This is a genomic window from Pedobacter folensis, assembly GCF_056490665.1.
The window spans coordinates 1,787,816-2,018,501 of sequence record NZ_JBWJIF010000001.1; the positions used below are offsets into that span (position 1 = coordinate 1,787,816).

150 protein-coding genes and 1 tRNA gene (2 of these 151 cut by a window edge) are annotated in these 230,686 nt (G+C 40.6%); 48 read left to right on the forward strand and 103 right to left on the reverse strand.

Annotation, left to right across the window (positions count from 1 at the left end; translation table 11 throughout):
* From AC04QZ_RS07055 to glmM, 4 genes are all read right to left on the reverse strand, one after another.
* On the reverse strand, positions 1 to 804 hold the 5' portion of the coding sequence (locus AC04QZ_RS07055; RefSeq protein ID WP_478357161.1) for an MBL fold metallo-hydrolase. 96 nt of this gene lie to the left of the window's left edge; the window shows 804 of its 900 coding nt (coding positions 1-804); its start codon is at positions 802 to 804; its stop codon lies off the left edge, out of view.
* Positions 805 to 884: 80 nt separating this feature from the next.
* Positions 885 to 1,088, reverse strand: coding sequence for a hypothetical protein (locus AC04QZ_RS07060; protein ID WP_086547104.1), 204 nt, complete (start codon positions 1,086 to 1,088; stop codon positions 885 to 887).
* 1,405 nt (positions 1,089 to 2,493) lie between these two features.
* A complete protein-coding gene (locus tag AC04QZ_RS07065; RefSeq protein ID WP_478357162.1) occupies positions 2,494 to 3,642 on the reverse strand; it encodes a cysteine desulfurase family protein in 1,149 nt (382 codons plus the stop codon).
* 133 nt (positions 3,643 to 3,775) lie between these two features.
* Complete coding sequence (gene glmM, locus AC04QZ_RS07070; protein ID WP_086547107.1) at positions 3,776 to 5,161, reverse strand: phosphoglucosamine mutase; 1,386 nt, start codon at positions 5,159 to 5,161, stop codon at positions 3,776 to 3,778.
* A 340-nt stretch (positions 5,162 to 5,501) separates the two neighbouring features.
* On the opposite strand from glmM, the gene AC04QZ_RS07075 reads away from it, so the two are divergent.
* The 6 genes from AC04QZ_RS07075 (at position 5,502) to AC04QZ_RS07100 (ending at position 9,599) form a co-directional block, all read left to right on the forward strand.
* Positions 5,502 to 6,233: a class I SAM-dependent methyltransferase gene (locus tag AC04QZ_RS07075; RefSeq protein WP_478357163.1), complete on the forward strand. Its 732-nt coding sequence runs from the start codon at positions 5,502 to 5,504 to the stop codon at positions 6,231 to 6,233.
* Positions 6,230 to 6,793, forward strand: coding sequence for a phosphatase PAP2 family protein (locus AC04QZ_RS07080; protein WP_478357164.1), 564 nt, complete (start codon positions 6,230 to 6,232; stop codon positions 6,791 to 6,793). The genes AC04QZ_RS07075 and AC04QZ_RS07080 overlap by 4 nt, the downstream gene beginning before the upstream one ends.
* A 3-nt stretch (positions 6,794 to 6,796) precedes the next feature.
* The gene (locus AC04QZ_RS07085) at positions 6,797 to 7,513 is read left to right on the forward strand and encodes a ZIP family metal transporter (RefSeq protein ID WP_086547111.1); all 717 of its coding nucleotides are present in this window, start codon (positions 6,797 to 6,799) and stop codon (positions 7,511 to 7,513) included.
* Positions 7,514 to 7,649: 136 nt separating this feature from the next.
* Entirely contained in the window at positions 7,650 to 8,255 is a 606-nt protein-coding gene (locus AC04QZ_RS07090; RefSeq protein WP_478357165.1) for a Uma2 family endonuclease, read from the forward strand.
* Between the two features lie 66 nt (positions 8,256 to 8,321).
* The gene (locus AC04QZ_RS07095; RefSeq protein WP_478357166.1) at positions 8,322 to 8,927 is read left to right on the forward strand and encodes a Uma2 family endonuclease; all 606 of its coding nucleotides are present in this window, start codon (positions 8,322 to 8,324) and stop codon (positions 8,925 to 8,927) included.
* A 66-nt stretch (positions 8,928 to 8,993) separates the two neighbouring features.
* Positions 8,994 to 9,599: a Uma2 family endonuclease gene (locus AC04QZ_RS07100; protein WP_478357168.1), complete on the forward strand. Its 606-nt coding sequence runs from the start codon at positions 8,994 to 8,996 to the stop codon at positions 9,597 to 9,599.
* Between the two features lie 53 nt (positions 9,600 to 9,652).
* On the opposite strand, the gene AC04QZ_RS07105 is transcribed toward AC04QZ_RS07100, so the two are convergent.
* From AC04QZ_RS07105 to AC04QZ_RS07140, 8 genes are all read right to left on the reverse strand, one after another.
* Positions 9,653 to 9,796 (reverse strand): C1orf53 family protein, encoded by a 144-nt coding sequence (locus AC04QZ_RS07105; protein ID WP_162799929.1) that lies wholly within the window; start codon positions 9,794 to 9,796, stop codon positions 9,653 to 9,655.
* Between the two features lie 77 nt (positions 9,797 to 9,873).
* Positions 9,874 to 10,815 carry an exonuclease gene (locus tag AC04QZ_RS07110; RefSeq protein ID WP_478357169.1) on the reverse strand — a complete coding sequence of 314 codons (942 nt, stop codon included), beginning with the start codon at positions 10,813 to 10,815 and terminating at the stop codon, positions 9,874 to 9,876.
* Between the two features lie 43 nt (positions 10,816 to 10,858).
* Positions 10,859 to 11,476, reverse strand: coding sequence for a dephospho-CoA kinase (gene coaE, locus AC04QZ_RS07115; protein ID WP_478357170.1), 618 nt, complete (start codon positions 11,474 to 11,476; stop codon positions 10,859 to 10,861).
* Positions 11,476 to 12,423, reverse strand: a complete 948-nt coding sequence (locus AC04QZ_RS07120) for a YbbR-like domain-containing protein (RefSeq protein ID WP_478357171.1) — start codon at positions 12,421 to 12,423, stop codon at positions 11,476 to 11,478. The genes coaE and AC04QZ_RS07120 overlap by 1 nt, the downstream gene beginning before the upstream one ends.
* 119 nt (positions 12,424 to 12,542) lie before the next feature.
* Complete coding sequence (gene yajC / locus AC04QZ_RS07125) at positions 12,543 to 12,863, reverse strand: preprotein translocase subunit YajC (RefSeq protein WP_086547117.1); 321 nt, start codon at positions 12,861 to 12,863, stop codon at positions 12,543 to 12,545.
* A 63-nt stretch (positions 12,864 to 12,926) separates the two neighbouring features.
* Positions 12,927 to 13,385, reverse strand: coding sequence for a DUF1573 domain-containing protein (locus AC04QZ_RS07130; protein ID WP_478357172.1), 459 nt, complete (start codon positions 13,383 to 13,385; stop codon positions 12,927 to 12,929).
* A 2-nt stretch (positions 13,386 to 13,387) separates the two neighbouring features.
* Entirely contained in the window at positions 13,388 to 14,338 is a 951-nt protein-coding gene (gene nusB, locus AC04QZ_RS07135) for a transcription antitermination factor NusB (RefSeq protein WP_057933473.1), read from the reverse strand.
* Positions 14,339 to 14,388: 50 nt separating this feature from the next.
* The gene (locus AC04QZ_RS07140) at positions 14,389 to 15,477 is read right to left on the reverse strand and encodes a Glu/Leu/Phe/Val family dehydrogenase (RefSeq protein WP_086547119.1); all 1,089 of its coding nucleotides are present in this window, start codon (positions 15,475 to 15,477) and stop codon (positions 14,389 to 14,391) included.
* Between the two features lie 579 nt (positions 15,478 to 16,056).
* Between AC04QZ_RS07140 and AC04QZ_RS07145 the strand changes: the two genes are divergently transcribed.
* Together AC04QZ_RS07145 and AC04QZ_RS07150 are read left to right on the forward strand one after the other, a co-directional pair.
* A complete protein-coding gene (locus AC04QZ_RS07145; protein ID WP_478357173.1) occupies positions 16,057 to 17,847 on the forward strand; it encodes an ABC transporter ATP-binding protein in 1,791 nt (596 codons plus the stop codon).
* A gap of 79 nt (positions 17,848 to 17,926) precedes the next feature.
* Positions 17,927 to 18,250, forward strand: a complete 324-nt coding sequence (locus tag AC04QZ_RS07150) for a DUF3276 family protein (RefSeq protein ID WP_029275977.1) — start codon at positions 17,927 to 17,929, stop codon at positions 18,248 to 18,250.
* Between the two features lie 71 nt (positions 18,251 to 18,321).
* Here AC04QZ_RS07150 and AC04QZ_RS07155 read toward each other — a convergent pair whose 3' ends face one another.
* Positions 18,322 to 18,786: a hypothetical protein gene (locus tag AC04QZ_RS07155; RefSeq protein WP_086547121.1), complete on the reverse strand. Its 465-nt coding sequence runs from the start codon at positions 18,784 to 18,786 to the stop codon at positions 18,322 to 18,324.
* A gap of 187 nt (positions 18,787 to 18,973) precedes the next feature.
* Here AC04QZ_RS07155 and ychF point away from each other — a divergent pair, with 187 nt between their 5' ends.
* A complete protein-coding gene (ychF, locus tag AC04QZ_RS07160; RefSeq protein WP_086547122.1) occupies positions 18,974 to 20,074 on the forward strand; it encodes a redox-regulated ATPase YchF in 1,101 nt (366 codons plus the stop codon).
* Positions 20,075 to 20,435: 361 nt separating this feature from the next.
* Here ychF and AC04QZ_RS07165 read toward each other — a convergent pair whose 3' ends face one another.
* On the reverse strand, positions 20,436 to 21,050 hold the full coding sequence (locus AC04QZ_RS07165; protein ID WP_478357174.1) for an HAD hydrolase-like protein: 615 nt from the start codon (positions 21,048 to 21,050) through the stop codon (positions 20,436 to 20,438).
* Between the two features lie 9 nt (positions 21,051 to 21,059).
* Complete coding sequence (mgtE, locus tag AC04QZ_RS07170; protein ID WP_478357175.1) at positions 21,060 to 22,436, reverse strand: magnesium transporter; 1,377 nt, start codon at positions 22,434 to 22,436, stop codon at positions 21,060 to 21,062.
* A gap of 294 nt (positions 22,437 to 22,730) precedes the next feature.
* On the opposite strand from mgtE, the gene AC04QZ_RS07175 reads away from it, so the two are divergent.
* A tRNA-Arg gene (locus AC04QZ_RS07175) sits at positions 22,731 to 22,805 on the forward strand.
* Between the two features lie 241 nt (positions 22,806 to 23,046).
* Here the strand turns inward: AC04QZ_RS07175 and AC04QZ_RS07180 are convergent.
* From AC04QZ_RS07180 to porV, 20 genes are all read right to left on the reverse strand, one after another.
* Complete coding sequence (locus AC04QZ_RS07180; protein ID WP_478357176.1) at positions 23,047 to 25,536, reverse strand: outer membrane beta-barrel protein; 2,490 nt, start codon at positions 25,534 to 25,536, stop codon at positions 23,047 to 23,049.
* A 3-nt stretch (positions 25,537 to 25,539) separates the two neighbouring features.
* Positions 25,540 to 26,676, reverse strand: a complete 1,137-nt coding sequence (locus AC04QZ_RS07185; RefSeq protein ID WP_478357177.1) for a PepSY-associated TM helix domain-containing protein — start codon at positions 26,674 to 26,676, stop codon at positions 25,540 to 25,542.
* An 18-nt stretch (positions 26,677 to 26,694) separates the two neighbouring features.
* Positions 26,695 to 27,897 (reverse strand): DUF4374 domain-containing protein, encoded by a 1,203-nt coding sequence (locus tag AC04QZ_RS07190; protein WP_478357178.1) that lies wholly within the window; start codon positions 27,895 to 27,897, stop codon positions 26,695 to 26,697.
* 42 nt (positions 27,898 to 27,939) lie between these two features.
* A complete protein-coding gene (locus AC04QZ_RS07195) occupies positions 27,940 to 30,321 on the reverse strand; it encodes a TonB-dependent receptor (RefSeq protein WP_478357179.1) in 2,382 nt (793 codons plus the stop codon).
* Positions 30,322 to 30,508: 187 nt separating this feature from the next.
* The gene (locus AC04QZ_RS07200; protein WP_478357180.1) at positions 30,509 to 31,723 is read right to left on the reverse strand and encodes a hypothetical protein; all 1,215 of its coding nucleotides are present in this window, start codon (positions 31,721 to 31,723) and stop codon (positions 30,509 to 30,511) included.
* 18 nt (positions 31,724 to 31,741) lie between these two features.
* Positions 31,742 to 32,392 (reverse strand): hypothetical protein, encoded by a 651-nt coding sequence (locus AC04QZ_RS07205; protein WP_478357181.1) that lies wholly within the window; start codon positions 32,390 to 32,392, stop codon positions 31,742 to 31,744.
* Positions 32,393 to 32,503: 111 nt separating this feature from the next.
* Positions 32,504 to 33,004, reverse strand: a complete 501-nt coding sequence (locus AC04QZ_RS07210) for a sigma-70 family RNA polymerase sigma factor (RefSeq protein WP_478357182.1) — start codon at positions 33,002 to 33,004, stop codon at positions 32,504 to 32,506.
* Positions 33,005 to 33,302: 298 nt separating this feature from the next.
* A complete protein-coding gene (locus AC04QZ_RS07215) occupies positions 33,303 to 34,349 on the reverse strand; it encodes a hypothetical protein (RefSeq protein WP_478357183.1) in 1,047 nt (348 codons plus the stop codon).
* Positions 34,350 to 34,428: 79 nt separating this feature from the next.
* Positions 34,429 to 36,015: a discoidin domain-containing protein gene (locus AC04QZ_RS07220; protein ID WP_478357184.1), complete on the reverse strand. Its 1,587-nt coding sequence runs from the start codon at positions 36,013 to 36,015 to the stop codon at positions 34,429 to 34,431.
* A 587-nt stretch (positions 36,016 to 36,602) separates the two neighbouring features.
* The gene (locus AC04QZ_RS07225; protein ID WP_478357185.1) at positions 36,603 to 37,856 is read right to left on the reverse strand and encodes a DUF2264 domain-containing protein; all 1,254 of its coding nucleotides are present in this window, start codon (positions 37,854 to 37,856) and stop codon (positions 36,603 to 36,605) included.
* 16 nt (positions 37,857 to 37,872) lie between these two features.
* Positions 37,873 to 39,231: a glycoside hydrolase family 88/105 protein gene (locus AC04QZ_RS07230; protein ID WP_478357186.1), complete on the reverse strand. Its 1,359-nt coding sequence runs from the start codon at positions 39,229 to 39,231 to the stop codon at positions 37,873 to 37,875.
* Between the two features lie 246 nt (positions 39,232 to 39,477).
* A complete protein-coding gene (locus AC04QZ_RS07235) occupies positions 39,478 to 41,073 on the reverse strand; it encodes a glycoside hydrolase family 43 protein (protein ID WP_478357187.1) in 1,596 nt (531 codons plus the stop codon).
* A gap of 73 nt (positions 41,074 to 41,146) precedes the next feature.
* Entirely contained in the window at positions 41,147 to 42,706 is a 1,560-nt protein-coding gene (locus AC04QZ_RS07240) for a discoidin domain-containing protein (protein WP_478357188.1), read from the reverse strand.
* Between the two features lie 65 nt (positions 42,707 to 42,771).
* Entirely contained in the window at positions 42,772 to 44,505 is a 1,734-nt protein-coding gene (locus AC04QZ_RS07245) for a RagB/SusD family nutrient uptake outer membrane protein (RefSeq protein ID WP_478357189.1), read from the reverse strand.
* A 5-nt stretch (positions 44,506 to 44,510) separates the two neighbouring features.
* A complete protein-coding gene (locus AC04QZ_RS07250) occupies positions 44,511 to 47,549 on the reverse strand; it encodes a SusC/RagA family TonB-linked outer membrane protein (RefSeq protein WP_478357190.1) in 3,039 nt (1,012 codons plus the stop codon).
* A gap of 30 nt (positions 47,550 to 47,579) precedes the next feature.
* Positions 47,580 to 49,214 carry a RagB/SusD family nutrient uptake outer membrane protein gene (locus AC04QZ_RS07255; RefSeq protein WP_478357191.1) on the reverse strand — a complete coding sequence of 545 codons (1,635 nt, stop codon included), beginning with the start codon at positions 49,212 to 49,214 and terminating at the stop codon, positions 47,580 to 47,582.
* Positions 49,215 to 49,218: 4 nt separating this feature from the next.
* On the reverse strand, positions 49,219 to 52,191 hold the full coding sequence (locus AC04QZ_RS07260; protein WP_478357192.1) for a SusC/RagA family TonB-linked outer membrane protein: 2,973 nt from the start codon (positions 52,189 to 52,191) through the stop codon (positions 49,219 to 49,221).
* Positions 52,188 to 52,472: a hypothetical protein gene (locus AC04QZ_RS07265; RefSeq protein ID WP_478357193.1), complete on the reverse strand. Its 285-nt coding sequence runs from the start codon at positions 52,470 to 52,472 to the stop codon at positions 52,188 to 52,190. The genes AC04QZ_RS07260 and AC04QZ_RS07265 overlap by 4 nt, the downstream gene beginning before the upstream one ends.
* A gap of 322 nt (positions 52,473 to 52,794) precedes the next feature.
* Positions 52,795 to 58,041, reverse strand: a complete 5,247-nt coding sequence (locus tag AC04QZ_RS07270) for an Ig-like domain-containing protein (protein WP_478357194.1) — start codon at positions 58,039 to 58,041, stop codon at positions 52,795 to 52,797.
* Between the two features lie 168 nt (positions 58,042 to 58,209).
* Positions 58,210 to 59,373, reverse strand: a complete 1,164-nt coding sequence (gene porV / locus AC04QZ_RS07275) for a type IX secretion system outer membrane channel protein PorV (RefSeq protein ID WP_478357195.1) — start codon at positions 59,371 to 59,373, stop codon at positions 58,210 to 58,212.
* A gap of 36 nt (positions 59,374 to 59,409) precedes the next feature.
* On the opposite strand from porV, the gene AC04QZ_RS07280 reads away from it, so the two are divergent.
* Entirely contained in the window at positions 59,410 to 59,568 is a 159-nt protein-coding gene (locus tag AC04QZ_RS07280) for a hypothetical protein (RefSeq protein WP_478357196.1), read from the forward strand.
* A gap of 582 nt (positions 59,569 to 60,150) precedes the next feature.
* Here the strand turns inward: AC04QZ_RS07280 and AC04QZ_RS07285 are convergent.
* The 3 genes from AC04QZ_RS07285 to AC04QZ_RS07295 all read right to left on the reverse strand — a co-directional run bounded on the left by AC04QZ_RS07285 (position 60,151) and on the right by AC04QZ_RS07295 (position 63,724).
* Positions 60,151 to 60,507 carry a hypothetical protein gene (locus AC04QZ_RS07285; RefSeq protein WP_478357197.1) on the reverse strand — a complete coding sequence of 119 codons (357 nt, stop codon included), beginning with the start codon at positions 60,505 to 60,507 and terminating at the stop codon, positions 60,151 to 60,153.
* 233 nt (positions 60,508 to 60,740) lie between these two features.
* Positions 60,741 to 62,168: a Gfo/Idh/MocA family protein gene (locus tag AC04QZ_RS07290; RefSeq protein ID WP_478357198.1), complete on the reverse strand. Its 1,428-nt coding sequence runs from the start codon at positions 62,166 to 62,168 to the stop codon at positions 60,741 to 60,743.
* A 161-nt stretch (positions 62,169 to 62,329) separates the two neighbouring features.
* The gene (locus tag AC04QZ_RS07295) at positions 62,330 to 63,724 is read right to left on the reverse strand and encodes a hypothetical protein (protein ID WP_478357199.1); all 1,395 of its coding nucleotides are present in this window, start codon (positions 63,722 to 63,724) and stop codon (positions 62,330 to 62,332) included.
* Between the two features lie 259 nt (positions 63,725 to 63,983).
* Between AC04QZ_RS07295 and AC04QZ_RS07300 the strand changes: the two genes are divergently transcribed.
* Positions 63,984 to 68,027 (forward strand): two-component regulator propeller domain-containing protein, encoded by a 4,044-nt coding sequence (locus tag AC04QZ_RS07300; protein ID WP_478357200.1) that lies wholly within the window; start codon positions 63,984 to 63,986, stop codon positions 68,025 to 68,027.
* A gap of 70 nt (positions 68,028 to 68,097) precedes the next feature.
* Here AC04QZ_RS07300 and AC04QZ_RS07305 read toward each other — a convergent pair whose 3' ends face one another.
* From AC04QZ_RS07305 to AC04QZ_RS07375, 15 genes are all read right to left on the reverse strand, one after another.
* Complete coding sequence (locus AC04QZ_RS07305; RefSeq protein WP_478357201.1) at positions 68,098 to 69,357, reverse strand: DUF2264 domain-containing protein; 1,260 nt, start codon at positions 69,355 to 69,357, stop codon at positions 68,098 to 68,100.
* A 10-nt stretch (positions 69,358 to 69,367) separates the two neighbouring features.
* Positions 69,368 to 70,564, reverse strand: coding sequence for a glycoside hydrolase family 88 protein (locus tag AC04QZ_RS07310; RefSeq protein WP_478357202.1), 1,197 nt, complete (start codon positions 70,562 to 70,564; stop codon positions 69,368 to 69,370).
* Positions 70,565 to 70,898: 334 nt separating this feature from the next.
* Complete coding sequence (locus tag AC04QZ_RS07315) at positions 70,899 to 73,148, reverse strand: NHL repeat-containing protein (protein WP_478357203.1); 2,250 nt, start codon at positions 73,146 to 73,148, stop codon at positions 70,899 to 70,901.
* An 86-nt stretch (positions 73,149 to 73,234) separates the two neighbouring features.
* On the reverse strand, positions 73,235 to 74,968 hold the full coding sequence (locus tag AC04QZ_RS07320; protein ID WP_478357204.1) for an alkaline phosphatase family protein: 1,734 nt from the start codon (positions 74,966 to 74,968) through the stop codon (positions 73,235 to 73,237).
* A 25-nt stretch (positions 74,969 to 74,993) separates the two neighbouring features.
* Entirely contained in the window at positions 74,994 to 76,448 is a 1,455-nt protein-coding gene (locus AC04QZ_RS07325) for a M60 family metallopeptidase (protein WP_478357205.1), read from the reverse strand.
* Between the two features lie 7 nt (positions 76,449 to 76,455).
* A complete protein-coding gene (locus AC04QZ_RS07330) occupies positions 76,456 to 78,183 on the reverse strand; it encodes an alkaline phosphatase family protein (RefSeq protein ID WP_478357206.1) in 1,728 nt (575 codons plus the stop codon).
* Positions 78,184 to 78,211: 28 nt separating this feature from the next.
* The gene (locus tag AC04QZ_RS07335) at positions 78,212 to 79,822 is read right to left on the reverse strand and encodes a DUF5008 domain-containing protein (protein ID WP_478357207.1); all 1,611 of its coding nucleotides are present in this window, start codon (positions 79,820 to 79,822) and stop codon (positions 78,212 to 78,214) included.
* 10 nt (positions 79,823 to 79,832) lie between these two features.
* Positions 79,833 to 80,579, reverse strand: coding sequence for a fasciclin domain-containing protein (locus tag AC04QZ_RS07340; RefSeq protein ID WP_478357208.1), 747 nt, complete (start codon positions 80,577 to 80,579; stop codon positions 79,833 to 79,835).
* A 48-nt stretch (positions 80,580 to 80,627) separates the two neighbouring features.
* The gene (locus AC04QZ_RS07345; protein ID WP_478357209.1) at positions 80,628 to 82,184 is read right to left on the reverse strand and encodes a RagB/SusD family nutrient uptake outer membrane protein; all 1,557 of its coding nucleotides are present in this window, start codon (positions 82,182 to 82,184) and stop codon (positions 80,628 to 80,630) included.
* A gap of 11 nt (positions 82,185 to 82,195) precedes the next feature.
* On the reverse strand, positions 82,196 to 85,393 hold the full coding sequence (locus AC04QZ_RS07350; protein ID WP_478357210.1) for a SusC/RagA family TonB-linked outer membrane protein: 3,198 nt from the start codon (positions 85,391 to 85,393) through the stop codon (positions 82,196 to 82,198).
* A gap of 21 nt (positions 85,394 to 85,414) precedes the next feature.
* Positions 85,415 to 86,437: a DUF5007 domain-containing protein gene (locus tag AC04QZ_RS07355; RefSeq protein WP_478357211.1), complete on the reverse strand. Its 1,023-nt coding sequence runs from the start codon at positions 86,435 to 86,437 to the stop codon at positions 85,415 to 85,417.
* A 12-nt stretch (positions 86,438 to 86,449) separates the two neighbouring features.
* Positions 86,450 to 87,082, reverse strand: a complete 633-nt coding sequence (locus AC04QZ_RS07360; RefSeq protein ID WP_478357212.1) for a hypothetical protein — start codon at positions 87,080 to 87,082, stop codon at positions 86,450 to 86,452.
* Positions 87,083 to 87,117: 35 nt separating this feature from the next.
* Positions 87,118 to 88,650, reverse strand: a complete 1,533-nt coding sequence (locus AC04QZ_RS07365) for a RagB/SusD family nutrient uptake outer membrane protein (RefSeq protein WP_478357213.1) — start codon at positions 88,648 to 88,650, stop codon at positions 87,118 to 87,120.
* A gap of 13 nt (positions 88,651 to 88,663) precedes the next feature.
* The gene (locus tag AC04QZ_RS07370; protein ID WP_478357214.1) at positions 88,664 to 91,705 is read right to left on the reverse strand and encodes a SusC/RagA family TonB-linked outer membrane protein; all 3,042 of its coding nucleotides are present in this window, start codon (positions 91,703 to 91,705) and stop codon (positions 88,664 to 88,666) included.
* Positions 91,706 to 92,525: 820 nt separating this feature from the next.
* Entirely contained in the window at positions 92,526 to 93,407 is an 882-nt protein-coding gene (locus AC04QZ_RS07375) for a LysR family transcriptional regulator (protein ID WP_478357215.1), read from the reverse strand.
* 91 nt (positions 93,408 to 93,498) lie between these two features.
* On the opposite strand from AC04QZ_RS07375, the gene AC04QZ_RS07380 reads away from it, so the two are divergent.
* Positions 93,499 to 94,221 (forward strand): class I SAM-dependent methyltransferase, encoded by a 723-nt coding sequence (locus tag AC04QZ_RS07380; RefSeq protein WP_478357216.1) that lies wholly within the window; start codon positions 93,499 to 93,501, stop codon positions 94,219 to 94,221.
* Positions 94,222 to 94,954: 733 nt separating this feature from the next.
* The gene (locus AC04QZ_RS07385) at positions 94,955 to 95,425 is read left to right on the forward strand and encodes a CBU_0592 family membrane protein (RefSeq protein ID WP_478357217.1); all 471 of its coding nucleotides are present in this window, start codon (positions 94,955 to 94,957) and stop codon (positions 95,423 to 95,425) included.
* On the opposite strand, the gene AC04QZ_RS07390 is transcribed toward AC04QZ_RS07385, so the two are convergent.
* The gene (locus AC04QZ_RS07390; RefSeq protein WP_478357218.1) at positions 95,397 to 96,020 is read right to left on the reverse strand and encodes a TetR family transcriptional regulator; all 624 of its coding nucleotides are present in this window, start codon (positions 96,018 to 96,020) and stop codon (positions 95,397 to 95,399) included. The two genes, AC04QZ_RS07385 and AC04QZ_RS07390, sit on opposite strands and share 29 nt — an antisense overlap.
* A 194-nt stretch (positions 96,021 to 96,214) precedes the next feature.
* Here AC04QZ_RS07390 and AC04QZ_RS07395 point away from each other — a divergent pair, with 194 nt between their 5' ends.
* From AC04QZ_RS07395 to AC04QZ_RS07410, 4 genes are read left to right on the forward strand one after another with little or no spacing between them, the layout of a single operon-like run.
* Positions 96,215 to 99,424, forward strand: a complete 3,210-nt coding sequence (locus tag AC04QZ_RS07395) for a SusC/RagA family TonB-linked outer membrane protein (protein ID WP_478357219.1) — start codon at positions 96,215 to 96,217, stop codon at positions 99,422 to 99,424.
* 30 nt (positions 99,425 to 99,454) lie between these two features.
* Entirely contained in the window at positions 99,455 to 101,248 is a 1,794-nt protein-coding gene (locus tag AC04QZ_RS07400) for a RagB/SusD family nutrient uptake outer membrane protein (protein WP_478357220.1), read from the forward strand.
* Position 101,249: 1 nt separating this feature from the next.
* On the forward strand, positions 101,250 to 102,173 hold the full coding sequence (locus AC04QZ_RS07405) for a metallophosphoesterase family protein (protein ID WP_478357221.1): 924 nt from the start codon (positions 101,250 to 101,252) through the stop codon (positions 102,171 to 102,173).
* A gap of 14 nt (positions 102,174 to 102,187) precedes the next feature.
* Positions 102,188 to 103,423, forward strand: a complete 1,236-nt coding sequence (locus tag AC04QZ_RS07410; RefSeq protein WP_478357222.1) for an alkaline phosphatase family protein — start codon at positions 102,188 to 102,190, stop codon at positions 103,421 to 103,423.
* A 61-nt stretch (positions 103,424 to 103,484) separates the two neighbouring features.
* Here the strand turns inward: AC04QZ_RS07410 and AC04QZ_RS07415 are convergent, their stop codons facing one another.
* From AC04QZ_RS07415 to spt, 10 genes are all read right to left on the reverse strand, one after another.
* Positions 103,485 to 104,426 (reverse strand): phosphatase PAP2 family protein, encoded by a 942-nt coding sequence (locus AC04QZ_RS07415; protein WP_478357223.1) that lies wholly within the window; start codon positions 104,424 to 104,426, stop codon positions 103,485 to 103,487.
* A 1-nt stretch (position 104,427) separates the two neighbouring features.
* On the reverse strand, positions 104,428 to 105,048 hold the full coding sequence (locus tag AC04QZ_RS07420; protein WP_086547170.1) for a sterol desaturase family protein: 621 nt from the start codon (positions 105,046 to 105,048) through the stop codon (positions 104,428 to 104,430).
* 356 nt (positions 105,049 to 105,404) lie between these two features.
* Positions 105,405 to 106,694, reverse strand: a complete 1,290-nt coding sequence (locus AC04QZ_RS07425; protein ID WP_478357224.1) for a DUF4833 domain-containing protein — start codon at positions 106,692 to 106,694, stop codon at positions 105,405 to 105,407.
* 10 nt (positions 106,695 to 106,704) lie between these two features.
* On the reverse strand, positions 106,705 to 109,248 hold the full coding sequence (locus AC04QZ_RS07430; protein ID WP_478357225.1) for a DUF5686 and carboxypeptidase-like regulatory domain-containing protein: 2,544 nt from the start codon (positions 109,246 to 109,248) through the stop codon (positions 106,705 to 106,707).
* On the reverse strand, positions 109,249 to 109,626 hold the full coding sequence (locus AC04QZ_RS07435) for a GtrA family protein (protein ID WP_478357226.1): 378 nt from the start codon (positions 109,624 to 109,626) through the stop codon (positions 109,249 to 109,251). It abuts the gene before it with no gap.
* Between the two features lie 3 nt (positions 109,627 to 109,629).
* A complete protein-coding gene (locus AC04QZ_RS07440; protein ID WP_478357227.1) occupies positions 109,630 to 110,085 on the reverse strand; it encodes a phosphatidylglycerophosphatase A family protein in 456 nt (151 codons plus the stop codon).
* Positions 110,085 to 111,410: an inositol-3-phosphate synthase gene (locus AC04QZ_RS07445; protein ID WP_478357228.1), complete on the reverse strand. Its 1,326-nt coding sequence runs from the start codon at positions 111,408 to 111,410 to the stop codon at positions 110,085 to 110,087. Before AC04QZ_RS07445 ends, AC04QZ_RS07440 begins: the two co-directional genes overlap by 1 nt.
* A gap of 18 nt (positions 111,411 to 111,428) precedes the next feature.
* On the reverse strand, positions 111,429 to 112,418 hold the full coding sequence (locus AC04QZ_RS07450) for an NAD-dependent epimerase/dehydratase family protein (protein ID WP_478357229.1): 990 nt from the start codon (positions 112,416 to 112,418) through the stop codon (positions 111,429 to 111,431).
* Positions 112,415 to 113,536 (reverse strand): hypothetical protein, encoded by a 1,122-nt coding sequence (locus AC04QZ_RS07455; RefSeq protein ID WP_478357230.1) that lies wholly within the window; start codon positions 113,534 to 113,536, stop codon positions 112,415 to 112,417. The genes AC04QZ_RS07450 and AC04QZ_RS07455 overlap by 4 nt, the downstream gene beginning before the upstream one ends.
* Positions 113,533 to 114,738 (reverse strand): serine palmitoyltransferase, encoded by a 1,206-nt coding sequence (gene spt / locus AC04QZ_RS07460; RefSeq protein WP_086547178.1) that lies wholly within the window; start codon positions 114,736 to 114,738, stop codon positions 113,533 to 113,535. The genes AC04QZ_RS07455 and spt overlap by 4 nt, the downstream gene beginning before the upstream one ends.
* A 542-nt stretch (positions 114,739 to 115,280) precedes the next feature.
* Here spt and AC04QZ_RS07465 point away from each other — a divergent pair.
* Positions 115,281 to 116,177, forward strand: coding sequence for a helix-turn-helix domain-containing protein (locus AC04QZ_RS07465; RefSeq protein WP_478357231.1), 897 nt, complete (start codon positions 115,281 to 115,283; stop codon positions 116,175 to 116,177).
* Positions 116,178 to 116,444: 267 nt separating this feature from the next.
* Here AC04QZ_RS07465 and AC04QZ_RS07470 read toward each other — a convergent pair whose 3' ends face one another.
* From AC04QZ_RS07470 to AC04QZ_RS07485, 4 genes are all read right to left on the reverse strand, one after another.
* Positions 116,445 to 117,521 carry a phytase gene (locus AC04QZ_RS07470; RefSeq protein WP_478357232.1) on the reverse strand — a complete coding sequence of 359 codons (1,077 nt, stop codon included), beginning with the start codon at positions 117,519 to 117,521 and terminating at the stop codon, positions 116,445 to 116,447.
* 1 nt (position 117,522) lies between these two features.
* On the reverse strand, positions 117,523 to 118,782 hold the full coding sequence (locus tag AC04QZ_RS07475; protein WP_478357233.1) for a right-handed parallel beta-helix repeat-containing protein: 1,260 nt from the start codon (positions 118,780 to 118,782) through the stop codon (positions 117,523 to 117,525).
* 23 nt (positions 118,783 to 118,805) lie between these two features.
* Positions 118,806 to 121,583, reverse strand: a complete 2,778-nt coding sequence (locus AC04QZ_RS07480; RefSeq protein WP_478357234.1) for a TonB-dependent receptor — start codon at positions 121,581 to 121,583, stop codon at positions 118,806 to 118,808.
* A gap of 262 nt (positions 121,584 to 121,845) precedes the next feature.
* On the reverse strand, positions 121,846 to 123,450 hold the full coding sequence (locus tag AC04QZ_RS07485; RefSeq protein WP_478357235.1) for a helix-turn-helix transcriptional regulator: 1,605 nt from the start codon (positions 123,448 to 123,450) through the stop codon (positions 121,846 to 121,848).
* 197 nt (positions 123,451 to 123,647) lie between these two features.
* On the opposite strand from AC04QZ_RS07485, the gene AC04QZ_RS07490 reads away from it, so the two are divergent.
* Positions 123,648 to 124,199, forward strand: a complete 552-nt coding sequence (locus AC04QZ_RS07490; protein ID WP_478357236.1) for a dihydrofolate reductase family protein — start codon at positions 123,648 to 123,650, stop codon at positions 124,197 to 124,199.
* Between the two features lie 179 nt (positions 124,200 to 124,378).
* Here AC04QZ_RS07490 and AC04QZ_RS07495 read toward each other — a convergent pair whose 3' ends face one another.
* Positions 124,379 to 125,557 carry an acyltransferase family protein gene (locus AC04QZ_RS07495; RefSeq protein ID WP_478357237.1) on the reverse strand — a complete coding sequence of 393 codons (1,179 nt, stop codon included), beginning with the start codon at positions 125,555 to 125,557 and terminating at the stop codon, positions 124,379 to 124,381.
* Between the two features lie 84 nt (positions 125,558 to 125,641).
* Between AC04QZ_RS07495 and AC04QZ_RS07500 the strand changes: the two genes are divergently transcribed.
* Entirely contained in the window at positions 125,642 to 126,220 is a 579-nt protein-coding gene (locus tag AC04QZ_RS07500; RefSeq protein ID WP_478357238.1) for a YdeI/OmpD-associated family protein, read from the forward strand.
* A gap of 203 nt (positions 126,221 to 126,423) precedes the next feature.
* Here the strand turns inward: AC04QZ_RS07500 and AC04QZ_RS07505 are convergent, their stop codons facing one another.
* Positions 126,424 to 127,287: an AraC family transcriptional regulator gene (locus AC04QZ_RS07505; protein ID WP_086547187.1), complete on the reverse strand. Its 864-nt coding sequence runs from the start codon at positions 127,285 to 127,287 to the stop codon at positions 126,424 to 126,426.
* 216 nt (positions 127,288 to 127,503) lie between these two features.
* Between AC04QZ_RS07505 and AC04QZ_RS07510 the strand changes: the two genes are divergently transcribed.
* Genes AC04QZ_RS07510 through AC04QZ_RS07525 form a run of 4 tightly spaced genes read left to right on the forward strand, consistent with a single transcriptional unit; the run spans position 127,504 to position 134,576 of the window.
* Positions 127,504 to 130,698: a SusC/RagA family TonB-linked outer membrane protein gene (locus AC04QZ_RS07510; protein ID WP_478357239.1), complete on the forward strand. Its 3,195-nt coding sequence runs from the start codon at positions 127,504 to 127,506 to the stop codon at positions 130,696 to 130,698.
* A gap of 27 nt (positions 130,699 to 130,725) precedes the next feature.
* Positions 130,726 to 132,639 (forward strand): RagB/SusD family nutrient uptake outer membrane protein, encoded by a 1,914-nt coding sequence (locus AC04QZ_RS07515; RefSeq protein ID WP_478357240.1) that lies wholly within the window; start codon positions 130,726 to 130,728, stop codon positions 132,637 to 132,639.
* Between the two features lie 12 nt (positions 132,640 to 132,651).
* Positions 132,652 to 133,851, forward strand: coding sequence for a DUF5000 domain-containing lipoprotein (locus AC04QZ_RS07520; RefSeq protein WP_478357241.1), 1,200 nt, complete (start codon positions 132,652 to 132,654; stop codon positions 133,849 to 133,851).
* A gap of 29 nt (positions 133,852 to 133,880) precedes the next feature.
* The gene (locus AC04QZ_RS07525) at positions 133,881 to 134,576 is read left to right on the forward strand and encodes a DUF4998 domain-containing protein (protein ID WP_086547190.1); all 696 of its coding nucleotides are present in this window, start codon (positions 133,881 to 133,883) and stop codon (positions 134,574 to 134,576) included.
* Positions 134,577 to 135,031: 455 nt separating this feature from the next.
* Here AC04QZ_RS07525 and AC04QZ_RS07530 read toward each other — a convergent pair whose 3' ends face one another.
* The 18 genes from AC04QZ_RS07530 to AC04QZ_RS07615 form a co-directional block, all read right to left on the reverse strand.
* Positions 135,032 to 136,684, reverse strand: coding sequence for a sodium:solute symporter family protein (locus tag AC04QZ_RS07530; RefSeq protein ID WP_478357242.1), 1,653 nt, complete (start codon positions 136,682 to 136,684; stop codon positions 135,032 to 135,034).
* Between the two features lie 48 nt (positions 136,685 to 136,732).
* On the reverse strand, positions 136,733 to 137,608 hold the full coding sequence (locus tag AC04QZ_RS07535; protein ID WP_478357244.1) for an SMP-30/gluconolactonase/LRE family protein: 876 nt from the start codon (positions 137,606 to 137,608) through the stop codon (positions 136,733 to 136,735).
* A 105-nt stretch (positions 137,609 to 137,713) separates the two neighbouring features.
* Positions 137,714 to 138,502 (reverse strand): SDR family NAD(P)-dependent oxidoreductase, encoded by a 789-nt coding sequence (locus tag AC04QZ_RS07540; RefSeq protein ID WP_478357245.1) that lies wholly within the window; start codon positions 138,500 to 138,502, stop codon positions 137,714 to 137,716.
* A gap of 53 nt (positions 138,503 to 138,555) precedes the next feature.
* The gene (locus AC04QZ_RS07545; protein WP_086547193.1) at positions 138,556 to 139,722 is read right to left on the reverse strand and encodes a mandelate racemase/muconate lactonizing enzyme family protein; all 1,167 of its coding nucleotides are present in this window, start codon (positions 139,720 to 139,722) and stop codon (positions 138,556 to 138,558) included.
* 285 nt (positions 139,723 to 140,007) lie between these two features.
* A complete protein-coding gene (locus AC04QZ_RS07550; RefSeq protein WP_478357246.1) occupies positions 140,008 to 142,926 on the reverse strand; it encodes a glycoside hydrolase family 2 TIM barrel-domain containing protein in 2,919 nt (972 codons plus the stop codon).
* Between the two features lie 190 nt (positions 142,927 to 143,116).
* A complete protein-coding gene (locus AC04QZ_RS07555; RefSeq protein ID WP_478357247.1) occupies positions 143,117 to 146,035 on the reverse strand; it encodes a glycoside hydrolase family 2 TIM barrel-domain containing protein in 2,919 nt (972 codons plus the stop codon).
* Between the two features lie 35 nt (positions 146,036 to 146,070).
* Positions 146,071 to 146,775, reverse strand: a complete 705-nt coding sequence (locus AC04QZ_RS07560) for an RraA family protein (protein ID WP_478357248.1) — start codon at positions 146,773 to 146,775, stop codon at positions 146,071 to 146,073.
* 271 nt (positions 146,776 to 147,046) lie between these two features.
* Complete coding sequence (locus AC04QZ_RS07565) at positions 147,047 to 148,729, reverse strand: RagB/SusD family nutrient uptake outer membrane protein (protein WP_478357249.1); 1,683 nt, start codon at positions 148,727 to 148,729, stop codon at positions 147,047 to 147,049.
* 5 nt (positions 148,730 to 148,734) lie between these two features.
* Positions 148,735 to 152,067, reverse strand: a complete 3,333-nt coding sequence (locus AC04QZ_RS07570; protein WP_478357250.1) for a TonB-dependent receptor — start codon at positions 152,065 to 152,067, stop codon at positions 148,735 to 148,737.
* A gap of 224 nt (positions 152,068 to 152,291) precedes the next feature.
* A complete protein-coding gene (locus tag AC04QZ_RS07575; RefSeq protein ID WP_478357251.1) occupies positions 152,292 to 153,437 on the reverse strand; it encodes a FecR family protein in 1,146 nt (381 codons plus the stop codon).
* A 162-nt stretch (positions 153,438 to 153,599) separates the two neighbouring features.
* On the reverse strand, positions 153,600 to 154,190 hold the full coding sequence (locus AC04QZ_RS07580) for an RNA polymerase sigma factor (RefSeq protein ID WP_086547200.1): 591 nt from the start codon (positions 154,188 to 154,190) through the stop codon (positions 153,600 to 153,602).
* A gap of 277 nt (positions 154,191 to 154,467) precedes the next feature.
* The gene (locus AC04QZ_RS07585) at positions 154,468 to 155,526 is read right to left on the reverse strand and encodes an NAD(P)H-dependent flavin oxidoreductase (RefSeq protein ID WP_478357252.1); all 1,059 of its coding nucleotides are present in this window, start codon (positions 155,524 to 155,526) and stop codon (positions 154,468 to 154,470) included.
* Between the two features lies 1 nt (position 155,527).
* Positions 155,528 to 155,908 carry a nuclear transport factor 2 family protein gene (locus tag AC04QZ_RS07590; protein ID WP_086547202.1) on the reverse strand — a complete coding sequence of 127 codons (381 nt, stop codon included), beginning with the start codon at positions 155,906 to 155,908 and terminating at the stop codon, positions 155,528 to 155,530.
* Between the two features lie 74 nt (positions 155,909 to 155,982).
* Positions 155,983 to 156,729, reverse strand: a complete 747-nt coding sequence (locus AC04QZ_RS07595; RefSeq protein WP_478357253.1) for an SDR family NAD(P)-dependent oxidoreductase — start codon at positions 156,727 to 156,729, stop codon at positions 155,983 to 155,985.
* Positions 156,730 to 156,737: 8 nt separating this feature from the next.
* Entirely contained in the window at positions 156,738 to 156,956 is a 219-nt protein-coding gene (locus tag AC04QZ_RS07600) for a tautomerase family protein (RefSeq protein ID WP_478357254.1), read from the reverse strand.
* A 10-nt stretch (positions 156,957 to 156,966) separates the two neighbouring features.
* Entirely contained in the window at positions 156,967 to 157,503 is a 537-nt protein-coding gene (locus tag AC04QZ_RS07605) for a YceI family protein (protein WP_478357255.1), read from the reverse strand.
* Positions 157,504 to 157,595: 92 nt separating this feature from the next.
* A complete protein-coding gene (locus AC04QZ_RS07610) occupies positions 157,596 to 158,174 on the reverse strand; it encodes a Crp/Fnr family transcriptional regulator (RefSeq protein WP_086547206.1) in 579 nt (192 codons plus the stop codon).
* 175 nt (positions 158,175 to 158,349) lie between these two features.
* Positions 158,350 to 158,817, reverse strand: a complete 468-nt coding sequence (locus AC04QZ_RS07615) for an Lrp/AsnC family transcriptional regulator (RefSeq protein WP_086547207.1) — start codon at positions 158,815 to 158,817, stop codon at positions 158,350 to 158,352.
* A gap of 200 nt (positions 158,818 to 159,017) precedes the next feature.
* Here AC04QZ_RS07615 and AC04QZ_RS07620 point away from each other — a divergent pair, with 200 nt between their 5' ends.
* The 8 genes from AC04QZ_RS07620 (at position 159,018) to AC04QZ_RS07655 (ending at position 174,212) form a co-directional block, all read left to right on the forward strand.
* Positions 159,018 to 160,064: a PLP-dependent cysteine synthase family protein gene (locus AC04QZ_RS07620; RefSeq protein WP_478357256.1), complete on the forward strand. Its 1,047-nt coding sequence runs from the start codon at positions 159,018 to 159,020 to the stop codon at positions 160,062 to 160,064.
* A 26-nt stretch (positions 160,065 to 160,090) separates the two neighbouring features.
* Positions 160,091 to 160,540 (forward strand): protein-disulfide reductase DsbD domain-containing protein, encoded by a 450-nt coding sequence (locus AC04QZ_RS07625; RefSeq protein ID WP_478357258.1) that lies wholly within the window; start codon positions 160,091 to 160,093, stop codon positions 160,538 to 160,540.
* A 14-nt stretch (positions 160,541 to 160,554) separates the two neighbouring features.
* Complete coding sequence (locus AC04QZ_RS07630) at positions 160,555 to 162,201, forward strand: protein-disulfide reductase DsbD family protein (protein ID WP_478357259.1); 1,647 nt, start codon at positions 160,555 to 160,557, stop codon at positions 162,199 to 162,201.
* A 510-nt stretch (positions 162,202 to 162,711) separates the two neighbouring features.
* Positions 162,712 to 165,918 (forward strand): SusC/RagA family TonB-linked outer membrane protein, encoded by a 3,207-nt coding sequence (locus AC04QZ_RS07635; protein WP_478357261.1) that lies wholly within the window; start codon positions 162,712 to 162,714, stop codon positions 165,916 to 165,918.
* 21 nt (positions 165,919 to 165,939) lie between these two features.
* Positions 165,940 to 167,937 (forward strand): RagB/SusD family nutrient uptake outer membrane protein, encoded by a 1,998-nt coding sequence (locus AC04QZ_RS07640; protein WP_478357262.1) that lies wholly within the window; start codon positions 165,940 to 165,942, stop codon positions 167,935 to 167,937.
* A 402-nt stretch (positions 167,938 to 168,339) separates the two neighbouring features.
* On the forward strand, positions 168,340 to 169,341 hold the full coding sequence (locus tag AC04QZ_RS07645) for a family 43 glycosylhydrolase (RefSeq protein WP_478357263.1): 1,002 nt from the start codon (positions 168,340 to 168,342) through the stop codon (positions 169,339 to 169,341).
* Positions 169,342 to 169,350: 9 nt separating this feature from the next.
* Positions 169,351 to 172,314: a DUF4982 domain-containing protein gene (locus tag AC04QZ_RS07650; protein ID WP_478357264.1), complete on the forward strand. Its 2,964-nt coding sequence runs from the start codon at positions 169,351 to 169,353 to the stop codon at positions 172,312 to 172,314.
* A gap of 227 nt (positions 172,315 to 172,541) precedes the next feature.
* Complete coding sequence (locus AC04QZ_RS07655; protein ID WP_478357265.1) at positions 172,542 to 174,212, forward strand: GH39 family glycosyl hydrolase; 1,671 nt, start codon at positions 172,542 to 172,544, stop codon at positions 174,210 to 174,212.
* Between the two features lie 1,124 nt (positions 174,213 to 175,336).
* Here the strand turns inward: AC04QZ_RS07655 and AC04QZ_RS07660 are convergent.
* From AC04QZ_RS07660 to AC04QZ_RS07710, 11 genes are all read right to left on the reverse strand, one after another.
* Positions 175,337 to 176,590, reverse strand: a complete 1,254-nt coding sequence (locus tag AC04QZ_RS07660; RefSeq protein ID WP_478357266.1) for a glycoside hydrolase family 28 protein — start codon at positions 176,588 to 176,590, stop codon at positions 175,337 to 175,339.
* A gap of 108 nt (positions 176,591 to 176,698) precedes the next feature.
* Positions 176,699 to 179,470: a glycosyl hydrolase gene (locus tag AC04QZ_RS07665; RefSeq protein ID WP_478357267.1), complete on the reverse strand. Its 2,772-nt coding sequence runs from the start codon at positions 179,468 to 179,470 to the stop codon at positions 176,699 to 176,701.
* A 4-nt stretch (positions 179,471 to 179,474) separates the two neighbouring features.
* A complete protein-coding gene (rhaM, locus tag AC04QZ_RS07670; protein WP_478357268.1) occupies positions 179,475 to 179,783 on the reverse strand; it encodes an L-rhamnose mutarotase in 309 nt (102 codons plus the stop codon).
* Positions 179,784 to 179,913: 130 nt separating this feature from the next.
* Positions 179,914 to 182,367, reverse strand: coding sequence for a glycoside hydrolase family 31 protein (locus AC04QZ_RS07675; RefSeq protein WP_478357269.1), 2,454 nt, complete (start codon positions 182,365 to 182,367; stop codon positions 179,914 to 179,916).
* A 2-nt stretch (positions 182,368 to 182,369) separates the two neighbouring features.
* Positions 182,370 to 184,871 (reverse strand): glycosyl hydrolase 115 family protein, encoded by a 2,502-nt coding sequence (locus AC04QZ_RS07680; RefSeq protein WP_478357270.1) that lies wholly within the window; start codon positions 184,869 to 184,871, stop codon positions 182,370 to 182,372.
* A gap of 5 nt (positions 184,872 to 184,876) precedes the next feature.
* Entirely contained in the window at positions 184,877 to 186,004 is a 1,128-nt protein-coding gene (locus tag AC04QZ_RS07685) for a glycoside hydrolase family 88/105 protein (protein WP_478357271.1), read from the reverse strand.
* Between the two features lie 16 nt (positions 186,005 to 186,020).
* Entirely contained in the window at positions 186,021 to 188,882 is a 2,862-nt protein-coding gene (locus tag AC04QZ_RS07690) for an exo-beta-1,4-galactosidase (protein WP_478357272.1), read from the reverse strand.
* Positions 188,883 to 189,019: 137 nt separating this feature from the next.
* Positions 189,020 to 189,811, reverse strand: coding sequence for a rhamnogalacturonan acetylesterase (locus AC04QZ_RS07695; RefSeq protein WP_478357273.1), 792 nt, complete (start codon positions 189,809 to 189,811; stop codon positions 189,020 to 189,022).
* A 140-nt stretch (positions 189,812 to 189,951) separates the two neighbouring features.
* The gene (locus AC04QZ_RS07700; RefSeq protein WP_478357274.1) at positions 189,952 to 190,719 is read right to left on the reverse strand and encodes a rhamnogalacturonan acetylesterase; all 768 of its coding nucleotides are present in this window, start codon (positions 190,717 to 190,719) and stop codon (positions 189,952 to 189,954) included.
* A gap of 12 nt (positions 190,720 to 190,731) precedes the next feature.
* Complete coding sequence (locus tag AC04QZ_RS07705; protein ID WP_478357275.1) at positions 190,732 to 192,621, reverse strand: rhamnogalacturonan lyase; 1,890 nt, start codon at positions 192,619 to 192,621, stop codon at positions 190,732 to 190,734.
* Between the two features lie 55 nt (positions 192,622 to 192,676).
* Positions 192,677 to 195,079, reverse strand: coding sequence for a carboxypeptidase-like regulatory domain-containing protein (locus AC04QZ_RS07710; protein ID WP_478357276.1), 2,403 nt, complete (start codon positions 195,077 to 195,079; stop codon positions 192,677 to 192,679).
* Between the two features lie 466 nt (positions 195,080 to 195,545).
* On the opposite strand from AC04QZ_RS07710, the gene AC04QZ_RS07715 reads away from it, so the two are divergent.
* From AC04QZ_RS07715 to AC04QZ_RS07735, 5 genes are read left to right on the forward strand one after another with little or no spacing between them, the layout of a single operon-like run.
* Complete coding sequence (locus AC04QZ_RS07715) at positions 195,546 to 197,549, forward strand: alpha-L-arabinofuranosidase C-terminal domain-containing protein (RefSeq protein WP_478357277.1); 2,004 nt, start codon at positions 195,546 to 195,548, stop codon at positions 197,547 to 197,549.
* A 13-nt stretch (positions 197,550 to 197,562) separates the two neighbouring features.
* Entirely contained in the window at positions 197,563 to 199,104 is a 1,542-nt protein-coding gene (locus tag AC04QZ_RS07720) for an alpha-N-arabinofuranosidase (protein ID WP_478357278.1), read from the forward strand.
* A 6-nt stretch (positions 199,105 to 199,110) separates the two neighbouring features.
* Complete coding sequence (locus tag AC04QZ_RS07725; RefSeq protein ID WP_478357279.1) at positions 199,111 to 201,048, forward strand: glycoside hydrolase family 97 protein; 1,938 nt, start codon at positions 199,111 to 199,113, stop codon at positions 201,046 to 201,048.
* Between the two features lie 4 nt (positions 201,049 to 201,052).
* A complete protein-coding gene (locus AC04QZ_RS07730) occupies positions 201,053 to 201,988 on the forward strand; it encodes a glycoside hydrolase family 43 protein (RefSeq protein WP_478357280.1) in 936 nt (311 codons plus the stop codon).
* A gap of 2 nt (positions 201,989 to 201,990) precedes the next feature.
* Positions 201,991 to 202,965, forward strand: a complete 975-nt coding sequence (locus AC04QZ_RS07735; protein ID WP_478357281.1) for a glycoside hydrolase family 43 protein — start codon at positions 201,991 to 201,993, stop codon at positions 202,963 to 202,965.
* A 1,184-nt stretch (positions 202,966 to 204,149) separates the two neighbouring features.
* Here the strand turns inward: AC04QZ_RS07735 and AC04QZ_RS07740 are convergent.
* Both AC04QZ_RS07740 and AC04QZ_RS07745 read right to left on the reverse strand, forming a co-directional pair.
* Positions 204,150 to 206,495: a beta-L-arabinofuranosidase domain-containing protein gene (locus tag AC04QZ_RS07740; RefSeq protein ID WP_478357282.1), complete on the reverse strand. Its 2,346-nt coding sequence runs from the start codon at positions 206,493 to 206,495 to the stop codon at positions 204,150 to 204,152.
* A gap of 11 nt (positions 206,496 to 206,506) precedes the next feature.
* Positions 206,507 to 207,880, reverse strand: a complete 1,374-nt coding sequence (locus AC04QZ_RS07745; RefSeq protein WP_478357284.1) for a rhamnogalacturonan acetylesterase — start codon at positions 207,878 to 207,880, stop codon at positions 206,507 to 206,509.
* 689 nt (positions 207,881 to 208,569) lie between these two features.
* Here AC04QZ_RS07745 and AC04QZ_RS07750 point away from each other — a divergent pair.
* The 9 genes from AC04QZ_RS07750 to AC04QZ_RS07790 all read left to right on the forward strand — a co-directional run bounded on the left by AC04QZ_RS07750 (position 208,570) and on the right by AC04QZ_RS07790 (position 226,608).
* Positions 208,570 to 215,664: an SDR family NAD(P)-dependent oxidoreductase gene (locus AC04QZ_RS07750; protein WP_478357285.1), complete on the forward strand. Its 7,095-nt coding sequence runs from the start codon at positions 208,570 to 208,572 to the stop codon at positions 215,662 to 215,664.
* 25 nt (positions 215,665 to 215,689) lie between these two features.
* On the forward strand, positions 215,690 to 219,925 hold the full coding sequence (locus AC04QZ_RS07755) for a beta-ketoacyl synthase N-terminal-like domain-containing protein (RefSeq protein ID WP_478357286.1): 4,236 nt from the start codon (positions 215,690 to 215,692) through the stop codon (positions 219,923 to 219,925).
* Complete coding sequence (locus AC04QZ_RS07760) at positions 219,913 to 220,209, forward strand: acyl carrier protein (protein WP_086547234.1); 297 nt, start codon at positions 219,913 to 219,915, stop codon at positions 220,207 to 220,209. The genes AC04QZ_RS07755 and AC04QZ_RS07760 overlap by 13 nt, the downstream gene beginning before the upstream one ends.
* Positions 220,197 to 220,961 (forward strand): alpha/beta fold hydrolase, encoded by a 765-nt coding sequence (locus tag AC04QZ_RS07765; RefSeq protein ID WP_478357287.1) that lies wholly within the window; start codon positions 220,197 to 220,199, stop codon positions 220,959 to 220,961. Before AC04QZ_RS07760 ends, AC04QZ_RS07765 begins: the two co-directional genes overlap by 13 nt.
* A 12-nt stretch (positions 220,962 to 220,973) precedes the next feature.
* Positions 220,974 to 222,176, forward strand: coding sequence for a glycosyltransferase (locus tag AC04QZ_RS07770; RefSeq protein ID WP_478357288.1), 1,203 nt, complete (start codon positions 220,974 to 220,976; stop codon positions 222,174 to 222,176).
* Between the two features lie 10 nt (positions 222,177 to 222,186).
* Entirely contained in the window at positions 222,187 to 223,401 is a 1,215-nt protein-coding gene (locus tag AC04QZ_RS07775; RefSeq protein WP_478357289.1) for a glycosyltransferase, read from the forward strand.
* Between the two features lie 150 nt (positions 223,402 to 223,551).
* Entirely contained in the window at positions 223,552 to 224,841 is a 1,290-nt protein-coding gene (locus AC04QZ_RS07780; protein ID WP_478357290.1) for a condensation domain-containing protein, read from the forward strand.
* Complete coding sequence (locus AC04QZ_RS07785) at positions 224,838 to 226,106, forward strand: condensation domain-containing protein (RefSeq protein ID WP_478357291.1); 1,269 nt, start codon at positions 224,838 to 224,840, stop codon at positions 226,104 to 226,106. The genes AC04QZ_RS07780 and AC04QZ_RS07785 overlap by 4 nt, the downstream gene beginning before the upstream one ends.
* Positions 226,099 to 226,608, forward strand: a complete 510-nt coding sequence (locus tag AC04QZ_RS07790) for a hypothetical protein (RefSeq protein WP_478357293.1) — start codon at positions 226,099 to 226,101, stop codon at positions 226,606 to 226,608. Before AC04QZ_RS07785 ends, AC04QZ_RS07790 begins: the two co-directional genes overlap by 8 nt.
* 300 nt (positions 226,609 to 226,908) lie before the next feature.
* On the opposite strand, the gene AC04QZ_RS07795 is transcribed toward AC04QZ_RS07790, so the two are convergent.
* The gene (locus tag AC04QZ_RS07795) at positions 226,909 to 228,987 is read right to left on the reverse strand and encodes a CehA/McbA family metallohydrolase domain-containing protein (RefSeq protein ID WP_478357294.1); all 2,079 of its coding nucleotides are present in this window, start codon (positions 228,985 to 228,987) and stop codon (positions 226,909 to 226,911) included.
* A 152-nt stretch (positions 228,988 to 229,139) separates the two neighbouring features.
* Here AC04QZ_RS07795 and AC04QZ_RS07800 point away from each other — a divergent pair, with 152 nt between their 5' ends.
* Positions 229,140 to 229,976 (forward strand): alpha/beta fold hydrolase, encoded by an 837-nt coding sequence (locus tag AC04QZ_RS07800; RefSeq protein WP_478357295.1) that lies wholly within the window; start codon positions 229,140 to 229,142, stop codon positions 229,974 to 229,976.
* Positions 229,977 to 230,027: 51 nt separating this feature from the next.
* Here the strand turns inward: AC04QZ_RS07800 and AC04QZ_RS07805 are convergent, their stop codons facing one another.
* Positions 230,028 to 230,686, reverse strand: partial view of a response regulator gene (locus AC04QZ_RS07805; RefSeq protein ID WP_478357296.1) — the 3' portion only. 124 nt of this gene lie beyond the right edge of the window; 659 of the gene's 783 nt are visible here — the last part of the coding sequence; the start codon falls outside the window, past its right edge; it ends in the stop codon at positions 230,028 to 230,030.

Consider the following 230,686-nt stretch of genomic DNA (forward strand, 5'->3'; position numbering starts at 1 on the left):
GATGTCTTCTTTGCTTTTGCCGGCTTTAATCTCTCCGCTTACAAAAGTTAAAAGATTTTGAAGGTAATTTTGAAAAGCTTTAACATCTGCTTTGTTTCCGGTCACTTTTTCTGGATCTAAGCTATGCCCCCAGATAAATAAGGTATCGTTATCAAACTGCGCTAAAATTTTATCCAGTGCAGTAATCCAATTGCCGATGTGTGCGCCATTTTCTCTGTCGATATAAGGAAATTTACGATTGAACACCAAATCGCCTACATGTGCAATATTTGCGTGCTCAAAATGATAAACTGCATCGCCATTGGTATGACCAGAGCCATAATAGTAGGCTTTTATGTTTTCGTCTCCTACCTTTGCGGTCCATTTTGTTCCAAAAGTGGTATCGGGCAATAACTGTTTGTCTAAATTATTTGCTTTCTCTGCTCCTCTTTTCTGGTTCACCAGCGAGTTTTGATGCGCCACAACTTTTTCAGCCAAACCTTTAAATGAAATATTCCCGGCGGTATGATCGCCATGGTGGTGGGTATTAATCAGGTATTTGAAAGGTTTTTCACCCAGTTTCTTTAGTTCTTCGATCACATGGGGTGCCGAAGTTGGTAATTGTGCATCTACCACCACAAACCCATTACTCGAATTTAACCACCCGATTGTTCCACCCTGCTCGGTAAATATGCCGACATTATTGCGCAATGCTTTAAAGTTATACGCGCGTAGCAATTCTTGCTGTGCAAAAACATCTGTTTTATAAACTGACAGCATGGCCATCGCCAATGCCGAATTTTTGATAAAATTTCTTCTTTCCATTTTGGGATTTAGCTAAAAAACCACAGCAAATGCCGTGGTTTAAATTTAATCATTTTGTTCGTAAATTATATTCCGGGCAATTATATTCCCGAACCCGGTGTGGTGCCCGGCTCGTGCCCCGGACCAAACGAATTGTTTTTACGGTCTTTATCTTTATTAAACAAATTGGTTGACACTTTTGATGATTTGTTTTCATCTAATGTTCTATCCGCTTTAATATCTTCTGCTGTTTTATCAAGTAAATCGTTTTCAACAACTTTACCTTTTTCTTTATTTGTTTCCATAGTATTGTAAATTGATGTATTAAAGAAACAAGTGAAAAATAAGATTGTTTTTCTTAGTTGTTTTGGGAATGGGATTATTGCTGACCAATTTCTGGTCTTAGTGAGACGCTAAGACCTCAGACCTATCAATTAATCTTGTTCTTTACGTTTCAGTAGAAAAAATAAAGTCTTAGCGAGACGCTAAGACTAAGTGCAGTAGCAAAAATAAAGTCTTAGCGAGACGCTAAGACTAGTGCGATACAATCACATTGGTTGTTTGGTAATCAACCAAAGCGTTAACGCATCACACAAAGAAGTATCTGCCTCTCCTCAGAAAAGCCACTTGTATAAATTAATTATGTTTATCTGTCGCAATTACAACATTGCTCCGGGAAGTTTTCCTAATTCATGAATGCAACCGAAAGAATGAAATCTTCTTTTATGGATTTTGTTGAAATGATTTGAAGATTCAAACGAAAATGGATTAAGGATAAACTTGTAAATGTGTTTCCTTTCTTCATTTAATTTTTCTTCCTGCTTCGCGTTCTCTAGATTTTGATTTTTTTGGCTCTTTTCCATGACGATATAGATTGTTGAAAACATGGTTAGTTTTCAGGGTTAACAATTTTAATCAGAATGCCTTTCTAACTGCACAATGCATAAGTAAAAAAAGCTATTAAAAATTTGCTTAACCTTATACCACGGGGAATTTGATAAGGTTTCGTTCTGGAACTACATTAAAATGGCGTGGATTGCCTTTATCTTAATTAAATATAAGTTTTATTTCTGAGTTTTGCAAGAGTTTTTTATAGCTTAAATAGTGAGTAGCAGATGAATTCAAAATTGATTGTTTATTTTGGAAATCAGCCACAGTGCCGTTAGGCTAATACCGTCCTGCTCTTCACTTTACTTCGCTACGCTCCATGTTCGTTCCGATCAGGTTTAGGTGGCACAGCCAGTATAACTATTTGGGGTTGTAAGGTGCAGAGTAGATCAGGCGCCATACCATTAAACCCTCAATAGCAGTACTGGTTTCAGTTTGTAAATCTGATTGAAATGGAAAACCCGCAGTCCGATTTTCATCGGGCGAGGATTTGAAATGGAAAGCAGGACTAACCTTAAAATGAAATGCTGTCTTTGCTTTCCAAAAAAAATCGTGATTAAAATTTTTTCCTACAAAAAAGTTCCAATTTTCATTGAGACTTTCCTATCGATTCAATTATGGTTATTGTTTTGGAAATCAAGCATAGTGATATTTAGGCAGGTAAAGTCCTGCTCTTCACTTTACTTCGTGTTCGTTCCGATCAGGTTTAGGTGGCACAGCCAGCATAACTATTTGGGGCTGCAAGGCGCAGAATAGATTAGGCGCCATGCCAAAAAAAAGTCCCAACTTTCATTGAGACTCTCCTATTTGGTTGATGATATTTTAAGCTAAAGCATTCTGCTTGACTACCATTTTAACTTTTTCGATTACGTAATCTAACTCTTCTTTTGTAGTGTATTTGCTAAATGAGAAACGCACCGAAGGACGGTTCGGATCGGCATTGATACCATTTAACACATGCGAACCAATATTTGAACCAGAAGAGCATGCACTGCCGCCAGATGCACAGATACCATTGATATCTAAATTAAACAACAACATATCGGCCATATCCATCTCCGGAAACGATACATTTAATACTGTATACAAACTTTTATCGGCCTCGGTTTCGCCATTAAAAGCAATTCCAGGGATTTCGGCGATTAATTGTGTTTTCAGATAGTCTTTTAAGCCCTGAATATAGGTCTGATGCTGATCCATTTCTGCATAAGCAATTTCTAAAGCCTTTGCCAAACCCACAATACCGTAAACATTTTCTGTACCACCGCGCATGTTACGCTCCTGTGCACCACCATAAATCATCGGTGGAATTTTAATGTTACTGTTTACATACAAAAAGCCAACGCCTTTAGGTCCGTGGAGTTTGTGTGCTGCGCAAACAATAAAATGTGCTTTAAGTGCTCTTACATTGTGCGGATAATGCCCCATGGTTTGCACCGTATCGGCATGGTAAATGGCATTGTATTTTTCGCAGATATCGCCAACTTTAACCATATCAGTCAATGTACCCAACTCATTATTGGCATGCATTAATGAAACGAAAGTACGCTCATTGTTTTGAAGCAGTTCTTCTAAATGGTTATAATCGATATTCCCTTTTTCGTCGATATTAACGAAACTTAATTTATCAATTTCACCATTTTTAAGCATCGTATTTAAGGTATGCTCAACAGCGTGGTGTTCTATTTTTGAAGTAATGGCATGTTTAATTCCATAGGCTGAAATTCCACAACGGATAGCTGTATTATCAGCCTCGGTACCTCCGGAAGTAAAAAATATTTCGGATGGAGATGCATTTAACAGACCAGAAACGGTTTTACGGGCTTTCTCTACAAGCGTTCTCACCTCACGACCAAGCGCATGAATGGCAGATGGATTACCGAAATAGTTTTCCATCACGTTTGTCATTTCTGCGATTACTGCCGCATCTAAAGGCGTTGTGGCCGCATTATCTAAATAGACCCTTTTCATTTCTACGAATATTTAAAAGTTAGTGTGTTGCGGAAGCAGCATTTTTAAGCACAGCCTCCATTTTAAATGGTAAGGGTTTAATCGTTTTATTAAACCCTTACCAGTATGCTTCAACCCTAAAATCCTCTAGGGATTAAAGGTGTAATATTTCTTTAATGTCAGAAATAATTTTGTTTGCCAAATTCTCGGCAATGGTTTCATTTTCTGCCTCACTGTAAATCCTGATGATTGGCTCAGTGTTCGAACGGCGCAAATGTACCCAAGTTTTATCAAATTCTATCTTCAAACCATCAATTGTACTGTATGGCTGATTTTTATATTTCTCTTCTACCTGTTTCAACAAATTATCGATATCCATTTCTGGTGTAAGGGTAATCTTGTTTTTAGAAATGTGGTATTGCGGATAACTGCTTCTCAATACTGAAATTGATTTACCAAATTTAGCTAAATGCGTTAAAAATAAGGCAATGCCAACTAAGGCATCTCTGCCATAATGCGATTCAGGATAGATAATTCCACCATTTCCTTCACCACCAATAATAGCGTTGGTCGCTTTCATTTTGTTTACTACATTCACTTCTCCAACTGCCGATGCATTATACTCAGCGCCTGCACTTTCAGTTACATCGCGTAAAGCACGTGTTGATGAAAGGTTTGAAACGGTATTTCCCGGCGTATTTTTCAATACATAATCGGCAACTGCCACCAAAGTATATTCTTCCCCAAACATACTGCCATCTTCGTTTACAAAACATAAACGGTCAACATCCGGATCAACAACAATACCTAAATCGGCATTTTGTTTCTGAACCTCTTTCGATATTTCAGTTAAATTTTCAGGAAGTGGCTCAGGATTGTGCGGAAAATGTCCGTCTGGTGTACAATATAATTCTACCACCTTACTTACGCCTAAAGCTTTTAACAAAGCAGGGATAAAAATACCGCCAGTTGAATTTACACAGTCGATTACGACTTTAAAATCGGCTTTTTTAATGGCCTCAACATCAACCAATGGTAATGCTAAAACTTTATCGATATGTTTTTGAAGGTAGGTATCGTTTTTAATTACTTTACCTAATTTATCTACATCAGCAAAATCAAAATCAGCACTTTCTGCCAAATCTAAAACTTCTTTTCCATCAGCATCGCTAATAAATTCTCCGCTGGCATTTAATAATTTTAGGGCATTCCACTGTTTTGGGTTATGGCTTGCGGTTAAAATGATTCCGCCGCCGGCTTTTTCATCAGGTACGGCTACTTCTACAGTTGGCGTAGTAGATAAACCTAAATCGATTACCTCAATGCCCAGGCCTTGTAAAGTTCCGATAACCAGGTTATTCACCATCTCACCCGAAATACGGGCATCGCGACCTAAAACTATTCTTTTATTGCCTGTTTTTTGCACCACCCAGCTACCAAAAGCAGCGGTAAATTTCACAATATCAAATGGGGTTAAGCCGTCTCCAGCTCTTCCGCCAATGGTTCCTCGTATTCCTGAAATTGATTTTATTAAAGTCACTGTATATAATTTAATTGAGGCTCAAAAATAAGAAAAAAAACAAGATAGCTGCTATTTTGCCGAGCTTCTGCAAGTTAATTTACATTGTTTTTATATCTATTTATGCGATCAGTTTTATATGATTGGCTGAAGCATTAAAAACAAACGTGTGTTTAATTGAAAAGCTTAATCTGATTTTTATTGCCAATTTTTTTTGCACGAATTATGGCTTCATTTACCATACTATAAAAAATCGATTCATAATATTCTTGCAACTTTATTGCATAAAAACATATTCTAACTTTACTAGCGATTGTAAAACCTTATATTTGCATCTTTTTAAGATACAAACGGCTTTTATATGCAGCGCAAGTGGTTTCAATATTGGTTCAATTCGCCATATTATCATATTCTTTATCAACAACGAAATGATGCTGAAGCCGAGTTTTTCATCGATAAACTTACGCAATTTCTACACCCAAAGACGGATGCTAAAATGCTGGATATTGCCTGTGGCAAAGGCCGGCACTCCATTTATCTGAACAAAAAGGGATTCGATGTTACCGGAATAGATTTATCAGAACAAAGCATTAAATACGCCAAGCAATTCGAAAACAGCAAATTACACTTCCTCGTTCACGATATGCGAAGGTTGTTTTACATCAATTATTTTGATGTGGCTTTAAACTTATTTACCAGTTTTGGTTATTTTGATACAGAGAAAGACCACGTAAATGCGCTTAAAACTTTTCGCAAGTGTTTAAAAGCCGAAGGTATTTTGGTGCTCGATTATTTTAATACGGAAAAGATCATCCGCAATTTAAATTCCTGCGAAACGAAATCACTTGATGGTATAACTTTCAACATCACCAAAAATGTTATTGATGGGAAAATTATTAAAAAGATAAATTTCGAAGACAAACAAAAGGTCTATAATTTCGAAGAGCGGGTACAGGCATTTAGTTTTGAAGATTTTGAACGCATGTTGAACAAGGCCGGGATGGTTATCGAAAAAGCCTTTGGCGACTATGGTTTAGCTGATTTTGACGAAAATAGCTCAGACCGGTTAATTTTAATCTGTAAAAAAGCATGATAGAAAGCATTCAGCAACTTGATGTAGAATTGTTTTTGAAAATCCACCGTGGGCTTTCCAACAGCTTTTTCGACTGGTTGATGCCTTTAATGCGTAACCGTTTCTTTTGGTCGCCATTTTACCTTTTTATTGTTGTGTTTTGCATCAAGCAGTATAAAAAACAAGGTTATTACATTATTGGCATGGTACTTTTCACCTTCGCTATGGGTGATTTAATTGCCTCGAGGGTGATAAAACCTTTGGTATCTCGCGTGAGGCCATGCAATGATTTAAGTTTAACGAACGACATCATCCACCGTGTACCTTGTGGAAGTGGCTTAAGTTTCCCTTCTGCGCACGCTACCAATCATTTTGCTATAGCTGTTTTTTTAATCTGCATTTTTTATAGCCGCTGGAAACCTATTTTACCTATTGGTATCTGCTGGGCATTTATTATCAGTTTTGCGCAGGTATATGTTGGTGTGCATTACCCTGTTGATGTAACCACCGGCGCGCTGTTAGGCATAACAATAGGCATTATCTGTTCTAGAATATTTAAAAAATTACAACCTGATTTTTAACTTATGGAAATCTGGAAACTCTGTGTACTCTTTTTCTGTGCCTTTTTAGGTGGAACCGCTATATTTTTGGTGAAAAGTGATAAGTCTAAATTACTTAAGCTAATTTTATCTTTTAGTGGTGCCTATCTATTTGCCATTACGGTTTTACATTTAATTCCTGATGCCTACAGCGGCCCCGATAAATGGCAAATTGGTGTTTTTATCCTTATTGGTTTCTTATTACAAATTTTCCTGGAGCAATTTTCAGAAGGTGTAGAACATGGCCACATCCATAAACATCACGACGGGCATGTTTTTCCATTTGGGATTATGATCAGTTTGTGTTTACATGCTTTTTTAGAGGGAATGCCATTAGCAAAAGAACAGCATAACGAATTGATTTTCGGAATTTCTTTACACCACATTCCGGCTGCTTTTGCACTGGCCAGCATATTAATGCAGAACCATTTCAAAAAAAGCAGCATTATATTTTACCTGATTGTGTTTGCCATTATGGCGCCTCTGGGCTTTTATGTAAGTGTTGGCTTAAGCAATGGTACTATTGGAGGCATTGATGCTTATTTCAATAAAATTATGGGCATTGTAATTGGTATTTTCCTACATATTTCTACCACCATCTTATTCGAATCGAGTGCCGATCATAAAATCAATACCCGCAAAATGATTGCTGTTTTATTGGGGATTGGTGTAGCATTGATTGGTTTCTTTGCGGGACATTAATTCAGTGGGCAGTTCTTAGTTGCCAATTTGCAGTTAACCGATTTAAACAGTTAACCGATTAACCAACCAATAACCGTTTTAAACACTTAATCGTTTATAATATTTATCCCTACGTAAAACATCTGTAAATTCGTATATGGATGATATTGTAAATGAACCTGCTGTAGCCTATCACAAAAGGCATTATACTGTTGAGGAATACCTGGAGATGGAAAAAGCATCGACAGTAAAACATGAGTATTTTCAGGGTGAAATATTTGCCATGTCTGGCGCGGCTTTTAACCATAATCTAATATTTTCAAATGTTTTCGGGCTTCTTTTTTCAAAATTAAAAGGTTCGAAATGCATACCATTTGGAAGTGATATGAGAATGAATATCCCGGAAAACACTTTATTTACTTATCCAGACATTTCTATCTATTGTGACGAAATTAAACATTTAACAGAAGACAAAGACACTATACTGCAACCAACGATAATCATCGAAATTCTATCTCCATCAACCAAAAATTACGATAGAGGCAAAAAATTCAAGCTGTATAAAGATATTCCATCGTTACAAGAGTACATTATGATCGATTCTGAATCTGTGTTGGTAGAGGCTTATTATATTAATGATGAACAAAACTGGATACTCAATAAGCACAAAGAGGTTTCTGATAGGCTAAGGCTTGCTTCGATGGGGTTTGATATAGCTTTAAGTGATATTTATAACCATGTTTCTTTAAGCGCTGTAATGTGATTTCCTCCGCAACTTCAATTCGCTATTAAAACAATTAACCTTTAGGGCAAATTCACTAAATTGATTATGGATGAAATTGTAAATGAACCTGCTGTAGCCTATCAAAAAAGGCATTATACTATCGAGGAATACCTGAAGATGGAAAAAGCATCGATAGTAAAACATGAGTATTTTCAGGGAGAGATATTTGCCATGTCTGGCGCGGCTTTTAACCATAATCTAATATTTTCAAATGTTTTTGGGCTTCTTTTTTCAAAATTAAAAGGTTCGAAATGCATACCATTTGGAAGTGATATGAGAATGAATATCCCGGAAAACACTTTATTTACTTATCCAGACATTTCTATCTATTGTGACGAAATTAAACATTTAACAGAAGATAAAGACACTATACTGCAACCAACCATAATCATCGAAATTTTATCTCCATCAACCAAAAACTATGATAGAGGCAAAAAATTCAAGCTATATAAAGATATTCCATCATTAAAAGAATATATTATGATTGATTCAGATTCTGTGTTGGTAGAGGCTTATTATATTAGTAATGAAAAAAACTGGATACTTAATAAACATGAAGAGGTTTGTGATAGGCTAAGGCTTGCTTCAATGGGGTTTGATGTAGCTTTAAGTGATATTTACAGCCATGTTTCCTTTAACACTGCAATTTGATTCCATTCGCAACTGCAATTAACTATTAAAACAATTAACCTTTGGGGCAAATTCACTAAATTGATTATGGATGAGATTGTAAATGAACCTGCTTTAGCCTATCAAAAAAGACATTATACTATTGAGGAATACCTGGAGATGGAAAAAGCATCAACAGTCAAACATGAGTATTTTCAGGGTGAGATATTTGCCATGTCTGGCGCTGGTGATAATCATAACGAGATTTTTAGCAATGTTTTTGGAGAAATAGCATATAAACTTAAAGGCAAGCCATGCAGACCTTACGGAAGTGATAAACGAATGAGCATTCCTGAAAATACATTATTCACCTACCCTGATATTTCCATCTATTGTAATGGATTAAAGCATAGTGAATTTGATGAAGATACCTCGATTTCACCAACTGTAATCATCGAAATTCTATCTCCATCAACCAAAAATTATGATCGAGGCAAAAAATTTAAGCTGTATCAAGATATTCCATCGTTACAAGAGTACATTATGATCGATACTGAATCTGTGTTGGTAGAGGCTTATTATATTGGTGGTGAGCAAAACTGGATACTCAATAAACACGAGGAGATTTCTGATGTACTAAGTCTGGTTTCGATGGGGTTTGATGTAGCCCTAACCGATATTTATGAACATGTTCGCTTTAACAAGGAGAAATGAGTTGCAGACAAAATTGAGAAGCGTGAACTGAAAATTGCCAACTACCAACTGAATCACTTCTTCTCTTTCTTCTTCCCATAACCCCAGGGACAGTGTTTACATTTATTTTTGCAGCAATAACCCCGCTTTAAATGGTAGGCCTCGGTAAAAACCATTAGTCCATCTTCATTAAAGTAAAAATCTTCGCCTTCTTTCATATATTATCAATTAAAGATCCTGAAATAAGTTCAGGATGACGAACAGCCGATATAATGCCACTCTCCAATTATCACAACTAATTGAGTATTTTGACCTCTAGTTTATTTTTAAAATAATCTTTAAGCTGTTTACCGTCACCATGTAAAGTCCATACCTGAGTTGGTTTAACTTTTTCTATTGTTTCTAAAATCGCATCCCAATCAGCATGATCAGAAATATAAAGTGAAATCCCATTTTGTTGCTGCAGATTCTTCCATCCAGAGGCAAAGGCGCGTACTACATTAATTGCCTTATGGTAACTGTGAAAAACCATGGGTGGTACAATATAAACCTGATGTTCCTGATTATTTTTCATCACCTTTCTATCGTACATTTTATAATTTCCTACTCTCATACCATAATCCTCATAGATTTTAACAAAAGGCATAATACTGTGGTGAACCATTATGTTCTTGGTAGGGCAATGCTCATTGAGCAATTGGATTATCCGCTGGCTTTTACCTAAAGCATAAGAACCAAGCATAATATTCGCATGGGTTTCGTTCAGTTTTTTTATTTCGTCTATTGGTGAAGGGTGTTTGGTTTCCGGATTGGCAAAGGTACTCTCCGTAATCAATACATCGGCTTCAACGAATTCGAAAGGCTCACAGGTAGTATCTGGTTCAATCTTATAATCGCCGGTATAAAGGTATTTTATTCCCTTATACTCCATTAAAACCTGTGCAGAGCCCAAAATATGTCCGGCAGGATAAAAAGTAATGGTAACCTCTTTTATTTTGAACGGCTCATGATAACTTTTGGTATAAAAATCAACTGCTGCAAATTTACGGTAACGGTGTTTCATAAACGTTGCTGTAGCAGCCGTACAGTACACATTCTGGCTGCCACCAATAGCATGATCGCCATGGGCATGTGAAACCACTGCTTCTTTAACCGGCTGTTGTGGATCGAGGTAAAAATCGCCGTAAACACAGTACAAACCCGTTGGGGTAATGGTAATGAAATCTTCTAAAATCATTTATAAGGATGAAAGGATTTAAGGATGTTATGATTTAAGTTGATTAAGCCTTGCCGCTCTTAAATTCTTTGGCCGACTTCAGAAATTCCTGGTGTAAAACTAAAACCTGTTCGATTATGGATTGCTGCTCATCATTAAGAATAAAATGATTGGCCATTTTCGATTTTTCTTCGTCACTCAGCTGTTTATCCATACGTGCTTTAACCTGCTCTGCTGTTACCCCGTCACGTTGCATTACCCGCTTCATTTTAATTTCGTAAGGAGCCGTAACCAGGATAGTGGTATCGCAGATCTTATAGGAACCACTTTCGAAAAGCAAAGCAGCTTCTTTAAGCGTATATGGAGTATTAGGTGGTATGGTTTCTTCCCAGGCATCAAATGCCCTAAAAACTGCAGGATGAACCAGTGCATTTAATTTTGCAAGTTCTTCTTCATTGTTAAAAACGATATCAGCAATGTGTTTGTTATTTAACCTTCCATCGTCGAGATAACTTTCTTTTCCGAAAGTAGCTTTAACTCCCTCCACCAACAAAACATCTTTGCACATGATTGCTTTGGCAACGGTATCGGCATAAAAAACCGGAATTCCCAACACTTCAAAAACCTTGCAAGCCGTGGTTTTGCCACTGCCTATACCGCCTGTAATACCGACTTTATACATTATTTTTCTACAATGAAATCTATTTTAGAAGGAACAACGCTCACCAATTTACAATAATCAGGAAACTCGGTTATTTTTACTTTAAACTGGTGATGCCTTAAATTTTGCCATTCATCAACATCAATAGTAGCCGTAATAAAACTCTCATCAACCTGATCGTAATTACTTAACGCCACTAAAAACGAAACCTTAACCTTTTTTGGATAAAGTTTAATGCTGTTATAGCTTCTATTATTGGTAATTTTTAATGGTACTTCAATCGTTTTCTCAGTAAATTCATCAACAGGGAGTTTAACCTCTACAGATGATGGATAAATGCTTACATTTTTATGGATACTATGCTGCAAAGCTACTCTGGTTGTACTGCTACTCTGTATTTTATCCTGTTTAAGGGTATCGGTGGGCCAGAATTTTATTTTTGAAAGCTCTTCTAAGGGACCGGCTACCTTCACATATTTAGGGTTGAGGACAATTTCGCTGGAAATGCCATACTGTTTTACAAAACTCAGTTTATCAACTAATTTTACCGGCACTTTTTTCACTACACGTTTGGTAAAATCGAAATACAGGGTATCGGGTTTAACAGAAATTACCTTTTGTGTACTTTCTAACTGCCTGTTGATGTTAAACAGCTGATCGGAAAAAACAATAAAATCTTTGGTATTGAGCTGGCTCAGATTAACAGAAACAGAAGGCGGACTGATCCTTAAACGGGCAAATAATAATTGCCAGCCTGTTCCTTCTACCTGTAAATCTATTGTATCAGACTGTAAGGGATAAAATGCTCTTTTGGTAGGTGTATTTTTAAAAACTAAAACTGTTTTCGCTACATAAATATATTTGTTGTTTAATGCCATAAAAAGCCATGCAGCTATAGCCAGCAGCAAGCAGGCCAATAAGCTAAATACACGTCTTTTTTCAATCTTCGTTAACCTAATGAAGGGCATAATAAATTAATGTTAGCGGTAAGCTGGAAAAATATTATCCAAAATGCATTTAATCAAATGTAGTAAAACAAAAACAGTCCCGAAAGTTTTCGGGACTGCACTTAAATTTTATTAATTTATTAGGCTTTAGGCGCTGCAACTGCTTTGGTTGCATCTAAAGAAACTGCCGATTTATCGAAACGGATCTTTACACCACCTTCAACCTCAATTAAAAAAGTAGTTTCGTTCATATCGGCGATACGACCGTGAATACCTGCGGTAGTTACAATTTTATCACCTTTTTTTAATTCTTCAACCAATTTTTTATGGTCTTTAGCTTTTTTAACTTGCGGGCGGATCATGAAAAAGTAGAAAACTACCATGATGAGTACCATTGGTACAATTGTAGTTAGCATGTTACTACCACCTGCTGCTGCCTGTAATATTACTGTTGATGTCATTTCTTATTTATTTGTTTTTTTGTGAATAGTTGGTCATCCATGTTTAACAGATGATCGACCAATTTATTTTTTAGCAAGTACCTCTCCTACCAAATGAACAGTGGTTACCGTTGGATTTGCATTTGATGTTACGGTTACTACCTTATCTTGCATGCCCATTTTACCTTCGCTATTAAAAACTACGCTAATCACCCCTTCTTTACCTGGCAAAATTGGTTCGCCTGGTACCTGCGGAATGGTACAGCCACAAGTTGCGGTTGCATTTGAAACAATAAGCGGACTTTTACCTGTATTTTTAAGTTTAAAATCGTGCTTAACCTTTTCACCCTGGGTTATTTTACCGAAATCGAAAATATCGCGTTCGAAAACAATAACAGGGGCATCAGCAGGGGCAACTTTAGCTGTTTTTGATGTATCGTTGCCAACCGAAACAGCTGTAGCAGTTTCGGTAGTCTGATTATTTGCATTACGACATGCTGCGAATGAAAGTGCAGCAATAGCCAGGATAAATGTTCTTTTCATTTTTAATCTTCGATTAATCCGCGGCCAATCTTTTTAATGGTGTTGTTTTTCTTAAGATCGCCTAAAATTTTGTCTAAAATACCGTTAATAAATGAATTACTCTTCGGTGTACTGTAATCTTTTGATAACTCTAAATATTCGTTGATGGTTACTTTAACCGGAATAGATGGAAAGTTTAACAATTCGCAAATGGCCATTTTCATCAAAATGGTATCCATTAATGCAATACGTTCCGATTCCCAGTTTTTGGTTCTATCAGCGATCATTTCCTGATATTTTGCATCATTTTGTAAAGTATGTACAAAAAGATCCTGAACAAATTTGCTGTCTTCTACCCAATCGGCACTAATTTCAGTCAATTTATTTTTGAAAGGATCTTCGGATGTAAAGTTTTTCAAGGTTTTAGCGACCATACCTTTCATCACTTCGTGATCTACCTGCCAGTTGATAAATTTCTCTTCAAAAACCTGCAAAATGGCCTGGTTTTTTAAGATGATTTTCCTGAAAATGTATTTGATGATATCTTTTGATGATTCTAAACTTTCGTTTGGATCGGCCAGATAATCGGCATATTCTTTTGATGCTTTTAACGAATTGTAAACTGTTTTACGGATTTCCGGATCGAAACCCCAGTCTACTTTATATTTTTTTACTGCAGATACGTACTCAGGGTTCTGCTGCATTAAAACGCTAAACTTATTGTGTAGCAATTTCATGTTAGGATTAATATCCTCTGCTGTTTTAATAAACTTATTTGCGCGCTCTGCAGCGTCGTTAGCAGTAAATTCGGTAACTTCTACCATTAAAGATAACATCCAGATGTACATTTCGTACACGCTATCGATGCTCTGCATTAAAGTTTTCAAATCACCTTTAATGTCTTTTTTGTCTGCCATGTGCCAAGCAAAAATATTTTGCAAAGCTTTGATTCTTAAGTGCCTTCTGTTTAACATGAATGTAAGAACGAGTGTGGTTTTTTAAAACCTGTTTTAATAATTATGATTTAATATGACGATTTAATTTTTTTAACATCTGCAATGCGTTTCTCGGCGATGCGGTTGGCTGCAATATTTGTTGATATATTTTCGGTTTTGCTTAACTTAATTACACTGCGTGTAGCATCGTAAATATTCTCGGTAAGCTGTACAGTACGTTTTTTACCAAAACCTGTTAACTCCGAATAACAGGAAATCAATCCACCGGCATTAATTAAATAATCAGGTGCAAATAAAATCCCTTTCTTCAACAGCAATTCGCTATCTAAAACTTCATCTTTTAACTGATTGTTTGCTGAACCTGCAATAATAGCAAACTTCATTTTTTCGATGGTTTTGTTATTCACCGTAGCACCCATGGCACACGGCGCATAAACATCGGCATCAGTTGTAAAAATTTTATCGGCTTCGATTGGCTTTGCCTTATATTTCCGGGCAACGTAAGTGAGTTGTTCCTGGTTAATATCGCTGATCAAAACCTCGGCGTTTTCTTTTCTTAACAGTGCAACCAGGTGCTCACCAACATTTCCGATGCCTTGAACCACAATGGTTCTCCCGGCTAGCATATCGGTACCGAAAACTTCTTTAACACTGGCTTTAATGCCTAAATACACACCTTGTGCAGTAAAAGGAGCCGGATTGCCGGCACCACCGATTGACTCGGGAACACCAGTAACATAATTGGTTTCCATACGGATATATTCCATATCGCGTGTGTTGGTACCCATTTCTTCTGCCGTAATGAATTCGCCATTCAGGTTCTTAATAAACCTGCCGTAGCTACGCATTAAAGTTTCTGTTTTATCTTTCCTGGAATCGCCAATGATTACACCTTTGCCACCGCCCAGGTTCAACCCAGTGATGGCTGCTTTGTAAGTCATACCCCGCGATAAACGCAGTGCATCTTCTAAAGCTTCGCCTTCGGTGCTATAACTCCACATGCGTGTTCCGCCTAAAGCCGGCCCCAATGTGGTATCGTGTATAGCAATAATTGCTTTTAAACCTGTATCTGGATCGTTGCAAAAAACCAATTTTTTATGGCCATAGGCACTTAATTGATCTAAAATTGAAAAATCTGACGGAGAATTTGCTGGCATATTGAACGTTCGGCTAACCTGCTGCAAAATTAAAATAAAAAACCATTATTACACCTATTTAACGAAACTATAACAAAATTAATTCGGTTCTGGATAAATTTAATAAGCCTATGAGATTATTAAAACGTTATAGGTTAAGGTAAATCATAAAAAAAACGTGGTTAAATTCACTAATGTTTGGTTCGTGGGACACGAACCAAGGCATGAGAATGAGGTGATGAGGTAAACATTCAATGATTTTCAGTTTCCATAACTAAAACTGACAACAGATTTTACTGAACCAAGAGCCACAATCTCATGTAAAATAAACCTGATAGGAATGTAAAGCCCGATTCTTCATCGGCTTGAAATGGATAGCAGGGCTGATCTACCCAAAAAGCACCAAACCTTGCTTTTCAAAATAATATTGACCACCTAAGTCGCCTGAGAATACTTTAGCGATATGGTTTAGGGCTCTCATTAATCTAGCTACTTTACATCATCCATTTTACATCCTCAAGTGTCATTAATTTTTAAAGCTTAGGCCAGAACAGATAAATATGCATTATGAAATAACAAAATTAGCTAAGTTTGTATGGAATGAAACATTTAAGCCGATTAAACAAATACTTTCTTAAATACAAATGGTGGATTATACCCGGAAGTATTTTCGTGGTGATTTCTAATATTTTTGGCGTAGTGCCTGCCCAGGTGATTGGTTATGCCGTTGATTTGATTACCGAAAACATTCAGATATTTAATCTTTTTTATGGTTTCGATCGGCAGGCCATTATTTACGATATTTTTAGCAGCAATCTTTTATTTTTTGGCTTGCTGGTTATTGCACTTTATTTATTGCGGGGGCTGTTTCTGTTCTTTATGCGCCAAACCATTATTTTAATGTCGCGGCACATAGAGTTTGATATGAAAAACGATATCTACCAGCATTATCAGGAACTGAGCTTAGGCTTTTACCGCCGGAATAATACCGGCGATTTAATGAACCGTGCTACAGAAGATGTTAACCGGGTGAGGATGTATGTTGGTCCGGCGATTATGTACACGATTAACACCTTTGTGTTATCGGTGCTTATTATCTGGTCGATGTTTGATGTAAATGCCAAACTGGCCATTTATTGCCTGTTGCCCCTTCCCTTTCTGGTGGTGATTATCTATTACGTAAACACGCTGATCTTTAAAAAAAGCGGAAAGATACAGGAACGTTTATCAGATCTATCGAGTTTTGTACAGGAGCGTTTCTCGGGCATTAGGATCATTAAATCCTATGTTCGTGAAGATTATACGCGAGACATGTTCTCCATCCAGAGTAACGATTATAAAAAAGATTCGATGAGTTTGGTAAAAGTATCGGCCCTGTTTTATCCTACTATGCTTCTATTAATTGGGCTGAGTACCATTTTAACGATATATATTGGTGGCATCCAGGTAATGAATGGCAGTATTACGGCAGGGAATATTGCCGAATTTATCATTTACATTAACCAGTTAACCTTTCCGGTAACCATGCTGGGCTGGGTTACTTCTTTAATCCAGCGGGCTGCTGCATCGCAAAAGCGGATAAACGAGTTTTTAGATATCCCATCCGACATCCAATCGAAAGAAAGTGCAGAAATTGAGCTTACCGGTAAAATCAAGTTCGACCAGGTGAGTTTTACTTACCCGGATACCGGCATTGAAGCTTTAAAAGACGTGAGTTTTGAGATTAATAGCGGCGAATTTGTAGCCATTATCGGAAAAACAGGCTCCGGGAAATCGACATTGGCGAATCTGATTATGCGGATGTATGATGTAGAAAATGGCGCCATTGATATTGATGGAAAGAACATTAAGGCCTTAAATTTAAAAGATTATCGTGAACAGATTGGCTTTGTACCTCAAGAGGTTTTCCTTTTTTCGGATACGATAAAAAACAATATAGCCTTTGGTTTAGACAGTGTTACCGATGAAGAAGTGCATGCGGCAGCAAAAAATGCCTCGGTTTATACCAACATTATCGACTTCGAAGAAAAATTCGAAACCATGCTGGGTGAGCGTGGAATAACCCTCTCAGGCGGCCAAAAACAACGCGTTTCTATCGCAAGGGCATTGATTAAATCGCCGAAGATTTTAATATTTGATGATTGTCTTTCGGCGGTTGACACGAAAACCGAGGAGGAAATACTGCAAAACCTGGGTAAAATTATGGCCGGAAAAACAAGTATTTTAATTGCCCACAGGATTTCGACCATTAAAAATGCAGATAAGATTTTAGTACTGGATAACGGCAAAATCATTGAACAAGGCACACACAATGAATTACTTAGTTTAAATGGCAGCTATACCGAGCTTTATAACCACCAACTTTTGGAGGAGGAAACCCGAACTATTTAAATTGTGATAAAATTGTATTTTGAACTTTAAATATTTGCTTTATATTTACCGAAACCAAAAACCAACATCAATACCAACCATGGGAGAATTCGACAACAAGGAAAGAGAAGAAGTTTTTTCAAAGAAAGTAAGAGCAGGTAAGAGAACTTATTTCTTCGACGTGAAGGCTACTAGATCGGGTGATTATTATTTAACAGTTACCGAAAGTAAGAAAAGATTAGAAGACGGTGTGTTTGTAAAACATAAAATCTTTTTATACAAAGAAGATTTCGAAAAATTTGCAGAAGGACTAAATGAAACTGTTGATTACATCAAAACTCACCAGGATGTGGTTGAAAAACGTTATGAATATTCTGAAAATGGAGAACATAGCACTAAAGCAAGCGACGATTTTACTTTTTAAGTAATTATAATTTCAATAAAAAAAGCCTCCCAATTTTTAAAATCAGGAGGCTTTTTTACTTATATGCCTTTTTATTTGATACCTACAGTGCTAACGGCTACGGCAAGAATGAGCAGAAAATAACTCACTAAAAATACAATGGTGAGTACGCCCCAAAATTTAAAAAGTGATTTAACATTTGCAATGGCATCGTTTAAGTTTTCCTGATCGCCAAACAGCACACCTTGTTTGCCTTTAGCTGAAAAACGTAACAACAGCAAACTTGGATAAAAAAAGAGTAAGGCCAACAGCAGGTAAAATATAGTGATTCCAGTTGCCCCGATACTGGCCAGAGGCCCTAACTGATTAAGCATTGCAGGATTTGCCGTTATTGCTGCTCCTATTCCAAATGAACTTAAAGTTAAAAATGCCGAGATAACAAAACCGACTACGGATAAAAATCTTGCCCATTTACTCATATCGTAAAGGTAGCTCCGCATTTCTTCGGTAACAACCAATTTCACTTCCTGGGGCACTTCATTTTCAAAATCTTCCATTTATCTCTATCTATTTTGGGCTAAACTTAGATAAAATATAGATTTGATACAATAGCAAGGGTTTAAATAAAGGTTTTAAAAGCTTATCTTTGCGCGGATTTTAGCGGGGACGGGAGATGGAAAATGTAAGCTGGATGATGATTACCGACTAAAGACTGTGGACTAAAGACTTAAAGACTAATAAATAATGGCATTACAATGTGGTATAGTTGGTTTACCAAATGTTGGAAAATCGACTCTTTTTAACTGTTTATCAAATGCAAAAGCGCAGGCTGCAAACTTTCCCTTTTGTACTATTGAGCCCAACGTTGGCGTAATTACAGTACCTGATGATCGATTAACCAAACTGGCTGAGCTGGTTAAACCAAACAAAGTACAACCGAATACTATTGAGATTGTAGATATTGCAGGTTTAGTAAAAGGGGCATCGAAAGGTGAAGGCTTAGGAAACCAGTTTTTAGGAAATATCCGTGCGACCAATGCCATCATTCACGTTTTACGTTGCTTTGATGATGGAAATGTAATCCATGTGGATGGTTCTGTTGATCCGATCCGTGATCGGGAAATTATTGATACTGAGCTACAGCTTAAAGATTTGGATACCGTTGATAAACGGATTCAAAAAGTTGAGAAAATGGCTAAAACAGGTGGTGATAAAGATGCTAAACGTACTTATGAAATTTTAACGGTTGTTAAATCTCATTTAGAAAGTGGTAAATCGATCCGTACGGCACCATTGGCTCAGGAAGATTTTGATTTTATTGAAGATTTAGGTCTGCTTACGCAAAAACCGGTGATGTATGTTTGTAATGTTGATGAAGCATCGGTAATTAACGGCAATAAATACGTTGATTTAGTTAAAGCTAATGTTGCAGATGAAAATGCGGAAGTTTTAGTGATCTCTGCTAAAATTGAATCAGAAATTGCAGAACTGGATAGCTACGAAGAGCGTCAGGAATTTTTAGCTGATTTAGGTTTAACCGAATCGGGCGTGAACAAATTGATCCGTGCCGCTTATAAATTATTAAATCTGTACACTTATTTCACCGCTGGCGTGCAAGAAGTTAGGGCCTGGACGATTACTAAAGGGTTTACAGCACCACAGGCTGCCGGCGTTATCCACACCGATTTCGAAAAAGGATTTATCCGTGCGGAGGTGATCAAATACAACGATTTCGTAACCTTAGGTTCTGAAAACGCCTGTAAAGATGCTGGTAAATTAGGTGTTGAAGGAAAAACCTATGTAGTGGAAGATGGCGACATTATGCACTTCAGGTTTAATGTTTAAGCCCCTAAATCCCCTAAAGGGGACTTTGAATAACATAGAGCCATTCGCAAGAGTGGCTTTTTTTTGCCGTTTTTTTGCCACTGAGGCACGGAAATCACGAAAAACCAGTCTATTGTCACGCTGAGTGGAGTCGAAGCGCATAGGAAAGGTAAATTAAACACAGATATCCAGCAAGCAGTTTGACATGAAAGATCCTGAAATAAATTCAGGATGACGAATGCTTCAGGATGACGAAGGCAGGAGGAGTAAGCTTTAGCAAGACCTACCTACATTGCTTTTCAAAAAACTCAAATTTTTCATCCGGAGTTGACAACTTACAGGCAAGGCTGCCCAGGAAGTTGTCAACGCTAAATGCTATTGTTTAAATCTCCAACCCGTAAGCAGCTAATTGCACTTTGGTATCTTCGTAATCGGTATGGTGGATGCCTCTCAAGCCCAAACCTTCGGCAACCTGTACAAAAAGCATACGATCGTCGATGTACAAACTCGTTTCTACGTCGCTCTGCGAAATATCGATAGCTACTTTAAAAATATCAGCATCGGGTTTACGGAAATGTACAAAGCTTGATGACACGAAGAAATCGACAAATTCATTCAGTTTAAAGGTATTGATGCGGTATTGGTTTAACTCCCTGCCCTCGTTGCTGATGACGGCTACCTTTAGGTTGTATTTCTTTTTTAAATCGCAGATCAACTGAATCATTTCCGGATAAGGAAGTGATTTTTTGAACATAAATTCTTTAAAATCATCGTAGGTAAAACTCCGTTCTTCGAAGAAAACAATGCGTTCCAGGTATTCATCAAGGGTTAGTTTACCTACCTCATAGGTATCGAAGGTAAGGTGATGGCGTTCTTCGAGATCAACCGAATCGAGGTTAAAAAGTACTGAAGCTTCTCCCCTTGCATGCCTGTCCCAGCCGTTGGTTAACAAAACACCACCGATATCGGTAAAAAGTGTGGTAATTTTCTTTTGCATAATTTAGATTTAAAGTAAAACGCCTTTTAAAAACAGAACAGCAAAGCTGAAATAAATAATCAATCCCGTAACATCAACAAGGGTTGCTACAAATGGAGCAGATGAGGTTGCAGGATCGGCTCCCAGTTTTTTTAATAAAATCGGCAGCATAGAGCCACTTAACGACCCCCAGAGCACCACAAAAACCAAAGAAACGCTAATGGTAGCAGCAATTAAAATCCAGTGTTCTCCATAAACATTGGGTACGGCCAAATGCCATACAAAAATGCGTAAAAATCCGATGAGGCCTAAACATAAACCCAGTAGAAAACCTGATGTAATTTCCCTGTTCATTACACGCCACCAATCTTTTATGGTTACCTCGCCAAGCGCCATTGCCTGAATAATCAGGGTTGAAGCCTGAGATCCGCTATTCCCTCCACATGAAATAATCAGCGGAATAAATAATGCGAGTACGGTAGCTTTATGAATTTGTCCTTCGAAAAAACCCATTGCGGTAGCGGTAAGCATTTCGCCAACCATTAAAATGGCCAGCCAGCCAACACGTTTTCTTACCAGGTTAAATATTGAAGTATCGAGATAAGGTTCATCCAAAGCCTCGGTACCCCCAATTTTGTGCATATCTTCGGTATATTCTTCGTTGGCAATCCACAAAATATCATCAACGGTAACAATCCCCAAAAGAATGTTATTCTCGTCTACTACAGGTAAAGCCACACGGTTATTCATCCTGAAGATATTGATGGCATCTTCCTGAGGATCGTTGGCTTTTAAGGCAATGAAACGTTTATCGGTAAGTTCGCCGATAATGGCTTCAGGATCGGCCAGTAAAACCTCGCGAATCCTGATATCATCCAGCAACACGCCTTCTTTATCAATCACGTACACAACGTCGATGGTTTCGGAGTTTTTTCCATAACGCCTGATGTGCGCCAATACCCTGGTGATAGACCATTCGGGTTTTACGGCGATATAATCGGGCGTCATTAAACGGCCAATACTATCTTCTTTATAACCAAGGAGTGCAAGTGATTCTTTACGTTCTTCAGGCGGTAAAAGCGTAATCATTTTTTTCACCACATCACCTTTTAATTCGCTGAAAAGTGCGGTACGGTCGTCGGGCGGCAGATCTTTGATGATCTGATTCAGTTTATTGCCCGAAAGTTTTTTAATGATGCGCTCCTGGGTAGGAAAATCCAGAATCCGGAAAACATTTACGGCCCGGTTGAGGGATAAGGTTTCGATAAATTTAGCTGCATATTGTGGAAGTTCATCAATCAGTTCTTCTACATCCGAAATATTCAGTTGATCGAGATATTGCTTTAAAGCCTTATCATTTTCTTTTTCAAGCAGTTCCTGAATCTCTTCCACAACCAATTCTTCCATAAACAAAATTTAATTTATTACATGCCTAATCCTCTATTAACGGTTCGCAAAGGTGCATTTTTATTTCCTAAAAAGCCAACGGTGTACCTTTAAAATTAGCCAAAAAGGATTCTTAAATTAAAAATAAAGAGGAATAAACTCATTCTGCCTGCACTTGTCGTTATGATTTAATCATTTTTTAACATAAAAGATAGCTCAACAGCAGGAAGTTAATTTTATCAGGTATTTACCGATTAAAAATAGGCTTGATTTTTTAATGAAATGATTTTGATTTTTCTATATTTGCAGCCTTATGCTCCCGTAGTTCAATGGATAGAATTATGGTTTCCGGTACCATCGATATGAGTTCGAATCTCGTCGGGAGCACCAAACGAGACAAATCAGTTTAAGCTGTTTGTCTCGTTTTTTTGTTTAACACCTCCCTGCTAATCAGAGATATTAACACTAACTCATTCCTTTCAGGCATTCGAAACCTCCATCACGCAGCAGATTTTTCAGGCGAAATTGAGGCTATTGTCTGCCAAATTGGGTGTTCCAGCGAAAATGATCATAGGTTTTATATTTACCAGATTGCAAAAAAATATCGCACAAGAGGGCAATTTCCACATTTTTATATTCCTCCCTTTACCCTGTTCTGGATATCATCATTTCCCCTTTTGCGTTCTTTTGTACTGAAAGAATTACCAAAACGATAGGAGAATGAAAGCATTACCCTCCGCCCATCAACATTTACATGGCTATACATATCTATATTCTGGTACCTGGTAATCTGTTTGTATTGGCTCGACTGAAAAATATCGTTCACTAAAAGTTTTAGACTGGCTTTGTCTTTTAACAGATTTTTTTGAAACGCCGCTGAAACGGAATGATAAGATTTTTCGGTAGAAATGCCATAAACTGATTTCGAATGATAATATGCATTTAACTCTGCACTATAACCACCCCCAAGTTTAAATGAGTTTTGGGTATTGATGGTAAAACTAACCTGACTGTTTTTGAATGCTCCGGAATCTTCACCACCACGATAAATATTGTTGTAAATATTGGCAAAATTTGTTGCTGTCCACCAGCTGAAATAATTAGTCTGACCGGTAAAACTAACACCATAATTAACCAGACTCTTCAGATTCTGCGGACGTTCGTAAGTCGTGTTCAGGTTATCAATCTGACCCGATACCCAGGTTATGACATCAGTAGTTCTGCTATAATTTAAGGCAGTGGTATACTTGCTTTTAAAAATATGGCTCAATACGATGTTTTGTGTTAGTTCGGGCGTTAAATATGGATTTCCTTCGTAGTATAAAAGTGGATCTCTAAATACCCTGAACGGGTTTAAATCGCCATAATCAGGCCTTTGTACCCTACGGCTATAGGCCAGCTGGAACTGGTTATTTTCGCCTGCTGTCTTATTCAGTGCCAAATTTGGGAACAACTGAAAATAATTTCTTTTAATTAGCGATCCGGTTGTAACCTGATTGCCCAAAGTATGGGTATACTCTCCTCTTAAACCCAACTGTAGGGTAAAGCTTTTAAATTCGCGGTTAAGATTTAGGTAAGCGGCATGGATCTGCTCTTTGTATTTAAAATAGTTACTGCCCGCAGGATCGTACACCCAGGCACCATCCGTTAAATTTTGATAAACCAGGTTATTATCGGAAGTTATAAATGAACTTTTCAAGCCGCTCTCGATTTTGATGGCCTTACCCAATTGATCGGTATAATCTACCTTACCTACATACACATCGGTTTTAGCCGGAACATAACCTTTTCTATTGCTGGTTTGCGCAGGAGCAGATACATCAGGTGCAGTGTAAGTATCTAAATTTAACCTGGAAGTAAAACTGTTACTGGCAAAATCTACATCGGCACTAAATGTTCTGGCTTCTTTTTTAAATTTATGCAGGTAGTTAAGGTTGTATGTTAAATTGCTCCAGTGCTGCTGATCATAATTGGTGGTGGCCATATCAGACTGGATAATGCCCTGCTGACTTTGCAAAATATTACTCGTTTGACTATCGTGCAGGTATTTACCAATGTTCCCATTTACAAGAAAACCAATGGCGTTCTGCGGATCTAAATCTACATCCATTCCTACCCTGAAATTGTTGGTATTTAAGGGTTCGTTTGTTTCGGTATGTTGATTAGAAATCCGGTCGTAATTACCTGCTACATGGCCATTATTATAAAACCGTCTGCTAAAATCGAGGTATTCGATTTCGCCGCGGTAAGCATAATTATAGCTTCCATACACGTTAAAACCTGCATTTTTGTAATTAAGGTTAAAACCCGATCCATATCTTGCCTTTCGACCCAAACCACCATTAACAGCAAGCGATCCATTCAGGCCTTTCATCTGGTTTTTCTTCATCACAATATTAATAATACCAGCATTACCTGCAGCATCATATTTGGCGGAAGGATTGGCCATAAGCTCAATTTTAGAAACAGATGCCGAATTAGTTCCTTTTAGCAATACACTTAATTCTGCCGGAGAAAGATAGGTTAGTTTTCCGTTGATCATCACGTTAACACCGGTCCTCCCTTTTAACGATATTTTACCTTCGTCGTCTACTTTAATGCCAGGTATGCGTTGCAACAATTCCAAAGCCGTATTTCCTTCAGATAGAATGCTGTTTTCCACATTGATGGTCATCTTGTCTATACTTTGTTCGATTACCTTTTTTTGAACGGAAATGTTTACAGCGTTTAAAGTCTGTGCATCCTCTATTAATTTCAATCGTCCTAAACCGATTACCCTGTGCTGAATACTAATCTGGATCACATCGGTATGATGCGTGATATAACCCATATTAGAAATTTTAACACGATAGCTACCATGTTGCAGTGCCGGAAAGGAAAAACGCCCCAACGAATCGGTCAAAGTTCCTTTTATACCTTTCCCATCTGCATCTTGCAGGGCTACAGAGGCAAATTCTACGGGGCTACCGTTTTCCATCACTACAATGCCACTGATGGCTGAATCGGTCTGTGCACAAACAGGTTTACTCCATAAAAAGCAGAGCACCAGCGGAAAAATATAAGACAATAATCTACTAACATCAGGTTTTTTACCTGAAGCAAAGGATAGGAATCTGCACATAAATTAAGCTTTTAAGGGTATAGGGATGTTTTTATTCTTTTTAGGTTTTTTCTTCTTTTTACCCCACCAGATATAAAATCCGGTAATGGGTAAACTGGCGCAAATGAAGCTCACCAGAAAGAAAATAATTTTTGTGGTAAGTCCACCGATTTCACCAACATGCAAACCATAATTAGAGCGTCTGATCCAGGAAGCCAGATTTTCATCACGGAGTCTTTTATTTGAGGCGGGTAATTCTTTTAAGCTGTGCTGATCTAAATAAACATCGCGCCAGGTCCCTTTATACATATCGGTACATACATAAATGGCTTCTGATACTTTCTCCGGAAAATGTAGGATGATTTCGAAGGGACGATGTTCGGCAATTTCGTAAACTCCTTTTTTCCATGCACGGTCTACCTGAAGAAGAACATTCGATTGAGGGTTTTTAGTGATATCAGATAAAGCTTCAATCCGCTGACCATTTTTGCCTCCTGCCAACCAGAATACACTTTTGTTAAACCAGGCGAAGCTCATCATCAGTCCGGTAAAGGCAAACAAAAGCGCTACAATAATGGAATAGAATCCCAAAACATTGTGCAGATCGTAGTTGATTCGTTTAAATCTGGCACGCCATTTTATTTTAAAACTCTGATCTCTTCCTTTTTTATTCCATTTTTTTGGCCACCATAAAATCAATCCGCTGATGAGCAGCAAGAAAAAGATGAGTGTTCCCCAACCCACCACCTGATGGCCGATTTTTTGGGGTAACCACATGTAAAAATGACCGTCTTTAAAAAACTGGAAGATATCTTTTTCCTTCACCATGGCCACCACTTCTGCAGTATAGGGATTAACATAAACCAGCGAATCCATTTCATGGATACTGAAATGTGCTGTTCTATTTTCGCCATGGTACCATACCGATTCTATCTCCCGCCCAGGCAATGCCTTTTGTACCGCCTGGTACAATACAGAAGGTTTAAGAATAGCTTGCCCGGTAGCTGCAGCTGGTGTTGCATGCAGCCACGGAGCGCTTAAACTTTTTATCTCCTGTTCAAAAACAAGTACACAACCGGTAATCCCCAGCACAAATACTACTATTCCGGAAGCAATCCCAAGCCATAAGTGCAGCCAGGCATTAATCTTTTTAAACGTCATTATAGGGAGATATTCAGGTTATTTTAATTTCTCTATTCTTAAAATGTAATCGATGCCACCTACAAACTCTACTCCTTTGGTTAATTGATCGGTAGCTGGATCGTATTGCCAGATGTAGTCTTTATCTGCTGCATTAACTGCGATAAATGCTTTACCGTCTTCAACAATTACAGCATTCACCATACGCTCGCCTTTATCAGCCGGAAGATTTAATTTTTTGATCAACGCACCTGTTTTAACATCAACTACACAGAAGTAATGATCGGCATCGATACTCTGGCCTGCAATACGCGAACGTACTATGGCTTTTCCATTGCCAATGTACCACATGGCAGGAACCATTTCGTTATTGGCAACAGCCGAGAAATTAAAGAAATAGGTTGGGTCTATTTCGGCCGAGCCGTTTTTAATCCGGTACATGGCAGATGGTGATTTATAATCGTAAACATTAACCGGATCGCTGATGAAATATAAATCACCGGTTTCATCCACGAATGATGATGGTGCATAAACATTTGGTCCGCCCAGCCCGGTTGTACGCGTATCTGAAAGTGATTTTTCAACCGCCATGGTGCTATAATCGATTACGGCTACATAAGCCCTTTGATAAACCAGCATGTTTGGATAATTGGTATAATCGGTAGAACCAAAACCATAACCCAGAAAGAGTTTATTGTTCCTGTATTCGGCAAAACCGATGGTATAGGCATCAAATCCGGCCGGAATCTTTTCTAAATTCAGCTTTCCTGTTTTAATGGTCATTTTGTCCACTTTAACCACAGCATAACGGGCTTCGTTGTTTCCATCTCCAAAAATAACCAGGGTATTATGATCTACCCAGGTATAAGAGCTCCAGTTTAACCATGAAAAAGGAATCTCCTTATCGATTAAAAGCGATCCGTTTTCTACATGATATTTGCCTAAACGGCCGCTACCTGCATTTGCGTGGTAATAGAAACCATCTCTCTGGATCACATCCTGCGCATAAACCTTGCCCGTCATTTCGGCACCATTCCCTTTTAAGCTAACGGTACCCCCGGTTAGCGATTGGATACCTGCAATGTAATAAGCGGTATTTGGCCAGCTGCCCACACATAATACCGCAGCATATTTGGTACCCTCTTCTATATGGCCAACATCTCTTTTCTCGCATCCGCTGGCGAAAACAACAATAAGTGCAATGGCGAATAATTTATTGAAGTGATATATAATTTTGTTCATCGTGATTGATATAAAATAATGTCTGATCGATTTGGAGATTGGTTATTGGATAAAATACCTCAGTTTTACAGAAAACGATCTGCCCGGTTTCTGTAACCTGAAATTATCGTAAGCAAGTTCGTTGGTTAAATTTTTACACTCCGCCGAAATGTTATACCTGCCGTTGTGCAATGAGTAGCTTAATGCTGCATTTTGGATAAACTGTGTAGGAATATCTGATTTTCCGTTAGGGTTTCCCTTTCCTTCCCAGGTTAAATAAAACCAGTTTACATATTGGGTAAACCAGTTAAACTGCAAGCGTGTATTTTTGCCCAACAGGTCATTTTTCCCGATACTGAAATCGGCATTTCCAAATAACCATGGTTGGTTAGGAATTTTATTCAGGTAGGTTCCTTCTACATTATACGATTCTGTTTGACCGTTTTTTGTAGTATTTACTGCATTTTGATAGGTTAAATTCAGGTTTATTCCCAATAACTGATCGTAAGTGTAGCGTACCTCGGCTTCAAAACCGGTAATGCGAACGCTCGACTGGTTTTGGTTTTTTAATAATTTAGAGCGCTCATCAGGCACTGGGAAGATAAAATCCTTAGCATCGCGATAAAAGCCCGATGCTTCTACAAAAAATGTATTCTTGCCCAACTTAAAATTGTAATAGGCTCCAAGGTTGATGTTATCGCTACTTTCTGGTTTCAGATCTGGATTTCCCTGTAAGTTTAAACCATCGCCAAACATTTCTTCGGCTTCCTGTAAACGATAAGCATGCTCAAAAGAAGCTTTAATACCTAAATCTGGCGTGATTTTATATCTGGATGCAACCCCGTAACCCAAATTACTAAAAGCGGTATCCAGTAAAGTATAAACCTGATTAATGTACTTAGGCCTTTCTAAACCCAGGTGGTAATATTTAACAAAAGCAGTATTGACCAGTTTCTTATCTAAAAGGTCTTGCTGATAAGCCAGTCCCACAATCTGCTTTAAAAGACCAGGTGTTTCATCGTGATCGGTTAACAGTTCGTTAAAATTTCTGTTTTTTAAATGATCGAAAGTATAATTTAGGTTTAAAGTGTGTTCACTGTTGATCACATAACTCAAATTGGCCATTGCATAAGTTCTGGGCCTGATAATATTTGCGATCGTTTTAATTCCGCCCATTTCCGAATAACCCTTATCGAAATAAGTTCCATCCCAGTTATAGGTGCGTTTTACCGTATCGGTGGTTTTGTAAGTATCTTTAGATCTGGCTAAAAATGCACTTAAACTTAAACCATCAGTAAACAGATTATCTTTTTTATACCTTAAAGTAGCACTGCGTGCTTTACTGGCCCTGGTTACTTCGCCATATACAATGTTCTGATCGAAACCTGTTTGCAAATCCTGATGTGCTTCGTTATAACCTACACCAACAAATAATACATCAGCCCATGTCTTATTGGTTATCCCGGCTTCTACCTGTCCCAGCAACGACTCATAATTATCGTGGAAACGTCGAACATCTGCTTTTACAAATTCTGCTCCGTTTAAATCAGCAATATAATTGCCTATACGCGTTCCACCCTGCACTACATCCACATCTTTCATGATATAGTTATTATCAGAAGAATTATAGAAACCACTGGCCTTAACAATAATTCCAGTTTTTTTATCTACAAACTGGCCGTTTAAAGAAGATCGGTTGGTATTAAAAGATCCATAACTATGACTTACATCTAAATAATTGCTTAGCTTTTGATTGGTAATGACGTTTACTGCACCACCCATTGCATCGGCACCTAAATTAACCGGAACAACACCTTTATACACTTCTAAACGATCGGCCATATTAACCGGGATATTATTGAGCGACATGGCGCTGCCCATTACATCCATCGGAATCCCATCTACAAAAAATTTAACCTGTTTACCAGATAAACCGTTGATGGAAAATTTGAAATCAGAACCCAAACCACCCTGCTCGCGGATACGAACACCGGTACTGCGGTTCAGGATTTGATTTAAATCGGCAGTGGTATTGGCCAGTTTCCTGGTATCGATGGCATTAACACTGAAACCCGACTCTTTAACTTCCTGTGTTTTGGTTTTGCCATTTACGGCAACATCGTTCAGTTGTTTCTGGTCTTTCTTTAAAGAAAAATCTATTTTAACGTTCTGCCCCTGTTTAACCGTAATATTTTTTGATTCTTGAATAAAGCCAATGTATGATATAACAATGGTATAACTGCCTGGCTGAATATTTTTGATTTCGTAGTAACCTGACTGATCTGTTGTGGCTCCAATTTCGGTTTCCTTTATCTGGATGGTAGCCCCAACAATTACTTCTTTGCCATCTTTAATGGTCCCTGAAATGGAGGATGAAGTTTGAGCAAAAGCGCTTAGAGATAGTACGCTGAATAAAATGAGTAGTAGATTTTTTCCGTAAAACATTGTTTTAATATTGTGCATTTACTGGGTAGTAGCACAATTCGTATTTTCCCGAAGGTGAGAAACGAAAAAAAATAAAATAAAATTGGGACGGTAAACGGAAGAGGTAAAATGGAATATGGATTCCCGCAAATTTGAGATGATAAACGTAACGAAGAATTTTTTATTTGCGGTTAAAAAAAACCAGTTATTAATCCTTCAATCGGTCTATCCGCATAATAAAATCGGTATCCCCTCCCAACTGAAGTCCTTTTTTCAATGTATTGGTTTTGATATTGTACAGCCAGATATAATTGCCTTCTTTGGTAGAATTCACAGCAATGTAAGCGGTATCGCCCTCCACAATCACACACTCTCTTCTGGTTCCCTTATCTAACGGAAGATTGAGTTTGGTAACCGATTGTGTTTGCAGATCGAGTACGTAAAATTCAAAGTGTGCCGTGCTATAATGATCGCCCAAGCCTTTAAAAAGATCTTTTCTTTCAGAACGGATAATGGCTTTATTTCCGCCAAGGTACCACATTCCATAAGCATGGTTCTGAACCTTTGAAGCCGAGATATTAAAGAAATAATCCTGGTTGATCTTTTTTTCACCGGCCTTGATCTTAAACACCCCAGTAGGCAGCTCGGTCCTGTTACCCAAAGCTATCCCCGGGCAGGACTGGAAATAATAATCGCCATGATCATCCTTAAAATTATAAGATTGAATGGTATTGATTCCACCAGGATAGGTAGAACGGGTATCTTTTTGTGTGTTAAGAAGTTTCATTTCCGGGTAAGTCAGTTCTGAAACATATAAGGTATCGCTGGTTAAATAATTGGATACATTCTGTGTTACATGGTAGGTATAACCAACCAAAAGTGCATTTGCTTTTTTCTCTACAAAACCAATAGAAAGGGTGGTGAACTTACCCGATGGTGCGGGAATCTGCATATCGCCCTTTGCGATGACCTCCATTTTAGCTGTGTTGATAAAAGTATATTTGGTATGGTTGTAACCCGAAAGATTTAATCCGGTAAGCAGCAGGCTATCCTTCCCGATCCAGTTAAAGATCTCGATGCTGAAATCTTTAATATCCAAAAATCCTGCGACAACCAGTTTTCCGTTTTCCAGTTTAAATTTAGAGAAACGGCTGGTTTTACGATTGAGGTGATAAAAGAATCCATCTTTTACAAAAACATCTCTATCCATATCTTTCTGATCCAAAAGAATACCTTGTGTTTCCGGTTTTAGCAAACCACTATCTAATGCATTTGTCGTGAGCATATATTCTCTTCCATCTTTGGCCAGAATATACAAGCTATATTTAGCATCTTTTTGGTCAGTGCGCTTGTCTCCGCAACCGAGCATACAGCAGGCAAAAATAACGGGAATGAAAAATCTGATGATGCGATGGAGGTTCATTGTAGGCGGTAGAGCTGGTTAAATATCAAACTGGGCCGAAAGCTGTTTCTGCATCACCGGGGGTAAATCCATTAAATTGCGTTCGCTGATTACCACGATACTTTTTACACCGGTTTTATTTTTAAGGATAATATAAGTCTGTCCTTTTAACAAGGTTATCTTCTTATCTGTGCCTTCAAAAACAAGATCGATATCTTTCTTTGGAGAAATCAGGATACTTCCCGTCAGATCGATCATGCCATCGCTATTGTTTATTTTAGCAATGGTATTTGGTCCTATGGCTACATCGTATCCTTTGGCATCAATATGTTTTACGTACCGTGCAGAGGGATTATTTAATTCTAAAAAATCAGTTTGTCCAATAGATTTATTGGCCATTATAAAATAAGCAATAACACCAGCCATGGCCATAAATACAGATGCGGCAATAGCACCCTTCCACATGAAATAAGTATTGCTCCTTTTTGGCAATGGCTTAATCGCCTGTGGCATAACGGTTTCAATTTCCTGCCACATTTCCTGCTTCAGGGCATTTTTATCTTTTGCTAAAGCTACGGTATTCAGCTCCTCTACATCAGTATTGAACAGCCATTCTTCTACCCTCTGGCGCTCTTCGGCACTACAGGCATTTAAATGGTATTTTTCTAAAAGTTCTTGACTAATGTTCATGCTAATGAGTTGCTCCTAAAAAGGATGCAGGTATCTGCAAACTTAATAAATTATTGCTTTTAAATAGAAGTAGCTTAAACACCGATTTTCCGTAAGTCTGTAGATAAAAAATTAATAACTGGCCAAACCAACTTTAAGCCTGCTCATGGCCTTCGTGATATGATACTCTACAGCACGTTCGGAAATATACAGCAAACCGGCAATTTCTTTATTGCTCATTCCCTGTTCGCGACTCATTTTGTATACCCGTTTGCACTGGCAGGGCAAAGTATCGACCAAAACATCTACTTTTTCTTTTAAATTATTAAAAAGCACCTGTTCTTCGGTACAATTGCTGGATACCGAGCAGTCCATCATCTGAAATTCGTTATGCTTTTGCCGGTTTACCTTATTTCGGATATACTCGAAGGTTTTAAATTTGGCCGATCGGATTAGGTAATGTTCAATTTTTTCTATTTCGAGTTCCGATCTCCGCTCCCAAAGGGACTTAAAAATCTCCTGAACCATACCCTTTGCGGGTTCAACCTCTTTGATATTATTGTAACAAACTGCAAATATCTTCTCCCAGTATAGTTCATAGGCCATTTCGAACGATTGTTTATCGATCTTCATTAATTTACCTGAGAAAGGATGATTTGTAGCTTCCAAATACCTGCTTGATGGTTGGCTGCAAATATAGCTATTTAGATCAATTAAAAATAAGAGCTTTTAAAAATGGTAGATAATTTCTACTGTAAAGCAGAAAACACTTTAAAAACGAGCCGATAGGCCAATTAGAATGTTGGTAAATCTCAGTAAGCCTTCGGGCAATAGCTCACTTCTGGCTTTCTACCAAAAGTGAACTAAATTGTAAATTGTCTTTGCTGACCAGATAATAGGCACGAAACAGGAAAGTCCCGGCTCGTTTATGTTATAGATCGGACGGCAGGTAATAATTGCTGGTTGTGATCGGTAACTGTTTCTTTGCCAGCATATCTTTATAGATTATCCCTGTTGCTACAACCGCACCCCGCTTGTCAGCGGTTGGATAGGTCATACTGGAATCATGTGAAAAGCCGACCATATGGCCAATTTCGTGTACGGCAATGGAACAGATGTCCATGGTCAGGTAGTCGTGTAACACATGGTTGGCTAATCCAAATGTAGATCCGCCACCTAGCCCGGAAACATTTACAACTACGCCACAGTTGATTGTTGACATATCTAATATCTTCTTAAAAGCTTCCTGTTTCTGTTCAGCAGTCAATAACACCTTATCGTTTCCGGTAATCGGTTCAGCTAAAAATGCTGTTCTGGTCTCTTCAGCCTGAATCAGATAGGCCAGGTTGATGATCAGCCCTGAGAATCTCCGTATATCCTTAGCTTCAATATTATCTTTCCAGTTATCAGTCGGAATATCCTTAGTATCATATTCATGGTATTTAATCTTCCATTTTAATTTGGACAAGCTTTTTAATTTTTTGATCAGGTCCGAATCACCGGTAAAATCAAACGATACTTTTTCAATCGGGATACCTGTAGTTTTATATTGCGCAAGATCTACCTCTCCTCCATCGCTATCGAGAAATTTGGTTCCCCCTTCAATGAACGGATATTTGATCTGCTGGACGCCATGTGCCCTGATTTTTCCAATTCTGAACAACCTCACCGGCTTTGATAGCCCCTCTACGGTTAAAAGTATAGTGGCATCTGCGATTTCAACAGGCGCAAAATTAGCCACTTCGATCGTCGTCGCATTGATAGCCTTCACCCGCAGCACCTTACCAATCTCATAACGTCTTGCTTCGGAAGTCAAGAGTTCCATCGATTCACCGTCCTGGAACATCAGCGCAGCGTTATTATTGTTATCAAAATTATACTGAACTGTTGTTACAGGGTCAGGAACGGGTGGCGTTGGTTTTTCTTTTTTACAACTAAAAAATAAAACCGTTAATAATAGAAAGATGATTTTTTTCATAGTAGATATTGATTTAATGATATCATTAGGTAATATTTCATTACCTAATGATTAATGATCTATTGGGATGCCCCTTTTGCTAATATAACCCAAGTTCGGCTATGGCGGCAAATTGTGTTCCATCCCAGGAAGTATTGGCTACAATTTTAAGGTATTTAAAGGTCAGCGCCGATCCAAATGCAAAATATTGTTTACCATCTGTTTTAACAGTTGAAAAATTTCCCCTGGAGGTATAACTGATGCCGTCGGTACTGGTCAGAATTTCAAAATCTTTGATCGCCCGTCTTGATCCTGAACGGTGCTGCAGGGCGATACCACTTGCAGTCTTATTGCTTCCAAGATTTACGCTGATAAAATGAGGATAAGTTCCTGCAGGGGATGATGACCATTTGCTATGCCAAAAAGTAGTCGAGTTATTGTCAAGGACATTCGTTGCATAACCATTCTCTCCCGTTTCCTGTGAGCTGAATCCATCGATTGTCCAGCCTGTTTTGCTAAGTTCCGGACGATAACCGAAATTAATCACAGGTATACCACCCTGAAAGGTATAATAATAGATGTGCTCGGTAATGGTACCATTGGTATGCACAAATTTGACTTTCAGCTCATAAGGTATGCCATCCGTTTTTACCCAAAATTCTGATACAGGCATGACCACACTGAAACTATCTGTTCCGATTTTTGAACTGGCCCAGGTAATCGCATTATAATCGTGGTTAACTCCAGTGCCCTCATTACCCACATTAGGATCGTTAAAATACAGAACCTTATCTACCGTGCCTGTAGAAGTAAATTTTCCAGAGCACACGATCGCACTTTGTGCTGCTGAGTAGCTGGCATAAATTCTAGGTATTGTGGTGCTTACGCTGCCATAATAAGTAGAACTGTTATTGTTGAATACTTCGTTGTTGTTAAAAATAGCTGCATCTGCTGCAGAAATAAAGGTTGGCGTTTTGCCCAGGGTATAGTTGCCCGATCCCATCAACGATGTACCGAGGCTATTTTTTTGAGATACGGATTCGCGGTTGTGGGAAGAATTTAATGCATGTCCCATTTCATGTGCCAGTCCGCCAATCCATTTAGTAAACGGTTCAGTACCAATATTAGCAATATTAAAGCCTGCATAATCCAGGGCATAACAGTATTTTCCGTACCCATAAAATGGATTTCCTCCGGCGGGTTCTCCATTTGCATTTGTTGTGAATGGAGGTAACAGGATAAGTACATGCTGGCTTTGCTTTAAGCCCGGATGAGCAGTAAAAAAATTATCCACTTCTGTAACACCAAGACCAGAATTGAAATTTGTTTTCGACTGTGTACTCCTGATTACATTAATCTGGACTAATTGCGTAGTTGTATCTTTAACAAGACCAAAGGTTTTTAATCCATATCCGTTTCTGTTCAATTCCTGGGCATAGTAATTCTGGATCCATGTTAACACGCCATCAACCCTGGATCTGAAATTTGCAAGTGTATCAAGATCAGTTGGAACCAGATAGACAACGGTAAGATTACGGTTGTGAGATATCACTGGGTTCGATACCGTCATATGTGGATTAGACTTGAAGGTACTGTTTGTTTCAGCTACCGGGATTTCTGTTCTTTTACAGGAGGAAGCGCAGAAGATGCCTACTGCGGCAAGGGCAATTAATAATTGTTTTTTCATTGTTTTATTTTTGGTTAGGTAAGTTGATATTCTTATTCGCCTGGCTTATGCAAAATAGCAACGGCGATATTTATAGGCATAAAACCCTGTTTCATGGGTTTTAAAAATTTGGTTCATGGGTTTATCTGGTTAGTTAATATTTTGACCAATCGCTTGGCTTATCTCTACCGTAAAAATCTTTAATAAACTGATTACTAAGCCGGTAAAATCTTAAACAAATAGTGTGAAAATTTTAAATTTTAGGCCTTTTCAGTATTCTATTCGCTTTTCAGAGTCAATATGGAGCTAAATAGCTGATTGTCTTACCAATGGCTGATTTGAATCTTTAAGGATAAAAAGACTGATCGCTTCCCAGATTGAGTGGTTGCTTGTAAAAGCGAAAACCCTGAACAATTCATATCCAGGGTTTTCCATCAATGTTGGGTACAATCTCGTGCTACCATTCTTTTATTTGGGTAGCTTTTATTCTAGTCAATAAAGTCCTTCTACAGGCTCAGGATGACAAATATTATAATACAAACTCTTTTAGCATGCAACCACAAAAGCAATCTTCCAGCGGACAGTAAAATGAATTGATTTTCATTTAATTATTTACCTGCTGAGTGGTCTTTCTGGAAAGAACTACCCATCCAGGCTTTTTGAGCGGTCCAGGGTGCAGCTGCTTCTGTCCAAAATGCATTGTCGGCTGGCAGCCCTAAGGGTAAAAAACCCAAGGTTGCCATATAAAGGCTACCTGTGCAGGTGTATGGATCGGCAATTTCAGGCTGATGGCCGTTAAATCCTAAAACCAACCATCCCTGTGCATCAAAATTCTGGTTACCGGCATACATATTTTCGAATACTTTAGTCAGCGCACAACGGACTTGTGCGGGGCTTAATTCTTTGGGTAACTTTTGATCGAGTGCAATTTGCCCCAGGGTTTGAAAAGCAGCCGTACGGTAGGTTACACTTCTTCCTATTGGTGGATATTCGCCTGTTGATGAAATCATCCTTTCGGTAATCTGGGCATAACGTACAGCACGGTCGGTGGCTTTTGTTAGCTGTGCTTCGGCCATCTTTTTCTTGCTTACCATTACTTTCAGGATATCCATCATCATGGGGTGGATGACATAAGAATTGTAATAATCGGTACTGAAACTCGATCCGTCAGAATACCAGCCGTCTCCAACATACCATTCGTTTAGTTTGTTAATGGCTGTCATGGTACGGTAAGGCTCGTAGTCTTCGCCAACACTTAACAACCATGCTTCTTCTATTGCCGTAAATAAGAGCCAGTTGTTATAAGCGCCAGTTCTATTTCTTAAGGATTTAATTTCAGCGATGTATCGTTTTTGCGTGGTTTCGTTTAATGCTTTCCAGATATTAGGTGCACGCAAAAAGCCCTGCACCACATAGGCTGCATCTACAATAGGCTGCGCATCGGTTCTGAAATTAATATAATCGGCACTTGACGGATCAACGGCATTGCTTAAGGCCTGAATGGTTTCTGCTTTAAACTTTGCCCTGAGTTTCCCCTCTTCTGTTTCATCATCCGGCAGGCTTAACCAGGGCGCAATACCGGCAAAAGTACGACCCAAAGCTTCTGTATAACCGACCTCCCTTACATTGTTATAGTAGTGTGGCGCCACTTCGGTAGCCATATTTTTTTTCAACGTATTGCTGGCCAGATTATGAATAACAGGATAGGCAATTTTATATAAAGTTTTTACCCAGAATGCCCTGTCTTGTGCACCGCTGGCTGGAGGATTTACTTTATTCTTCTTTCCGCTTTGTGCCTGGGTAACTGCGCTTGTGATTAAAAATACAAGGCTTATTAAGAAGGCATGTTTAAAATTGTTCATGGCTAATTTGATCATTTTATTTGGTGCTGATTTCGAAAAATTTGCTGGTTCCGGCTGTAATGTTCTCGGTAAAATATACCCCGGTTATTTTTTCATCTTTATAGCTGACACTTAAAGGCACAATTTGGCCGCTGGCCGCGTTTCTTGCAATTAATTGCTTCGGATTTTTCACTTTTACTTTTTTTACAATTTGTGGCCATGCAATTTTTACCGTTTGATTGTTACTGGTTGAAGATCCGTTGTATGCCTCGGCAAAAACACTTTTATCATGATTTGCAATACTTAAGCGAAACATTTCACTTCCTGCCAATAAAAAAGCACCGACCCCGTAAACATCTGTATCGTCATAGCCAACCTTATCTGGTGCAGCACCTTGTGCCTGTACAAAACCCAGTTTTCCATCAGGGTGTACAGAAGCGCTAAGGGCAGCCCATGCTTTGGAAATTACCCCTTCGTACTTTTTGTAAGGGATGAGCCCGTTATTTACGCCCCAGGCCATCGCATAACAGATAAATCCGGTACCGCTGGTTTCTTTTGAAGCATAACTTTCGGGATCGAGTAAACTGGCATGCCAGCTGCCATCTGCCTGTTGCAACGACGCTAACTTTTCAGACATGCTGATAAATAATTTCACTAATTTCTCCCGCTCAGGATGATTTTCGGGTGTTACCGATAAGAGGCGAACTAAACCGCCAATAACCCATCCATTGCCTCTACTCCAGAATACTTTTGTTCCATTTTTTTCCTTTTTATCGAAATAACGGCTGTCGCGGTAAAAAAGATGCTCATCTTGATCGTATAAATAGGATGTTGATTTCCACCATAATGCGATTGATTTATCGAGGTATTTGGCATCTCCGGTTGCCTGGCTTAAATAACCCAGTGCCGGTGGGCCCATAAACAAGGCATCGCACCAGGCCCATTCGCGGGTATAAATATTATTTTTCCATTCCAAACTTTCTAAATGTGGTAAAGAAACAATGGTATCGGCCAGGGCTTTAAACTTCTGAATATATTCGGGTCTTTTATAAATGGTATACAACTGCGAATAAAGCTGACCAACGCAATAATCGTCTGCAAAATATCTATATCTTCCTGTTTCCCACTTGTTATCTTCACCAACCTGAATGAGCTTTTTATAATAGCTATCGTTATCGGCCAGGCGTGCCCATGCCATCATACCAGCATACATGGCGCCACTAGTCCAGTCTTTCTTCGGGTTTTTCCATCCTGCTGTTTCTAAATTTGTCCATTGCCAGTCAGCAACTTTTTTCATCTGGCTGATGATATCACTTGCTACCAGCTGTTTTTTCTGCGCACTTACCTTTTCGAAAGCGAAAAGAACCAAAAGGAATAGAATTATTTGTTTCTGCATTTAATTGTTGATTTTAATGATCTGGTTAATAACATACAGTCATTTATTAGGATATTGTTTAACTGGTGATAAAAATTCTTTCGTTATTCAGGATTGTTAAATAGCAAAGCTGCTTAATTCTCCCGTTTTTATATGGGGAAAATCTTAAATGATTGGTGTGAAAACCTTAAACTTTAAGGTCTTCACTTAAACTGCAATTTACCTTAAAAAACATCAATAAATTGGTTACCAGCACTATGTAATTGTTTATTGAGCCGGAGGGTTTTCTCCTTTAAACCTGAACCAGTTAAAATCTGCATAACCACCTTCTCCTTCTTTTTTGGTACTGAAATTAAATAAAGCAAAGCGATTGGCTGTCCAGTTATACCCAACGGCCATGTTAAGCTGATTCCCAAATGAAATGAATTTCTCTCCATCCAGGCTGTATGCGAATGTTGCTTTATGACCAATATGTGAGGCATTTGCCTTTATCCAGATTTTATGCTGTTTAAAAACTTTAATGCTGTCAATCACTTTATTATTGTTTACCATAATCAATGTTTTTTCGTCGCCTGCTTTCCTTACCGCGATATAAGCGTAAGGTTTTTGAAAAATACCAAATCCGGCAACATTACCATCTTTTAAACCCGTTATATCCATTTCAACAATCCCTTCAGAGGCTGGCCCCTGAACACGCTGGGTAAGTGTATTGCGCGCCATTGTTAAGTCGTTCGCCAATGAAGCCTCCAAACGCATATGGCTTTTTCTTTTCTTTAACGACCATTTTTCGTTATCGGGATTATGGTTCCATTGCCATTGCAAGCCAAGGTTTACCGCATTAAACTCATCGGATGTTGCCGGTACTTTTACAGGATAAGTCTGACCAACATTTGGCTTTGCTGCATTTATTACACCTTTCCCATCTACACCTAACATCGGCCAGCCATCTACCCAGGTTACGGGTTCTAAGTGAGGAGAACGACCTATTGGCCAACGGTCCTGCATAATCATAAACCACCACGAACCATCTTTAAGCTGCAGCATTCCACCCTGGTGTAAAAAACTACCGGGAAGCGTTACATCACTGCGCATAACGACTTTCGCCTCGTATGGACCGTAAATATTATCCGACCGTAAACAGATCTGTCTGCCATTAGTGCCTCCGGTAGTACTTAAAATATAATACTTTCCATTTACTTTATACATGTGCGAACCTTCTAAATAAGGAAAATCACGGTTTTCATAAATTTCTTTTTGAGGTGTTTTAACCGATAAAGCATCTGCATTTAATTCGGTTATAAAGATTTTTTGTTGTCCATGCGCCACATAAACTTTACCATCATCATCAAAAAACAGCCCCGGATCGTATAAATATTCCGGAAAAATAGTCCGCTTCCATGGCCCTTTAATGTCTTTTGCCACACACATGGAATAACTGCCCTTTGCCCCATTCCTGCTCGGGGTACAAAAGCCAACGTAAAATAATCCGTTGTGATGCCTGATTGTTGCTGCCCAGGAGCCATTACTGTACATATTTCCGCCCTGCAGGTTATATCTTGGATCTTCATCATATTTATCTACGGCATACCCTGCCATTTCCCAGTTCACCAAATCTTTAGAATGCAAAACAGGGCAGCCAGGCACATAGTTCATGCTGGTAGAAACAAAGTAAAAATCATCACCTACACGGATAAAATCCGGATCGGCCCAATCGCCCGTAAGTAAGGGGTTCTTAAAGGTGCCGTTGCCATTATCGGCTGTCCATACATTGGAAAGGGGTTTCTGGTCAACATTCTGGGCCTGGCCAAGCTGAAAGCTTAACAAACCGATGCTGACCAGAAGTAATTTAATTTTTGGAAACATTTAATGGTTATTTATGATGGTAAAATTGTGATTAGTAACCAAAACATAGCTTTAATCTTTTGAAATTCCGGATCTAGTTTTTATACAGTCCAATTTCTGCAATACACGATTTATTTGGTTCTGCTGTATCATAATTAGACTTCACAATAATTTTGAAGTACCTGAATGTTTTAGCAGAAGCAAAAGGAATTTTAGATTCAGTGTCAACCTTTGGTACAACGAAGTTACCTGCTGAGGTCCATACCTGGTTATCCGAACTGGTCAGAATTTCCACATCTTTTACAGCACGGTAAGCCCCTGCCCGCTGGCGGATGGTAAAGCCATCGGCAGTACTGCTTCGAGCGAGATCAATGGTTACATAATGAGGCAAAACTGCTGCAGGAGATGAATGTTTGGCAAACCAAAAGCTATTAATATCATCGTCAATCATGTAACTGGCGGGTTTGTTCTCTATTACAGTTTCCTGCGAACTGAAATCAATTACCTTCCAGTCACTTTTATCAAATCCGGATGGCGCTATGTTGATCACCGGAATATTATTTAAAAAGTTAAAATTAAAGGTCGTATTTGTGATCCTTCCGTTTTCGTGAATCAGTTTTACTTTTAATTCTGCAGGATTGTTTGCTTTATAGCTGTTATTCATTTCAGTCATCGGCAATTCTACATAAAAGCTATCAAGCCCGATTACTTTCGTGCTCCAGGTTACCGCATTATAATCTTTATTTACCCCAACTCCTTCATTATTGTTGTTGGGATCGAGGTAATAGGTAACATTAGTAACCGGAACACTACTGGTAAATCGGCCCGAGACAATAATAGCACCTTTGGTCGTAGAATAGGAAGCGTACATCCTTTTAATTTTTGCCGTTACCGCTCCATAATAAGTGATGGAAGTGTTGGTTTGAAAAACCTGATTGGTATTTAAAATCGCACAATCTGCCTCCGTGAGGAATGTAGGTGATTTTCCATAGGTCCCATTGCCACTTCCCATTAGCGAAGTACCATAGTTGGGGTCATTTATCCTTGACTCACGCTGTCTGTTATGGTCTAAATTTATACCATGCCCCAGCTCGTGCATTAATCCTCCCAGTCCGGTCGTACTGGTAACCTCTTCTCCTCTGTCGGGCCAAAAACAATATTTTCCGTAACCGACATAGGGATTACCGATGCCGCTTGGTATGGAAGGACTTATGACAAGCGAATGCTCGCCTGATTTTGAGCCAGGGTGGGCTGTAAAATAAGCTTCCACTTCAGCAACAATATCATTCAAATGATCTGTAGTATACTTGTCGTAAGTGTATTTTGCCGGTATGGTAATTATTTTTATCCTGGTTTTGCTAGGATTGGTGAATAAACCAAAGGTTTTAAATCCATATCCATTGAGTTTCATCTGATTGCCATAATAGGTTTGCGCTGACAACATGATGTCGCTTAAGCGGCGTTCATATTCTGGTTTAGCCGGATTATCTGTCGGCACAAAGTATACTACATTTAAATTATACTTGTGATCACTTGTAAAGCCTGTATCTACAGTTGCGACTGGCGTTGTTGTTTCGACAGTTTCTACGGGAACATTTTTCGTGCAGGCTGCAAAAAAGAGCGGCAGGCACAATAACAGGGATGTTTTTTTCATTTTGAATAGATTTTTGGTTAGGTTGATAGGTAGATTATTTTTACTTCATGATTTTCCTGGTTGATTTACCAACCAGGATTTTGAATAAGCTTATCTGAAATATTGACCTGGATTGCCGGAATTGGCAGCAGGTTCATTTTTGGTTCAATAAATACCGAAATAGGTTTTGGGATGTTAATCTTCTCGTAAGAATAGGTTCCATTTGCATTTTTGATGATCTTCATTCCGGTAAGCACAGTTGCATATGTACTCGCTCCAACCTTCCATCTGCGGATATCCCAGAAACGGTGATCTTCGTAAGCCAGTTCAATCCTACGCTCGTCTCTGATGTATTTGCGCATTTGTTCCTGATTTAACCCTGCAGGGAGATTTGCAGGTAAAAGTCCCGCCCGCTCTCTAATCTGACGCATTGGCTCATAAGCATCGGCAGTTTGTCCAGCTTCGTTTAATGCCTCTGCATAATTCAATAGCACTTCAGCATACCTTAAAAAAGGAAAAAAGTGCTGTGTTCCTCCAGTTGAACCGGTTACATCTTCGCTCATCATTTTACGGTTATAGTAACCTGTTTCCGTTCCGGGAGTGATATAAGGAATACTCAGCCCATCATTAGGTGCATTAAAATAAGTAAATACCGGTTGTTTGGTATTGGTTGATGGATTTAACCACGATGCACCGTTATAGATAATGGAACGATAGAATCTCGGATCGCGGTTTACATAAGGATTCTGTGGATCATAACCTGATCCAGGTGCATTGATCGGCATTCCGTTGCGCATCGGGTAAGTGTCTACATAATCGCCGTTGGGCGCATTATGATACGCACCGCCCCTGCTTGCCGGAAGATGTGAGTTTTCATAAGTACGGTTACTTCCCGCCAGTCTGGCAAAAATCATCTCTTTATTTACCCTAAGCAGGAATACATTATAGAAACCCTCTGCCGTGCTGTTATTTCCGCCGTCGCCCTGTAAAAGGCTATAATAATTCAGGTCAATAACCGCTTTCGCAGCAGCAGCTGCCTTTGTCCATCGCTGTTTATCTTCAGTAGGATATCCAAAAACAGGGTTAGCGTTTGCAGCACCCCCATTAAATAAAGGACTTGCCGCAAATAACAGCACGCGGGCTTTTAGTGCCAGGCAAGCACCCTTTGTAATACGGCCATGGTTATAACCCTCTGTTCCAGTATATTCCATTGGCAGATCAGCTGACGCACTTTCCAGGTCCTTAACCACATAATTTACGCATTCTTCGTAACTGTTTCGCGGCAGATTAAAATCATCATCTAATGTAAGTACCCGATCAACCAAAGGAATTCCGGCATAATGTTTCATCAATAAATGATAATACCAGGCCCTTAGAAAACGGGCTTCGGCTTTCATCCTTTTCTTTAACGCTGCAGATAATGGCGATTCATCTACCCTGCTGATAAAAAGATTGGCCTTTCTGATCGATTTATAGGTATTCTTCCAGATATTATTAAAAGGATCGGGTAAAGAACTAGGGCTATAGTTTCCCTGCTGAAAAGCTGCTGCAGGTGAAACATTTGTCGTTGTCCAGCGCTCGTCAGACTCATCGCTAAACTCCGACAAAGAGTTTGAGGTGTTGATGCGCGTGGTCATGCTTTCCGGCCCCAGATCGGCATAAATACTGGTTAATATCTGTATGGTACGAACACTATCGGCCCATACGTCTTTATCGAAGATATCAGTCTGGGTATCACCTGTTAATACGCCGTCCTTTTTACAGCTAAACAGGGCACTTACAGCCAATATTAGTAATGCAATATGTTTTAGTAATTTCATGACATTTAAAAATTAAGGTTTAACCCAAGACTATAAATTTTCTGTTGAGGATAATTTTCTCCCCGGCCGCTTGGCGACTCGGGATCAAGGATCTTAAGCTTGTCCCAGGTAAGCAGGTTTGATCCGTTAGCATAGATACGAAGACTACCTACTCCTATTCGTTTCAGGGCTGAAGGCGTTAGCTGGTAGCCGATCTCCAAATTCTTTAAACGCAGATAATTACCTGAGCGCTGCCAGAATGTAGATGTTGTTGGCCTGTTGTTGGCACCACCACCGGCAAGATGCAGTTTTGGATAGGTTGCATTGGCTGCATTCTCAGGTGTCCATCTTCCCAGGTGGAAATCCTGAAAATTTCCGATATTTTCATAAATCAGCTCATCTGTAGGCCTAACACTGTTGTTTACGGCTCCCTGAAGCAAAAAGCTAAAATCGAAACCCTTATAGTTTAGCCCTGCAGACAGTCCAAAAGTAGTATTGGGTACAACCGGGAAACCAATAGGGCCCTTGTCATCGTCATTTATAATTCCATCACCATTCAGATCGGCATACTTCAAATCACCCACCTGTGGTTTAAAAGCGGTACCAGGACTGTTTGCAACATCTTCCGGGCTTTGGTAAAACCCGATCCACTGCCAGCCAAAAGGCTGCCCTACTGGCTGCCCGGTAAGTTGTAGCCAGGGATACTTTTTACGTTCCTCATCACGCTCCAGCACTTTGTTTTTCGCTATTGCAATGTTTCCTTTTACAAAATAACCCAGTTTGTGATCCCTGTTGGTATAACCGATCTCCAGTTCCATTCCCTTATTACTTACTTTGCCCATGTTTACCTCAGGCAGGGTAATCCCCACCACATCTCCTACAGTGGTCCTTGTGGTAATAATATTGTACCTGAAATTATCGAAGTAATCGAAAGTGACATTTACTTTAGATTTAAACAATTGTGCATCAAAGCCGATATTTGCCTTTCTTTCTTTTTCCCAGGTTAACTTGTCGTTACCGAGTTTTCCTTCGGCCAGTCCGTTGTAGGTGGTATTCGAATCACCGAACTGGTAAGTACCAGTAGGCACATAGGTACTCAGGTAGGCATAAGTGGTGAGGTCAAGGCCAACATTGTCGTTTCCAACAATTCCGTAAGAACCCCTGATTTTAAAATAGTTTAAGAATTTAAGGTTATTCTTCACAAAAGATTCTTCAGATACCACCCAACCTGCAGAAGCGGCCGGGAAGACACCAAAGCGGTTGGTATTGTTAAATTGGTTTGAGCCGGTATAGCCAAGGTTAAATTCGACCAGATAACGTCCCGCATAATTGTAGGTGGCTCTTCCAACCCAGCCCAGGTAACTGATTTTACGCGATGGATCGGGAACTCCGCTACCATTGACATATACCCTTGTATTTTGGTTATAAAGTGCCAGAACCGTTAAATTGTGTTTTCCGAACTGGTTTGCATAATTAAGAGATGCTTCGAGATTGGTAGCCGTTCTTGGAGCAAGGTTGTTTGTACCAACCTGATAAGGCCTTAAAACATTGTTAGCCGTGTTGAACAGACTATAGGTGTTGTTGGTAGGATTATACCTGTAGGTTGGATAGCCACTCCTGAACAGGTCCTTTTCTGAAAACTGGGTATTGTTAAAAGCAAATGCACCTTTAGCAGATAAACCTTTTAGCAAAAAGTCGAGTTTATGTGTGGCTGTTAAATTAGAGGTCAGTACGGTGTTGTAAGTCCTGTCGTAACCAGCCAATGTTAACTGCGCTACCATGTTAGGATGTTGATTGCTTTGAGGCGGTGCGGCATAGGAACCATCGGGATTGTAAACCGGGAATGAATAAGGTGCAAAACCTAAACGGAGCAGCTGGTTAAACACCGAACGTCCTGCTTCGTTGGGATGCGGCTGGTTTACGTTTTCCAGCCTTGAAGACAGATCGAGGCCAATATCCAGGTTATTGTTTACCTTAATATCTACATTCGATCTGAAATTATAACGTTTTAAATAATAAGTGTTGTCGGTTTCACTTTCCTTAAAGTTTTTAAACAATCCATTCTGGTTCATCATTCCGGCCGAAACAAAATACTTTACATTTTCGGTACCGCCCGAAACGTTGGCATTAAACTGTGTTTGTAATGAGCTGGGCCTCATCACTTCGTCATACCAGCTCACATTAGGGTAAACGGAAGGATTTGTACCTAAACGAAATTCTTCGAGCTGGCTATCGGTATATGGAAAATTAGCCGCCTGCCCGTCATTTACGTAACTTTCTTTTAATAACAGCAGTGAGTTATAGGCATCCAATAATTTCGGCAAGCGGATTGACTGCTGAATTCCCGTTTGGTTACTGATGGAAACCTTTGCTTCACCCGTCTGGCCACGTCTGGTTGTCACGATGATTACACCATTTGCCCCGCGTATCCCATAAACCGCTGTAGCCGAAGCATCTTTCAAAATAGAGATATTCTCTACTTCGTTCATATCAATCTGACCAATATTATCCTGTTGTACACCGTCTACAATCAATAAAGGTCCCGTCCCTGAACGGTAGGTACTAATCCCCCTGATCTGTATGGCGGCCTCATCTTTGCCAGGCTGTCCGCTATTCTGCTGCGCAAAAAGGCCTGGTAAACGGCCAGACAGGGCATTGGTAAGATTTGCCACCGGACTCTGTTTAAGTTCTTTTCCACTTACACTGGCAATCGACCCTGTCATTGTCGCTTTTTTCTGTGTTCCAAATCCAATCACCACTACATCATTCAATCCTTCTACACTTTCTTCCATTTGTACATTATATACGTTTTTGGATTGCAGCTTCTCTGATCTTGTCCTGTAACCTACCCCGCTGAATACCAACGTTCCATTCGCAGGTGCGTTCTGAATCACGTAAAGGCCTTTATTATCTGTTGTACTTCCAATAGCAGTACCTTCTACTTTAACATTTATTCCCGGAAGCCCCCCGGCACCATCGGTTACCCGACCATTTATTGTTCTGGTTTGGGCAAAGCCAAACAGTACACTCAGTGTACAAACCAGCATTATATATATCTTCTTCATTATATCGTAAATAGTAATTTGTAAGCCCGCTTAATTCCAGCCCGGATTTTGAACCAGGGCGCTGTTTTTCTGTATTTCCACATAAGGTATCGGATACAGGTACATTTTAGCCGCATCAAATGTGACCGTTTGCACCACGACATTCGGGTCGTAGGTGAATGTTTTGTCGGCATTTTGAATAACCTTCATCCCTTTTAAGGTGCCGTTTAAAACATTTTCTGCAATTTTCCATCTGCGGATATCCCAGAAACGGTGTTCCTCGAATGCCAGCTCAATGCGTCGCTCGTTTCGGATGATTGCTCTCATTTGTGCTTTATCTAATGAGCCCAGCGCAAAAACTCCGGTGCTGCCGCCTCTTTTTCTGAGGTCGTTAATTACTTTGTAAACAGAGGCATCAGGCGCAGCTAATACTTCATTTTGAGCCTCCGCATAATTGAGGAGGATTTCGGCATATCTGAAAATGGGGAAATTATGGGTGGCGCTTGAAAAACCTGTTGCAGAGCCACTGGTGGTCATAAATTTGCGCATGTAATAGCCTGTTTTTGTACCCATGCCAATACCAATCCGCGTATTGTTCTTACCTCCTACAAAGGTTTCTACGGGGCTACCCAGCCATGAAAAACCATTGTGGAATATGGTGAGATAAAAGCGTGGATCACGGTCTTTATAAGGATCTGCAGCGTTATATCCCGAACCTGCTTCACCTATAGCCTTACCATTTAACATCGGAAAGGCATCTACAAGATTCTGTGTTGGGTTGGTGATTCCCTGCCCGGCTCTTTTATAACCCGGCGGCTCGTTAAGGCTTTCGATACTGGTATTATCTGCCTGCTGGTAGGCCAATATAAATTCTTTGTTGCTCCGTGTAGTGAACATGGTTCCAAAATTGGCTTCGAGCGAATAGCTGTTTAGTTTAATCAGGTCGTCGGCCGCTTTTGCTGCTGCCTGCCATTTAACCACATCATTTGAAGGATTGTACAGTGGACTGGCTTCATACAAAAGCAAACGCGATTTAAGTGCCAGTACCACACCCTTAGAAAGCCTGCCCACCTCACCTGCTGTAAGCGTTGCCGGCAATTTATCTTTCAGGAATTCACATTCTGCCAGGATATAATCTACACATTCAGCCCTGGTATTCCTTGGAAGCTGAAGGTTGTCGTTCAAAACAAAAACCTTATCGCCAATCAATGGAACACCGCCCCATCTTTTTACCAGCTCGAAATAAAAAATGATGCGTAAAGCCCTTGCCTGAAAACGAAGTGCATCTTTTTTAACATCAGGAATGCCTGAGGTGCCAATGTTTGCCAGTAAAATATTCACTCTTCTTATTGCCATATAAGATGTCACCCAGGGATTTTCAGGCAGATCTGAAGGACCCCATTGTCCGGTCTTAAACTTATCTACAGCAGTTACAGAAATATCTCCGCTCAGTGCATCATCGGTTCCGGCATCCAACAGGTTATTACCTATGCGGTTAAAGCCATTGGGTAGCTGCGCATATATTCCTGCCAAATATTCATCAATCAATATGCCTTCTCTATCCTTAGGATTAAAGATATCGCTAAGGTCGGTACGTTCTACAGGAAGCTGCGTAAACACATCCTTTTCACAGGAGGAGATAAACACGGCAAACAGTACCACGATTAATATTTTATATAATTTCATATGTTTAAAATTTAGCGGTTAAACCAATGTTATAGCTCTTGTAAAGCGGATAACTGCTGAAGAGCGACTCCGGATCGAGGTCTTTAAGCTTCGTAATGGTGAACAGGTTAAAGGCCGAAGTGAACAGCCTTAAATTTCCCAGCCCTATTTTGCGCGTTACCGAAGAAGGCAGGGTATAACCGAGTTGTATATTTTTAAGTCTCAGGTAATTGCCATCCCTGATCCAGTAAGTTGAAGTTCTGTGATTATTGGTGTTGGTACCAAAGCTTAAACGCGGATAATCTGCAGCTGTATTGGTGGGTGTCCAGCGATTTAAGTGATGCTCCTGAACATTCCCATTCTCCTGGAATTCCCATGCATTGTTTCCTGTAAAATAAAAGTCTTTCCCGGCAACGCCCTGTACCAAAGCAGAAAAATCAAATTGTTTATACCTCAGGCCAATAGAACCGGCGTAGTAAACCGGCATACCTTTTTTTCCAATCGCGGTCACATCATCTTCATTGACTACCCCATCTGCATTCTGATCTACATAGCGGATATCTCCAGGTTTAAGCACCGTTGAAAACTGTTTGGGACTCTGGTCAATTTCGGCCTGGTTTTGGAAAAGTCCTGAAGCAACCAAGCCAAAAGCCTGGCCTATCTGTAATCCGGTACGCTGCTGGTAAGCGTATTTTCTGACCAGTTCATCAGTAAAAACTACTTTGCTGTTGGCCGCCTGAAGATTTCCACTCAAACTTAATTCCACCGCTCCGATCCTTTTTTGGTAATCTAATCCCAGCTCAATACCATTATAATTATAAACGCCTAAATTTTCTAAAGGATAAACGGCTCCCAGTAATGGGTTTGACTGGCCTCTTTGCTGCAGTACGTCATAGCGGTGCTGCCTGAAATATTCAAGGCTTATCCCCAAACTGTTCTTTAAAAGCCTTGCATCAATGCCCGCACTGTATACCCTTGTTTTTTCCCAGGTAATGGAAGGATTTCCTAAAGAGGCCTCATTCCAGCCTGCCATTCCGGTAGCTGTACTCCCGAAATAATAAGCATTACTTCCTGTGGTGTAGTAGGGCTGAAAAGCAAAATTTGAAGTCCTGTCAAAACCCAACAGGCCAGCTGATGCTTTTAACTTTAACTGATCAAAAATATCGCCTTTTATAAAACTTTCTTTACTAAGATCATAACCTACAGAAAGGGCAGGAAATGTTCCGTACCTCTTGTTAACAGGATATTGTTCGGTTCCCTGGTGGCTTACCGTCATGTCAGCAAATAACTTTCCATCATAGTTGTATGACGCTGTTGCAACAAGCCCCTGATAGGCGTGGGTGAGTGAAAGACCAACATCATACTGGTCCCAGATATACCTTAATGAAGCATCAATATGATGTTTTAAAAAGCTACGGTTATACTTTAAGCCTGCATCATAATTCAAGCGTCTTGCAAAACTGTTTCCGTACGAATTTGCATTGGCATAACTGGCGTTGGTGCCAAACTGCAAATAACTTTCAGCCTGGGTAACCGGATCAATAACGGGTTGAAAAACAGCAAAATTAGATCTGCTTCTTGAGATAATGTTGCTATAATAAGAGGTGTAGTGTATGGCACCTGTTAAAGAAAGACCGCTGGTAATGAAATTAAGTTTACGGTTCAGGCTGGCATCTACTAACAAGGTGCGTCGGTTATCTCTGTTGTAACCGGTTTGATAAAGCTGACCGTAAATATTTTTTACGTAAAGTGAATTTCCAGCTAGCGAACCGTCCTTATTAAAAACAGGATATGCATTTGAAGGGGTTTGCCTGATCTGATCCAGTATGGCATCCGTTCCGGCACCAGGACTATTCACCTGTTCGTATTTTCCCGACAAGCCTAAAGCTATGCTTAAATTCTTGTCGATATCAACATCAACATTTGACCGGAAATTATAACGGTTAACCGTATTGTTGGTATTCAGGTCATTCGTTCCATCCCTAAAAATCCCTCCCTGGTTCTGATTCTCCAGTGCTACAAAATACCTGGCAGCAGGCCCGCCACCCTGAACACTCAGGTTAAACCGGTTGAAACTATAACGGGGTTTAAGTGCGGTATCATACCAGTTTACATTTGGGTACTGATATAGATTGGTACCGTTCTTATAACCTTCCAAATCTGCAGGACTGTAGATCTGAGGGCGTCCGTCATTGGCTGATGCTTCGTTCGCAAGCAATGCATAATTATACGAATCGAGGTATTTTGGTAGATTTATCGACTCCTGGATTGCGCCTTGTGCTGAAAAACTGATCACCTGTTTAGCATTAAGGCCGTGCCTGGTTTGCACCAATACTACACCGTCTGAGCTTCGCATCCCCATGGCGGCTAGTGAAACCGGATCTTTAAGGACGGTGATGCTTTCTATTTCATTAAAGCTCAGTCCATCCATATCCCTGATCGCACCATCTACCATAATTATTGGTGTCCGGCCCCTTAAGCTAAGTGATGAACGATCGTTGCCGTTTAAGATAGATTGCGTAGTAATCAGCCCGTTCAGTCTTCCGCTTAAGGTATTGCTGATACTTGGCGTAGGAATATCACTCAATTCTTCTCCTTTAACTTTAGCCACTGAACCCGAAAAAGTTGAAGATTCAGGGGTTCCAAATAAAGTATTCACCAATTCGCCTTCAGCATCCTCTTGTAGAAATACATCAATGCTTTTTCCCGCCACACGGTGCTCCTGCTTATTGTAGCCGGTTAATTCGAAGATCAGTACATCATCGATATCGGCTTCCAGATTATAATGGCCTTTTGCATCAGTAAGTGCATTGCTGACCTTACCTTTAACACTCACTTTAACATCTTTTAAAGGATATCCATAACGGTTTTTTACCTGCCCTTTAATTAATTTCTGATGAGAATGGTACTCAGCTCCATCAACAGAAGAAGCGCTGGTTACATTGTACGATAGTGACCATACTATCACAATGAAAAATATCAGGTATTTTTTTTTCATGCGCTTACTAAAATTTGATTAATAGGGGTTGAAAAAATTCTTTTCATACAATAATTGATGAGGTCTAAGAAACCGGGGTAAAAAGCATCAATGCCAGCGCGAAATTCGATCGGGCGGTTATTTACACCCAGCGCTACCGCGTGATAGGTAGGCCATTTGCTGCCCCATACTTTAGCAGGATCATTGTTGGGATGTGACAAGCCTGGATGACAGAGACTGCCTTGTTGCTGAAAAATCCCAGGAAGCTCAAAATGTTTACATTTCGTAAAAACTTGGTTCATTGGTTTGTTGGTTAGCTGATTTATATTGACCGGTTACCCGGCCTGGTTAGTTTGTAAAATTGTTTAATCAACCGAATATTATATGGGGAATATCTTAAAGGAATAGTGCGAAAACCTTAAATTTTGAGGTGTTTTGAGGCTTTGAGCTATTTTTTCTGCAGGAACCTAGGGCTATATTTAATTTTACCAAAGAGTGTGGCTTACTGTTCTTTAAACGAGCAGATCTTTAAAAAGAGCCTGGCTAACCTTAAAAAATGAGTGCATAAAAAAAGAGCGTGCTTTTCAGGCACGCTCTTTTTCATTAAAATTAAAAACTAAGGGACTATAACTTAATTACTTTTACAACCTTTCTTTCTGTGCCCTGTCTTACTTCTACCATGTATACCCCGGTAGGGAGTTCGGCTCCAAAAGTCAGTTGCTCAGTAGCGGCTGTTTTAGCTTCTTTAACCAATTGTTGGGCAATATTATACACCCTGTATTGCAATGCTTCATTGCTGGTACTTTCTACCAGCACTTTAAACCCGGTTGTACTTGGATTTGGCCAGGCGGTAATTTTTAGTCCCAGCAATGCTCCAATGGCATTGCCAATATTCGTATTGATTGGCGATTCTTCGAAATTCACTGCTTCCTGATTCAGTAACAGTTCTGGTTTATTGCTGGTTGCCTCGCGCGAATTAAAACCTACCAGGTTACCAAATCCTTTTCCGCCCTGATTGATCAGCCTGATGGAAATGATTTTTTTCCCTAAAGCAAGCTGGCTATTGATATAAGCTGTTACGTCCAGCTCATACCAGGCCCTGGCTGTATTTTTAACAGTATAAGTACCAAGCAGTGTACCATTTTCTGACGGTTTGTTATTCCAGGTAATGGTATTTTCAGCCCAGGTGCTATTAGACAGGCCATATACCGATACTACCCTCGATGGATTAATATCTATACGGGAAGCATATACCCTGATTTTTGCACTGTTTACTACTGAACCAGAAAATGTGCTGTAATCGAAACGCAGGTAAGATTCTCTGAAAAAGGACCAGTTTTCGCTGCTCACATCCAGGCTTTTCGCGCTGCCATTATTAACACCAGCAAAAATCCCATCACGCACAAATGCATCGGCTACCGGATTAACCGTTAAAGCCTGTGGCGCATTTACCTTCACATTAATCGCTGAAGATGTAGCAAGCCTGCCTAAATGATCGGTGGCTTTAGCGGTAAGCGTATACATTCCTACGGAAACATTATTCCATGCCAGGTTAAATGGTGCTGTAGTAGATTGGCCCAGCAAAGTTGAACCTTGATAAAACTCCACTTTAACAATCGTTCCGGTGGTATTGGCATTGAGGCTAATATTCGAATTTGCCGTAAATGTAGCGTTGTTTATCGGAGCGCTAATTGATACGGTTGGCGCAGCGCTAACCGTAACGTTTACAATAGCCGAGAGTGTTGTTCCCCCATTATTGTCGGTTGCCTTTGCGGTAAGTGCATAAGCTCCGGCCGGAAGATTAGTCCAGGTAAAACTGTAGGGCGTAGTAGTCGACTGGCCCAGCAGCGTGCTGCCCTGATAAAATTCTACTTTAGCAACCGATCCATCGGCATCGGTAGCGTTGGCGTTAATGGCCAGATCAGTACCCGAAGTAAGTGCCGCAAGGTCTGCAGGCGAACTGATGGCTACGCTTGGTAAGGTATTGATCTTAATCCTAACCGTATCTGCAACAGCTGTTCCGCCATTATTGTCGGTGGCTTTTGCAGTGATGTTATAAAATCTGGGACCAGGATTATTCCAGGTAAAGCTATATGGTGCAGTGGTAGATTGACCTAACAAAGTGCTGCCCTCATAAAACTCTACTTTAGTAATTGTTCCATCGGTATCAACGGCATTGGCATTTAGAACAACATCCGAACCCGCTGTATATGCGGCCTGGTTTGCCGGTGAACTGATGGCCACCGTTGGCAAAGTATTTACGTTGACTTTAATGGTATCTGAAACAGTTGTTCCACCGTTATTATCGGTTGCTTTAGCCGTAAGGCTGTAATTTCCTGCAGCAGGATTGGTCCAGCTAAAACTATAAGGTGCGCTGGTTGACTGACCTAAAAGTGTGCTGCCCTGATAAAACTCAACTTTAGTAACCGTTCCATCGGTATCGGTAGCAGTGGCATCAATAGTAATGTTGGTACCTGCGGTAAACACCACATTGTTTGCCGGCGAACTGATCGCTATTGCTGGTAAGGTATTGATGATCACCTTCACGGTATCAGACACCGTTATTCCGCCATTATTATCGGTTGCTTTAGCGATAAGGCTATAATTTCCTGCAGCTGGATTAGTCCAGGTAAAGCCATATGGCGCAGTAGTTGACTGGCCCAGTAAAGTGTTGCCTTGATAAAACTCTACCTTGCTGATTGTTCCGTCAGTATCAGTAGCATTCGCATCGATAGTAACATTCGTACCTGCTGTAAACACCGCATGGTTTGCCGGTGAACTGATGGCCACTGTTGGCAAGGTATTGATGATCACCTTCACCGTGTCTGATACCGTTATTCCGCCGTTATTATCGGTGGCCTTAGCAGTAAGTGCATAGGTTCCAACAGCCGGATTAGTCCAGGTAAAGTTATAAGGAGCAGTGGTTGACTGCCCCAGCAAAGTGCTGCCCTGATAAAATTCTACCTTGGCAACTGTTCCGTCGGTATCGGCTGCATTGGCGTTTATGGCCACATCTGCACCTGCTGTAACTACAGCATTGCTCACCGGTGAGGTAATAGCCACCGTTGGTAACAGGTTGGCCACATCTACAGCAGGATAAACCAGTTTTCTTGAGCCGTCATATCCAATGGCATAAACACTGGTAGAACCTGCAGCGTATTGAACCGTTGTGGTTGCATTTGCTGTGGTGGCTTCTCCGGCGCCATAAATCGCCACATCGGTAAGTACTTTTTGGTTATAGGTCTCAAAAGCTACTGCATTGGCCCATTTCGTATTGTCTATTTTTAAGGTGTTGGTATTCACCGTTACCCCAACTGTTGCCACCGCAGTTGTTGCGAGTGGAACCTTGTTTCTAAAGGTATTTATCGTATTTGCCGAAATATAATTTAAGACCGGAGATACTGGTTTTGGATATCCTTTAGCCTGTACAGCAGCGATGAGCGCATCTATCTGTGCCTGTGTAATGGTTAAACGCTTTATCGAATAATCGTCTATATCCATATCAATTGGCAACAGGTAGCCACTTTTCACGAAGAAGTCGGTCAAATCTTCCTGAACGGCGTCGCAGGTAGCACTTACGAAATTGAGCAGTAACTGACCTTCATTTAATCCTGTCTGACTGGTTGTACGCATTTTCTCCAGCACATCGCCATACCAGAAAGCTACATCAGGCTGAGCAGCTGGAGCAGGTGTACCTGATAATCGTTGTTGCATCGTTGGCAGGTTTTTACTTGCGCCTGCAAGCTGATAATAAACTTCCAGTTGCCACAAAGGCACCAATCGCACAAACACATCGCCTTGTGCTTCCATATGTTTTTTCTGTATCAGGCAATTATCAAATAACGATCCGTAGCGGCCACCATATAAACTGGCTGCACCTGCTTTAGGCACATCGTTACCTTTTTCAAGTCTTGTTGTATTCGGGTAGCTGCTGCTATAGAGGTATTGGATCCATGCCGAATTAACGTTATTGGTTACTTCAGTGGTGCCTATCCATTTAGCTCCTGGCCTCACCTGGTTATTGTGGCCAAACTCATGCGCAATTCCCCATGGATCTTTAAAAACCCCTGTAGCACTTGCCAGGTTCGAACCACTTCCACCAACACCTATGGGATAATTTACACCATCGCCACTTGCGTTGGGATTTCCATCCCCGGTTATAGACCTCAGAAACATATGGTTTTTAGGCACTCTGTTGTATTTTACAAGGCCATTTAAGGTATACTCATTGTGCACAATGGTATCGTAGGCTGCAACCAGCGCTTTTCCACTAGCTGCCGAATTACTGATCAGTATATTTTTGTTGAGATTTAAATTAACATAGGTTCCTTTCATATCTAACTTCGAATACACACCGTTCAGCAACATCTGTGTCCATTGGTCGTTGGTATCCGTTAATGGATTATAATAACCATTTACCTGCCCCGTGGTAATGTTAATCTGGATAGGTTGCAGATTAGGCTTATCGCTAAAATAATTGATATAGGCTAGTCCATCATGTAACACATTGATAATGTTTACGCCTTTTTTCAAAGGATAACTATCGGTAGTGGCGCTATAATCAAGTCCAAAATCCTTCACCAGCAATTGTGGATTTACACCATAAGTATCACCAACAAAAACAATCGCTTTGGTATTGGCCTTGAAAGCAATTCCGGTCGGGTTTTCTACCCTGTTCAAGCCATTTGATTTTAATATGCCTTCTACTGTGCCTGGATTTGGATAAAAATCGTAGCTCTGTACACGGTATTTTTTGTTGTAACTATTGTTAAAAATACACTGTGCCAATGATTTAAAAAACGGAGAAGCAATGGCATCGATATCCGCCTGCGTTATTCCTGCTTTTAATGTGCTATGCAGCTCATCGGCAAAAATATTTGTATATAAATTGCCTGCGCTGTTTTTCTGATAAAACTGCATTTCGGCGCAACTGGCGAAATTATTTTTACCGGTAAGCACTTTCACCACAATTTGGGTAACGTTGGTTAAAGCTACAGGAAAACTGATCTGATACGCCGCTGAACTAAAACCCGTATCGAAATCCATTAATTTGGTTAGGGTAGTTTGCGTAGTGGTTTTATACCAGATTTCGCCCGTACCAAAAATACCATTCGAACCACCATCTTGCCTGGGCACATAGGTGATATAATCAATGGAAGGATTGGTGGTAAAATTATAAGTTAAACTGATCGGGAATCCACCACCTGCATAGTTAGAGTGGTAGAGGGTAGCCGTATTATTATCGTAAGTACGCGCAATGCCCTCACCACCGTTTGACGCAGGGCTTACGCTGGCACTTGCAATATCTAGTTTAACATCAGTATAGGCTGTAAAATCTTCTGCTATCGGATTATCACAATCAATTGGCTGAACAAATGGCCCTGTTTCTGCCGAGCTAAAATTGATCTCAGCACAACTCGAAAAATTGCCTCCTGCTGCCCTGATAACGAAGCGGACGATGTAGGGTTTTACAATCGGGCTGGCCGTCATATCGATTGTTTTTACCGTATTGTTTTGCGCCCAGCTGATATTACTCAGCTTGCTTACAAAAACCGAAGGCGCATCGGCAGTAGCATAATAAACATCTACTGTAGTCCAGATACCATTTGGCCCCGACTGCCTTGGGGTATAATCCACTTTATTAATGCTTTTTACACCAACAAAATAAAAATCAACCGTATCTGGCATGGCGTTTAAAGACCAGTTAGAGTGGTACATGGTGGTCAGGTTACCATCGTAGGCTTTCGTAATTTCGCTACCACCCTGTGATGGCCGTTTCGAAGCCGCCGCCGTGATGGTGACCGGGTTTTGGGCATTTGCAATTGCACAGAGCAATAACATGGCAAGAAAAGAGAGTAATCGTTTTTTCATCTGGTTAGGGTTTAAATTAAATAATATGGGTTTTATATTGCTTTTCAACCGCTTGTCTTAAAAGACTATTGGTTATTAAAGCCATTGGTTTAGTTTTTTCGGCCATCCCCCCCTCTTCTGATATCTTTTCATCGGCAAAGTCTGGCCAGGACCTGCTTGTTATTGCTTTTATTTTCCCTTCCTCGGGAGAAAATTTACGGCAAGGCCAAAGCGCAGCGTATTGGCCAGCGGATTGCTTCTTTCTGCAGTAGCCAGATAAGACATATCAATGCTGTAGATCTGGTACCTAAAGCCTGCACCCAGGGTAAAATAACTGCCATCACCTTTCTGGGCATCCTGATAGTTATAACCAGCACGAAATACCATCATATCTTTAAATAATAATTCGAGCCCGGTTGACAGCCCAACTTCCCTTAGCTCTTCATTAAAACCGCCTGGTGCATCATTAAATGACCCGAAAATCCCTGCCGGGACAGACCTACCAGGGTTCTTTCCACTGATAATCTTTCCATCAGGCGAATAAATGGGCTGGGTAGGTATAAGCAGTTTATTGATATCTAAGGCAAGGGTCAGTTTGCTTTCATTTCCAATAAAAGCTATTGCAGAGCCCAGTTTGAACTCAGTAGGCAGGAAATATTGCGTTCCGGTATCGCTATAATTCATTTTTGTCCCGATGTTGGATATATTTACCCCCATCGACCAATCTGCAGGTCCGCCGAATAACATCACCCCGGTCCGGTAAATCCCGGATATATCGGCTGCCAGGGCCCTTCCCGGTCCTGACTGTACGCCTGAGCTTGTGGTGCCAGTAAACAGACTGCTATTGATGAAACGGATGCTTCCGCCCAGTGCGAATTCTTTCCCAAAACTCCGGGCATAAGTAATATCAGCCGCAAACTCTGTCGGACGGGCCGTTCCCAATTCCTGTGAATTATCATCGGTGAGATTAACGGTACCCAGAGAAAAATACCTTAAAGAAGCCCCGATGGTATTGCGGCCATCCAGGTTGCGGTAACCACTCAGGTAAGTAAGGTTCATATCTGGCACCAGGTTCCGCATCCATGGCGTATAGGTTAACCCTACCCCTGTTGATTGGGTAGGCAGATAGGCCATCGCTGCTGCATTGATGGCCGCCGAATGTGCATCAGCCTCTAGTGCCACTCCTGCATTTCCCATTCCAGCAATACGCGCACCAGGGGTAATCCTTAAAAAGGGCGCTGCAGCGATCAAACTGTTGGACCTGGAATCATTGTCCATTTTCCCTGCCTGCTGGGCATCAACGTTTATAGCGACTAAGGTTAGCAGGGCCAAAAGGAAAAATATTCTGTTCATCGGTTATCGGTTATGAGTTAAAATTTTTAGTTTTATATGATCAAAAAGCAACCATCATTTCCACCGCTATTAATCTTTTATCCTGCACCAGCCAAATCTTTCCGGTTCGATATTACACGCACCTGGCTACCTGTTGCCAAATGGCATCTTACAGCTGATCCTGCCCATTTCAGGCCATATGGTAATCCTTCCTGATTTCAACCTCATTTATTTCAAGAGGTATCCGGCAAAAACTTGTTTAATAGGTTTATTTGGTTAGTTGGTTATTGCGAAAATTTATTCGTTTGTTTTTATAAAATGATTATAGGATGTTTGGTATAGATCTTAGTTAGAGACCTTTATCAAAACTAAGTACAATTGATTTAAGTCAAATAAAAAAGACAGCACAAACGTTTGTCTGCCAGTATATTGTCAATATCATCGTATTTAGGAGGTGTTGATAGTGCCGATAATTGCACTGCATCTGCTTTAAAACTTTTAAATTAGGATATCATCTTAGTGGGTGAAATAGAAAAATAATAAAATTCTATTCAACAGGGTTAAGCCCCTGGCTTAAAGGTATAATTATCTGGTTATTTGCGAAACCGCCTGCGCATGTAAATTTATTATTACAAAAATAGGAGATGATCGAAATAAATAGTATTGCAAAAAAGAGGAGACCGGTTTGATTTTGCTTTACAGGCGATCACATGATGAAAACAGAATTTAAAAAAGCCGATCACACGCAAACGTTTGTGCTTTGTTTTAAAAGAGGGCAGATCAGGCAGATCAGGCAGCTTAATATTCAGAAAAATAAGCGAAAAAGTCTTCCTTAAAAACAAGATAATCAGAAAATACATTTAGCATATTATGATAATAGATGTTCTTATTAAGATCATTTTCAAAAGATAACACATAACCATTGCCTTTGGGGTTTGCAGTAAAAAAGAAAGCAAAATTACTTTGGATGAGCCAGTTATGTTCATTCCTATCAGGAAGTTCAATATAACAGTTTACTTTACAGCGCTTCACATCACTTTTATGAAAATCGATATGATAAACAATAGGAAGTTCTATTATTCCATAGCATAAAAGATCTACCAATACCACGATTCTTTTTCCAGCACCATTCATTTCAACTAGCTTATGTTGCATATTTTTTCACTGATGTGGCGATGATTACAAGACTATAAACATCAGAACCAAAACGCTTTAAACCTCCGGGAGAGGATATTGCGTTTTGGTTCATACGCTCAATACCATTAAGTCATAAAAAACATTTGTCCTTCGACAGGTTCAGGATGACCATATTTTTTATTTTCTCCTGAACTTAATGACACTGTCGAATACTATATTTAAGGTTATATTTCTATTCGCTATGTGAAAAATTATACTTTATAATACTGCTCCCATCCTTTACGGGGTGGAGGGCCGATGAGCAATTCGTTTGCATTTTTACTACTGGTGATTTTCTTCTTTTTTCTGTCGAAAACTATTTTTTCTCCTGTCCACTGCGCCAGCACGCCAAGGCAGAATACCTGGCTTAACGGGCCTGCAATTTCGAAAGATGAACGGGTTTGTTCTTCGCCTTTACATGCTTTTAAGAAATTGGCAAAATGATTGGATGGGCTCAGCGGTACAACAGGCAAGCGGGAAGCCATTTCCTTCGCTTTTTCCTCCGGAATAATGGATAATGTGCTGCCATGCGAACCACCTTTAAAAGTGAGGTCTTTGCCATAAATAATTTTACCCGGATTTAGTTTAGCTGCAGTAACAGCACCATTGCTTGGTGGTGGAATGTTGGGATCGAGCCCTTGCACACCATATCCGGCCGGGATTGGGGGAAGATTGTCAATACCATCGTACCACTTCACTTCAACAGGGGGCATACTGCCACGTTTAGGGAATTTAAACGAAAGTGTGGAAGACATCGGATAGAAAAAATTATTGTGGCCATCTAACTTTATCGGGTCTACCTCATAAGGAAGGCCAAGATCAAGAAACTGATGAGAAGTATCGAGGATATGCGCACCCCAATCGCCCAAAGCGCCCATACCAAAATCGAACCAGCAGCGCCATTGCCCATTCACAAAATCTTTGTTATACTGGTGCCCCTGGGTCTGCATCTGCCAGATATTCCAGTCAAGGGTATCGGGCTGTGTTTCTGCTGGTGGGAACGAAGTGATTTTCGTATCCCAGCCATGCCAGCGCCTTGCCATGTTCATATGTGCGGTAATGGCGGTTACATCTTTAATAATACCTGCTTCTACCCATGCTTTATACTGGAAATAATTGGCTTCCGAATGCCCCTGATTTCCCATCTGGGTAACCACTTTTGAGTTTTTCCTTGCCGCTTTCATCATCAGTTCTACCTCGTTAAAGGTGCGGGCCATCGGTTTCTCCACATACACATGTTTACCAAGGCCAATGGCCATCATGGTAATCGGAAAATGCGAGAAATCGGGCGTACCAATAGAAACCGCTTCAATCTGGCTGCCCATTTTATCGAACATCTGCCTAAAATCTTTAAAACGCGGCACATTTGGAAACATTTTCAGAATGGCCAGGGTATGTGGTGCCTCCATGTCTACATCGCATAAGGCTACAATATTTGCCAGTCCGGTGTTGTGGAGTTCGCGGATAATTTCGCCTCCGCGGTTACCAATGCCAATGCAGGCCAGGTTTACTTTATCGGCAGCACCAAAGCCTGAAGGCTTATGCCCGTTTGCAAATAAAAAACCAGGCATTGCGGCCGCAGCAGAAGCCAGTAAAGCCTGTGTTAAAAATCTTCTTCTAGAGTTGTGGTTATCGCTCATATAATGCTTGTTATTGCTAGTAAATTACAGTATTTTTTTTTATTTCCACTCCTGTCTTCCAGCTATCAGACTATAATCAGTGCTTAGCAATAAAAAAACACTTACCATTTGTTTCATTTTTGTTTATTGGTCTTGGTTGATTTTTTTTAAAAAAAATAACGCTAATTTTCAGGAATAGGCTTGTTCTCATAAACTGCCGGTACCTGTTGCTGTAACCAGATCGTCATCCAGGCTGATCCCATCCGGCTGGCAATGGCCTCTTCTCTGCCCAGGTAGCTGTTTTCCTGATCGCCTGCATAAGCGTGCCCATCGGCAAAGCGCTTTTGCTGTTCAAGCACCTTATCCATATGCAGTTTAGCCCAATATTTTCCCTTATGTTTTGGGGCAAGATTATCCCAGCCATAAGTAAATGCCGCAATATCGAGGTTGGCATAATTATCGTAAACACCCTGCCCCCAATCTGAACCTTCCGGGTAATAAACAGCTGCCGTTCCTTCGCGATACATGGTACCGCCCGGTGCTTTATAAGGTGGTGATGAAAACTGATGTGCAGTTACCGAAAAATAAATTTTATCAAGATTGAAGCGCGCTGCCTCCGGTGTTGTTTTTCCGGCCAGCGAAAATACAATCGGTGCATTGATCATCGAGGCAATGGCATTGTACTGTGGATGGATGATCCCATGATTGATCACGAAACCAGGTTCTTCCATATTGGAGCCCTGCACCCAGTGGCTAACAGGATATCCGTGTATCATCCGCGAATTATGCAGATCGGAAGGTAAGGCCGTTGAGGCCATTAAATATTCTACCGCCTTATGCAGCCATTGAGCGGAATGCGGATGCTCTGGCAACATTACCGCAGCCAGGTATAACAGCTCGGCATTCCAGGCATCTTCTTCAATTTTAGAATCACCGGGAAACAATACTTTCCCGGTGCTGTCTTTATAATAGAGTGGAACGATACTCAGAAAACGATCTGCTTCGGAAACGATCATCCGGGTGATGTAAGTTTGATCTTTTTTAGAAAAATCATCCCATAAAAGCCAGGCCGCATAACCCGAATAATAAGCCCAGTGGGCGGCCTGCCAATCGCCACCCCAAACCTTTCTGGTTTGATTCACTTTATGGTCGTAGGCTACAGCCCTTACCATTTGGATCGTTTTATTTTTAGCTTCCTGTAAAGAAATCCCTGTAATAGCGGGATCGTATATCCTGGTTTTGATGGCGATGGCTACACCAAACGACATGGCTGCAGGAAAACGATAACGGTATTCGTTAACCTTTGAGATGCTTTTCAGGTCGAGGTAACCGCTGGAATCCGGCTGATATTTTTTGATATCCCGGTACCAGGTGTTTAATGCAAACTTATTGGCATTCAGCAGGCTTGTTTTTACAACTTTCGCCAGTTCATCATGAGGTGGCTTCTTGTGGAAACTGCTCCAGTTAATCGGCTTCACTTTTATGGTGTTGCTGGTTAATGCACCCGATTGGCTATGCGCAGTTTTTGCACTGAATAAAACAGGAATTAGAAAAAGTAAAAGGCTAGATTTACGCATTTGATTGTCTCCAGTTGATTTTTAGATATGCCCATTTTAAGGTGCATGCATCTTAAAAAACTGCTTAATGGGTTTATTTGGTTATGGATATTATTGAGCGCTTATTTGCTCAGCTTAGCTTGTAAATTTCCTTAATCAACCGATTATTAAAGGGTGAAAATCTTAAACAAATAGGTCGAAAATCTTAAATCCTACGCTTTTTCAGTAATCGTCGGTTAATTTTGAATATTAACACCAAATATCTCATAACTTTATTATAATGATCATCCTGCTTCATTTAAATTTAAATAGAAAATGCGCCATCCGTGCAGCGGGCTGGATAGGCATGATGTGCTTACTCCTGTGTGGAGCTTTGCAGGTAAATGCGCAATTATCTGTTTCTACACATTTCAGTACCGAAGATGGACTTGTTCAGAATAATGTGCTGTCTATTGCTCAAGACAGACAGGGTTTTATGTGGTTCGGCACGGAAAATGGCCTAAGCAGGTTTGATGGTTTGAGGTGGCGCAGTTTTAAGAATATACTGGGGGATACCAATAAACCTTCATCGCCTGCTTTGATCAGGTCTTTATTCTGGGATCAACAGAACCGGTTATGGATGGGTACTGCATTAGGACTGATTACTTTCGATCCCCTTACCGAAAAATTCAGGCAGATCAAGCTTCCTTATCCCATACAACCCGAGGTTAAACAAGTAACAACAGATCGTTCTGGAAATATCCTGGCAGGTACCACAGCCGGTATCGTACTAATCACTAAAGAAAATAAAATCATTGCTTCAGCAAGGGCTTTTGGTGATGGCGAAGATATATTGTGCCATACGATTTTTTATGGGTCAGATGGCAGGATCTGGTGCGGGACAAACAGAGGGCTTTTTGAAGTAAAGATCAAAGCTGACCGGATTATGCTAAGCAGAACAACAGCTGAACTGCCGGTTTTCTTGCAAAAGGAGAAAATTACTTCGATTAAAATGGATAATAATGGAAGGTTTTGGTTTGGATCATATGCTGGCGGCCTGCTTTTATGCCATTACCAGCAAGGGAAATTTATAGAGGCGCAGCAACAACCTGCTTTGCCTGGTGGGGCTACCCACAAAATAAGGTCGATTATTAGTTTGTTAGACCATAAAATTAGCGTTGCCACTGCCGACGGTCTGTTTTTTTTCGATATCAATAACCTGAATACCTTTGAGTTGACCAGCAAGGCGGGAGATGAGCAAACCTTACACAATAGTTCGATCCACAGCTTGTTTCAACAGCGCTCAGGAACCATTTGGATTGGTTCTTATTACAGCGGTCTGGATTTAATAAAGCCACCCCTTGCCCCCTTTCGCCATCTAGGCATTGGTCCAACCGCTTTAAACCTCAACCATCGGGTGGTCAGCAGCATGTGCAACCGTAATCAAACGGAGCTTTGGATTGGCACCGAAGGCGGAGGAATAAATATTTTTAACCAGTCAACTAAACAGGTCTCTTATTTAAAAAACCAGCAGGGTAACGACAAGTCAATCAGTTCAAATTTCATCAAAACCCTGTTTAAAGATGAGGATGGGAATTTATGGATTGGCACTTTTTCGGGCACTTTAGATGTCCTTAATGCCAGCTCTAACATAATCGAACACCGTTTAACCGGGACTGAACGAATTACCGAGGTGAACTCAATTGTAGAAGACGGGCTAAACAGGCTCTGGATTACCTCAAGCAATGGCTTAAAGGTATATAAACGTACCGGAACCCATTTGAAAGCGGATAGACTGATGCAGCAACCGGCACTAAAATCTTTTCTCGCTGGCGTTGCCTTTCAGGACACCAAAAAAAGGTTATGGTTTGCTACCGAAACCAAAGTAATGAAAGTTGAAGGTGATAGTATCCGCATTTATCATTTAAAATATCCTGTAAACACGATTTCCGAACATCATGGCACCATTTATTTAGGTTTAGAAAGCCATGGCCTGGCAGCATTTAATGAGCAGCGTGCTCAGTTTGCCTTATATCAAATCAATAGCCAGGTGAATAATCGTTCGGTATACAGCATCGCTTTCGATAGGCAAAACCGTATCTGGCTGGCCAGTGACAGTGGATTGCTCAAGGTTAGCCCAAAGCAGAAAATCGTTACACAATATACCAAAGCTGACGGACTGATCAGTACCAATTTTAACATCAACGCCAGGTATGAACGGGATAACAATTTGTTTTTTGGAACATTGGATGGACTGATTTATTTTGATCCTGACCAAATCCGGGACGATACGACAAAATCAAGTGTAGTGATTACCGGCATGCGGATTTTCGATGTACCGGTAGAGATTGATAGTTCGGTATTGCGTAAATCCATCACCTATACCAACAAGGTTGAACTTAGCCATAACCAGAACTCCTTAACCTTCGAATTTGCATTGCTGGATTTTATTAAACCTAAAAAAAATGCATTCCGGTATAGCCTTCAGGGATTAAGCAAAGGCTGGACCACAACTAATTTAGCCGAAGCAACATTTAACAACCTCGCTCCCGGCACTTATACGTTAATGGTAAGCGGTAATAATGGCAGCCCCAACTGGATGGAACCGATTCGTTTAACCATTAAAATACATCCGCCGTTTTGGGCCACCTGGTGGGCTTATATGCTGTATGGTATTATTTTAACCAGCATTGTTTTCTTCATCAGTCGTTATTTTGTATTGCGCACCCTCTTAAAAAGAGAAGACGAACTTCACCAATATAAGATCAATTTTTTCACCAATGTATCTCATGAAATCAGAACACACCTGAGCCTCATTTCTCCCCCGATAGAGCAACTCGTTTCTGACGAACAATTGGGTAAAAAACAAAAAGATAAAATACTGGGGGTTGCCGGTAACGCCAGGCGACTACTAACGCTTGTTAACGAACTGCTGGATTTTAGAAAGACAGAGGATAAACATTTAACATTATCAGAAAATGTGCAGGATTTACTGCCTATACTGGAAGATTGCCTGCAGATGTTTTCGGAAACCGCTGAGCAAAAACAGATTACCACCCTCTTAGAAAAGGAAAATCTAAAATCAGCCTTTTTATTATGCGATGCCTTTCAATTAAAAAAAGCCATTATCAACCTGTTGGCCAATGCCTACAAATTTACACAGAATGGCGGCCTGGTTAAACTCAGGATCAGCCAGACTGATCACGAGGTGACCATTACGATTGAAGATAACGGAAGGGGTATTTCGCAGTCACACTTAAACAAATTATTCGAAAATTACTATCAGGTTGCAGACCATGGTTTTCAAAATACAGGTTATGGTATAGGTCTGGCCCTGTCAAAAGCTATTGTTGAGCTTCATCAGGGTACGATTACGGTAACCAGCCGGTTGGAGACGATGAATGAGCCCGGACATACTTCCTTTACGATTTCCTTACCGAAAAGACAAAAAGAAGCCTATGATTCGTTAGCAGCTTACGATGCCGACCATACTTTCCCTGATCATGGGGATGAACAAACGGACCATAAACCGTTATTGCCCTTAACACAGGCAGATGAAAGCCAGAAACCAACTATTTTATTGGCTGAAGATAACCTCGAGCTTGCTATATTGCTGGATGATATCTTAAACCCTTATTATCATGTAATCATCAGCAGAAATGGAAAAGAAGCCTGGGAACAGGCAAAACGGCATATTCCCGATCTGATCATCAGCGATGTTACGATGCCTGAAATGTCGGGATTTGACTTTTGTGACCTGATCAAATCTAATGTGGCCACCAACCATATTCCTTTTATATTGCTAACAGCAAAAACACAGGCCGAAGATGTAATAACCGGCTTATCTCATGGTGCTGATGTTTACCTCACTAAACCATTTACCCCGCAGGCTTTGCTGCTGCAGGTAAACAACCTTATTGTAGCCATACAGAACGTGCACACGCATGTTGGTCAGTTGCTGAACAAAAATTCAGAGCCGATTGATATCTTTAACCAATTAATCCAAACCCAGCTTGGTACGGAGAGTAAGAAATTCATGAATCAATTGGTCGAAAACATCACAGCTTCCATAGAGAATCCTGAATTTGGTGTTAACGAACTGGCCAGGCTGATGAACATGAGTACGCCGATCCTTTACAAAAAAGTAAAATCGGTCACTGGTTCATCGGTAAATGATTTTATAAAAGGGCTACGCCTGAAAAAAGCGGCAGAACTGCTGGAAACCAGGCTTTATACGGTTTATCAGGTTTCGTATATGGTGGGTTTTTTAGATAGCCGCTACTTTAGTAAAGAATTCAAGAAGTTTTTCGGGAAGTTACCTTCGGAGTGGATAGAGACCGACTAACACGAAGCTTAATGTATTGCCAGTAGTTACGCCTAACTACTGGCTTTTTTTTAATTTGAATTGAAAACCATTAAAAATCTACATGATAATCTTTGGAGAAGGGTTTTGCAGCCCAGGCTTTTTTCGATGTCCATTCTGCCGCAGGTGCAGCCCAAAATTCGTCGCTGGCCGGTAAACCCAAAGGAAGGAAGGATAAAGTAGCCATATACAGACTGCCTGTAGAGGTATAATAATCTGCTATTTCAGGGTCATGCCCGCAAAAACCAAGCTGTAACCATCCTTTTGCATCAAAAGTTCCAGGGACATCATATATGTTCTGTTTAACTTTAGTTAAAGCAGAACGCACCTGAGCAGGCTGAATAGTGGCTGGTAACTTATGCATGAGGGCAATCTGGCTTAAAGCCTGAAAAGCACCGGTACGGTAGGTAATCGAGCGGCCAATTGGCGGGTAGGTTCCTTCAGGAGAAATCATGCGCTCCTGCCCTACTACGTAACGCTGCATTCTTTTCACAGCAAGATCATATCGTTCTTTTTTAATAAGCTTTTTATCCAGCATCACGGCAAGTGTATCCACCATCATCGGGTGAATCACAAAAGAGTTATAATAATCAAAAGCCATGTTTACGCCATCACCATACCAGCCATCGCCTTTATACCATGCATTTAAGGTATCTACACCTTCATTTAATCGGGCTTCATCATGCGGTTCGCCAATCGACAATAAAAAGGCTTCTGTAATAGAACCGAATAACAACCAGTTATTTTTAAAGGGCTTTCTGTTTCTCAATGATTTAAACGAAGCAATAATTTCTTGCTTGGTTTCAGGCTTTAATGGCTCCCACAAAGCTTTAGGTGCCCTTAAAAAAGTTTGTGCCAGGTAGGCTGAATCTACAATCGGCTGATAATCTTTGCTGAAATTTAGTTTATCAGGACTGTTTTTTGCAAAACAGCTATCCAATCCCTGAATGGCCTGTAATTTCAGCGTACTTCTTAAAACGCCTTCTTTTGTGGTATCATCAGGTAAGGAAAGCCAGGGTGCAATACCGGCATAGGTACGGCCAACAGCCTCCAAATAGGATACAGCAGGTGTTCTGGAGTCGAATTTTGGCGCCGTAACCACTGGCATATTTTTAATCAGTGTTCCATTGGCTAAATTAGAAACAACCGGGCTGGCAATTTTATATAGCAGTTTATACCAATATTCTCTATCGTTTTTTGATTGGCCTTTTGCAGCGTTATTAATTTTTGTAGCGGATAAAACTTCATTAGGATTAAATAACCCAAATACGCCAGTTAATGACAGCGCTCCTATAAATTTTCTTCTTTCCATTTTATGTGTGTTATAAATACCAGTTTTTATAGCGCATTAGCGCTTCGAGATAGTAATAATCGGCGTAACTAAGCGGAACGTCGACTTCCGATTTCAAGGGTAAAGCGCCAGTACTGTGCATGAGCAGAAAGCCACCGTTTTCACCCAGTTTTGCCCGATAGGTATCAGATGAAAGTGAAATAATCATTTTTTTTGCTTCGCTTACATATAATTTCTGCTCGCTTTTTGTTGCATACTGCCCTAATTCTAACAAACCTGATGCAATCACCGCCGCAGCAGAAGCATCGCGGTACGTATCTGGAATGTTTGGCGCGTTAAAGTCCCAATATGGAATCTGATCGGCAGGCATATTCGGATGATTGATGATAAATTTGGCGATGTTTTTTGCCTGATTAAGATAGTGTTTGTTTTTGGTAAAGCGGTACATCATGGTATAACCGTACAAGCCCCAGCCCTGGCCACGACTCCAGGCCGATTCGTCAGATGCCCCCTGGGCTGTACCTCTTCTCAGTACTATGCCTGTAGTCATATCGTAATCTACTACGTGATAAGAGCTATAGTTTGACCTAAAATGGTTTTTAAGCGAAGTATCGGCATGATTGATGGCAATTTTCTTGTATTTCGGATCGCCACCATGATCGGATACCCAGGCCAGTAACTCCAGGTTCATCATATTATCAATAATAACCGGGCCTTTCCATTGTTTACTGCTGTTCCACGATTGGATTACTTTAGCAGCCGGACGGTAGCGTGTAGCCAGCGAAGCAGCAGCCGTATCGATGGTTGGTTTATACAAAGCATTACCAGTAATGCGGTAGGCATTGCCAAAACTACAGAACATCATAAAACCTAAATCGTGGTTTCCGGTATAATGTTTCTCCTTCTCTAGTACCGCAAGGCGTTTTTCGGCTTCTTTTAAGGTGCCGGAATCTCTCGTATACTCATAAATATAAAGCAGCGAACCGGGATAAAAGCCACTGCACCACCATTTGGTATCGCTCGTTTCCAGTTTATTATTTTTGGCATAATAGGTTTTTGGCATGCGGTCTGCCGGTGTATTTTTGGCCAGTAACTGATATTGTTTCTGTGCAAATGCAAACTGCTTGTCGAGCAGGTTTTTCATTGCTCTTTTATCATCAGCTGCCTGTTGTGCATTAGCCATTACTGCTACAGCCAGAAAACATACGGCGAACAATAATTTCTTCATAGTTTAGGTAAATTTGTATTATTCATTTTGTGTTGAGCCTTAACATAGGCTTTTGATGTTGGTTGCGGCAAATTTGTGCTTTTACAAGTTTAAAAGAGGGTGAAAATTATAAATGATAAGGTAGAAAATCTGAAATCAACAACCTTTTCAGGATATATTCCAACATCTTCCATTTTTAAGACCTCGTTTTTATATAGTCGACCGTTCTTTTTGAAAAAATACTGCCAACCAGATTTCTACATATTTTGAAATCCGTAAAAAAGGACTGTCCTCCCATTGGAGAACAGCCTTTTTGCATTCTCATCGATAGCCCTTAATCAGCTCGCTACATTCACTAATTAATCGTACTGGATTTCATGATTCTAATTTTGTTGTTGCCCTGATCGGCGATGAGGAAGTTGCCGCCATAAGTATCGTACTTTATACCCCAGGGCTTATTAAACCTGGCATTGGTAGCCGTTCCATCAACATTTCCGGCGGTACCAGTTACAACATTAAATGCTGTAATGGAATCATCGGTAGCGGAGCCAGCCACCAAATCAAACGTTGAGGAATTAGTCATTTCGCTTGTTAATTTTGATATAGAATTTGCCTTCTCATTACTAATAAGAACAATACCACCATTGCTAATAAATATCCCCGAAGGATCATTATAGCTAGTAGTTTTAGTTCCTCTTAAAATCAACTTAGCATTGTTAGAAAGTGTGATTTTAAATAATTGACTTTCTGTAGAACTATAGCCAGTATTCCCCATACCGCTTACATAAAGATATTTTTTATCGGGGGTTAGGGCAATTGCTGTGGCCTGATAATATGCAGATACAGCAATTGTGGTAACGGTATTACTGCTTAAAACTATTTTGCGAATGCTACCAGTTGTTGTACTGGTAGAAATATCAGTTAGATATAACGCACCGGCCGCTTCATCTATGGTAATACCACAAGGGTTGGTAAAGGTTGCTGCTGTTCCAACACCATTTGCCGTACCTGCTGTTCCACTTCCCGCAATGGTCGTTACTGTACCTGCCATATTAATTGGATTAATGGTTATTTTCCTCACTTTATGACCAGAGTATTCTGTAACATATAACTCCGTGCCGGCATCGCTCAGCACCATACCTTTTGGCTTGTTAAATGTTGCTGCTGTTCCAACACCGTCAATGCTACTCGCCGTACCGCTTCCTGCTAATACAGTCGTATTGCCGTTTCTGCTTACCCGTATAATGCGGTTGTTGTTCTGGTCGCAAATGTAAATATTGCCCCGCTTATCGTTTGCTACATCGGTAGGGGCGTTTAAACTAATTCCATTATTCAAAGTCAGTGAACTCACCATCAAATTCGAAAGTATGGGTTCAGGATAGGTTGCAGTTTTAAGCGTTAGCGGAAGACTAACCTGCTTGGCTGCCGAACCCGTATTTACTGCGGTAATGGATTTCGAAGCAAAATAAGTATCATTTACTACTTCAAATTTCATATCCCCAGAGAAACGTATCCGTACACTCAATTTTCCATTTTCATCGGTAACGGCAGTGGTATCTAATTTAAATGCGGTTTCGCCGGTAATTTTCGAACTCACATTAACCGTTACCCCAGGTAAAATCTGATTATTTGCCTGATCATAAACCAACACATCAACAGGGGCTTTGGGACTCAGTTTTTTCGATTTTAAGGTTACTTTCCGATTTTTTTCATAAGCCATTCGGGTAATTACAGAATCAGGGAAGAAATAAGAGGGATCTGTTGTTCTGATTTTCACCTCGCCTTCAAATGGAGCATTCAAAATCAACTTTCCATCGCTGCCGGTTGTGCCCAATAAACCAATATCTTTAAAATCAGTTTCTCCAGTCAGTTTTTGCAGAACGGCCACATCAATACCAGGCAGTAACGCATTATTGTCTTTATCTAATACCGTAATCTCCAATGGGACGGTTAAAGGCTTAAGCTTAGCGATCAGATTTACAGCGCCACCCTTCACATTTTTAAGCGTTGCCAAAAGTGTATCGGGAAAATACTTCATGGTATCGCCCACCACTACCCTTACCACATTTGGATAAGGTAACGATACCACCAGCTGTCCGTCAGTTCCTGCATGTTCTAAACCTCCGGTAGAAGTATAAGTGTCAGCGCCCGGTGCTTTGGTATCAATTAATAAAGGAAAGTTAGAAATACTTACATTTTGCTCATCCTTAACGGCTATGTTCAGTGGTGCCATACCAAACTTTGGGGTAGTATGCAAAAGAATACTTGCAGCAGCATTAAAATAAACAGCCTGCTCACCTTTGTGATAATAAGTGGTATCTACTTCTACCTTTATATTATTCGGATAGGGTAATTTTGTCTTGATCAGGCCGTCTTTATCGGTTCTAATGGTATCTACCTGCGTATAGGTGCCGGTTCCCGTAGTTTGGCGACTAATAATTACTTTAACCCCAGCCACTGGCAACTGGTCATCGTCGTTAATCACTTTAATATCCAGTGTCTCTTTTGGTGTAGTGGTATCGCTCAGTGCTTCAGTGGCAAACTTTTTACAGGCAGCAAAGCATAGGGCAATACCTACAATGATGATATAGTATTTGTGTTTCATCTATATATTTTTTAGTAATGATGAATCTCCATACCTTAAAAGGATGCAGATCCATCAATATTTATGATTTAAAATCTATTGTTGATTTACGGTTTATAAAATTCCACTTCGTAGAGTTTCAGCCACGATTTCCCGTTTAACTTCCATGAATCTTCTACATTAACCCCAAACCAATAAATAATCTGCGAAGCAATATCTGAATTGGAAACCGCCATAACCGTATTGCCTGATGGTGCAGTTGCGTTACATACCGGTTTTTCAAAGGCATTCCATGCGCCTCCATTTCCACTAAAAACAAGGTCTTTACCTGCCGCAACAGGTGCCTGATTAAGCAGCTTATTACCATTTACCTGTTTACAAGGCCAATACCCAATTAAATTTGGATCACCAACGGCAACGCCATCACTACAGGTATAATTTTTAATTTCTGTATCTGAAAGGGCTTTATTGTATATGGCGATATCGTTTACGGCATATGATGAAGTATTTACTGCGGAGTTAATATTACCTAAAATCAGATCATAAGGTACCGTACCGATGTTCCTTCCTGTGATATCAACTGCTGCGCCAGGCACTCCATCCACATATAAAACAGCCATTCTTTTACCTGCATCTGTATAGATTTTTAGGGTTATGGCGTACCATTTATTCAGATCGAAATTAGCAGGTGCATATGCATAAATTAAGGTTGATGAATTATAGCCCATCACTACTCTAAACCTTCTGGTGGAGGTTGCACTCAGTTCTACCATGAACTCCCAGCCGTTAACAGTACCGTATGAAGCGTTTAATTTCGACAATATCACAGCATGCTGATTTGCACCGGCAGTGGATTTTACCTGAGCTTTTATCTGAATGGTTTTATCGCCTGTGCTACCAATATCGTAAATGCTGGCATTAGCAGCACTTAGTACCGCCTTTACATCAGTAACGGCCTTAGCTGCCGGAAACAAAAAGGCATCAGTTAAAGACACATTATCTATTTCTACCTTTTTAAAAGCCGGGTTATAATAAATATTGAAGGAGTTACGCTCCCGTTCCGTCTGGCTGGTAAAACCTTTGTTTATGCCACCATGATTGGAGGTAATGACCACTAACCATTCTTCATTGGCATATGTTTTTCTGGCTTTAACAGCCTCCAGTAATTTACCAATGTAAGTATCTACCTGCGTTACCGCGGCCTTATATTCTGGCACATCGGCAGAGTAGCCATATTTAAGCCCGGCCTGATTAACCTGGTTAAAGTTGACCACTATTAAATCGGCCTTATTAATCCCTATTTTTTTAACCGCCGTATCCGCTGCAGCGGCATCGTTGTTCACTGCAATCGGCTCATCAGCGTAAAGAAGCAGGCGATCAACCAGGGTATTCCAGGGCGAAACCGCTACCGAATACCTCATTTTAGGGGTAGCCTGCAAACGTTCAATTAACGAGGGATACTCTACAACCGCATCATGCTCGCTGGCACTTTCGGGAACGATAAAGGTACTATCCTGTATTTTATGGATGGTGGCGATCCCCGTCATGATATTTTTCCAGGTTCCGGCATCGCTTACGGGAGCATCGCTTCTGCTCTGCCATGAATATTTACTGTTGGGCAATATGGAAGCAATAACCGGAGGCATAATTTTTTTCACATCCTCTCCTGTAGCACCATCAATACCGATTAATAATACCTTTCTTTTTTTAACCGAAACAATCTCCTGTTTCTCGAAAACGGCCGGTGGATCATAATACTTTTTACAACCAAAAATAACGGCACAGAGCAGCAGCATGGTCAATACGCTGTATTTTTTTAAACAAAGTGAATAATTCTTCATTGTTGGTTTATTTTATTATTAACTATTATTTACTTGGATCAGACAACCATACGGTTTCGGTAAGCAATGGATATTTTGCCTGAATTTTAGCTTTGGAAACCGCACTTACCGTAATCCCCCACTTGGTTAAAAAAGGCTCCATATCGGTTTTGGCAAACTCCGATAAACGTTCGTAAAAGAAATCGATCTTATCCTGGTTGTTATTGGAGGTAAACCTTGCGTGCCTGGCTTCGGTAGCGAGGTAAGTGATAAAACTATATCCATAACGCTCCATTAACTGGATAAACATGCCTAGTTTAGCATCTTCTGATGCATTCGCGTATGATTTGGTACCAGTAGGTGTTACAAAAGCCAATGCAGCAGTCATCATGCGTTTATAATTACTGTGCTTATAACCATGGTACTTGGTTACCATTAAAGAGAAAATGTTGTTCGACACCTCACCGTTACCATCAAAGTTCCAGGTATTGTTCATCTGCATGTTGTGTCCCAGCTCGTGATAAGTACCCCAGTTCTGGCCTACCACCCCGCTTAACGTTACGGCCTGTGCGAAATAATTATCATTGGCCATCGCTACCACCGGGTAACCGCTATGCTGCGCCCCAACTGAAGGTTGTATGTCGTGAACAATTCGCCAGGGCAACATCGGATTTAAGTCTCTGGCATCGGCGGCATTTTCTGATAAACCATACCATTCCCAGTAGCAGTGTAAAATCTGCTCATCCCAAGTTTGCATTAAAGCGGTTGGACTGGCAATAGGGAATTTAGCCAGACGCGAAAGCGGCAAAGTAAAAATGATGCGTTTGCCACGCAGCTCGAAAAAAGGAACTGTTGTTTTGGCAATCATGGCTTTCCATTCTTCATCTGTGGTTTCGCCCAGCACAAAATCTGGCGATTTAACTGTTCCCGTAAAATAGAAATCTATTTTTCTGCCTAATGCTCTTGGTGGAATGATATAAACCTGGCCACCGTATAAATTGCGGATCAGGTTTTTACCTGGTGCAAGGTTATGGCGGGTGTAAATAACGGGTGCTCTTAACTTTGTAGTGATGCTGGTTAAATCATCATCCCATGCCCCTATTTGGGCAATCATTCCATATTCGCCCGCCGGAACATCGATCTGGATGAGTTCGCCTGCAGGTGCGTACATTCCCGTGCTGAACCAGCCCTGCGGTGGTACAGAAATCCTGAGGTTGGCATTATTGGCATATACAAAATCAAAGTCGAGCGTTACCTTGGTATTTTTAATCCGAGGTTCTGAAATCGCCACCAAACCTGGGAAAACCCTCGCCAGGTTAAACTGCGTTCTATCAATCTTATATTTCGAGGTATCCAGGTCCTGGTTTCCAAAAGTATCTACTACTTCAGTTTTGCTATAGCCATCTTCAAAAGAGTAGCCATAATCCTTTTTACAGGATTGGGTAAGCAGCAAAAGAACTGCAAAAGCTGAGGTTAAGCCTATTATTTTTTTACTTCTCATGGCTCAGTTATTTTAAAATATTAGTGTAAATCGGTGTCCAAACTTTTCCATCGAGGTTAAAACCTGTTGCATTGATGTTTAGCCAGCCTAAAATAAATCGTGGTATATCGATGCCTCTTGGTACTATTTTATAAAGTTCTGGTGTTGGCTTGATACAGAATTTATTGTCGTAATCTTCAAAGCTCTGCCACTGGGTAGATTTTTGGAAAACAAAATCACTTTTCGATTTACTCTGGTCCTTAATCAGGGTACCCGCGCCATCGAGTGCCGGCCAGTAACCGATTAAATTATTATAGTTGGGGTGTCTGCTATCTAAAAGCACCTGGCAGGCAAAATCTTTTATAACCGCATCGGGAACGGCGGCATTAAAAATCCTGATGTCGGTTATAAACTGTGTAGCACTGTTGCCATAGCCCGAACGATAGCCGGCAACTAAAGGTTCAGTATTGTTTACATTCCTGCCCGTTATTACCGTTGGAGAACCAATTGGATCGCCATCCTGAAACATCTGCACATACCTCACGGTACCCACAAAGTAGATCTTAAAGCCTATATGATACCATTGATTAACTTCCATGGCTTTGGTGGTTGGGGTAGAGATCGCGGCAGAAGCCAAACCGCCCAGCCTCCAGGTACCATTCGATCCGTTATGGATAATCCACCAGCCAGTGGTTCCATTGGCCGGACTGGCTGTTTTAAAAAATATTGGTGCATTCTGTGTTCCGAAAGCCTGAACTTTTAATTTAAACTCTACGGTATACTCTCCGGTTGTACCAAAATTATAGAGGTTCGATTTGGTGGCATCAACACTGGCAATGGTATCGCCGTTTAATTTTCCATAACTGCCTGAATAGGGTAATGAATTTAAATTAGCAGGTTTGTTGTAAATGGTCGACTTGAAATTAGGATTGTAAAGGATAACAAAGCCATTTAACAAGGGTTTACTATACAAGGTTTGATCCATTAAAGCCGGTATTACCGGATAATCGCCCCCTTTATTGGATGCAATTACGATGAGCCAGTTTTCTTTGCTAAAATTAGGCCGTGCTTTGATGACAGTATTTAGCTCGCCAATGTAAGTATCGATATTGCCCATGGCTGTTGCATATTGCGGTACACTGGCATCGTAACCATATTGTGCACCGGCCTTATCAACACCCTGAAATTCAGCCAGCACTACTGCCGCATCCTTATTGGCCAATTCGGCCAGTGTTGCTGTTTTTACGGCTTCATCGCTCGAAAAAGAAGTGTTTACATCTGCGCTGGTCACCAGTTTGGTACTCAGTGCCGGAGATATGCTAAAAGCAGCTGTTCTTAAACTGGTATTGTCTTTAACCCGTTTAAAAAACATTGGATAATCGGCAAGTTTATTGTTCGAAAAATCCTCGCTAATTACCTTATGTTTGGTCTTGTCTACACCTGTAAGCATATCGGCCCATGAAGTAGCGTTGAGTCCGTTTTCATCCGATACAGCATTGATGGTAAACATGCCATTTTTGATCATTTTAGATAAATTGGGCGTTGGGGATTTAAAAACCGACTCTCCCCTGGCGCCATCCACAATCACGTACAATACTTTTTGCTGCTGTGCATCAATAACATTGCCTCCGGTATTGTTAGAGAAATCCTTTCTGTCGGCTAATTCTTTATTACAAGAAATTATAGAAATCGTTAAAACGACTAAAACGGCCGTTAGTTTAACTATAAATGCTGACTTTTCTATTTTACTTTTCATTGTATGATTATTTAATAACAACATTATTTTATGGTTTAATAGAGATGCGGACAGCACCTGAAACCTGCTGGTTATCGAAAAGAGAAATTGCACCTGCAATAAGCGCGGTAGGGTTTCCGAAAATATCTACACTTTCGTACACATCGTTTACAATGCCCTGAAACTTACCGGTATTATTGTATCCGGCAGCTAAACTTCCGTTTGGATTTAAGATCATAAAACCCTGTCTAACGATGCCGTCATACTTTTTAAAGGATCCGAACACCAATATCTTACCGCTTTTAAGCTGGTAGGCTTTACTGATGCTTCCCCCTTCGATTGACTTTAGCACCAGGCTTTTATCTACCGTACCATCGGCATTTAACATCACTAGGCCTTTTGTGGCAAAACCATTGTAATTGTTAAATACACCAGCAACAAGGTATTTGCCCGATGTTGCGCTATAGGTAATGGCGTTTATGGCATCATCGGCACCTGTTCCTGAGGGATAAGTTGGATCCACCAGCCCGTTTGTACCGATTCTTACAATCCGGTTGCCACTCAGGCCCTGATAATTGGTAAAAGAACCGACCAGGATAATTTTGCCGTCACTCTGCATTAAGGCATCGCTAATCGGTCCGTTACCACCAGCATATGGCAGGTTTGCCGTTTTATTAAAATTATAGGTAGAGTCCATTTTACCCTCCATACTCATTTTTAACAAACCGTTTAATTTGGTATAGCCCACCACTTTATTATCTCTGGTCGAACGTTCGTAGAAATACTCAGCGTAGTTATTAAAGCTGCCCACCACATAAATGCTGTTGTTATAGTTAAAAACCTTATTCACCAAGCCCAATACCCCACCGTTAAAAGTGGCTACGGTATCGTAAGAACGATCTGAGCTTGTGCCCACTACTTCAACCTTCGATGAATCTAAAGAACCGTTTGTATTTAATCTGGTGATACTGCTAATGCCATCACGATCGTTATATTTGGTTAAGCTACCTCCTACAATAAACTGACCTGTTGCCAGTCTGAAAATAGAAGATATAGAACCGTTGGCACCTTTTCCGGTTGAAAAACCTGAAGTGATAAAACCATTGGAATTGGTTAATACAATATTGTTTATGGGCTTTTTAACAGTGGCAGCAGCCATGTAGTTATTAAATGAGCCCACCATAACCAAGTTGCCATTGGGCAGGGGTAGAATCTGCCTGATAACGGTAGCGCTGGTATTGGCTGCAAAAGTGGCATCTGTTTCTACTTTACCTTCAACACGGTAAGCCGGACCAAAAAAGATCTGATCATCAACCACCAGGGTAGTTCCGCCGGTACTCGCACCTACAGGAAAAAGCACCGTAATGGTTTTATCGGTTATTTTAGTAATGGTAGCTTCGGTATCGTTGATGTAGAATTTTACTTTATCCTTAAAAGGCATTAAACCATTTACCTCGAATGTGATCTGGATTGCGCCATTTACCTCTTCTGTATCGGATACATCTGATAAGAATTTTATACCCAATGTTTCTTTACCTCCTGCATAGGGATCTTCGCTAATGGGATTTTCCTTTTTGCACGATGAAACGGAAAGTACCAGCAATAACAAACAGGCCATCCACATGGTATTTTTACCAAAAATTTGTCTATTTCTTAACATATTGATGTTTTTATTGATTCCCAATTCCATTTTCTATTGCTATCGAATTAAAGTAGTTACTGCTAAATCCAAAAGAGTGCTTTTCGATTTTTAGCGCATGGACAATCCCGTTTGTAGGGTTGATATCGGATGAAGCCACCAGTGCATTTATCCAAAAGGCCTGTGGCCTTGATAAATCAGGGATATAAGAAATCATCAACTGCCTGTAACCCGCATATTTCACCCTTACTTCTGAAGCGCTTCCGGCATTGGTTACCGCATCATTATACACCACTCCGATGTTCATTGGCGTGCTATTGTAAGAAAGGTAGCCCTGCCCTTTATAGGTGTTCAGTGCCAGCGTATCAACCTGGCCATAATCTTTAAGCCGGTTGGTGCCCTTAAACAGGTATAAAGAAAGTACGGTTTTCCATACGGCCGGTTTTATATCGGTTAGTTTGGTTACGGTATCTTTTCCTGTCGATAAGAGTTCTTTATTTAAGGTGCGGATCGCTTTGCCAATAGTTGGATCGGTGGGTGCAAAAAATGTTAGGTTATCATTGCTGAAAACACTTTCCATGCCCGCTATTTTAATCACCTGGGTAAGGGTATCAAAATGTAAGGGTTTCGATTGGAGATATTGTAATATGGTACCGTCAAACTTGGCTTCTTTTACCCCTCCGTCTATATAATGTTCGTATTTTTTACAGCTAAAAGCTAAACCCACAATGATTGCGGCAAATGTTAGCAGTACTGTATTTTTATTAAACTTATTCATTGAATCTATTCTTTAATAGGTTAAATCTTATTATTTGCTTATTGCTTATTACCTCCAATAGTTATTCAAAGTCATATAAGGATTGTTTATGGTTGCACTCGGATCGATGGGCCAGGTCCATGCGCCTGCCTGAAATGCCGAAAACGAGAGTGGATTTGGCGTAAATTTTGGATCTATTATTTTTTTGGTGCGCACCAGGTCATAAAAATGATGCCCCTCGCCCATCAGTTCCTTACCTCTTTCTAAAAAGATGGCATCTTTTATCTTTCCCTCGCCCGGGTTGGCAGGGAAAAGATCAGCACCCGCCCTTGCCCTGATTACATTGAGCAAAGTTGCCGCTTCGCCATCACGACCTAATTCGGCCAGGGCTTCTGCATGCAATAAAATGGCATCGGCCAGTCTGAAAATAATCGGGTTATCATCAAGAGATTGAACCAGCGCTGCTCTATTGAAAAATTTATAAAACTGCCATGTACCTGTTTCGTCATAAATAGTTTCATCAAACCAAACGCTTTTACGCTTATCGGTACCACCCTCGGGATAAATTTTCTTCATGTAGTCTGATTTATAAACCATTTCACTATAAGGCCTGTCGCTATTAAAAAACGGCACATGTACCACAGAGAAAGAGTATTTATATCTCGCATCATCTACCGATTCTCCTATGTTATCACTCAACTGAACCTCAAAAAGTCCCTCTTGCGATTTACCGAACATGATGAGATAAGTTTGTTCGATAGGCAATAAACGATAGGCTTTTTCCTGCTCGACACCGATATTCTGCAACTCATTCCCCAGTTCATCAACCTGGTTGTAATAAGCAATGGCATTGGCGGCATCGAAACCCGCACACCACATATTCATGTGCATCATTAAATCTAAAGCACCGCCACGCATGGCCCTGATGCCTTTAAAAGTGGGGTCGCTGTAGGTCCATGGTAGATCATTTTTAACTGCGCCCAAATCGGCCAAGCAGCCTTTTAAAACCTTAACCATATTGGTGCGGGGTAGCGCTTCCTGGTTGTAAGCATCGGTGTAGTAAGGCACATCACCAAATAACCTCACTAAAAAGAAATAAGATAAGCAGCGCATAAAAACGGCTTCAGCAATAAACTGTTTCTTTTTTGCCGGTGAAATGGCGGCATCGGGCATGGCTTCTACTTCCTTTACCATAATATTGGCCGACTGGATAACTTTATAAAAAGGCATCCATTTTTGAATCAGATCATACCTCGATCTTAACTGAAACCATTCGTTAATGGCATTGGCTTCATAGCCAGGCAAAGAACGGTCAGCCCTTGCTGCGATGGCCATTTTTAGGTTATTGGTAGCCATATAAGCAAAATCGATACGAGGTGGATAACCTTTTGTTGACGGGATGACCCACCCACAACGGGTATCGCCGATTTCGAAAAGCACATTCTTCATCGAAGCTTCTCTAAATAAGCGGTATAAACCCAGGTCGTAGCCCTCTACATCCTTTTCATTTTTCCAGAAATTGTTACCAGACAGCTTACTTAGCGGCTCAACATTTAAGAATTTTTTGCAGCTAAAATTTACACTCAGCAGCAGTAATACTGATAGTATGTATATTATTTTTTTCATCGTTATCCTGTTTATAATTGAATGTTTAAGCCTAAAGCATATGTTCTCCTCACGGGGTAACCTCCGGAGTTATCTCTGCCCAGTGAACTCACATTTTCGGGGTCGGCGCCCGAATAAAAACTAAATGTGTGGATGTTATTGGCCGTACCATACACCCTTAAACTGGTGATACCTAAACGTTTTGTTAATTCGGGCTTGAAGGTGTAACCCACGGTTACTGTAGCTAGTTTTAAATACGAACCATCTTCCTGAAACAGGGTTTGGTTATACCTGAATGGCAAAAACTGCGTAGACTTATCGGTTGCCGAGTAACTGCCGTACCTTAAATAATCGTAAGGGTTCGGGTAGTTTGCAATATCGCCCGATTGACGCCAGATATTATACTCCGTTATCGGCACTAAGTTGTTTGCTGAAAATGGAGAAGAGAAATTCTGGAAACTTGCCGCCAAAGGATTGTTCAGGATATCACGGTGCCAGGTATAGGCCATAATTACATTGAGCGAAAAGCCTTTGTAAGAGGCATAACTGCTAATACCACCATTAATTAAGGGCTGAGAATTACCTGCTCCCACCATATCTTTAGCATCGAGCACATAATCGCCATTAATATCTGCATAATAAGGATCTCCGGCTTTGAAATACACCGGGGTTGAACCATTAAAGGTGTGGTAACGTGTACCGTTTGCAGGGTTAACCGGAACATCATCATCAGTAGAAAATACCCCTTTAAAATTATACAGGATATTTGTTAACGAATTTCGGCCCAGCCTGTACAATATGGCCTGACCAGTGGCGCCTCCATCTAACAAAAGCTGTCTGGTTGCATCAGGAAGAGCTGTAATTTTCTCTTTATTGTAGGCTCCGTTTATACTAACAGACCAGTTAACTTTGCTGCTGGCTGGTAATGGCCTGAAACTAAGCGCCAGTTCGTAACCATAGTTAACATTGCTTACTTCGTTGGTTTTTAACTTGGTAAAGGCATTATGGGTGGTAATGTTTTTCTCCCATAACTGGTTGTCAACCATTTTATAATAGGTATCGAAATTTAGGGTGATCCTGTTTTTAAACAGATTTAAATCTAAACCTGCATTGTATTGTGTGGTTGTGGTTGGTAATAATTTAATGTTTGGAAGATTGTTAAAATCGACCGCGGTGGTAGGGATACCGTTATAATTGCCATAATAATCGTATGTTCCGTTGGCATCAAATACGTTACCAACCGGCGCAATATTTCTACCCCACGAAAGTCTTAACATACCTACATCAAGCCATTTAGAATCGGCCAGGAAATTTTCTTTATTGAAGTTCCATTTCAAGGCTAGTGATGGATTTTTTGCCCATGGTGCATTAAGGCCCGTGCTCGAGGTTCCATCCAAACGGAATGTAGCTTCAATCAGATATTTGGTTTTGTAGTTGTAAGATAAACTTGCTGCCAGTGAAGCGGCTCTCGAATCAGAATAATTATCCAATACCCCACCACCCGAACTTGCCGAAGCACTACCGAATGGCCCCTGGTACTGATCGTTGGTATACTGATCCTGCTGAATAGCATGCGCCTGGAAATTCCGCACATAAACTTCAGAGAAAACATAAGCACCAATATTATGAACATCTTTTTGAAGCGATTTATTGAAACTAACCATCGCCCTGTTGTAAAGTGTACTCCGCTTATCATTATAAGAATAAACACCTGCAACGTTGTTATTCAAGATGGCCGGGTTAAAGGTTTCTGTTGTGCCCATCGAATAATCGTAACTGGTAATATTGGAAACCGCCAAACCGGTAAGAAACTCATACCTGGCCTCTACACTCGTTTTAATATTGCCGGCTTTGTTGTCGTTATCAACAATTAATGCCCCCAGGGCAGCATTGCTGTTAATTAAATTTGGACCAGGTAATAGTGAAGATGAACCTGCCCCTGAAGCAACACCAGTTTGCAGAATACCGTTACCACTTCCTTTCTGGCTATTGCCCAAGCTACTGGAAAGAATGAGGTTGACATTAAATTTCGGACTCGGTTTGTAGCGGGTATTCATGCTTAGCGAATACCTGGTAAAACCTGTATTCTCCTGTATACCTTTTTCGTCGTAATAACCCAGGTTAATTTTATAGTTAAAAGAGTCATCACCACCGCTTGCATTTACGTTATGCTGCTGGTTATAGGTAGAGCGATAAAAAATACTCTGCCAGTCTGTAGAGTTGTTATAAAAAGCATTTAAACTATCGGCCAGCATGGGGGTATTATCAACACTCTGCCTTGCCGAGTAGATGTTGGCACCATAGGTATAAATTTCCCAAAGTCTTAAATTGCTTTCTGCAGCGCCCCCAATCACCTGACGTAGTTTAGGTGGGGTATTAAAGAAAAAATTGGTAGAATACTGGATAATCGGGGTTTTCGATTTACCTCTTCGGGTATTGATCAAAATTACGCCGTAAGCACCCTGCGCTCCATATAATGCAGTTGCACTTGCATCTTTTAAGAAAAGGATTTCGTCTATATCTTCTGCAGGGATTAATGATAATGGACTAATACCCGGACCATTGCTGGAAAATCCGTACTGATAGTCGGTATTTAAATCAACAGGTACCCCATCAATCACAAACAATGGCGAAGTAGGAGTTAAAAATGCATTATCGCCTGATCCGGTTACACTAATGCCTGATAAACCCCTCATGTTAATGCTGGGTGCTGCACCCGGGCTACCCGTGTTGTTCTGGATGTTTAAGCCGGGTACTTTGGCCTGAAAAAGCTCGGCAACGTTACTCACCGGAACATCCTGTATATCTTTCCCCCTTAACGAAGTAACTGCCCCCATTACGGTTTCTTTGGTTTTTTGACCGTAACCGACCGTAATTTTAACTTCTTCTAAAGTGGTCAGATCTTCAACCATTACGATTTTCAGATCGTTTTTACCGTTTAACTTTACGGTAACATCTTTATAATTGAGGTATTTAAAGGTTAGGGTTGCGTTATCGGGTACGCTTACGGTAAATGTACCATCATCTCTTGTCATTCCTATTGCCCGGGTTGCTGTGCTCGCCATAATGGTTACGGCAGGTATTCCTGAGCCATCTCCCTTATCTACAACCTTGCCCCTCACGCTAATCAGGTTTTGGGCCCATGCTGAACTGCCCAATACCGTTAACGTCATTAACAGCAATAAATTTAATATGTATTTTTTAGCCATATCTGTATAATAAAAACTCATGTTCAACTTATTTTTCTGGTGCTAATCGTTAGTAAACTTGGGGTTATCCTTGTTAAACCAGATCACGATTTCCCAATCCCCCTTTTCGAAAATGGCAAAGTCTAAACCGAGGTTAGCCTCTACCCTAAAGCCTCCAAAACCAATCCGGTCGTACGAAAAAGCTACACGGGCCCTCGACCCTGCAGCATTGGTGTAAGGGGTTGGAATCTGCACCAGGGGAATTGGGTAAGCCACATCGTATTTAACCGATGTTGGAGTCATCTTCATGTTGAAACCATGCACCAGCTTAGTCCAGTTGGTCAGTTTAAATTTTGCAGGGTCAATAGGTTTTAACAGGGTATCTAAAAACTTAAAGGAAAGCGAATTACCCTCGCCTGTTTTATTAAACAATATGGTAACATCGCCAGCGCTTAAAGGCTGACCCGATTTTTCGCCGAAAATGCCTGCTATAGTAGAGGGTGTAATGGTACCTCCGGTATTGGCTCCTGTTAGCGGGTTTATTCTGTTGGGCTCGTAAGGCAATTCCCTTTGTGGTTGTAATACCAGATTATTAAAATACTTACGGCCACCATTATTAGAAACCTCCACATCAAAAACATAACCTGAATCGGGAAGCGCTTTAACAATATTGCTCTTAGCCTCAGCCCACATAATAAATTCTCCAGAGTGTTCGCCTACCTCAAATAAACTGTGTTGCTCTGTGGTGCGTTTATTTTCAATTTCCTGAATAGATTTTTCGCTTCCATCGTAGGCTTTTTTCCATACCAGCACAGGGAAAGGTTTTAAAAGTTCAGGGCTGGTTTGGCCGTCGCCATTGCGCATCGCCACGATTTTGAAAGTTAAGGGCAAGGAAGAACTTTCGATGTTGAAATTATCGCCCATGAGGGTTGTGCGCCCCAGTATAGGCCTGTAGGTGGTTTGTTTAAAACCTGCATCTTTATTAAATGCATCACTATCGCTTGGCAATAATTTTTTGCAGCTAAATATGGCCAGTATGCCAATAGCGACAAAGAATAAGACAAATGATTTATTTTTTGATATCATATCATTCATGATTTATTTATTTAACCTGATTAAGAATTCGCCAAAACCGAATTCGTGAGAAGCAGAAAGCACGTGTATGATTGCATTATTGGTTGCAATATTTACCGCCTGTGTAGTGGCCGACTTCCATTCTTTGGTGTACTGTGAGTTTTTAATATCGCTGTACACAACTCCTTTTGGTCCGCCAAAAACATATCCGCTGGCATTTGAGTTTAACTCCTGCGCATTCATACCGTAATTAAAATGTGTGCTGGTTAAAAATGCACCATCGGCAAAGTGTAAGCTATCGGTGGTTATTTTATTTCTAACAATGTAACGGTCTAGCAAAATCCCCAGCTGGTCTACATCCAGGTTAGAAATGCCCACAGCTTTTTTATTCTGGCTTAACCTTAAATTATTAAGGGCATTTAAGGCAATTGAAAAGTTTCGGTTGGTGAGCGAAAAAAAAGTAATCGCTTTGCTGTTTGTTAAGGTATCTTTTGCCCAGGTAATGCGGTCGCATACTTTTAGTAGCGAATCGTACTTCCCGGTTTGCGCTTTTAGGTAAGCATAGGCATTACCATCGAACACATTTGCCTCATTTTCGTAATTGTATGCCCCGTCATCTTCCTTTTTGCAGGAAAGTATAAACAGTGTTATGGCCATACAGAATGCTATATTTTTAATACTTTTTATCATCATTACCTCCAATATTCGTTTTGTGTAATTTTTGCATTGGTGCTTAGTACCTCTTCATCAATAGGCCAGTATATCCCTCCCTTTTTGATCAGGTCTAAAAACTTTGCATCATTGTTTTTCAGCTTGTTATACCTCACCAAATCGTACCATCTCCAGCCTTCGCCCATTAATTCCCTTCTGCGTTCTGCAAAAATGGCGTCGATCAACCCTGCATTGGTACCTTTGTAAAGACCTATGCCCCTGTTGTTCCGGACAATATCTAAAGCATCAGTAGCATCTTCCATACTGCCTATTGCAGCCAATGACTCTGCATAAAGCAGGGTAATTTCTTCTATCCTGGTAAATATTAAAGCTGAACTGTAAATGGCCAGTGAGCCATCGGTTGAAGCATTTCTAATGCATTTTATTTTGCTGAATACGGTATTAGAAGTTCCGTATCCACTGAAATAATCAGATACGGGTAAACCGGTAAGCGGATCGAACCTAAACCTCAGGTCGTTGGGTTCGTTAAAGATGGACGCAATTACATCATCAGGCATTTTAATCTGTGGTACAGCTTTAGCGATAATGGGTGCAGCCAGCGCCAGATCTTCCATATGGCCTATGGTGCTCATTTCAGTTGTGTTGTAGTTAAAAGGAAAACCTACCAACTGGGCGGCATTATTGCCATAAAACAAGCCATCTACCTTGGTTAAGTTGGTCGTTGTGGTATATACACCTCCGCTTAAGCCAAAATTGGTCATCACAAACTTTGAATACGCTACCGCATCGAGGTATTTTCCCTGCCAGGCAGCAATATGCGCCAGAATTGAATAGGCAGAAATCCGGTTGAATAAAATGCCATCCCAATAAGGCGCTACTTTTCCGTAATAGTTTTGCTGATTGAAACCATTCTCAATTGCACCATAGCGGTAAGGCAGATTATTTACAATGCTTAACAGTTCGTTGGTCGCAAACTGCAGTACAATTTCGCCTGCTACTCTTGGGCGTTCTGTAAAATTACCATCTGTTGAAGCGGTAATCAGGGGAATATCGCCCCATATACGAACCATATAAAAATAAGTAAATGCCCTTAAAGCCTTCATTTGGGCAACATCTACCTTATAGTTTTCTTCGGTATACTGTTTGTCGTTTTTTAAAATCTCTCCCGCACGGTCGATAAAAACTGTACAGCTGTTAATTACGGCATAAAACTTACGCCAGTTGCTCAACGATTTTACAACCGGATATGGCGCGTTTAAATTATTTTCGGTAATGGCTTTTAAATCCAGCCTGGAAGTGGCTTTAAAATCACCCATACGTACATCGCCATATAACCAATGCGCATTATTATCGGCCAGTGCCGCTCTTAACAGGCCATAAGAGCCCAATAATGCGGAGCGTGCATCGGCTAAACTTTTCCAGTTATTGCTTTCATTTACCAGGTGGGTAGAATCGATATCCAGTTTTTTATTACAGGCCGATATAAACAGGGTACTGAACAGCATAAACAAGACTGTGAATATCCTTCTTGATGGTATTACTTTATTATTCATGATCATTTTATGCTTATAAATCAATTTTTAAACCTAGGGTGAATGTTCTCGGCAACGGCAGGCCATAACCTGTATCTTCACCCACATAGTTAACCAGCTCTGGATCACCTCCGGTATAACTTTTCAGGGTATATACATTAAGCGCCGAGGCGTACACATAAATTTTCTTGAAATTTTTGCTGAAGTATTTGAATCTGGAAATGTCGTACCCTAAAGAAACAGACCTTAGTTTTGCATACGATCCGTTTTCAACAAAAATATCCTGATCGGTGCGGTACGATTGAACAGCACTCCATGGGTTATAGATCGGGTAATCGGCAACATCAATTCCTTTTTGCCAAAAGGTAATCTCATTTACAGAGTTGATGTTGTTATTTCCGGTTTTGTTAATGAAATCGAGCTGATTTGCAGCTGATTGATTGATGATACTTCTTTTTAAGGCGAAATAGATGTTGAAATCAAGATTAAAACCTTTGTAACTCAGCGTACTGTTAAAATTTCCCACTATCCTTGGCAAATAACCGCCCATGGCCACTTTATCGTTTTCATCAATTACATAATCGCCATTCTGGTCTTTCCATTTAGGGTCCCCTCCATGGAGTTTCAGTCCTTTGTAGCTCATCATCTGAAAATTGGCCGGGTTTACAGGAACATCAACATCGGTTTGGTAAACACCCTGACTTTGCAGCACCAGAATCTGATCAATCGGTTTTCCAACGGTCAGTTTTTGTGTTCCGATGGTTATTTCCTGAAGGTTGTTCGGCAATGCTTTCAGTGTATTTTTATTGAAAGCAATGTTAAAGTCTGTTGTCCAGCCTAGTTTATTGGCTTTGGCTTTTAATATTTCGGCCGAAACTGCAAGTTCGATTCCTTTGTTATTTACATCCAATCCGCTTTTGTACTCTTTGGTATAGCCCGATTCGGCATTAACCGGCACACCCAAAATCATCCGTTTATTGTTTTTAGAATAGAAGGATAATCTGGTTTGCAACCTGTTGTTAAAAAAGGCGCCATCTACACCAAGATCAAGCTCTTCTACATAAGCCCATGGAATATCATAACCAATCCAACCCGAACTATACGGTCTGGATAAAGTACCAATACCGCCATACGAGCCTACTGATTTATTAGAACTCCAGCCTAAATCGGTTACATACTGAGGACCTGCACCATGCTGATCGGTAATATTAAGGGTACCCAACCGACCATATGAGGCATTCAGGCTTAAACTGCTGAGGATCGATTTTCCGGTTTTAACATATTTTGTAATGTCCCATTTGGTACTCACCGACGGTGAAAAAAACCACCTGTTATTGGCCTGCATATTCGATGTACCATCGGTACGGGCAATCACAGTAGCAAAAAACTCGTTGCTTAAAGTATAATCAAAGCTGCTGTAGAGAGAACTAACATTGATTTTCTGCTTGTCGGTAAACTTTTTGGTATAAAAACCTTCAGGCTGTAAATAATCGCTATGGCTAATGTCGCCATCAACACTATTGATCCTGATGTAATCGCTGGTACCTTTGTAACCTTGCAGGTAATTGTACTTGTTCACATCGAGCGAAAGTGTATGCCCAAACAATGCTTTAAAAACATGGATTTTATTTAGTGTAAAATTGTAAGCCAGCGAGTTATCTACATTTAAACGTTGGTTATAAGCATAAAAATTGGATACATAATTATTCCCGTCCATTAAAGTTGTAGGATAGAATAAATCTCTCATTCCCTCATTGTAATCGAATGATATCCGGGTAATGAAATCGAAACTTTTATACTTTGCATTGGCAGAGAACGAGCCCTGAATTACATTATTGATGTTATTATCGATGGTTTTATTTTCATATTCGCTTAAATAGTTGCCATAAATATTTTTGTTGGGTGCTATCGGACTAATCAGATCGGGTATATATTGCATTTCGGCAAAACGATCTCTTAACGAACGGTTTCTATCCCGGTTTAACCGCGTAGCATTAACCATGGTTGATATGGTAAGCCATTTTAGAGGAAGTACATTAATAAAAAAAGATGCATTGTACCTATTGAGTCGTGTATCGTCGGCATTACCTGCATTAGAAGTGTTACCGGCAAAAAACCTGAAATTAGATCTCGACGTTCCGCCTGTTATACTGGCATTTATGGTGTGTAAGGCCGAATTTTTATAGTAAAGATCGGTCCAGTCTGATCTGCCATAATAATTTTCGTTAGTGGCATCAGCCAGATACGAAGGGTATTTATCAAAATCTTCGGCAGTGGCATATTTATTATAAAAAATACGGCGTAAAAGGCTTTCGTCCCGACCATTGGTGGTGGTTATCTTATTTTTGGTCGCATAGCCGTAATAACTGTTAATAGAAATTTCGCGGTTACCCTGATGGGCATTTTTGGTGGTAATTAATATTGCACCATTTGCAGCGCGTGGGCCATATATAGATAAAGCAGCCAAATTGCTGATCACGTTTATGGATTGAATATTATCGAGATCGATAGAAGACAATAAATTGGTGGCTGGCCCAATTGGGGAGAAATCATACTCCTGGATGGTATAAACAAAGGGATTATCGCCGATTAAGGGAATCCCATTGATAAAAACAGCAGGTTGTGCTTCGGCAATATTGCTTTTCGAAAGCAAAGGCCTGTTTAAGCCCCTTAACAACATCGATTGATCTGCGCTGCCAGGTTCCCCGGTAATTTCCTGTACATATAAGCCCTTCGAATTACTCTTTAATGCTTGCTGTAAAGAAATAAAGGGATAAATACTAACGTTGCTGAGTTTTACGGTATCGACATTTCTCTTCGATACATAACTCACCAACACAACCGAATCGATAGAAACAGGCTGTTTTGCTTTTTTTGTCGTATCCTGAAAATAGCTGTTATTGGAAACGGCTCTAAGGTAATCTGTTTCTTTTCCGTACGACTTAAGGCTAAGTATACCGGTAAACATGATCGATGCCATTAAAAATAAGGCCATCTTTCCTGGTATGTTTTTAAGTGACCAGACCTGGGAAAGCTTTTTAATGTAATGATCCAATTCTTGATTTTTTTCGTTCATTTTAAATAATGTTTGTTGGCTTAACTATTTAAAAACAGCAATACAATCCCATCCAAACCTTTCGGTTTAGGCAAATAAATTCCTACACCATTTTTTATGGCAATGCTTCAGGAAAAGAAATAACAAAGTCTAATGGGGCTGCTCTCCATCAAGATCTGTTGCTCTTTTTCTTTGGGCTGGAAACTGTTTAGCTGTTTTTACCTTTGTAATTTTGGGCCGGGCTTTAATTCGGAATTAAATGTTGACCTGGAAATGAAAAGTATTTGACATGATCAAATTTTAGTGTTACCAGGATCATTTTAGGATAAGGCAGCACATTAAACATTTCGGTTAAAGCTTTAAGGTGTAGCAGTAAGGGGGAACGGAAAAACGCAGCGGAGACACAGCGTTTAATTTGCTCCGGATTAACCTTCAAAAGATCTAGCTTGTGAAGTAGTTGTTTTTTCATCATTGTTGGTTTTGGTTAATTGCTTATAAACATGCTTTAGGTAGACATACTTATAACGTTCTCATATCTTCCTGAAGCCAGGAAGGATACGTGTTTGGTTAAATCAAAACTGGTGTATTATCCGTTAAAAAAGGGTGAAAATTGTTAAAGAAAGGATAGAAAATTAGACACAATCAACTAAATATCAAGCTATTTAGCTTAAAACCTGAGATAGGAATATTTTATGCAAGGTGTTTATATTTAACAGCCGCATCGAATGTAACCGCCACCTATATCATAAAAAGGAGCATGCAACTAACAGTGGCAAATACAGGGGTTTACCCATTAAAGGGTATCGTAAGTATTAGGAGATTCTTTTTTGAATGAATTAATTCAATTTAACTGGGTATAATGTTTAATAAACCAGTTTAAAGCCGGGTTTTTATTCGATTCTTTATAAGCCAGTACCACTTCAGTATTAACGGGAATAGCATCAAATTCAATAAAAGATACTTTCAACTGTGCATATTGCTTTTTTAACGACAAGGGCAAAATAGATACACCCAAACCTGCTTCTACCAATTGTAATATAGAGTGCACATTGTTAGCCTCATGGGTAATGTCGGGGCTAAAGCCCATCCGCTGGCAAATCTCCATCAGTTTCTGGTTATACTGGGGTGCAAAATCTTTATTAAAGAAGATAAACGGACTTTTCTTCAAGAAATCGGCGAGTCCGTTTTTTGCATCAATTTTTTGATCTGTTAAAGGAATAACCACTACAAAGGGATCAAAAAATAAAGATTCTACTTTTAATTTTTCCGATAAAACCGGAGCTCTTAAAATTCCCACATCTAAACCACCATGTTCTAACTCTTTAATTTGGGCGAGTGTAGGCACTTCGAATAAACTTGTTTTTAGGTAAGGAAATTCCTGGTGCATCAATTTTAAAATTTCGGCAAGCTGCGATTGATAAACCGAACTGATATAACCAATCTTTAATTCGCCGCTAACGCCCCCATGAATCTTACGAACTACCTCTTTACTTTCTTCCAGTTTGGCAAACATGGCATCTACTTCAACCTTAAAATACTTGCCTGCATTGGTTAATGCAACCCGCTTATTACTCCGAACAAACAACTGTACACCAAGTTCTTCTTCAAGCTCTTTAATCTGCCTGCTCAAAGGAGGTTGCGAGATAAAAAGTTTGCTTGCTGCTTTGGTAAAATGAAGTTCTTCCGCAACAGTTTTAAAATACAACAGATGTCTGAGTTCCATATTAATAATACCTTATAAGTATCGTTTTATGCTAAAATTGATATTTTACAAATATGATTAACTGCACTAACTTTACAAAAAAAATAAAACAATGAATAAAGATTTTTCGCACAAGGCAACCAATGAAGAGATTAAAACCAGGTTTGATAACGATGTAGAACGTTTCTCGAACTTAGAGAGCGGACAACAAACCACCATCGATGCACCACTTACCATGGAGCTTTGCACCGGAGCGGCTAAATATATTAATCCTAATGCGAAAGAACTGCTGGATATTGGATGTGGTGCGGGCAATTATACCTTAAAAATGCTCAGTAAAATTCCAAACCTTAACTGTACACTTAACGATTTGAGTTTACCAATGCTGGAACGTGCAAGAGACAGGGTATCGGCACAAACGACCGGAAAAATAACCATCGTGCAGGATGATATGCGCAACCTTGATTTACCCGATAATCATTTCGATATTATACTTGCTGCTGCAACATTTCATCATTTGCGAACCGATGCCGACTGGGAACTCGTTTTTTCTAAAGTTTACCAGGCTTTAAAACCCGGAGGCAGCATCTGGATTTCGGACCTTATTGCACACGATTCGGTATTAATTGATCATCTTTTTAAAGATCAATACGGAGCCTATCTCGAAACCCTTGGTGGTGCTGCATATAAACAGCAGGTATTCGATTATATTGAATATGAAGATACGCCGCGCTCTTTAAACTATCAACTGGCTTTGTTGCAAAAAGTAGGGTTTAGCGTTACCGAGATCTTACACAAAAACTCTTATTTTGCGGCATTTGGTGCAATAAAATAAAGAAAGATTATGATAGGTGATATGCGACCAGTATTACCTATCATCATCACCCGGGTGGATACTCAAACTGATCTGATGCGGTTTACTGCCCTATAATTCATCTTCAGGAACAGCAAATTAAACATCCCTCTTGTAAATAGTCATTCGCTGATTTGATGTGATTTTCTGCCAAGTACCCAGCGGTTACGCATGCACCGGTAACACCTGTAACGTTTCATAGGTAACCAGAAAAACAGGGTTTTCATGATAAATGTCCGTGGAATTCTTTCCAAATCCGATTTATCGCCCTTACCGCAAGGACATATACCTTGAAAATGGTCGTTCCCGGTTGATTCGATTACTGCTGTCATGACACAAAAAATTGAAAACTTATACTAAACACATGGATAAGCAAAAATATAGCGCAAATGTTAATATAAAATAACCTGTTGAATATCAAAACAAGCTTCAGCGCTCTGTATCTGGAAAATTCCGCTGTTATTTCCTGATCTTTCTATAATACCTGGCTATTTTTTAGCATCTTTTTTAAATGTTTTTATACAATCTTCTATTTCCTTCTTCGATCATATTTCCACCCTGGCCTTAACCACCTGCTTAAAACGACCTACTGTAAGCAGCTGGTTTTACTATCGCGAAATTTCACATTCGGAAAAAGTTCTATAATATGACGTTTATTTCTTTCCCTGATTTCGCTTAGTTTGGTAAAAGATATTGACTTTGCATCGCTGTTACAATGTTCAAATCCATATTTACTTTTGTTTCAGTTAAATATACCAGTTTGTGTTTAAAACACACCCTGCTAAATAAAATATATAACTCAATAAACCAATCAAGGTTAGCAGTTTATGCAGGCTATAAAAACCAAAGTGATGTAATTTTTTGCCTGATCACTCCTATAGATGTAACCACATTATTTCATAGCTTTACGAGCAAACAATACAACATGATGAATTTAGTGATGTCAATTATCGGATGGTGTGGAGTGGTATTTTGTACGCTTGGCTATCTTTTCTTAAGCATGAAATTAATCCGTGCTGATTCACTCACTTTTCAGGCCCTCAACATATTGGGTGGTTTGTGTTTAGCCATAACCGCGTTAGACACCCACGATCTGCCAAATGCCGCAGCAAATGTCCTCTGGATGTCTATTGGTTTATATGCCTTGAGCAGGCAGTTTAGCAAGCGGGAGCAGAAGCAGCCTTAAGGGGTGAGATAGAAAGGGCATCGTATGCCTTTTGTTTATAATAAGCCAAACGGTCTAAATAGGCTTTTTTATCGCTTTCCATTGAAAGGTAAAAATAAGCACCATCTACCAGTACAAAAATAAAATCAGCAGCAACCTGTGGGTTCTCCACATTCGTAATCTGCTGTTCATTACATTGTTCAATCATCAGGGCCAGACCATTACGAAGGGCATCTAAAATAAGTTTATACTTCAACTTGATCTTTTTCTCCCTAAATGCCAAAGCATAAAAGGTATAAAACAATCCGTCATCAAAAAGCAGGTTCCACTTTTTAGAAAACAGCATTTCAATCGTGGCTTGTAAATCGGCTAAATTTGCTTTCCCTTTATTCTTTATGGTATAGATCAGTAAATACCGGTCGAGTATGTGGTCGATCAGTTCATAAGTCAGTCCTTCTTTCGTTTCAAAATAATGGATAATCAGGCTTGGGTTAATATCCATCACCTTGGCAATCTTGGCAATAGAGGTATTTTCGTAGCCCTCTTTCTTCGCTACCTGGTAAAATACCTTGATAATTTCCAGTCGTCTTGTCTCTTTTAGGCTTTTGCGTCCCATCGTGCAGTTAATTTAATTAGGCAAACTAATCAAAAGTAGCTGTATTGTGCAAATTTATTTTTTTAAATAGATTGAATGAACATTCAATTAATATATTAATTTAGTCTTAACTTAACCTTAATATGATATGTTCAATTTAGCGCCGCCGAAAAGCACCTATCATTCCAAATCAAACAACTAAATAATTAAGAAAAATGAAAAAAAAGTTACTCTGGATCTTTTCCTTACTGATCCTATCCGCCAGTGGCTTTGCCCAAGGGATCGCCATTAAAGGGGTGGTTTCTGATGCAAAGACGGGCGAGACGCTCCCTGCTGTAAACATTACTGTTAAAGGAACAAACTTACACATCGCCACCAACAGCAGCGGTGTGTACAGCTTAAGCAGCGTAAAACCAGACGCTACGCTTATTTTTTCCTACATCGGCTACAAACAACAGGAAATTGCCGTTGGTGGCAGAACAAAAATTGATGTTTCGCTATCTCCTGACTTTGCCAATCTCGATGAGGTGGTGGTAGTTGGCTTTGGAACCAAGAAAAAAATCAATGTTGCCGGTGCAATTGATCAGATTTCGGGCAAACAGCTCGAATCGAGACCGGTAACCAACGTATTGCAGGGTTTACAGGGTATTAGTCCCGGGTTGAATATCACTTATGCAGGTGGTGCACCGGGCAGTGTACCCAACATCAACATCAGGGGATATACTTCCATTAATGGTGGCTCGCCACTAGTGGTTATTGATGGAATTCCTGCTACCAGCAATGATGATATGTTACGCTTAACCCCGTCTGATATTACTTCGTTTACGGTATTACGAGATGCGGCATCGGCAGCCATTTATGGGGCACGTGCAGCATTTGGCGTAATTCTGATTACCACTAAACAAGGTGCTGCAGGCAATAATGTAATTAGCTACAATACCACGCAATCCTGGGGAAAACCAACCTTATTGCCTAAACCGGTAACCGATCCCTATATTTTTTCGAGGGTTTTGGAAACCTCTACCGATAATACCCCATGGGATTATGTGAATTATAACGATGAATATTATCGCTGGGCAAAAGAAAGGTCAGACAATCCTTCCATAGCCGATACCCGATTAAATCCAACCGATCCTACTAAATGGGCTTACATGGGCAGCAACGATTGGTATAATTACTTTTTCAATAACGCCAGCTTATCTAAAAGCCATACCCTTACCTTTTCAGGTGGTGCTGCCGTAAACGAAAAACCTTTAACCTACTATCTTTCGGCAGATTACAGCCGGGATAACGGACTAAACAAACTTACTGCCGATTATTGGGACCGCTATGGTTTAAGGTCAAAAGTGGGCTTTTCTCCACTTTCCTGGCTTAAAGTAGATAATAACCTGAATATTTATCAAACCAAACGGGCGCTTCCCAACGGGAACATTACCGATCTGTATTACCTCATGCCTACTGATGTGGCTACAAACCCTGATGGCACCTGGGCAAATACGGCCGCTGGTAAATTGGCTGCAAAACTTGTTGATGGCGGAAATAACCTTCAGAATATGTTCGGTTTCCAGAATATTACCAGCGCTACGGCTTTATTTTTAAAAGGCGATCTTCAGTTCAATGCAGATGCATCTTTCAAGCGTGAACTCTGGAAAACACATAACGACAGCAAAAAATACAAAATTGGCTATGGCCCTAATGATATCCGTGAAGAAGGTGGAACAGGTTCAGTAACCGAAAACAATGGTTACCTGTATAACAATGCCTTTAACATATACAGTACTTACAAAAAAACCTTAGGCGATCATTTTTTCAGTGCCATGGTAGGCTTTAACAGCGAAGATTATAGCTATTCTACCGTAAATGCGAGTAAAGATATCCTGATTTCTTCTTCTCTGCCCTATTTATCGCTTACCAGTGGTACGGCAACAGCCAGCGCAGGTTATTCGGCTTATGCAACCAACAGTGCATTTTCGAGATTAAATTACACCTACAAAAACAGGTACATCCTGGAAGCGACCGGGAGGTATGATGGTTCATCGCGTTTCCCGATAGACAGACGCTGGGGATTTTTCCCTTCGGCATCGCTTGCCTGGATAACAAGTGCTGAAGATTTCTTTAAACCATTATTATCTACCGTTTCTTCTTTCAAACTACGTACCTCATACGGTGATCTTGGAAACCAGAATGTGGGCGATTTTGGTTATATCCAATCTCTTGTACCAGGCACTTCAGGCTATTTAATTGGTGGCAATGGACAGAACCAGGTGATTAATGGTGCTCCGGGACTAAGCGTTGATCCTCAAACTTATACATGGGAAAGGGTTTCTACCTTGAATATGGGTACCGATATTGGCCTTTTGAATGATAAACTTTCTTTCACTTTCGATTATTATATCCGCGATACCAAAGGCATGCTTACTGCCGGTCAGGAACTGCCGGGTGTGCTGGGTACAGGTGTGCCACGCCAGAATTCGGCCGATCTGCGCACCAAGGGATGGGAGCTTTCGGTAACCTACAGAGACCGGTTTGATCTCGGTTCGAAACCTTTCAGCTTTGATGCAAAAGTATTCCTGGCCGATTCTAAAGCCAAAATTACCAAGTTCAAAAATGACCAGAACCTGTTTTCAAATTACCGCGAAGGACAGGTTCTTGGAGAAATATGGGGATTACAAAATGATGGCGTTTTCCGCAGTAAAGCAGAAATTGCCGCTTTAGATGAATCTGCACTTATTCCATGGGGTGCCCTTTCTATTGTTGAGGGATGGCCAAAATATATAGATCTCGACGGCAACAAAAAAATAGAAAAAGGACTGAGCTCAAACGATCCAAAGGATTTAAAAATCATTGGAAACAGCTCCGATCGTTATACCATTGGTGCCAACCTGAATATGGATTGGGGCGGTTTCGATCTTGCCGTATTTTTACAAGGCGTATTAAAAAGAGATTTTTACCCTCACCACTATCTTTTCTGGGGACCTTATCAACAGCCCTATGCTAACGTTTATCCATGGAACCTTGATTTTTACCGTGGAGCAGCCGATTCGCCTGAACAAAGAGCCAAACACTCGGCTTCCTATATTGCTGCCGGACTTGCTGATGCCAATACCGACTCGCAGTATCCGGTATTACAATCGTGGCTTGCTGATGCCAATTATGGATCGGGTTTAGATATTCCTCAAACTAAATATCTGTTAAATGGTGCTTACCTGAGGCTCAAAAATGTATCGCTTGGTTATACCCTACCGGTTCAATGGACCAAAAAGTTTCATGTAAACCGTCTTCGTGTATTTGTTACCGGCGAAAACCTTTATGAGTTTTCTTCTATTAAGAAATTCATCGATCCCGAAGCGGTTAACCAGGGGCCAAGTGCCTGGGCATATCCTTATCAACGCAGATATGCTTTCGGTTTAAACCTCGATTTTTAACCTAAGCCCTCACATTTAAATCATTTTAAAATGAAAAAGTATATAATATATATCGTATTTATTGCAGCTGTGGGTATGCTCGCCGCCTGTAAAAAAGCTGGTCTGGACCGTTTTCCACAAACCTCCATCTCTCCTAACCTGTTCTTTAATACCGAAAGTGATCTTTCACTTTATGTAAATGGTTTGCTCTCTCAACCAGACCGCAATACTTATCTAAACGATCAGAGTACCGATAACGTAGCCACTACCGCCGCAGTTGAGGTGAAAAACATGATGGCGGGTAACGCGAATGCCCAGAATATTACCACCGGCTGGAGCTGGAGCAGATTAAGAAACATTAACTACTTTCTGGAGAATTACGGAAAAGCGCAGGTTTCTGCTGCTGTTAAAAATCACTACGCAGGTTTAGCCCGGTATTACCGCGCTGAATTCTATTTAGACAAAGTAAAACGTTTCTCTGATGTACCCTGGTATTCGGGCACCCTGGAGCCAGGTGATGAGGAATTGTACAAAGCCCGTGATCCGAGAACAATGATTGCCGATAGTATCATGGCCGATCTGGATTTTGCCTATAAAAATGTAAGGGAAAGTGTTCCGGTGGGTACCCCGGGAAAATGGGCTGTTGCTACGCTATATGCACGGGCAGCACTTTATGAGGGTACTTATCGCAAATATCACAATGAGCTGAATTTAAGCAGCTCAGCAAATACTTTTTTAGAAACCGCAGCCAGAATTTCCGGAGAGATCGTCGCTGGCAAAAAGTTTAACATTTACAATACCGGAAAACCGGAGCAGGATTATGCCACACTTTTCTCCAGTCAGGATTTAACGGCCAATAACGAAGTGATTTTGGTTAATATCTTTGATCTGAGTAAGAGTAAAAGCCAGAATGTGAACGGGACAGTATTTGGCGATTATGAGCAGGCACCAGCTAAAGACCTCTTGCAAACGTATTTAATGAAAGATGGAAGCAGGTTTACCGATGTTGCCAATTATGCTCAACTGGGTTTTGTGGCAGAATTTAAAAACCGCGATCCGCGAATGTCGCAAACCATGGTTTATCCGGGATGGATCAGGGTACCCGATCCTACGCCCTATATCCAACGCTTAAACAAAAACTTTACCGGCTACCACCAGCTAAAGGGTTATGTAAACAGTACCGATAATGCGATTTTAAACGGTGTAGATTTTCCGGTATACCGCTATGCAGAAGTGCTGTTAACCTATGCGGAAGCGCTTGCTGAATTAGGTACTTTAAGCCAGACACAGCTCGACCAATCGGTAAACCTGCTTCGCAAAAGAGCCGGTCTGCCTGATCTCAATCTGGCAACAGCTAACGCTAATCCCGATCCGGCATTACAATTGCAATATCCAAATGTTACGGCTAATGCAGGTGTTATCCTGGAAATTAGAAGGGAACGCAGGGTAGAATATGCTTTTGAAAACATGCGGTTTGACGATTTAATGCGCTGGAAAGTGGGTAAGCTGCTTACTAAAAGTCCTGAGGGCATGTTTTTCGCCGGACTGGGCAAGTACGACCTTACCGGTGATGGTGTTGATGATATCATTTTAATCGACAGAACAGCAACTATTCCGGGTGAAGATCAGAAAGAAAAGAACTCACTTGGGGTAAAACTTATTTATTACCGCGCTGGATTAATTGGAACAGATGCAACGGTTTATTTAAAGAACGGCAACACCGGGGGGAACATCGTAACAGAAAATGCGACCAGAAACTTTGAGGAACCAAAATTCTATTATCGTCCTGTTCCGCAGCAACAAGTAATCCTGAACCCTAAACTGAAACAAATTTTTGGCTGGTAAGATGGCAGAAATAAAAAGAAGGTCTTTACTAAAGGCCATAGGACTATCAGCTGGCGCTGCATTTTCAGGCACACTCCCTGCCCTGGCTTCGGAAACACTGCTGGAAAAACCAAAAGGCAAAAAACTGGTCCTTACTGTACCGCATATCACTGATGTGCACATCCGTATTGGAGACAATGCCCCTGAGCGGTTTAAAGCCTGTTTAAAACAGATTATCAGCAAACATAAAGTTGATTTCTTCTTAAACGGAGGCGATTCGATCAACGATGCTTCCTACGATAATGTGGTGCGTAACCAGGTAACCGAACAATGGGCTATTTGGGATGACTGCCTTAAAACAATTGATCAATACGAAGTACACAGCTGTATCGGCAACCACGATACCTGGTGGAAGGCGCCAACAAAAGACGATGAAATGTATGGAAAGAACTATGTGGTAAAAAGGCTGAAAATCCCTAAACGTTATTATAGTTTTTCCAAAAAGAACTGGCATTTCATTATCCTTGACGGGAATAACAGTAAAATTTCGCTTGATGATGAGCAATATAACTGGCTTGAGCAGGAATTAAAAAACCTGCCTGCCGGTACGCCTACCCTGCTGATGTCGCACTATCCAATTCTGGGCACTACCCAGGTATTGGTTGGTGGCGGCCATTCGGATTGTAAAAAGCTGAAAGATCTTTTCTACAAACACCGCGATAAGGTAAAAATCTGCCTGAGTGGTCATAATCATCTTTCCGATCAAACCGTTTATAATGGTGTTCGATACTGCTGCAATGGGGCCATGAGTGGTTTTTGGTGGGGCAAGGGCGATGCAGAATCGGCAGGCCCCGGCTATTACCTCGAAACGCCACCCGGATATGCATTACTTAAAATGTATGATGACGGAACAGTTGAAAATGAATACTTCCCACACACTTTCTAATCAAGGACAGAACCATGTTATTAAGAACAATTATTTTAGCCTGTTGTGTTTCTTTATCCCTGCCGGTACTTGCTCAAAACAGGGCGCGTAAAGTCGTTTATGTAATCGCCGATGGTATCCCTGCCGATGTAATGGAACGCCTGGACTTACCGAATTTCAAAAAGATCATCTCAGCAGGATCCTATTCGCGCATGCATGTGGGTGGCGATAAAGCCACTTATAACGAGACACCAACCATTTCGGCCGTGGGCTACAACAGTTTACTTACCGGTACCTGGGTGAATAAACATAACGTGCCCGATAATGATATAAAAGCGCCTAATTACAATTATCAGCACATTTTCAAGCTGTTTAAAAATCAGTATCCACAGAAAAAAACAGCGATTTTCTCCAGCTGGACCGATAACCGGACCAAACTGCTTGGCGATGATCTTGCTGAAACCGGCAACTTTAAGCCCGATTTTGTAGCAGACGGTTTTGAGTTAGATACAGCGCGCTTTAAACATGACAAAAATTCGGCCTACATGCACCTTATTGATGAGGAAGTGGTTAAACAGGCAGCCAGCACCATTCATGATATAGCGCCGGATCTTTCGTGGGTATACCTCGAATATACCGATGATATGGGGCATCGTTATGGTGATAGTCCGGAGTTTTATAAAGCTATTGAGATGCTGGACAAACAAATGGGCCAGATATGGGATGCCATTACTTACCGTCAACAGCAATTTAAAGAAGACTGGTTGATCGTCATCACAACCGATCATGGACGTGATGAAAAAACCGGCCGCGGACATGGCGGACAATCTGAACGTCAACGTTCAACCTGGATGGTAAGCAATTATAAAAACCTGAATACTTATGCCCAGTACTTCGATCTTGGAGTAGTGGACATTATGCCTTCAATTGCCCGTTTTCTCCAGGTAAAACTACCCGAAAATGTAGCACAGGAAATTGATGGCACACCATTTATCGGACCGGTATCTATAGCAGGATTAAAATTAAATCATGTACAAAACCATCTCGACATTAGCTGGAAAACACTGGAAAAGAAAGGTAAAGTAAAAATTTGGCTGGCAACGACGAATAACTTTAAAACAGGTGAAAAAGACAATTATCAGCTTTTGGCCGAAGTAGATGCCAGTCAGCAGCACTACCTTGCCGATCTTAAGAATTATCCTTCAACTTTTTATAAAATACTACTCGAAGCACAAGATAATATGCTCAACAAGTGGATAACGGTTAAGTAATCCGTTTCATTTTAGCCCTAAGCCCAATAGCTGATCGTTTAAGATCGGGTATTGGGCTTTTTTAATTACCAATGGCCCTAATTATATTCGCGACAAGGTATTTTAACCGGGTATGGTGGATTAAATAATGGAAAGAAATGATCCCCAAAAGCGCGCAGCTTAATCCTGCCAACACATCAAGCGTATAATGATGGCTAGTATAAACAGCCGAAAACCATATCCCTAACATTACCGTAAAAAAGAAAATATTGATTTTCCCCAGACGGTTTTTCAAACCATAATAAACAACAATAACGGGGTATGATGAATGTAGCGATGGCATCGCTGCAAATACATTAGAGCCTTTGCTGTATATCCCCTGAAAAAGCGTAAGGTTAAAATAATGATCGAATCGGGCTAATCCGGCAGTATTTCCTGCGGTTTTGGCTATAAATTCGAAGCCATGTTCCTGTACATACCAGGGTGGCGCAGCCGGAAAAGCATAATAAACCACGAAACCCAATAAATTTACCCACACAAAGGTGAGCGAAAACTGAACAAACTGCTCTTTATTTTTAAAGAAAAGATAGGTCGCAAAAGCCAGCGGAACCGGCACCCACATCAGATAGAAAAAGCCTGTCAATACATCTAAAAATGCAGTGCTATTTATTTTCCAATACTCGTTGGGGCTAAGTATTAATCCATGATGATGAATACCAAATAGTTTTTTTTCCAGCTGATATAAATCTTCAATGTGCACTTCGTTAAACAGATAGTTTGGGAAGGCTTTCATGTAATCAAACAGGATCCAGTAAACAATAAAGATTGAGAAACCTAAAATAAAACGCCTTGTTCCCGCGGAGATGAAGAATAAGGCATTAAAAATAAAAATCAGTACCAGCTGATCGGTTTTAAAGCCGACCAGAAGTATCGATAACAATAGGTATCCAACAGATAAAGCAGCTATTAGATAAATAGTCCGAAGATTATAAAAGCTGTTTTTAAGCAATACTTCTTGCTGCATTTTATTTTTTATCAAAATTAGACCTAAAAATATGGTCCCAAAAAGTCCAGCTTACCCCATAACCTTTGGTAGAATCTGAATAGTGGTGAAGCATGTGGTGGTGTTTTAATTTTTTCCAGAAACCGCTTTTAAAATTGGCGTGATGAAGCGCATAATGCACCATGTCGTAAAAGAGATAACCGATCATAAAACCGGAGAAAAATGGGTAAACCACCGTATCGGGCAATAACCAGTCGAAAAGAAAGTAAAAACCCAAAGCCATTGGAATACTGGCCGAAGGCGGCATCACTAACCTTTTGGCATCATTGGGATAATCGTGGTGTACACCATGAAAAATGAAATGGATCTTTTTGCCCCACTCCGCTTCCGGTTCGAAATGGAAAACATAGCGGTGTAAAATGTATTCGGTGATGGTCCAGATGCCCAGACCGAGTAAAAACCAAGCTGCAAAATTTAAAACGGGCATTTCGATTTCCACTAATGCTTTCCAAAAAAGAAAGGCAATCACCGGAACATAAACAATCAAGGGTACATAAAACCGAACTTTGGATAAACTTTCCAAAAAGTCATGCTTAAACATCCTGATGGATGCGGTGGAATTTGAAACAAAATTCTTTTTCATTTGGTAAAATTATTTAAACTGGTCTTCGACTCGGCATAGGTATCGTCATCCTTAACTTGTTTCAGGATCTTTATAATGAACGAATCGCTAAAAGGTCTTCGACTCCGCTCAGACAGACAAATCATATAATCGATCGTCATTCCCGCGCAGGCGGGAATCTTAAAGCTTATCGCATTACGATCCTCAATCAAGTTGGGAATGACGACCCAATAAAGGTCTTCGGCTCCTCCCTGGTTCGTCATCTCGACTGAAGCGAAGCGGAATGGAGAGATCTTTGAACATAGATTTCTCGGCTACGTTGCACTCCGCTCGAAATGACGAACAGCCAGGAAACGCTACCCGCATAACGCCCTCCGCTAAACCTTAATCCTTTCAATCAATACTTTTGAAGGTTCCGAAGCATCAAAACCTTTTATTTCTACATATTTCACATTCGGGAACCAAAAGGTCCCGCCTTCAATCCTCAGGAATATCCGCTCCAGTTGCATTTTTTTATTATTAATGGTCGCAAAAACATGGTATTTTTTATCTGCGCCAGATTTATTTAAGTACATCGGCAGTTTTTTATGTGAGGTAAACCGAAGTTCGAACTGACCATTACCCAGATTTTTGCTGATGATACCATATGCAAATTTCCGCTGGATATAACTTAAATCTTTCTTTTCACCATTATCCCCATACCGCATCCAAAATACATTTACAGGCTGGTCTTTATTCACCACACCATGTTTATCTACATTTAACTGGCAGATAATGGTATTGGTATTCGGATCGCGCTGTAAATAAAACAACTGATTACTGATGTCTTTCGGCGTAGGGAAAGTAATCGGAGAAGAATCAGCGGCCTGTGCATTTGCGTTGAGGGAAAACATGCCACCTAAACTCGTCATCAATACCAAACCTGCAATCAACGCAGCTTTGTGATTTCCTTTTCGCTCCTTAAACTCCTGTGCTTCGAGTCCTCTTTTTGCCTCTTGTAACCGTTTAACCGCCGTAATATTGGTTAACACGGCCATTACCGTAATGGGCATGGTAAAAATCGACATCGTTTCGAAAACATGGAATGAAATACCTGGCACATAAACCTTATAATCGCCCCCCATAAAATGACCCGCAATACCACAGGCAATGGCAAAAACACCAATGGTTACCACACGTTCTGGTCGCTGCATTAAACCACCTTTACATTCCACGCCCAAACCTTCGGCCCTTGCACGAGTATAACTCACCATCATCGAGCCAATCAGCGCGATAAAGGCAAACAAGGAACTTAAGAAATAATGATGCGCTACGAGATAATAACAGATCCCCAAAAACATAATCATCTCACTATAACGATCGAGTACCGAATCATATAAAGCACCAAACTTCGAACTCATGTTCCCTAATCGCGCCACCTGACCATCGAGCATATCAAACAGGCCTGCAAAAAGCACTAATGCTCCTCCCCAACCGATGTATGACATGTCGCCGCGGTTCGATTTTTCGGCACCCAATACAAAAATTACCGCTACACCAATATTAAGGATCAAACCAATGGTGGTTACGGCATTAGGTGTTAAACCTACTTTAATCAATCCCTTTACAAAAGGATTGATCACTTTATATATGCCCTGTTGCAGACTGTCCCTTAATTTTTTTTCCATAGCTTTTTTCTTAAAAATCAAATTTTACCCTGGCCCTTATTCCCCATTCCGAAACTTCCGGATTATTGAGGTAGTTGAACCGTTTCACCAGATCGACCCTCAATAATTTAAAGATGTTGCCTACACCAACACTGCCTTCCATATAGGGTTCGTTGCCCAAAGCATAAGTTCGCTGTGTACCGTTTTCGTAAATGGGCAACTGGTATAATCCTGACTGGAAATTCGGATTGTTTTCATTCCTCAATCCACCATACAAAGCCTTAAATGAAACTACTTCTCTTAATTTCAATCGTTTAATTAAGGGCACTTTATTAAAAAAGAAGCCGTTAAAATTGTGGTCTATATTGATGCTCACATAATGATCGCTCACAAACTCCAGGAAGTTCATCAGGTTATACGAATTAAGCTGATAGGCATAAGTTTGGTTGGCGCGGTGTATAGCCAATAAAGGGAAAGGCACTTTTCCGGCAATATAACCACCTTCGAAAGTCACGTCGCTATAGCCTAACTGTGATAAATAGAAACGTTTATCGATGCTTCCCATTAAGTTATGGTAATTGTATTCGCCGCCAAAAACACCCTTTAAACCTGCGGTATAACGTAAATTAAATACGGGATAACGGTCGGCAATGGGTACACGGTAAATTTTGCCCTGATAAAATTTCTCATTTGGTGCGTATCGTAATTGCAAAGAAATCTCACTGGTGCTTAACCTGTTAACATATTGATTATTCGAGTTGATATAGTTCAATCCACCGGCAGGCGTTTGACTCCATTTTTTAAAACCAAGGTTATAAGAAAAGTGATTTTCGAACTCTTTTACATAATCAAAACGGTAAAAATCGTTGTACAACAACATATCGTTTACCCCACGTTTAAACGAAAGCAGGAAATTATCTTCCTGTACAAACTGGAGTTCTTGTCCGGGTATTTTGGTATCGCGTTGAAAACTGGCCCTCACGTAGTTCTGAGGAAATTCGTAGATCGATTTATTGTTCAGCGAATAAGTTCCGGAAAGGAAAAACTTCCATTTCTCATCTTTAATCCCGTAGGCTAAGTAATTTTCGAAATAATAGCGTTTGCTGAGCTCGGGCGTTGTTCGGCCACCCACACGCAGCCTTAAACCTTCTACATTGTTAAAACTGTAGAAGGTATTTACGGGGCCAATTTCGTAAGGTCCTAAATTCTGATAACCTGCAAATAAAAGGGTAACAATTTTCATCGTCCGTTTGAAGGATGGGAGGTTTTGCAGGGTATCGATATTGCCATAAATTTCCAGCTGGTTTTTCGAAATGCTATCCAACCTGTTTTTCTCCCAGAATTTATCGTCCTTTTTAGCAGCATCGGCTAATACTACCGTACTTTTCCCCTGAAAAATGGTATCAGGCAGCATGGCATCGAACTGGTAATTTTTAAAGGTAACGGTACGTTCGCCGGTAAAACCTATGCCTTTTGTTTTGCCAATTCCGAAATCGGCCAACAGATTACTTTTGCTAAGGCTGTATTTGCCTTTATCGTTTGCTTCAAAATCAAGGTCGATTTTTAGCGCACGCACAAAGTTGAGGTTAATGTTTTTATTTACCCCAAATGAAGCGCCGGTAACCGCATAATGGCTATCATTGGTTACATAAATCTTTCCCTCAAATAACATATCATTTGTATTTCGGGGCGTAAAAGACAGCTCAATAACCTGAGGTTTTTGATTTTTTAGGGTATCGGTAATAAAAAACTTATAAAAAGCAGGTGCACCATCTGCAATTGGGCTTAAAAATTCGTTACTGATAACCGAGATATTGTTTTTATAGATATCGATATCCTGGTACATCCGATCGAAGTAGGTCTTCAATCCTTTATTATCGATATACCGGCTATCAAATTGAACCTGTTTTTCACCAATTACGATGGTTTTATTCTTTTCGGGGTTTTTACTGAGGTAGCTATCCGAAAGTTTTTCCTGAATATAAACCGGCAAAAGGTTTTTCCCACCAATCAAGGTTGAATCCTGCTCCTGAAATAAAAACTGATAATTCCTGAACATTCTTTTGTTCTTAAACTTATCCGAAACATTGCTCAGCGAGAACAACATCTTCTCGTATTGCCTAAAAGATGCTGTATTATAACTTTTAATGCGGTTTTCTTCTTTGTGCGCAATCACCTGGCGGATCAATTCGACCGCCGGATTATCCTTATTGCGGTATTTTATCTTTTTACCACCCACAATAACCACTTCATCCAGGGCCCTCGAATCGGGAACCAGGGCAACATCAAGCTCCTGTGTTGCAGATGCCATTATATTTTTAAAAACAGTCCGATAACCCACATAATTAAAACTGATTTCACTTTGAGGATCGGGAGAAACCAACGTGTACTTTCCGTTTATATCGGTCTGTATCCCGACCTTGGTATCTTTAAAAAAAACGGAAACGTTGGGCAGTGTTTCTTTGGTTACGGCATCGCGCACTGTACCAGATACTATTGTCCTTTGGGCAAAGGCATTTACCTGCAAAATAAAACTGAGCACCACGAATAAAAAAAATGAATAGATCGGTTTCATTTAACTTGTAAAAATAAACTGCTTTTGCATGATATAATTGTAGCTTAACCCGGTTAAAACCGAGCTTAACACCTTCGCGAGTACGTAATTGAGATTAAAAAAACGAGTGAGGATAAACACGCCTGCGGTTACGATGATCAGGTTGCCTGCCCATACCAAAATGTATTTCAATAGCTGCCATTTAATAGCTTTTGATTTACTTTCGAAAACCCATTTCCGGTTCACGTAAAAATTAACAAGCCCACCGCTAACCGTACCGCTTATACTTGCCGCCAGATACCACCAGCCAAAAAGATTTGCGGCAATGATCGTCACACCGAAATCTGTAGCCGAGGCGACTAAAGATGATGCCTGTGCTTTTAGGTAAGTGAACATCATGGATTAAAACAGTGCTAAAACAACCACCAGCTGGAGAATCACATTTGCGTAAATGCCAGCCAGCACATCATCGGCCATCACGCCCCAACCACCTGGCAATTCTTCCATTTTACGGATATAAAAGGGTTTAAGTATATCAAAAAACCTAAAAAGAACAAGTCCGATTAGGGTATATTGCCATTTTAAAGGCACAAATAACAGGGTAATACACATTCCCGCTACTTCATCAATCACTACCCTTTGATGGTCTTTTCCCCAAATTTCTTCTACCCGATCGGCACTCATTACCCCCAACATCACGATAAACATGGTGATCAGTACCGGCCATAAATATGGGTTGCTATAAGGGCTCTGGGAAAGGTGCCAGCAAATGCAGGTTGCTATTGCAGCATATGTACCGGCACCTTTGCCGATATAGCCGATTCCCAGAGCCGTTGAAAGAAATTTGTGGATAAACACTATACCGTTTCTATCAGTTCTTCTTCGTAATCCTGACCTAAATGGGTGATCAATTCTTCGCCCATGATGTAACGTAAGGTATTCTGAAGTTTCATCAATTGTTTAAAAATGTCGTTTTCTGCAGGTACACCCGGAATTGTTTGTGGCGATTTCAGGTAGAATGACAACCATTCCTGAATGCCCGATAGGTTTGCACGTTTAGCCAGATCGATAAACAAAGCCAGATCCAGTACAATCGGTGCGGCCAATATCGAATCGCGGCAAAGGAAATTGATTTTGATCTGCATTTTATAACCTAACCAGCCGAAAATATCGATGTTATCCCAGCTTTCTTTGTTATCACCGTGCGGCGGATAATAGTTGATCCTGATTTTGTGGTACATATCGCCATACAAATCAGGGTTAACTTCTGGCTTAAAGATATCTTCCAATACACCCAGTTTTGATACTTCTTTGGTTTTAAAGTTATCCGGATCATCCAATACCAAACCATCGCGGTTTCCTAAAATATTATCAGAAAACCAACCATTTACGCCTAACGAACGTGCCGCTAAACCAGGCGCTAAAATGGTTTTCATTAAAGTTTGACCGGTTTTAAAATCTTTACCAGCAATTGGGGTATCGGTTTCTTTAGCCAGTTCGATTAAGGCAGGAATATCAACCGTTAAGTTTGGTGCACCGTTAGCGAAAGGAATTCCTAATTTTAATGCAGCATAGGCATAAATCATACTTGGTGCAATACGCGAATCGTTATCTCTTAAACCTTGCTCAAAGGCAGCTAGTGATTCGTGCACTTCAGATGGTTCGAAATAAATTTCGGTAGAACCACACCAAACCAATACGATACGATCGCAGTTATTTTCTGCTTTGAAGTTTTTAATATCCTCCATTACGGCTAAAGCCAGTTCGTAACGGTTATCGATATCTTTTACATATTTGCCATCCAAGTTTTTTACGTAATTTCTGTCGAAAGCAGCGCGCATTGGTTTAATGGCCTGCAGTTCTTCACGCACATCGCGCAAAAGGTTAGCATCTAATACACGGGCATTCATTGCCGCTTCGTAAACGTTATCTTCATACACATCCCAACCACCAAATACCAGATCCTCAAGACCAGCCAGCGGCACAAAATCTTTAATTTTTGGTTGTTTATTCTCCGTTCTTTTGCCCAAACGGATGGTTCCCATCTGTGTTAACGAACCGATTGGTTTCGATATTCCTTTTTTAATTGCAGCAACGCCGGCAATCATGGTTGTTGCTACAGCACCTAATCCCGGCATTAATATTCCCAGCTTGCCTTCAGCTGCTTTTACTTGTTGTTTCATTCTATTTTATTTAAAATCTTATAACCAATTGTTTTTACGGTACCAGTTTATGGTTTCATTCAGTCCTTGTTCCAACCCGAATTGGGGCACAAAACCAAAGTCGTTCTGAATATTTTTAATATCACAGCCCCAGTTCAGGGCCGTGAGCTCTTTTATCTTATCTACATTTAAGGCGGGTATTTTATTGAATACGCCATACAACCTTTCCATCGACCAGGCAAGGCCCTTAATCATTTGCACAGGTACATTCACCGTCAATGTTTTTTTGTTTAAAGCTTTGCGCACGTGGGCCGCCAGTGCAGAACGGTTATAAACTGCCCCGTCTGAAATGTTATAACTTTTGCCAACCACATCAGATGCGAGTGCTTTTATAATGATATCAGCCAGATCGGTGGCGTATACAAAACTGAGTTCCTGTTCCTGCTTACCGATATACAGTTCAAACCCTGCTTTGATCGTTTTAATCAATATGAAAATGTCTTTCTCCCGCGGACCGTAAACCGCTGTTGGTCTGAAGGTAATTAAGGGCAGATTTGGAATCTGAGCCAAATAGGTCTCGGCAAGCGCTTTACTGATCCCATAATTGGTTACCGGATTTGATGCCCCTTTATCGGTTAGTTTTTCATTTTTTTGATTTAAAGGTCCCAGAGCGGCCAAACTGCTGATAAATACAAATTTCTTAATCGGGTGTTCTGATTTCGAAGCTGCCAGCGCCAGATTTCGGGTATAAATGGCGTTTACCTGATTGTAATCATCGAGTTTTTTCGCCTTGGTTACCGCAGCGGCATGCACGATATAATCGTATTTCTTTTCTTCTATGTTTTCTTTTAACAGGTATATCGAAGAAAGATCAAGATCTACGTAATTAATCTGAAAATCTTTAAGATGATCTGCAGCAGCTGACCGGCGCACATTTGCATAGACTTCCAGATTGCTGGCCAAAGCGGCTTTAATCAGGTGATAGCCCACAAATCCGGTTGCTCCTGTTATCAATACCCGCTTTTTCATATCGTTTTCTCCAAAATCCTGTATTTGCGGTATAACTTCCCGCCAATATCTTCAATGGGTTTATTGATCAGGTCGTTATGATCTAAAGTCCAGCTGGCCTCTGCATATTTCATATTTTTAGCCTTGAAATGTTTGATGATACGACCGTAAAGACAGGCCTCAATGCCCATTTTCCGGTAACCATCGACCACGCCAAGTAATAAAATACGGATGCCGTCAATTTTCTTTTTATTGGCTAAAAGTTTGATTAATCCTGTAGGAAACAACCTGCCGCGTTTAATTTTGATCAGGATCTGGTTGATATCGGGAATGGCCAGTGCAAAACCCACAATCTTGCCATGCTGCTCGGCCAGGATGCAAAATTCAGGATCGAGGATCAGTTTTAAATCGTTCGCCGTATAGTCAAATTCTTTATCTGTCATCGGTACAAAACCAAGGTTTTTATCCCATGCTTTATTGTACACCTCTCTTACCGCGTTGCACTCTTCCCTGAATTTCTTCATGTTGATTTTGCGGAGTACAATATCATTCCGGAGCAGCCGTTCCTCTATCCTATCCAGTAGTTTAACCGATCTTTCGCTGTAATTCCCTGCGGTATAACGGTAGGCCCTTAAATCGACATTTTTCTGGAAACCCGTTTGCTCCAGAAGCGACAGATAATATTGGGCGTTGTAAGGCATCATGGCTACAGGCGGTCCGTCGAAACCTTCAATCAGTAAGCCGCATACCTCATTGGTAGAGAAATTTACCGGACCTAAAACTTTCGTCAATCCCCGATCTGATAACCAATCCTGTGCTGCGTTTAAAAGCGCCTGCGCAACTTTCACATCGTTTATACAATCGAAAAAACCAAAGAAACCATCATGTCCGCCGTAAACCTTATTGTGGTTGGTATTGTTAATTGCAGCAATCCGGCCAACTATTTTACCCTCATCATAAAGCAAAAAAAGCTGGATTTCCGAATGTTCGTAAAAAGGATGTTTACCCGGGGTAAGCAAATCGCGTTGGGCAATAAATAACTCAGGAACATAGTTTACATCATCCGCATACAATTGGTGTGGAAAATCAACAAAGGCCTTTAATGCTTTTTTACCAGAAACCTTTACCAGTTCTCTCATGATTGGCTTCCTACTAATTCTACGTTAACGGCCTTAAAAGCTGCGCTTAGTTTGGCGATGGCCGATTCAATCTGCTCGAAAGTATGGGTAGCCATTAAAGAAAACCTGATCAAAGACGAATCGGAAGGCACCGCCGGCGAAACAACCGGATTTACAAATACCCCATTTTGCTGAAGGATATTGGTAATCATAAAGGTTTTGATGTTATCGCGGATGTAAACGGGAATAATCGGACTATTGCTGTGCCCGATATCGAAACCGGCCTCGAGTAAAAGTTTTTTCGCATATTCTGTATTGGCCCAAAGTTTATCTATCCGTTCGGGCTCCGATTCGATAATATCCAGTGCAGCAATCACACTTGCCACAGCAGATGGCGGCATACTTGCGCTAAACATGAGTGAACGGGCGCGGTGTTTGATATATTCGATGGTTTCGGTACTGCCAGCAATAAAACCACCTAATGAGGCCAGCGACTTGCTAAAAGTGCCCATAATTAGGTCTACATCCTCCGTAAGGTTAAAATGTGATGCTGTTCCCGATCCATTAAAGCCAATTACGCCAAGGCTATGTGCATCATCCATCATGATATTGGCGCCAAATTCGTTGGCTATGTCTACCATTTCAGGAAGGTTAACTAAATCGCCTTCCATACTGAAAATACCATCTGAAACAATCAATTTGGCTGAATCTTCAGGTAACCGGCTTAATTTGCGGCGCAGATCCTGCATATCGTTATGGGCATATTTAATCGTCCGCGAAAAAGCCAGACGGCTACCATCAATAATAGAGGCATGATCGTATTCGTCCAGCAACAGGTAATCGTTACGATCTAATAAACAAGATATTACCCCCAGGTTAACCTGAAAACCCGTGCTGAAAAGTACTGCAGCTTCTTTACCTACATACTCGGCCAACCGGTTTTCCAATTCGAGGTGAATATCGAGCGAACCGTTCAGAAACCTCGATCCTGCGCAGCCGGTTCCATATTTTTCGATGGCTGCTTTAGCGGCTTCTTTTATTTTGGGATGATTGGTTAAGCCTAAATAGGAGTTTGAACCAAACATGAGTACCTTTTTTCCATTGATCACCACCTCGGTATCCTGGCCAGATTCTATCGACCTGAAATAAGGATACAATCCCTTTTCTTTTATCACCGCCGCATCCTTAAAAGAGGCAATTCTATCTTGTAATTTTTTACGCATGCTGAACACTTATATTCTTCAGTTTTTTTAAACCCTGTTCTGAAAATTTGGTCTGCACCCGAATGCTATTTGTAGATATTAAAATCAACGATATAGATTAAGGCCGCATTAACCGAACGATTTGATAACACAATTTTAACGCGGAATTGAAGCCAAAAAAAGGTTCAAATGTGGGATATATTGGTCAAAAAGTTGGATTGGCAAAATGTGACATTCAGATGAATTGACTAATTGACATTCTGACTTTTATTATAAAATAGTAAAAAGGTTAAAAACAGCCAAAAAAGCATCAAAAACAAGATAAATACCTGTATTTAAGCATAATACAGCAATACAAACTCTTAATCAAAAACACAAAAATCAATCAGAAATTAGTCATTTTAAAAAAATGTTCTTGCAAAACTGATCCCGAACATTACATTTGCCATAGCAAAATCCGACAGATAAAGGGCGAAAAACTATCCATAAAAGGGTGGCTAAAATTGTGGTGCAAAAGATGATCGAATCTGTTAAGAAATTATTAAAAAACGCTGAACGATTTTATGCAACAAGAGTTACTCAATAAAACTTTTTCAGAAAAAAAACATGAGGAAGCGCTTTCTTTAAATGATGGATTGATGGCAAAAATCCACCATAGCAGCGATCCGCATTATTGCAGTTCGGAACCTTTCCGCGTATCGAGTTATGCTTTAATTCTGATCACCAAGGGAAAGATGAACCTTCGGATAAATTTTGTGGAGCATGTATTAAACCAGAGGGATATTCTACTTATTTTTCCACATGCTGTTTATGAGATTAAGGATAACAGCGATGTTTCTTTCATCAGCATCCATTTCAACAAAAGTTATTTAAAAACCAAAGGGGTATTCTTTAACAGCGGAGAAGCTTACCGGATGTTCCAGAACGACCCCACGCATAAATTTTCATTGTCAAAAGAGGAATATACATTCATTTATTATGATATGCTTGCCCTGCACAAAAAGCTGAATGTATCAAAAGATACCCCGCAGATTAAAAACATTGTGCATAATAGCTTTCTGGAATTGCTTTATGACCTCTTTCTGCTAAAAAACAAACAGAAAGATGCCTTACCTTTTGTTCACGATAGCAGGACAGAACTCACCAATCGTTTTTTATCACTGGTATCAGAAAACTTTAAAAAGGAAAAACGTGTAATTTATTATGCCAATTGTTTACGCATTACGCCAAGGCATTTATCGCAGGTGGTTAAACAGGTAACCGATAGAACGGCGGGCGCAATTATTGATGAAATGGTGATCAGAGAAGCGAAACTACTGTTAACCAGCCATGTAATGAATATCTCGGAGGTTGCCATGGAGCTGCGCTTTAGCAACTCCTCTTTTTTTGGCAAGTATTTTAAAAAACAGACGGGCATTACCCCGTCTGAGTATAAATTATCGAATAATATTGCGGTATAGGTCGATCTCATCACACTACTACAATAATTTCTTGAAGGAGCCGTCATAAGGCTGTATCATATTTGTATTTCACTTCGAATTTGTCACGTTGAACATCCCGAAGAATCGGGACAGGTTGTCGAAACGCTTTGTAAGACATTTAAAAGGTCCTTCGACAAGCTCAGGATGACAATTCTATACTTATGGGATAGACTCATCTTTTTTTTGCTACAAAGACCCTGAAATAAATTCAGGGTGACGACCACAATCGGGAATAGTATTTCCGGTCTAGTTTATTACCTTCAGTTTTTTACCGGCCAGATCTTCCCATCTGTAAAAATGAAAGGTCTTATCATCGCTCATGGCCACCAGCAAACCGTGTTTAAAATCGTTATTTAAAGGGACTGAAACCACATCAATCCCATCTGTTTGATTTGCGGAATATTTAACGGTGGTTAATAGCGGATGTGGGTTGCTAGTATTGGCTTTAGCCACCCGATCGTACACCTTTAATTGTTTAGCGCCCTGATCGGAAACGACGATATAACCCTTATTTCCTGATGTTTTATAAATAGCGATTCCTTCATTGTCGACAGCAAAATCGCCTTGTCCGAATAGGGCCAATTCTGTATTCCCTTTGGCCGGATCGGCGTAATATTTACGCACACCAACCTGCTCATCGCAATAGTAAACATAACCCAGTTCGTTATCTACAGCAATGGCTTCTATTTCTTTCTTGCCACTATACTGGCCGAATTTCCGCACTAAATCTGCTTTAACATGGCCTTTTCCATCGTCAGTTAATAGATATTGCCAAAGATAACTCCCGTTTTTAGGTCCTGTTTTACGGCCAACAATGGCATAAATTTTTCCACTCGGATCGGTATACATCGAAATCCCCATCAAATCGCGGTACTCTGCGCCAGTTTCGCCTACAAAAACCGAAATTCCACCATTATCGATGGCTTTCATATCGGGAAGAGAAAATATCCGCAGTTTATGCGTGTAACGTTCTGTTGTAACTGCAATATCTGTCTTTTTCCCGGCCAGTTGCAAACCATAAGCAATATCAACATTATCTGGTCGCTTTAAACCCTTTACCGTTTTTGATTTAATGATTTTACCTTTCAGGTCGAAAACATACAGGCCACCACTGCTGTCTTTATCCGTACCGATCACCAAAGACTGCGCTGGATCATTCGGGTTTACCCAGATCGCAGGATCGTCGGTATCAAAATCGACAGGATCGGATACATACAGGGGTTTTACTGCTGTATCATTTCCATTTGGTGTACCTCCATTACAAGAAATGGCCAGGCTTAAAACCACAAAAGCGGCAAAGTTTAATATATTGTTATGCTTCATTTTATATTTTAGTTCCGTATGCACCAACAAATGTTGATGGTGAAGGTGAGACATAGGTGATACCATTTTTCATTATAATTCCAGTTTGGTGATGGCGGGTAAAGTTAATGATGCCTTTACCCAAGGCTGGGGAGTTGCCCTGCAGGTGGAAATCCCATGCGGTATTAAAATCGGCATTCGTCACAGCTGTATTTAAAGGATAATTCACAAATTTAGGATCGTTTGCGCCGGCAACATTACTAATGACATCGTTTTTACCGCCCACAATATCGCCAGTTGGCTGAAACTGATTTACTGTGGTCTGATCGAAACCGTAATACCAGTTATTGCTGTAAACAGAACGGCTGTCTTCAGGCTTTTTGGGATCTCTTTTCACACCAAAACGGGTATTGGCGAAAAGATTATTGTACAGATCGGCGCGCACCGTACTTTCCAGCCAGATCGATCCGCCTTTCGCCGTTGGTCTTCTCCAGCCCGTATTTACCATGGTATTGTTATAGGCAATAATATAGGCTTGTGGCGTTTTATCTCCGGTGTTAGATAATTTTAAAGCATTGGTATTGGTGCTATAAACCAGGTTATAAGCCACATCTGCCAAACAGCCCGATTTAAAGTTCATGGCCTCTCCTCCTGTTACTCCAGTAGTATAAAATACATTGTTGGCAAAAATGATTCTTCCACCTTCAATATAAGTACAATCTTCCTGAAAATTTCTGATGGTACTATTTTGAACCACCAATCTGCCCCTGGCATTGGCAAACCAAAGGGCGGGCAAACTTTCGCCGGCAACAGCTTTGTACAAGCCCATTTTTACCGAAGTAGAAGCATCGGAAGTTTTAGCACCGCCATATTCGAGAATGACATGATCGAGCACCAGTTCCTCACATGTCGGACCAGCTAAAATACCACCCCAAAGTTTACCAAACTTGGTTAACGGTGTTTTGTAAAAATCGTTTACGGTAAATTTGATGGGGTTCTCTGTGGTGCCCAAAGCATACAGATTACCTTTTATAATCATTTCGGGTTTCGCAACCGTATCCATCAGTACCGTTACGCCTTCTTCAATAGTGAGCGTTTTCCCTTCCGGAATGACAATATCACCTTTAATGACCTGTGTACTGCCTTTAGCCCAAACCCCTGAAACTTCGCCAATTGCCGAACCATCAACAGCGGTGGTATCGACATCGATATTGGCTTTTTCACATCCTGTTAAGGTCAGCGCCATCAGGATCATCAATTTAAAAATCTGATTCGATTTCATGTCTTTGTATCTTTAAATTCTAATTAATTAAACTTATATCTGAAGCCAACCAGATAATTCTGGCCATAATAATCACTTCTGATCAATGTATTTCCTTTTTTAACCAGGTCTTCATTGATATTGTTATTCTCAGGATTTGTACCTTTTATAAATAACTTTGTTGGGGTATTTAAGATGTTATTGGCTTTGATAAAAACACTAATGCCACCTTTAAAACGTTTCTCAGCAGAAGCATCCATCTGTACAAATCCTTCCTGCCACAAATCGTTATTTAGGAATTGAGAAACCGTGTTGATGCGTGGCCCTGTATAAGCACCTGCAACCTGAACATCCCAGCCTTTTTTAGTGTCTTTAAACAATAGCGATAAGTTGGCAATATGTGCTGACTGACCGTAAAGCGGACGCTCCTGATTAACATTAGCCGGTTCCGTATCTCCTGTAGTAGGATTAATAACCCTGGTGGTTTTAGTGGTGTTGATGCGTGAATGGGTATAGGTATAATTGGCCTTTACACCTATTTTGCTGAAATATTTGATGTAATCTACTTCTGCCCCATAGTTATTGGCGGTACCAAAGTTTCCTGGCGTATAAAAAGTGTCTTGTCCACGAATGGCATCGGCCTGAAAGGTATATTCAATAGGATTTTTAATGCGTTTATAAAAAGCACCAACCAATAATTGCTCTGAAGCGCCAGGAAAAAGTTCGTAGCGTAAATCGAAGTTATCGGCTAAAGCACGTTGCAGGTTCACATTACCACGTTCTACAAATTCTTCGTTTTTCACTCTTCCAGGTACAATTTCATAAAAACCAGGGCGGTTAAGGGCCTTGTAATAAGAAGCATGTAATTGCGCTTTCGGGCTTAAGAAGTATTTTGCAGTTAAACTGGGTAGCAGATCAGTATAAATCTGATTTCCTTTAGGGAAAGCCTCACCTGCAGGAAAAAGCAGATTATAACCCTGGTTGGTATGTTCTACCCTTAACCCTCCGATTACTTCCAGTTTAGCTGAGTTATATTTAAACATACCGTATCCGGCTGCTATTTTTTCGCTTGCATCGTAGGTTAGTGCATTAGACACTGCACCTGTAGGATTACTCACCACGAGATTTAAATCGGTATAATTTTGAAAATTCACACCGTAAAGATCAAATGCATTGGCTGCACTTGGGGCAAGGTTGTAATTGTTAAAGAAACTGCTTCTTTGTTTATCGCGGTATAAACCTCCGGCCATAATATCCAGTTTGTGCTCATCGACTAAAACATGGTAAGTCAGATCAAGATATCCTGCCAAATCCTCGTCGGTACTGCGCTCCCATCTGCGGGTAACCGGATCGGTATTAACCAAGCTGGTCCGTTTGCTCTGAAAATTCTGCTGTATCCCGTTTAAACTGATGCTGGTATTTTCGGGTACATCATTTTTAGCAGAAGAATAAACAGCCGACCATTGCACTTTAAATTTATCATCAAAGAATTTATGATCGCCATGAAGTGTTGTATTGTAAATCTGCTGCTCCGTTAAGCGGCTGCGCGTATCGTAAACCAATTCAGCATTCCCTGCGGTTGGATTATAAACCCCATTATAGGTAGTGGTTACCGCATCTCTAACCTGCTGATTTTTTAGGTTAACATACACATTATATAAACTGATCTGGTGATCTTTGTTAAAAACATAATCAATTTTTCCATGTAAACCTGTTCGTTGCTGCTGTTCGGAATACTCACGGTAACTTTTACTGGTAATTTTGGCATAAGGATCGATACCTACCACTGCGTTATTGTAAAAAGTACTGTTGCTGCCGCGATAAGTGTTCTGATAACTTCCTGCCAGCACCACTCCGAGTTTATTATCCAAAAAGCGTTTACTTAGGGATAAGCTCCCGATTAAATTGGGTGCAGGATTTTTATATTTATAATCGAGTGTCCCTTTGGTAAAATCGCTTTGAGTAGCATTGTAGTTTTTCCCGTTTACTTCGTAAGGCGATTTGTAATTAATACCTGAAGCATTGTAACTGGTAAACTTCCGGTCGAAAAACAACTGGTTATAACCTGTAGAAACATTGGCATTTACCTGTAATAAACCAGGCGCATTTTTCATCACCATATTAATGGCACCCCCAATGGCATCGCCCTCTAAGTTTGGGGTAAGTGTTTTATACACCTCTAAACGATCGAGTAAATCAGAAGGAAAAAGATCAAGCGGAACATAACGGTACTTATTATCCGGACTTGGAATTTTCACACCATTGACCAAAGTATAGTTGTAGCGTTTATCCATTCCCCTTAATATGGCGTACTGCCCGTCGCCATTGCTGTTGCGCTCTATTGACACACCCGAAATGCGTTGCATCACATTGGCTACCGTTAAATCAGGCGAAATCTCAATCGATCTCCCTGAAACGATATTCATCAGCTGTGGAGCATTTTTTTCCAGGCGTCTTGCCCCTTGATCGGTAGAACTCACCGCATTCGATTTAATGGTGATATCATCAAGACTTTTAGAATCGCTCTCCATGTAGAACTTTAAGTGATCATTATCCTCTTTCAGTATCACTAAGGTTTTCTCGATGGTTTTGTAGGTAATGTAGCTTACACTAATTTTGGCTGAACCTACTTTTACATCCTTAAATTCGAAAGTACCATCCAATCCGGTATTGGTTGTGCGCCTTGGGTTTTCTAAAACCACTGTTGCACCTACAATGGCCTCTCCTGTTTGCTTATCGTAAACATGGCCTTTCAGTTTTGTGGCATTTGCGGTGCCTGCACAAAAAAGAAATAAAAACAGAATTTGTAATCGTTTATTCATCGTGTTTGGTAATGTCTTTTTATTATCGACGGGGCAAAGGTGTATACACGATTTTACACCAGGAAATTATCGAGGTTACATAAAGGCAACAGCGTTACAACAGCCATAGATCAAAAAGCAACACAAAACCACAAAACAATGATTATCAACAAATTAAGCATACACAAAAACGCCGTTATGCTTTTATTACCGTTACATTAACAAATTGTTAAGCCTCAAAAAACACCAAAAAACAGCTCATATGTTACAGCTGATGTAACGGTTATAGCGCCTGGATAAATGCAGATAAATTATCGCCTTGCGACATATTCAGCTTTTTTCTGAGCCTATATCTCGATACCCTTAAACTATCGGTGGATATACCGAGCAAGGTTGCGATATCGCCTGAATCGAGATTCATTTTTAATAGTGCAATCAGGCGCATATCGGCCGAAGTAAGTTCGTTGCTATATTTTTTCAGGCTTTCGAGAAATTGATGATGCACCTGTTCGAAAGCCACCGTAAATTCTTTCCAGTTGCGTTCGTGGTTAAAGCTCTGGTTAATCTCGGTGAGGATCTGGTTCATTTGCTTTTTCTGATCGCGTTTATCCTCTTTTACCATCGCCTGTAAAGTAGCTCTAAGGTTTTCCAGGAACTGGTTGTGTTTGATCAGATTTAAGGTATGGGTAGATAATTCCCTGCTTTTAACCTCCAGCAACTGCTTTAGGTGCTGTTCTTCTAGCTGAAGATTTTTGAGTTCGAGGCTGGTCATATCATGTTCTATTGCCTTCTGCCGCGCCAGCATCTGTTGATCTTTCAACTTTAACCGTTGTCTGCTAAAAATAACAAAACCTAAAACGACCAATAATATCACCACAATTGTGGCTGAAAAAGCAATAATCCGGTTCACCTTCCGGTCGTTTTTCAGTTTATTAATCTCATCCGATTTTTTATTGATATCGTACAATACCTGTAAAAAAGCGACCTGTCGTGCACCATCTTCCGAATACAGATCGATGGTATATTTATAACCCAGTTTTACATAATGATAGGCACTATCCATGTTATTCAGCAGTTCGTAAGCCTTCCCCAAATCTCTGCAACAGGAGCTTAACTGATAAATATTACCCATTTTTTCGGCCAGTTTCAATGCAGTTTCAGTTTGCACAATACTTTCTTTATACCGGCCGGTTTTACGGAGGATATCGCCCAGATTATTAATCACCTCAATGCTCCCCAGGTCATTATGATCTTGCTGATATAAATCTAACGACTGTTTAAAGTGCACATAAGCAGAGTCGTAGCGCTCCAGATCTTCATATATACTACCCAGGTTTTCGTGTATTTTTGCCTCCCCGCTTTTATCGTTAACCTGTTCGTTTATTTTTAAAGCGAGTTTTTGATAGTAAAATGCACTGTCGTAAAGCTGCCTTTTTTCGTATAACTGCCCGATATTCCCCAAAACGGTTGCCTGGCCTGTTAAATTATTCGCTCGTTTATAAATGCCAATGGCTTTATTATAGCTATTTAAGGCTTTATCTTTTTGCTTCATGTAGTAGTAGAGTACACCGGCATCGTTAAGGTTGGCGGCCAGCAAAAGTGATTGATTGGCTGTATTGAATATTTTATCTGCTTTTAAAAAGAACTCTAACGATTGACTAAAATGCCCCTGTGTATAACAAACCTTGCCCATTTGCTGTAAACATTTACCCTCTAAAAGCTCATCATTATCGTCGATAGATTTCGCATATATTTTTTTTAACTGAGCCAGGGCTGCAGTCGGGTCTTTTTGATTGAGCGCAATAATCGATTCGAATTTTTCTTCCTGCGCATTTACATTTGAAATGAAAAACAGGAAAAGTAAAAGAACACTAAAAGGTTTGATCATGTTAAAGCATCTATATATCAGGCAATGCTGAACAAAGAAAGAGCGTATATGTTAACTTAAGGTTAAGTTGGAGAATTAACCGATGGAGATGAATGCAACGCTAATTTCGAGGCCGATTTTATATTAGCCCGTTAAATGATATTTTGTAATTTAGAAGTTAAGAGCTTGTATAAAGCTAAACCGTAAAATAAACACAGATGAAAAAGATTATTCTCGACCTTGCTGTTACCCTTGATGGATATATTGAAGGCCCCAATGGAGAAATTGACTGGTGTATTATGGATGGGGATGCCAATTTTAACGATTTTTTAGATGGCATAGATTCTATTTTTTATGGACGGATCAGCTACGATCTCTGGGGAAATTACCAGCCCGGAGAAGAAGAAAACGATTTGATGAAATCGATCTCCGAAAATATCAACAGCAAGAAAAAGTATGTTTTTTCGCATACCAAAACCGACGATGGTACAGGTGCAACTTTTATCCATTCGGACATTGTGGAAAGGGTTAACGAAATTAAAAAACTGCCGGGTAAGAACATATGGCTATATGGTGGTGCGAAGCTAATATCTACCTTTTTAAATGCCGGCCTGGTTGATGAACTGCAGCTCGCTGTACACCCGGTAATATTAGGCGGAGGTAAATTATTATTTAGTGAAATAACCAATCGGGTTTGGCTAAGCCTAAAAGAAACCAAAAGTGCTCCATCGGGTGTTGTGCAGCTTATATACGATGTGAAGGATAAATGAGCTGATTAGTTTAGAGTTAAGGGTTTGGCGTTTAGAGTCAACTTAACCTTGAACTGTACCATGACTAGTGAACGAATGACAAATGAACCAATGAACAAAAATCAAAAGACAATTTACAGTGGGCAGTTATCAATGGGCAGTATGCAATGACCAATGCCTAATGAACAACATCCTCCAGCTTACAGGTATTTTTTCACCAAAGGTATTTTCCACAGTAAATAAGCAGTTGCCCAACTTAATCCCAGCGACAAAACAAAAACAATTAGAAACTTAAAACCTGCAGAGATATTAAACGATAACAATAAAAACTGGAGCCAGGTTACATAAACAAAATGAACCAGGTAAATTAAATAGGCATGGCTACTGAGCGAATCCCACCAGGCGATCTTTTTGACAACCAGTTTGCTGTAGCTGGTTACGAAAGCAAGAAATGTTAAGGTGCAGCAAAGCACAAATAATATATTGCTGATCATCGCATTTTGATTGCTACTGAGCAATTTTTGATCTACTGCTTTGTTCAAAACATCGGTTGAATACAAAAAAGCACCGAAAGCCATAAGGGCCAGCAAACACCATAACCGATAGTATTTAACGGTTAACGATTTTTTAGCTAAAACGCCTTCACTGATCGCTAATTTTCCAACAACTGCCCCAATTGCAAAATAGGCAAAATACAGGATTAAGCGGCTCAGCTGAAAATCGAAAGGTCCAATCCCCGTCCAGCTATATGGCCCGAAATAACCTGCCATGGGCAGATAAGCAAGCAAACCTGTTAAAAACAAAATTAAAAACAGGCCAACAGCCGTCGTGTTTTTATTAAGGTTTAATTGTAGCGCGCTGTTCTTTCCGCCATAAAATAATTGATGAAACGATGCCGCAACAAAGTTAAAAACGAACAATAACCATAAAAACCACGGCGGACCAACCGGCCAGGCCTCAGTTGTGAAAAAATCCTGAACATAAGTCCAAATATTGGTATTACCACGCATTAAATAAAATGAAGGGAAATATGCCAAAAGCATCAGCACGGTACCCAGCAATAAGAACGGAATCAATAACCTGAAAACTTTATCTTTAATAAAGCATAGATAACCCTTTTTATCAATGCCAGAAAAAAAGAAAAGTCCGCCCAGAAAAAACATAAGCGACATAAAAAAGGTATCGTTAAAGCTGACCATGCCATCAAGCAAGGCCCATCTGGCATGATCTACTACTGGATGTGTAGACAGGATATAAGCATCTTTGTTAAATACAGAGAAAGTGGTGTAGGCCAATGCCGCATGATGTGCAACCACTAAAACGGTTATGGTTGAGCGCAGGTAATCTATCCATACATTCCTTAAAGATTGATTAGCCATGATAATCTCCATTAAAGCAATTACATTATTGGTAAATTTACTATCTTAATAAGATTAAGCATCAAAAAAAAGGCACTATATTTTATGGAAGAAATAAAAAACGGCGTTAAAGCTTTTTATGCCAAAACGCAGGCCGATTGGCGCCAATGGCTGGCCGAGAACCATGAAAAGGAAGTATCTGTTTGGTTAATCATCTATAAAAAAGATGCATCGGCAAATAGCCTGCCCCATAGCAACGCCGTTGATGAGGCCCTTTGTTATGGCTGGATTGATAGCTTAACGGTAAAAAGGGATGAAGAAAGCCGTTACCAATTTTTCTCTAAAAGGAAACCTAAAAGTAACTGGAGCGCGATTAATAAGAATAAAGCTTTACACTTAATAGACCAGGGACTGATGAGCGATGCAGGATTACAATCTATAGAAACCGCTAAAGCCAATGGCATGTGGGATGCCCTGAATGATGTGGAAAATCTAATTGTACCCGATGATCTAAAAAAAGAATTTGAATCCAACAAACCAGCACAAACACATTGGGAGAAATTCCCCCGTTCTTCAAAGAAAGCCATACTAAAATGGATATCAGAAGCCAAAAGAACAGAAACAAGAGCAACAAGAATTAGTGAAACGATTCGGCTGGCGGGAGAAAATGTGCGGGTGAAGTAGAATTTAGTCCGGAGTACAGTTGGCGGTTAACAGTTGGCAATAAACAGTTAACAGTTAGTTTAGGGTTTAGGGTTGATTAACCGATAGGCTTGAACTGCACCATTGGCCTAATAACCAATCAACGAATGAACCAGTGAACCAATGAACTAATGACCAATGAACCAATGACCAGTGAACTAATGACCAATGAACTAATGAACCATTTAATTATTCAACCTATTCCTATATTCTGATGGTTTCATGCCTTTAATGGCCTTAAAAAATTTATTGAAGTTGGTTGGATTATTAAATCCACTGGCATAACAAACATCCGCAATGGAATAATCTTCTGATTGGAGTAATTTGCAGGCGTGCCCAATTCGTATTTCATTGATAAACTGGGTAAGCGATTTTTGTGCCCGCATTTTAAAAAAGCGGCAAAATGAATTGGGTGTCATGTTACACAATTCGGCTACCTCATTCAGATGTATGTCGTTATGAAAGTTTTTCATTAAAAACTGATACACCTTATTAATCCGGTTATTATCTTTCTCATCATATTGGTTTTTAAATGTGAGACTAGATAAATACTTAAAATCTTTTGCCCTGGCTAATATTTTGATGATTTCTACAACAGAAACTATATTTTCGAAACCATCATTATTTTCAATCCCGAGTAAAATCTCCCTTATTTTATTACTGGTTTCTTTTTCGAAGGCTAAACCTCTTGATGCCCTCGAAACCAGATCTTCTACCAGCATTAAAACAGCCTGATCGTCGGTTAACATCGAAAAAAAATCAATGCTAAAATAAATAACGGTAGATTTTACCAGCTTATCATCTCTGTCCTCGTAACTTTTATCGTTCTGCCAGATGTGCGGAAGGTTTGGTCCCATCAGTACCAGGTCGTCATCTTCGAAATTCCCAATATGATCGCCAACAATGCGTTTACCATGGCTTCGTTCAATCCATACCAATTCACACATATCATGAAAGTGGAAAGATGAAATCAGCCGGTTATTGTCGATATGTTTTATATGGACAGATTTGTTACCTGCGTGGTTAACATTGATAAGTTCAGACCTCATAATATTTTACAAAAACCTTAATTAAGTAAACTAAATTAATGATAAATAAGGAAATTAAGTTATTTAAGGTAAAAAAATTTAAGTTTTTCCAAATATAGTTTTACAAAAGGAATAATGCTGCGCGTACTTTTAGTATTAGTAAACATTTGATTACATGAGACATAGACTGTGTCTCAGCAATCAGCTGTTTTTTTAACCAAAAACTATATAAACTGTATGAAGAAAATTTTCCTATTTTATTTCATGCTATTTCTATCTGCAGCAGCCTTTTCGCAAGAAAAAACCGTTGTAAAAGGAACAGTACGAAATGCAGAACAACAACCCCTCGCCGGTGTTAGCGTGGGGGTAATCGGGCAGAATGTGGGTACTACTACCGACAATGATGGCCGGTTTACGATTCAAATCCCCAAACCTGCGGGTGCAAGGCTAAGATTTAGCTTTGTTGGTTACACCACAATCGAAGTAGCCGCAAACGATCCGAAAGCGATCAACATTGTTTTAAAAGATGACGCGCAGAATGAACTGCAGGAAGTGGCCGTTGTAGCTTTCGGAACGCAGAAAAAAAGCTCATTAACCGGTTCGGTAACCACCATTAGCGCGAAAGACCTAAAAGGCCCAACCAGTAACCTTACCACTACTTTAGCAGGACGTGTTCCGGGAGTTATTGCCTACCAGCGTACCGGTGAACCCGGACAAGATAATGCCAACTTTTTTGTAAGGGGTGTGGGTACTTTTGGAACCGGAAAGCAAGATCCGTTAATTTATATTGATGGTATTGAAAGTACACCTACCGATCTGGCCCGTATTAACCCTGATAATATTGATAATTTTTCAGTACTGAAAGATGCGGCAGCTACTGCATTATATGGTTCAAGAGGATCGAATGGGGTAATGTTACTAACCACTAAATTGGGCGCCCAGGGCGTTACCAAAATCAATGCAAGGGTAGAAAACAGGTTATCAACCAATACGCAAAATTTTAAACTGGCTGATAATATTACCTACATGCGTTTGGCAAATGAGGCCGTAACCACCCGTGATTTTCAAAACCAGGGCGGTGTGAATCCACCATACTCACCTAATAAAATCGATAATACAGCTGCAGGTATGGATCCCTTGCTGTATCCAAGTAACGACTGGGTTAATATTCTGACAAAAAATAACACCAGAAATTTGGCAGCAAATTTAGATGTAAGTGGCGGTAACGAGAAAGCAGTTTATTATGTAAGTTTAACTTACGATGAGAATAATGGTTTACTGAGGGAAGCCGGGTTAAACAATTTTAACACCAATGTAAAGGCACTTTCTTATTCCTTATTGTCAAACATCACCATCAACTTTACCAAAACCACCAAAGCGCTCATCAGCGTGCGTGGTACATTTGATAACAATACTTCGCCGGTTGGCGGTGGATCGCGGATTTTCACTTTGGCTTCTCAAAGCAATCCGGTAGCTTTCCCTGCTTTGTATCCGCAAAGTTTTTTACCTTATGCACAACATCCCCTATTTGGCAGTGCCTTATTGCCTAACTCCAATAATCAACTGTATACCAATCCATTTGCCGAATCAGTAAAAGGGTTTCAGGAATACAACAGGGCACAGCTGGTACCCCAAATCACGATAAACCAAAATTTGGATGGTATTACAAAAGGTTTAAGTGCCCGCGCCATGGCTTTTACACAGCGTGATGCCGATTTTACTTTGGTTAGGCAGTACAGTCCTTTCTATTATCAGGCAAGACAGGTTGGTGGACAAACCCTCCTAACCTCTCTTAACGAACCTACGCCGGGTTCATCAACACTCCAGATCGGAATCCCTCCAACAGAGTACCTCACCTATTCGCCATCAGCAAAAAACGTAAGTACAGTTATTTATGGTGAAGCGGTAATTAACTATTTACGCACCTTTAGCGAAAATCATTCAGTTGGAGGAAGATTTATTACCACCGTCCGTTCTACCGTTAATGGCAATGCCAACACCTTACAATTATCATTACCAAAACGTAATTTAAACTTTTTAGGCCAGGCGAACTATGCTTATAAAGATAAATACCTGGTAGATTTTAGTTTTGGTTACAATGGATCAGAACGTTTTTCACCGGATAAACGTTACGGGTTTTTCCCGTCAATCAGTGGAGCATGGATCGTTACGAAAGAAAAATTCATGGAGCCTTTAAGCAAAGTGATTACGAATTTAAAACTTCGGGGCAGTTATGGTTTAAGCGGTAATGATCAAATCGGATCAGATGCCGATCGTTTCTTTTATTTATCAGAGGTAGATTTAAATAGCTTTCAAAGGGGAGCTACATTTGGAGAGAATTATGGTTATAGCAGAGCAGGTATTTCAACCAGCCGTTACGCAAATCCAAATATTACTTTCGAAAAAACAAAGCAATATAATTTAGGCTTAGAATTAAGTTTATTTAACGATTTCAATTTCGTTATCGAAGCTTATAAGAAAAACACTTCTAGCATTTTATTATTCAGGAGTAATGTACCCTCAACTTCAGGTTTGCAGGCCGGTACTTTTGCAAACATTGGAGAAGCCAGCAGCCAGGGGGTCGATTTTTCATTCAATTACTACAAAAATTTCAACAAAAACTATTGGGCTAAAATCTATTCTACGTTTACATACGCCGCAAGCAAAGTATTATTTAATGAAGAACCTAATTATCCTGACAATCTGAAACATTTAAGTAGAGTGGGAAAATCGGCAGGGCAGCTATATGGCTTAGTAGCCGAGCGCTTATTTACCGATGAAACAGAAGTGAGAAACTCACCACGCCAAAACTTTGGTATTTATGGTGCTGGTGATATTAAATACCGCGACATCAACGGCGATGGGATTATCAGTTCTTTGGATATTGTACCTATCGGCCTGCCTAAAGATCCGGAAATTATTTATGGTTTTGGCGGTTCTTTCGGTATCAAACAGTTCGATTTTAGCTTTTTCTTTCAGGGATCAACCCGTTCTTCATTTTTCATCAATCCAAGCTCAAGTCGTAGCGCAGGTACGGGAAATGTAGAAGGGATAGCACCTTTTGTAACGTTTGGTGGTACCCAATCTGGTTTGCTGGATATTATTGCACAAGACCACTGGAGTGAAGACAATAGAAATGCATATGCCTTTTGGCCAAGACTAAGCAGCGAAGTAGTGGCCAACAATGCGGTGGCATCATCCTGGTGGTTAAGAAGGGGCGATTTTTTACGCTTAAAACAGGTTGAACTGGGCTATAATTTTAGTGAAAAACTGGCTAAAAAAATCGGCTTAGGCAGTGCCAGGATATACATGAGCGGCCTAAACTTATTTGCCGTAAGCAGCTTTAAACTGTGGGAAGTTGAAATGGCCGGTAATGGTTTGGGGTATCCTTTGCAAAGGGTATATAACCTGGGCATAAAGGTTGGAATTTAACCAGATTAACAATTTTATTTGATCAAGATGAAGACTCAAAAGAATAATTTATATAAAATAACGCCCGCCATAATAGCCTGTATCATATTACTGGTGATGGGCTGTAAAAAAGGTTTTTTAGATGTGGTACCAGATAACTTACCCAAAATAGAAAATGCCTTTGCCCTGCGTACCGAAGCAGAGAAGTACCTCTTTACCTGTTATTCGTACATACCAGATGATGGAAGTACTGCTTCAAATCCAGCATTTTTAGGTGGCGATGAAATGTGTGTTCCCCTACCAAGCAGATCTACTGATATTGCCACGAATATACCACGTGGTAACCAGACGGTAGTGGCACCATTTTTTAATTATTGGGATGGAGGAATGTTCCTGGCCATAAGGGATTGCAATGTTTTTATAGAAAACATGAAAGACATGAGCAAAGTACCCGATATAGGTATAGACGAAAGGAATAGATGGATTGCTGAAGGTGAATTTTTAAAAGCTTATTACCATTTTATCTTATTACGTGCCTATGGTCCGATTCCTACTATCGAAGAGAACGCACCTGTAGACGGGCCGATAGAAAACACTAAAGTAAGGCGTATGCCGGTTGATAGCGTAGTAAACTTTATTGTAAAACACCTTGATTTAGCCATTGCAAACCTGCCAGATGTCATTCAAAACACCAACAATGAATTGGGAAGGGTAACCAGACCGATTGCCCTGAGTATGAAAGCACGTGTTCTGGTATTGGCAGCCAGTCCTTTATTTAATGGCAATACGGATTACAATACATTTAAAGATAAACAAGGTGTACAACTCGTGAGCACGACCTACGATCCAAAAAAATGGGAAAGGGCAGCTTTGGCTTGTAAAGCTGCCATCACTTCATGCGAAGGCGTAGGTATACAATTGTACAAATTTCCTACTTCTATATTTAAATTAAGCGATACCACTATTAAACAGATGAACCTGCGAAATGCAGTGAGTCAAAAATGGCAAAACTCGGAATTGATCTGGGGGAATCCAAATACCGCAACCAGTAATTTACAATATATAACGGTGGGTCACTTTGACGGCAGATATGGAGCAAGCAATGGTGCTATTGCCGATGTAGGCGCCACGCTAAAACTGGCTGATCTGTTTTATAGTACGAATGGGGTGCCGACCAATGAAGATAAAACCCTTAATTTCAGTAACCGATCAGAACTAAGAGCCGGCGTTAACAAAGAACGTTTTAACAACCTAATAGGTTATACCTCATCGAGGCTTAATTTCGACAGGGAAAACCGTTTTTATGCTTCACTGGGTTTTGATGGCGGAATATGGTATCAGGAAGGTAGCTTAACCCGTAGCGATGAAGGAACATTTAGTTTGCAGGTACGTTTAGGCGGGGCAGGTAACGGGACGCCACAACCGCCAACGGGTTACTATGCTAAAAAATTGGTGAGCTGGAAATTTACCTGGGCAGCAAACAACTCGACCAGTACAGAAAGGTATCCATGGCCAATGTTTCGTTTAGCTGATCTCTATCTTTTATATGCAGAATCACTCAATGAATTTTCAGGCCCAAGTAACCTGGTTTACGATTACCTGAATAAGGTACGGGAACGTTCTGGTTTACCTACAGTTCAAAAATCATGGACAGACTTTTCCAATAACCCAGGCAAATACCAAAGCAAAGAAGGCTTACGCAGCATTATTCGCCAGGAAAGAGGGATTGAATTGGCGCTGGAAGGCAGCCGATTCTGGGATTTAAGAAGATGGAAAACAGCAGGTACCGAACTTAATGGCAACGTACAAGGCTGGGATAAAGATCAGGCCGATCCAACACTTTATTACAGAATTATAACCCGATATATACAACGTTTTGTAGCCCCTAGAGATTACTTATGGCCAATAAGAGAGAATAATTTATTAATAAACGAAAACCTGGTTCAAAACCCGGGTTGGTAAATTTTAGGCAAAATGGAAAAAAACTTAAAAATACTACAATCCGGCATCATATTGCTGCTTGTGGTTCTTACAACCTTTGGCTGTAAAAATGATATACTTAACGGTCCTATCGAAAATAGTGCTGAAAAGCCGGGAACGGTATCAAATGTCACCGTAGAAAATAAAAGCGGTGGTGCTTTGTTAACCTATACCCTACCCCCTAATGAAGGGCTTTCTTACATTAAAGCGGTATATGAAATACGCCCGGGTGTAAAAAGGGAGGTGGTAAGTTCTTACTATACCAGCCAGCTATTAATTGATGGCTATAACTCAACAAATGAACAGCAGATCACATTATACGCCGTGACGAAGAGCGAGGTGATGTCTGATCCTGTTATCGTAAAAATTAAACCACTAAAATCGGCCATTCAACTTGTTTATGAGAGTTTAAATATCATTGCAGGTTTTGGCGGACCAAATTTAAAATTCACCAATCCCAACAGGGCTGCTGTTATTATTGCCCCGATCATAAAAGCAGATAATGGCAGTATTAAAGCATTGGATAAAATTTATACCCAAACGCTGTCAGGAAATAGTACACTTAGAGGCCAAGAGTCTGTAGCCACAAATTTTGGTTTTGTAGTCATGGACCGTTTTGGCAATCATACCGATACTTTGTATAAAAATATAACGCCTTATAGCGAAGGCATGTTAGAAAAATCAAAGTTCGCAGCATATAACCTGCCAGGAGATGCAACCATGGCTTATGGCACTTTTTTAAGTTATTTTTGGGATGGCAGTTATGCAACGGCAACATGGCCAAGGGCATTTACGCTGGAAGGGGTTACTACACCACAAACCATTACCATCGATTTAGGCGTAACCAGGGCCCTAAGTAGATTTATATTTTTCCCACGTACTGAATCGGGCAACAAATATTACGTTAGGGCAAATCTTCGCGATTTTGAAATCTGGGCAACCAATAATCCGCCGGCAGATGGAAGTTATACCGGCTGGACCAAACTGGCTACCCAATCGGTAGTAAAACCTTCCGGCCTGCCATCGGGCACCGAAACGGCAGAAGATCTGGCCTATGCATTGGCGGGATGGCCAACAGAGTTCGAACCTGGCTTACCTGCCTTTAGGTATTTAAGAATTAAGTCTACACGCAACTGGGAAAACACCTATGCCATTATGGGCACTCAAATAGAGGTTTATGGCAGTAAAAATTAAAATAATAACGACGATTTAAATTTACTCAGATGAAAATAAATATATGGATGTCTTTTGCATTAATGGGATTTTTCGCCTTTAGTGCCTGCTCAAAAATAGACGATTACAGGGGGCAATTTCAAGGAGACAAAGAAATATCTTACCCTGGCATTTTAGATTCTGCAAAAGTTCTCGCGGGCAACAAACGGGTGATGGTATACGGTCAGTTTACTTCAGATCCTAAAATTGTGAAATACCAGGTATTTTGGAATGGAAAACAAAACATGGTCGAAAAAACGATCGTTCGCAGCAGTGGTGTAGACGAGGTTAAGTTAATTATTGATAACTTAACAGAAGGGGGCATTAATTTCGAAGTCAGAACTTTTGATAATAAAGGAAACATGTCTATACCCATTTACATCAATGGTACTGTATTTGGCGAAAATTATGCTTCAGCAATTGTAAACCGTGTTTTTAATCCAGCCACGACAAAATACGATGCGACCAGTAAAATTTTAACCATAGATTGGCAAGGCATAGATCCTACAGCCATTTATACCACTGTTGAGTATACTGATGTAAACGGCCTGCCTAAAACCATGCAGGTTACAGATCCTTCATCGGTATTAACCCGGATTAACGATTATAAAACAGGTACAGATCTATATTATCAGACAACTTATAAACCTCAAAAAGATGCTATAGATAATTTTACAGTTCAGAAAAAGGATACTTTTAAACGTTAGCCAATTATAAATTAACACACTCAAAGGGTAATTTTCGATATGAAAATTGCCCTTTGTTTTTTATAGCTGATTAAACTTTTTGAAACAGTTGATTGCTTTATTTGAAACATGGGTTTTTGGAAAGGCCGGGACATCCTTTCCTGGCGGTTTGCCGCCCTGCTTTCACTGCAATCTTTTTGCATCGAATTAGCATCAAATGATAAAACCTCTGCAGCAAAAAGTATTTCCGTTCAATCACGTTTAGGTACAATGGCCACTGCTCAAAATAGAATTACCTGATGCATTTTGGCGCCTTATTGATTTTTACGGATCTTCTATTACTGATATGCTTAAAAAATAGCGGTACTTCTTAAATTTCCTTATTTTCCAGGACTAAGGGTTGCTACAAAACGACACAGGAATAACAAAAAAAAAGCTGATGTTTCCATCAGCTTTTTTTAATCCAGAAGTGTATCCTAAAAAAAGATAATATTAAAGGCTACTGTAATGATCAAAACGATAAGCCCTAAATAAAGCGGATTGGTATACCAGGTTTTGCTCTTTAAATCTTGTTTCGGTGTTAAGCTGTAAACCAGTCCAACCAGTTCGTTTTCGTCTTTGGCTTTTGTGAACAAACTGATTACGATGGTAAATACCAGACACACCATAAAGGAGATTGAAGCGATGGTAAAGGCCTGCCCTGTTGCCGAATAAAAATCGAACAAATGAACCAGCCAGCCACCTTTGCCTTCGGCCACTGATAAACCATGTGTAATGGCCGCAGCGCCTGTACCTAAAAGTAAACCCCAGAAGGCTCCATGACCAGTGGTCCGTTTCCAGAACATGCCCAAAAAGAAAGTAGCAAACAGGGGTGCATTTACAAAACTAAATACCAGTTGCAATAAATCCATTATACTGTTAAAGCCACGGGCCACATAAGCTGTAGCGATAGAAATTAAAATACCGGCAACAGTAGTGGCCTTGCCAACCATTAAATAATGCAAATCGGAAGCTTTTTTCTTAATATGGGTTTGGTAGATATCATAAGTAAATACCGTGTTAAAAGCGGTAACATTGCCCGCCATACCACTCATAAATGAAGCAATTAATGCGGTTATGCCTAAACCAAGTAAACCACTCGGATAAAGTTTCTGCAACAATAAAGGCAGTACCATATTATAATCCTTATCTCCATTAACATTAACAGGCAGTTCGAAGCCGCTATACTGCCCCTGTAAGGCCAATAAAATGATTCCAGGAAGAATCACGATGGCCGGCATTAAAATTTTAGGAAAAGCAGCCAAAACGGGTGTGCGTTGTGCCTCGTTAAGATTTTGGGTAGCCATTGCCCTTTGTACCACCAAAAAATCGGTACACCAATAGCCAAATGCCAATACAAAACCCAAACCAAAAACCATACTAAAGGCATCTACGCCCATCGGGTTGTTTGCCGGACTATCTAAACCCTTCCAAACGTGAAGCTTCGCATCATCAACATGTTGTAAAATACCATCAATTCCTCCGGCCTTATCTAAGCCGATATAAACCAAAGGCGCTATCCCGATAATGATTAAAAAGAACTGCAATACTTCGTTATATATGGCGCCTGTTAAACCTCCGGAGAAAGTATAAATCAATACCACACCAGCGGCAAGCCATATGGACAAATCAAAATCCCAGCCTAAAATAACTTTCATTAGCATGGCCAGTGCATACAGGGAAACACCAGATGAAAAAACAGTCATTGCAGCAAAAGTAAGTGCGTTAAAAGTCCTGGTTTTTTCGTCGAAACGTAATTTTAAATATTCAGGTACACTTCGGGCCTTACTACCGTAGTAAAAGGGCATCATGTATACGCCTAAAAAAATCATGGCTAAAGCAGCACCCAACCAATAAAAATGCATGGTATATAAGCCATATTTTGCGCCATTGGCAGCCATGCCCAAGACCTCCTGTGCGCCTAGGTTTGCCGATATAAAAGCTAAACAAGTAATCCATAACGGAATATTATGCGAGCTCAGTAAAAAATCATTTCCTGTTTTTATTTTCTTTTTCAGCACCAAACCAATGCCCATTACCAAAATAAAATAAATGGCAATAATCAGGTAGTCGATAAGTTCTAGTTTCATAGATTATTATTTGGTTAGTAGTATTTGTATTATGGCACAAGCCAGTAATTATTGTTGTTTGTAAGGAGCGGTTGGCAATCCCGTTACCTTTAATTTTACCATAAAGAGCGAGCCACTGTGTGGGTATTTTTTTAATTCGTCGGCGCTTAATCCATCTTTTGCGGTGGTAATTAACATTTGGTTCATCAATTTACCCCCAAATGCGCAGCTTGTTACGTTTGGTGCATTGATTTCAATCTTTCCTATACAGGCCCCGGTGAGTGGATTATACCTGTTTACACAAGCACCTCCCCATATGGCCACCCAAAGCATGCCTTCACTATCAATACACATCCCGTCGGCCACGGTATTGGGTTCGGTTATTTCTACTACAATTCTTTCGTTGCTGATATTTCCGGTATCCAGATCATAATCGAAGGCTTTAATGTGGTAAAGAAAACTATCGATGTAATAGAGGGTGCGGTTATCCTGCGACCAACAAATGCCATTAGATACACTTGTGCCTTGAATTTTCTTAACTAATTTTCCGTTGTAGCAGTAAAGATTACCTGCACCATGTTTGGCATTAATATTCATTGTCCCCACCCAAAGCCTGCCTAATGCATCGCAAGCGCCATCGTTACTCCGGTTTTCGCTATCCTCTTTAAATTTCGCCAGGTTTATCGTTTTACCGGTTGCTAAATTGAATAACACAATTTTACCCTGTAAAGCCACTAATAGCTGATCATTTTCGGCAGGCGCCAGCATACCAGGCATTGCCGATATTTTTTGGGTAACTACTTTACCATTTGCCGGATTACAGGTACCAATTAGTTTGCCTTTGATGTCGATAAACAAGAATTTTTGCCATTCAGCATGCCAGCGGGCACCTTCTCCTAAAATTAAATCTGCTTTATAAAGCACATCTGGCTTCCAAATATCCATCGTATTGTTAAAAAATTACCCCCATCTTAGTATCGCTTTTGTCTCAAATCCCAAATCCACATTTTCCATCTCCCATCATCCATCTCCCATCCTTCCATCATCACCTTAGCTATCCTGCATCATTGCACTTCGGCCTCCATCAATTAAATAAGTAGTCCCCGATGCAAAACCGGCATATTCGCTGGATAAAAACACACACCAGCCTCCGATTTCTTCTACCGTACCTAGTTTTTTTACCGGATGAAGGTTTACCGTACGCTGCCTCTCTTCTTCAGGCTGAATAAATGAATTAAACCATTGCTGATTACCGGGCGTATCGATAAAACCTGGCGCAATACCAATCGTTCTAATACCAGGCCCCCATTCTATGGCCAAACTCCTAACCAAGCCCGTTAAGGCGGTTTTGGCAATGTTATAGGGTGCACAGCCGGGGATACTGGCAAAGGCATGGTTAGAAGCCATTACAATAATTACCCCATTATTTGTGTTTAACAACGATTTGCAACGTTTGGCCAGGCGCCAATGTGCTGAAAGGTTTAGGTCTAAATTAAACTGCCAGTCTTTTTCGGTACTGTTTTCTAATCCCGTAAATACATTCTGTCCGGCATTAGACACTAAAATATCCAATCGTCCATAATCATTGGTGATATCTGAAACAAGCCCATCAATGTCTTCGGTTACCACCATATCGGCTTTAAAATAGTCGGTATGTGCATCAAAAGACTCCATTTCTGCTAAAAACCGTTGCGCAACATCACTCGTTTCACTTTGTTCTGCGCAGCCTATAACGGTGCAACCCGCTTTGGCCATCATTTTGGCAATCCCCAAACCAATACCCGAAGTAACACCCGTTACCAAAGCTATTTTCCCCTTTAAATCTATTGTTAGTGCCATAAAATCTATTTAAAAACCTACCAGGCGTTAAACCTGATCGGTTATATTCATATTTAAACGTAGAAACCAGCCCTTGGCGTTAAAATGCCGGGGTGTTTTTCCATTTCTTCTTCAATTAAATCGACACCTAAACCTGGCCTGTCGCTCAGTTTCAAATGCCCGTTTTGTACCATATCAGCAATCGGATGCGAAATCACTTCATCACGCCAGGGCACATCGTTAAACATAAATTCTTGTCTGAAAAAGTTCGGCACCGAAGCGCAAACCTGTGCCGAAGCCAATGTAGACAGTGGCCCGTTTGGATTATGTGGCGCCAGGAGCACATTATAGGCTTCCATCATGGTCGCCATGCGTTTCATTTCTGAAGGCCCACCGCAACGGGTAATATCAGGCATCATAATATCGCAGATATGTTTTTCCAATACATCGCGGATACCGTGACGGGTATAGTGGCGCTCGCCTACGCAGATGGAAACATTCGAAGGAATCCGATCCCTCATGGCCTTCAAGGTATTGGCATTTTCTGGTCCTGCAGGCTCTTCATACCAGGTAATATTTAATTCTGAAAGCCTTTGTGCCATCGTTACCGCCACACGGTAATTTAACATGGCGTGCGTTTCAATCATGATGTCAAATTCGGGTCCAACAGCATCGCGAACGGCCTTACTTACATTAAATGCCAGATCCTGTTGAGGAGCCGTAAGCTGGAGATTTGATGATAAATCTTCCCCATACAAATAATTGGTGTGTGCAAACGGGTCGAATTTTAAGCCTGTAAAACCCGCTTCTTTAACTTTTTTGGCCTGTGCAGCATAATCTGCTGTATTATGACCGCCACCTGTAAACCAGTAGTTGGCATAAAGTAAAATGTCTTTCCTGAAAGCCCCACCTAAAAGTTCGTAGCAGGGTACGCCCAATACTTTTGCTTTTAAATCGAGCAATGCCATGTCTATCCCGCTAATGGCACACATACTGGCACCAAACGGGCCCATCCAGTTTAAATCTCTGTACAGTTTAGTCCATATAAAATCAGTTTTCATCGGATCTAAACCAATAATACGTTGCCCTACGTGTTTGGTTGCTTCAAAAACAATCGGACTGCCTGGCCAGTTTGTAGCTTCGCCTACTCCTGTATGTCCGGTATCGGTATATATTTTTAATAAGGTCCAGTTGTATTTTACGCCCTCAACCAGCCATACTTTTACATCTGTTATTTTCATTTTGTTGTTGTTTTTATATTCGTTTTGTTGGTATTACCGCCAACTTTTAATTTATTCTATTTACTTAGCCAATAGCTGTCAGATTGAGTTTTCTTAAGTAAACTGCAAATCCTTCGACAGGCTATCATTGACAGATTCCAGAAAAGGTCGTCATTGCGAGGAGGAATCCCGAATGTTCGGGAAAGCAATCTTTCATGCTAACCATCCTTGCTAGAAAGATTGCTTCCCCGAAAGGTCGGGACAAGCTGTCGGCTGAAAAAGCCTTCTCGCAATGACGTTTCTTTTTTATTGCAGCCTAAAATTTACACTTCCTTTTAATGTTTTGCCTTTAATATTAATGCGTCCATCGGTAAATGGCGAGCCGTAAAAAGGCTCAGAACCGTTATTCCAATAATCAGCAACCAGCAATTGTATTTTTTCATCTTGTAACCAGCTTCTTGATGCCTGTTTACCATTAGATTGAATCACCATTTCCTTATTTCCATTGCTTAACCGGGTTTGGAGTATATGCTGTTTGGTTGACCTAAAATCGTTCGATCCCATCTCATTGCTGTCATCTTTCCATTGTTTAGCTGCCGGTTTTCCAAATTCTTCTACAGCCGGTAACCACTTAGCATTTAATTTCGCGGTTCCGCTGTTACGGGCAATATCTTCTGCTGCATAAACGGTAAATTCGCCTTTGCGTTTCCAGCTTAATTCGTCGAAAGTTTTGGGTAACTGAAAAAGCATCCCATATTGATAAGGCCTTTCTAAAGTAGTTTTCACTTCGTAGTCTACCTGAGTGTTGCCATTGGCAAAAAATCTATAGGTTATATCACCATCCCCGGTGGTATAGGTGGTTTTGATCGCAAAGGTGATTGCATCGTTCGTTTGATCTACCTTAATGGCATTTGCAAAAATGGTGTACGAAGGATAATTTTTAATCGGGTGGATGTTATTCTGGTACGTTTCGCCAGCTACATTGGGTTTGCCGCCATCTTCGCTGTTCATCGCCACGGCACTAAATACCGGCCCCTGTTCTAACACTTTTATCCCTTTGTTTGTTGCACCAGATATTACACCTGTAATTTTGTTTATGGTATAATTTACATCTCCTTGTGTTACAAAATAGGCCATTTCATTTTCTGTAAGCGATAAGCTCAGCTTGTGGTGAGTTATCGTTTCTTCAGTCGGTTTCAAAACCATAAGTTCTTCGTTCACCACATTACCCGAAGGGTCTTTAAATGAGATATATACTTCTTTTGTTGCTTCTTTTACAGGGATTTCTAATTGGCCTTCGCCATGTGGTTTGATTGCTGAGCTTAGCTTAACAGGCACAGCATCAACCTGAGCAGTAATTTCTACATCACTCAGCGAAATAAAATCATGACGGTTTTCTATTTCCAGTACCAATTTACCATTTTTAATGATTGGCTGAAGCACATTTTTGATGACCACAGGTGCATAGGCTTTTTTCATGCCCCAATATTCAGGCTTTGGCCTGCGCCAGGCATCAATTGGTCCCCAGGGGCCATAACCTACGATATTGCCATCGGGTAAATGAAAAGTATCATCAATACCGCTCCAAATGGCACCACCTAGATTACCTTTGTGTACATACATGCTATCGTACATTTTAACCAATGATGGGCCATAACTTGCCCTTACACCCGGATCGGTTAATAATTCGCGGCGGTTATAAGTGCTTAAATGGGCATATTCGCCAAATAAAGTTGGCCTTTTCATCGTATCGGTGGCTTTAGGCCCATTTATGCCTGGATAATGGTAATTGGCGATATCAACTTTATTGCCTCCATTATTGAAACCACCCCAGCATTGATCGTGGAAAGAAATAGGTCGTGTAGGGTCTAATTTTTTAGCTTCGCGATAAACTTTATCCCATAGCGGGCTCCAATAACTTTCGTTACCTAAACTCCAGATAATTACCGAAGCATGGTTTTTGCCAGCCTGCATTTTCTCAATATTCGCAGCGAGCATGTAAGGATAAAACTTTTCGTCTTTATAATTCCATAACTTCCAGATTGGCGAAGCACCGTGCTGAATCCATGTTAAGGAACTCTCGTTTTCTACAAACAGGCCAATACTATCGGCTATGGCTAAAAACCTTTCGCTTGGTGGGTAATGTGAAGTACGGATGTAATTGCAATTGGCTTGTTTAAACAATTCGGCATCTTTCAATTCCAAATCGTCGCTTATGGCACGCCCGGTAAGTGGATGCACCGAATGGCGGTTAACCCCTCTTAATTTAATGGGCATTCCATTTACAAATACCTGATTTCCCTTTACCTCAACCTGCCTGAATCCAATTTTTTGTTGATGGCTTTGGATCGTTTTTCCATCAATAATTAACGTTGTGGTTAAAGTATATAGATATGGCTTATCGGTATTCCATTTTATTGGATTTTTCACCGAAATATCGGTTTGAATGGAAGTCGATTTTTGACCAGATACTGCCGGTACTGCAGTTTTAACCGTAGCGATACTTTTTCCGGTAACAGCTGCTAAAGTGTAAATGATCTGTCCTGCTGAAGCCTTTTGCCCCTGATTGTTGACCAATGCTTTGAGGTTAAGTGTCGCATTATTGTGGTTTTTATCGAGTGTTGTTACCACTGTAAAATCGGCGATATTAACTTCTGGCAGGGCAAACAAGGTGACATTACGCAATATCCCCCCTACGGTATGTACAGCGTACTGCGAGGTACAAGCCAAAATATCGCTGATGGTATTGGCCTGCACATCAACCTGAAGCAGATTTTCACCATTTTTAAGTGCATCGGTAATATCAATTTCGAAGGGAACAAAGCTACCTTCATGTTCGGCTAGTTTTTTACCATTGATTTTAACTATTGCGTGCGAACTTACCCCATCAAAACGCAACTTCATGCGATTGCCTTTCCAATTGTTTGGTATCGAAAACGTTTTGGTGTAAGTAGCCGTTTCTCCGGTATTAACCGTATAACCTTGCATTACCCACTCCCCTGGCACTTTAATATTTCCTTTTTTGTTGCTTTGTTCAAATTTCCAATCGCCGTTTAAAGAAATAACAGGTTTATTGCTGCTGAGCAACGAGGATGGGATTGGTGAAAGGGTACTGGCTATGCCACTGTTTTGTGCCAATAGCTGTAAAGCAGTACTGGTTATCAAAGCAAAAGTGAGCAATAATTTGCGTCCTGTTTGGTAACCGTGAATTTTATTTAGGGTCATGATTGTTGTATTAAAATTTAATTTGCTCATCTTCCCGAATAACTTCGCAGATGGGCATGTTGTCAGTCTGAGTCATTAGTCATTCCCGCACAGGCGGGAATCTTAATGCACACACATTAAAAATGTGTTTCTCTTTTACCCTCCTTACAAACGAGGACAATTATCCGATCGAAATGGCGACACCCACTTATTACTTCAACTGAAGCGTTACACTGTCCTGTATTATATCGCCTGCTTTTAATGGGCGATCCATTTTTTCTGCGTGCCCTCTGAAAAATCTTTCGGCGCCCATATTGCTGTAGCCAGCTACCAAAGCTTTAATGCCTTGTGTATCTTTCCAGGCCCTGATATGCTGCTGGCCGTTGGCGTTTACATTAAAAGAAGATGTACCGTTAGTTAAGGCTGCTTTATTGATATACATTTTGGTCGACCTGAAATCGTTGGTACCTAAATCATTTCGATCTAAGCTCCACGCAGTGGCTGGTAATTTAGATGGACCTGCCGGACCTGAAACCTGGTTAGCAGAGTTTAACAGTGCTTTACCAATCGGTCTGCCAATATGATCGGCCGGGTAATAATCCCACTGTGGATTTCTGTTCCAATCTAACTCCTGAAAGCTGTTTGGCACTCCAAATACAAGGCCCCATTGACGTGGGTTAACTTCTTTTTTGATGGTATATTGATAATCGATTTTTACTTTGCCATTAGCCAGAAAGGTATAACTCGTGGTTCCGCCGGCTTCGCTGTACACATCTGTTACGTGAACCGTAAATCCGTTTTTCGTTTTATCCAGTTTAATATCTTTAACAATCCTGTTTTTGCATACATCGGTAAAAGGATCAAATTGCTGGCTTTCGCCTGTCATCTGCGTTCCCCTGCCCTCGCCTGTTAATGGCAAAACCATTAATCTCGCGCCGGTATTCCAAACCGTTGCACCGTTGTTGGTTACCTGTTCTATATCGCCCTTAGCCAGGTTAAGCTGAACATTTAGCTTCCCGCTTTTAGCTGTTAAAGTGCTGCCGGTTTGGGTATAAGTCCATGGCTGACCAGCCGGTTTGGGCACCAAAGTTAAATCGGTAATTGTTGGTACAATGGCAAACTGGTAAATATCAATGAGTACACCACGCGGATCGTAAACTTTAATCGTCATTTTATCGCCTGGCAATGGTTTTTTATTCACGGTAACATTGGCTGTGGTTTTACCATTTCGTTTTAAATCGGCCTCAATTAATCCACTCTCATTGGCTACGCTCCATTCTATTTTACACTCTTTCAGGTTGCTAAAAAGTAATCTGTTTTCCAGTTCAACGGCTACTTTACCATTGCTCCAGTTGCTGGCCAGTTTAATTTTTACCGGCGAATAGATTTTTTTCATGTGCCAATATTCAGGCTTTGGTCTTCTCCAGCCATCAAGCGGCCCCCAGGTGCCATAACCAACTGTTTTTCCGTTAGGTAAAAAGAAGGTATCATCAATACCTGCCCATATTGCGCCGCCCAAAACAGCATCGGTGCGGTACATATTTTCCCACATGGCTTCGAAACCAATCCCCCATGCATCGCGTACCCCAGGATCGGTTACCAGTTCTAAACGGTTATAGGCATTTAAGTGCACATACTCATCAAAAACAATCGGACGTTTATAATTTCTGTAGGTTTGTGGTCCTGTTGGGCCCGGATAATGGTGATTGGTAATTTCCAGATCGCCTTCATCTGCATCGGGGCCATACTGACTGAAATTACGTGGGCGTGTTGGATCGAACGATTTTGCCAACTTAGCGGTTTCTTTAAAATAGGCGGCGTATTTACCGCTCTCGTTACCCATCGACCAGATGAGTACTGCCGGGTTAGACCTAAAATAGTTAATCATATCTAAAGTTTGATCGACCATTAAGGTTTGATAAATTTCTGTTCCTGCTGGTACTGCAGTATTTTCTGCCCAGCAAAAAGGTGCTTCTACTTCTAAAAACATCCCCAGGCGGTTGCAGGCATCAATCAGTTCTTCTGCCGGCGGATAATGCGAGGTACGGAAATAATTTACATTACCTTCTCTAAACAGTTGCACATCTTTTTCCCACATGTTTTCGCCAACTGAACGGCCACGTAAAGGCATGGTTTCGTGGTGGCATATACCCCGAAGTTTAATGGGCATGTTATTTACAAAAACCCGGTTCCCTCTTACCTCTATCTGGCGGAAGCCAATACTTTTGGTGATGACATCTTCCGCTTTACCATCTTGTAAAATGCTGAATTTTACAAGATATAAATTAGGATGTTCCGGATCCCATTTGGCAGGTTTAACTACATCAAAACTGATATTCTGCTGTAAATATTCGCCTTTAGCCATACTTTTATCAACAGTAACCGTTTTTTCAGTCACTTTTGTCGTTCCATCCGTTTTGAAAAGTTCTGCTTTTATAACAAGATTCCCGGTTTTACTATCCTGTTCATTGGCAATAATCAGATCCGTATTCAGCGTGGCGTTTTCATAGTTTTTATCCAAAATGGTTTTAACATCCGCATAGGCAAAATTGATTGGCGCGAGGGCCATTACATATGCCTTTCTCGAAATCCCTCCCAAAGGATGCACTGCATAGGTAGATGCACTTGCCAGGGAGTCGGCTTTGCTTTCGGACTTTACTTTTACGAGGATTTCGTTACTGGCGCCCCATTTTACGGCATTGTTAATATCAATTTCGAAAGGTGTAAAACCACCTAAATGTGATGCAGCTTTCTTACCGTTCACCCAAATTTCGGCATCGCTGTATACGGCATCGAAACGGAGTTTAATGCGTTTGTTTTTCCAGTTTTCCGGAAGGTCGAAGTTTTTTTTGTAACCGGCATAAACCGCATTCTTTACTTCAAAACCCTGCATTACCCACTCGCCCGGTACCTGAATATTTTTGTCGGCAGGTAATGCGTTGATATCGGTCGAAAACTGCCATGTTCCGTCCAAAGAGATCTTATCCGGCTGTTTTGAGCCAGAAGGTGAAATGCGGTTAAGTTTTAATACCTGCTGATCGGTTGTGGTATAGGTGATTTTTTGAATTTGTGCATGTGCTGCACCCGCTAAAGCCAGTAAAACTGTAAAAATTCTATAAAATAGTTTCATTTGTGTGTTTGATTTATCTTTTTTGAATTTATTCTTTACATAATACCATATTTATCGAAGGCTTCTTTGGCGCTCATCCCCTCGAGGATTTTCTTCTGCACCATTTTTTCGCCCCTGGCTTTTTCAAGTGCTCTTGTGACCACCTCCACTTCATGCTGTTTTGGAACAATGCAAACACCATCTATATCGCCAATTACCAGATCACCCGGGTTAACTAAAACACCCTTAATTTCTATTGGCACCCTGAAATCGATTACTTTACCTCTTGGTGCCTGGTCTTGTGCATAATTGCCATAAGAAAATGAAGGGAAGCTTAGGTGTAATATCCCTCTGGTATCCCTCGAATAACCATCTACTACGGCTCCTGCTGCACCTAACATCTGTGCCCTTGTGCTCATCAGCTCGCCCCATAATGCATAATTAGGGGAAGAACCTGTACAGATATATACCTCATGTTTTTTAAGGTCATCGAGTGCCTCGAGCATCAAACCAAATGGTTTTTTTAAAATGGGATTACTGCTTTCATGTTGCCCACACTCTAAAACATCAGCCTCTAACACCGTCATCGCTCTTCCAGCAACAAACATATCAGGATGTAAAGGTTGTATCTGTGGCGGCAAAAACTGATGGAGCAAACCCATCTTATCCATTATATCGCCAATAACAGCAGTATAAAGTTCTGTTTTTATTACCTCAAAAAGTTCATCGTCATTTTGCCACTCCGTCGTATTAATTGTCATTTTTTATAGAATATTGGGATGATTGTAGGGTATTATATTAATTATTCAAAAATGTATAATTACCGGAGAAAACATTTAAGCATAGTTATCTACTTATTAAACTTTTTTAACATAACATCAATCTTTATAGTAATTGAAAAGACAAAATACTTCATCTTATTAAATATTGATTGCTAATAAGCGACTGAACAAAATTAAAAATCAGGGCAAAAAAATAGCAGCCAGTAAAGCACTGGCCGCTATTCATTCTTATTTATTCATGTGTGTTGTTTTAGTAACCTTTAGCTGTTTGCGGGGCTTTTAAATTTGTATTTCTGTCTAAAGCCGCTTGCGGGTAAGGCATTAACATAAATTTAGGGTTCCAATTACGCTCCTGAACAATTACATTAGCAATATCTTTAGGGGTTTTCATTACATCAGCTGCAATGTTCCAGCGTCTGATATCGAAATACCGTTGTCCTTCTCCTGCCAATTCTATTCTGCGTTCGTTACGGATAACTTCTCTCAGTTTTTCTTTGGTGTTGTTAACTGTTTGATTTATTGGTGGCATGCCTGCACGATCGCGTACATCATCTAAAGCAGCAAAAATAGTTGCATCCGGACCACTTACTTCATTTTTAGCTTCAGCATAGGCCAATAGTATTTCAGCGTACCTAATAATGCTATAATCCTGAGGGGCATCAAATTCTAAACCACTTACCAACGACTGCGGATCTAAATATTTTTTAAAAGTATAACCTGTATAGCTTTCACCTCCACCAGGGCCCGACCAGGTAAAGACATAACCATCTTTATATTCATTCCAGGTAGCCCCAGGAAATAATACACTTGCATACAGTCGGGTATCTCGGTTTTTAAACTCATTAATGTAGTTGGCTGACGGTGTTTTATTAATGTTAAAATCGATTGCCCTTTGCTCTGGTGTAGGTGGTGTAAAAACAGTACCATCAGCTTTCCAATACGCATCTACTAAAGCTTGAATAGGCGTAATCGAAGCCCAACCACCCATATTTGGAGTAGCCAGTAAAGTTCTCAATCCGTTACCGTAAGGAGCATAACTCTGATTTTCCTGAATATTCTGCGATACGAGGATTGCTTCTTTATTACCTTCATTAGCTGTCCAGAACTGTTGTTGATAACTTGCCAAACCTTTATAAAATTTTTGTTTAGCAGCATCATCAGCAAAAGTAACCAGTGTACCGTAATCATCTTTTGTATCGTTAGCGGTTAAAGCTGTTTTTCTAAAAAGCTGATAACCTGCTGCCATTACCTTTTGGGCACTTGCTACAGCATCATCATATTTGCCATATTCTAATTGAATACGTGTTAAGATAGCCCAGGCTGCGCCATTGGTGATACGGCCAGTTTGATTTGGGGCGCCACCGGCATAACTGGCAGGTAAATCGGCTGCAACAGCTTTAATCTCATCAATAGCAAATTGAATGACAGTTGCAGCAGGCGTTGGTGCTACGGCCGTTTCTTCAGGATCGGTGTATGCTGTTTTTAACAAAGGTACCGGTCCGAAATAATGTGCGAGTTCGTAATAAGTAAAAGCCCTTAAAACCCTGGCTTCGGCAATGAAACGTTTTCTTAATGTTTCATCCATTGTCGCTTTACCTATGTTATCTAAAAAATAGTTATAGCGGCGTATATAAATGTAGCGGCCATTATACCCGGCATCTAAGGTGGCATCAATGCTGCCGGCAGATACCCGGGTTGCATTACTTTCCCAGGGATATTGACAATAAGCATTATCGGCAGCTCCATCATCATAAGCATAATTAAAAGCATTGGCTAAATAACCGTAACATCCGTTTAAAGCCAGCTGCACATCATTTTGTGATTTCCAAAAAGTACCGGCAGAAAGTTTATCCTGCGGAACAAAATCTATCGACTTTTTACAGCTTCCTAAAACGATAAAAGCGAAAAGTGATATATATATAAATTTTTTCATGGTTTTTATAGAGTTAAATTTAAGCCAACAGAGAATGTTTTTAAAGACGGATATGCTGATCTTTGTGAAGGCGCTTCAGGATCAAAATCTTTCAACCTTTTATCACCACGGATGGTAAAAGGATTATTACTCGATGCATAAATTCTTAATCCTTTAATTTTGGCTTTATCCAGTATGTTTTGAGGAATGGTATAACCTAAAGTAATTGCCTTTACCCTAAAGTACGAAGCATCGAATAACCAGAAGCTAGACAAGCCAAAGTTCTGGGTATCGTTGGTTACCCTTGGATATGCTGCATTTGGATCAGGGTTACTTACTGTCCATCTGTCTAAAACGTAATTTTTAACACCTGCGCCATTAAAAAAGGCTTGAGAAGCTTCAGCTTCCAAATAAACTTTTACATTGCTTACGCCCTGGGTTAAGATATTGAAATCGAAACCTTTATAATTGGCAGATAGATTTAAACCATAGGTAAAGTAAGGCACATCATTACCATTAATTACCCTATCGTTACCATCTATTACGCCGTTACCATCCTGGTCTTTATATCGGATATCACCAGGTTTTGGGTTATTGGCTTGTTTAGCGTGACTATTGATATCGGCCTGGTTAACAAATAAACTTTCAGCCTCCCACATATAAAATGAACCTACCGGTTGGCCAATGCGGTTAATATAATAACCATTTGGAGCAGTTTCGTTTGCACCCCCTAAATCGGTTACTTTATTCCATATTTTACTCACGTTACCACCTATCGAATAGCCAAAATCATTTATTTTTCCGTTGTAATTTAACGAAAGCTCAAACCCGTTATTTTTAACTTCGCCTAAATTTACCGATGGGGATTGTTTTTCGGTTCCGGTATCGTCTAAACCCGCTTCAGCCGGAATATTTGGATCTGGTAATAATATATCTTTAGTAATGCGGCTAAATACATCGAGCTGCAAGGTTAACGATTTAAATAAGGTTGCATCTAAACCGGCATTATAGGTAGTTAGCTTTTCCCAGCTCAATAACGGGTTTGCCAGTTTACCCGGTGCTACCCCATCTTGTTTCGATTGATCCAAGATTACTGTAGTAGCAGCATTTAAGCCATCATAAAAATCATAATTACCTACGTTGTTAATGTTACCCAATTTACCTGCCGATAAACGTATTTTTAATTCATTAACAGCAGTAAGATTTTTCATAAAATCTTCCTGCGATATCCGCCAGGCTACTGACGCTGATGGATACCAAGCCGCACGGTGGCCAGGTGCAAATCTTGATGAAGCATCGTTTCTCGCACTCGCTTCAAACAAATATTTATCAGCATATGCATAATTTAAACGTGCAAAAACAGATGCCAATGCGCTTTCTCCTGAGTTTCCACTTGCTGTTGTGTTTGCCGGAAGCGTAGAACCGGCATCAATAGCACTTAAATCATTATTCGGAAAACCTTTTCGTACTACATTTATGTTTCTATTCTGTGCTTTTTCGTAAGAAGCACCAGTCAAAACTTTAAAATAATGTTTGTCTATATTTTTTTCATAACTGGCAGTAGCCTGGGATAATAAACTGGAGGTATTTTCCCATCTTTCAGTTAACTGATTGGTTAATACAGCTGTGCTACCCAAAGGTTTTTTGGTAATGAATCCTGTAACTGGATCTATGGTATTGATAAAAGAACTGTTGAAATAATTATAGGTGTTATAAGAAAACAAACCCGAGATATCTAAACCTTTAACAGGCGTGTAAGTTCCATTTAAATTACCGATAAAACGATTGGTGTTGTAGTTGGTTCTACCACCATCTTGTAATAAACGTAACGGATTTTGGCCAGCTATGGTCGCATTTTCTTTCCCCGCAGTTACACTGCCCCACTCACCATTACTTTGTTTGGCTACAGATAGCGGAATAGATCTGCCAACACCAGTAAAACCTATTTCTAAATTATCATTATTATAACCATCTCTGATAAATGACAAATTACTTCCAATCTTAAATTTATCACTAATTTGGGTTTCCGTATTGGCTCTTAATGAGTAGCGTTTTAAATCTTTCCCTGGGATTAAAGAGTTTTGGCCAAAATAGGTACCACTTAAATAATACTTGGTTTTATCACCTCCAGATACACTGATCTGATGTTCCATCATCGGTGCACTTTTACGTAAAATTAAGGCATACCAATCGGTATTGGGATAAAGATCTGGATTGGATTGGCTTTGTATAGCTTGTAAAGCTGCTGCATCGTACAGCGGTGTTCGACCTAAATTGGTTTCTGCTTCGTTACGCAAAATGGCATAATTATAAGCATCGGTATAATCTGGCAAATAAGTGGCCGATTGTCTGCCATAGTAAGCATTATAACTAATCGTTGGTGTACCATTTCCTTTTTTAGTGGTCACCAAAATTACACCATTTGCAGCCCTTGCTCCGTATATTGAAGATGCAGAAGCATCTTTTAACACCGAAATTCCTGCCACATCATTAGGGTTGATACGGGCAAAATCACCTTGAGTAACAACCACACCATCAACTACAAATAAAGGAGATGATGAACCTAAATTCGCACGTCCCCTTACATTGATGCTACCTAAGTCGTTCCCCAAATCGCCGGGAGCTGATTTAATGGCCACACCTGGCACAACACCTTGCAAAGCATTGGTTAAAGAAGTTACCGGTCTGTTAACAAGCGTTTTGGTGTTTACGGTATTAACCGCACCTGATAGATTAACCTTTTTCTGTGTACCATAGGCCACTACCACGACATCAGTTAATTCATTGGCTTGAGGCACCATCGTTACTTTTACCGTTGCCGAAGCTTTTACCTCTTTGGTTTGGTAACCTAAATAAGAAATAACCAAAGTGGCATCATCTGCTACCCCTGTCAATTTAAAGTTTCCGGCTTCATCACTCATTGTGCCCTGTTCTTTGCCTTTCACTTTAATGCTGGCGCCAGGTATGCCTTTGCCTATTTCATCTAAAATAGTTCCGATTACATCTATTACCTTATACACAGGTGTACTTTGTTCTAGATTAAAGCTCGGCGCAATGTTTAATGGGCGCTCTTTAATTACAATGGTATTGGCCTGTATAGAATAAGTTAAAGGCTGATTTTTAAAACATTGGTTTAAGACTTCAGCCAGGGGCATATCTTTTACATCAATGCTTACCGTGTTTGCTTTTTTTAAGTCGCTCTGGATAAAAAACACATAATAGCCACTTTGATTTTTTATTGCTTTAAGCACTTTTTGTAATGACGCGTTTTTTTCGTTAAGCGTAATGTTCTTTTGCGCAAAACTGCCCGCATTAACGTGTAAAAAGGCTACAAAAAGCAATAATATGGTTAGCTTCATAGATAACAGAATTTTATTCTTTATACAGCTTTTACCGTATAAATTAAAATCGTAAATTTTCATACATTTGTTAGGTTTTAGGTTAAGTTAAATGCTTATAGCAGTTGCTATTACATTTACAATGTTTTAACTATTTGGTTATTGTTGGAACAATTTTTTAATCTAAAGCTTTAAACGGGTTTCGATTGCACTCGAAATCCGTTTTTCAGATTAAAACTTAATATTTACTTTAAAATTTTAATCCTCCTTCCTTCTATTTTAAATTTAAACTTATCTGTTGATTCTAATATTTTCAAGGTTTCCTGCAGGTTATTGTGTTTAGAAAACGATCCTCCGAAATAAATTCCATCAAAATCGCCAACGTACTCAATATCAACATCGTACCACCTGGCCAGTTTTTGCATTGCTGCTTTAATGTCTTCGTTATTGAACATGAAAAAGCCATTTTTCCAGGCGATATATTCTTCTACATCCACATTGCTCACCTTGAAACCCGTCTTTTCAAAAACGGCCTGCTGTCCTGGTTTTAATAAACCTGTAGCCAGTGGACTAAAGTTTTTAACCGCTACACCACCTTCTACCAGGGTTGTTTTAACTTCTGCATCGTCTGCATAGGCACTTACATTAAAGTGTGTACCCAATACACTTATTTCTTGTTTTGCTGTTTTAAGTTTAAAAGGCTTGTTTTTATTTTTAGCTACTTCAAAATAGCCTTCGCCGCTAAGCTCTACCATTCTGTACTTACCCAAAAATGTGGTCGGATATTTTAATGATGACAGCGCATTTAACCAAACTTTAGTTCCATCGGGAAGGGTAACCTGATACTGGCCGCCAGCCGGTGTGCTGATGGTGTTAAAACCCGGTTTAGCTGAGCCTGATTTATTTTCTAAAATGGTATAAATTAATTGACCGTCGGCTGTTTTGGTAATTTGGATCCCCTCCTGTTTAGCTATTGTACCGTTTACCGCCTGATCTAAATTGATTTTAGTTCCATCAGCAAGTGTTAAAAAGGCTTTGTTACCTCCAGGTTTGATTAAGCTGGCTGATGTATTTATTTTTTTAACATTATTACGTTCACTCAAAAGAAACCAGCCAAATCCTAAAACGGCAATGAATGATGCGGCAACAGCTAAGCGATAAAAATACCGGTTAGGACGTTTTATCTCTTGCTGATCTATCTGTTGATTAATTTTATTAAAAATCTTTTCGCCCACTTCAGTCTGCTCCTCTTCATCAATCTGTTTCTCACCAGTCAAACTTTTTAGGTCCAATTGATTATTGTACCAGGATTCTAACTTCAGACGTTCTTCCTCACTGGCTGTACCGGCTACATATTTTTCTGTTAATCTTATTAATTCTGCTTTTTTCAATCGTTTCTGGTTTGGTGTATGTACCTAAAACGGGTAACATCCCCCAAAAGAAATTTCACATTTTAGATAACAAGCTATATAACAGCAAATTAAAATTAAACAAAGTTAAGTAATGGTAAACAATTGGATTGAAATTATTTCGACTATAAGCTGAGTGTTGACTTATTTCCCCCAAATGCCGGCCAGTAAGAGGATGGCCCAAAATAAGAATTCGCCCATATCGGTGCGCAGGCGGCGTAATGCAATGGTAATCTGGTTTTCTACCGTTTTTGGTGAAATGTTTAAGCGGTCGGCAATTTCTTTTACACTAAGGTGTTCTTTTCTGCTCAGGATAAAAATTTCTTTACATTTCTGCGGTAACTGCTCAATACTCTCATCTAAGCGTTGTGCAATTTCTTTTTCGGCAAAGGTATTTTCAGCATTGTGCGGACTTACCAGAAGTTCGGTATCATGAAGTAAATCGGTGCGTAATTTCCCGTCTCTGATGGCCTTAAATACCTGAAAACGAACTGAAGTAAACAGATAATTATTCAGGTTATCGACTGAAGTATGTGCACGTTTTAACCAAAGGCTCACAAATATTTCTTGTATAATATCTTCAGAGGCCTCTTTATTGCGCAAAATATGATAGGCTGATAAATATAACTTGCTCCAGTACCTGTTGTAGATTTTTTCGAACGCAGACCGGTCATTGCTTTGCATATCGCTAACAAGCAAACTATCAGGCCATAGTTGAAAATTATCAGGTTTCATTAGGGATAAGGAATATCTTTGCAAAACTAAGCAAAAAAATAACGGCTCAATTTACATATTTTTCGCAATGTAGCATAAAAGTTGCCTTACTGAAGAGACAAAATAAGGAAATGAGGGAAGAAACAGTTATCAGTTTGCAGTTATCAGTTTGCAGTTCTCAGTTTATAGTTCTCAGTTTCCAATGAACTAATGACCAATGCCCAATGAACTAATGAACCAATGACCAATAAACTAATGAACCAATGACCAATGAACAAATGAACCAATGACTAACGAACTACCCCATCTCCCTAATCAACGCTCCCATTAATTCTCTTGCAGAAGTATATTTTAAGTTTACCGCGTTTTGTCCCGACCAGAAATTGTACATATCTTTTTTTCCCTGTTCAATAGAAGCGGCTCTTAACGGCCCCATTAACCGCGTTTGCAAGGGAAAGGGCAATACCTCAGTTTCATAGTTAATGGCGGTGGATATCCGGTTAGCAATCATCCGGCCCATTCTCCCGGTTAATGATTTAGAAAGTACTGTGTTTTTTGATTCTTCCGAAAAAAGTTTTGCCTTGTGCATGGGCGTGGCATTAGATTCGTCGGTTACTAAAAAGGCGGTACCAATTTGAACCGCATCTGCACCAAGGTTTAGTGCTGCACGCATCCCCTTACTATCAGCAATACCGCCTGCAGCAATTATAGGTGTTTTTGTTTTCGCCTTTACCTGCTGGATTAATGAAAAAGTTCCTGTTAATGATTCATCAGCTGGTTTAAGAAATGAAGGACGATGTCCGCCTGCTTCAAATCCCGTTGCTACAATGGCATCAACTTGGGCTTCTTCCAATGCCAAAGCCTCATCTAATGTGGTTGCCGCACCAACTGTTTTAATGCCTAATTTTCGCGCTTCGTTTAATATTTCTTTTGAAGGTATGCCGAAAATAAAACTAAATACAGCAGGTTTCAGCTCAAAAACGGTTTCTACCTGTCTCAAAAATTTCGAAGGGATATAGGTATCCAGATCAGGCATCGGGATGCCCAATTCATCAAAAAAAGGTTTAAATAATCTTTTAACTTTTTCTATTTTTTCTGATGGATAACTAAGCAAACGTTCATCGACATCATTTACCCATAAGTTAATGTTGTATGGTTTATCTGTTTTTGTTTTGATGAGCTGATCACTTTCGATAATTTCTTCAGGACTTAAGGTATAAGCGCCGAGGCTGCCCAAACCACCAGCGTTTGATACAGCCGCTAAAAGCTCGGGGGTCGAAAATCCACCGCCCATTGGACCCAATAAAATGGGATATTCGATCTTTAAAAGTTCGGTTATTTTAGTTCTATTCCACATCCTAATAAATTTTTACGTTGGTTAATAATTTATTCACAATCACCCATCCCCGATCAGTTAGATTTAATGATAAAAGATCGTAATAATTAAAATCAAAAATAGGCAGATGAACTTTGGCAATTGCAATAGAATTGATAATTTCTATCGACAATATTTCCATACGGAATGTTTCATTAAGCTCCTGCGGACTTTTACGGCTAGCAACCCCTTCTAAATATTCATCAAGCGTTTTAAAATATGGAAGGCCATTTACATCACCAGCCAATATAGACTGCGGGTGAAATATTTTCCTGAGCAGTGCGGTATCTCCATTAAAAACTCCCTTAAAATAAGATGACAGTACCTCTGCTATTGCATTTGCGTTTTCGGTGTAATTGTTCATGATTTTAATTGTTAAGGTATGCTCGGGCTGATTCTTTTCCTTTGCATACCTGGTTATTGCTTTAAATTTTATTCTTAACCCATATGATGGCCCGCTAGATGACCTCCATCCAGATTGATGATTTCGCCGGTTACGAAATTACTTTCTGCCAGGTACAGGGCGAGCTGAGCAACATCCTGCGTTTCGCCAATGCGGTTCAGCAAATGTAAACCAGCAAGGTCATCGGCATTACTAATGCCATTTTTCTCCTGTAACGGGCTTCTGATAATGCCTGGTGCGATGCCATTTACGCGGATATTATTTTTACCAAATTCGGCAGCCAGTTGTTTGGTCAAAGCATGGATGCCCCCTTTACTCGAAATCGGTGCTGTTGCCGGAAAGCCTCCAATGGCATGATCTACCAATACAGTTCCGATGTTAATGATGGAGCCCCCATCCTGTTTTAACATTTGGGCTATAGCGGCTTGGCTGGTAAAGAAAGTGCCCTTCAAATTGATATTCAAAAAGCTATCTAAATGCGCTTCGTCTACTTCCAGAAATGCTTTTGGTTCAAAAATACCGGCATTGTTTACCAGCACATCTACAGTACCAAAACGCGCTACCGCAGTTTCTACCAATAGTTGACCAGTAGTAGCTTTACTGATATCGCCAGCTACCATGGCCAATTGATGCTGCGACCCTAATTCGTTGAAAGCCTTAATTAAATTGCTTTCATTAGCCGAATTAATTACCACATTGTGTCCTTGTTTTAAAAATAAAGCTGCAATGGCACGACCAATACCTGTTGATGCACCTGTTATGATGATGGTTAGTGTTTTCATGATGTTGATTATTTCCTGTTTGCTGTTATCCCTTTTTCGCGTAACACCGATACCTGTTCGCCTGCATAGCCCCAATCATCCAGTTCGATTTCTTGAATTACGATATGCGTAAGTTTTGGATCTTTATCCAATACCTCACTAATCAGTTTGGTGATCCCACTAATTAAAGTCTGTTTTTGTTCGCGTGTAACGCCTTCGCGGGTTACTTCTATTTTTACGTATGGCATGGCTGTTCGATTAAATAGTTAATGATGCGGTTAATTTTACGTCGAGCTCAAATTCATTATAGATCAGGTTATCGCCAAGGTTGGTGAAAAAGTTACCTGATCTGAATTTCATGTTGTACTTCGTACGATCAATAAAGATTTTACCAGAAGCGGTTAACGTATTTCCATTAGTAACAACATCTGCTGCAAAAATTACTGCATGCGTAATGCCTTTAATGGTTAAATCGCCGGTAATTACCGTATTATCTTCATTGGTTTGATCAACGGCTGTGATCATAAATGTGGCTTCCGGGAATTGATCAGTGGCAAAAAAATCTTCAGAGAATAAATGTCCGGCGAACTGTGCGTTGGTGGCAGGGTCGGTCACATCTAATATGACGATGGAAGTGGTATCGATGATAAAGTTCCCATTGCTGAGTTTACCATCGTTTAAAGTTAGTGCACCCGATTTAATGGCTATAGTTCCATTATGTGCTCCGGTTACTTTTTTACCGGTCCAGTTGATGCTGCTTTGAGCGCTTACAATTTCAAATTTTGTAGTTTCCATTTCTTTGTTTATCAATCGTTAGTGATTTGACAACACAAAGTAAAGGAGGAAATTTACGGGACTTAGGTGATCTACATCACATTCTGCAAGCCTTATTTGTGTGCGTTGTAAAGCCTGCTCAGGGTCTCTCTAGAGACACCTAAATACGCTGCAATTAAATGTTTGGGTACGAGATTATAGAGTTGAGGATACATGGTGAGAAGTTCTTCGTAACGGGCTTTGGTATCGTTATTCATAAAAGATAACAGCCTTTTTTGCGAAGCCAGATAACCCCTGTTTGTTCTCCAGCGGAAAAAATGTTCAGCCTGATGGATTTCGCTACAGACTTTTTCGCGGTTATCGTTAGATAGGCATAATACCTCCGCATCGCTAATACAATCTACGCTGATGGTTGCACGGGTATGATTATACAGGGCGCCATAATCTGAAGTCCACCAGGTAGGCATGGCAAACTGCAGGATATACATCTTGATTTCATCGTTGATAAAAAATGCTTTCAAACAACCCGAAACCACAAAATATTCGTGATCTACCTTATCTCCCTCGCTAATGATGGCCTGCCCTTTTTTAAAAGACCGCAGCGTGAAATGGGAAAACAAATAGTCGAACTGCTCGTCGGTTAATGTAGCGGTTTTTGAAATATGCGCTTTCAGTATTTCTTTGGGATCCATGGCTGGAAATAAAGGTAAGAATTATTGGGATTAGTCGGGAGTCCGAAGTCCGGAGTCGGGAGTCGGGAGTCTATGAGACCATAACCAGTTAACCGATTTACACAATTAACCGATTAACCCCTAACTAATGACTAATGAACCAATGAACTAATGACCAATGAATCAAAAACCAACCCTACAAAGGATAAGCCGTTTCGCTTTTAGGCTCTGAGAGGACAAAATAACTTTGAACGGTGGTAATATTGGGCAGTGTTGCCAATTTGTTCCGTAAGAATTCATGGTAATCATCCATATCTTTTGTGGCAATACGAAGAATGAAATCATGTGCGCCGGTCATCTGCAAACATTCCATTACCTCACCAAACTTAGAAACTTCAGTTTCAAATTCGATCAGGGTTTTAGCGGTATGCTCTTTCAGTAATACATGCGAAAAGGCAATCAGATTTCTGTTGATTTTTTTCCGGTCAAGAATCGCTACAATTCTTTTAATGTAGCCCTGCTCCTTTAATCTTCTGATGCGTTCGTGAATGGTAGCGATAGATTTATGCAGCTTCAATGATACTTCTTTATTGGTTAAAGCGGCATCATGTTGCAGCAATTTTAATATTTCTACATCAACCTGGTCTAAATCTCCGTGTGTCATCTAGGTGAATAAATTGAAAAAAGATATAATGGATGTTAAAAAAATCAGCTCAAACTGAAATAAAAATGAAATAATGATCAAAAAAGCAGAAATTTTCTGTAAAAAACAACATGTATTGACATAAAAAATTATAATACTGAGTTTTACCGAAATAAAAAAACGATCAAAATAAGCATTGCTATCCGATCTAATCAACAGCCATGACCACATTAACAAGAAATAAAATGACTTCTGCTATGGAAGGAAAATTTGAACATTTATCACTTCTGGTTGGTAATACCCCTATGCTCGAACTCACCTACACTTATCGGGCTAGCCTGGGCAAAATTTATGTTAAATGCGAACATTACAACCTAACGGGTAGTATTAAAGACCGGATGGCACTTTACACCTTAAAAAAAGCTTATGCCGAAGGTAAAATTAAAGCTGGAGACCGGATTGTTGAGGCAACCAGTGGAAATACCGGGATTGCTTTTGCTGCCATAGGTAAGGCTTTAGGGCATCCGGTTACCATCATTATGCCAAACTGGTTAAGTAAGGAGCGCATGGACATTATTAAAAGTTTAGGCGCAGAAATTATTCTGGTGAGCAAAGAAGAAGGTGGTTTTATCGGTAGCATTAAACTTGCAGAAAAGATGGCCGCAAACGATCCAAATATTTTCCTGCCTAAGCAGTTCGAGAATATTGCCAATCCGGAAGCACACGAACATACCACGGGTAAGGAAATCTGGGAGCAGTTACGACTGAAAAACCTTTCACCTGATGCATTCGTTGCCGGAGTAGGTACCGGAGGAACCATTATGGGCGTAGGGAATTTCTTAAGAAAACAAAATGCAGATATTAAAATACATCCATTAGAACCCGCCGAATCGCCAACCTTAACTACTGGTTACAAAGTGGGCAGCCACAGGATCCAGGGCATTTCGGATGAATTTATCCCCGAAATTGTCAAACTGAACGAATTGGATGAAGTGCTGCAGGTAAACGATGGCGATGCCATCCTGATGGCACAAAAACTCGCCGAAAAACTGGGACTGGCCGTTGGCATATCTTCAGGTGCAAATGTAATCGGGGCGATCAAACAACAGCAAAAAATGGGTGCAGACAGCTGTGTAGTGACCATCTTTTCTGACAGTAATAAAAAATATTTAAGTACCGATTTAATGAAGGTAGAACCTGTTAAAGCCGGATACCTCACACCTGAAGTCGACTTTATCGATTACCAGGCCTTTAGCAGATTACATTAATAACAAATAAACCAATAAACCACAACATGAAAAAAATCACCTTTTTATTATGTGCGATATGTCTAATCAGCATCAGCGCATACAGCCAGATTTTAAAACCCGTAACCTGGAGTTACGCCGCAAAAAGAACAAGCCCTACTACGGCCACTCTATTTATAAAAGCTACCGTAGACCAGGGCTGGCACCTCTATTCGCAATTTGTTAAAGATGGTGGCCCGGTTAAAACAACCTTTACCTTTCCATCATCGGGTACTTATAGCTTAGTTGGGAACACAACCGAACCAAAAGCAGTTACCAAGTACGAATCTACCTTTAAAATGGATGTAAGCTATTTCGAAAAATCGGTAATATTCCAGCAAAAGGTCAAGTTAAAAGGCAAAACCGCGACGGTTAAAGGTAGCGTCGAGTTCATGGTATGCGATGACAAACAATGTTTGCCACCAGAACAGGTAGATTTTAGTATTCCTGTAAAATAAGTTTGGCAGCGCATATGATATCCTTAAAAAAAATCTGTCTCGGCTTGCTGTTAGGTTGTGCAATATCCTTAAGTGGATATGCACAAGACAGCACCAGCACCGATGACTTAACTTTTACAGAGATTAAACCTGAAACAGCTGACAGCACAGTTAAAACGGTCGATTCTAATCTGAAAACAACCATTAGTACACCTGCAACTGTTCAAAAAACTATTGCTCCACAAAAAGAAGAACACAAAACCCTGTGGGGAATTTTTATTGCAGGTTTTGTTGGCGGTTTAGCCGCCCTGTTAATGCCCTGTATTTTCCCCATGCTGCCCTTAACCGTAAGTTTCTTTACCAAAGGATCAGAAAAAGGAAGGGCTTTTCGGCGTGCAGCACTTTATGGCTTTTTCATCATCCTCATTTATGTGGTGCTTGGCCTTTTGGTAACGGTAATCTTTGGTGCCGATGCCCTGAACAGCTTGTCTACGAATGGTATATTCAATTTCTTTTTCTTCTTACTGCTGGTTGTTTTTGCGGCCTCATTTTTAGGCGCATTCGAAATTACCCTTCCCTCTTCCTGGGTGAATAAAATGGACGCCAATTCGGATAAAGGAGGCCTTGCAGGATTATTTTTCATGGCAGGAACATTGGCCCTGGTATCTTTCTCCTGTACTGGCCCCATCATTGGCACCTTACTGGTACAGGCAGCAACTACCGGAGCTTTGTTGGGCCCGGCCATAGGCATGTTTGGCTTCTCTTTGGCACTCGCTATTCCTTTTGCTTTATTTGCGTTATTTCCATCGGCCATGAACAAATTACCCAAATCAGGCGGCTGGTTAAATAGTGTAAAAGTGGTATTGGGTTTTCTGGAGCTCGCCTTTGCGCTAAAATTTTTAAGCAATGTAGATCTTGCCTACCATTGGGAATGGTTTGACCGCGAAATATTCTTAAGCCTCTGGATCGTCATTTTTGGGATGATGGGTATCTATCTTTTGGGCAAACTGAAGTTTTCGCATGATAGTCCGCTGGCATTTATCTCCGTACCGAGGCTTTTTCTGGCCACCATAGTCTTGGCTTTTACCATATACCTTATCCCAGGCATGTGGGGTGCACCTTTACGTAGCGTATCGGCATTCCTGCCACCACAGGAAACACAGGATTTCGATCTGTATACGGCCAGCTTATTAACCGGAAAACAAACCACAAACGACGGTCCACATAAATACGCAGATAAATTTCATGCGCCGTTAAAGCTCAACGCCTATTTCGATTATAATGAAGGTTTGGCCGCAGCAAAAAAATTAAATAAACCTGTTTTAATCGATTTTACCGGGCGTGCCTGTGTAAACTGCAGAAAAATGGAAGCCAATGTTTGGCCCGACAAAGAGGTATATAAAATGATCAACGATGATTATGTACTGATCCAGTTATATGTGGATGATAAATCGGAACTGGCCCCGGATGATGTAGTGATTAGCCCGGAGGGAAGAAAGCTCAATACGATTGGCAAAAAATGGAGCGATCTGCAGGCCAGAAAATTCCAGTCCAATTCACAGCCTTTTTATGTACTGCTCGATCCTAAAACGGAAACCCTACTGGCCCAGCCACAGGGTGCAGATTTCGAAGTAGCCAATTATAAAAAATTCTTATCAAGCGGATTAAACGCTTTTCAATAAACAGGTCGGGTAGCGTTAAACCGCCAGCGTTGATTTAATTTTAGTTAATGACTCAGAGGCAGTGCCGGATGGCCTGTCTTTGTTTTTTAACGATTTTCTCCGGTTCAACAGACCGAACACACTGCTCTTTACATCCTTCTTTATCTTTTATTTCGCAGATCAGATCGATCCTACAGGATAGAGCAGGACGGATTACCCAAATAAAAGTTCTAATCTCGTATAACCAAGTATAATCAATACCTATATGAGCAAGAAAAATTACACCACTAAAATGCAATCGTTTGCATCAAATCACCTCTATATGGCTTTCTTAAAGCCGTAAGACAAATCAAAAGAAAAGCAATCATAGCCAAAACATTAAAAACTAGCTCATTTTTCATCGTACAACCAGGTCATGCATCCAGAAAACAATGGATTAATTGCCTAACCATATGCCCTCAAAACAGATAGCACATACATCTAATATGCTATTTGGCCAACTAACCAAATATTTACAAAACCAATAAAATTATGGATCTTAATTTTTATCCAGAAAAACTTAAGCAACGAAAAGGCTTTTCACACCAGAAAATCCTGCTTACGGGTATGTCTGTGTGCTGCCTGCTGTGTGTGGTGAGCACTGCAAATGCAGCTGCCAGTTATCGAAAAGCAGCACTTTCAACGGTAACCACAAACAGCTCAATAAGCAAACGAGACGTGGCCTTGAAAGGAAAGATTGTTGACGAAAAAGGTGAAACCTTAGTTGGTGTGAGCATCCGACTGAAGGGCACTACGCTGGTGGCCTCTACCGATGCCAACGGTGCTTTTTCCATTACTATTCCATCAACGGTGAGCAACCCGGTTTTGGTGGTTTCGTATATCGGTTACACCACACAGGAAATACCCGTTGAAGGAAAAACAACGATTAGCATTCAATTAAAGAGTTCGACAAATGACCTCGAAGAAGTTGTAGTCGTGGGATATAATACGGTAAAGAAAAGTGATTTAACCGGAGCCGTTGTAAGTGTTGGCGCTAAAGAAATCAGATCGAGGCCTGTAACCAATGCCTTACAAGCCATGCAGGGCAAAGCGGCAGGTGTAGATATTACCTCTAATGAACGCCCTGGCCAGGTTGGAGATATTAAAATCCGTGGCCTTAGGTCATTAAAAGCCAGTAACTCGCCTTTGTTCGTGGTAGATGGTATTCCGCTGCAAGCTGGTGGGATCGATGCCATTAACCCTAACGACATCGAAAATATCGACATTTTAAAGGATGCCTCCGCAACGGCCATTTATGGATCGAGAGGTGCCAATGGCGTTGTACTGGTAACCACCAAAAAAGGTAAAACCGGAAGGTTAACCATGGACTATGTGGGTACGGCAACCATCGAAACGTTAAACGACAGGATGGAAATGATGAATTCGGCACAATATATCGAGTTTCGCCGCGATGCATTTAGGGCATTACCAGCCAGTGATACCAGGAAATATCCAACTGTAGCGACTTTGGCGAAAGACAGAGAAATTTTCGCCGGAGACCCTTACGTACTCGAGAACATCGAAAAGGGTTGGGCAAATGGTGCTTATGATGGCAGTTTGGTACCGACTACCGATTGGGGCGATCTGGTTACCCGAACCGGAATTACCCAGGATCATGTATTAAGTGTAAGTGGTGGTACCGAAAAAATGAAAGCATATGGATCATTCGGCTACCTGAACCAAACCGGCACACAGCTGGGTCAGGATTTTGAAAGATATAGTGGTAAATTAAGTGTAGAAATTAATTCGGTAAAATGGTTTAAAATGGGACTTAACGTCACCACAACCTATAGCCTGCAAAACTATGGTTTCGTTGCAGCCAGTGCTTCGGGTGCTGGAAATATTTATGCGGCTGCAAGGGGTATGCTTCCTATGGCTATCCCTTACGATCCGAGCGGCAATAGAATTAACCTGCCGGGAGGTGATATCAATATTCAGAATCCAATTCTCGAGGCCGATTACAACATTAATCTTCGTAAAACCCTAAGGGCATTAGGTTCGGCTTTTGCTGAAGTAAACATTTTAAAAGGATTAAAATACCGGATCAATTTTGGCCCTGATTTTTCTAATTTCTATAACGGAAAATACCAGGATGCAAAATCGGTAAACCGCGATGCAGGCATACCGGGTTCGGTGAACAATTATGCACAGTTAAACCAGAGCAATAAGTTTGCCTATACCCTCGATCATTTATTGTATTACGACAAAACCATTAACAAACACAGTTTTGGAGTAACCTTATTGCAGAGTTCTTCGCTGTTTCAAGATGAATCTTCATCCCTAACCGGAAGTAAAATAAATTTGATTGCCCCACTCTGGTATGGATTAAGGGCAGGAAGTATTACCGCACTGGATGGATTTGATACTGATTTTAGAAAATCAACGCTTGAATCGTACATGGCCAGGGTAAACTATAGTTTTGATAGTAAATACCTCTTAACCGCATCGTTACGTTCGGATGGGGCATCGCAGTTAGCGGAAGGCAATAAGTGGGATTTTTTCCCATCAGCAGCCCTGGCTTGGCGCATGGATCAGGAAGATTTTATGAAAAACATTAAATGGGTAAGCCAATTGAAACTAAGGCTTGGCATGGGTAGCACCGGTAACTCATCCGTAGATATTGGTAGTACACTGGGTCTTTTGCAACCGTTAACCTATACGTTTGGCAGTGCTGCACAGATTGGTTATGTGGCATCAGATGCTTCTTTGGCAAACCCAATTTCATTTCCAAACAAATTGTTAAGCTGGGAAAAAACCCAACAATATAATTTAGGTCTCGATTTCGACCTGCTGCAAGGAAGAATAAGCGGTTCATTAGATCTTTATAAATCTAAAACCACCGATTTAATTTTACTCAAAAAAATCAATATCATAAACGGCTATCCTACCTCTTATGATAACATTGGCTCAACTAAAAATAAAGGCCTCGATTTAACTTTAAATACGGTTAACGTTCGAACAAAAGATTTTAGCTGGGAATCTACGCTGAATTTTTCGACCAGCAGAGACGAGATTGTTAAACTAAATGGTGGCGACATGGTTGCCGATCTTTTCTTTATCGGAAACGGGATCAGTGTAGCATACGATTATGTTAAAGATGGCATTTGGCAAGATACACCTGATGATTTAAAAGAAATAGCCCTATTTAATGCCAATGGAACCAGTTTTAAACCAGGAAGCATTAAAATAAGGGATTTAAATAACGACCATAAAATTGATGCCAACAGCGACCGTCAGGTATTAGGCCGTTATACACCAAGCTGGAGCGGTGGTATTACCAACACGTTTAACTACAAAGGTTTCGATTTATCTGTTTTTATTATTGCCAGATATAATTTCCTGATCGCAACGGGCGCCGAATCATTACAGGGCCGTTTTGCACAACGTGTATTAGATTACTGGACACCTACCAACCCAACCAACGATTATCCTGCACCTAATTATGGTAGTGCAGCGGGCGATCAGTTTAAAAGTTCGATGAACTACCAGGACGGTTCTTTTATCAAGGTTAGAAATATATCATTGGGCTATAATTTTGCCGACAACATCACCAAAAAATTAACACTATCCAGATTACGGGTTTATGCCCAGATGGTTAATCCGGGTTTAATTTATTCCAAAATTAAATGGATCGATCCGGATTTGGGTGGTTCTACTTTTAACAGAGGTGTGGTATTTGGCATTAACGCAAGTTTCTAACAAAGTGTAAAAATATTGATTATGAAAAAGATTATAAATATAATATCAGGAGTGGCTTTGTTAGGAAGCTTAATGGTGTTTCCCACTTCCTGTAAAAAAAGTTTCCTGGATGAAGAAGTGATTAACTCGCGCAATACATCCGATTTTCAAAAAACAGAAGGATTAGATGGCCTGGTTATAGGTATGTACCAAAGTTTAAAATTCCATTTTAATTATACCTGGGCTTACACCAGCACCAATTATGGGGTTGATGAGTTTACCGTAGGTGGCGACAGAACCGAGCAAATGTGGAACTCCTATGATGGAACCTTAAATTCGCTAAATGTAGATGTGCAGGCTGTTTTTGACAACATGTACACCAATATTAATTCGGCCAATATTGTGATTAAAAATGTACCTATTTATTATACCGGGGCCAATAAAAATATCCGCCTGGGAGAAGGTTATTTTATGCGTGCCTTCGATTATTTTAAACTGGTTAAACAATATGGAGGTGTGCCTCTACAGCTCGAATCATTAGAAACGATCAAAGAAGATTTTACACGTAATTCGGCTAAAGAAGTGTATGAGCAGGTCATTCAGGATTTTACACAAGCCTATAACCTGCTCCCAACTGTTCCTGCAGAAAGAGGAAGAATTACCAAATGGGCAGCAGCTCACTTTCTGGCGAAGGCTTATCTGTTCCGGGCAAGTGAAATGAACAACGACTGGAATGGCGATACCAAAACAGCCGATCTGCAAAATGCGATTAAATATGCTGATTTAGTAATTGGCAGCGGCCAGCATAGCCTGGCCACCAACTATAGCGATCTTTGGAACTTCACCACAGTTGATGGTGCAAACGAAACCAACCGGGAAGTTATCCTGGCTGCCCAGTTTTCGAACAACACCGCAACCCAGGGAAGATATGGTAACCAAATACATTTGTATTATCCATCCATTTATCAAACCCTTCCCGGAATGATACGCGATATAGCAGGCGGACGCGAATTTCAACGCATGAGATCGACAGATTATGCTTTGGATGTTTTTGACCGTGTGAATGACTCGAGATTCTGGAAAAGCTTCAAAACACGTTATGTATCCAATAATGCAGCCAGTATCCCAAAATGGGTTAAAGGCAGTGCACCTACTCCAGCCCAGGAAGGGCAACCAAAATTTGCATTGGGCGAAGAGGCTGTTTTATATATTGTAAACAATGCCGGCGATACCCGATATACACCAATAGTTGATAAGGCCGATCCTGCTTTACCAACCGACCTGGCCCGCCGCAAACCATCTATGTTTGTAAGGTATTTTGCCGGCCAACCACAAAGTTACTTAAATGCCCATGGCAATTACGGTGTGAACCAGTATGTGGCCTTATCTAAATTTATGGATGGTTCCAGAAACCTTGTTGCCTCACAGTTCGGACAGCGTGACGGAATTCTGGCACGCCTTGCCGAAACCTATTTAATTGCCGCAGAAGCTTACGGACGATTAGGTCAATATGCTCAGGCCATTCCTTACCTAAATACGGTTCGCGATCGCGCTGCCTATAAAGACGGAGAAGACCGTTCTTCTTACGTTGATGGTGGAATTGCTTATAAAACCAATCCTGCGGTTACTTCTGCAATTGTTTCCTATTCAGACAAAAACACTTATTTCGAATCGAACAATATTCCGGTAACCACCACCAATACATTATCTTCGATGCATTTAAATAGTGAGGCTGATATTTTTAACTCCAGCAAAGATTTTTATGATAAAGTTGGTGCAAGCTCGAATGCAGATAAATTCAAAGCCTTTATCTTGGATGAACGCTCCAGAGAATTGATGGGCGAGTTGATGAGATGGGAAGACCTGGCCCGCACCAAAACATTAGTGGCACGTACCGCTGCATTTAACCTGGAAGCTAAACCGCTTGAAGGCAAACATTACCTGCGCCCTATCCCTCAAAGTTTCTTGGATGTACTTAAAATTGGTGGCGAGCCTTTAACTGCGGATCAAAAACAGGCGATGCAAAACCCTGGCTGGTAGTCAGTTTAGGCTATAAAAAAGGTTGCATTATAAATATAGTTTTGTCATCCTGAACTTGTCGAAAGGACTTGTTTTAAACACTTTTGATTGTTTCGACAGGGCCCAACATGACAGCATCTGATGAGAAATTAACTTATAATGCAACCTTTACCCCCTCCCTCTACTTCGTATTGTATTTGTTACTGCTCAATATCAATCACGAAATCATAATTTCAAACGTTTGAAAAGCATTTAAAGCCACTTACCTATGTTCTGGCCATTTTCTACAGGATAGAGCAGGATGGCCCTCTCAATTTTAAACGCTAAACTCGTTTAAACTATTTAACCAAATATTTCCTTTTTATTAATGGTGTTTCATTTCGCTATGGAATAGAAGAAGTCCATTTAATTACGAATTCAGAGATGAAGAAAATCTTGCTTGCCTGTTTGATGTTATTTTCGATATACGCCTTTGGCCAAAAAAGCAATAAAGGACAAGCCGTTCCCAAACCGTTGTACAGTGATCCTGTTTATGATGGCGCTGCCGATCCGGTGGTGATCTGGAATAAAGGAGAAAAAAAATGGTTTATGTTTTATACCAACCGCAGGGCGAACGAAAAAAATTTAGATGGGGTAAGCTGGGTGCATGGTACAAGGATTGGCATTGCCGAATCGAAAGATGGTGTAATATGGAAATACCGCGACACCTGCGATATTCAATACCGGTTAACCGATTATACCCATTGGGCGCCTGAAGTAATCGAAAATAAAGGGATATACCACATGTATTTAACCTATGTACCCGGCGTTTTTAAAGATTGGCGTCATCCAAGGTACATGGTTCACCTGACCAGCAAAAACCTCATCAACTGGAAATTCGAATCTAAATTAAAGCTTGCTTCCGACCACTGTATTGATGCCTGTGTGTTTAAACTGCCTGATAATAAAGGCTGGCGCATGTATTATAATAATGAAATGGCAGGCAAATCGATCTATTATGCCGATAGTAAAGATTTGTACCATTGGGAGGATAGCGGCAAAAAACTGATTGGCGATAAAGGTTGTGAAGGTCCAAAAGTATTTTATTGGAAAAACACTTATTGGATGGTGGTCGACAACTGGAACGGCCTTGGCCTGTATTCTTCAACCGATCTCATCAGCTGGAAACACCAGCCTAAAAATATTTTACAGGAACCCGGAAAAGGAACCGATGATGGTGTAATGGGTGGTCATGCTGATGTGGTGGTGAACGGAGATAAAGCTTATATTTACTATTTTACCCATCCAGGCCGAACACCTGAAAATAAAGGCGTTGACAACGCAACAACGAGAAGAAGTGTAATTCAACTGGCCGAATTGGAATACCTGAATAGCGAAATCAGCTGCAACCGTGACAAACCCTTATCTATTCAATTAAAACCCTAACCAAATATAATGAAGCGCATTTACCTTTTCTTAATGGTTGCCCTACTGCCTGTTGTTGCTTTGGCACAGCAACCCGCGACGCAAAGAAAAACCTACAATTTTAACCCTGGATGGAAACTGTATGTCGGCGATTTACCTGGTGCAGAAAGTAGCGATTTTGACGACAAAACATGGAAAGCCATTACCCTACCCTATGCCTGGAACGAAGATGAGGCCTTTAAAAAATCGATAGAAGATTTATCAACGGGTATTGCCTGGTACCGCAAGCATTTTACCATTTCAGAAAGCAATGCAAAAAACAAAGTATTCCTCGAATTCGAAGGCATCAGGCAGGCCGGTGAATTTTATCTGAACGGAAAGTTTATTGGTCGGCATGAAAATGGCGTAATGGCTTTCGGGTTTGACATTAGCGCTTTAATCAATCAAAACAAAGAAAATGTAATTGCAGTTAGGATCGATAATGCCTGGAACTACAGAGAAAAGGCGACCAATTCTGGCTATCAATGGAACGATAAAAATTTTAATGCCAATTATGGCGGGATATCGAAAAACGTACGCCTGCATGTAACAGGACAGGTATACCAAACACTCCCGCTTTATTCGACCTTAAAAACCACTGGCAACTATTGCTACGCGAAGGATTTTAATATTAAAGGTAAATCGGCGGTGATTGTTTCCGAATCGCAGGTCAAAAATGAAAGTGCAACAGATCAAAAACTGGTTTACGAGGTAGAATTAAAAGACCTTGATGGGAAAATTGTTAAAACTTTTAAATCTGCAGAAACCCTTATCAAAGCGGGCGATACGTTAACCTTAAAAGCACAGGCATTGGTAAACGACTTAAATTTCTGGAGTTGGGGTTATGGTTATCTGTACACCGTTACCTCCAGGTTAAAATCGGCAGATCGTGTTATCGACGAGGTTAAAACCAAAACCGGCTTTAGAAAAACAGCATTTAAAAACGGGATGGTTTACCTAAACGACCGGGTATTGATGATGAAGGGTTATGCCCAGCGCAGCAGTAATGAGTGGCCGGCAATTGGCTTATCGGTACCACCATGGCTAAGCGATTATAGCAATCAATTAATGGTAGAAAGCAATGCCAATTTGGTGCGCTGGATGCACATAACGCCCTGGAAACAGGATATCGAATCATGCGATCGTGTTGGTTTGATCCAGGCGATGCCTGCCGGAGATTCGGAAAAAGATGTAACCGGGACCCGTTGGGATCAGCGGAAAACAGTAATGACAGATGCCATTATTTACAACCGCAACAACCCGAGTATCGTTTTTTATGAATGTGGAAACGAATCGATCAGTGCAGCGCACATGCAGGAAATGAAAGACATCAGAAATCTGTATGATCCAAACGGCGGCAGGGCCATCGGGTCGAGAGAAATGCTCGATATCCCTGAAGCGGAATATGGAGGCGAAATGTTGTACATCAATAAAAGTGCAACTAAACCCGTATGGTCTATGGAATATTCAAGAGATGAAGCCCTGCGAAAATATTGGGATGAATTCTCCCCTCCTTTTCACGTAAACGGCGCTGGTCCTAAATATAAAGATGCCGATGCCAGTGATTATAACCGCAACCAGGATTCGTTTGCGATTGAAGATGTAATCCGCTGGAACGAATATTATGAAGAGCGCCCGGGAACAGGAACCCGGGTAAGTTCGGGTGGCGTAAACATCATATTCTCCGATTCGAATACCCACCACCGTGGAGAAGAAAATTACCGCAGAAGCGGCGAAGTGGATGCCATGCGCATTCCTAAAGATGCTTTTTTCGCACACCAGGTCATGTGGGATGGCTGGGTCGATGCTAAAAAAACAGGCATCCACTTAATAGGGCACTGGAACTACAAAACTGGTGTCAAAAAGAATGTATATGTGGTGGCAAGTGGCGACAAGGTCGAATTAATTTTAAACAATAAATCGCTTGGTTTTGGTGAAAAAAGTAATGGTTTTCTGTTCACTTTTAAAAACATTAATTATCAGGCAGGAACAATCAAAGCCATCTCTTATTCTTTGGCCGGGAAAAAACTGGCAGAAACCCAGTTAAAAACAGCAGGTCAAGCTGTTGCTTTAAAACTCACCACAATAAAAAATCCAAGCGGTTTTAAAGCTGATGGAGCCGATGTGGTATTGGTACAGGTTGAAGTAGTCGATCAGAATGGAAACCGTTGTCCTACCGCTTCAAACATGGTCAACTTCAGCTTAAATGGCCCTGCCGAATGGCGTGGTGGTTTGGCACAGGGACCTGATAACTATATTTTGGCTAAAGACCTGCCAGTTGAAAATGGCATAAACAGAGTGCTCATCAGATCGACAACTACAGCCGGAAAAATTAATCTGACGGCAAAGGCCGAAGGCTTACAAACGGCAAACCTTTCTTTTGAAACTTTACCTGTTAAATCGGCTAACGGATTATCCGCTCAACTGCCAGGTGATGGTTTGAAGCCAAACTTAAGCAAAGGTGCAACACCTCTTGATCCATCATACACTGTTTCGCGGAAATCGATCAAAATTATTGCTACCGAAGCTGGTGCGAATAACGATAAAGCCAGTTTAAGCTTCGATGATAATGAATTGAGCGACTGGGTAAACGATGGAAAAATTGCCACCGCATGGATCAAATATACTTTAGCAAAAGAAGGTACCGTATCAGCCGTCTCCTTAAAGCTGAATGGTTTCAGAACCAAAATTTATCCATTAAAGATCTTAGTTGACGGAAAAGTGGTTTTCGAAGGCAATAGCAAACCAAGTTTGGGTTATTTTACAGCTAATTGTAAAGCAACGAAAGGAAAAACAGTGACCATACAATTAGTGGGCTCCGGAAAAGAGAAAGAAAATTCGAATGTTGGCGTAGAGGTAAACGGCAAGAAGCTGGATGATGGTGTTGAACGTGCAGAAACCAAATTAAAAGGTGGATTAAGCATTATTGAAGCTGAGGTTTATGAGCAGCCTTAGGCTGTGCCAGGCTTCCGAAGTTTACCATGTCCTTGACTTGGCAAAACTTCGGAAGTCTGTTATTAACTATTTTTAAACAGTCGTCACCCTGACCTGTAGTGAACGGAAAGCTACGAAGTAAACCGGGCTTTAACCGAGCTCACCGAACGTAATTTAATTCAGGGTCTTCAAGGCATGACAGATACCGAAGCAAGTTCAGTATGACGAAATATCTAAAATAAAAAGTGATGAAAACATTAAAAAGTGCTTACCTCCTATTCTTTAGCTTATCCGTTTTTATCTGTACGGCCAATGCTCAATCAAAAGCGAACATTCAGGTTAATTTCGACAAGAATATAGCGAAAATGAAGCCCATTTGGGCCTGGTTTGGTTATGATGAACCGAATTATACCTATATGAAAGATGGTCAGAAGTTATTAACGGAGATTTCTAAATTGAGTCCGGTTCCGGTATATGTACGGGCGCATAATTTACTGACCTCTGGTGATGGCACTCCTGCCTTAAAATGGGGGTCGACGAATGCTTATACTGAAGATGCAAACGGCAAGCCCATTTACAACTGGAAAATTGTTGATCAGATTTTTGATAGCTACGTCAAAAGAGGCATGAAACCTTTGGCGCAAATTGGCTTTATGCCCGAAGCGCTGTCAACCAAACCTTTTCCGTACCAACACAAATGGAAACCAGGTGTCCGTTATGAGGAAATTTTAACCGGCTGGGCCTATCCACCTAAAGATTATAAAAAATGGGGAGACCTGGTTTACGAATGGGTGAAACACAGTGTGGCACGTTATGGCCAGGCAGAGGTAGAAAGCTGGTACTGGGAAGTGTGGAATGAGCCTGATGGTGCTTATTGGAAAGGTACACAGGCCGAATTCTTTAAACTTTACGATTATGCTGCCGATGGACTTAAAAGGGCTTTGCCCACTGCAAAAATTGGTGGTGCCAATGTAACCGGCGGTGGTACCAGGTATTTAGATGCCTTTATCAAACATTGTTTAAACGATACCAATTATGTAACCGGTAAAATCGGATCGCCTTTAGATGCTGTACTTTTCCATGCAAAAGGATCGCCAAAAGTTTCAAACGGAACTGTGGTGATGAATGTTAAAACCCAGCTCCGCAATATTGATGGCAATTATAAAATTATTAGTAAATACCCTCAGCTTAAAAACATCCCTGTTATTATTGGCGAATCCGATCCCGAAGGTTGCGCCGCCTGCGGCATGAGTACCAATCCGGAGAATGCTTATCGTAACGGCACGATGTATTCGAGTTATACCGCAGCCTCCTTTGCCCGGCTTTATGAACTTACAGATCAATATAACATCAATCTGTTAGGTGCCGTTACTTGGTCGTTCGAATTTGAAAACCAGCCATGGTTTGCGGGTTTTCGCGATTTAGCCACCAACGGCGTCGACAAACCTGTTTTAAATGTATTCAGGATGTTTGGCCAGATGAAAGGGAACCGTGTGGAAGCCATAAGCAACCGCATGTACAGTTTAACTTCTATTTTAGATTCGAGCATCAGGAAAGCCCAGACAGACATAGGTGTTTTAGCCACTAAAGCCGAAAAAACGGCAGCTGTTATGCTGTGGAATTATCACGATGAAGATAAAACGGATTCGAAAGATCTTATTTCCATTTTGTTAAATAAATTACCCGCAAAAACAGTAACCATAACCGAATACCGCATTGATGCTGAAAACAGTAATTCTTATGCGATATGGAAAAAAATAGGATCGCCACAAAACCCGGATGCGAAACAAATTGCAGCATTAGAAAAAGCAGGGCAACTTAAAATGACTGCTAAACCCAGAAAATTTGACACCACAAGTGGCGCTTTTGAAATGGAACTGGCCAGGCAAGGGGTAGCTTTGTTGAAGCTGGATTGGTAGTGTTTTGCTCTTTTGCCACGGAAACACTGAAAGCACGGAAATAGAGATGTATTAATTTGCCGTGGTCTGTGTCTCCACAGACCACATAAATACTCTTTTTTTGTGCTTTCTGGACAAACCCGATGATAAGGTGAGTTAAAAACATTTATCTGGAGATGGCAGGTATAGGTAAATCGTCATTACCAACTTGATTGGGAATCTTAATGTTTAGCCATGTTTATATGTTGAATTAAGATTAGCTTCGCTGAACACTTCGTGGTTTCCGCCTGCGCGGGAATGACGACCGTTCTTTGCAACTTGTAATTGGTAAATTCAGCTAATCTCATTTGGAAACGAGTACAAGCAATAAATGTGAATTTTACCGCTCTGGTCGTCACCCTGAATTCATTTCAGGGTCTTAACAGCATGATGGATACTGACCTGTAGCAAAGCGGAAAGCTACGCAGTAAAACATGTTCAGTATGACGAAATCCAGCTAACGCTCATTTAGAAACGAGTACAAGCCATAAATGTGAATTTTACCGCTCTGGTCGTCACCCTGAATTCATTTCAGGGTCTTAACAGCATGATGGATACTGACCTGTAGCAAAGCGGAAAGCTACGCAGTAAAACAAGTTCAGTATGACGAAATCCGGCTAATCTCGTTTGGAAACGAGCACAAGCAATAGATGTGAATTTTACCGCTCTGGTCGTCACCCTGAATTCATTTCAGGGTCTTAATAGCATGATGGATACTGAAACAAGTTCAGTATGACGAAATCCGGCTAATCTCGTTTGAAAACAAGCACAAGCAATAGATGTGAATTTTACCACTCTGGTCGTCACCCTGAATTCATTTCAGGGTCTTAATAGCATGATGGATACTGACCTGTAGCAAAGCGGAAAGCTACGCAGTAAAACAAGTTCAGTATGACGAAATTCAGCTAATCTCATCTGGAAACGAGCGCAAGCCATAAATGTGAATTTTACCACTCTGGTCGTCACCCTGAATTCATTTCAGGGTCTTAACAGCATGATGGATACTGACCTGTAGCAAAGCGGAAAGCTACGCAGTAAAACAAGTTCAGTATGACGGATTATTCTTTTCCCATGCAATGCCTGGTAAATACCGGAAACTGGATTAACTAAGGTTTAACCACCAATGGCGCTCCATTTACCATTACGTTTTCAATTTTAACATCCTGATACCTGTTTTTCAAAAATGGCGTTTTGGTGATAACTTCCAGATCTTTAAAAAGAAAGCCTGATACTTTATCTTCAGGGTTGCCATCCATTTCGCCAAATTTTGTTGCCTCCACTTTAATATTGGCGATTTTAATGTTCCTGATGGTACCAAATGGTTTTGCTGTGCTGCCTGCCAGATCGAAAAATTGTTTCCAGGGGTTTAGATCAATAATGGCGCCGCATTTCCCGGTAATATTTTCTACGGTAATATTTTCATAAAGCTGATAAGTATCGCCACGCATTTTCATTTTTAAAATCGGACAGTTATTCTCTACCTTACAATTTCGCATGGTAATATTGCGTGCATGAATACACTCGCTTCCCATGGTTAAAGTAGCATGTGCTTCGCCAATGGTACAATTTTCAATTAAAATATCCTCAACAACTCCGTTTTCCGGTAGTTTCTGTGCATCGGGTCCTTTACCACCTTTAATACAAATGGCATCATCATTCACCGAGATATAACAATTCCTGATGGTTACTTTTCTACAAAAATCAATGTCTATACCATCTGTACTGGGTGCTTTTACCGGACGAAATGGCGAGCGGATATCACAATTCTCAATTAATACATTATTCGATTGGTATAAATGAGTTGTCCAAAATCCAGCATTACGCAATTTTACGCCCTTAATATTCACGTTATTACATCCCCAGATAAAAAGTAAACGTGGACGGCTCACCTCTAAGTTTGTAGATTCCCTTCCTAATTTTTTAAGCGAATCGCGGTGTGCCCAAAATGTTTTCCAGAATTTAAGTCCGTTTCCATCAATAGTGCCTGGGCCCGAAATACTAAAACCATCAACTTTTGTCGCATTAATTAATGCGGCGAAGTATTTAAGGCTCCTCCCTTCCATACGTGATGGGATAAATGGATAATCTTTGATCTGATCAGATCCTTTAAGTACAGCACCTTCCTGCAACAGCAGTTTTGTTTTAGGCTTAAAAAAAAGTGCCCCGCTGAGGTAAACACCCCTTGGGATAACGATCGTTCCCCCTCCTTTTTGATAAGCTTTATCTATCACACTTTGAATCGCTTTGGTATTCAGTTTGGTGCTATCGGCACTTACACCAAATTTGGTGATGATATAATCCTGAGCCATGGCATTTATAGCAATGACCGTAAACAAAGCGAGTATAATGAGTTTTTTCATGATAAAATGTTGCATAGCCTGTAAATAATCTTAATTCCAAAATATGCTTAGTGTTATTTGACTACCTAAGCCGCCTGAGATCAACTAAGTTTGTTCACCAATATTTCATTAATTAAAAGCTGTAATACTTACCGGACCGATTAATCCTGAAGGCATTACATTCCAGTTTGAAGCATCAAAATCCTTATAATTAATATTGACGAAATTGATTTCGTGATAATTCCGCCATTGTATTTTTTTGATATCCATATCACGGATGCGGTTCGCCATCAAATTAACCACTTCAATTTTAATGGTATTATGACCTGCTTTTAAATATTTACCCACACGGGCCCGAAAAGGAATGCTCCATAAAATACCTACTTCCTGTCCATTGATCCACACCCTGGCACTTTCATCAACCTGGTTCAGGTTCAAAACATATTCTTTAGCGGTTTTTGAGCTTAAGTTAAAACCTGAAGTATAAACACCAGTACCCGAAAAGGCCTGTAGTTTAGGGTCGCTCAAAGTGGTCCAGCTGACCAACTTATCTAATTTCTGACCTTCAGGAAGCTCTGGTCCACCTTGGGTAAAATGTAAATTCCAGGACTGGTTAAGATTGATGGTGTTCGCAACTTTATTTAAATAAACCCAGGGCGTGTTGATTATTACATTACGCTCCACTTTTAAAAATAAACTCTCCCCCGATTTAAGCTGTACGCGAACCTTTTTATCGCGTATTGCCGCCACACCCACATTCGAGCTTTGCGGGTCCATAATTAAAACTTTGCCTTCTTCATTTAAGGAAAGTTCGGTATCAATATCTTTAGCGGTATGGTTTACCAGATAATAATATTTGCCGGTATTTGTTTTTCTTCTGATAAACTGAAGGCCGGTATCGGTTAAAGTTTCTCGGTTAATCGCTATCGAACTTAATGCTCTTTGTATATCGTTCGCTAATAGGATTAGGCCTGAGCCAATCTTAAATTGTTTAATTCCATTAGGACCATCGGTAAAAGTCAATTTAGCCAGGCTGGCTTTGAGCTGTGCTCTCCTTGCATCCAGGTTATTTAAACCCGGAACATCTTTAGGCAATGCCTGAAAAATAACTTTTGCGCCGTTGCTGGCCAGTTTGATCATCTGATCTAAAGTTTCCGGACTGATCATTTGGCACTGCGGAACGATGAGTACCTGATATGGCGCAGCTGCCGTGTTGGTACTGATTAATGCCTGGTTCACCGTTGATTGCTTCAATAACCGATCAGATGCAAAATCAAAAGAATAACCTGACTTAGAGAGTTCTTTCGATAATTTATAAAAAGCCGTTGGATGTAACCACTCATCAACATCATGTACTTTCAAAGCCATATCTAAACCCTTTGCCTTGTTCCATACATCATATATGGGCCAGTAGATTAGAAGTTCGTTATAAGGGGTTCCCGATTGAAGAATAGACTGGCAACGGGTGATATAATTGTTTAAACCCTGCGCCTGCGGCCATAAACTGTTGTTCGGGTTCATTTCTACCGAGGCATAAAACAACCACCCCGGCCAGGGCGCATTTGTGGGCGAATTGGTGGTACCATGATAAAAAATATGGTTGATACCTGCCAGGAACAATTGTTCCGCTTCTGGTTTACATTGCGAAAAAGAGGTTTTAAAGTGTTCAGTTAACCAGGTAAAGGTTTCTGAAGAAGCCAGTTTTTTACCACCGGTATGTGCCGCAGAAGAGGCAAATTTGCACATCATCGGATCGGGATCTACATTACGGATATCTGCTGCATCGCGTCTAAGCCCTGGGAGAGGAAAATAACTCGAACCAAAGGTTTCAGTTTCGGGGATATCTACCGCACCGTAAAGATCGAGCAGATTACCCGGCGATCCATGCGATTGGTTTTTAGTAGCCGATTTAAGCTGATGAGCCCAACCGGTCCAGTTTTGCGTAAAATTATGCAGCAAAAGTTCATCCATGGTTTCGCGATAGTCTGATTTTAAACGGGCTATGTTTTCGTTTGTAGAATCTTTACCGCTTAATTCTTTAATATAACTGGCCAGGTCGTAACCTCTGTTTTTCTTAAATTCCTGAAAGAAGGTTGGCGTCCATGTTGCGCCATACACTTCGTAACTGTCGTTAAAAAATGAGCGAACACCTTGTGGTTTGCTTCCAAAAGCATCCGAAAATCTTTTCAGGTAAACATCGACTGCATTTTTATCGAGGTGATCTAAAGTAAAACCTTCTCCTCCCGGGGCAGCACGTTTAACCATTTGCCGTGTTTTACCTGCAAAAGCAGCATAAATATCCCAACTGCCACTAGTGGGCGACCAATTTAAAGATCCATCAGCCTGAACTTTAGAAAGCAAATTGAGTACCTCGCCATTATTACCGTAAGCGGTTAAAGCCTGTAACTGCGCGAAATCCTGTTTGGCTTCTTTAACCTTAATGGCTTCCATTAACTTTTCGCCCGCTTTGAGCGTGTATTGCTGGGTAATCAGTTTGGTTGCAGCGTTTTCGGGTTTAATCTGCGGACCACCAAACGGCCAGCCTGTACCCGTATTCATATCAACCCCCAGGCCTAAAGTATTGGCTTTATTTACCGTATGGTGTAATATATTCATCCACTCAGGAGACAAAAACTGGAGATATTGTTTTTCAAAGCCTTTGGCTCCATAAATTGGGGTGATTTCTACTCCACCGAGGCCAGCATCGGCATATTTCTTTAAAACAAGGTCTAAATTCTGTTCATCTACAGCATTCCCCATCCACCACCAGCGGGTCCAGGGTTTCATCTGCTTTTCGATAACCGGCCAGCTACCGGTATTTTTTACAGGCTTTTGTGCTTTGGCCAGACCAAAAGTTAGCGTACTAAACAGCAGAACAGAACAGAATCGATGTAATTGCATATCGTTAATCTAAATGGAATACCATTTCTAAAGGGAATGTTTTTGGAGAATTATCGGCATTGGTTTCCATAATATCGGCCATGTATGCCCACCATTTCTGTACAATCTGTGTGCTGCCCAAATCTTGCGAGGAGCTGCCGTTTTGTTGTTGCACAGCAAAAAGGGTATTGGTTTCTTCATCTAAAAAAATAGAATAATCGCTGATCCCATTTTCTTTTAATAAAGTTGATAGCTCTGGCCAGATCTCATCGTGGCGCTTTTTGTATTCTTTTTCAAAACCGGGTTTAAGTTTCATCTTAAATGCAATTTTCATGTGATCAATTTTATTATTTAAGGATTTTATTTCTTCCGTGGTTCGTGTCCCCACGAACCACTAGTTATTATTCTCTGCCAAAAAATCGTTCAGTTTCGGTCTGTGAGGACACAGACCGAGGAACTCCCCATTAATTCACGACAAAGTTCAAATCTGCACTGTTATCTCCGGCTGATTTAATCCAGAGTATTTTATTCCTGGTATCATAAAACCAGCCCTCAGTTTTATCTAAACGATCTGGTGTTTTTAAAGCTTTTATTTTTTGCCCATTCTCCGAGACCGTTGTTGGATCAGCTTTTCCTGTCCAATGTATTTTGGCCAGATATTTATGCTTACCTGGCTTAAAACTTCCTGTTGGTTTGGCCACTTTCAGTGTAAAATTTGATGCGGTTAATGAAGAGGTGATCTTCGTTAAAGCAAAACTTCCTGTTTTGTAGGCCGCGCTTAAATTATCATCTTCATACAGGTCATATTTAGATTCGTCGTAAGGGAAAACATCCAGGGTAATCACATCAACGGGTTTTTCGCCACTGTAGGTCATTTCCGGCTGCATCGGAATAATGCTGCCCGCTTTAACAAAAAGCGGAATCGTATCTAAAGGCGCCACCACATGGTGATAACTTTTGCCTTCGTATTTTTGGTTTGTCCAGTAATTAAACCAGGTGCCTTCTGGCAGATAAACAGAACGGGTAATGGCCCCTTTAGTGGTTACCGGGGCGACCATTAAATGATCGCCAAACATATACTGATCGCCAATTTCATATACATTTTCGTCATCCTGATGGTTTAAAACCAAAGCCCTCATCATCGGCAAACCTGTTTCATATTGCTGGTGCATGCTCGTGTACAGGTAAGGGAATAAACGGTAACGCAACAGATCATATTTTTTGAAATTACGCAAAGCATCTTCGCCATATTTCCAGGGCTCTTTATAACCAGGGTGATCCATCCCGAAAACCAAGGCAATCGGACTAAACATCCCAAACTGCACCCAACGGATATACAATTCCGGATCAGCCTGATGCTCGAAACCGCCCATACAATGCGCCCATGAACCTACGCCTGAAAGACCAACATTTAAACCCGCTTTAATTACCGGAGCAAAATATTGCCATTCGCTAGGCCAATCGCCGGCGAAAATATAAGGATAACGTTGGATACCTGAATAACCTTCACGGGTTTGGTTCAATCCCCTAAAACCATTAAATCGTTCAAACTCCAAAAACGGCGCTTTGGCATAAGCGATAGGGAAAAGATTATGTAAACGTTCGGCATCTTTTCCGGTTGGACCAACCTTCTCACTTTCGTTGGCCAGCGATCCAAAAGCACTGCCTTCGTCTGTTTTGAGGAATTTTGCACCTAATTTTGCTACCCGCATTACGCCGTTATCCCACCACCACTGTGTAGCCTTTTCATCGAAAAAGTTTACAAATTCGCCGGGTTTACCATTTTCAGGATAGGTATAACCTTTTTCCCTCGCCTGATCTAACAGGTTTAATTTTTTGGCATTATCAAACCGCGGACGAAGATGCAAGCCCACCATTTTATAGTTCATAGCGTAAATGCTATCAAACATCGATTTTGGATCTTTAAAGGTTTCTCTCCATTCAAAAGAAGTGGCACCTTTACCGCCATTTTCGCCAAACAAGCGCCAGGTAGAATCTAACCAAAGCAGATCAACCGGTATTCCCAATGACCTGTATTTTTTTGCCAGCTCAACCACATAATGATCAGAAGATTGAGCCTCATGCCCCCATGTACCCCCGCTATACGTACCTGCGTGTAAACCTAAGGCAAACTGCGGTAACATCGGCGATTTGCCGGTAATACTGGTATAGTGATCTAAAATGGACGGAAAAGTTGGCCCATACATGAAATAATAATCCAATTCTCCATCAGCAGCTTTAAAACTGTACTGATCTTTTTTCGTGGCGCCCATATCCCATTCGGTGGCAAAGGAATTATGGAAGAAAATACCGTAGCCTTTTGTACTCATAAAAAACGGAACCGGACAATAATTGGCCTCTAATATATTGTAAGCACCAATAGCATGTGGCAAACCTTTGCCACGGCCCACATTTAAGGTTAGTTTTTTAAAACGGCGATCCATAAAATCCATGCGTTCGCCAAAACCAAAAAAATGTTCATCGGCCTGCAGTTTTTTGCTCACCCCAACCTGCGTATTTTCTTTACTTACCGCTCCCTTTACTTCGCTACTCAGCAATTTACCTTTGGCATCAAAAACATCAATTCTAAAAGGGGCCTTGTATAATTTAACAACCAATTTTGCTGTAGCAAGCAAAAAATGATCTTTTTTATCCGATACTTTAACCGTAACATTGGGCCAGTTGTAATTGATTACCATCAGGTTTTCGTTGGCTTCGAATTTACCGTCCCAGCTGCTTCTGATCCTGAATATTTCCGGTGTACAGAATTCAAATTTCACTTCTCCCCTTGTGGTTGAAAATGAAATGGTATTTCCTGTTTTCTTAAAACCAGATTTGTAATCGCCAATGCTTTGTGCCCTGGCAATAGAAAATATAAAAATTAAGGTTAGTGCAAAAGCTAAAAGTTTCTTCATCATATTTATTGTATTTCAAACTGGTTAATTACCAAGCCCGGATCGAGCATATAAATTTTTACCGTCGATTTACCTGTTTTATTAATCTCGTGTTTGGTCAAACCTGAAGCGTAACCTTGTAATACATTCTGTTTCCAGATGTTATTTTCTGAAGCCGGAGAAATGTTAATCACTTGCGGCGTGTCGTTATTTACCGAAATGGCATAACGCACTTTAATGCCGTTATTAACCCCTTGCGTAGGCAGGCATTTCACTTCGATCTGGTGCTCACCCTGTGTTTTAAAATCAACATTGTAAATGGCATAAGCAGCATTTTTAATCTCTTTTTCATCAATTGGTTTAAAAGTAAAGGGATAAACCGAAATACCATCGCCGCCTAAGCCCAATCCTTTTAAAGTTTGTAATGTTACTCCTTTTGGAACAGATTTCTCGGCATATTTAGCGGCCTGAAGAATAATTTTATTTTCAGTTTTCGCTACTGCGCCTGATGGTTTCGCAGCAATAGAATCGGCTACTTTTGGCATTTTAAAAACCGCTAAATCGCGAGGTTTCCAGCTCATCATGCCGTTCCACTTGCCACCTGAAATTTCTTCATTGTATTTTTTGGTGATCAACTGGATCTGTTCAAAAGCAGCTTTTGATTTTTTCGAATAAGTCAAAGCGGACTGATCTCCCTTTGCCGCTAAGGCCAAACTTTTTTTAGCGTATAAAATCTTTTGGTTCATCAGCATGGCACCTTCAACAGGATACAAAATCAATTCGAAATAAGCATCTTTTAATCGTGCAGGGATCTGATCATTTAAACTTTTAGCCTGATTGTAAATCTTTTCATAAGCGGCCAATCTTTCTTCGGCCTGCTCATCAGTGAAAGTAACACTGGCCATATGCTCTGGTTTAGCAGCATGTGCCAAACGGTAATAAACGGCTTTAATATCGGCAATGGGTTTTGCAAACTCAGCGCCAAAGGTTTCAGCAGCCCAGCTTTCGGCATATCGATCTGCATTTTCCGGCTTCCATTGATTTACATTCCAGGCCAGGTCCATCGCAAATTGTGTTTCCATTTCAGCAGGTTTAATATCACCCACATTTATGACCCAAAGTCGATCGGCTTTGTACTGATAGGCTTTGGTTAACTCACAAGAAATCAAGGATGGAGAAATAGAAGAAAGCCACAGGTAGTCTTGCGGTGCACCCCAGTACGAAATATGGTAATACACCCCACTTCCGCCCGATCGTTTTTGTTCCTCAGGGTTAGAAAGCTGACGGATATAACCATGATTATCATCCGCCCAGACAATGGTTACATCATCAGGAAGTTTCAATCCTGCCTGATATAAAGATAAAACCTCCTTGTAAGGGCAAAAAATCTGTGGGATAGTGCTTACGGGTTTAGTAATATTCTTGCTTAAAATTGTTCTTTGATCAGTTATGATTTCGCCCAGCAACTTTACTTTTGCATTTTTATCTTTCGGTCCGGGCATACTGCCGTCGTGAATACCACGCATCCCCACGGTATAAACCGATTCGTAATTTTTAGCTTGTTTTACACGGTCGGTCCAGTAATTGGCCATTTCATTTTTATTCAGATCGTAACGCCATTCGCCAGGTTTTTTACCGTATTCGTGCTCAAAATTCTCTGCCCATTCGAAAACATTATTCCGCAGCATCGGTTCGCAGTGACTGGAACCTAAAACAATGGCATATTTATCGGCCATGACCGGATTGTTGGCATAATAATAAAACGCTTTGGTTGAAGGATGCATACCCGGCCAGATGTAATTGGCTTTTAACCTGAGCAACAGTTCGAATATTTTGGTGTAGGTTTTCGGACCGATATCTTTCACATCAGTATCCATCATTTTAGCGGCCCAGGGCTGAATGCCCCAATCTTCATCATTGATAAAAATACCACGGTATTTAACTGATGGCGACTCCACTAAGGGCTGACCAGCTTTAATGTATAACGATTTTTTGGGCGCAGGCTTCACATCCGCCCACCAACAAAGGGGTGATACGCCAAGCATCCTTGACAATTGAAATACACCATAGGCTGTTCCCCTCCTGTCACTTCCAGCTATTACCAATGCTCTTTTTACGCCTTTGACAGGATTTTCGATTACCGAAACCGAAAAAGTTTCCCATTTGCCGACTAAAGTGGTACGATCGATTTTACCAGTCTTAGCCAGTTGATCGATATAAAAAGACTGCCCAAGCGTACCGATAATGATCGGATAGGCACTCAAAGTTGTATTATTTTTAAAAACCGGCGAAGTAAGGCCAGTTAATAATTGAATGTCATCTTTAAAAGCAGTAGCCGCAATACCTACGACTTCAGCATCCTTTGCATCGATATAAATGGATGATACTTTTCCTCCATCAACAATCGGGAACGATGAAACACTGTTAATTTCAGAAACAGCAATACCTGCCCTTTGTGCCATATTTTGTTTTGGCAGCAAGAACAACCACATTAATACCGATAAAGCAGCCAGGTTTCTGACATTCATTTTCATTATTTTTTAAGTTTATAAACTTCAGTTCCGACCAATAAAAAACAGCCCAAACCATAATCTTCAAAATCAGGTACACTGGTATAGGTTACCGGTTGCCCATCTTTTGGCTCTTTACCTGTTCCCTGCATAAAACCGATGGATCCGTTTTTCTGAACAGCATCTTTGGTCATGGCATTCCAGGCTTTGGTAATGATAGGCAAATAAGTCGCCTTATCTAAAATCCCCTGGTTTACCCCCCAGGCCATACCATATACAAACAAGGCAGTACCTGAAGTTTCTTTACCACCAAAATGCGTGGCATCATGTAAACTTACATTCCAAAAACCATCAGTACGCTGGATCGGCACCAAAGCTTTGATCATTTCATGATAGGTTTTTAAATATTCATTGCGGTGAGGTTCATTTTCAGGGATAATTTCCAATACACGTACCAGTGCAGCCACAACCCATCCGTTTCCTCGAGCCCAATAACAATCTTCTCCGTTAGGTTCTTTGTAAGGCGGCACAAAATCTTTATCGCGCCACCAAAGGCCATCTTTGGCATTGTACAAACCACCACCTTCAGTATTTTTGGAGTGTAGGTACATTTTGTACATGTAATTGTAATAGGTGGTATCGTTATATAATTTGCCCAATTTGGCGAAAACAGGCATCCCCATTTGTATCGCATCGATCCAGGTCCAATCGTTTACCTTGCCCGATTTAATCACCAGATCGATCGAGGCTTTAATATCCTTGATGCGCTCGGGCTGTTGATCAATCAGATAAAGATCGATATAGGTTTGTCCACAGGCCTGATCGTCGGCATTTTTGGTGCTAATACCATTTCTTAAACCCCAGTTATGTTTTTGCCCCCATTGAACGGCATAATCGTAATATGCTTTTTCAGGATGGATTTGATAAAGATTCATTAATCCTTCGTAATAAACGGCCCTTGTCCAGATGTTGCTTGGCCTTTCCCGGTTGGTTATGATCGATTTCCCGGCATCAGGCCACTTATTCATGAAATAAGCATTTGTTGATTTTAATACTTTTAGAACCTCCTTTTTATTTGGGATTTTCTGTGCCAAAAGTAACTGGACAGATATGCTGAATAGTATAGCGGAGCTGAATATAAATTTCTTCATGGTGGTTTCGCTTATCTTAATTGGTTTTCGGTTTTGGTTTTAATTCGTCCGGACTATCTTTTGTAAAGGTATCGAACTGGATTTTCGACGGACTTTCGAAGATATCTTTTACGGTATTAAAAGCCACTTCATATTTTGGATTAAACTGATCAGACATCATGTATTGCTGCAAACTGAAATAAAGCTGCTGAGCCGCGGGGCTATCTTTTAAATCAGGCGAAAGATTGGCGCTCGAAACAATCAACTTTCCTTTGCCCACTTTCGCTTCAAAAACCAGCGCCAAACGGCGGTTCAGAAACCAGGTATCGATCGGCTGAATAATTGGTTTAAAGCCCGATGGAAAATCTTCGAGGTTCATCACCTGCGATTTATTGACAATCTCCCACCATTGCATATCGCTGTGGAAATCGGTCGGAAAATTATTAAAAGCAGCGTGTTTTGGGTCGCATAAAATACCCAGTGTATGTGGCGGACGCATTTTAAACCAAGAGGTATTCCAAAATACCGGTAAAAAAGTCTGCACCACTTCTTTTCCTTTTACCACTTTGCCTGATGCATTGAGGAAAACATTGCCCCCTTCGGCCAAAACCGACTGGGCTTTGTCATCTAAACTGGTACAGTAATATACATTGCTTTTAACCTGTGGTAATTCTGCAGGATAAACCCAGAAACTCCAGTCGTTCGCGAATTCAGTTCCATCAATGGTAACTTCTAATTTTAGTTTTGTGGCTTTGGTAATGCTATTTAGGGGAAATTTAATCTCTCCTATCGTTATACAATTGGTTATGGCTAAGGTTTTAGGATCGAAACTACCTTTCGCCACATTTGTGCCGCCTTCATCTTTGAGCGTCCAGGAGAGTTTCGCATTTTCTATCGGTGCTTTCCCAAAATGGGCCACTTCTACCGCAGCTGCTAAGGTTTCGTTATTGGTAAAAACAAACTTCGAAACTTTTAATAAGGGTACCGTGCTGTTAGAAAAACGTTTGAATGCTTTGGCGGTGATATAACCTTTCTCATCCCAGAAGGCATCCAATACACCAACAAGTGCCGTTCCCTGTCCGGGATAATCATTTAAGGATAAAAGCTGGTAACCATTGTAGTTTGGCGTCCGCAATGCTTTTTCGATTTCGTTTTTATAACAAAGTGCCTGTAATTTGCCCGAAGCCATTAAAAAGTCATGCGCCTGATCAGCCATATCGTGGTCTTTAAGATCTTCCTGAAACATTTCGAAGTTCTTTGCTCGATAAACACCGGTGTATTTTTTAATTTCATCGAAATTGGGGAAGGCACAATACTGACCCATTTCGTGTGCCACAAAGGGCACCGTAAACTGTTCGATCTGTTTGGCATAAGTTGAAATGCTTTCTGGTTTTCTGCCCCAGTCTAAACCCCTGGCACCTGCACGTACCATAAATTCGTTGTTTGGAATAACCGGCCAGCTTCCACCAACCGATGCGCCGGTATATAATCGTCTCGAATCTTTGGCTTTCCAGTAATTATTAAACTTGGTCAGGTATTCAACCTGCCTGCCACGTGGCTCATTTCCATAGGCCATCATACAAAAAGATGCATAATTGCCATAGCTTTTAGCCATGCGGTTGGTTTCATCATAAATAAACTGATCGATCGGTTTTCCATCTCCGATTGACGAACCATGATTGGCCCAGCTCGGTCCTTCTGGCTGCAGGTAAAAACCTATCTGATCTGCGGCAATAAAGGCAGCTTCAGGAGGGCAAAATGAATGAAAACGCATATGGTTTAAGCCATGGGCTTTCGAAATTTTAAAAATACGTACCCATGCCGCAACATCCATTGATGGGTAACCGGTTAGCGGAAATTCGCAATTATTAACCGTACCGCGTAAAAAAACCGGACGGCCATTGATTTCAAAAGTTCTGCCTACCGCTTTAAATTCGCGCATGCCGAACTGTATTTTTTTCTCGTCTTTTTTACCGTCTTTCGAATTCAGTGTGGCGGTTAAACGGTACAATGCCGGATCGAACTCATCCCAGGTGGCTATTTTATTGCCCATTGGCAAATTGATTTCCAGTCTGCCTTCACCATTGGTGATCTGATAAACAGCTGTTACTGGTTTGACCTGCAGGATATTTTTGGTATTGAAAGTTGTAGCAGCCAACGTAATTTTCCCTGTAGAGGATGTGCCAGCATTGGCTTTCAACTGGATTTTAACTCTGGCAGACTTATTTTTCAGATCAGGGTAAACCTGGATATCATCAAAATAAACAGGCGAGCCGGCCAGCAGTTCCATTTTGCCAACTACCCCATTCCAGTTGCCCTGGGTATGATCGGTTAAACTATGCGAATCCTGCCCTACATTGATTGCCTTGATGCGGTTATCAATCAGTAAAGTGATGGTATGTTTTCCTACTTTTAAATTTGGCGGGAGTTCAAAATTCTGAGCGACTACAAAGGTAAATTGCGTACCGATTTCGATATCGTCTATCCAAACCCTTGTTTCGGAATGTGGGTATTCTAAAGATAATACCAGCCGCTTATCTTTCCAGCTGGCGGGGATTTCAATAGCTTTCTGATACCAGGCAGCACCGGTATAATGTTTGGCAGGGGTTAACCAGAAAGGTATTTTTAAGTTATTGGGTTTACGGTATTTTTCTAAACGTGGATGAAAAAAGTAAGAACTATCGTAAATGCTTCCGGTCCACTTTGTTTTTAAAGTAATATCGTCGCCTTTTAAATTTTCGGCCATCGAACCTGGTAGATTAACGGATTCAGGAAGAACGGATGAATACCATTTTCCTTTTATGCCTTCATCTTTAGCATCTATTTTGAAACGCCATTTGCCTGCCAGTGAAATACTTTGGGCATGTGTTTTCGGAATGCTTAAAAATATTAAAGCCATGCTTATCAGCACTATGAACACCCGGTTTATCTGTATCTGCATAAAATTGAACGGCTTATCACCGCTGGTATTTGGTTAGGCTGTTAAAATAAAACAATATCGGCAGGAAAGCATCCTGTAGTATCCTGCCCGGTGACTTATTTCAGGTAGCTATTCAGTTTATTGGTTTTTAATTTCTTTAGACCTTCTACCACAGCCGTTGCATTTAACTTTGCACCGGCTTCGTTGGTATGGGTGTGGTCTTTCTCGGTAAAAAAGGTCTTTACCTCAGTCGCATTTAAAGCGGCATATTGATCTTTAATGAGCTGATTTAATGGAATAAAATCGACTTTTTCAGCTTTTGCCACCGCTTCAGCCCAACCCGCATAACTGTCGTTGGCTAAAACCACCGCGTTATCTTTAACCGGATTGCGCGGAATTGGTGAGCAAACAATCGGTGTTGCGCCTTTAGCTTTTATATCGCTAATGAATTTGCGCAGGTACCAGCCATACGTGTATACCACTTCCTGCTTTTTCTTAATCGGGTTGTAAATTTCTTTACTTTCCGTTCCGATGCCTTTTATGGTACCACGGGCACGGGCGGTATCATCCAGCGGACTGCTATCGTTATGGCCAAACTGCATCATCACAAAATCGCCTTTTTTTACTTTTGCCAAAACCGCATCCCACAAACCATTGGTTTGAAAAGTACGACTGCTGGTGCCGCCAAGTGCATCATTTTCGACATTGATTTTTTCGGTATTAAATAGATTATCGATAAAACTTCCCCAGCCCCATAAAGAACCATCGCCTTTGCCTTTCCCGTTTTTAACGGTCGAATCGCCAATGAGGAATAAAGTGGGTTTGTCCTGCTGTTTCAAGATGATGCAGGAAGAAAAGATAATGAAGATAGTTAAGAGAATTAGATATAGGTATTTAGTTGATTTCATATGATAATGATTACTCCCCTCGGGATTGATTACACCCTTTCAGGGCTGATTACACAGATTATTAGATTACTAAGATTGATTTTCGGGTGATTTGCTATGCTTCTTAATTTTCGGACATCGGACTTTCGGACCTCCGTCTTCTAGTCTTTCAAATACTTTTTCAAATTACAATCTTTCAATTCTTTAATCCCTTCTACAACAGATTCGGCGTTAACTTTTGCACCGTCTAAATTGGTATGGGTATGGTCGCCGGGGAAATATTGTTTTACTTTATCCGGACCGAGCGCATCATATTTATCGGCTGTAATTTTATTGAGGTCGACGAAATAAGCATTTTCTTCTTTCGCAACTTCAGCGGCCCATTTTCCGAAATCGTTATTCGCCCGAAGCACTTTGCCATCTTTAAAAATGTTCCTGGGGATCATCGATAATACAATCGGCGTAGCGCCTTTGGCTTTGGTTTCGCGTACAAATTTGCGGATATACCAGCCATAGGTATGTACCGTTTCTACCTTTCCATCAGGCCAGGTTAGTACTTTGGTTTCTTCACCGGTGCCTCTTAACACACCTCTTCTACCGGCTTTGGTGGTATCAGGTGCACTTCCGTCATTGTGTCCGAACTGCATCGTAACGAAATCGCCCGGTTTTAATGTTTCCAGGACCTTATCCCACCGGCCTTCTGATAAAAAAGTGCGTGTACTTCTCCCGGCCATGGCATTATTTTCTACATGGATTTTTGTGGTATCGAACAGGGATGCAATTGGTGTTCCCCAGCCCCAGGTTTCTTTGTTCGAATTGCGAACGGTAGAATCGCCAATGGTATGAAGAGCCGGTTTGTGCTGCGCAATAAAGGCAAAAGATGAAATGATGATGATCATTCCTGCCAGGATAAAGCTATATTTTCTCATTCTTGTTTAATGTTATTGATGGTACCCGATTAATTTAATATTTGGTTTTGGTGGTTTATTCATATCGTCGCCCATGTAAAAACTGGTATGCGGGGGCTGATTATAGCCCACATTTTGCCAGGCAATGCTCAAACGGTACTGCGGATCGTGCATGAAGGTATAAAAACGGTGCGTGGTTGGAATGGTGGTGGTAAAAATCCTCAATTCACGGGCATCAGCCGTGCGATAAATTACTTCTTCGCGCCAGTCGCCTAAAATATCAGCCGATAAAGCCGGGGTTGATTTAGTGCCATTGTTTGATAAACAGTTATACATCCTTGCATTGAGCAACCTAACCGTTTTGGCGTTTTCGTAATCCCATTTATCGATTGTCGTCGAATTTAGAATTTCGCTCTGGCAATCTCCATCCCAAAAAATACCGAAATTAACACTCGGGGTAACTGACGAAATTTTGTTCCCCTTCGCATCGAACATTCCGGTTATGCCTGCACCTGCAACCCAGCATTCTGAACCTCTATACCTTGGATCGATATTTAAAGCCAGTCCCCTACCAGGGCCTTCGCCATCTTCGCCGGCCTTTACAGATGCTTTTTTCCATAATATTTCTCCGGTTCTGGCATCTCTGAAGCTTGCTCCCGCATCAGAAAATTTTTCCTGAATATCAAAAACCTCCAATCCTGGCCGGTCCGGATCCAGATCGCCAACATGTAACGCATCTCCGTGCCCTAAACCAGTGGTGTACAAACCCTTTCCATTATCATCAATGGTCATGGCCCCATAAATAATTTCATCCTTGCCATCATTATCTACATCTGTAATGCTTAAATTATGGTTTCCCTGCCCGCTATAGCCTTTATTTCCGGGGTCGCCACTATCAAAAGCCCATCTTTTGTGCAGTTTTTTACCTTTAAAATCCCAGGCGGTAATAAAAGTTCGGGTATAGTAGCCCCTGCTCATAATTAAACTGGGATGTTTTCCATCGAGATAAGCTATTGCAGCCAAAAAGCGGTCCATTCTGTTTCCATAACCATCACCCCAGCTTTTCTTTAATTCATCGGTTGAGGGCTCCAGATTCGGTGCACGCGGGGGAATAAATTGCGTAGTGGTAATTTCTGCTCCGGTTAAGCCATCAAAAACAGTTAAAAACTCGGGGCCTGCTAAAATATATCCATTTTTGTTTCGCCAATCTTTAGTGGTATCGCCTATAAACTTCCCTTTTCCGTCCATTGTGCCATCAGCTGTTTTACAGGCCACTTCTGCTCTGCCATCTCCATCTAAATCGTACACCATAAATTGGGTATAATGCGCACCCTCACGGATATTCTTTCCTAAATTAATGCGCCATAAAAACGTACCATCTAATTTATACGCCTCCAGTAAGGGATCTGTTGTGATACCCGCCTGCGAGTTATCTTTTCCTATGCCCACCTGGTGTAAAACAATTTCATATTCCCCGTCGCCATCTAAATCCCCAACTGAAATATCGTTAGGCGTATAACCTGCCAGTGTTTTTAAGGGAACAGATAAATAAGGTTTTGCCTCCGTATTTTGAGGCAATGTGAAAGCAGCACTTTCGGCCTTTTCTTTTCCATTGATCACCGGTTTTACAAACCATTGATTTTCAACTGTAAAATCTATCTTTTTATCCGTAAAAATTGTTGCTCCGGTTATTGGATTTTGGTTCAGTTTTACAGGATCTGAATGGTTTGTTCTCCTGTAGAGGTTAAAAGAAATCTGATCGGGATCGGTACCTAGAACCCGCCAGCTGACAAAAACACTGTCGCCGGGCATGTGTACGGCCACAATACCTCTGCCAAGTGCTTCCATTTCGCGTTGAGCGAAAAGTGTGGTCGCGCAGAATAGGCTAAAAATGAAGCAGGAGGTTATAATGATTTTAATCATAAAGGCTTATAAATGCTAATTAAAAAATAGGTTTGATTCATGGTTTAACTGAAGGTTATTGAACTTTATAGCTTGTTTTACCCGATATTGCTACTCCTTTATCCGTAATTCCATCGGCTTTGATCAAAATATCTGTTTTGTTATCGCCATTGAAATAGCTAATCGTGGCTTCGCCATTTTGGTTGGTTTTTACCGATGGCGCCCAGAATACAGTGGTACGTAAATCTTTATTTGGTGTTGCCGGACTGCTGTAATTTGGCGAATAAAAAGTTCTTGCGGCATAATAACCGTTTAAATTGAGGTTCAGCAAATCTAAATTTGGTCCGCGTAAAGCCTCATCTTTCAAATTAAGGCTAATCAGGAATACATCTTTCCCACTGCTGTTTAACAAATGCTGAATTCTAACCTGATTAATCTGATCCATGGTTAAACTATAGTAATCCAATCGCTCGGTAAAGAGCTCTTCCCTGTTGTTTACTTTGATCACCGGTCTAACTTTTTTTCCATTGGCAAGAAAAGTAATGCCTTCATTTCCCAGTGTATCGTTTTCTTCTGCCGGATAACTTCCTTTGGCCTTTGTTAACAGAAAATGCTCCAATCCTTTATAAGAATAATCGGCTGCTGAAATATTGAAAACTTCCTCAGGATAGCCAAATGAGGTAAGTATATCCTGAAACAGGACCACCTTATTATTTTGAGCGGCTTTAATTTCAATATCTTTCAAGCTGATCGAATCGCCAAACTTATAAGTCCGGTTATAATCCATGCGCTTTCCAATTTCTACGTTCAGGGTGTTCGAAATTCCAGATGAGATCGGTTTAAAGGGCGCTAAATTTAAGGGTTTGATCAGTGTATCGATCTGTAACCAGCCCCCTTTTTTCCCCTTATCATCTTTTGATGAAATTTTTACCGTTTGATTGCCATACCAACTGAGTCCATCCAGAAAATAACGTCCATTCTGATCGGTTTTTGTTGTAAAGATTTTATCACCGGTAAAATTAGTCCCGAACAGGGTAATATTCATATTCGGAAGGGGTTTATCAGCCAGTTTCTCTCGCACGAGTCCTTTTATCGTAATGCCGGGTTCAGGCAAATAGCTTATTTTAATTGCCGAATCGGCCAGTTTTCTCCAGGTATAATCTCTCCAGCCCTGGGTAAGCAACAATAGGTCGAGTTGTTTTAAGCGCGATGCGTTTTTAACATCGAAATATTGCGAAGCATTTTTAATATCTCCTTTTATTTCCGATTGCAGCATCAAATACGAAACAATATCATTTCCATCATCCGGAATAAGTCCGTCAACCGCAGCAAAAGAAAATGCCGTTTGAGCTGGCTGCCCCAGAAAATTGGTTGCTTTAACCTTAATCAGCACTTTTTCTCTGGGTTTATAAACCGTTTTGTTGGGAATGATGGAGAAATTGACCTTATTTTCGTCCTGTATAAAAATAAGTCGTTCACAATTCGGCCTGTTCTGGTCATCCAAAAGGGTTATACTTGCAATACCATTTGGGAAACCTTTTGTTGGGATAGATACCGATACCGTAGCTTTACTTAATTTAACCGATCCGGAGTAAATATGATCACCTGCATGTTTAATGACGAGCGAAATATTCTTATCCTTCAGCTCGCTAAACATCAATTCATTGGCACTAATGTTTGCTTTTATATTTAAAGAATCATGCGTAATACGTAATGAAAGTCCTTTTTTAAGGCTGACGGGCATTTCGGAAGAAAACTTTTCTTTACCATAAAATCCTTCAACCTTATATTTCTCATCGGCTTTGGGCGTAAAAGCAAAAATGCCCATTCCAGCATCAGTGCTTTGGAAAGTGGTTACGGTATCTCCTTTTGAGGAGACTACACTTCCTGTTGCTTTGATCCCATTCCCAAGGTCATCATTCGTTTTAAAGGCTACAATACTGCTTAATTCTTCAACTAATGAACCACCCTCAGGGAAAAAAGCTATCGATTTCTTCAAATTGGAAACATCGTTTTTTTTAACCGGATTACGTGTAAAATAAGAAGCGTTCTCGATAATGTTATTGCTAATGTGGATCCGTTTCTGGAAAACAAAATCGTCACCAAAGTTCCGCATCCAATTGGTGTAAGCCCGAATGCCATACCAACCTGACGGAATAGAATCTTTCAGTTTAAAATCACCTTTCCCTAATCCACCATCCAACCTGATCATTTTCCGGTCTAAAACTTCTGATTTTGGAGAAAGCAGTTCCACATATAAATTATTGCTGGTAGCGGTTAAACTACTGCTTTTTCCATTTACCAGGTAGGCGCTAAACCAAACATCTTCGCCAGTACTGTAATAACTACGGTCTAACTGTAGGTATGATTTCTCAAAAAAGAGTTTAACCGATTGTTTATCTGCAGCTTTTTGTTGCGCCGAACCGCAAAGTGTTGCTGCACTTAAAAGGCATAGCAAAATGTATTTTTTGAGCTTCATAATTCTTTTGTCAAGCATTTGCACCAACTATTTTGCACACAAAAGCCCTACAAAAAAACATAGTCAATACCAAAATATTGAAGAAATGAAGGCTCATCATGTGTTATTGGTTAGTGAATTTTAACCGCCGCGGGGTAGCGGCCATTAAATGATTCATGTCGAATGTAAATAGTATATTTTGAAGGCGCATCCTGTAGTATCCTGCTTTTTCACGATGACAATATGTTACAAGAAAGATTTTAAAGGTTTCAATAAAATAAATTTTAAACATCAAGTAAAAAGTTACTTTACTAAACCCTTTTACTACCTCTATCCACATTTGAGTGATCTGCATTGTTTTTAGCCATGCTAAGATTGTAGAATTTACAAACAAAATTATCAATGAAGAAAAAAATAAATGTTCTTATGACGTTTATTATTTTAAATATTTTACTTTTACCATTAGATCTTCCAAATATTAAACCGTATGAAATTAAATTACCCCGTAAAAAGTGTGTTTTCGGCGTGCATAGTGTATGCTGTAATTGGAATTGGACATCTCCCGGAAGTGCAGGCGCAAACGGCAAAAGTGATCAAAGTGAAAACAGACCATGCTATTGCCAGGGTGCAGCCGAATATGTGGGGTGTTTTTTTTGAGGATATTAACTTTGGTGCTGATGGTGGTATTTATGCCGAACTGATCAAAAACCGTTCATTTGAGTTTGCAAAACCATTAATGGGCTGGACCATCCAGCGAAAAAGACCACAGGAAGGTGAAATACTGGTGGTAAACCGTAAGGAAGTAAACACCGCCAATCCAAGATATTTACAGGTAAAAAAACAAACTGACGATTTTGAACTCCTTAACGAGGGTTTTAAAGGCATCGGCGTAAAAAAAGGGCTGCGCTACGATTTTTCACTGATGTACCGTCAATCAAAACCAGGCGTTAAACTCGTACTCTTACTAAAAGATGCGAACAATAAAATCATCGGACAAGGGAGTTTAACGCCAGACCAAACGGGTAACGACTGGCATAAACAATCGGCAAGTTTTACCGCTACCGAAACCGATCCGAAAGCCAAATTTTCTATTCTGTTTCAGGGAAATGGCAATATCGACCTCGATATGATTTCGCTGTTCCCTGGCGATACCTGGAAAAACCGTCCGCAAGGATTAAGGGCCGATATGGTGCAGTTACTGGCCGATATGAAACCCGGTTTTATCCGTTTTCCGGGAGGATGCATTGTAGAAGGAACTGATCTGGCCAACCGTTACCAATGGAAGAAAACCATCGGTCCGATTGAAAACAGACAACTGATTATGAACCGCTGGAATACGGAATTTGCACACCGCCCTGCACCCGATTATTACCAGAGTTTTGGTTTAGGCTTTTTCGAATATTTCCAACTGGCAGAAGATATAGGCGCTGATGCACTTCCGATATTAAATTGCGGTATGGCCTGTCAGTTTAATTCAGCTGAAGTGGCGAGCCTTGATGAACTCGATCCGTATGTACAGGATGCTTTGGACCTCATCGAATTTGCCAATGGTGAGGTGACAACGAAATGGGGAAAAATGCGTGCGGAGATGGGGCATCCCAAACCTTTCAATTTAAAAATGATGGGTGTTGGAAACGAAAACTGGGGGCCACAATATCTGGAAAGAGTTGCCATTTTCACCAAAGCCATAAAAGCCAAATATCCCGATTTTAAGCTGATCAACAGCTCGGGAACAGATCCTGAAGGCGAGCGCTTTAACCTACTCAATACGACATTAAGAAGCAACAACGCCGATTTTATTGATGAGCATTATTACCGCCCTGCCGATTGGTTTTTGAAAAATGCGGGTCGTTATGATAACTATCCCAGAAACAGCTCGAAGATTTTTGTTGGTGAGTATGCCGTTCATGCGGATAAAAACCTGACAGGCAGCAGCAAAAATAACTGGCAAAGCGCCCTGGCTTCGGCTTCGTTAATGACGGGTTTAGAGCGCAATGCTGATGTAGTGCAAATGGCCTCATATGCTCCACTCTTTGCACATATTGATGCCTGGCAGTGGGCACCCGATATGATCTGGGTAGATAATTTAAAATCTTACGGCACCCCGGATTATTATGTGCAGAAACAGTTTTCAACCAACAAAGGAACAGACGTGGTTTCCATTACACTTGATGAGAAAAACATTATTGGTCAGGATGGGCTTTATGCTTCTGCGGTAACCGATCAGGTCAAAAAAGAACTGATCATTAAAATTGCCAACAACTCAGGTCAGGCACAAAACATCGATTTCAACCTGGAAGGAAAAATGAAATTAAAAAGTAAAGCCACCAATGAGGAAATAGCGAACAGCAACCTGAATCAGCTCAACTCTTTCGAAAATCCTGAAGCGGTAAGTCCGCAAAAAAGCACCATTAATTTAAAAGGCAAAAAACTGAACATCGCTTTAAAACCTTATTCTTTTAATGTGATCAAAATCCCATTCAACCCATAGATTTAACGAGATCATGATGAAAAAACTACTCTTCTCTGCCACGATGCTCTGCTGCTCCATTTTTGCGCAGGCACAAAACGAAACGCAGTTAACCATTAAACCTGCCGGCGATCAGATCGTGAGCAAACATATTTACGGTCATTTTTCTGAACATTTGGGCCGCTGTATCTACGATGGTTTTTGGGTGGATGAAAATTCTACCATTCCAAATAAAGGAAGGATCCGTTTGGATATTGTAGAGGCTTTAAAGAAGATAAAAGTTCCGAACCTGCGCTGGCCGGGTGGCTGTTTTGCCGATGAATACCACTGGAGAGATGGTATCGGCCCACGAAACCAACGTCCGAAAATGGTAAATACCAATTGGGGCGGCGTAACCGAAGACAATAGTTTTGGTACACATGAGTTTTTAGACCTCTGCCAGATGCTCGATTGCGAACCTTACATCGCAGGCAATGTAGGCAGCGGAACGGTTGAAGAAATGGCCAAATGGGTAGAATATTTGAATTTTGATGGCGTAAGTCCGATGACAGCTATCCGTAGCCAAAATGGAAGAGAAAAACCCTGGAAAGTTTCTTTCTGGGGCGTGGGTAACGAGAGCTGGGGCTGTGGTGGCAACATGACGCCCGCCTATTACTCTGATTTATACCGCAGGTATGCTACTTATGCACGCAACTATCCGGGTGCTCCCTTAAAAAGGATTGCCAGTGGCGCAAATTCAGGCGATTACAACTGGACTGAAACCTGTATGAAAAACATCGGTAATCAGATGTGGGGATTAACCTTACACTATTACACCATCCCAACTGGAAACTGGGGTGTTAAAGGATCGGCAACCAAATTTGATGAAGCACAATACTTTTCAACCATGAAAAACTGTTTGAAAATGGAGGAACTCGTAACCAAACACTCCGCTATCATGGATAAATACGATCCTAAAAAGAAAGTAGCCTTAGTGGTTGATGAATGGGGAATCTGGACAGATGTAGAACCTGGAACAAACCCTGGTTTTTTATATCAGCAGAATAGTTTACGCGACGCCTTAATTGCAGGAACTACGCTTAACATTTTCAATAACCATTCCGATCGTGTTAAAATGGCTAATCTGGCACAAACAGTTAATGTGCTACAGGCCTTAATTTTAACCGAAAAGGATAAAATGATCCTGACTCCTACTTACCATGTTTTTGATCTGTACAAAGTACACCAGGATGCGAAATACTTACCAATTGCCTTTACCAGTCCTGACTACACTGTAGGCGATCAGAAAATTCCGGCTTTAAATGTTTCTGCTTCGCAGGATGCAAGCGGTGCGATCCATATTTCTATGGTGAATTTAGATCCGAACAAGAAAATTGTATTAAGTACGGTTTTAGATGGCTTGAAATGGAGTTCGGTTACCGGACAGATTTTAACCTCAGCCAAACTAACCGATGTAAATACCTTTAACGATTCGGACAAAGTACATAATGCAAAATTTACCGGTGCAAAAAAATCCGGTAACGCATTAAAAGTAGAATTGCCTGCACAATCTGTTGTGGTATTGGAATTAAAATAAACGAAGATGAAATATAAAATCACAAGCATCGTACTTTTATTGTTATCAGCTACTCAGGTACTAAAAGGACAAAGCAAATATGAAATTGTAAGTCCGGATAAGGCACTTCGTGTTTCTGTTTTCCTGAAAGATAAATCTCTTTTTTACACCATTAACAGAAACTCAATTCCGGTATTGTCCAATTCAGCATTGGGTTTAATCCGTGAAGATGCCGATTTCGCTAAAAATCTTTCCGTTTTATCGGTTTCGAAAAACGAACTGATTAAAGACAGCTATACTTTAAAAAACGGCAAGAGGTTAAACAATCAATACCTGGCCAACAAAAGAATTCTGCACCTGCAAAATGCATCTTCAAAAAAAATGGACGTTATTTTTCAGGTTTCCAATGATGGGGTAGCATTCCGTTATTATTTCCCTGATGCCGATACGCAACTCAAAAAAATTACGGAAGAAAAAACAGCTTTTCATTTCTTCGAAAGTACAAAAGCATGGATGCAGCCCATGTCGGTTGCAAAAACTGGCTGGGAAAGCACCAATCCATCATATGAAGAATATTACAAAAAAGAGATCAGCGTGGGTACGCCTGCGCCAACCGAAGCCGGCTGGGTTTACCCGGCGCTTTTCAACTACAAAGATACCTGGCTGTTGCTTACCGAAGTGGGTTTAGATGGCAGTTATTGTGCTACACGCTTGAAGCAAAATTCGCCTGATGGAAATTACCAGGTTGGTTTTCCAGATGCACGCGAAGCTTTTACCAACCAAAACGTAAATCCGGAGTCTACCTTGCCCTGGTACACACCATGGAGGGTAATTGCCGTTGGCAGCCTTAAAAAAGTAACCGAATCTACCTTAGGTACAGATTTAGCTGCTCCTGCAAAAGCAGAAATCAATCCCGATTTATTTCCTTTGGGAAAAGCTTCATGGAGCTGGATCATGTTAAAAGACAATTCAATCGTGTACGACATCCAGAAAAAATATATCGATTTCGCAGCTGATATGAAATGGGAATACTGCCTGATTGATGTGGACTGGGACACCAAAATCGGATATGAAAAAATGCAGCAACTAGCCGATTATGCCAAATCGAAAAACGTGGGTTTATTACTTTGGTATAACTCTGCCGGCGATTGGAATACCGTAAAATACACGCCAAAAAATAAACTGACTAACCGCGAAAACCGTTTAAAGGAATTTGCCTTATTGAAAAAAATGGGCATTAAGGGCATCAAAATCGATTTTTTTGGTGGCGATGGCCAATCGATGATCCGCTATTACCTCGAACTTTTCGAAGATGCAGCAAAATTTGGCTTAAGCGTAAATTGTCATGGTGCAACTTTACCCAGGGGATGGCAGCGTACTTATCCGAACTTAGTCACCATGGAGTCGATCAAAGGGATGGAATTCATCACTTTCGATCAGAACAATGCCAACGAAGAGCCTTTACATGCCACTACCATTCCGTTCACCAGGAATATCTTCGATCCGATGGATTTTACGCCAATGAACCTGTCTAAAATTCCAAATATTAAACGTAAAACCACCGGAGCATTCGAACTGGCCTTACCTGTAATTTTTCAATCTGGCGTACAGCACCTGGCCGAATCACCTGATGGCATGGCAACAGTACCCGCTTATATTAAATCTTTTCTCCAAGGCTTTCCTGCTGCCTGGGATGACACCAAACTGATTGATGGTTACCCGGGAAAATTTGTAGTGATGGCGCGTAAATCAGGTTCAAAATGGTATATCGCCGGAATAAATGGAGAAAATGCAGATAAGCTGATCAACATCGATTTTTCAAAATTCAATGCAAAATCTGCTGAGGTAATTACAGATGAAGATCAGGGATCGAATTTTATAACCGGAGCCATCGATCTTAAATCCCCACCTCCTGTTAAAATGAAACCTTATGGTGGATTTGTAATCGTTGTAGAACAAAAATAAAGCAATGAAAAAACTAATATACCTTTCCATCTTTTTGCTATCAGCATGTTATCATGTACAGGCACAGTCTAAAAAAGCAGTTTATCTCTTTGCTTATTTTAAAGGTAATGGCGAAGATGGTTTGCACCTGGCTTATAGTAACGATGCCTACAAATGGACAGCACTTAAAAATGATCAATCCTTCCTCACGCCAACGGTAAGCAAAGATAAATTGATGAGAGACCCCTGCATTGTCCGCGGGGCAGATGGCTTATTTCATATGGTTTGGACGGTGAGCTGGAAAGATAAAGGCATTGGTTATGCCAGTTCGAAAGACCTGATCAACTGGAGCGAACAGCAGTTTTTACCTGTTATGGTTAAAGAAGATGGCGCAAGAAACACCTGGGCACCAGAAATTACCTACGATAGCAAAACCAAAACCTATATGATTTATTGGGCCACAACCATTACAGGTAAGTTTAACGAAACGGCTTCGACTGAAGAAAGCGGTTACAATCACCGTATGTATTACGTTACGACAAAAGATTTCAAAACCTATTCGGAAACCAAACTGCTTTACGATCCGGGCTTTAATGTGATTGATGCTACTATTGTAAAAAATGGAAAGCAGTTCGTTATGTTTTTGAAAGATGAAACCCGTGAACCTGCTCAAAAGAATATCAAAATGGCTTTTGCCGATCAGCTAACTGGCCCTTACAGCAAAGCCGGAAACCCAATTACCGGAAATTACTGGGCAGAAGGACCAACCACCTTAAAAACCGATAATAAGTGGATGGTGTATTTCGATAAATACCGCGATCATAAATATGGCGCAATTGAGTCTGCAGATCTAAAAAACTGGACCGATGTTTCAGACAAAATCGCTTTACCAAAAGGCTTGCGACACGGCACCATCCTTACCATCAAAGAAAAAGAGCTCACCGAATTGTTAAAACAATAAATATGTTGAAGAATTTTAAAATATACGGATCGGTTTTTATGCTTTCGATCGTTCATTTCACCATCAACGCGCAAGAGAAAGTCATCGTTGCCAAAGGCAATCCGATTATTACCGATAAATACACGGCTGATCCGGCCGCTTATGTTTATGGCGATTCTGTTTATTTGTATACTGGGCATGATGTAGCACCAAAACAAAAAAACACCTACGAGATGCACGAATGGCTGTGTTATTCATCAGCCGATATGGTGACCTGGAAAGAACATAAATCGCCGCTTAACGTAAAAGACTTTGCCTGGGCAAAAGATGATGCCTGGGCTTCGCAGGTGATTGAAAGGGATGGTAAATTTTATTGGTACGTAGCGATTAGCCATGGCACCATCCATGGAAAATCAATCGGTGTGGCGGTGGCGGATAATCCGAGAGGCCCATTTAAAGATGCGATTGGAAAGGCATTAATTACCAACGATATGACGACAGATGTTAAAATCAGCTGGGATGATATCGATCCTACGGTAATTATTGATGATAATGGTCAGGCTTATTTATTTTGGGGCAATCAGCAATGTTATTATGCCAGGTTGAAAAAAAACATGATCGAATTGGATGGAACAATCCAGAAGGTAAATCTGCCTGAATTTACGGAAGCGCCATGGGTGCACAAGCGCAAAGGATGGTATTATTTATCTTATGCCTCGCAATTCCCGGAGAAGATTGTGTATGCGATGAGTAAAAACATCAATGGTCCATGGGAATACAAAGGCATTTTAAATGAAATTGCCGGAAACTCTAACACAAACCATCAATCTATTATCGATTTTAAAGGCAAATCATATTTCATTTACCACAATGGCGCGATTAATAACGATGGAGGAAGCTTCAGGCGATCGGTTTGCATTGATTACCTGAATTATAACAGTGATGGCACCATGAAACGTGTGGTAATGACTTCTGAAGGGGTTAAAAAAGCGAAGTAATTGGTCATTTCGATTATAAAAATACCGTGGTCTGTGTCCTCACAGACCACTTAGATAATTTCTTCTACGCGTCATGCTGAACTTGATTCAGCATCTATCCAGTCTAATAAAATTCACATGAAAACCTTTACCATAGATCCTGAAACAAGTTCAGGAGGACGATCGTGTTGAATAAACACTGATGGTCTGTGGGGACACAGACCATGGCATGGAGGTCAATTCCTTCTGCGCGTCATGCTGAACTCGTTTCAGCATCTATCCAGCCTAATAAAATTCACAAGAAAACCTTTACATAGATCCTGAAACAAGTTCAGGAGGACGATCCTCGTTGAGTAACGCTGATGGTCTGTGGGGACACAGACCATGGCATGGAGGTCAATTCCTTATGCGCGTCATGCTGAACTTGTTTCAGCATCTATCCAGTCCAATAAATCCACAAAAAAACCTTTACCATAGATCCTGAAACAAGTTCAGGAGGACGATCCTCGTTGAATAACGCTGATGGTCTGTGGGGACACAGACCATGGCATGGAGGTCAATTCCTTCTGCGCGTCATGCTGAACTCGTTTCAGCATCTTTCCAGTCTAATAAAAATTCACACGAAAACCTTCAACATAGATCCTGAAACAAGTTCAGGAGGACGATCGTGTTGAATAAACACTGATGGTCTGTGGGGACACAGACCATGGCATGGAGGTCAATTCCTTCTGCGCGTCATGCTGAACTCGTTTCAGCATCTTTCCAGTCTAATAAAAATTCACACGAAAACCTTTGCCATAGATCCTGAAACAAGTTCAGGAGGACGATCCTCGTTGAATAACGCTGATGGTCTGTGGGGACACAGACCATGGCATGGAGGTCAATTCCTTCTGCGCGTCATGCTGAACTCGTTTCAGCATCTTTCCAGTCTAATAAAAATTCACACGAAAACCTTCAACATAGATCCTGAAACAAGTTCAGGAGGACGATCGTGTTGAATAAACACTGATGGTCTGTGGGGACACAGACCATGGCATGGAGGTCAATTCCTTATGCGCGTCATGCTGAACTTGTTTCAGCATCTTTCCAGTCTAATAAAAATTCACACGAAAACCTTCAACATAGATCCTGAAACAAGTTCAGGAGGACGATCTCATTGAGTAACGCTGATGGTCTGTGAGGGCACAGATCACATAAAAACAAAGCTATCTTATCAACCTCACTTCATATATATTCGCAATAGCCGATCCCTGATCGGCAACAAATTTCACTTCTACATCTGCTTTTAACAACTCTTTAGGAATTTGATATTCCTGCGTATAAAAATTATCTCCTTTGCTTCCATCCAACTTTACATTTCCAATTGTAACGCCGTTGATCAGAATAGAGAAGTTCCTGTTCTTTTCCTTTCCGAAATAAGTTAAACTCAGCTTATTTGCTGATAGATCTTTATTTTTAAGCAAATAACTAAACCATGCCTTTCCATTTCTAAAATGTCTTTCCTGAAAGCTTCCGTTATCGGTTTGCTCACCTTTAAAGCTATGGTCAGATTCTGGTTGCTGTTCGCCGGTATTGACTAAGTCGACGGTTTCACGCTCTACTTTTAGCTGTGCTTCTTCAGCCAGCTTAATCGCTTTTGCACGTTCAGGCAAATCTTCAGCACTGCTGTAAGGAAAATAAACTACATAGCGCTTTTCGGCCAGGGTGTAAAAAGGAACCAATTTTAACGATTTGTATTTGGGTTGATAAACCGCATTTTGAGCACTAAAAGTTAAACTACGTTTATCAGTCAATGTGATTTCACTGGCTAACACATTTTTAGCTCCGGTAACGAGCGGAGCATCGCTGATCGGGAATAGTGGTCCGGAAGCAATATGCCCCATCCTGCTTCCATCAGCCGTTAAATTAGGCTGACTTAAGGTATCCAATGCTGCTGCAAGCACGATCGGGCCGCGCAGAAAAGCTACCCAGTCAGAACCATCTGGCATAAACTCCGTAGTGGTATGCATGGGCAAGGTAATATTTAGCACATCGCCACTTGACCAAAGGCGGTCGATACTGGAATAACCATTTGTATCTCCTTTAGCGGTTACTTTTTTTCCATTCACCAAAACGGTCATTTTTCCAGACTCAACCCAGGATGGCTGACGGAAATGCAAGGCAAAACGTTGCTTATCCTTTAATTGAAGTTTAATAGTCGTATTTTCTGCAGCTGGAAAAAGCGTTTGCTGGGTGAGCTGAATGCCTTTTTCCTTCCAGTTTAAGGTAGAGGGAATAAAAAGATTGACATAAAGGTCATCTCCACTGTGCGCATAAATCAACTCACCATACTTGCCATGGTTTTCCAATCCAGAGCCTACACAACACCAAAAACTTTTCTGCGGACTCGAATAGGTACGGTAATGGCCCGGGCGCATGGGCGTGAAATATACAAAACCACCTTCCGGCCTTTGCGAAGCCAGGATATGATTATAAAGTGTACGTTCGTAATAATCGAGGTAAGTATTCGAAGGCGCAGCCAAAAACAACTGTTTAGTGAGTTTCAGCATGTTGTAAGAATTGCAGGTTTCGGGTCCTTCACGCGATTCAGTCATCGATGAAAAGTTATTGGCGGGATGAAAATGCTCTCTAACGCTATTTCCACCTATCGCTACCGTCCGATGACCGACAACAGTTTTCCAAAAGAAAGCAGCTGCATTTGCCCAGGAAGCATCTTTATCCAGCAAGGCGATCTGCTCAAAACCAATTACCTTAGGAATCTGCGTATTTGCATGTAAACCGTTTAGCGCATCAGTATTTTTTAGCAGTGGATTTAGGATAGATTGATCTGAAAACCGTTTTGCCAGTTGAAGATATTTCGGATTACCTGTTATCGCGTAAACATGCGCGAAAGTTTCATTTAATCCCCCATGTTCGCTTTTTAATAGCTCCTGTATTTGCTGATCAGATAAACTGGAGACCAGATCTACACACCAATCGGTCAGCTTTATGAGCATTTGTTTTGCTTTTGCATTGCCCGCAACCGCATAAGCATCGTAAAGTCCGGCGTAAATTTTATGGATATTGTACAAGGGAACCCATTTCCCATTCAAAGAAAAACTGGATGATTTGATGTTACCTGCTTTAATTTCTTTCCAGATTTCTTTTCCACCAGGGATACCCGCCAAATAACCATCACCATTTTTCGCCTGACATTTATCCAGTTCGGCGATCATGTAATCCATTCGATCTTTAACCTTTGCATCACCAGTGGAAGCATACATTAAAGCCAGGGCAGACAAGTAATGCCCACCGATATGCCCGTCTAAACCTGTGTTTTCCCAGTTTCCGTAAGATGCCGCTTTAGGTTTCAATCCTGCTTCTCTTAAATACGGAGCCAAAAGCCTGTCCGCATCTAACGAAAGTATGTATTTTTTATCGGTCTCCTGCGCTTGCTTAAAAGGTCCTTCGAGCAAACGGACTGCCGATAAATTAAATGGCTGCAAACTCGCCTGTCCGAAAATATTTCCACACAAGGTCGTAAACAATATGGCGGTAATTAATTTTTTCATCCGTGCTCTGGTTAATTTCCATCAGGCTTAACCATACTACTTTTAGGACTCTCTGGCCAGTGCCAATCTGCAGGATTATCTGGTTTTGCAGGATCGAATTTTGGCAGATCATCCACCAGGTATTTGGCAATGCCCAATTTCTGTTCTTTAATGCCTAAGATGATGCATTGTGCAATTTCATAAGCGCCATAAGGATTAAAGTGCGTATTATCAGCCAGGGCCTTGTCCTGACCGGGATAACTGTTGGCCGGATAATGAACAAAGGCTTTTTTCGATGGCTCTTCTCCCAAAGCATTAAACAGCGTCGAGGTCATGGCATTCAGGTCAATTAAAGCCACTTTTTCTTCCTCAGCCACTTTACGTGCTGCAGCAGGGAAATCGCCAAGAGAATTTACAATTTTTCCATCTGCACCAAAAGATCTTCTGCTGGTTGAGGTAACCACCACCGGGATTCCTCCCCTTTTCTTTACTTCCGAAATAAATGTTTTTAACCTTTCGGTATACGATTTATAGGCGCCATCATTTGGTCCTTTATCTTTTTGATCGTTATGCCCAAATTCGATGAACAAATAATCGCCGGGTTTCATCACACTTAAAACCTTAGCTAAACGTTTGCTCCCTAAAAATGAACCCAGTGTTAAACCCGATTCCGCATGATTGGCAATTGCAACCCCCGGTTTAAAAAAACGGGGAATCATCTGTCCCCAAGACGCCCAGGGCTCATCATCCTGATTTACCACCGTCGAATTTCCGGCCAGGAAAACAGTCACCTGATCTTCTACCTTCGTAATTTCGAGCGCCTGTAATGCGGTTTGATGGTCAAATTCCAATGTCAGTTTATCATCCCAATCAAGTTTGGTCAGTTCGCGTGGCTTTAACGAAACCAATTGCCCGCCGGTGATGTGTTTATCTTTAACATTTACAATAAATGTTTTGGTTAACGATTGTCCTTTGGTGGTTTTTACATCTTCGAGCATCAACCTTCTCGATTCTGCTTTTACGGTACTTAAAGCTGCCTCTTTCGGATCGCCAAGTGTCACTGTAATTTTGTAATTACCCTCCGGAACGGCTACCGAGAAATAAAATGGCTTATTGCTTTTCACCAGGTCTGAAGTTAAAAAATTCTTCCCGCCATAATCTATCCCTTCAACTTTCGAATCAAAATCAAAACCATAACCTTTTTCTTTACTGTAAGCATCCTGAGGTAAAATTTGTGTATAACCTTTAGCAACCTTTCCAGGTCCGAAGTCGAATTTGTAATCGGTTTTTTCCTGTGCCTGTGCCAGGTTGGCTATTAAACCAAGAAAAACTAATGGTTTAATAAACTTTTGAATGCTCATATCGTTTGGATTTGCTGTACGATCTGGTTTAACGGTTTTATCCATTCAGACCGTTTTCTCATAAAATTTGAAATCTGGCTAATTAAACGTCACATAGACGATTATATCACGAATATATAAAAACAATTCCCATTTAAAACGATAATGAACAGTTGATTTAAAAATTAAGCATTTACTAACTTAAGTCTGGTTATAAAAAACAACAAACACACGATAATCAATACTAATTAAACCTACACAATAAGATGATTTAGAATGCCCATAAAATTTCAGCAATTTCAAATCCAAAACCGATAACGCAAATAAATACAATTAAATAACATTAAAAACTCAATTTCTTAAACTAAATCGTATAAAAATTCGATATTTTCTCATCAAAAAACTTAAAAAAACTAACACAAAACATAACAAACCAGATATTTACAAAATTTAATTCATAAATTAACCCATTATTAATATTAACCCAACCTGGGGCAGCTTCTTTTGTATTTGAAATTTAAACAAACGATAAAAAGAAGCATAATTGAAATTTTTAATAAGAATTTTGTTCATAAAATTCATTTCTGAATGAAAAAATTGATTGTATCCGTGACACCTGTTCACTTCATTCATTTATAAATTTTTAAAACAATTTGACTTAACCAATTCGTATCTTAGTCTAATTAATCATACACACTATTTTCAGCGCTAAAAAGCTGTGTTATTGTGTATTACGGCCGGCATAAAGAACCATTATGTTGCGCTTAAATCATCCACCAAACAGAAGATTAGAATCAAAATCTAAAGCCATGAACAAACACGCCATTATTGGAGTAACTCCCTTCGAAATCCCTGATAGCAGATTGGTTTCCAATTTACAAAAAGCAGATTGCTTTCCGGTTCTCAGTCTTGGACATTGTAAAAATGAAGCAGAAAAAGCCCTTCAGGCACTCCTGGAAGCAGGCATATCAGATTTTGGTGTAAGTATTAATTCAGCAGCATTAGCAGGCATTGATCTACCCACACAGGTAAGTTTAATCATTGCACCTTATGATTTTGCGCTAAACCCTAAAACATCAGCAAAAATTATCCATCAGGTTTACGACCTTGAATCTGCATTAGCAGCACAAGAAAACGGAGCCGACGGGATAGTGGTAAAAGGAAATGAAGGTGCCGGCCGTGTGGCATACGAATCTTCTTTTGTACTTTTTCAACGGGTTATTAAAGAAATTACTTCCATTCCGGTTTGGGTTCAGGGTGGCGTGGGCATCCATACAGCGGCCTCGTTAATGGCGCAGGGCGCAACGGGAATCATTTTAGATAGTCAACTGGCCTTATTTCCTGAATGTGCGGTACCTGAAGAATTAAAAGTTATTTGTAGCAAATTAAGTGGAACAGAAACCAAACTGATTGATAAAACCCGCGTATTGGTCCGTCCTAATTCGCCGGCAGTAGCAGAAGATATAGATTATAATGACCTTCAAAAATATTTTAAAGGCTATGATCTGGAAACAAATTACCTTCCAATGGGTCAGGATATTGCCTTATCAATTGACCTGGTTAGCAAATATAAAAAGCTCGATAAATTGGTTTTTGGAATAAAAGAAGCCATTTATGGCCATTTAAAACAAGCTAAAGCCATCAATATTATTAAGGCAGACAATTCGTTAGCCAAAGATCTGAACATCACCTATCCTATTGCGCAGGGACCTATGACCAGGGTAAGTGATGTCGCTCCATTTGCTAATGCCGTTTCCGAAGCTGGCGCCTTATCATTTATAGCCTTATCCTTATTAAAAGGAGCATCAGCAAAAAACCTGATCGAAGAAACCAAAAAACTGGCGGGAGAAAAAACCTGGGGTGTAGGTATTTTGGGTTTTGCCCCACAGGAACTTAGAGATGAGCAACAAGAATATATATTAAATGCAAAACCTCCGGTTTTGTTAATTGCCGGTGGAAGACCTTCGCAAGCTAAACCTTTCGAAAAAGCAGGGATTAAAACCTTCCTTCACGTGCCATCTGCTTCTCTTTTAGATATGTTTTTAAAAGAAGGCGCTAAACGTTTTGTATTTGAAGGTCGCGAATGTGGTGGTCACGTCGGGCCACTATCGAGCATGGTATTGTGGGAAAAACAGATCGAACGTTTGTTAAAGGAAGAAAATCCCGAAAGCATCAGCGTTTTCTTCGCAGGTGGTATTCATGATGCTTTTTCTACCGCTTTTATTTCAGTAATGGCTGCTCCTTTGGCTGCCAGGGGAATGAAAATCGGGGTATTAATGGGCACCGCATATTTATATACTAAAGAAGCGGTCAGTACAGGTGCTATTTTAGATAAATTCCAGCAGGAAGCCATGCAGGCAAACGAAACTGTTTTGCTCGAAACTGCCCCGGGACACGAAACTAGGTGCTTGAATTCTTCATTTGCCACTTTCTTTAATGAAGAAAAAAAGAAACTTCAGGCCGAAGGAATGGATAAAAAAGAAATCTGGGCCAAACTGGAAACGTTAAATGTTGGCCGTTTACGCATTGCTGCAAAAGGAATCGAAAGACGTGGCGATGAGCTGGTAAAAATAAACGAAGCTGAACAAACTGATCTGGGTATGTACATGATCGGTCAGGTTGCACCCATGCATAAACGCGTCATGTCATTGCTCGATCTTCACCAGGATGTAGCCGACAATAACTATTCACATATTTTAAACGCTTCACTTTCATCGCCTCCCAAAAATAAAGCGAAAGCATTGGATGTGGCCATTGTAGGTATGGCCTGTATTTTCCCAGGCGCTAAAAACCTCGAAGAATACTGGCGTAATATCATTTTAGGTAAGGATTCGGTAACCGAAGTACCGGATGAAAGATGGAATAAAGAACTCTATTATAACCCTGATTCTACTGCAGGTGATATGTCGCACTCTAAATGGGGCGGTTTTATCCCAAGGATAGATTTTGATCCCTTAGAATTTGGCATTCCGCCGCAATCGCTCGCGGCCATAGAGCCTACCCAACTGCTTACCTTAATGGTGGCCAAACAGGCGATGCAACACGCTGGTTATGCCGATGGTGGTGTAGACAATGAAAATGTTTCGGTAATTATTGGTGCCGAAGGCGGAAACGACCTCGCCAACAGCTATAGTTTCAGAGGTTTTTACAAACAGGTTTTTGGCAAAATGCCAGCCGAATTGGATGCCGCCTTACCTAAAACCACAGAAGATTCATTCCCGGGTATTTTGGCGAATGTAATTTCGGGCAGGATCACCAACAGGTTAAACCTGGGTGGCAGAAATTATACCGTTGATGCGGCTTGCGCTTCTTCGCTTGCAGCAATCGATCTGGCTTGTCAGGAGTTATTTTTAGAGAAATCAGATATGGTTTTAGCCGGAGGAGCAGATCTGCACAATGGCATTAACGATTACCTGATGTTCTCGAGCACACATGCCCTTTCTAAAAAAGGAAGGTGTGCTACTTTTGATGCTGAAGCAGATGGAATTGCCCTTGGCGAAGGGATTGCCATGATTGTATTAAAAAGATATGACGATGCTTTACGCGATGGCGACACGATTTATTCTATTATTAAAGGTGTCGGCGGCTCAAGTGATGGAAAAAGCCTGGGTTTAACAGCGCCACGCAAAAATGGACAGGTAAATGCGCTGGAAAGGGCTTATAGCCAGGCTGGGATTACGCCTTCTTTGATTGGTTTGGTAGAAGCACATGGTACAGGTACCGTAGTTGGTGATAAAACAGAAATCAGCGCATTAACCGATATGCTTAATCAGTCGGGCGCAACTGCCGGACAAACACATTTAGGCTCAGTAAAAACGCAGATTGGCCACACCAAATGTGCCGCAGGAATCGCAGGTTTAATCAAAGCATCGCTATCGGTTTACCATGGCATTAAACCACCAACCATTAACTTAAAAACTCCAAATAGCTTTTACAATGCAAAAACCAGTCCTTTCGCTTTCCATACCGAAGCTGGTTTATGGATGGAAGAAAAACGATATGCCGGTGTAAGTGCATTCGGTTTTGGCGGAACAAACTTCCACGCCGTATTGGAAAGTGCGCAAAACACAGAAAATAAAAATTCGATCTTAAAATCATGGCCGTCTGAACTTTTTGTTTTCAGGGGAGATACTTACGAGGAGGCCAAAAGCCGCGTAATTTCCGTAAAAAACCTCTTAGAACTGAACGATCAGATCGAATTGAAAGATATTGCCTATAGTTTAGCCACAACAGATAACAAACCTGTTCAATTGAGCATCGTAGCCAATCACCCAGAAGACTTAGTGATGAAAATCGACCTGGTGTTATCTGGCGTAGAAAGCAAGGATACCTACCTCACCAAAAAGCAGGATGGTAAAGTTGCCTTTATGTTCCCGGGACAGGGCAGCCAAAGGGTAAACATGGCGAGAGATCTTTTTGTGGTTTTCCCTGAAATGAGAAAACTGCTGAAGGCTTATCCTGAATACGAAAAGGTCCTCTTCCCAAATACGGTATTTAATGATGCTGATGCAAAAGCTCAAAAAGAGCAAATTAAAGATACCCGCATGGCACAACCGCTGTTGGGTATTGTTGATCTGGCCATTGCCAATTTCTTAAAATCATTGGGCATTGTACCTGATATGGTTGCCGGCCACAGCTACGGTGAATTACCTGCACTTTGTTTTGCAGGTGCTTTTGAAGAGGAAGCTTTGGTTCACCTGAGTGCAGAAAGAGCAAAAGCGATCTTAAATGCTGTAGAAAACGGCGATCCGGGCACCATGCTTGCCGTGAGTGCAAAACAGGAAGATCTTGCACAATACCTGGGTGATATTGCAGATGTTTATCCGGTAAACTTTAATGCACCAGCGCAATGTGTCATTGCAGGCAATACTGCAGCCATCGCTCAACTGGCCGCAGTGTTAAAAGAGGCTAAAATATCTTTCCGTCCGCTTGAAGTGGCATGTGCTTTCCACAGCCCATTGGTGGCCAAATCGAAACAGCTTTACCAGGAAGTATTATCGGGTGTAAATTTTAATGACCTTAAAATCCCCGTATGGTCTAACACCACGGCAAAAGAATATCCAACTGAAGCTACCGCAATTAAAGAACGTTTAACTGATCATTTGATAAAACCTGTCCTTTTTGTTGATGAATTAAGGGATATGTATGCCGCCGGCGCCAGGGTTTTCGTAGAAGTTGGCCCTGGCAAGGTGCTAAGCGGTTTAACCAAATCCTGCATTGGCAAAGACGAAGTGATTTTACACACCGAGGATCAAGGCCAGAATAAACTCAGCCATTTATTGGGCACACTGGCCGGTTATATGGCTACCGGTCGCGAAATCAAACTCGAAAAATTATTCGAAGGCCGTTCAGTTAAAACCATCAAACTGGATGAACTTGCTATCTATAAAAAAAGTCCGGCTATCTGGTACGTAAATGGTCAACACGCAGTTCCATCAACAGGTAAACTTCCGGCAAATGGTGCCTCCCCTATTACTAAACCGATCATCCTTATGAATACTACCGCTACACCAACTGAAAATCAACAGGTTAATGGCTCTGCCAAAGACCTGATGATGCAGGAATACCTGCACAGCATGAAAATGCTGATTCAGGCACAACGCGATGTGATGCTTTCCTTTTTAGGCCAAGCTCCCGCAATGCCTTCACAAATCATTAACCAACCCTTAACCTCATATCAGGCCCCTCAGCCGGTTCGCATTGAAACCCAGATCACGGCAAAACAGGAAGTACCTCAGGCACAAACCATTGAGGTAATTACACCTACAATTGAACAAAAAGACTTAAAACTGGTGCTTTTACAAATTGTGAGCGATAAAACAGGCTATCCACAGGAAATGCTGGGCATGGAAATGGATCTTGAGGCTGATTTAAGTATCGATTCCATTAAACGAGTAGAAATTATCGGTGCTTTACGTACCGAACTGGGCGGTTTCTCTCAATTGAACCTACCGGAAGATAAAATTATGGAACAGCTTGCCGGTCTTAAAACCTTAAGCAGCCTCATAAACTGGATTACAGAAAATACAGAACAGCCAAAAGCGGTTAGCGCAGCTGCTGTAACATCAGCACCCATCAATCAAGCCGAACAGGCAAAATTTTCAATCGATCAGTTAAAGTCAGTCATTCTCGAGGTGGTAAGTGAAAAAACCGGCTATCCAAAAGAAATGCTGGGCATGGATTTAGATCTTGAAGCCGATTTAAGTATCGATTCTATCAAAAGGATGGAAATTATTGCATCGCTTAAAGAAAAAATCGGTTTCGGTTCGCAAAGCGAACAGGCTGATGATTTAATGGAGAAACTGACTGCAATTAAAACTTTAAATGCCCTGGTTAACTGGATTGCCGATGTTGAAGCAGAAAGCTCGGAGGTGCTTACCGAGGCAAAAAAGCTTATTGAGGAGAGCATCGATGATCAAACGGTTAAAGAAAAATTATCGCGTTTAAGATTTGAGCTAACTCCTGCCGCCCTGACCATTACTGAAGCAGCCATATTAAAAGGGCAGCATTTTGCCTTAACCGACGATGGTGGAGGTCAGGCGATCAAAATCAAAAAAGTGCTCGAGAAACATGGTGCCATTGCCGATTTGGTAAGCTTTGAAGACTCATTGGATGGCTATCAGGGCCTCATTATTTTGAACATGTTCGAAGCACAGCAAAAAGTGGGTATTCTCGATCATTTCGCAACGATTAAAAAACTAAATTTTGATACCGTAAAATGGGTGTACCTGATTGCGGATACCAAACAATATTTTAACGATCAATCTGATATTTCTTTCTTAAGAAATTATCAAGGGTATTCGGGTTTCTTTAAAAGTTTAGACCGCGAATACGAGCATACCAAATGCCGTTTCATCAGTCTCGAAACCAAAATGTCGCCGGATGAAATCACCAATATTACCTTAAACGAAATCCTGAATCCGGATAAACCTTCGGAAATTATTTACAACGACCATAAAAGACACATTATGGAACTTGTACCGCATCAATTGAGTACCGAAACCGATGCGCACATCCATTTGGATAAAGATGCCGTGGTAATGGTTTTAGGTGGCGCACAAGGTATAACTGCAGAACTGATGATCCATTTCGCAAAAGATTACCCTTGCAGGTACATTTTGGTGGGCCGTTCTGCAAATCCAATAGCTTCAGCAAATGAAGCCAGTTCTTCGTTAAAAACCAAAGATGAGATCAGGCAGTACGTAATTAAGCAGGGTGAGATTAAAAAACCTGCCGAGATAGAACATGAAACGAATCGGATTTACAAAAACAACCAGATTTTACGTTGCATTGCCACTTTAGAAGAAGGTGGTTCTACGGTCGTTTACGAATCGTTAGACCTTAAAGATGAAGAAGCGCTGACCCGTTTGATCAATCAGGTTTATGAAGATTACGGACGTATAGATGGCGTAGTACATGGCGCAGGTTTATTGGAAGATAAATTATTCCATAGCAAAACCTCTGAATCATTCGGACGCGTTTTCGATACCAAAGTAACCCCATTAAGGGTATTAGCTGAGCAATTAAGACCAGAAACACAATTTGTGATCCTGTTCTCGAGCATCGCTTCTGTTTACGGAAACCGTGGGCAAACCGATTATGCGGCAGCAAACAGTGTGATGGATAAATATGCCTGGGCCTTAAAACAGAAAATCCAGGGCAAGGTAATGGCCATTAACTGGGGTCCATGGAAAGGTGCAGGTATGGTTTCGCCAACCTTAGAGAAAGAGTACCAGCGCAGGGGAATTGCATTGATCCCGTTACAGGATGGAATGGAAACTTTCTTAAACGAACTTAAATATGGTAAAGAAAGCCAGGTATTAATCATGGCTGGAAACACCTGGACATAGAAAATATCCCATAATTAAACAGTAGATGAAGAAAAGCGACGTAGCAATTATTGGAATGTCATGCATTTTTCCGGGTGCGAAAGATATGCAGACCTTTTGGGAGAACATTATCAACCGGGTAGATTCTACACAAGAGGTTCCGGCCAACCGGATCGACCCTGTACATTTCGATAAAACAGTTAGCGGGGTAGATCGTTTTTACTGTAACCGCGGCGGTTTTATCCCCGATCATCAATTCGATCCGCAGCGCTTTGGCATTTTACCCTTAGCTGTTGAAGGTACTGAACCCGATCACCTGCTAACTTTAGATCTGGTTCATCAGGCGCTTGAAGATGCTTCGGTATTTGAAAAAAAATATGCCCTTGATAAAACAGGGATCATCATTGGCAAAGGCAATTATGTGGGGCCTGGCGCAACACGTGCCATTGAAATTGTAAGAACAGGTGAACAGATTTCGAGTGTATTGAAGGATCTGATGCCACAACTTACCGATGCTGAAATAGAAAAAGTAAAACACGAATTTCAATTGCGTAAAGGCCGTTTCAGTGCCGACACGGCAATGGGATTGATCCCTAATTTAGTGGCTTCATTAGTAGCTAACCGCCTTAATTTAGGTGGACTGGCTTTTACTTTAGATGCCGCCTGTGCCAGTTCGCTCATCGCAGTTGATCATGGCGTGCAGGAATTGAATAGCGGCCGTTGCGATATGATTATTGCTGGTGGTGTACATTTAGGTCAGAATGCGGCTTTCTGGAGTATTTTTTCACAATTGGGCGCTTTATCCAAACAGGAAAAAATTAAACCTTTCGATCAAAACGCAGATGGCTTGATCATTGGCGAAGGTTGTGGTTTTGTTGTGCTTAAACGCCTCGAAGATGCCATTAGGGATCAGGATAAAATTTATTCAGTAATTAAAGGTGTAGGCATTAGCAGCGATGGAAGCGGAACCAGCGTAATGAGTCCATCGGTTAAAGGCCAGTTAAAAGCCATTACCGAAGCCTGGAAAAATGCGGAACTGGAAAGCAAAAATATCGGTTATTTAGAAGCCCACGGAACAGGTACGCCATTTGGTGATAAAACTGAAGTGGAAACGTTAAAACAGTTTTTCGGTCAGGATGCAGAGCTGCCCAAAGCAGGTATCGGTTCAGTTAAATCGAATATCGGCCATGCCATGCCCGCAGCAGGTATTGCAGGCTTAATCAAATCGAGTCTGGCTTTATATCATGGTATCATCCCCCCTACTTTACATTGCGATGAACCTGTAACGCAATTAGCTGAAACCCGTTTTTCTGCCGTGCAAAAAGCGATAGACTGGAACCAATCGGGTTTGCCAAAACTGGCTGCCGTAAATGCATTTGGTTTTGGTGGAATTAACGCTCACGTAGTATTAACTGCTTACGATACACCTAAAAAAGATGAAGTATTGGTCATCGCAAGACCAAGCCATGAGGCTTTGATCGAATCGCTTGAAAATGGAGATTATAACATTGGAAATGGAAACTTCCGTTTAGTCTTATTTAACCCTAATCCGGAGCGGATTAAAAAAGCCTTAAAAATTGTGGCTAAAAATGCTCCCTGGAGAAATAAACAGGATATCTGGTATACCAACTCGCCACTATTGGCAAACGATGGAAAAATTGCCTTTGTTTTCCCTGGTTTAGACGGACTTGCAGGAGGCGAAATTAAATCGGTAGCTGATTATTTCAATATTCATATTGGTGAAAACGACAAACAGGATGGCCTTTTAAGCGAGGCACTCCACATACTGAACAAAAGCAGTGTTTTAGATCAGGCGTTAAAACAATTGGGCATTAAACCTGATATGAACGCAGGGCACAGCCTCGGCGAATGGCTGGCAGCTAGGTCTTCGGAACTGGCAGAAGAAAGCTCGGTTATGAATTTACTGAATGTGCTTAATCCCGAAACTTTTGAACTGAAAGATTCACGTTTTATTGCTGTTGGTTGTGGTTTAGATACACTTCAACCCATAATTGAAAGCATACCTGATTTATACCTATCGAACGATAATTGCCCGCAACAGGTGATTCTTTGTGGCAGCAAAGTTGCCCTGGATGAACTGGTTCCGACTTTAAAGGTTAAACAGATTTTTCATCAGATTTTGCCGTTTCAATCGGGATTCCACTCGCCATTTGTGGCCGATAAACTGGGATTGATCCTCGAAGGCATGCAGGATATGCAATTCCGGAAAACCACCATACCGCTTTGGTCGGCCACTACTTTAGAAACTTATCCTGAAGGTTTTGAAGCCATCCGTCAGTTAAGTGCCGAACATTTAATCAAACCGGTGCGTTTCCGCGAGCTTACCGAAAAACTATACGCAGAGGGCGCTCGTGTTTTCATTCAGGTGGGTTCAGGTGGTTTGGTCGGTTTTATCGACGATACTTTAAGGGGAAAAGAAATCAGCACCATCAGTGCCAATGTGCCGATCCGTTCGGGCATCACACAGTTGCAAAGGGTTTTGGCCGCGCTTTTTGTTGAAGGAAAAGAAATTGGCCTCAATTATTTAGGCAACATCAAATCAACACCTCCGCAAAAAAACAAAGGCATTAAACTCGAACTCGGTTCTCCGATGATCCATAACCTGCAAACGCTTAAAGGTTTAACCATTAAACAGCCTCAGCCATCACAACCAAAAACATTTGTTGAAGCTAAACATCCGGTTTTACAGGCCTTTAATGAGAATGTAATGGAGATGATCAACATGCAGAGCGAAATGATCGAATTGTTTGAAAATGCGGCTATACAGATCGATCAGCCAAGCAATTGGGCACCAGCGAAACCAATAAAACCAGTAAGGCAACCCTTTAGCAAAACACTGGATGTAAGTTTAGACAACTGTCCTTACCTCATCGATCACTCGCTATTGAGACAACCGAAGGGCTGGCCAACGGTTGAAGATATGGATCCGGTAATCCCAATGACCATGATTTTTGAAGTGTTTGCTGAAATCGCCAATGCGCAATCGCCAGAAGAAAAGGTGCAGAAAATCATGAACATGCGGGTATTTCAGTGGATGAATGTGGTTAAACCTTTTCAGGAAACGGTAACCGGCGAATGGAAAGACCAACAAAGGGTTTATCTTAATTTAGAGCGCTTTGCTAATGCAGAAGTACAATTGGCGACGCAGTTAAACCCTGCTCCAGCCAGAACTTTCGATATTGGAAAATTACTCGATATTGATCGTACTTCCGCACAGATTTATGATGCGCACATGTTCCACGGACCAGATTACCAGGGTATTAAAAAACTAACTGCAGTTGGCGAAAAAGGAATTACAGGCATCATTGAAGCATCTGGCGGAAAAGGCTCATTGCTTGATAATGCCGGTCAGCTATTTGGTTTATGGCTACAATTAACATTGGAAAAAGATAGGATTGCATTCCCGGTTAAAATTCAGGAAATCGAATTCTTTGGCGATATGGCCGATCAGAAAGGTACTTTCGAGTGTACTTGTGTACTCACCGAAATAAACGACGAATTTGCCACTGCCGATATCGTCATGAAAAGAGACGGTATTACCTGGCTCATCATTTCAGGCTGGCAAAACCGCCGGTTGGAAATAGACGAACCCCTTTGGAACGTATCGATGTCGCCACTTCATAACCGTTTATCAGAAGAGGTTGCACCAGGCGTTTTCCTTTTCGGCAATGCTTATTCGCGTGTGGTATCATGGGATTTTATCCTGAAAAGATATTTTAACCAGACCGAGAAGAAACACCACCAAAACCTCTTACCCAACAAAAGAAGAACCTGGATGATCAGCCGCGTGGCCGCAAAAGATGCCGTACGGAATTTATTAAATACACAGAAAAACCAGGCTTGTTACCCCATCACCTTCGAAATTTATTCCGACGAACACCGAAAACCTTACGTTAAGGGCGGTTTAACAGAAAACATTAATATCTCGATTGCACATAAAGGTACCGATGCAGTAGGCATAGCGCGTTTTAACGAACCCGTTGGGATCGATATCGAACATATCGAAGAACGGAGTGCTGGTTTCTTCGATCTTGTTTTTAACGATCATGAAATGGCCTTGCTCGAAAGCAGAGATAAAATCGAATGGGCAACCCGCTTTTGGGTAGCGAAAGAAGCCTATGGAAAATACCTGGGCAAAGGTTTACAAGGCAATCCTAAGGCTTATACCGTTGAAGAAATCAACGGCGAAGAATTACGCATCAATAACATCACAATCAAAACAATCAAACATAAAAACTATATCATCGGATGGACACTATAACTACAAAATTAAGCAGCGAAGAAATTTTCGACCTCATGAAAAAATTCATCACCGAAGTAATCGGCGAAGAGTTTGTTGAAGAAATGGATATCACCCCTGAGAGTTCTTTCACCAAAGATCTTGAAATGGATAGCATCGAAATTGTATCATTTTCTGAAAAAATCAAAGCGCATTTTGGCGAACAGATTGATTTTACCGGCTGGTTATCTTCAATGGATTTGGATCAGCTGATCAACTTAAACTTAGGCATGATCATCTCTTACATCGAAGAATGCCAGTCATAACGGTAAACGGCAAATCGGTTCATATTCAGGAGCTCAATAAAGAAGCTGCTGAAACCATCGTCCTCGTTCACGGGATGTTCAGTAACCTGTCTGTCTATTATTTTAATATCGCCCCGCTGCTGGCCACAAAATACCATGTGGTACTGTATGACTTAAAAAGTCATGGCATGAGTGAAAAGGCTTTGGAGGGATACGATCTGGAAAGCATGACCAACGATCTGTTTGCCCTAATGGAGGCATTAAACCTGCAGAAAGTGCATTTGGGCGGTTATAGTTTCGGTGGATTAATTGCTTTAAAAATGGCCATCCGTTTTCCCGAGTGCATAAACAAACTGGCCATAATTGAAGCTCCAGACCCAAATGATGATAAAACAAGAGGCATTATTGATGAATATAGCCGCGAGTTTTTAGAGCATTACGTCGAAAATTTTACCGATACCACCAAAGTGAAAATGGGTAAAAGGCAAATGGAGCGCAATCACCGCATGTACGAATACCTCTTTTATCAAACTTCGATTAAAACCGACATGGAACTGGAAAAAGACTTTTTTTGCAGCACAGCGATAGCAAGCATAAAACAATCGACTTTACTGTTGTACGGTACTGATTCGAATTGTTTGAATGCAGGAAAACACCTGGATGAAATGATTGAAAATGCAGAATTAATTGCCATTCCAGGTGATCATAATATCCCTATCCAACAACCATTAGTTATTGCTGAAGCATTGTTAAACTTCTTCGAGAAAACATAAAATTAAACACACATGGCAAAATTCGTATTTGTTGTTCCTCCCCTAACCGGTCATATTAACCCCACATTGAGCATGGGTACCGCTTTGCTGGAAAGAGGCCACCGTGTAGGATGGATTACCTTAGATGAATCATTGGGCGAGAAGCTTCCCCTTGGAGGCGAATTGCTGTTGATCAGCTACGATCAAAACGACCAGCAAAAAAAAGATTCCGAAAAATACCTCGATATCATCACCAAAAAAATCGTTTACGGCATCGATAGCATCAAATTTCTGTATGAAGAAGTATTAATTCCGCTCAACAGACACAGCTACGAAGGCATTGCCGATTTACTCGATCAGTTTAAGCCCGATGTGGTGATTACTGACCATCAAATGTTTGCAGGTGCCATTGCTGCAAGCAATAAAAACTATCCATACGTCACCTCGGTTACCGCCCCTGCAGCCATAAAAGTAATGGATGAGCTGCCCAAAGTGCACGAATGGGAAGTCAATCAGATTGTGGCTTTACAAAAAGAATTTGGTATCAACACCGCAGATTCGATTGCCTGCTCCGATCTGTTAACGATGGTATTTACCTCGAGAGAATTTTTCGGAGAAATGGATTTACCGGAAAACTTCCAGTTTATTGGTCCCGTTTTTAACCGTAGAAAAAATGTAATTCCGTTTAACTGGGACGAATTTAACGCGATAAACAAGCCTAAAATACTGGTTAGCATCGGTACCACTTTCGATCATGAGCACAAAAAAGCTTTTTTTGCTAAGGTAATCGAAGCTTTTGCTGATGAAGACTTGCATGTGGTGGTCGTTTCAGATCCGACTTTATTTGAGCAATGGCCTGCTAATTTTACCGTGCAGCGCCAGGTACCACAACTGGAACTTTTACCTCATCTCGATGCCGTGGTTTGCCATGGCGGACACAATACCGTTTGCGAAACCCTGATGAATGGCCTGCCTATGGTGGTTATTCCAATTGCATACGATCAAAGCCATGTAGCCGGACGTGTTTTCAGGGTAGGTGCCGGAGAACGTTTAAACTTTAACCGTTTTAAAGCCAATCACCTGAAAGATGCCGTAAACAAAGTCCTGCAAAACGACAGTTATAAAATCGCCGCAGAACAAATTAAACAATCCTTTATCGAAGCCGGCGGAACAGAAAGCGCCGCAGATTTACTGGAAGCATTAAGCAACAAAACCTCAAACGTATTCATCAGTTAAATTATACATTATGTCAAAATTCCTTTTCGTTGTCCCGCCCTTTTTCGGTCACATTAGCCCAACATTAAGCATTGGCGCAAGTTTACTGAACCGTGGCCATGAGGTAAAATGGCTGGGTATCACGCCGCTTGCTCAGGTGCACCTACCAGAGGGTGGCGAATTTATTTATCCTGAAGATGATCTGGCGGAGTACGCTGATGAAATACAACGCATTTTAAAACGTCAGGATGATGGTCCGGCTTGTTCCGGGCCGGAGGTGATGAAACTGGCGCTCGAAGAAACTTATGTACCTTTTGCCAAGATGATGATGAAAGGATTGAACAACTTTGTTGATGCCTGGAAACCTGATGTCATCATCAACGACTGTATAACCTTCGCCGGTGCATTGAGTGCACACTTAAAAGGTATACCATCGGTTACCACCACACCGGTACCACCCGATGTGATGGGCGATACCGCCAGCAGTGCACCTAAAATATTTGAGTGGCAACAAAACCTGATTAAAGGTTTACAAAGAGAAGTGGGTATTTATAGCGATGATATTCACATCCATTCGCACCAGCTGAACATGGTTTTTACCTCACAGGCTTTTGCAGGTTTTGAAGAAAAACCACCGCACATGCATTTTGTTGGTCCGGTAAAAGGGCGACCAAATTTAGCCCCTTTTGATTGGGAACGTTTAAGTCAGGCCACCACGCCTAAAGTTTTTGTTTCGCTGGGTACTTTATTGGTTGATATCCGTAAGGAATTCTTTCAGAAACTGATTACAGCTTTCGAAAACCAGCCCGTAACCATTGTAGCCGCAACCAATCCCGATATTTTTGAAAAATGGCCTGATAACTTCATTGTAAACGGTTTTGTTCCACAGTCAGAATTAATGCCACACATGGATGCGGTAATTTGCCATGGAGGTTTCAATACCGTAAACGATACTTTCACCAACGGTTTACCAATGCTGATCACGCCTATTGCTTACGATCATTTTCATACGGCAAAATTAATCGAGCAGGCAGGCTGTGGCGTCAGCATCCGTTACAAACGATTACGCATCAGCGATTTAAGGGATACCGTTTTCGAACTTTTGGAAAATCCAAAATATCGCCATACGGCACAAAAAATAAAAGAAACATTCATCGCAGCTGGTGGTAACGATAAAGCCGTGCAATTGTTGGAGGATTTTGCTGAGGTTCATGGAGTTGTCAACTTTGATAGCCCACTCGCATAGAAGTTGACAACTCTGGACTTTGATAATAAAAGAGTGGTCGTCATGCTGAACTCGTTTCAGCATCCTTCCTGCTATTAAGATCCTGAAATAAATTCAGGAGGACCGAACGCGTAAATTCGGGATGACGAAATGTTTAAAATACTAACCTAAATGAAAAGAAAACTGCTATTTGGCGAAAGAATGTTGTACGGAGATGGAAAAAGTCCGTTTAACATTGTAATACCTTTCAAAATCAGGGGAGAAATCAAGGAAGATGATTTAAGGTTTGCCTTATTTAAAATCCAGAAAAAACATCCCTGGTTAACCGCTGCAATACGTTTTGACGAAGATAAAAGACCATGGTTTGTCACCAATCTTACCGAAAATTTTAGAATTCCTGTCCGGATTGTGGACAGATTAAATGATGAGCATTGGGAGCAGGAATCTACTTATGAATGGAAAACCCTATTTGACGCTACCATTGCACCACTTTGCCGCATCACCTGGGTTAGAGGTAAAGCCGTATCCGAATTTCTGATGGTCTATCACCATTGCCTCTGCGATGGCACTTCGGCGATTTCTATTTTAACAGAATTGCTTCAGCTTTTGGATGATCCTGATACCGATATTGGAAAAGAAATTCCGATTATGGGCGTAAAAGATGTGATTCCGAAGAAGATCTTAAACAGCTACCGCAACAGAGCTAAAAACGGACTGATTGGCAAAATGGCCACTTTAGCCCTTTGGATTATCCCGATTAAAAAAGTAGCTGTAGAACGAAAAAAAGATTTTATGCTCCGCTGGAAATTTGATCAGGATTTCACTAAACAGATCATCCAGTTTTGCAAAACCAATCAGTTCACCGTAAATACTTTGTTGAGTGCCGCAGTTTTAATGGCATTTAAAGCGGTAAGAAAAGAAAAGGCATTTAACAAAATATCGTTACCAGTGGATATCAGGAATTTTAACCCGATTATTAAAAAAGACCACATTTTTGCCTTCGGATTAATGATTGTACTTTCCCTGCTCCCAGAAAAAGACTTTATTGATAATGTGAAGGCCTTACAAAAAGATGTGAACGATAAATCAGCTAAACTGAATCCTTACAGCTTAATGATGATGATGGAAGCCTGCCATCCGGCACTTAAGAATTTCACTAATTTCTTAAAATACGGAAAATCGAGCAACGATTGTATGTTTTCAAACCTGGGCAAAATCGATATCCCATACCAATACCACAACTTCGAAGTAGAAACCATATTCAGTCCTTCGGTAATGGGACCATTGGGCAATACCACCACGATGATCGCCTCCACCTACCGCAATCAAATGGATTTTACTTTTGTGGCCAGTGAAGGCTATGTGCCATTTGTAGAAGCAGAAGCCATTAAAGAAAAGGTAATATCCATCCTTAAAGAACACATTGAAAAACCAATTGAAATTTTAACCGCTACGGCATGAAAAGAAGATTAATTTTAGGAGAAAGAATCATGCATGTGGATGCCAAAACACCCTTAAATTGTGTTTTTGGCGCAAAAATTTCTGGTAAAATCAGGGAAGATAACCTGCACAAAGCATTGGATAAAATCCAGCAGAAACACCCGCTGCTGCAAATGAATATTGATGCTACAGGCAAAACACCCTATTTCGTCAGGAACGAAAACATCAGTAAAATACCGGTCAGAACTGCTCAACGTGTAACAGACCAGGATTGGTTAACACAATCCAAAGTAGAGTGGTATAAACTTTTTGATGCCCCAAATGAGCCATTAGCAAGGTTAGTCTGGTTAAAAGGTGAAACCGAATCAGATCTTTTGCTGGTGCTCCCACACTGTATTTGCGATGGAACTACCATTTTAAATCTAATGCGGGAGCTGATGGCCCTGATTGATCATCCTGAACAAAATCTGGCGCCTTACCCCTCATTTCTTTCTGTCCGCGATCTGCTGCCGGAAGAATTTTCAATTACTAAAACAGCCCATTTTAAAGGGAAATTTTTTGCCGCGCTTGGCCGTTTATTTTTCTTTTTTAAAGCAACTTCTAACCATAATGTCGACCGGAGCAATTACGCTGTTCATTGGAAAATCAGCGAACAGGATACCCAAAAACTTTTGGTAAAGTGTAAGGAAGAAAACACGACTGTTCATGCGGCCATCTGCGTGGCCTTTATGGAAGCTTTTAAGCAGGTACAAGGCACCAAAGCTCATGGTAAGGTAATCTGTCCGGTTGATATCAGGCGTTTTGTAGAAACCATCAAACAGGATACCATGTTTGCCTTTGCCCCCATTATAGAGTTAAAACTTGACCAGACGGAAAGCGATTTCTGGACAAAAACGCAAAAATTAAAAACCGATCTGGAAGCCAAAGTAGCAGAAATGAAAGTTCACGACCTGTTAAACATGAGTGAAAATTTCCATTCATCGGTAAATAAAATGATTGGTTTTTTAAAAACAACAAAGGGCACACATGATGTGACGCTCAGTAACATGGGGCTTTTGAATATCCCGAAAGATTATCAGCATTTTGCTATTGAAACCATTTATAGTCCTACGGTTGCTTTCCCATGGAAAAATGCCAATACCTTAGTATGCAGCACTTTTAACGGCCAATTGGATTTCTCTTTTATGTCGAACGAATCTTTTCTGCGAGAATTTGAAGCCTGGCAGATCAAAGACCGGGCAATGGAACTGATTAAGGAAAATTTAAACGAGTTGGCCAATGTCTGATGAAGTGGAATACGATGAGCAGGCAAAAGTGTCGAACTGGCGGAAATTTGTGCGCAAAAACCTGCTTTTACACCTTATTCCGAATACGATATTGAATACCGTGGTACCCTATTTTGCTTTTAAAGCGCAAAACTCAGTTCACTTATTTAGCGGGGAGCAAAATCTGGCCAGGTTTTTATTGCCCATGTCGTTATTGCTGCCGTTTATGATTACGCTTGATATTTTGAAGAAAATAAAAGAGCTGCAACATTCAGGTGCCATAAATTACAAGATAGATGAAAAAATCACTGGCTATCCTTTTATCTTAAAGAAAGCAGGCTTAAATGGCTTGTATAGCATTTTGGCTGTATTCGCGCTGATGCTTTTACTCCATTTCTCTTTCCCTAAAAATCACGATTTCGGGATTACCCCATCTGCAGTATGTGCAGGATTGCTGGCGGGTTTATATTCCATTACCTTTTTCTACCTCGCCATTAGAAGGTTTAGGATTGATGCGGTATAGTGTTGATATCGTCCTCGTTTGTAACGAGGACGATGATAGTGATGGTTTCTGAACACAAGCCTTTATTAATAGCCCTGATGGCAGCGGATCCCGATTTAAGCACTAGTTTTTACTTTTTTATTGTGTGCCTGCTTGTTTCACAGGTTTCTTCGGGAGCAGCGTACAGCAGGACCGAACCGCTCCTATACATTACAGGCATTGCGCTCCAAAAAAACAAAATTCACTTGGGATGACAAATTGTATATTTTTTGGTGTTTCATCGCTTAGAGATTCTTCGCTACGCTCAGAATGACATTAAAACTACTCCAGCCAAACCATTTGCGTAAAAGCACCATTGGTTGCAATATCCCAGGCCTCTACCCTTACCCATTTACGGCCTTTTAAATTGATTGGCCAACTGAAATCCTTTTTGCCAAAAGCCTGGGTAGCATTCAAATTAATGCGGTTGCGGTAAACCTTCGCTCCATCACCCGATACAATTTCGACAAAACTTAAGGGAAATGTCCAGTTGAGCTGCATGTTTACCATCGTTTTACCAGTTTGGTCAATTTTTAACGTCTCTCCTGCACCTTTACCATTAATGTTGAATGTTGGAATTAATACCTCTCCAGTAGAAACAAAAAACTTTCCTTGCTTCATTACATCTAAAATAGGCTGCCAGCCATCAGCATAATTTGGCACCTTGTCCAGCTGTAAATAATTCACATTTAAGTGTGCATACATTTCATTTTGTTCGGTTATGGTAAAGATGTCGGCTTCAGAAATGACATGTTTTTTTAATCCCCAATTGGCCATATCGTCCATTAGGTTTAGTACTCTTTTACTCAATGTTGGCAACGAAAGATCGCCGGGAATGGCTTTCCAGGCTGCCCCCATAAAAGTCTCCGATTTAAAAAAGTCCTCTTCTTTATATTTGTCCGGATAACCTGTTGATGCTTTTGTTCTGGCATGGGCAGTCCAGGCTAAACCATGTTCTTGTTCCAATAGTTTAAGCATTTCTGCTTTATCGTTAATGCGGTAAACTTTACCATATTTCGGATCGTTCGTTTCGAAAGGCATATCGCTTTTTCTCGACATCACCCAATAAACTGGTTTAGGAAAAAATGCCAGCCAATGTCCGCCGTAAAAATTATTGGCTTCTTCTCCCGGTAACAATAAAAAATTAGGGTCAGATAACCTTTTGGTTTGTTTAAACAAGGCATCTAATTCCTTTAAACGAACCGAATCTGGCCCTTTGGGATGGCCTGGTCCGTGAAATTCGGCAAGCTTAACAATATTTAAACCTGCTTTTTTCAATACCTCAACAAATTCGGGCTTTTCGGGAACAGCTTTTCCGCTCAGTACAACATCCGAAATAAACTCATTGTGGAAATGGCTCGCCATGGTTTTGTAACCTGCCAAGGGCACATAAGTATCGTTATGCGTAAACTTTTTAACTTCTGCTAAAGCTGTATTTGCTGTTCCACCGCTCAATAAACAGAAAAAGTTAAGGCGCTGCTGGGTATTGGGTGGTGCATTAAACCAAGGCACATAACGTTTATCTCCCAAAGGATCCTGGCGGATACCGATTCCAAAATCGGGAATCAAATTTAAGTAATTGCTTCCTTTCCAGGTAAATTTAAGGTTAAAAGCTTCATCCAAAGGATAGAAATATTGATGTGGAGCAGGAAAAACAGCCAGACTTCCTCCGGTATTTTCGCCGATAACCGTACGGTATTTTACTTCCAGATTTTTAGTTGGATCTGTTTTAACAGCTTTCTCCCGCTGCAGAGCACCTTGCACATCGCTCCATGCAATATTGGCCCAGGCGTCTTTTTTGCTCGTTAATCCGGCATCGTACAAAATAGCTGTCGAGTCTTTTGGGGTAGATACCACAGCAGCTACATTAAACAAAGGGCTTCCCTTGTAAAGTGTTATTTCTAAAGCACCGCTAAATGTTTCGCACTGAACGCCATTGATTCGCACCACAGTTTGTGACCCCTTCGTAGAAACACTGGCTGCTCCTTTTTCGAACTTTACAACATTTGTGGTATATGGCCTTGTTGGAACCCGGTCGAAAAACACATCCCAGCCCCCACTGGCCGGACTTAAGGTACGTTTGCCTATTCTCAGCACAAAGGCAGGGTCGAGATTTGCTGCAACTTCTTTAAAGCTGCCTTGTTTACCTAACAACAAACGTTTGAATAAGGGTTTGGAACGATCAAGATCTAAAATCATTTTACCCAAGGATCCTTTACCGGCCGGCCAGGTAAGCACAATTTCTTTTTGACTGGAAGAAACGGTAGCGCCGTTAGTTTTAAATGCTTTTAGGTTTACCTGGCTTTGTGCGTAAAATGCTGAAAAGCATAACATCAATAATATAGAAATACTGTTTCTCATACAACTTAATCGTTTTAGTTAGATATATCGCAAGATAACAATTAAGTGCAAAACATAAAATATTCGGTAATCAGTGCATTTCGTTCATTATTTATTTTTTAAAAAAAACAAATAATATTACTTAACTTAATATAGAATTAAAACCAAACATTTTGCATCCAATACTCATCAGAAATAACGTAAAAATCCTGGGCGAAGGTAGCCAGGTAATTGTGTTTGCCCACGGTTTCGGCTGTGCGCAAAGTTCCTGGAAATTTATTACAGATGCTTTTCTTCAAGACTACAAAGTAATACTGTTTGATTATGTTGGATCGGGTGATTCGGACCTAAGCCAATACGACCAACAAAAATACGCTACACTCGAAGGATATGCCTGTGATGTAATCGACATTATAGAAGCGCTTGATTTGACCAACATTATATTTGTCGGGCACTCCGTCAGCAGTATGATTGGCATGATTGCCGCATTACAAATGCCAGAAGTATTTAAAAAATTAATTTTTATTGGTCCTTCGCCAAGATATTTAAATGATCATGATTATATCGGTGGATTTAATGCAGGAGATATTGAAACCATATTTGAGCACATCGCCGATGATTATATTGCCTGGAGCAAGCAATTGGCGCCAGTGGTAATGGACAGCCCTTTAAAACCCGAACTGGCTGATTTTTTACAGGAATGTTTTGAAGCTACCGACCCAAGTGTGGCCCTGGCCTTTGCAATGGCTACCTTTAAGGCCGATTATAGAGATAAATTAAAAAACCTCGAAGTGCCGAGTCTTACCCTGCAAAGTTCGAACGATATTATGGCGCCGTTATCGGTAGGCGAATTTATCCATAAAAATACCCCAGATAATTTTTTGGTAGTGATGAAAGCCACAGGGCACTTTCCGCACATTAGCGAACCAGAAGAAACCATCAGGGAGATAAAAGATTTTATCGAAGATATCAGTTTAAAAGCAGCATCAGATCACCTGTATGCCTCCTGAAAATTTTCATATATCAATAACTAAAACCTCATAGCTGAGAAAAAGTACAGGTTATTGTTCTAAAAACACCTGTGCTTCTTCTTTAGCCTTTTCGCAGATCATGGCAATCAATTCTACCCGATACCGATATTGATCGCTAGTTAAATCATCATCCTCAATGGCTTGCAGGTGTGCACTTAATTTAGGCCCTAAACCCATCACATAAATGGTTGAAAGCATTTTATGTGCAACACGTTTTAGTTTTTCATAGTCCCCGGCGACCAAACAATTATTTAAATCATTAATTTCTTCTGAAACAATTTCAATGAATTTTTCTGTTATTTCCTTTTCGTAAGCAATATCTCCCATGCTTATTTCTTTCAGATAACCTAAATCAATAGCCTTATAATCCTCTACCTCATGTTTAACCTGAATATTTTTGCTCGACAATACCTCATCCGGTAAAAAATGGGTTAAAACACCCACCAGCTCAATTCGCGAGATTGGTTTAGTAAAACAGCCATCTAACCCTGCATTAAAGCATTTTGCTTTTAGCTCCTCTAAATCTCTTTCTATTATGGCTACAATTGAAATATCAGACGGAGAACTGGCCCTTATTGTCTGTACAATTTTAAACGAATCATCTTCCAACAGGTTGGCAGCAATCAAAATTAGCCTGCAGGTATAATCTGCTAAAATTTTGATCGCCTCGTTAGTATTCGCGGCTATAG

What these genes read in the sequence shown, in the direction of transcription:
- AC04QZ_RS07060 (WP_086547104.1), bottom strand. Translation starts at nt 1,088, where the DNA reads ATGGAAACAAATAAAGAAAAAGGTAAAGTTGTTGAAAACGATTTACTT.
- AC04QZ_RS07065 (WP_478357162.1), bottom strand. Translation starts at nt 3,642, where the DNA reads ATGAAAAGGGTCTATTTAGATAATGCGGCCACAACGCCTTTAGATGCG.
- AC04QZ_RS07075 (WP_478357163.1), top strand. Translation starts at nt 5,502, where the DNA reads ATGCAGCGCAAGTGGTTTCAATATTGGTTCAATTCGCCATATTATCAT.
- AC04QZ_RS07080 (WP_478357164.1), top strand. Translation starts at nt 6,230, where the DNA reads ATGATAGAAAGCATTCAGCAACTTGATGTAGAATTGTTTTTGAAAATC.
- AC04QZ_RS07085 (WP_086547111.1), top strand. Translation starts at nt 6,797, where the DNA reads ATGGAAATCTGGAAACTCTGTGTACTCTTTTTCTGTGCCTTTTTAGGT.
- AC04QZ_RS07090 (WP_478357165.1), top strand. Translation starts at nt 7,650, where the DNA reads ATGGATGATATTGTAAATGAACCTGCTGTAGCCTATCACAAAAGGCAT.
- AC04QZ_RS07095 (WP_478357166.1), top strand. Translation starts at nt 8,322, where the DNA reads ATGGATGAAATTGTAAATGAACCTGCTGTAGCCTATCAAAAAAGGCAT.
- AC04QZ_RS07100 (WP_478357168.1), top strand. Translation starts at nt 8,994, where the DNA reads ATGGATGAGATTGTAAATGAACCTGCTTTAGCCTATCAAAAAAGACAT.
- AC04QZ_RS07105 (WP_162799929.1), bottom strand. Translation starts at nt 9,796, where the DNA reads ATGAAAGAAGGCGAAGATTTTTACTTTAATGAAGATGGACTAATGGTT.
- AC04QZ_RS07110 (WP_478357169.1), bottom strand. Translation starts at nt 10,815, where the DNA reads ATGATTTTAGAAGATTTCATTACCATTACCCCAACGGGTTTGTACTGT.
- coaE (WP_478357170.1), bottom strand. Translation starts at nt 11,476, where the DNA reads ATGTATAAAGTCGGTATTACAGGCGGTATAGGCAGTGGCAAAACCACG.
- AC04QZ_RS07120 (WP_478357171.1), bottom strand. Translation starts at nt 12,423, where the DNA reads ATGCCCTTCATTAGGTTAACGAAGATTGAAAAAAGACGTGTATTTAGC.
- yajC (WP_086547117.1), bottom strand. Translation starts at nt 12,863, where the DNA reads ATGACATCAACAGTAATATTACAGGCAGCAGCAGGTGGTAGTAACATG.
- AC04QZ_RS07130 (WP_478357172.1), bottom strand. Translation starts at nt 13,385, where the DNA reads ATGAAAAGAACATTTATCCTGGCTATTGCTGCACTTTCATTCGCAGCA.
- nusB (WP_057933473.1), bottom strand. Translation starts at nt 14,338, where the DNA reads ATGTTAAACAGAAGGCACTTAAGAATCAAAGCTTTGCAAAATATTTTT.
- AC04QZ_RS07140 (WP_086547119.1), bottom strand. Translation starts at nt 15,477, where the DNA reads ATGCCAGCAAATTCTCCGTCAGATTTTTCAATTTTAGATCAATTAAGT.
- AC04QZ_RS07145 (WP_478357173.1), top strand. Translation starts at nt 16,057, where the DNA reads ATGAAACATTTAAGCCGATTAAACAAATACTTTCTTAAATACAAATGG.
- AC04QZ_RS07150 (WP_029275977.1), top strand. Translation starts at nt 17,927, where the DNA reads ATGGGAGAATTCGACAACAAGGAAAGAGAAGAAGTTTTTTCAAAGAAA.
- AC04QZ_RS07155 (WP_086547121.1), bottom strand. Translation starts at nt 18,786, where the DNA reads ATGGAAGATTTTGAAAATGAAGTGCCCCAGGAAGTGAAATTGGTTGTT.
- ychF (WP_086547122.1), top strand. Translation starts at nt 18,974, where the DNA reads ATGGCATTACAATGTGGTATAGTTGGTTTACCAAATGTTGGAAAATCG.
- AC04QZ_RS07165 (WP_478357174.1), bottom strand. Translation starts at nt 21,050, where the DNA reads ATGCAAAAGAAAATTACCACACTTTTTACCGATATCGGTGGTGTTTTG.
- mgtE (WP_478357175.1), bottom strand. Translation starts at nt 22,436, where the DNA reads ATGGAAGAATTGGTTGTGGAAGAGATTCAGGAACTGCTTGAAAAAGAA.
- AC04QZ_RS07180 (WP_478357176.1), bottom strand. Translation starts at nt 25,536, where the DNA reads ATGTGCAGATTCCTATCCTTTGCTTCAGGTAAAAAACCTGATGTTAGT.
- AC04QZ_RS07185 (WP_478357177.1), bottom strand. Translation starts at nt 26,676, where the DNA reads ATGACGTTTAAAAAGATTAATGCCTGGCTGCACTTATGGCTTGGGATT.
- AC04QZ_RS07190 (WP_478357178.1), bottom strand. Translation starts at nt 27,897, where the DNA reads ATGAACAAAATTATATATCACTTCAATAAATTATTCGCCATTGCACTT.
- AC04QZ_RS07195 (WP_478357179.1), bottom strand. Translation starts at nt 30,321, where the DNA reads ATGTTTTACGGAAAAAATCTACTACTCATTTTATTCAGCGTACTATCT.
- AC04QZ_RS07200 (WP_478357180.1), bottom strand. Translation starts at nt 31,723, where the DNA reads ATGAACCTCCATCGCATCATCAGATTTTTCATTCCCGTTATTTTTGCC.
- AC04QZ_RS07205 (WP_478357181.1), bottom strand. Translation starts at nt 32,392, where the DNA reads ATGAACATTAGTCAAGAACTTTTAGAAAAATACCATTTAAATGCCTGT.
- AC04QZ_RS07210 (WP_478357182.1), bottom strand. Translation starts at nt 33,004, where the DNA reads ATGAAGATCGATAAACAATCGTTCGAAATGGCCTATGAACTATACTGG.
- AC04QZ_RS07215 (WP_478357183.1), bottom strand. Translation starts at nt 34,349, where the DNA reads ATGAAAAAAATCATCTTTCTATTATTAACGGTTTTATTTTTTAGTTGT.
- AC04QZ_RS07220 (WP_478357184.1), bottom strand. Translation starts at nt 36,015, where the DNA reads ATGAAAAAACAATTATTAATTGCCCTTGCCGCAGTAGGCATCTTCTGC.
- AC04QZ_RS07225 (WP_478357185.1), bottom strand. Translation starts at nt 37,856, where the DNA reads ATGAACAATTTTAAACATGCCTTCTTAATAAGCCTTGTATTTTTAATC.
- AC04QZ_RS07230 (WP_478357186.1), bottom strand. Translation starts at nt 39,231, where the DNA reads ATGCAGAAACAAATAATTCTATTCCTTTTGGTTCTTTTCGCTTTCGAA.
- AC04QZ_RS07235 (WP_478357187.1), bottom strand. Translation starts at nt 41,073, where the DNA reads ATGTTTCCAAAAATTAAATTACTTCTGGTCAGCATCGGTTTGTTAAGC.
- AC04QZ_RS07240 (WP_478357188.1), bottom strand. Translation starts at nt 42,706, where the DNA reads ATGAAAAAAACATCCCTGTTATTGTGCCTGCCGCTCTTTTTTGCAGCC.
- AC04QZ_RS07245 (WP_478357189.1), bottom strand. Translation starts at nt 44,505, where the DNA reads ATGAAATTACTAAAACATATTGCATTACTAATATTGGCTGTAAGTGCC.
- AC04QZ_RS07250 (WP_478357190.1), bottom strand. Translation starts at nt 47,549, where the DNA reads ATGAAGAAGATATATATAATGCTGGTTTGTACACTGAGTGTACTGTTT.
- AC04QZ_RS07255 (WP_478357191.1), bottom strand. Translation starts at nt 49,214, where the DNA reads ATGAAATTATATAAAATATTAATCGTGGTACTGTTTGCCGTGTTTATC.
- AC04QZ_RS07260 (WP_478357192.1), bottom strand. Translation starts at nt 52,191, where the DNA reads ATGAAAAAAAAATACCTGATATTTTTCATTGTGATAGTATGGTCACTA.
- AC04QZ_RS07265 (WP_478357193.1), bottom strand. Translation starts at nt 52,472, where the DNA reads ATGAACCAAGTTTTTACGAAATGTAAACATTTTGAGCTTCCTGGGATT.
- AC04QZ_RS07270 (WP_478357194.1), bottom strand. Translation starts at nt 58,041, where the DNA reads ATGAAAAAACGATTACTCTCTTTTCTTGCCATGTTATTGCTCTGTGCA.
- porV (WP_478357195.1), bottom strand. Translation starts at nt 59,373, where the DNA reads ATGAACAGAATATTTTTCCTTTTGGCCCTGCTAACCTTAGTCGCTATA.
- AC04QZ_RS07280 (WP_478357196.1), top strand. Translation starts at nt 59,410, where the DNA reads ATGATCAAAAAGCAACCATCATTTCCACCGCTATTAATCTTTTATCCT.
- AC04QZ_RS07285 (WP_478357197.1), bottom strand. Translation starts at nt 60,507, where the DNA reads ATGCAACATAAGCTAGTTGAAATGAATGGTGCTGGAAAAAGAATCGTG.
- AC04QZ_RS07290 (WP_478357198.1), bottom strand. Translation starts at nt 62,168, where the DNA reads ATGAGCGATAACCACAACTCTAGAAGAAGATTTTTAACACAGGCTTTA.
- AC04QZ_RS07295 (WP_478357199.1), bottom strand. Translation starts at nt 63,724, where the DNA reads ATGCGTAAATCTAGCCTTTTACTTTTTCTAATTCCTGTTTTATTCAGT.
- AC04QZ_RS07300 (WP_478357200.1), top strand. Translation starts at nt 63,984, where the DNA reads ATGATCATCCTGCTTCATTTAAATTTAAATAGAAAATGCGCCATCCGT.
- AC04QZ_RS07305 (WP_478357201.1), bottom strand. Translation starts at nt 69,357, where the DNA reads ATGGAAAGAAGAAAATTTATAGGAGCGCTGTCATTAACTGGCGTATTT.
- AC04QZ_RS07310 (WP_478357202.1), bottom strand. Translation starts at nt 70,564, where the DNA reads ATGAAGAAATTATTGTTCGCCGTATGTTTTCTGGCTGTAGCAGTAATG.
- AC04QZ_RS07315 (WP_478357203.1), bottom strand. Translation starts at nt 73,148, where the DNA reads ATGAAACACAAATACTATATCATCATTGTAGGTATTGCCCTATGCTTT.
- AC04QZ_RS07320 (WP_478357204.1), bottom strand. Translation starts at nt 74,968, where the DNA reads ATGAAGAATTATTCACTTTGTTTAAAAAAATACAGCGTATTGACCATG.
- AC04QZ_RS07325 (WP_478357205.1), bottom strand. Translation starts at nt 76,448, where the DNA reads ATGAGAAGTAAAAAAATAATAGGCTTAACCTCAGCTTTTGCAGTTCTT.
- AC04QZ_RS07330 (WP_478357206.1), bottom strand. Translation starts at nt 78,183, where the DNA reads ATGAAAAGTAAAATAGAAAAGTCAGCATTTATAGTTAAACTAACGGCC.
- AC04QZ_RS07335 (WP_478357207.1), bottom strand. Translation starts at nt 79,822, where the DNA reads ATGTTAAGAAATAGACAAATTTTTGGTAAAAATACCATGTGGATGGCC.
- AC04QZ_RS07340 (WP_478357208.1), bottom strand. Translation starts at nt 80,579, where the DNA reads ATGAATAAGTTTAATAAAAATACAGTACTGCTAACATTTGCCGCAATC.
- AC04QZ_RS07345 (WP_478357209.1), bottom strand. Translation starts at nt 82,184, where the DNA reads ATGAAAAAAATAATATACATACTATCAGTATTACTGCTGCTGAGTGTA.
- AC04QZ_RS07350 (WP_478357210.1), bottom strand. Translation starts at nt 85,393, where the DNA reads ATGAGTTTTTATTATACAGATATGGCTAAAAAATACATATTAAATTTA.
- AC04QZ_RS07355 (WP_478357211.1), bottom strand. Translation starts at nt 86,437, where the DNA reads ATGATATCAAAAAATAAATCATTTGTCTTATTCTTTGTCGCTATTGGC.
- AC04QZ_RS07360 (WP_478357212.1), bottom strand. Translation starts at nt 87,082, where the DNA reads ATGGCCATAACACTGTTTATACTTTCCTGCAAAAAGGAAGATGACGGG.
- AC04QZ_RS07365 (WP_478357213.1), bottom strand. Translation starts at nt 88,650, where the DNA reads ATGAATAATAAAGTAATACCATCAAGAAGGATATTCACAGTCTTGTTT.
- AC04QZ_RS07370 (WP_478357214.1), bottom strand. Translation starts at nt 91,705, where the DNA reads ATGAACGAAAAAAATCAAGAATTGGATCATTACATTAAAAAGCTTTCC.
- AC04QZ_RS07375 (WP_478357215.1), bottom strand. Translation starts at nt 93,407, where the DNA reads ATGGAACTCAGACATCTGTTGTATTTTAAAACTGTTGCGGAAGAACTT.
- AC04QZ_RS07380 (WP_478357216.1), top strand. Translation starts at nt 93,499, where the DNA reads ATGAATAAAGATTTTTCGCACAAGGCAACCAATGAAGAGATTAAAACC.
- AC04QZ_RS07385 (WP_478357217.1), top strand. Translation starts at nt 94,955, where the DNA reads ATGTTCAAATCCATATTTACTTTTGTTTCAGTTAAATATACCAGTTTG.
- AC04QZ_RS07390 (WP_478357218.1), bottom strand. Translation starts at nt 96,020, where the DNA reads ATGGGACGCAAAAGCCTAAAAGAGACAAGACGACTGGAAATTATCAAG.
- AC04QZ_RS07395 (WP_478357219.1), top strand. Translation starts at nt 96,215, where the DNA reads ATGAAAAAAAAGTTACTCTGGATCTTTTCCTTACTGATCCTATCCGCC.
- AC04QZ_RS07400 (WP_478357220.1), top strand. Translation starts at nt 99,455, where the DNA reads ATGAAAAAGTATATAATATATATCGTATTTATTGCAGCTGTGGGTATG.
- AC04QZ_RS07405 (WP_478357221.1), top strand. Translation starts at nt 101,250, where the DNA reads ATGGCAGAAATAAAAAGAAGGTCTTTACTAAAGGCCATAGGACTATCA.
- AC04QZ_RS07410 (WP_478357222.1), top strand. Translation starts at nt 102,188, where the DNA reads ATGTTATTAAGAACAATTATTTTAGCCTGTTGTGTTTCTTTATCCCTG.
- AC04QZ_RS07415 (WP_478357223.1), bottom strand. Translation starts at nt 104,426, where the DNA reads ATGCAGCAAGAAGTATTGCTTAAAAACAGCTTTTATAATCTTCGGACT.
- AC04QZ_RS07420 (WP_086547170.1), bottom strand. Translation starts at nt 105,048, where the DNA reads ATGAAAAAGAATTTTGTTTCAAATTCCACCGCATCCATCAGGATGTTT.
- AC04QZ_RS07425 (WP_478357224.1), bottom strand. Translation starts at nt 106,694, where the DNA reads ATGGAAAAAAAATTAAGGGACAGTCTGCAACAGGGCATATATAAAGTG.
- AC04QZ_RS07430 (WP_478357225.1), bottom strand. Translation starts at nt 109,248, where the DNA reads ATGAAACCGATCTATTCATTTTTTTTATTCGTGGTGCTCAGTTTTATT.
- AC04QZ_RS07435 (WP_478357226.1), bottom strand. Translation starts at nt 109,626, where the DNA reads ATGATGTTCACTTACCTAAAAGCACAGGCATCATCTTTAGTCGCCTCG.
- AC04QZ_RS07445 (WP_478357228.1), bottom strand. Translation starts at nt 111,410, where the DNA reads ATGAAACAACAAGTAAAAGCAGCTGAAGGCAAGCTGGGAATATTAATG.
- AC04QZ_RS07450 (WP_478357229.1), bottom strand. Translation starts at nt 112,418, where the DNA reads ATGAAAAAGCGGGTATTGATAACAGGAGCAACCGGATTTGTGGGCTAT.
- AC04QZ_RS07455 (WP_478357230.1), bottom strand. Translation starts at nt 113,536, where the DNA reads ATGAGAGAACTGGTAAAGGTTTCTGGTAAAAAAGCATTAAAGGCCTTT.
- spt (WP_086547178.1), bottom strand. Translation starts at nt 114,738, where the DNA reads ATGCGTAAAAAATTACAAGATAGAATTGCCTCTTTTAAGGATGCGGCG.
- AC04QZ_RS07465 (WP_478357231.1), top strand. Translation starts at nt 115,281, where the DNA reads ATGCAACAAGAGTTACTCAATAAAACTTTTTCAGAAAAAAAACATGAG.
- AC04QZ_RS07470 (WP_478357232.1), bottom strand. Translation starts at nt 117,521, where the DNA reads ATGAAGCATAACAATATATTAAACTTTGCCGCTTTTGTGGTTTTAAGC.
- AC04QZ_RS07475 (WP_478357233.1), bottom strand. Translation starts at nt 118,782, where the DNA reads ATGAAATCGAATCAGATTTTTAAATTGATGATCCTGATGGCGCTGACC.
- AC04QZ_RS07480 (WP_478357234.1), bottom strand. Translation starts at nt 121,583, where the DNA reads ATGAATAAACGATTACAAATTCTGTTTTTATTTCTTTTTTGTGCAGGC.
- AC04QZ_RS07485 (WP_478357235.1), bottom strand. Translation starts at nt 123,450, where the DNA reads ATGATCAAACCTTTTAGTGTTCTTTTACTTTTCCTGTTTTTCATTTCA.
- AC04QZ_RS07490 (WP_478357236.1), top strand. Translation starts at nt 123,648, where the DNA reads ATGAAAAAGATTATTCTCGACCTTGCTGTTACCCTTGATGGATATATT.
- AC04QZ_RS07495 (WP_478357237.1), bottom strand. Translation starts at nt 125,557, where the DNA reads ATGGCTAATCAATCTTTAAGGAATGTATGGATAGATTACCTGCGCTCA.
- AC04QZ_RS07500 (WP_478357238.1), top strand. Translation starts at nt 125,642, where the DNA reads ATGGAAGAAATAAAAAACGGCGTTAAAGCTTTTTATGCCAAAACGCAG.
- AC04QZ_RS07505 (WP_086547187.1), bottom strand. Translation starts at nt 127,287, where the DNA reads ATGAGGTCTGAACTTATCAATGTTAACCACGCAGGTAACAAATCTGTC.
- AC04QZ_RS07510 (WP_478357239.1), top strand. Translation starts at nt 127,504, where the DNA reads ATGAAGAAAATTTTCCTATTTTATTTCATGCTATTTCTATCTGCAGCA.
- AC04QZ_RS07515 (WP_478357240.1), top strand. Translation starts at nt 130,726, where the DNA reads ATGAAGACTCAAAAGAATAATTTATATAAAATAACGCCCGCCATAATA.
- AC04QZ_RS07520 (WP_478357241.1), top strand. Translation starts at nt 132,652, where the DNA reads ATGGAAAAAAACTTAAAAATACTACAATCCGGCATCATATTGCTGCTT.
- AC04QZ_RS07525 (WP_086547190.1), top strand. Translation starts at nt 133,881, where the DNA reads ATGAAAATAAATATATGGATGTCTTTTGCATTAATGGGATTTTTCGCC.
- AC04QZ_RS07530 (WP_478357242.1), bottom strand. Translation starts at nt 136,684, where the DNA reads ATGAAACTAGAACTTATCGACTACCTGATTATTGCCATTTATTTTATT.
- AC04QZ_RS07535 (WP_478357244.1), bottom strand. Translation starts at nt 137,608, where the DNA reads ATGGATATTTGGAAGCCAGATGTGCTTTATAAAGCAGATTTAATTTTA.
- AC04QZ_RS07540 (WP_478357245.1), bottom strand. Translation starts at nt 138,502, where the DNA reads ATGGCACTAACAATAGATTTAAAGGGGAAAATAGCTTTGGTAACGGGT.
- AC04QZ_RS07545 (WP_086547193.1), bottom strand. Translation starts at nt 139,722, where the DNA reads ATGAAAATAACAGATGTAAAAGTATGGCTGGTTGAGGGCGTAAAATAC.
- AC04QZ_RS07550 (WP_478357246.1), bottom strand. Translation starts at nt 142,926, where the DNA reads ATGACCCTAAATAAAATTCACGGTTACCAAACAGGACGCAAATTATTG.
- AC04QZ_RS07555 (WP_478357247.1), bottom strand. Translation starts at nt 146,035, where the DNA reads ATGAAACTATTTTATAGAATTTTTACAGTTTTACTGGCTTTAGCGGGT.
- AC04QZ_RS07560 (WP_478357248.1), bottom strand. Translation starts at nt 146,775, where the DNA reads ATGACAATTAATACGACGGAGTGGCAAAATGACGATGAACTTTTTGAG.
- AC04QZ_RS07565 (WP_478357249.1), bottom strand. Translation starts at nt 148,729, where the DNA reads ATGAAAAAATTTATATATATATCACTTTTCGCTTTTATCGTTTTAGGA.
- AC04QZ_RS07570 (WP_478357250.1), bottom strand. Translation starts at nt 152,067, where the DNA reads ATGAAGCTAACCATATTATTGCTTTTTGTAGCCTTTTTACACGTTAAT.
- AC04QZ_RS07580 (WP_086547200.1), bottom strand. Translation starts at nt 154,190, where the DNA reads ATGAAACCTGATAATTTTCAACTATGGCCTGATAGTTTGCTTGTTAGC.
- AC04QZ_RS07585 (WP_478357252.1), bottom strand. Translation starts at nt 155,526, where the DNA reads ATGTGGAATAGAACTAAAATAACCGAACTTTTAAAGATCGAATATCCC.
- AC04QZ_RS07590 (WP_086547202.1), bottom strand. Translation starts at nt 155,908, where the DNA reads ATGAACAATTACACCGAAAACGCAAATGCAATAGCAGAGGTACTGTCA.
- AC04QZ_RS07595 (WP_478357253.1), bottom strand. Translation starts at nt 156,729, where the DNA reads ATGAAAACACTAACCATCATCATAACAGGTGCATCAACAGGTATTGGT.
- AC04QZ_RS07600 (WP_478357254.1), bottom strand. Translation starts at nt 156,956, where the DNA reads ATGCCATACGTAAAAATAGAAGTAACCCGCGAAGGCGTTACACGCGAA.
- AC04QZ_RS07605 (WP_478357255.1), bottom strand. Translation starts at nt 157,503, where the DNA reads ATGGAAACTACAAAATTTGAAATTGTAAGCGCTCAAAGCAGCATCAAC.
- AC04QZ_RS07610 (WP_086547206.1), bottom strand. Translation starts at nt 158,174, where the DNA reads ATGGATCCCAAAGAAATACTGAAAGCGCATATTTCAAAAACCGCTACA.
- AC04QZ_RS07615 (WP_086547207.1), bottom strand. Translation starts at nt 158,817, where the DNA reads ATGACACACGGAGATTTAGACCAGGTTGATGTAGAAATATTAAAATTG.
- AC04QZ_RS07620 (WP_478357256.1), top strand. Translation starts at nt 159,018, where the DNA reads ATGACCACATTAACAAGAAATAAAATGACTTCTGCTATGGAAGGAAAA.
- AC04QZ_RS07625 (WP_478357258.1), top strand. Translation starts at nt 160,091, where the DNA reads ATGAAAAAAATCACCTTTTTATTATGTGCGATATGTCTAATCAGCATC.
- AC04QZ_RS07630 (WP_478357259.1), top strand. Translation starts at nt 160,555, where the DNA reads ATGATATCCTTAAAAAAAATCTGTCTCGGCTTGCTGTTAGGTTGTGCA.
- AC04QZ_RS07635 (WP_478357261.1), top strand. Translation starts at nt 162,712, where the DNA reads ATGGATCTTAATTTTTATCCAGAAAAACTTAAGCAACGAAAAGGCTTT.
- AC04QZ_RS07640 (WP_478357262.1), top strand. Translation starts at nt 165,940, where the DNA reads ATGAAAAAGATTATAAATATAATATCAGGAGTGGCTTTGTTAGGAAGC.
- AC04QZ_RS07645 (WP_478357263.1), top strand. Translation starts at nt 168,340, where the DNA reads ATGAAGAAAATCTTGCTTGCCTGTTTGATGTTATTTTCGATATACGCC.
- AC04QZ_RS07650 (WP_478357264.1), top strand. Translation starts at nt 169,351, where the DNA reads ATGAAGCGCATTTACCTTTTCTTAATGGTTGCCCTACTGCCTGTTGTT.
- AC04QZ_RS07655 (WP_478357265.1), top strand. Translation starts at nt 172,542, where the DNA reads ATGAAAACATTAAAAAGTGCTTACCTCCTATTCTTTAGCTTATCCGTT.
- AC04QZ_RS07660 (WP_478357266.1), bottom strand. Translation starts at nt 176,590, where the DNA reads ATGAAAAAACTCATTATACTCGCTTTGTTTACGGTCATTGCTATAAAT.
- AC04QZ_RS07665 (WP_478357267.1), bottom strand. Translation starts at nt 179,470, where the DNA reads ATGCAATTACATCGATTCTGTTCTGTTCTGCTGTTTAGTACGCTAACT.
- rhaM (WP_478357268.1), bottom strand. Translation starts at nt 179,783, where the DNA reads ATGAAAATTGCATTTAAGATGAAACTTAAACCCGGTTTTGAAAAAGAA.
- AC04QZ_RS07675 (WP_478357269.1), bottom strand. Translation starts at nt 182,367, where the DNA reads ATGATGAAGAAACTTTTAGCTTTTGCACTAACCTTAATTTTTATATTT.
- AC04QZ_RS07680 (WP_478357270.1), bottom strand. Translation starts at nt 184,871, where the DNA reads ATGAATGTCAGAAACCTGGCTGCTTTATCGGTATTAATGTGGTTGTTC.
- AC04QZ_RS07685 (WP_478357271.1), bottom strand. Translation starts at nt 186,004, where the DNA reads ATGAAGAAATTTATATTCAGCTCCGCTATACTATTCAGCATATCTGTC.
- AC04QZ_RS07690 (WP_478357272.1), bottom strand. Translation starts at nt 188,882, where the DNA reads ATGGCTTTAATATTTTTAAGCATTCCGAAAACACATGCCCAAAGTATT.
- AC04QZ_RS07695 (WP_478357273.1), bottom strand. Translation starts at nt 189,811, where the DNA reads ATGAAATCAACTAAATACCTATATCTAATTCTCTTAACTATCTTCATT.
- AC04QZ_RS07700 (WP_478357274.1), bottom strand. Translation starts at nt 190,719, where the DNA reads ATGAGAAAATATAGCTTTATCCTGGCAGGAATGATCATCATCATTTCA.
- AC04QZ_RS07705 (WP_478357275.1), bottom strand. Translation starts at nt 192,621, where the DNA reads ATGATTAAAATCATTATAACCTCCTGCTTCATTTTTAGCCTATTCTGC.
- AC04QZ_RS07710 (WP_478357276.1), bottom strand. Translation starts at nt 195,079, where the DNA reads ATGAAGCTCAAAAAATACATTTTGCTATGCCTTTTAAGTGCAGCAACA.
- AC04QZ_RS07715 (WP_478357277.1), top strand. Translation starts at nt 195,546, where the DNA reads ATGAAATTAAATTACCCCGTAAAAAGTGTGTTTTCGGCGTGCATAGTG.
- AC04QZ_RS07720 (WP_478357278.1), top strand. Translation starts at nt 197,563, where the DNA reads ATGATGAAAAAACTACTCTTCTCTGCCACGATGCTCTGCTGCTCCATT.
- AC04QZ_RS07725 (WP_478357279.1), top strand. Translation starts at nt 199,111, where the DNA reads ATGAAATATAAAATCACAAGCATCGTACTTTTATTGTTATCAGCTACT.
- AC04QZ_RS07730 (WP_478357280.1), top strand. Translation starts at nt 201,053, where the DNA reads ATGAAAAAACTAATATACCTTTCCATCTTTTTGCTATCAGCATGTTAT.
- AC04QZ_RS07735 (WP_478357281.1), top strand. Translation starts at nt 201,991, where the DNA reads ATGTTGAAGAATTTTAAAATATACGGATCGGTTTTTATGCTTTCGATC.
- AC04QZ_RS07740 (WP_478357282.1), bottom strand. Translation starts at nt 206,495, where the DNA reads ATGAAAAAATTAATTACCGCCATATTGTTTACGACCTTGTGTGGAAAT.
- AC04QZ_RS07745 (WP_478357284.1), bottom strand. Translation starts at nt 207,880, where the DNA reads ATGGATAAAACCGTTAAACCAGATCGTACAGCAAATCCAAACGATATG.
- AC04QZ_RS07750 (WP_478357285.1), top strand. Translation starts at nt 208,570, where the DNA reads ATGTTGCGCTTAAATCATCCACCAAACAGAAGATTAGAATCAAAATCT.
- AC04QZ_RS07755 (WP_478357286.1), top strand. Translation starts at nt 215,690, where the DNA reads ATGAAGAAAAGCGACGTAGCAATTATTGGAATGTCATGCATTTTTCCG.
- AC04QZ_RS07760 (WP_086547234.1), top strand. Translation starts at nt 219,913, where the DNA reads ATGGACACTATAACTACAAAATTAAGCAGCGAAGAAATTTTCGACCTC.
- AC04QZ_RS07765 (WP_478357287.1), top strand. Translation starts at nt 220,197, where the DNA reads ATGCCAGTCATAACGGTAAACGGCAAATCGGTTCATATTCAGGAGCTC.
- AC04QZ_RS07770 (WP_478357288.1), top strand. Translation starts at nt 220,974, where the DNA reads ATGGCAAAATTCGTATTTGTTGTTCCTCCCCTAACCGGTCATATTAAC.
- AC04QZ_RS07775 (WP_478357289.1), top strand. Translation starts at nt 222,187, where the DNA reads ATGTCAAAATTCCTTTTCGTTGTCCCGCCCTTTTTCGGTCACATTAGC.
- AC04QZ_RS07780 (WP_478357290.1), top strand. Translation starts at nt 223,552, where the DNA reads ATGAAAAGAAAACTGCTATTTGGCGAAAGAATGTTGTACGGAGATGGA.
- AC04QZ_RS07785 (WP_478357291.1), top strand. Translation starts at nt 224,838, where the DNA reads ATGAAAAGAAGATTAATTTTAGGAGAAAGAATCATGCATGTGGATGCC.
- AC04QZ_RS07790 (WP_478357293.1), top strand. Translation starts at nt 226,099, where the DNA reads ATGTCTGATGAAGTGGAATACGATGAGCAGGCAAAAGTGTCGAACTGG.
- AC04QZ_RS07795 (WP_478357294.1), bottom strand. Translation starts at nt 228,987, where the DNA reads ATGAGAAACAGTATTTCTATATTATTGATGTTATGCTTTTCAGCATTT.